Origin of the sequence: Terribacillus aidingensis (assembly GCF_040703035.1) — a bacterium.
In the GTDB taxonomy this organism is placed as follows: domain Bacteria; phylum Bacillota; class Bacilli; order Bacillales; family Amphibacillaceae; genus Terribacillus.
Map to the genome: position 1 here is coordinate 1,205,305 of NZ_CP159996.1, position 230,686 is coordinate 1,435,990.

Sequence of the window (230,686 nt, forward strand, 5' to 3'; positions counted from 1 at the left end):
ACATCCGAAATTCCGCTTTGAATCAGAAATAGAAATAGGAGAGGCATTAGTGTTACGGCAGGCATCGGAAGAAATGGATTTTCAAACAGCATACTCTAAGATCACGGAATATGCAGATTTAAAAGGCATTGAGTTGGAAGACTCGTTCTATTGTTTTTTACTAGAAGTCTACGAGGACATTATTATTGATGTATACGTACCAATAAAGCGGGGTGATTCCAATTGATAACGAATCACAAGTTTGCTTATCGTAATGTAGCTTCAAAGTATTATGCTTTCCGACCTGAAGAAATCGATAAGGCCATGGACGACTTTAGAGAAATCTTAGAAGGAAGCGGTCTGCATTTGTCTGGAAATATGTTCTTCTCTATTATAAGTGATCCACAGAGTGAAATTATGACGGCAGAGATTTTTTTAACAGTAGATGAAGGTACAATAAAAGGTTACATTAATCCAGAGGAAGAGGTTAGATTCCGGAGTTATTTCACACTTAGTCCCATGTTGATGACGAGAATAATGGAAGACTTTGACCAGAAATCCCAAGAAAAGTATTGGGAGCTAATAGGGTATCTACAAGTGAATCAATTGGAGCAAAGCACACCAGTTTTTGTTGAGTACAAAAACAGCTTGTCTGGAATTAATTACGTAGAGATGAGTGTAGGCTACGCGATAAATTTAAACGATTATGTTATTGAGTGATTTTGTTAATTACTACATAAAAAAAGAGCATGCTCCCGGCATGCTCCATTCACAATGGATTTATCAATTCCTCACTATTATTCCTCGGCGAATTAACAAGCGTAGAAACAGGGTAAGCCGTCAATTCCTCGGAATAAGGTTTCAATAATTCCTGCAATTTATCTGGATCTTGCTGTTCCCGGTCGAGCCATTTGTCCTGAGAGGCAGCTGACAGTATAACTGGCATTCGGTTATGGATCTGCTGCATGAAGCTGTTTGCTTCGGTTGTGATGATGGTGCAGGTGAAGATGTTGCTGCCATCTTCATCCTGCCATTTCTCCCACAGTCCTGCGAATGTGAGTGGGTTTTTATCTTTGCGCTGGATGCGCATGGGCTGTTTTTTGCCGTCTTCGGTTTTCCATTCGTAGAAGCTGTCAGCGGGAATGAGGCAGCGCTGTTTCTGAAATGCTTTCTTGAAGCTGCGTTTTTCCAGCAGTGTTTCGGATCTGGCATTGATCATTTTGCTGCCGATCTTCTTATCTGGTGCCCAAGGCGGGATGAGTCCCCAGCGCAGGGTTCCGAGCCGGCGTTTGGTCCCGTCATGGATGACTGCTGCAATTTGCTGCGTTGGAGCGATATTGTAGCTTGGTTCGAGTGCTTCCATCTCTGAGACAGCATCATAGGTTCGCAGGAGCTCTTCCCAGGGAGTGAGTAATGTAAATCTGCCGCACATCTTCATCTCTCCTTTTTTCTCCATTATAACCCTTCTGCCGTTTACTGAAACGACTTGGAAACGATGATACACAGCGCAATGGCGGCAAGCATGACTGCAGCAAAAATCCAATCTGTCCACCTTGTATGATACGTACGGTAAAATGTGCGGTCTCTTTCTCCTGTGAAGCCTTTGGATTCCATGGCTATGGCTGTCCGTTCAGCTTTGCGGATTGCGCTGGCCAGCAGGGGAATCGTGTACTGTTTGTATCGGCTGAATCTGCTTGTATTCGTTTTGGCTCCCCGAATAAGATGCGCAGAGCGGATCGTCGTTAACTCATCTTTTAATAAAGGCAAAAAGCGATAGCCAGCTAAAATGCCGTATGCAAGTTTCGGTGAAACGCGACATTGCTGAATAAGACTTAAGATGAACGCCACTTTGTCTGTTGTCAGGACAAATAGCAAGGATAGTGTAGCGTAGCTGAAAACTCGGATAGCTAATGCAAGTGCATCCTGCACCGTTTCTTTCGGCAAGTCCCAGAAGAGGAACTGCTGGGTGACAGAAGGATTTTCCGGTGTTTTCGCAAACAGCAGAGTGGATACGAGCATACCGATAGCGAACAGGGTGAAGGGAAGCAGATATAGGAGGTACTTCCTTATCTGTACTTTACCCAACAGCAATGTGACAGCCATGGTCCAGCCGATATACAAAAGCAATGCCAATGGATCAAAGAGGAAAGCTATGACGATCGCAGCTATCGTCACTGTCCCTGCTTTGATGCTAGGATTGATATGATGCATAGAGGCTGTCCTCCTGTGTCCGCTTATTGTAAGCTTCTTTTGCGGGAAGGGAGAGTCCATAGTCTGACAGATCTTTTCTCTTCCAAATTCCTGCAGGCTGGTCATCTGCTACTATACGCCCTTGATCCACAATCAACACGCGCGAAGCAAAACGATCGACCAGTTCCATATCATGCGTAATCATGACAATGGTGCACCCGCGTTGATGATGTCTCCAGATTAGATCCATCAGTACTTCAGTAGTATGGCTGTCTTGGCCAAATGTTGGCTCATCAAGCACGAGCAGTTGAGGTTTTTGAACAAGCATGGTCGCTACACTGAGCCGTCGTTTTTGACCTTGGCTCAAGGTGAATGGATGCTTATCGGCTTGTGCAGCTAACTGGATTTCCTCCAAGACCCTCTGAATTTCATCCGCGTTTACTGTCTGTCCGAAGGCGATTTCATTCCAAACAGAGTCTGTAAGAAACTGATGCTCAGGATTTTGAAATACATAACCGATTTGCTGGTAGAGTTCATTTGTTTTCCAACGACGTAACTTCTTTCCGAGAAATTCGATATCTCCGGCTGTGAGCTTCAGCAATCCAGTAATTTGTCGGGAAAGAAGCGTCTTTCCGCTACCGTTTTTACCTGTAATAGCCAGGAATTCTCCTTGCTGAATATCAAGATTAGGGATATCCAGTAGGACTTTTTCTTTATGTTGAAAGATAGCATTTTCCACTTGAATTATACGTTCCTTGGTCTGCATAACCTCTGGTGTTTTAGTCTGAAACTGCAAACCATGAGGGAGAAGGTCAACAGTAAGCGGCCAAGGTTTTGGAAGCTGTGCTTGCTTGGTAAGCAGAACTGCTTCTGGCAGCCAAATGCCTCGCCCCTGCAGCTCCTCGTCATAGAGATTGACTGCTTCACTCAAGTCTCCGTCAAAGAATAAAGAGCCATCTCGTTCCAATAGCATCGTCCGGTTAATAATTGGCTGCCAATAGTCAATATTGTGCTCTATGATCAAAAGCGTCATATCCTGCTGTTCTTTTAACAAACGTATCGTTTCGACAAGGTCTTTGCTCGCAGCCGGATCCAGGTTGGCCGTCGGTTCATCTAAAATAAGCATGCGAGGCTCGAGAGCCAACACTGCAGCCAGTGCGAGCTTTTGTTTCTGTCCACCGGATAGGGTGTGAATTTGATCTTTTCTCCTATGCTTTAAACCTACAAGGGAAAGAACCCGATCGATTTCTGAATCCATCAAAGCAGGAGCCATTTTTTTATTTTCTAACCCGAAGGCAATCTCGTCTTCTACGGTTAGCATGCAGAACTGTGTTTCGGGGTCCTGAAATACCGTTCCAACCTCTAAGTTGATTTTCCCACTTTTGAAATCCTCGATCCTGGATCCAGCGAAGTAGATACTGCCGCACATCTTTCCATCAAGTTCTTTTGGATACAACCCGTTCAAACAGTACGTGAGTGTGCTTTTTCCGGACCCGCTTGGTCCAAGCAGGAGAATACTATCTCCTTCCTGGATCGTAAAACTCAAATCAGTTAAGGTAGGAATGCTCTCTTCCTCAAATGTCACGGTAAGCTGGTTTACTTCCAGAAGGGATTGTTTCATCCTGCTTTTCGCTGGCGATAGGTTTTACCAAGGGGAAAGCTTGTCAAAGTTCCTGTTTTAGCCAGCGCCTCACTGATGGCTTTGCCGATCAAGCCGCTTATGACAGCTCCGCTGATGATCCGGACTATAAGCATAAGCACAACGTAAGAAGGGTCAAGGGCGACAAAACCGCCGCGGAAATATCCCCATATGAAACTTGTGATGGCGGCCCCAACACCAGCCCCCATCAAAACAAGGACATGATAAGAGCGATAGCGTGTGATGGCAAATGCTGCTTCAGCTCCGAGTCCCTGAACAATAGCCGAAAGGATGACAATCGGTCCGACGCTGCTTCCAATCAGTACTTCGACAATTCCGGCTATTATTTCCGATACCAGTGCAACACCGGGTTTTTGAATGATATAAGCTGCAACGATGGAGACGAGGAACCATACTCCGAAGATGATATCGGTTCCGATTGGTCCGACAATCCCCATCATGATGACGTTGACCGGCAAGAACAAGAGATAAACAATCCCGAATACAACAGCGAGTGCCGCCATGACTACGATATCTTTCATGCGCCAGTTTTTCATTTGATTACCCCCTTGGCAGACGGACTGTTCGCAGACATTGTCACCGTCATTACGGTGTGAGATGATCCGGAAGCCTCCGTTTCAGTGAAAACATGCTCCAAACCCATAAAGACGTCAAAAGCATTGCCATCAAGACGAGTGGAATAATGGGATTTGGAAACAGTGATTCCTCGAGAGCGCATATTATCAATTTGCGTATAGATGGTGTCCATGTAATTTCCGCCGCCTAAAGGATAAAGCGAGAATTTGGATGCTGTTTCAAGCTTCATATCTTTTACTTTAGGTAGGTTCAGCTTTGTTTCGTCCTCGGCCATGTATACGTCCCCAGTGGAATCTCCAGGACAGCCGATGGAATATGTACCATTGAACACAACATGATCGCCATCTTTGGCTGCTGCAAGGAAAATAGCAGAGGTGACATCGAATACATGCGGTATTCTCCCGCGAACTAGTGTAGTGACATCGTCCGTCTCAATCCATACTTTCGACGTATCCACGGTTCTCAGTGCCTCTAATATAATTTCTTTGAACCTGTCAGCCATTGGATAAACCGAAAAACTGCAGCCGGCAATCCGACTGGTCCCGCAATAATTTTGAATTTCCATCATGATTCCTCCTATTTTTTTGCATATAAAAAGCGACGGCACCATAGGGCGCAGTCGCAGAATATACAAAAGTAACAGGACAATTCTGGCTGCACTTCCCCACGCTGGTATTATCCAGATCGAGTTCAAAGGGTCAGAATCAGATGATTCTTCTCAGCCGTTACCAGCTCCCCCAGTGCGTCGCAAGCTTATGCAATTGATACGTCTATAGTAAAAAAGATAGCTGAATTTGTAAAGGGTTTGTTGTTGGAACGTTGCAATTTTCAGCTGTCACTAGTATGGTGACCGTCCAAAGTAAGTGGAGAATAATGGATTATTCAGCGAATTGGAAGGGAAGTAGAATAGAAAAATAATGGAGGGGAAAACATGGAGAAGCACGCTTTTTCAGGTACTGCATGGGAGTGGCTTCAGTTAGATGAGAAGAAGGATTTAGAGAAAAAAGACGAGCTAAACGCGTACACCATACATATTCCATGGGTAAAACATATACATTCTTCCGACACGAATAGTCTGCAGATGGAGACGACAAATCAGGACTCTCTGGCTCTTTGGGGCTCGCTCATATATGTCCAGGAAGCAGCCAAGAAGGAAGAAAAGCATCTTTTTCACTTCTTTGTAAAAGAGAACACGCTGCTGACAACTGCACTTGATTTTAAGCTGCTGCCGACTACAACAAAAGATGATATTCTCGCTAAAATGCAAAATGCGGACAATGCGATTGAAGGATTTATGATCCTCCTTGGAGAAATCATTTCAGCTTTTTTACATAAAATCGATCAATATGAAGTCAGATTGAAGGACTTGCTTTGGCAGGTGAAAGAGAATAATGATACAAAGCTGCTTAACAAAATTGCTGAAAATCGGCATGAGATATTAGTATGGAAGAACTTTTTGATTCCCTTCATAGAGGTTAAAACTGGTGTAGTCGAAGCATTCGGTGAGGGATATACTGATAACATACATTTTAAACGAACACACTATCGTGTTGAGCGCTGTGAGAATCTTGTTAGAGCGTATGAAGAGGAAATCAGAGGTTTAATTGACTTTGAAGATGTTGTCTCTTCTTTTAGAGGCAATGAAATTATGAAGACACTGACTGTTATGACTGTACTTTTCACACCAGTCATGGCGCTCGGCGCATTATGGGGCATGAACTTCGATAATATGCCTGAATTGAAGTGGAAGTTCGGGTATGCAGGAGCCCTCATCTTAATACTCCTTTCGACTCTTCTGGTTTACTTGTTCTTAAAGGCGAAGGGCTGGACAGGAGATATGCTCGAGTCGAAGAAAAAGCAAAAATATGTGGATTAAAAGGGTTAAAGATATTAACTTAAGGTATTTTTTCATCCGTTTTATCAAAACTTAAATCTATCACACCTCAGAGTGAAAGTTGGGTTTAAAATGGATTTAAAGACAATACAATCAATCAAAAAATACGCAATACCACTAACTGGTGAAGCTGAATTAAGTATCATAAGTGAAAGGGCCGGCAATGCAAAATTTGCCTTGCTTGGAGAAGCGTCGCATGGTACATCTGAGTTCTATACCGTACGTGCGGAGATAACCAAAAAGCTGATTACAGAAAAGGGTTTTACATTTGTAGCAGTAGAAGGAGACTGGCCCGCTTGTCAGGCTGTTAACCGCTACATCAAGGGTTACGACACGGTAAGCGGCTCAGCTCGGGAGGTCCTTAGCAGTTTTAATCGATGGCCGACGTGGATGTGGGCGAATGAAGAAATTATTGATTTGATCGAGTGGATGAAGACATACAATGAAAAGCACGATGTGCAGCCAAAAGTTGGCTTCTACGGAATAGACATGTACAGTCTTTGGGAATCCATGGAGGAAGTGATTTCGTACTTAACGAAGATTGATTCTCCTGACGTCGAAATTGCCAAAAAAGCATTTACTTGTTTTGAACCATTCAACAGAGACAATCAGGAATATGCTGTTTCTGCTGGTCTATATTCTGAAGGCTGTATTGATGAGGTTGCAAAGCTATTAGCAACGATTCAAAAAAAGAAAGATCAGTATCCATGTGAAGAGGAGCTCCGTCTTAACCTGGAGGTAAATGCGCTCGTAGCTTATAATGCCGAGCATTATTACCGCTCGATGGTCGTTCGAGATGAAGAATCATGGAATATAAGGGATACACATATGGTGCATGCTCTGAACGAGGTTATGAAGTTTTATGGCTCAAAAGCTAAGGCGATTGTCTGGGAGCATAATACACATGTTGGAGACGCCAGAGCCACTGACATGGCGCATAATGGAATGGTCAATGTCGGCGAGCTTATACGGCAGCAAAATGCTCAGGAAGATGTGTATATCATCGGATTCGGTACGAACAGAGGAACAGTAATAGCTGCGGATGAATGGGGAGTCAATCATGATGTGAAGATTGTTCCAAAAGCAATTGGGGGATCATGGGAGGACCTCATGCATAGAGCCGGCGCATTTGATAAAATGCTCTTTTTCGATACAGAGAATAAACATTTATTCCAGCAGAAGATCGGACATCGCGCGATAGGTGTAGTGTATCGACCGGAGTTTGAACAGTTTGGTAATTATGTGCCTTCTCATATGTCACAGCGCTATGATGGGTTCATCTATATTGATGAAACGAGTGCTTTAAGGCCTTTGGCAGTCGAGAGAGTTTTGCTTTAAAGTTAAAATTTATTTTCCCGAGGAGCCGTTATATATTTCGGCTCCTCTTTTAAGTTGTAAAAATCATGTTTGAACTGCTTAATAAGATATAAAGAAGAAGTCCGAATTAATGCACGCCTAGGTAATCCAAAGCATCTTTTACTGTAGACATAGTTGGTGATGATAACAAGCTGATATCCATTTCAACTGCTTCTATCGCAAGCTCGGGTCTCATGCCGGTAAAGACAGACTTTATACCAAGCATAGAGAGAACGTGATTAATCTTGAAGAGATAATCTGTTACAACTTTGTCTAATTGCAAGATACCTGAGAAATCGATAATCAAAGAGTGTACATTCTGTTGTTTCGCTTTAATAGGAACAAGATTCAAAAGATGTTTTGCCCGCTCCTCGTCAATTGAACCAACTAAAGGAAGAATGGCTATTCCGTTTAAAAGAGGCACGAGAGTAGCTGAAAGTTCATTGATTTGATTCATCAATTCCTGGCTTTTTCTCTCAGTTAGTTTTTTCTCAGAGATATCTCTTACATAAGTTTGAATGGCTTTCGTGTCCTCAATTAAGACCGGGTGACAATATAACTCCACATCTGCAGTTGTACCGTCCAGTTTGAAGATGGATTCCTCTATCACTTCTGCAGGCTTAGCATAAGCCGACTGAATTCTTTTTCGAATCGCTGATTTAGAACTCTCATGAAAAATATCTAACGGGCTTGCTCCAATGATATCTTCTCTTTTTCCATTAAAGAATAATTCAGCCGCATGGTTAACATAAATGATCTTTAGATCTGTATGAACAATTAAGGGATCCAATGAATACTCAATAACTTCGCGGTAATTAATCTTCGATATGTCTTCACTCATTATTATCCCCTCCTAGAGAAAGTATAGAGAACTTTGAGTCCGTTAACAAGTCAAGTAGTTTTTGCCTCGGGTTCACAAAGAGTATTGTTGCGGATTGTCATTTCATTTAATAGAAAAAGATTGCAGAGAATCAAGAAGTTCTCTGCAATCTTTTTATTTCTTTTTAATTGTAATAGTCCAAGCAGCTTCGCCTAATTGTTCATATGCCGTCACTTCATGACCTGCCTCGGCAGCCCAGCGTGGGATGGATTCAGTACCTTGTGTACAGTCAAATTGAACTTCCAGCTCATCGCCCGTTTGAATTTCTTTCATTGCTTCTTTTGCTTCTACTAGCGGGAATGGACAAACCATCCCCATTACTTCCAATGTTTTTTTCATTCTTATACACTCCTTTTAAGCAGTCGCTGCTTGTGTGGTTTGACTAGCCTTTTTTCGTGGACGTACAAATACAAAGTATGACGCAGTCCATGTACCTAACATCATGAACCCCAGAGATATCCATCCTTGCCATGTCATCATTGCAGTCATAACTAGACCATTCCCAATCGAACAGCCTCCGGCTAAAGCTGCTCCAAAGCCCATCATTAATCCGCCGCTAAAACTATTGATTGTCGTTTTAAGGTCAGGCAGCCTGAATCTGAATTCACCACTCATTTTTGCAGCAAATAAAGAACCTAAGAAAATACCGAGTACAAGGAATACGCCCCAATTGATAAAGCTTAGTTCCCCTGTAACTAAGTATTGCAGAATATTAGCAGAAGGAGTTGTAATTCCTAATCCGGCAATCCGACCGGTAGCGATACTTAAAGGCCAAGCAAGTATAGCGATGAGTCCGATAAGAATGGCAGTGACAAATGGATGCCAGCGTTTTTCAAAAAGAATGTGTGCAAGACCGGTTTTCTTCGGTTTTAACCCGGGAATTTTGACTGTTGGTTTCCTTATAGTGCGGAAAACAACAAACCCGACAATCACTACAAGAATAGCTATTAAAACCCAGTTATTCAAACCAAATGTTGCGGCAATTGAGTTAGACTCTACCTGTACTTCTTTTACTGCTGTGTCCAGTGGCAGCAAAACGCCTGTTTTCATCATGGCAGCTACAAGCATATAGCCAGCCAATGCAATCCAGCTGCCGATTAATCCTTCTCCTGCGCGATACCAAGTACCTGTGGCACATCCGCCAGCAAAGATAATACCGATACCGAAAATAAAGGATCCAATGATTACAGCAACAATCGGCAGTGAACCAGCATTAAATTCGAATAACCCTAAACTGATCATTGTATAAACACCAACGCTTTGGATAGCTATTGCAATTAATAGCGCGTAAAACATGCGATTATCTTTTGATAAATACATATCACGAAAGCCGCCTGTTAAACAAAAACGACCACGTTGCATAACAAATCCAAGCAACGCCCCGCATAGTAAACCTGTTAAGATCATTTGAAGCATGGAAGCACCTCTCTTATTCCGAGTATTTCTATAGGTTTTATAATAATGTTTAGCTACTTTGGAATCAACCCTTAATTTTTTATTCTGAAATTTATTCGTAAAACAAATGAAACGAACAAGGATACACGTAGAATCAATCAGCTTTACTACGGTCTGTTTGATATGATGAATATTCATCATATCCACGATTGGTTAATTTGAATTGGGTATTTTTGTAAGGGTATAACTATGATAAAGTTTGCTTATGGAGGGGGATTATTGTGAAGCAAATCATTTTTCTATTGTTATTGATCTTTATAGCTGGTTGTGAGACAGAGCTTGAGCCAAGTAAGTATGCAGATGAGTTGACGTCTGCAAAGGATGTACTGCTCGAAATAGAAGCTGATAACATAGAAACGGTAGATGGTTTTAAATTTCGTATAAAAAACAATAGTGAATTTCCCATTGCTATAGGTCGTGCATATGTACTTGAAAAGTATGATAAGAAGAAAGAAGAATGGTTACAGATACCACTTAAAGACAATGTGGGTTTTCATGAGGATGGCATAATCATTGATCCTGGTTCTGAATCCAGTTTTTTTGCATCATTCGATGCTTTCAATTACAGCTTTCCAAAGGGTGATTACCGCATAATAAAGGTTCTGTCTTCAGAAGGAGATGGGATTTTATTGTATGATGATTTCAAAATTGATAGATAAGCGAGGAGTAATAAATATGAGAAAAGTGGTCATAGCTGGAGGAACAGGATTTATCGGGGAATTCTTTCAAAAGAGATTTCAGGAATTAGGTTATGAGGTCAGTATTATCTCAAGGCAAAAACAACACATCCACTGGGATGATAAATTATCCATTCAAGAAACATTGGAAGATGCTGAACTTCTCATAAACCTTGCTGGGAAATCTGTTAATTGCCGATACAATGGAACGAATAAGCAGGAAATAATGAATTCCAGGATTACTACTACTAAGATATTGGGTGAGGCTGTCCAGTCCTGCAGCAATCCTCCTGAACTTTGGATTAATAGCAGTACGGCCACCATCTATCGTCATGCGGAAGATCGTCCGATGACAGAAGCTGATGGAGAAATTGGTTCAGGGTTCTCAGTCGATGTTGCCACGAAATGGGAGGATGCATTCTTTTCGTTTAGGTTGTCCGAAACAAGGCAGGTCGCTTTGCGCATTGCTATTGTTCTAGGTAAAGATGGAGGAGTCATGACCCCGTATCGGAATTTGGTCCGTTTCGGATTGGGAGGGATACAAGGCTCGGGAAAGCAGATGTTTAGCTGGATACATATCGAAGATTTATTTCAAATCATACTTTTCTTAAGAGAAAAGAAACACCTGAGCGGCGTTTTCAATTGTTCTGCACCGCAACCTGTTACAAACCGAGAATTGATGCATACACTGAGAAAGGAATTGAATACTCCATTGGGCTTGCCTGCTCCTAAATGGATGCTGGAGATAGGATCCGTTTTCATTCGGACTGAAACAGAGTTGGTTCTGAAGAGCCGTTGGGTTATACCTGACCGTTTGAAACGTGAAGGGTATAACTTCAGGTTTAAAACACTTGGCCATACTTTACAAGACATTCTGCATCATGAATAGACCGCAAGAATGAATAGTATTCTGATGTTTATTCCGTGTTGACGATGTATACTGATTTGCTTAAAGAACTTCTGCAGAGGTTCTTTTATTTTTAGACTGCTAAATAATATGGTAGATAATTCGGGATAATGGTACCTATTAAATGTAAGCGCTTTAATATTATGATGAATGAAGATAGAGTAAGGCTTATAACAGCAATTGAAGGGAAGGATTAAGACAATGCATGTTATAAAAAGATTGTCGAAACCATTTTTCATTGTTCTTATTACTGTTCTTATCATTTCAATGAATCCAGGCGTTACGCTTGCCAAATCTAAGCAAGAAGAAGTGAGGGTATGGTTTAGCTCGGAAAATGCTCCAGCTGACAGAAGCTGGTACGAGGGACCGAAAGAAATCACGTATAAGCTGGATCAGCAGCAATCTATCGATATAACAGAAGAAAAGGAAATTGACGGTACGACGATTTTTGTAGACCCAGACAAACAGTACCAGGAGATGCTTGGAGTTGGTACTTCTTTAGAAGAATCATCGATCTACAATTTGTCAAAAATGGAATCGGGTAAGCGGAAGCAAGCGCTGAAAGATCTGTTTGATCCAAAGAAAGGAATAGGGATGGATGTTATCCGGATTACGATTGGAACTTCTGATTTTACCGCACAAGATGCATTTTATACCTATAATGATATTCCTATTACGGAGACGGATTATGATTTAAGCGAGTTTTCCATTCAGCGTGATATCGATTTAAATATTGTCTCAACGCTAAAGGAAGCATTACAGATCAATCCAGACATCAGAATATTTGCCTCACCATGGAGCCCGCCTGCTTGGATGAAAACAAATAAAAGCTTGATAGGCGGGCGGTTAGAAGATAAGAATACAGAAGTACTTGCAGCTTATTATCGGAAATTTGTCCAATCATATGAAGCACAGGGAATTCCGATATATGCGATGACTATGCAAAATGAACCGTTGCTTGAAATCGATTATCCTAGTATGTACATGCCGCCGGAACAGCAAAGAGAACTGGCAGTTTTACTCCGAAACGAATTGGATGCCCATCACTTAGATACAAAACTATGGACATTCGATCATAACTTCAGTGAAGCTAGGGATTATGTTTCAACCGTTTTCGAGGACGGAACGGCAGATAAATCAATAGCAGGAATCGCATTTCACGATTATGCTGGTGAACCTAAAGCAATGGGAGAAATTAGCCGAGCTTTTCCGGATAAAAGCATTCATCTTACCGAAAGATCTGTCTGGGGTACTGCTGGAGCAGACCGAATTGCCCAGTACTTCAGAAACGGCGCAGCAAGCTACAATGCATGGGTAACGATGCTTGATAGCGACATAAGCACTCACCATTGGATTGGTACACCTGATCCAACAATGTTGATTCAAAATGCAGATAAGGTAAATAAGTACTGGAAAATACCGATTTATTATATGACTGGAAATTACTCGAAGTTTGTAGATCGTGGTGCGAAGCGGATTGACAGTAACTACGGATCTCGTGATTCGGTTACAAATGTTTCTTTCCTTAATCCTGACGACTCTATCGTAACAGTGGTTATCAACCAGACTGACAAAGCACAAAAGTTTCGAGTTGTATCAGAAGGCAAGCAATTTACTGCAGCATTGCCGGCAGGAACGGTAGGGACCTATGAGTGGCCTCGTCCTTCTCCTCAGGAAGACGTTAACCTGATTGAAAACAGCAGCTTTGAAACAGGAACATTAAATCAGTGGATGGAATGGAATAACGGTGTTTCAGCACACAAAGCAGATGCAGATGAACCTTTTACCGGAGTTTACAAACTTACGCACTGGCACTCGGATGCTTATCAACAGCGGACTGCACAAACGGTAGAAAACATACCAGATGGTACCTATGAGGCAAGCGTTTGGGTTCGCTCAGGTGGTGGACAGAACAAGCTTCACTTCTATGCAACAGATTACGGCGAAACTAAGAAAATAACTGAAATAGGATCAAGAGAGGTAACAAATTATACAAAGTACAAAATCGATGATATTCGGGTTTCAAAAGGACAGCTTGAAATTGGAGTATGTTCTGACGCAAAAGCCGGTAATTGGGCTGCATTCGACAGATTTGAACTAAAACAACTGAAATAAACAAGTGATCCATTAAAGGACTGCTTTTAAAGCAGTCCTTTTTATCTTCAATAGATATTAGATGGCAGTTTAATTGCTTATTTGTGTCCTCTTGTATTACTTTACCTTCTCATAGGGCAAATAAATAAAACAAGGAATTCAACAAAGACATGCAGAAAAAGTAGTTATGTAATGTTTGGTATTGCTCTAGTATTTTGTCACCGTTTAATTATCTCCAAACTGGGAGGGTGCTTCTTTGCAATTATTTTTTAAATATAACTGGATGGTTAGAGAAGAATGGTATCAATGGTGTGAAGAGTTGAATGAAGAAGAACTGCTACTAGACCGCACGGGTGGAAAGGGAAGTATATTACATACACTTTTCCATATAGTTGATGTCGAATGGAGCTGGATACGTCTCATACAAGACAAAACCGACTTCCAGGACAGTTTCGATGCTTATAAGAGCTTGAAAAAGGTTCGAGAATTAAACGCTGATCTTCATTTAGAAGTAGAAAGCTTTGTTAACAAATGGGATGCTAATATGGAGGGACGTATATTTTACGATACCTTATCAGATGGAAGAGTTTTAACGGATACTTGGGGTGAAGTCATGCGACATATTATTGCTCATGAAATTCATCATATTGGGCAATTATCAATATGGGCAAGGGAAATCGGAAAAAGCCCAGTTTCTGCAAACTTCATAGGGCGAGGTCTTACTTCTTACTTCAATAAATAACACTGCATGTAATGGCTTTCGAAAAGTTATGTGTAGTTGGCGCAAGTACCTACTTAACTAGCAGTAGACTTTAAATATTTTTAAGATGGACCTGCTGGTGAACTATTCTATTCACCAGCAGGTCCATTTTTGTTTGCCAAAACGCTTATGTCCAGCTTCCTTTTTAGCTGCATCAATAAATGGAATTATATGTTAAAGTTATATTGGGGGGAGTTATCTTAATGTATGAATTTAATCGTGCAGGATTTGGAATCAGGTTTTTCGCTAGTATCATCGACATGTTTATTCTTATTATTCCCATCAGTATCCTGCTCTACTTTATACAGGGGGAATTTTCTATTGAATGGTCAGATGGCTACTTATGGGATATTGGATATGTTATATATTTGACAGTACTTCCTGTTCTATGGAAAGGATATGTCATTGGAAAGCGGCTTATGGGAATTAAAATCAAACGAACAGACGGAGGAGATGTCACGTTTACCAACATGATTCTTCGAGAGGTCGTAGGCAATGGACTGCTGGTATTAGTTACTTTAGGTATATCATTACTGATTAGTGCTGTTATGGTGCTTATAATGGAGGATAGGCATGGTCTCCATGATTTAATAGGCGGTACATATGTAATACACACTCGATGAGATGAAACTTTTCCTTCCTTTATATCGTATAGGTATTACGACATCAAAAGGAGGAACAGCATGATCTTTTTAATTGCATTAGCCAGTCTTGCTGGCTTTATCCTGATCGCTCTGGCAGACTTGGCAGCTGGAGGAGGAAAGGCAAAGCTCCAGCAATACGTGGCAACAGGTATTGCTGCTTACATCGTACTAGTCATTATCATCTATTTCGTGTTACCAGCATTCATAATCCAAAATATCCTTTGGCTGAACGCAATCGGTATTTTCTTTGCCGCTTTTCCGCTTCTTGCAAGCAAAAAAGCAGAAAAGAAATCGAAAAATGCAGGTGTTTCACTTGCGGCAATACTATTAGCAGTTATTATTATCGGAGCAGTTGTTTGTGTGATTGCTAATTTTGCAGTTTATCAGTCTACGTATGACCACGTAGTTAAATCAACAGAGGAAGAAGCAAAACCGCTTGATGAAGATAAGACACCCATAGCAATTGCACCGAGCTCAGTCCGGAACAAGATGAACAAAAAAATGAGCGTAGTACCGGATACACAGCTCTATCATCTCGGCAGCCTTCAGACGCAAACTGTTGGCGGGACGAATGAATACATTGCGCCAGTGGAATTTGACGGTTTCTTCAAATGGCTGAAAGGCGGAGAGACTTCCGGCTACTTTGTCATTGACGCGACAGATCTTGGGGCACAGCCTGAATTTGTGGAAAATAAATTATCCTATGTACCATCTGCTTACTTCCATAAGGATTTGCAGCGGATTATCTATTCACGATATCCTTCCTATATCCAGGAAGGGGATGCACGCTTGGAAGTCGATGAAGAAGGAAAAGCATGGTACGTGCAGACTGTCTACCAACCGAAACTTTTCACAAAGAAAGCGAATGGGGACAATATTCAGGTTGTGGTTGTGAACCCTTACAATGGACAGTCAAGAATTTATGACGCTGATCAAGCGCCTGATTTTATTGAGAACACAATATCACCAGAAATGGCCAGTAAGCTTAATACGTATTATGGAGAATATAGCGGCGGTTTCTGGAACCGACACTTCGGGAAAGCCGGCGTGAAGATTCCGAACGACAACGGAACGGAGCATGGTGTGACAGCTGTCTTCGCTGAAGATGGCAGTATTCAGTATTTCACCGATTTCAAATCACCGAAAGAAAATATCGACTCTGCCCTTGGCTACTCAATGGTCGATGGCCGGACAGGGGAAGTGACATTCTTTGGTGGTGAGAAGAACAATGGCATCATGGATTCTTCCGGAGCTGTGCAAGTGGTGGAGAAGGAATACCCTGAGAAAAAATGGGAAGGGAAAATGCCCGTACTTTACAATATAGACGGTAATCCGACCTGGGTGATCAGTGTGCTCGATTCCAATGGTATTTTCAAGCAGTATGCATACGTCCGGGCAGCAGATTCTGACTATGTTGTGTTTGGAGATAATGCTAAAAGTACGTTAGAGGCGTATCGACTCCAGCTTAGTACAGATACAAGTACAGCAGAATCCACAGGAGACGCTCCTGTCCAGCAAGTGAGCGGGGAAGTGAACCGTCTCTATATTTCCTCCGACAATGCCGGGGCGAAAACAATTCAATTCTTGCTGAAGGACCAGGATGTTATTTACAGCATTAATTCGACAGATGCACCATATGCAATCTTTCTGAAAGAAGGAGATCAAGTCAGCTTTGAGGCTGCTATGCAGGATGGAGCAGCATCAGCAACGTTAGAGCAGATTTCAATTGAAGGATTGAATTAAATTTAGCCAGCTTTCAAAGTGAAAGCTGGCTTTTTTAAAGTCAGATTGAAAGAGGGTGCTGTTATGAGTAAAGAAAAAGAAACAGCTGAACTGCGAAGAGAAAGATTGAGACAAGAAGAAATAAATCGAAATCCAACTGGAAATGTAAGCGATGCATTCAACAGAAGTGATAGTGGAAACCTTGTTGATTTAGCAGGCGGTTTAAGCTGGAAGGTAACAGGGGTCATTTTGCTCGTTCTGATCGGCGTTATTACGCATTTATATTCTTAAGATAAAAGAGGCTAGGACATAATTAGATTCCCATTGGTTAAAACCGAATGTTATTCTTGAGAGCCGCTTCGGCAGAACACTCCGCTTTTCACGGGCACGGCCTCAGCCTCCTCGTGGAAAGTTTACAACTGCGGGGTCTTCAGCTCGTGCTGTTCCCGTAGGAGTCTCCGTGTTCTGCCTACGCTAGGATGGATAACTAATCAAACAAGACCGAACTTATGCAAATTTTCTTTTGAAGATTTGCAATATAGTTCGGTTTTTTATATGGCTAAACACTTTCTCCCAGCCTCTTTCTAATACAATTAACTTTGTACATAAGAAATGTGCCTGCATTACATATTCCTAAATCTTGCGAAAACTATTTTTCTGCAAGATTAATATACTGCTGAAAATAACAATACTTAAACTGGACACCAGCAGTATAGATACAATTGAAATATCCGCTATCAGCAGTAAAGAAACCAGTCCATAAGACAACGGAACCAAGCCGATGCTAACGAGCGTGCTCACACTTAACACCCTGCCTATAAGATGCTTCGGTACAACACTCTGGATTAGGCTGATGAAGGGAACATTAATGGCAGATACACAGACACCGAGCAGGCAGAGCAGGATACTGGAAAGGATAAGGTTTTCCGATTGGCTATAAAAACAAAGGAGTATACCTTCTCCTAATAGGAATGCTGTTATCCAGCGTCCTTGCTTTTTTATTGTAAGCAGACCCAGCAGAATTCCACCAATGATAATACCGCTTGAAAAACTGATTTGGAGGAAACTTAGTGTAAACGCATTGCCGGCAAATACACTTTCTGCGAAAAGCGGAATACTCAGCATCAGCGGACCTATGTATAATAAGTTATCGAAGATGAAAGTCAGCATAAGTAATCGAAGGATGGAGCTGCTTTGTATGTATTGCAATGCTTCCTTAATCTGAAAGCGAATAGTTACATCCGTTTGATTCACTTTTCGAGGTTCCTTGATGGTCAATTGGCAAAGACAGCTGATTAAAAGAAGTGAAAAAATGATAGCGAATACTGTGGAGTAGGAAAAGAAAGATAGTAAAAGGGCTGCAGCCGGCGGACCAAGAACTACACCAAGCTGATTGATGGTCTGCATATAGGCATTTGCTTTTGTCAAATGCTCTTCTGATACAAGCTGTGTGATGATGCTATCACGAGCAGGCCAGAAAAAAGCATCCGATACACCGAAAGTGACAGCCAAGAAGAGCAGTGGCAGAAGATGAAGTAAATCGCCTTCTGCAAGAAGCGCAGCAAGCAGCATCAAACTACTCCGAAACAAAAGGGAAAAGAAAATGATGCGGCTTTTTCGAAGTCGATCAGCTAGCATCCCACCGATAAACATGAATATAACACGAGGCAGAGTTGTTGCCAGTAAAACTGCTCCCACCAATTTCGGTACACCTAGTTCGGTTACAACATACCATTGCTCGATGAGTAAATACATGGAAATAGAGAAGCTGGAAAAGATACTGGAAACTAGCAACAAGTTAAAATTACGGTTGTGTAATAAGATCATGCTGTACCTCCTTGTTCGATATACATCTAATTAGTTGTGGAAAGAAAGCTGCTCCTAAAAAGAAGCAGGCCACATTTCTTCCGGATTAAGCTGATATGTATTCCCCTCTCGGTAAAGGAAATGATGCATGATCCACTCTCTGCGAATCGTTGCATAATCCTGGTAGTATTGCTGGATATATACGTTCAATTCTTGTTCTTCATAAACCTGATGCCGCTTTAAATTCTGGATCATATAAGCTAAAACTATTACGCGTTTTTTTTCCTGTGCAGGCAGTTGTGTGAGCCTTCCATCTGGAGAAAAAAAGGTTTTAACTAACTTAAGTTTTTCTTCCGCATCTATATCTGCGCTTGGATGTTCGCTTTCTTGACCAAGCTGTAGAATGCTGGTTGCAAGCTTTTTCAAACGCGATTCATCCAAATAAAAATAAATTGTGTTTCCGTCTCTGCGCTCATAAACAACCCCGGCTTCTCTAAGTTTCGTCATATGATGTGTGATGGTAGGGGGTTTCAAACCTAGTTTATGCGCAATTGCCTGACCATGCAGAGGCCCCTTTTTTAAAACTGCAATGATCCGCATTCTCGTTGCATCCCCGACGGCTTTATGAAAACGGACTAATTTATCAAGTTGCATACTTTCAACTCCTTTAATAATTAGATTAACATCTAATTAGATAATTATCAAACTTTAATTTGTTTCATGATCTTCCAGTTAGGGGTATAAGATAGAAAAAAGAGAAAGAGGCGGAAGCTGTGCGGGCAATGCTTATTATAAATCCTTCATCAGGGAAGGAAAAAGCGATGCAATTTGAGGAACAAGCTGTAGCACTACTTTGCAAGCGGCACGAACAAGTGGTAGTAAGGTATACCGAAAAAGAGGGGGATGCAACCGAATTTGCTGCTTCCGCTTGTGATGGTACATATGAAACGCTGCTTGCGATGGGCGGGGACGGCACGATAAACGAATGTATCAATGGGTTGGCCGAAAAGGAGCAGCAGCCTAATTTTGCTTTTGTTCCGCTCGGCACAGTGAATGACTTTGCCCGTGCATTGCAAATACCACGAAAACCAGAGCAGGCATTAGCTTTACTCGAGGACTACCACATAAAAGCAGTAGACATTGGTAAATTAGGTAATCGTTATTTTATGAACGTTTTAGCTGTTGGAGTAATTGCAGAAGCAGTATATGATGTCACCCCGGAGGAGAAAAGCAAATATGGCCATTTTGCTTACCTGATGGAGGGGGCAAAAGCATTCCGAGACAAGACACCATTCCGCATCAGTGTCCATACAGGTGAAAAGGAAGCTTATAATGATAAAGCATATATGATGCTTATTGCACTAACAAATTCCGTAGCCGGTTTCGAAAAGTTTGCCGAACAAGCTGAAGTGGATGATCATTTGTTTCATGTCTTCATTTTAAATGATTTGTCCTTTACAAAAGCGGTCAAGCTGATACCTGATATTTTTAAAGGAAATTTAGCAGCCAACGAGCAAGTTGCCTACTTTCAAGCTAATGAAATCAGCGTTGCTGCTGATACGGACCTTGTCGTAAATATAGATGGAGATGAAGGGGAACCACTGCCTTTTAAAGCCAAAGTTTTACCCGGAGAAATTCGTGTCGTCGTACCAAAAGAGGCATAAAAAACCTCGCCTTAAGGCGAGGTTGTAGAGGTGGAAGTTGTATTATCAAGAGCAGGAAGCTCTAACTGATCACGCATCGTCTGTGTAGCATTAGCCAATGATGTTGCATCAGGAAGGAAAGCGTAGGCGTTATAACCAGGGACAATTCCGTTTCCGCCTTGGCCTTCGAGCTTCAGGCTTTCTACGGTTAATTTATTGTTCACGCCGTAAGAAATGAAGCTCTTCATCTCATCGAAAGTCATATTTGTCTGCATATTGCTGCCAACTGCATCCAAAAGACTGGAATATTTAAGAACCGAACTCATGTCTGTCGCTTTATCCATCATTGCTTCAATGATTTGCTGCTGACGTTCACTGCGGGCAAAGTCACTATCTTGCTTCCTTGTTCGAGCAAGTGCAAGTGCTTCTTCTCCGTTCAACGTCTGGACACCTGGCTGTAGGTGGATGGCACCTTTTTCATCTTTGGAGTTCATTTCTTCCAGTTCATAAGGTACATCAACTGTAATACCATCCAATGCTTCAACAACGCTGATGAATGCCTCGAAGTTTACATCGATATAATAGTCGACTGGAACCTGAGTCAGTTCTTCGACTGCTTCTACAGTTGCCGTAGGACCGCCGTTATACGAACCATTTATTTTTGTGTTGCGTTCAAGGTAAGGTACGTAGGTATACGTATCACGCGGAATGCTGAGCATTTTAATACTTTTATCATCTTTATTGAAGGTAGCAAGAATCATCGTATCGGAGCGTTTACCGATATTGTCCTGTTCCCGTTTCTCACTTGAATCAGATCCGATGAACAAGACGCTCACGCTATCTTCGGCAGGATTTACTGCACTGTCGCGAAGGGATGATTTGTCCCGGCCATCATCTACGAAAGAATCATTGGCCAAATTACCTGCTTTTACATAAAGATAACCAGCATATGCTGCCGGAATGAGAATCAAAAGTAATACAATTATAAATATATTGCGGATAACGCGCTTCTTGCGGGATTTCTTCCGCTTTTTCTGTGAACGGCGCAACTCCTGTTTATCGTCTTTTGCCATATATATGTTTCTCCTTTAATCTGCTAATCTAGAATTTTGTCAAAATATGTTTGAATATCCCCAGAGTCTACTATATCATATCATTCGCCATCAAGGGGTATGATTCTATATGATGGAGGAAACAACCAATAAAGCAGGTGGATAAAATGAAATTGCATAGCATAGACGGTGTGGAAGGTTTTATTAGTACAAATAGACTTGCTGTCTTATTCATATCCTCACCAGACTGCAGCGTCTGTCAGGCCTTGCTGCCGCGAATAGAGGATATGCTGCAGACTCATCCACAAGTAGAACTTGGATATGCAGATGCCAGTGAGGTGCCGGAAGTTACAGGGAAATTTCTTGCATTTGGCGCTCCGACTATACTCGTATTTGCAGAAGGGAAAGAACAGATCAGAGAAGGTCGGTTTATTCGGATGGAAGATTTCGAGGCTAGAGTGGAAAGACTCATTTTGCTGACAAATTATTAAGAATTTGTAAAGAAACGTACTTCTTGAAACTAACATGGTATCATTTGCGTAAATAGACAAGTTGTTATTTAGGGAGGGAAATCTATGTTCAAGAAATTCATCCGTAAAATACAGGAATCCGCCGGTGGGAGCAGCCATCGCCGCGGGAGAAGATATGATTCCAGCGGCCATCGAGGACGTCGCTATGACTCTAGTGGTTATCGAGGACGCCGTGGCTCTAGCGGCAGTAGTGGCTACGGTCGCAACCGTTATGGCGGCAGCAGCCGGTACAAGCGCCGTGGATATGGAAGCAGCAGTTAATCTGCTGCTTCTTTTGCTCTTCTCAAGGAATCAATCGCTTCAAACACAGAAGGGAAAGGTTCCTTGATGCCTAATAATCTTTCGAGCGCATGCTTGCATGCGGGTGACAAAGTGAGCTCTTCCGTCCAAGGGAGGGCTTTTTTAGTTGTTTTTTCAAATGTGGTGTACAAAAGATAAAGCAGGATGTCACCTAAATCGAACAGATCCTGTTCCAGACGACTCTGCTCCTCAGAATTCCTTTTACTTCTGAATTGTTTCGCTAGTCCAAAGTCGATGAGATAAGCATGTCCACCGGCAAGCATGACATTCGGTATTCGGATATCACCATGGTAGATACGATGTGTGTGCAGGTGGTCTACAACTTGAGCTATATCGATTGTCAGTGCAAGTGCTTCTTTTTCGTTATATTGCTTTTTTGTATCAAAGATATGCTGTTCCAGATTTTCACCAGAAACAAAATCCATCACGAAAAAATAACCATCCTCTGTATGAAAAAAGGAGCTGGCAGCCGGAATGGAAGGGTGCTTGAGTTTGCTGAGCAACTCATATTCCTGCTGGAACATGCGGAAATATTTCTTCCGGCCCTGACGGCTGCGCCGAAGCTGTTTCACTGTACATGTCTTCTGCTGGATGCTATCAACGCACAGATAAGTAGTACCATAGCTGCCGGAACCAAGTTTACGGATGACGCGGTATCGCTCGGCGATATACGCTCCTTTAGGATATTTTTTATCGACAAGGTAGCGATGCAATAATCGAAATGGTCTGAAGACCTGATATAACATGTGAATTCCCCGATCTTTTTTCTTTAAGTATATAGACTTGTCCCCGGGTTGCAAAGTATGTTGTCAGAATATATAATAATATTAAAGTGATATCACTTTAATATGAATATGTAGGAGTGACGTGTATGAAAGAAAAGCAAGCTGCTGCTTTAAATGGTTTCCTCGGGGTGCTGATCATCCTTGCTTGTGCGGGTGCTGGTATTTTCAGTTTGACACAGGAGGGTGTCGTTTTAGCAGTCATTCTCTTCCTTGTTGCTGTATTGCTGGTAACCGGAATCGTGATTGTACCTCCTAATCAAGCCTACGTTGTAACATTCTTCGGTAAGTATATCGGTACAATTCGTGCCAATGGTTTATTCCTGACTATCCCTCTTACTACGAGACAGCGAATCACTTTGCGTATTCGCAACTTCAACTCCAAGACACTAAAAGTAAACGACATAGAAGGGAATCCAATTGAAATAGCTGCAGTGATTGTGTATCGTGTAGTAGATACAGCAAAAGCAGCGTTCAATGTAGATGATTACGAAGAATTCGTCGCTATTCAAAGTGAAGCAGCAATCCGTCATATCGCTTCAAATTATCCCTATGACAATTTCAATGAATCCGGTTATTCTCTGCGTGAGAATGGGGATGAAATTACTGGAAAACTGCAGGCAGAATTGGAAGCACGTCTGAATGAAGCGGGTGTGGAAGTGATGGAAGCACGTTTCACGCATCTTGCTTACTCAACAGAAATTGCCCAAGCGATGCTGCAGCGCCAGCAGGCGGCAGCAATCATTGCTGCCCGCAAAATGATTGTGGAAGGTGCAGTCGGTATGTCGATGGATGCTGTGGAAGCATTGAACGAAGGCGATTTGGAACTGGATCCAGAGCGCAAGGCGCAGATGGTGAACAATCTGATGGTGGCCATTGTTTCCGATCGCGGGACACAGCCCGTCGTGAACAATGGATCACTATATTAAAGCAGGGGTCTTATGGCAAAAAAGAAGAGTTTTCCGTTGCGCATCAACCAGGATATCTATGATATGGTGCAGAAATGGGCAGACGATGATTTTCGCAGTGTGAATGCTCAAATTGAATATTTACTTCGTGAGCAGCTGAAGCAAGCTGGCAGACTGAAGCCGGAAAAAGAAAAATAGAGCAGGAAGCAAAAGGCTTCCTGCTCTTTCTTATGCCATGCTGTTGGCGGGGAGATGCATAGTAAGTGCGTGCAGCTCAGACAGCTTATGAAGATCGAAGTTCCCACCGCTGATGACGATTCCGCAATGATCGGAACGTATACTTTGATGATGGCGCATCAGTCCTGCAAAGCCAGCGGCGCCGGCACCTTCAGCGAGCGTCTTATGCCTTTCGAGCAGCTGTAAGACACCAGCAGCGATATCACGCTCTGAAACAGTGACAATATCATCCACATATTGCTGTATCAGCGGCAATGTCACCTTGCCGGGCTCATTGACAGCAATCCCTTCCGCAATTGTCGTGCAAGGGAGGGATGGTATCAAATGTTTGTGGAACGCATGGTAGGTTGCGCACACAGCTTCTGTTTGCACACCGATGACGCGAATAGAAGGCTTGATCTGTTTGGCAGCAAAAGCGATACCGCTTATCAGGCCGCCTCCTCCTATCGGAACGATGAGCGTGTCGAGTTCAGGCTGATCCGCCAGCATTTCTACGGCAATCGTGCCCTGTCCAGCGATAATATCGATGTCATCGAAAGGATGGATGAAAGTACCTCCAGAATGCTGCTGTTCCTTTTGGGCAGCAAATAGTGCCTCCTGGAAGGTTTCACCGGCTAACTCAACCGTTGCACCATAGCTTTTAGTTGCTTCTACTTTTGGCTTCGGAGTATGAATTGGCATATAGATTTTAGCTGGAATAGCGCGTTTTGCTGCTGCAAGAGCGACACCTTGTGCGTGGTTGCCAGCAGAAGCAGCAAGAACACCGCGCTTTGCGTCTTCTTCACTCATGCTGCCAATTTTAAAAATGGCCCCGCGTGCTTTAAAGGCACCCGTCTTCTGCTGGTTCTCCATCTTCAGATATACGTTCCTGCCCATCATTTTGTCCAATGAAGTGGATGTCCTGATTGGCGTGTGATGTACCAAATCCTTCAAATAAGCTGTTGCTGCTTGTATCTGTTTCTGACTTAAGCAATCCCCAATGCCTTCACACTCCTTTAATGTGTTTGTTCAAATTGTGTTATCTGATCAGCATAACTTAACGTAATGCCGATCTCGTCTAGTCCATTTAAAAGCATATGTTTATTATAGGCAGGAATGTCAAAGCCTGCCTCAAAACCTAGCTTATCATATACTTTCTGTTTTTCCAGGTCTATTGTCAGTGTATAAGCATTCTTTTCTGCCTGATTAAGCAAATAGTCTACTTGTTCCTCGGAAAGACGGATAGCAAGTATCCCGTTTTTAGTTGTATTGTTGTAGAAAATATCGGCAAAACTCGGCGCAATGATCACTTTGAAACCATAGTCCAAAAGAGCCCAGGGAGCATGCTCGCGTGACGAACCGCAGCCAAAGTTGTCACCGCCGACCAAAACAGATGCACCTTCATATTTGGGCTGATTCAAGGAGAAGTCTGTGCGCGGCTTGTCATTTTCATCGAAACGCCAGTTATAAAAGAGATATTGCCCGAAACCAGCTCGTTCAATGCGCTTTAAAAATTGCTTTGGTATGATCTGGTCAGTGTCGACGTTACGTTTTGGCAACGGATAGACAAGACCATTATGCGTTTTAATAGGTTCCATTTTCTATCCTCCTTACACAGTTGGTGCGACAACCTGTCGGACATCGACAAATCGCCCTTCGATTGCTGCCGCCGCAGCCATTTCCGGGCTGGCCAAATGCGTGCGAGCTCCAGCTCCTTGACGCCCCTCGAAATTTCGATTCGACGTAGAAGCACAGCGTTCTCCTGCGGGCACGACATCTTCATTCATTGCCAGGCACATACTGCAGCCAGCATCACGCCATTCGAATCCTGCATCTTGGAAAATTTGATCCAAGCCTTCTTGTTCTGCCTGCATCTTGACTGTGAAAGAGCCGGGAACGACCATCGCACGGACAGAAGGGTGGACTTTCTTTCCTTTGATGACACTTGCTGCTTTACGCAGGTCTGTAATCCGCGAATTCGTACAGGAGCCGATGAATACATGCTGAATCTCAATGGAAGTCAGCTGTTGGTTTGCCTCCAAGCCCATATAAGCAAGGGCCTGTTCGACAGAAGCTCTTTCATCCTTATCCTCGATAAGTGCCGGGTCTGGTACGCTTGCAGATATCGGCAGACACATACCAGGGTTTGTTCCCCATGTGACTTGCGGTTCTATTTCTGATGCATCCAAATATACGGTATGGTCATATACAGCTCCCTCGTCTGTAGCAAGGTTTCTCCACTCAGAGACAGCAGCTTCAAAATCAGAACCTTCGGGTGCATATCTTCTGCCGCGCAAGTATTCGAACGTCGTCTCATCCGGGCTGATCAGGCCGGCTCTGGCACCAGCTTCTATGGACATGTTACAAACGGTCATCCGTTCCTCCATTGATAATTCTTGGATAGCTTTGCCGGTATATTCGAGCACATAGCCGGTTCCGAATTTGACGCCGAATTTACCAATGATGGCCAGGATCAAGTCTTTCGCAGTCACGCCAGTTCCTAATGATCCTTCAATATGCACATTAAGCGTCTTTGGTTTGTTTTGCCAAAGTGTCTGAGTAGCAAGCACATGTTCTACTTCACTCGTACCTATTCCGAATGCCAGAGCACCGAATGCACCGTGGGTGGAAGTATGACTGTCGCCGCATACTATTGTTTTACCAGGCTGCGTCAAACCAAGCTGCGGGCCAATGACATGCACGATACCTTGATCCGGATGGTCAATGTCAGCTAGGCGGATTCCAAATTCGGCACAATTCGTACGCAGCGTTTCCATTTGTTTTCGTGCAACTTCATCACGAATCAGCGGACGGTGGATTGTCGGTACATTGTGATCAACTGTTGCATAGGTGCGTTCTGGCTGCCGTACTTTGCGACCTGCCAGGCGCAGACCTTCAAAAGCCTGCGGAGATGTTACCTCGTGCACAAGGTGCAAATCAATATACAAAAGGTCCGGCTTATCTGTTTCCTGTACAACTGTGTGCTTTTCCCAGATTTTTTCGATGATCGTCTTTGGTTGCTTCATTGTTCTCAGGTCCTTTCTTAAGAACTCACTTTTGCTGTCGTCAGCTGTTCGATGACGAGAGAGGTCATTTCTTTCGTACCGACGATTTTCTCTGTATCCACCTGCATATCGGTTGTTCCGTAACCGTTTTGCAGTACATCATCTACAGCTGTTTCCACAGCCTCGGCTTCTCTTTCCATCCCGAATGAATACCGAAGCAGCATGGCTGCTGAGAGAATCGCTCCAAGCGGATTAGCAATATCCTTGCCGGCTATATCCGGAGCGGAGCCATGCACTGGCTCATACAAACCGAGCTGATCCTCACGCAGGCTGGCAGAAGGGAGGAGGCCCAGAGACCCGGTAAGCACGGATGCTTCATCGCTCAAGATATCGCCGAATAGGTTCTCGGTGACAATAACATCGAAATAGGTTGGGTTTGTAATGAGTTTCATAGCAGTAGAATCCACGAGCATATGCTCAACCGTTACTTCTGGATAGTCTTTGCTCTTTTCATCAACGATTTCACGCCATAGTTTGCTGGATTCTAGTACATTTGCTTTATCGACGGAAGCTAGACGTTTATTCCGGAGCATTGCGCTCTGGAAACCTGTATCGACAATCCGTTCGATTTCGCTTTTTTCATAATGCAAGGTGTCGACAACGATTTGACCATCTACACGGCGTTCGCTTGGAAGCCCGAAATAAAGTCCTCCGGTCAGTTCCCTTACAATCAATAGATCGCTGCCTTCGACGATTTCCTGCTTGAGCGGAGAACTAGCAAGCAGGGAAGGAAAGGTTTTGACGGGACGCAGGTTTGCAAATAGACCCAGACCCTTGCGCAGCTGGAGCAGCCCTTTTTCGGGCCGCAGATGAGCAGGCTGCTGATCCCATTTTGGTCCTCCTACAGCACCAAGTAAAATGGCATCTGATTCTTTACAAGCTTGAAGGGTGTCTGCTGGCAGCGGTTCCCCGAATACATCTATGGCTGCACCGCCAATCGTCTTACTTGTGAAACTGAAGTTGTGGGAAAAGACGTCGGCCACTTGCTGCAGGACGGAAGCCGCAGCTTCTGTCACAGCAGGACCAATTCCATCTCCCGGAAGCAGTACAATGTTTTTGTGCATAGTTAACACTCTCCAGGTCAGGGTTTAAATTAATGCTTGAACCTTTTTCATAGTTGCGGCACGCAAAGCGCGGTTCACGCCGTTGACAAAGGCATGGCTCGATGCCTTCAGCACATCATTTGCCGTGCCGCGGCCGGTAAAGGGATCACCGTCAACTTGCAGCTGTACATGTACTTCAGCGAGAGCATCTTCGCCTTTTCCGACAGAATGAATGCGGTAGTCAGTAAGTGTTACTTTTTCATCGATTAAAGCAGCCAATGTATTATAAATAGCCTCGACTGTTCCATGACCCGTCCGGGCGGTTTCCTTGATGCCATGATCCGGAGTCTGCAGGGCAATTGTTGCAGTCGGCAGATTTTGTGGACCCATTGTTACTTGAAGGGCTTTCACTTCATACGTTTTCACTGGGTCATGCTTTGTCTGGACATCTAGTGCAATGGTAAAGAGATCATCATCCGTGATTTCTTTCTTTTTATCTGTCAGGCGCTTGAAGCGGTCGAATGCTTCCTGCAACTGTGTTTCAGATAGTGTAAAACCAAGTTCTGCGATTCTGGTATTGAAAGCATGTCGTCCGGAATGCTTTCCAAGTACTAGATTGGTAGCATTCATTCCGACTAGTGCCGGCGTAATGATTTCATAGGTTTCTGCATGCTTCAGCATTCCGTCTTGGTGGATGCCAGATTCATGAGCGAAGGCGTGATCGCCGACGATTGCTTTGTTTCCTGGCACCGTCATGCCCGTCAATTTGCTGATCAGACTGCTCGTTCGTTTGATTTCATGCAGAATGAGGCGGGAGGAGTGCTCATAGGCATCTTTACGAATGTGAAGGGCAACCGCGATTTCCTCTAGGGCAGCATTTCCTGCACGTTCTCCAATGCCATTAACCGTTCCTTCAATTTGAGTTGCGCCGTTTTCGATAGCAGCAATGCTATTGGCTACAGCCATTCCCAAATCATCATGGCAGTGTGCTGATAGATCTGCTTTTTCGATATTTGGAACGTGCTCCTTCATATAAGCAAACATTCTGCCGTACTCGGCAGGTGTCGCATAACCGACAGTATCAGGCAAGTTTACAACTGTCGCACCAGCATCTATGACAGCCTCAACAACTTCGGCAAGGAAGGGAAGTTCAGATCTGGAAGCATCTTCTGCAGAAAATTGGACAATTGGGAACCGTTCCTTCGCATAAGTAACCATCTCAACAGCTGTTCGAAGCACTTCCTCAGGTGTTTTCTTCAGCTTGTATTCCATATGGATAGGGGAGGTGGCCAAGAATACATGAATTCTTGGCTGCTCTGCACCCTTCAATGCTTCCCAGGCGGTATCAATATCGCTTTTCTTTGCCCGGGCCAATGCTGTGACAGCGGTAGTTTTAATGGTCTTGGCAATTTCCTGTACAGCGAGGAAATCACCCTCGGAGGAAGCGGGGAAGCCCGCTTCCAAAACATCCATTCCGAGGCGTTCCAGCTGTCGGGCAATTTCAACCTTTTCCAGTTTGTTCAGATTGACTCCTGGTGTCTGTTCGCCATCTCGCAGTGTTGTATCAAAAAATTTTATTTGAGCCATGGACAATCACTTCCTCAGCGGATTGATTTTTCTTGCCTTGTTTGACGAATGGCATCAATTCGCGGAGTTCGCGCCCAATTGTTTCGATCTGGTGATTTGTTTCTCTGGCATTGATTGCATTGAATTGTGGTCGGTTGGCCTGGTTCTCCAAGATCCATCCTTTCGCGAATGTACCGTTTTGGATATCGTCCAGCACTTCTTTCATGCGAGCTTTTGTTTCATCATTGACAACTCGCGGACCAGAAACGAAATCACCCCATTGAGCTGTATCAGAGATACTGTAACGCATTCCCTCCAGACCATCCTCGTACATAAGGTCGACGATCAGTTTCAACTCATGCAGACACTCAAAGTAGGCAACTTCTGGTTGATAACCAGCTTCTGTCAATGTTTCAAAGCCAGCTTTGACAAGGCTTGTAAGTCCGCCGCAAAGGACTGCCTGCTCACCGAACAAATCTGTCTCCGTTTCTTCCTGGAATGTTGTTTCCAAAATTCCAGCGCGACCTGCTCCAATACCTTTCGCATATGCCAATGCGATTTCTTTTGCAGTTCCGCTGACATCTTGGTAGATACCGAATAGGGCAGGAACGCCAGCGCCTTCTGTGTACGTACGGCGGACAAGATGACCCGGGCCTTTCGGGGCAACAAGGAATACATCCACATTAGATGGAGGTGCGATTTGGTTGAAGTGAACGTTGAAACCATGTGCAAATACAAGAGCATTTCCAGTCTCCAGATTCTGTTCGATGCTTTCTTTGTAGATAGCAGGCTGCAGTTCATCCGGAACAAGCATCATGATGATATCCGCTGCTTGAGCCGCTTCAAAAGCAGAACGCACATCATGTCCGTCTTCAACTGCTTGATCCCATGATTTACCTTGCCTTACTCCGACAACAACATCAAATCCGCTTTCTTTCAAGTTTTGCGCGTGAGCATGGCCTTGAGAGCCATAACCGATTACTGCGATTTTCTTCCCTTTCAATACCTCTTCTTGAATGTCATTGTGATAGATAACTTTTGCCATGATCTCGTCATTCCTCTCCATTTTTAATTGGTTATAAGTGAATACGTGTTTCCATCCGCAGCTTGCGGCTGATGCCCACGTAGGAAGGCCGTTACACCAGTTCTCGTTAATTCCTTGATTCCATAAGGCCGGACAAGCTCGAGGAAAGCCTCGATTTTATCCGAATCACCGGTTACCTGAACAATCATGCTGTCCTTGCTGATATCTACTGCGCTGGCACGGAAAGGAGCAATGATGCTTTGCAGCTCATTCCGGCTGGCAGGGGGGCAGACAACTTTTACGAGTGCCAGCTCCCTAGCAACTATGGCGTGATCGGTAATATCGGCTACTTTCAGTACGTCAATCTGCTTATGAAGCTGTTTTGTGAGCTGTTCCAGCTTCTGCATGTCTTCTACTTCAACGACGAAGGTCATACGGCTGATTTGCTCCACCTCAGTTTTGCCTACTGAGATACTATCGATATTGAATTGTCTTTTCTGCATCAAACCTGTTATCCGGTTCAGCACACCGCTCCTATTCTGAACGGTTGCCGTAATGATTCGCTTCATCGACTCACTCCAATCATTTCATGCAGTCCTTTTCCTGGTGCAATCATCGGGAACACATTCTCCTGACGCAGCACACGACAGTCAATTACAACTGGTTCGTCAGATTGAAGCAGGGAAGGAAGCTCTGCCACTAACTGCTCTTGTGTTTCCAAGCGGAATCCTTTTATGCTGTAGCTATCAGCCAACTTGATGAAATCCGGCTGGATATCCAGCAGTGACTCGGAATAACGCTCTTGGTAAAAGAATTCCTGCCACTGCCTGACCATACCGAGACTTTGGTTGTTGACTATCAGTATCTTCACCGGCAGTTTTCGCTCTTGCAGGACGGATAGCTCCTGCATGGTCATCTGGAATCCGCCATCCCCGACTACGCTGATGACTGTACTGTCGGGACTTGCCAGCTGGGCCCCGATTGCAGCAGGGAAGCCGAATCCCATCGTGCCGAGTCCGCCAGAGGTCACCCAGCGATTGGGCTGGTCAAAACTGTAATATTGTGCGGCCCACATTTGATGCTGCCCGACATCGGTCGTGACGATGGCATTTCCTTTTGTTGCTTTATGAACGGCCTGCATGACCCATTGCGGAATGAGATCCTGTCCAGGGTTGTTGAACCATAGCGGATAATCTTCTTTGTACTGCTGCAGATGATTTCTCCATGTCTGGATGTCTGGAATATCTGCTTCTGCTTTTTGAAGTTCTTCCAATGCAGCCTTGGCATCAGACACGACGGGAATGCTGGTAGGTATGATTTTCCCGATTTCTGCCGGATCGATATCGATATGTGCGATTGTTGCTTGCGGGGCAAAATGCGCCAGGTTCCCTGTAAGGCGATCATCGAATCTGGCACCTACGTTAATTAGCAAATCGCATTCATATAGGGCACGGTTGGCTGCGTATGTCCCGTGCATGCCTGCCATACCAAGAAATTCCGGTTCGCTGGCTGGAAAGGCACCTAGTCCAAGCAGGGTAGATGTGACAGGCAGCTGGAAACGCTTTGCGAATGCTAGGACTTCTTTCGACGCTTTTGCATGCAGGATACCTGCTCCTGTCAGCAAAATAGGGCGTTTCGCAGTCGATATTGCATGGATAAGCTTTTTGATTTGATTGTTATTTGGCTTCAATGTCGGTTGATAACCTGGAAGGTGAATAGGTTCCTCAGCAGCAGCTCTTTGGTAAACCTCACCCGAGATGTCCTTTGGAATGTCGATTACTACAGGTCCTGGCCGTCCAGTAGTGGCGATATAAAACGCTTCTTTAATAATGCGCGGCATATCTTCCTGCCTTTGGACTTGGTAGTTGTGCTTTGTAATAGGAGTGGTGATTCCCATCACATCTGATTCTTGGAAAGCATCTGTTCCGATGACACTTCTGCCTACTTGGCCGGTGAATACGACAAGAGGCAGGGAATCCATCATTGCATCGGCAATTCCAGTTATAAGGTTTGTCGCACCAGGTCCAGAAGTCGCAATCACAACCCCGGGCTTTCCGGAAACACGTGCATAGCCTTCTGCGGCATGTATTGCTCCTTGTTCATGTCGAGTCAAGATGTGCTGGAACTGAGGTTCTGCGCGATACAAGGCATCATAGATCGGGAGTACAGCTCCCCCTGGATAGCCGAAAATAGTATCAACACCTGCTGCTTGCAGTGCCTCTACAAATAAATCAGCACCCGTTTTTGGAACTTCGGCAGCAGGATTTCTTTCTTGTACGGCTTGAGCCTTCACCTTCATGGTTATATCCCTCCAATAGATTTTGTTATATAAAAAAAGCCTTTTTTCTCCATTCAAGCAATCTTGCAAGAAATGGGGAAAAAAGACTTTGCTTTTCTCGGTACCACCCAAGTTCACAGCTTCCTTACGGTAAACTGCCTCGTGGAGCTGCGTTTGCCAGCTCCGTTTTGGTAACAGGTGCTGTACACCTGGCTCAGCCTACTGTAATTCAGCTTCGCGCTCAGGGAAGAGAGATGACGGATTATATTGCCAGGCTTCCAGCGTCCCTGGCTCTCTGTGAATATAATGCTTCCGTCTCTATGGTCCCGTCTTCGGTTTGGTTATATTTTCATGACCCCGCCAGTGTTAGCTGAGGTTACGAGCTTTGCATATTTTGCTAAGTAACCAGATTTGATTTTAGGTTCGGGCTGTTTCCAATTCTGTCGGCGTGCCTCCAGAACATCTTCATTCACAAGCAATTCAATGCTGCGTGTTTCCAGATCGATCAAAATTGGATCGCCATTCTCAACAAATGCTATTGGTCCGCCTTCAGCTGCCTCCGGAGAAATATGACCGGCAGAAATGCCTCGGGTCGCACCTGAGAAACGGCCATCTGTTATCAAAGCGACTTCTTTAGCTAAACCGCGTCCCGCAATAGCAGAAGTAGGGGAGAGCATCTCGGGCATCCCTGGTCCGCCTTTTGGACCTTCATAACGGATGACGACGACATGTCCTGCCTGCACGGTTCCGTTCGTGATGCCTTCCTGTGCCTCATCCTGTGAGTCAAAGACAATTGCCTCACCGAGGAACTTCTTGATGGAAGGATCAACAGCTCCGACTTTTATGACACTGCCGTCGGGTGCAAGATTACCGTACAGAATACTTAAACCGCCAACTGGACTGTAGGGATTATCCAATGGACGAATAACCTCTTTATTTAAGATCTCGTAGTCTTCCACATTCTCAGCTATTGTCTTACCAGTGATGGTAATACGCTCCTTATGAAGAAGGCCATCGATCTTGCATAACTCGTTGATGATTGCACTGACTCCTCCGGCTAGGTGGACGTCATGCATGGAATAATCTGAAGCTGGACTGATTTTGGAAAGGTAAGGAACCTTCTCTGCAATCTTATTTATGTCTGCCAGATCATAATCAATGCCGGCTTCATGAGCGATAGCGATTGTATGAAGAACTGTATTCGTTGAACCACCCATAGCCATATCCAAAGCGAAGGCATTATCAAAGGTTTCCTTTGTCATAATGTCTCGCGGACGGATATCCTCTTTAACAAGACGGATCAGGTGTCTGGCAGCTTCATAGATCAGTTCATGCCGTTCGTCGGATGTGGCTAGCAGTGTTCCGTTTCCAGGAACGGTCATGCCGAGCATCTCCATTAGGCTGTTCATAGAGTTTGCTGTGAACATACCGGAGCAGGATCCGCAAGTCGGACAAGCAAGCTGCTCGATTGTTGCTAATTCCTGTTCGGTCATCGTACCGTTTTGCACGGCACCTACACCTTCGAACATGGACACGAGATTCAATGGTTTCCCTTCTGGACTTACACCAGCTTCCATTGGACCTCCCGAAACAAAGACAGAAGGGACATTCGTCCTTGCCGATGCCATCAGCATACCCGGTGTTATTTTATCGCAATTCGGTATATAGAAGACGCCGTCGAACCAATGCGCCTGTATAACTGTTTCTGCACTGTCTGCAATGATTTCCCTGCTCGGCAAGCTGTAACGCATACCGATATGACCCATTGCAATGCCGTCATCTACACCAATCGTATTGAATTCGAAGGGGATACCACCTGCTTGGCGAATAGCGTCTTTTACTACTTCGGCGAATTTGTTTAGATGCATGTGTCCTGGAATGATATCGATGTAAGAGTTGCAAACACCGATGAACGGTTTTCCTAAGTCAGACGTTTTAACACCGGTCGCATGCAGCAAACTGCGGTGCGGAGCGCGGTCAATCCCTGTTTTGATCATGTCACTGCGCATTGGATCAAAACACCTCCCAGTTGCAAAAGTTCTTTTTCTCTTTACATGTTGGATGCTCATAAATTGATTGAATTGAATAATTTGAAAATTCATTTATTTGATTAATTGTCAGTTATCATAACGCCTAACGCAAGCTAGGTCAACAGCTTATCGGATAAATTTTCAGATTCTTTAAATCATTCAAACTACTTGTAAGCGCTACCAATACGGTGGTGCAGGGGTTATTGTCAGATAATCTGGCAGAAAACTTTTTTATAGCTCTTGATTTAATGAAAAGAGCGGACTTGTACAATTTTGGAAAACTTATAGGAATATAGGTCAAACAAGGGTTCATGTAGCTTTTTGTTTGAATAGTTATAGGAGAGAAATTATGTGGATTGGAATTCTTTTATTATTTGAAGGAGGCAGAATTAAACGATGCCTGACCAGAACATCGTAAGGAATGGCGGATTCGAATCTGGCAGTCTTGTACCATGGGTTTCATCTTTTGCATCAATCACTCAGCAATATACACATAGCGGCAACTATGCGGCAAGGCTCGATGGTGGTCAAAAGACTGCGTTCATAGCGCAATACGTGTCACCTGTTATAGCAGGCTATAGTTATAATCTGTCAGTTTACTTGGCGAGGGAAAGTGAACAGCCTGCACCGACAATACAGATACAAATAATCTTTCTTACAGAGAATTTTCAAACGGTGAAGCGAGGATTGCTATTGGAAGTACCCCCAGACAGCATCCCTATAGCTCCACAAGCAGGCTGGAGAGAAGTTACTGGCATCTCCGTAACAGCACCGCGAGGAACCTCCCAGATCTTTTTGTTGATTAACACCCTGCCAGATCCTGCTTCTGGCAGTATGCTGGTGGATGATGTGAGTCTGTCGATTTATGGAGGTGGAATAGGAGTAACTGGAGCGACAGGTCCTACAGGTGCAACCGGTATTCAAGGACCACCTGGTCCACCAGGGGCTACTGGTGTTACCGGTCCTGCAGGAATTACTGGAGTTACAGGGGGAACAGGAGAGACTGGACCAACGGGAGTGACAGGAGAAACCGGAGCAACTGGTATCACTGGGGTAACAGGAGAAACCGGCTCCACAGGAATAACCGGAGTAACAGGGATAACAGGAGTTACTGGAGAAACCGGAGTAACAGGGATAACAGGAGTTACTGGAGAAACCGGATCGACAGGACTTACTGGTTTAACGGGAGAGACTGGGTCTACAGGAGTTACTGGAGTGACAGGAGAAACCGGAGCTACGGGGATAACTGGAGTAACAGGAGAGACTGGGGCAACAGGGATCACCGGAGTGACTGGAGAAACCGGATCGACAGGACTTACCGGAGTGACTGGAGAAACCGGATCGACAGGACTCACAGGAGTAACAGGGGAAACCGGATCGACAGGACTTACTGGAGTTACCGGAGAAACCGGAGCAACAGGACTTACTGGTTTAACGGGAGCAACCGGACCGACAGGACTTACCGGAGTAACGGGAGAAACCGGATCGGCAGGGATTACCGGCGTTACCGGAGAAACCGGGTCCACAGGCCTTACCGGGGTAACAGGAGAAGCCGGCTCGACAGGGCTTACCGGAGTAACGGGAGAAACCGGACCGACAGGGCTTACTGGAGTAACGGGAGAAACCGGGTCCACAGGCCTTACCGGGGAAACAGGAGAAACCGGACCGACAGGAATCACTGGAGTAACAGGAGAAACAGGATCGACAGGATCTACTGGAGTTACCGGAGTAACGGGAGAAACAGGATCGACAGGAATTACTGGTGTTACGGGAGAAACAGGATCGACAGGAATCACTGGAGTAACGGGAGAAACCGGCTCCACAGGACTTACTGGAGTAACGGGAGAAACAGGATCGACAGGACTTACTGGTGTTACGGGAGAAACCGGGTCCACAGGAATCACTGGAGTAACAGGAGAAACCGGCTCCACAGGACTTACCGGAGTAACGGGAGAAACCGGATCGACAGGACTTACTGGTGTTACGGGAGAAACCGGGTCCACAGGAATCACTGGAGTAACAGGAGAAACCGGCTCCACAGGACTTACCGGAGTAACGGGAGAAACCGGTTCGACAGGACTTACTGGTGTTACGGGAGAAACCGGGTCCACAGGAATCACCGGAGTAACGGGAGAAACTGGATCTACAGGAATCACTGGAGTAACAGGAGAAACCGGCTCGACAGGAATTACCGGAGTAACGGGAGAAACCGGACCGACAGGGATTACCGGAGTAACGGGAGAAACCGGACCGACAGGGATTACCGGAGTAACGGGAGAAACAGGATCGACAGGAATTACCGGAGTAACGGGAGAAACCGGCTCGACAGGAAACACTGGAGTAACGGGAGAAACAGGACCGACAGGGCTCACCGGAGTAACGGGAGAAACCGGCTCGACAGGAATCACTGGAGTAACGGGAGAAACCGGACCGACAGGGATCACCGGAGTAACGGGAGAAACTGGATCTACAGGAATTACCGGAGTAACAGGAGAAACCGGAGCAACAGGGCTTACCGGGGTAACGGGAGAAACCGGAGCAACAGGACTTACTGGAGTAACGGGAGAAACCGGACCGACAGGGATTACCGGTGTTACCGGAGAAACCGGCTCGACTGGGATTACAGGAGTGACAGGAGAAACCGGCTCGACAGGACTTACTGGAGTAACGGGAGAAACCGGAGCAACAGGAATCACCGGAGTAACGGGAGAAACCGGCTCGACAGGGCTCACTGGAGTAACAGGGGAAACCGGATCGACAGGTATTACTGGAGTAACGGGAGAAACCGGATCAACCGGGATTACTGGAGTTCCGGGGGAAACTGGTTCGACAGGGCTTACCGGAGTAACAGGTGAGACTGGGTCAACAGGACTCACCGGAGTGACAGGACCTACTGGAGTTACCGGAGAAACTGGAACAACAGGACCTGCAGGATTTACCGGTCCAACGGGAGCAGCGGGAGCGACAGGAATAACAGGCCCTGCAGGAATAACTGGTCCAACGGGAGCAGCGGGAGCGACAGGAATAACAGGCCCTGCAGGAATAACTGGTCCAACGGGAGCAGCAGGATCGACAGGAACAACAGGCCCTGCAGGAATTACCGGTCCAACGGGAGCAGCGGGAGCGACAGGAATAACAGGCCCTGCAGGAATAACTGGTCCAACGGGAGTAGTAGGATCGACAGGAACAACAGGCCCCGCAGGAATAACAGGACCTACAGGAGTAGCAGGTGCAACCGGAGTTACTGGTCCGACCGGTTTAACCGGGACCACTGGAATTACCGGACCAACAGGCTCCACAGGTAGTGCGCTGCCTTCTGTTAGCGCTCTTGCAGCAAACCAGGTAACCACAGCTATTGCTATTCCTCTTAATACCGATACGGTAGTTAATACGATTACTCCGGCAGTAGTGGCGGGTAACAATGTGAAATTAGATTTTAATGTACAAATTGCTGTAGTAACCACTGCCAACTGGTCAGTTACTATAACTGCTACACTCCGAAGAGATGGAACTACTCTGAATCAGGTAAGCATTGGTCGAACTGGTACACTAGCAGGGACATATCGTATCTTGCTACCTAATACGTTTGTAGACGTGGTACCAACCACTGAAACAGCGACCTATACAGTAAGCATTACTGTTGTGCCAGGTACAAATATTACATCTGCCGCGGCTGAGACGCGTAATCTGAACGGTACACGCTTTGTTTAATAGAATCAAGACCATAGCATCTAAAGCTATGGTCTTGATTTTTATTGCAATGCCGAAAAATAGCGAACAATAAAACTTTTCAGTCAATAACTCGGAGCGTATAATAGAAAGGTAGTTTAAGGAGGTATACATATGACAAATAAATATGGACAAACATGGGATCTAGATGCAATTTTCCCTGGTGGCAGTAATTCAGCCGCGCTAACGGAATTCGCAGATAAAGCGGATCAAGCTTTACAAGATTGGAAACAGGCTTTGGAAGCCTTCCAAGTTCCTGATCAGGCTGAAGATACTGCTGGCTTGGTAAGTATCGTAGCGGAGTGGGAAACTTCTGCTAAACATGTATTCGAGGTTGTTGCATTCGTTGAATGTCTCGTTGCACAGGATGTTACAGACAAAAAAGCAAAGCAATGGTCTGGGAAGAAAGATGAACTTATGGCTGCCTACAGCGGAACGCTTACTGGTGTAGATCAAGTTATTACACAAGTGCCGCAGCAGACGTGGGAACAGATGCTTGAGCAGCCGGAATTGATAGATTATGCATTTGTGCTTGATGAGCGCAGAAAAGAGGCTGCTGAGAAGCTGTCGCCTGAACAGGAAGTATTGCTGAATGATTTGGCGATTGATGGCTACCATGGCTGGGGAGGTATGTACGATACGATTGTCGGCAGCATTCAGGTACCATTGGAAATCGATGGAGAAGAGAAATCCTATTCTGTTGGTCAGGCTGCCAATAAATTGGATGCTCCAGATCGCCAAGTAAGGCAGCATGTATTTGCTAGAATGCAGGAAGCTTGGACAGAAAAAGAAGATTTCTTTGCTGAAACGCTTAATCATCTAGCAGGTTTCCGTCTTCAGACATACAAGCATCGAAAATGGGACAGTGTGCTGAAAGAGCCGTTGGCTTATAACCGTATGTCTCAAGAAACACTGGATGCTATGTGGGGAGCGATCACGGATGAGAAGGATTCATTCGTCAAATACCTGCAGCGCAAAGCGGAAATCCTCGGTCTGGAAAAATTGAGCTGGTATGATATTGATGCACCGCTCTCCTCTGCGACAAAGCATGTATCATATGACGAAGCTGCTGACTTCATCGTGAAGAATTTCCGGAAATATAGCAGCCAAATGGCAGATTTCTCCCAGCAAGCATTCGAAAAGCGTTGGATTGAAGCAGAAGACCGCAATAGCAAACGCCCCGGTGGCTTTTGTACCAGCTTCCCAGACAAAAAGGAAAGCCGGATTTTTATGACATTCAGTGGTACTGCTTCCAATGTATCTACGCTAGCGCATGAGTTAGGTCATGCTTATCACAGCTACGCAATGAATGATGTGGAACAGTTGAACCAGGAATATGCAATGAACGTGGCTGAGACAGCTTCGACATTGGCTGAATTGATTGTTTCCGATGCTGCAGTAAGAGAAGCAGCGACGAAAGAAGAGAAAATCGCATTGATCGAGGAGAAGATTCAGCGCAGTATTGCTTTCTTCATGAATATCCATGCGCGATTCTTGTTTGAGACGAGATTCTATGAAGAACGTAAAAGCGGATTAGTATCCGCTGCTCGATTGCGCGAGTTGATGGTTGATGCTCAGAAAGAAGCATATAATGACCAGCTTGATGAATACGATCCAACATTCTGGGCGTCCAAGTTGCATTTCTACGCGACTGACGTACCGTTTTATAATTTCCCGTACACATTCGGGTTCTTGTTTAGTACTGGTATATACGCAAAAGCAGCAGAAAACCCGCAAGACTTTGAGCGTTCCTACAATGCTTTGCTTGAGGACACTGGCCGGATGACGGTAGAAGACTTGGCGATGAAGCATTTGCAGGAAGACTTAACAGATAAGGCTTTCTGGCTTAAAGCTATCGAAGTTTGTAAGCAGGATATTGAGGAATTCTTGAGACTGACTGCTGAATAATTAAGAAAAGACCACTTACTGAAGTGGTCTTTTTTCATGAAAGTTCGTTGAAGTTAAACTGTCCTTATCAGCATGCACCATCCAGAACTGTTTGACGGAACTTCTGAATAAGCTTGGAACTCAGAACAGTTCGCAAGCTGTTTACATAGGGAAAGAAAGAGAATACATATAAAAAACACAGTTCCTTGGAGGAACTGTGTTTTTTGGATTAGTCACGCGCATCCAACATGGATTGCAGTTTTTTGGAGACTGCTAGCAGGATCAAACCTACTACGATAGCGACTGCACCAATTATACTGAAGATCTCGACATAACCAAGTGATTCTGTCAATGCAGCAAGCTGTCCAGCGATAAGGCTGGCAATACCAGTTGCGGCCATCCAGACACCCATCAATAGAGAAGCGATTTTCACTGGTGCTACTCGACTTACCATCGATAGCCCAACGGGTGACAGACATAGTTCACCTAACGTATGGAACAGATAAGTGAAGACGATGAATAGAATATTAGCTCTGTGAACGATATTCCCTTCGTCACTGCCTGTATAAAGCACTGCTGGTACTAAAATCATAAACCCTAATCCCAAAAGAATCATACCCATGGACATTTTCGTCGTTGTGCGCAAATCACCGCGTTTTGATTTACTAAGTTTCAACCAAATAGCAGATATGATTGGTGCAAGGAGGACAATGAACAATGGATTCACAGATTGGAACCAGGAAACAGGTATCGTATAACCGCCAATACTTCGATCAATAAAATCTCTCGTATATAGTGTTAAGGAAGTACCAGCTTGTTCGAAGCCAGCCCAGAAGAAGATGATGAATACAGCTAGAATCAGTACTGCACCTGTCCGCTTCTTATCAGCAGCTGTCATTTTTGCTGGAACGCTTCCCGCAGCTATATTAGTACGTGCAGGTTTTGTGCCAATATCACCTAAATAACGCTTACCTAACAAGCTAAAGATCAACTGACCGATAACCATACCAATAGAAGATGCCAAGAATGCCCATTTGAAGCCAAAGTGTTCAATTCCAGCAGCATCAGTTGTATGGAATAGATCCTCAGCAAGGAATCCTGCAATTAGAGGAGAGAAGAATGCACCGATGTTGATACCCATGTAGAAGATGGTAAATGCAGCATCTTTACGTTTATCCATCGGATGATACAACTCACCAACATGTGTTGAGATATTCGGTTTGAAAAAGCCGTTACCAATTATTAGGAACAACATACCAATATATAATCCCCACTGATTGTTGAATAGGAATATTGTGAAATCTCCGATCGCCATTGTTACGCCACCAATAGTGATAGCGGTACGTAGGCCGATATACTTGTCAGTCAAGTAACCGCCAATAATTGGCGTAAAGTATATAATTCCTGTGTACAAACCATAAATTAATGCAGCTTGCTGCGTATTCATGCCCAATCCGCCGCTTATTGCTGCAGCAGTTAAGTAAAGCATTAAAACTGCACGCATACCATAGTAGCTATATCTTTCCCACATTTCGGTGAAGAAGAGAAGATACAATCCCTTTGGATGCTTCTTCCCTTGTGGGATTGTAGCTGGTGTATCCATTTTAAATCCTCCCTTTTTAAAGAACATTGTCCATTATACGTCATAGTTTTTCTCGAATTCAAACAATTTCGTTAGATGAAGTAAAAGTAATAAAATTGCTAAAATTTGCACTTGGGTAATATTTCACTTATAGGAAATATTATTAATTATTGCTAACGATGTCATTTTTCTATATAATAGATGGACAACAGAAAACAAAACGGTACAAAAAAGCCTGCAGGGGGAGCCATTTCGGCTGAGATGGACGTATGTCCAGACCCTTCGAACCTGTGAGTTAGCACTCGCGTAGGGATGTAGCTTCTTTGATGGGGAAACAATGCACATTGGGCCATCGGAAGGATCCCGCTGCAGCATTGTTTTTTTGTTGCATTCTTTATTAGGGGAGAAAAATATGCAATCAAGAAGCAGGGTTTTATTTTTAGTAGAGGTGGCAATATTCGCCGCACTTGCATTCGTATTGGACTTATTTTCATTTAAAGCATGGGCGCAGGGAGGGAGTATCTCCTTGCAGATAGTACCAATTTTCTTAATGGCATTCCGGTGGGGATGGAAAGGCGGACTTACAACAGGATTAGTAGTCGGGCTGCTGCAATTAGTTACCGGTCCTTATATAATACATGTTGTCCAAGGTTTTATGGACTATCCTCTAGCCTTCACTCTAGTTGGGCTGGCAGCTGTCACAGCTGGATCCGCTCGTAAGGCTGCAAAAGAAAATAACCGCACAAAGCTTGTAGGAATGTTGATCATCGGAACATTGATTGGCAGTATAGGTCGGTTTGCAGCACATTTTGTAGGTGGAATGGTCTTCTTCGGATCTGCAGCTGCACCAGGACAAACTGTTTGGGCGTACTCGCTCATATACAATGGCTCTTACCTGCTGCCAAGCTTTATAGCTAGTATTATAGTTATTCTCATTCTCGTTTTGGCTCAGCCAAAACTTATCTTACCGAAAAAATAAGAAAAGGCACTGTCTCATGACAGTGCCTTTTCATTTAGATAAGCAAGCCTTCGACGTTATCTGTTTCAGTTACAATCAAAAAGATTTTACCTTCATCAAGATCCTCTTCAAAATCCTCGGCTTCTTCTTGGGAAAAACCGATTTCTTTCAATTTTGCACGAAGTTCATCGCCTTGTTTACTGAACATGCTGCCAACAGCACTTTTAGCTCCCATCTCGGATAATCCAATCGTGTTGGCATCCACTTTACTGGATACACGTTTTGTTCTGTCATCATCATGTGACAATACATAGATGTTATCTTTGTTTACGCCTTTTGTGCTTAAAAGTTGAATGTCTTCTTGCAGCTTTTCATCGTTCGTGTACTCTTTTAAATATGGTTTCATGTTGAATTCTCCTTTTTTAGCTAATTTGATGTACTAAATGTCTACCCGCTGGCTAGAAAATAAAACCAACAATAATAATTGCAAATAATCAATATAGTATGTCTATTGTCTGATATTCGGCTTACAGACGCTGTGGGTTGTGATAAACTGAATGTAAATCGAAGTTTCCAGTCCTGGTGAGGAGGAAACAATATGGCAGATATCATTGATTTGGACCAATTTAAGACTAAAAAATGCTTATGTCAGGTTGCCAAAATGAAAGGTATTGAATACGAAATATATTTGACTGTCGTTAAATATGTGGACAAGCATACAGAGAATCTACTTCCTGAGTATGCTTTTAAAACGACAGATTCCGATCTGTATAAGATATTCAATGGGAATCGCGAACTTTTTTTGAAAAGTTATTATGACTTGCTGCGTTATTGGGATATCCCGCTGATTGATGCTGAAAATCCTGCCAATATGGAATTTGAACGCTTTCCTAAAATAGGAGATCTATGTGCTTTTATTGACCGAAAAGTTCAAACTGATAAATATACGTGTTGAAAGGACAGCTGGATGTTTCAGCTGTCCTTTTTAAATGAAGGATAGAAAATGTTAATCCGTGAGAGCATAGGGGAGATACGTTTAGCTTTGTATTATAAGGGCAATACAGAACTAATTGATTCAAAAGGAGAGAGTCATATGGTGAATAAGACAACAGAAGTTTCCGCAGCAGAAGTGCTAGAGCTATTGGAAATAGAGGGCGGAGAAAAAGTGATAGTTTTCGGTGCTGGTAATGGTAATTTGGTTATTCCTATTGCTCATAAAACAAAGGATCGCGTTACAGCTCTTGAGAAAGATGAAACTTTATTGGAAGAGTTAGCACTTCGTGCAGAAGAAGAGACACTAACGAATATCGACCGGATGCCGAGTGGATTAGACAGGCTTCTTAATTTCCCCGACGCTTCCTTTCAACGTGGACTTGCAGCATTCGTGCTGGATAGCTTAGATGAACCAGAGCAGGCAGCGGCGGAAATGTACAGAGTGACTATTGAAAAAGGTATTATGATAGCGCTCGGCTACAGTAGAGATCACAGCGCAGATCTGCTTGCAGACAAATTGAAGAAGGCAGGGTTTGAAGTATCTCAAGGGGACTTAAATGAAGAAGTATATTATGTGAAAGCTTATAAAGCATGAGAAAACCGCCAAATGTGGCGGTTTTTTATTTATTATTGAAGCATGCTTGGGATATCGCTCTCTGCAGTCGGATAAGCCCAAAGCAAGGATTGCAGCATTTGTACAGGTGCTTCCATTTCAATTGCCAAAGTGAAAACATTAATCAAGTGTTGAGCATGGGCAGCAAATATATGTGCACCGACGATAACCTGTTTTTCCTTGTCCAAAATGATCTTGCTGAATCCTTCCTCCAGCCTCGTTATCTTGTTTGTAAAGAAAGAGCTCAAATCTTGTTCTATGACAGTATATTTGTCCAGTGCTTTTGCCGCCTCGTCAGCTGAAATGCCAACTGAAGCAATTCCGGGAATCGTATAAACAATGGAAGGTTGAACATGATTGAATTCATCTTGTTGTTTCCCTTCCAGCATGTGATGAATAGCACGGCTTCCAGCTTCTGAAGCCAACGGTGTAAGAGGTAGCTTTCCATCATCTGCACAATCACCTGCAGCGTAAATATGCGGTGCAGATATACTCTGCTGATTTTTATCTACTTTGATGCCTTTCTTGCTATAGGAAATGGAAGTCTGATCTAATCCCATTTCTAACACATTCGGTGTTCGGCCAGCGCCGTGAATTACAATATCAGCAGATATCTTTTCCGTTTGGTTTCCGCAACGCACGGAAACGATGAATTTGTTTCCTTGTTTTTCAACAGATTCCAGTTCGGTATTCGTCCTAATATCGATACCGAGTTTTTTGCTGTAAGCGACCAAATGGTTGACGACATCTTCGTCGAATCCTTTCAATGGACGTTCCCCGCGTTGAATGAGTGTTACTTTTCTATTGAAGCGTGCAGCAATATGTGCGAATTCAAAACTGATATATCCTCCACCGATCAGCACCAATTCCTGAGGAAGCTCATGAAGTTCGAAAAAAGCATCGCTTGAAACTAGGTGTTCAAATCCATCTACGGGAAGTTTAGCAGGGGAAGCTCCCGAAGCGATTAGAATATAAGAAGCCTGTAGTTTCTCTCCGTTAACCTGTACAGTATGGTCATCGATGAATTGTGCGTGTCCTTGGTACACCTCAATGCCGTCATTTTTGAATTCCTCGGCTGTCAATTTAGGAATAGGTTCCGTGAACGTCTCCTTGTGTTCGCGAAGCTTGCTCCAATCGAGCTGTGCATTTCCAGTCAAACCATAATTCTTCATCCGATCAAAAGCATCCTGGATGCTGACAGTTTCTATCAGCACTTTCTTCGGATCACATCCCCATTGAGGACATGTACCGCCAAATGGCTTATCATCAATAACGGCCACAGTCCAGCCCTTTTTTCGGGCTGCTGAAGCCGTGCTGTGGCCACTAACGCCAGATCCTATTACAATCAAATCCAGTTTATGCATAGTATCATCCTTCCTGGCAATATCCTAATTCTGTACCCTGGCACTACGTATAGAAAACATCCGTTGCAGACAATACATACGGATTGGAAAAGTTCTGATAAGATAGAGAAAAAGACATAATTGGACATGTTAAAAGGAGAGGTATCTGTGAAAACATTCAAACTGGTAGAGCTTACTCTATATCCGACAGATCAAGGTTCTTTAAAAGGGAAAGAAATGAAACTATCCGAAGGTTTAATCATCAATAAGGAAGAGGATAACGAATGGGTGCTGGAAGCGGTACTGGGAAAAAAAGATTTGGAAAGTGTACAAGTATTGTCTGAAAACCGTAAAGTACTGCTTGCCCAGGTCCGAATTACGAAACCAGAAAACCGTCCAGCTATGTTCCTTGTCCAAGTACAGGAAGTGAATGATTTAGGTGAAGAAGGAAATGTAATCATGAAGGGCACGCTGGCGAGGGAAGAAAAAATGGAACTGTTCGCTTCTATTAAAAGGATGCGGGAAGAAGGAATGGAAGAGGAAGAGATATTGAAAAGCGGAGCCGGAACGACAGAGTGAGCGCGCTTGAAAATGCGAGCTATTCTCTATCATGCCTGCTATAATAGACTACATTTGAAACGTGCATTTAAAGGAGTTCTTGTATGCGTACTTATGACCCGCGTTGGCGATGGCTGAATAACATTTCGCCAACCAGATTGATCATCTTATTCTATTTAGCGGCAGTAGTGATTTCTACCTGCTTACTGGCTTTGCCGGTGGCTCATAAACAAGGAACAAATATTTCCTTCGTTGACGTAGTATTTACGGCTGTCAGCGCCATCAGCGTGACCGGACTTGCTTCTGTTCCGATACATGAATATTTCAACACAACAGGCATCATTTTGATTGCTTTCACGATGCAGCTGGGCGGAATTGGCGTCATGACACTAGGAACATTTGTATGGCTGCTGTTCGGTAAGAAAATCGGTTTCAAGGAACGGAGACTGATCATGGTTGATCAGAATCAGGTATCGTTTCGTGGAGCAGTTAATCTTATGAGGCAAATTCTGGTTGTTGTCCTGACAATAGAATTGATTGGATTCCTAGTTTTAGGTACTTATTATCTGCAGTATTTCCCAACGGCAGGTGAAGCTTATTTTCAAGGGCTTTTTGCTTCAATAAGCGCTACGACAAACGGAGGCTTCGATATAACCGGACAGTCACTCATTCCGTTTCGGCATGATTACTTTGTGCAATTCGTACATATGCTGCTTATCGTTCTGGGTGCAATCGGTTTTCCAGTCCTGATCGAGGTGAAGCAGTATATGTTTGCTTCGAAGGATGAGCGCGCTTTTATCCGATTTTCCTTGTTCGCGAAGCTGACAACAATCACTTTCATGGTACTTATTTTTGCTGGTGCAATCATTATTGCATTGCTTGATTCCAGGAACTTCTTCGTCGGGAAATCCTGGCATGAAGTATTGTTTTACTCGCTTTTCCAATCGGTGACCACACGAAGCGGAGGGCTTGCAACAATGGATATCGCGCAGCTGACTGAACAGAATCAGCTGTTCATGTCTGCGCTAATGTTTGTCGGGGCTTCCCCAAGCAGCGCAGGAGGAGGTATCCGTACTACCACCTTGGCATTAGTGGTCATTGCGCTTTACCACTTTGCCAGAGGGAACAAACAAATTACGGTCCTCCGGCGGGAGATTCACCCGGAGGATTTATTCAAAGCAATCAACGTGACGATCTTCGGAATGATTTTAGTATTCACCTCAGCTGTGATTCTTGCCTCCATTGAGCCTTTTTCGCTTACTGAAGTGCTATTTGAAGTATGTAGTGCATTCGGAACGGTCGGCTTAAGTCTCGGTATAACACCGGAGTTGAGTGATGCAAGTAAAATTGTTTTGATGCTGCTCATGTTTCTTGGGAGAGTCGGCATCCTGACATTCTTGTATTCCTTGCAGCGGAATTCGCAAACAGCGAACTTCCACTATCCGAAAGAACGTATCATTATCGGTTAATGAAAAAAAGACGGCATCCTAAGATGCCGTCTTTCTTCTGTTTGAATTAGCAGTAGAATGCTGCACCAACAATAATCAACAAGATGAAAAGTACAACGATCAAAGCAAAACCGTTGCCGCAACCTCCGCCGTAGCCGCCACCGTAGCCGCCGCTGTTTTCACAACCGCCACCGTAACCGCCTCCGCCGAAACCGCCGAAGCCACCGTATCCGTAACCCATTCTGTTTCACCTCCTAAAGCTTACACCTTACTATATGGCGCAGAGCGTGAAGGGGTATAGACGTTAGCCCAATTCCGAATACTATTTCCGTTTCGTATTATGCGGATACGCAACAAAGACGAAATGACTGCTTGCTCGTAAGCCTAAAGATACAATTTGTTCTATCAGCTATTGACGAATGATAGGAGAGAAGGAGGAAACGTGTCAGTTACTTATGTAAAAAGTGTGAAAAGTGCTTGATAAACTTTACTTTCATTCGATCTTTTGGCATGATAAGTAATGGAAAAGATTTGTAACTAATGAGGGATAATGGTGATCAAATGATATTGCCTGAACACGCCAGATATTGTCTGCAGCATTCCAACAAACTAATCAATCTTAACAGGCTGACGCAGCAGATTGAGGTACTGCGTGAGCAAATGGCGGAAGTAGCATTTGAGAAAGGATTTACAAGCAGTGAATCAATTGCTAAAAGCCAGGAATTGGACAAGCTGCTGAATCTATATGAAGCAAAAAGAAAGATATAAAAAGGACAGGTCCCGAACCTGTCCTTTTGTTATGCCAATTTATTGGAAGAAAGGAAACGCTCCAGACGATCCATTCCTTCCTGGAGAAGCTCCATGCTGTATGCATAAGAAAGCCGCATATACCCTTCACCAAGGTGAGAAAATGCATCTCCTGGTACAATAGCAAGACCTGCTTTTTCCACTAGTGCCAAACCAAGTTCCAATGAGGTCATGCTCTTGATCGGGAATTTTGGGAAAATGTAAAACGCCCCATTTGGTTTCTCAACAGTCAAACCCATGTTTTCCAATCGCTCCAAGCAGTAATCCCTGCGCGCTCGATATGCATCGCGCATGTTGACGGGATCTCCCAGACCATTCGTCAGCGCTTCGATTGCTGCGTACTGGCTGACGGAAGTCGCACAAGTGGCGTTGTATTGATGAACTTTGAGCATATGGGTGCTCAGCCACGCTGGTGCCAATGTAAAGCCGATTCGCCAGCCGGTCATGGAATGGGATTTACTCAAGCCATTAATAATGACGCTCTTATCCCTTACCTGCGGGAAGCTGGCAATCGAAACATGAGCATCATCGTACGTCAACTCACTGTAGATTTCGTCTGACAATATGAATATCTCTTTGTCGGCTAAAAAGTCAGCAATCTCTTCCAGTTCTTCATATGTAAGTGTCACACCAGTCGGGTTGGATGGATAAGGAAGGATGACGCATTTCGTCTTTGGTGTAATATACTGTTTTAATATGGACGCTGTTAACTTGAATCCATTCTCGGTTGTATCTGCAAGAACCGGCGTTCCTCCCGCTAATGTGATAAGCGGCTCATATCCAGGATAAACGGGACCGGGTAAGATTACTTCATCCCCTGACTGCAGGATAGTTCGCAGGGTAATATCAATTGCTTGTGATGCCCCGACAGTGACGATGATTTCTTCTGTTGCTTTGTACACTGGAGCATATTTTGTGTAAAATGCACTGATTGCCTCCCGCAAAGGTAATAGCCCTGCATTCGGTGTATACGTCGTCTTATCAGAACGGATTGCTTCGATTCCTGCTTCTTTGACGTGAAGCGGGGTAGGAAAGTCAGGCTGGCCAATTGTCAGACTGATCATATCCTCTTTATCTGCCACCAAGTTGTAAAAGCGGCGAATGCCTGATATTTGTATGTTTGTAACGCGTGGATTGATAAGATGTTCCATCTGAAATCCTCCATTGTCATACTTTCTTAACATAATGTTCAAACAATTTTGATTATAACGTGATAGTATTGGGAATAGCTAAAGGAAAATATTTAGGGAGGCTAATGACTGATGAGACCCCGCAAGCTTTCTTTAGAAGAATTGATCACGCAAAACAAAAATGAGTTATTACAGGATGATCAGGCAATGCTTAAAATTGAAGAATCGCTGGATGATAGATATGGAATCCAGACTGATCACATGGAATAACGATTGATACATTATACCATAGCGCAAGAGGACAAGGAATCCCAACCAATTCGAAGGGATTCCTTTTTGTTTAGGTAAATTAATTTTAGTCGAAACTAAGTAAGGGAGGGATGGTGATGACGATTATACCAATTGTTGGACTGTTAAGCATTCTGTCCGTTTTTGCAGTTATATTTTTCTGTATCAGATGGCTGGTGAGGAAGCAGTGGTACTCCATACTATCTGTATTATGTGTGCACGCTGCATTGAGCTATCTGCATCGCTATGACTTGCTGGAGTGGGATTTAGAAGGAAGACTGCTTCTAGTTATGACCTTTATTTGCAGCATGCTTATCTTGATTAAGTTAGCTGCTATTTTAGGAGATAAAAAGAAAAAGCGTACAGCTTAGCTGCGACGCTTTTTCTTGTCTGGCCAGGTGAACTGACCAAGCGAGGATGGCGTATAATATGCCGATCTGCTGACAGGTGTCTGCTGTTTTGGTCTGATATCCTGCTGTGGCAAATCCAAATAGCCGGAAAGGATCCGCTTTGCTTGGGAAAGGGAGAGGTTTGGTCTCGGATTCCGAAAAGTCTTGTCCAATTCTCCGAGATGCGGCAGTGTTTTGAAATCTTCCTTTGCAGCCGGGATATGAAAGTAATAGTCTGCTATTTGTACCAGCATAGTAGAGTGCTGTCTGCTGAGTTTTGGGTGTTCAGAGAAATGCAGGCCAATTTTCTTAGCTTTGTTCTGTTCCAGCAGTTTCGCTACTGTTTGTTTCTTTAGTTGGTATAAGTGGCTTGGATCAGAAGCTGTTTTTGCGTGCCGATTGACTACGAACAACGCTTTTGCTATATCCTCTAATGTCCAGTTCACTTTCATGCGAGTAAACCTCCTATTGCAGGAATTGACCCTATCGGAGAATGGTACTATCGTACAGAAAAGCTGTACGGTTGGCAAGCTCTTTCTTATTTAAGATCGACATGCTTCTGTCCATGCTTCAGGGTAAGTATTGATATTTCTGGCGGACATGCAAAACGAATAGGCATCCTAGTTGTACCGACACCTCTGGAGACGAAAACATGTAATGGCCGCGTGCCGATTTCATAATGACTATCCACGTATCGTCTGCCATATGGAGGAACTATTACCTCACCGTAAAAAGGAATTCTTACTTGGCCGCCATGAGAGTGGCCGGATAATTGAACGTCTACCGGCAAATGCCTGACATTCTCAGCTAAATCAGGTTCGTGTGCCAACAAGATGGTAAAAGAGTCTTCATCGCTATGGCGTGTTGCCGCATGCAGGTTCGGAGTGCTCCGTATGACATCATCGATACCAGCCAGCACGATATGATCTTGTCCGCGCTTTAGGAATGTAGCTGTATTATGCAGGGCGGTGAATCCTCCTGCTTTCATATATTTCGCAACAATTGCTTCACTTTCGTCACGATAATCATGGTTTCCATAAATCCAGTACTTTCCGAATGGCGCCTCAAGAGTCGTTAGGCAATCAACAATCTCTTGCTTCCATTTCAGCCGGATCGGACGATCAGCAAAATCGCCAGTAAATACAATGACGTCTGCTTGCTGTTCCTGGATATGCCGAACTAAACGTCTAAGCTTTCTAATGGAATAATGATAACCTAAATGCAAATCACTGAATTGAACAACTTTCAATCCATCGAAGGATTTCGGGAGTCTTTCACTAGTAAGTGTATATGATTTAGTTACCAGTTTTGCTGGTTCTATATGCCGTGCATACACATATCCAAGGCCAGCTCCGGTAATGATTGTCCCCGCAGCAGCTGAAATCCAAGTCTTTTTCATAACATGCACCTTCTTTTATCCGTTAATAAAGGCACTCTTCCCTATATGAATGGGGAGAATGCCTTTTTTGTCTTTAAATGAGGAAAAGAATGGCGAAAAAATGGAACGCAGATCCCGCCAGTACAAACAAATGCCATACAACGTGATGGTAGGGAATCTTTCGCCAAACATAGAACACAGCACCTACTGTATAGAAAAGGCCCCCAACAGCCAGATAAAGAATCGTCTGTTGCGGCATCGCCGCAAGCATTGGTTCCCAGACTAGGACGATCATCCAGCCCATCAAGAGATAGAAAACTGTAGACATGATCAAAAATTTCTTGACGAAGAAAATCTTGAAGATGATACCTGCAAGTGCAATTCCCCATACGATGCCAAAAATCGTCCATCCGAGCGAACTTCTGAGGCTGATCAGCAATAAGGGTGTATAGGTACCAGCTATAAAAAGATAGATGGCTGCGTGATCGATAATCTGGAAAATATCCTTCACTTTTCCCTCTGGCAAAGCATGAACGATTGTCGAAGAGAGATACATGAGCAGCATTGTCGTACCATATATGGTGACAGATACAATGACCCAAGGATCCTTCGTGAAGCTTGCCAAGACAATTGCAACCGCTAGTGCTGCAATACTCAGTAAAGCCCCGAACCCATGCGTGATAGAGTGGGCTGTTTCTTCTTTTTTCGTGAAAATATAAGTTTCCAATTATTTACCTCATTTCTGCTTTGTTTCAGTATAAAGCTTTTTCTAGCATTACACCATAAAAACCGAATCAATCCTGGAAATATTTTATGGTACAGCTGCCCAAGTGTGACACATTGAAAACGTTGTCGAAATTGGAAGGCGGCAGTGGGTTGTGGTAAACTGGTATAGGTGATTGACCTCCTTCTATTGCCGCTGACAAAAGGAGAGATCGAATGGCAAAATTAGAGTTGCAGGAACTCACCGGCATAACGGTTGAGGACTTGATGGTCGAGTCTGAAAAAGTTGCTCATGTTCAATTGAATAATCCACTGGAGCACGCTTTGCTCGTGCTTGTTAAATCAGGTTATTCCGTCATTCCTGTACTTGATCATACGTACAGACTGCAGGGCATGATATCGAAGACAGCAATCCTGAATGAAGTTCTCGGTATGGAGAGATTCGAGATGGAGAAGCTTTCTGAAATCAAAGTGTCGGAAACGATGCTGACAGATGTACCTGTATTGAAGAAATCGGATTCTTTTCTGACAGCATTGAAGGCTGTAGTGAATCAGGCTTTTCTTTGTGTGCTTGATGAGGAAGGGTACTTCGAGGGAATCCTGACTCGAAGGGCGATTCTTAAAAAGATGAACAGGTATTTGCACGAACAAGTGCATTACCATCCAACCGGCGATAAGACCAATGTCTGAGGACGTGCTTCGGTGAAAAGCCAAGCATGGTGAAAAAGCTTGTTGATTAGTAAAAGTTTTGATAAAGTAATTCCATACGTTGTTACATAGGAGGCAAAAACCGTGAAAATGATGGACGCAAATGAAATCATCTCTTTCATTTCGAATAGTAAAAAATCTACACCAGTTAAAGTATATGTTAAAGGAAAAGGCCTGGACACGCTATCTTATCCAGAAAGTGTAAAAGCTTTCCCAGAAGCGAACACAGCAGTTCTATTCGGTGAATGGAGCGAGCTGGAAGGCTTTTTGAAAGATACAGAAGCAATCGAGGATTACGTCATCGAGAATGACCGCCGTAACTCCGCGATTCCTCTATTGGACTTGAAAGGAATCAATGCCCGCATCGAGCCAGGTGTTGTTATCCGTGACCAAGTGGAAATCGGTGATGGCGCAGTAATCATGATGGGCGCTTCTATCAACATCGGTTCTGTAATTGGTGAAGGTACAATGATCGATATGAACGTTGTAATGGGCGGACGAGCAACTGTTGGTAAGAACTGCCACATCGGAGCTGGTACTGTCTTGGCGGGTGTTATTGAACCACCATCCGCGAAACCAGTTGTAATCGAAGATGATGTTGTCATCGGTGCCAATGTTGTTGTATTGGAAGGCGTTACAGTTGGAAAAGGAGCGATTGTTGCTGCTGGTGCAATCGTGACAGAAGATGTAGCTCCAAACACACTTGTTGGCGGAACACCAGCGCGTGTATTGAAGGAAATCGATGACCAGACGAAATCAAAAACAGAGATTCGTCAGGAACTTCGCAAACTGAACTAACAAGGAAAAGGAGCAGCTGCTGCTCCTTTTTTTATTATCAAATAAAGCAGGTGATTTCATGGAAGATACACTGATACAAATCAGACGGGATTTGCATCGTATACCTGAGCTTGGATTTCAGGAAGAAAAAACACAAGCATATTTGCTGGATTATATTCACGGACTTCCACAGGAATATTTAGAAATAAAAACATGGCGGACTGGCATTGTCGTAAGAGTGACCGGTTCTGCAGGATCAAAAACAATCGCCTATCGTACGGATATTGATGGACTGCCAATTACCGAAGCTACTGGACTGCCATATCAATCGGAGCATGAAGGCCGCATGCATGCATGCGGGCACGATCTGCATATGACTATCGCTTTAGGAGCATTGACTGCGTGTGCCAAAAACCAGCCTGCGCAAAACATTGTATTTATTTTTCAGCCTGCAGAGGAAGGTCCGGGTGGAGCTCTGCCACTTATGCAAAGCGGTATTTTGAAAGAGTGGTGGCCGGATGAAATATTCGCACTTCATATCGCTCCTGAGCTGCCAGTAGGTACTGTTTCCTCAAGACCGGGCTTGTTATTCGCTAATACAAGCGAACTGTTTCTTGATTTCAAGGGAAAAGGCGGACATGCTGCATATCCTCACTTGACGAAAGATATGGTTGTAGCGGCGAGTACTTTTGTGACGAATATGCAGGGTATCGTGGCGCGTAATTTGGATCCGCTGCAAAGTGCCGTCATAACAATCGGGAAGATGGAAAGCGGATTTGTGCAGAATACTATCGCGGAGACTGCCCGTTTGGAAGGAACGATCAGAGCGATGGATCCGGAAGCTATCGACTTGGTGAAACAGCATATTGAGCAGCAGGCAAGAGGAATGGAAATCAGTCACAACTGTCAAATCGAGATCGATTATGGTTCGAACTATTACCAGGTATACAATGAAAGCACTAAAGTGGAAGCGTTCCATGAAGTTATAGAAAAAACGTCTTTAACGTATAAAGAAGCTCCGCCGGCAATGACTGGAGAGGATTTTGGATATATGCTTAAGGAGATTCCTGGCTTTATGTTTTGGTTGGGAGTCGATTCTCCTTATGGGTTGCACCATAGCAAGTTGCAGCCTGATGAACAGGCATTAAACTATGGGGTAGAAGCTGTTTTGGCTTATATAAATCACGCATAGGAAAAGCGCAAAGCTTATTGCTTTGCGCTTTCTTCTTTTCGCTGCAGAAAAACTTGATGCGGATAAGGAATCTCGATGCCTTCACTGTCGAAGGCTTCTTTGATTGCTTTCTTCATATCGCGTTCCGCGCCATATTGTTCCATATTGGCTGTGTGACCTATGATCCGCAAGGTGATTTCTGATGCTCCCAGTTCCTGTACACCTATAACATCTGGCCCTTCACGGAAACGTTCGTCTTGCTGGAAGGTCGCACAAATTTCCTGCAACACTCTTAGAGCATGATCAATATCATCTTCATAGCTGATGCCGATGTCGACCATAGCACGCATATTTCCGCGCGAGTGGTTGCTTATACCGTTGATATTACGGTTCGGAATGAAATTCAACGTACCATCAAAGCTTCTCACCTGTGTCGTCCGTAATCCAACTTCCTCTACAACACCATTATACCCTGATGTAGTAATAACATCTCCAACTTCGATTTGACGCTCCAAAAGGATGAAGAATCCAGTCACGACATCACTCACTAAACCTTGGGCTCCGAATCCGATGGCAAGACCGATAATCCCAGCTCCTGCTATCAACGGGCCGATTTGAATGTCGAATACTCCAAATACCATGACAATGAGAAGGAAAATCAAGGTATACCCATATGTATTGATAAGCAGTTTTTCTAATGTCATCATTCTGCTTGTTGATATACGCTGTTTGGAACTTGCTTTATTCAAGCTCGTACTGATCAGTTTTTTACCGATTGCTCGTAAAACGAAGTAACCGATAAGTATAAGCAGCAGCTGCAGGCCGATTGACACGGCGTTTTCGATCAAGCCATCGTAGTTGAATTGAAGTCCGTCTGTTAGAAAGTTCATACCATGTCTCCTTTTACAATTATCTGCTCCTAGGAGAGTACCCTGTCTAGTAAATGATGAAACGTTCTGTAACACATGCAGCTTATAAGCATATAGTGACAAAGGTATTAGTGAAGGGGGAGAGCCTATGATTGGGAGTGCTGCACCTCAATTCGAGCTGCCAGCTGTCATGCCTGATGGCAAGACAGCAACCATCAGCTTAAAACAGAATATCGATAATAATAAATGGCTTGTGCTCTTTTTTTATCCTCGTGATTTCAGTACAGTTTGTCCTACTGAATTGAATGATTTAGCAGATCAGATTGAAACAGTCCGTGAATTGGATGCACAGGTAGTTGCTATTTCTACAGATAGTTTAATGTCCCACGCTGCATGGCAGAAAACGCCACGGGACCAGAATGGAATACAGGATGTAACGTATCCGTTAGCTTCTGATTTTACAGGTGATGTGTCTCAAGCTTACGGTGTGCTGGATGGGAAAAGCTACACCTCTGTACGAGCTACAATCATCGTTAATCCGGAAGGTGAGATTTGTTATTATTTAATGCATGCGGATTTGGTTGGCAGGGAGACATCAGAACTGCTGCGTGTTTTGGAGGCTCTTCAAACAGGAGAGGCATGCGGCGTGAATTGGCAGCCTGGCGATGAGGTTCTCAAGAGGGAGGGCGTGTAAGCGTGATACCACAACTACCAGAAGCAATCGACCAGCATGACGCAAATTGGCTTTATCCACCTCAGCATCAAGCCGGTAATAGGCCGCTTATTATTTACTATTGGTCAATCAGCTGTACAATCTGTAAAGAAAAACTGCCTGATTTCTTAGATTTTGCAAAATATGAAAAACAGTTTTTTGATATCATGTTGGTTCATGTTCCTCGCTCAACATCAGATTTGAATATACAAACAATATATGACTATGTACTTCAAAAAAATATAGATCTTCCTGTTTATCTCGATCAAAGGCATCAGATGAAAAATACATTCAGAGTACAAAAGCTGCCAAGTATTGTCTTGCTGGACAGACAGGGAAGAATCCGACACGTACAGACTGGCGGTAATTTCACGACAATGCTGATCAATCAGCTGGATGCTTTAAGATAAAGTAAAGCAGGATTTCTACTTACAAGTGATTCATGGTAAGCTTGCTCTATCAGAAAATAAAGGGTGATCGATATGAGCAAGCTGCTATACAGAGAAGACGCTTTTTGTGAAAAGTGGGAAACAGAAATTGACGATACATATGAAAAAGATGGACGTTATTTTGTTTCGCTGAAGGAAACAGCATTTTATCCTGGAGGCGGCGGCCAGCCTGCAGATAGCGGTACAATAGCAGATTTGGAAGTCAAAGCTGTCGAAAGCAAGGATGGAGTACCATACTATGGTCTGGAGTCAAGTATAAAAGGTAGGGTCGAATGTCGGATAGATTGGGATCATCGCTTCGAATTGATGCAGCAGCATACAGGACAGCACCTTCTTTCTGCTGCTTTTCGACTCGTCTTAGATCGTCAAACGATCGGTTTTCATTTAGGCCAGGAAGCTGTGACAATTGATTTACCTGGTGACAAACTGACGGAAGCTGAATTGCAATTGACAGAACAAAAGGTGAATGAACTAATTTATGATAACCGCATGATTTCCAGTTACTACGTGACAGCTGCACAGCTGGCTGAACTGCCTGTTGTCAAGCAGCCGTCTGTTACCGAAGACGTTCGAATCGTTGAGATTGATGGTGTCGAATATAATCCTTGCGGTGGCACACATGTCTCATCTACTGGACAAATAGGATTGATTAAAATCATTAAAACCGAAAAACAAAAGCAAGGACAGCGTATTTATTTCCAATGCGGTAAACGAGCCTTAGAAACTACAAGAACTATGTTTAGCATTGTAGAAAAAGCTGCAGATCAATTCCAAACAAACAGCCAAGAAGTTCTCGACAGAATTCAGAAGCAAGCTGCTGATTTACAAGCTGCTCTTAAAAGAGCGGAGGAGCTGGAAGGAAAACTAGAGGCATTTGAATTACAAGAGCTCATCCAGACAGAAACCCCTTTTGTAGTTCGTTCCTATGAAGGGAAAAATATAAAGGCCTTGCAGCGAATGGCAGCCAAGCTGCTGGAAGCAGACAAGAAGTTTGTCATATTGACAGATACAGCGGAGCGAAAACTGGTAATGACTCACAAGTTGAATGATTTCCATAGCGGGAATTTATTCCGAACATCTCTTTCTGAATTCGGTGGCAAGGGCGGCGGAAGTGGCCAGTTGGCGCAAGCTAGTTTTCAGCAGATAAAGGATTTGGAGCGTTATGTACAATTCTTGCAAGACCATTATCGAAGCATCGTGTAAACGATGCTTTTTTTATTTAACATAAATTCAAACTTTTTTAAATAATCGTTGATTTAAGCTGGTAAATTAGTTCGGAACCCGATATATTAGAACATGCGACTAATCTTGGAGGGGGAGAAGGGTTTGCATATATTCAAGAAATTGAAGGACTTTTATTGGCCATACCGGCGCAACTTCTACTTATCACTTCTATTCATAGCCATTGTGACAGCCATTACGGTTGTCTATCCAATCATACTTCAAATTACGATTGATGACGTAGTACTGGGTAATCAGTACAATCTTATTCCAATTATCTCAGTTGGATTCGTCTTATTGATGATCATCAAAGGAATAGCAAACTTCCTGCAGCAGTATTTAGGAGATATATTCGGTATTCAGACTGTATTCAAGATGCGGAATAGTCTGTATCAGAAACTGCAGAGACTGAGCTTCACGTATTACGATAACGCACGCACAGGAGATCTCATGTCCCGGTTGACCGCGGATGTAGAGGGTATCCGTTTTTTCCTTTCTGCAGGAGTAGGTCAGTTCCTGCGTGTTGTATTGCTGATCGTGATCAGTCTTGCTGTCATGTTCGCATATAGCATACCGCTGGCACTTGTTACGATGGTTTCCATGCCGTTCTTGGCAGTGGTTGTCTATCGTTTCGACAGACGAGTTCATCCTGCTTTCCGTAATATCAGAACGTCCCTTGGTGTGCTCAATACACGTGTGCAGGAAAATATTAGCGGGATGAATACAGTCAAATCCCTATCCCGTGAGGAATTTGAGATTGATCGATTCACAGATAATAATTCAACCTATCGGGACAACTATATTTTCACTTCAAAGGTGTGGGCAAAGTTTTTTCCGCTCATGGAATTAATCGGTAATATTTGCATGGTTGTCCTCATCTCTTATGGCGGATATCTTGTGATTTCCGGGCAGCTGGAATTAGGCGCGCTTGTCGCTTTCTTCAGTCTTGTTTCGTATATCCTCGGGCCGCTCGCGAACCTTGGTTTCATAATCAATATGTTCTCTCAAGCGAAGGCATCGGGGGAGAGACTATTGGAAGTTTTGGAAGCAAAAGAGGATATTAAACAGCTGGACCAGCCGCTTGGCACAACAAAGATCAACGGGCATGTAACCTTTGATAGGGTTTCTCTTCAGTACACAAAGGATGATGACATGGCTCTGAAGGATATCAGCTTCGATGCACCCCCTGGTAAAATTATCGGTCTGGTCGGCGGAACTGGATCGGGAAAAACAAGTATCACCCAGCTAATGACCCGTTTTTATGAACCTACATCAGGCGATATCTACATAGATGGCAAGCCTGTACAGGATTATGATTTAAGAACGCTGAGACAGCATATTGGATTCGTATTGCAAGAGGCATTTCTATTCTCTACGACAATCAAGGAGAATATTGCTTACGGAAATCCGGATCATGTGAGCTTCGACCAAATCGTGGATGCAGCTAAACGAGCTCAAGCCCACGACTTTATCATGGAGCTGCCTGATCAGTATGACACACTGCTTGGTGAACGGGGGATGGGCCTGTCTGGAGGCCAAAAGCAGCGTATCGCAATTGCTCGTGCACTGCTGATCGATCCAAGCATATTGATTCTAGATGATGCGACAAGTGCCGTTGATATGCAGACAGAAGTGAAGATACAAAAAGCATTGAAGGAAGTAATGAAGAACCGTACAACGTTCATTATTGCCCATCGTATATCATCAGTTAAGCATGCCGATGAGATTCTAGTGCTGGATGAAGGTGAAATCGCGGAACGGGGAACGCATGATTTCCTCCTGCGAAATGGCGGTTTATACCAACGTATCTACGATATTCAGTATCAGGATCAAAAAGCAATCATGCGTTCAGCACAGTAAGGGGGGGAGACTATGGAAAACCTGCAATATACTAAGAAAAAGCATACAAACAGATTTCATTATTCACAGGATCAGGCAATGGAGAAGCCCTTCGACTGGGGTCAAATCAGGCGGCTGCTTGGCTTTATGAAACCATACAGCAGGACACTTCTGCCAGGATCGATTATTACAATGCTGCTGTCCACACTAATCCGTTTGCTCATTCCAATTCTTATCGGTAAAGTTGCGATTGATATGGCTATCGCATCAGGGGATATCCGCTTCCTTATCTATCTGGTAGCTGGTATCGGATTACTGTATGTACTCAACTATGTTGCCAATATACTGCGGATCAAATGGGTGAACATCCTTGGACAGCATGTCATTTACGATTTGCGGAAAACGTTGTTCAGTCATATCCAGCATCTGTCGCATAGGTTTTTCGATACCCGGTCTGCTGGATCCATTCTTGTTCGGGTTCTTAATGATATTAACTCCTTGCAGGAGCTGTTCACAAACGGAATTATCAACCTATTGACCGATTCCGTTATGCTGATCGGTATCATAGCTATATTGTTCTTCCTAAGTCCGAAGCTGGCAATAGCAGTTCTCATTATCCTGCCACTCATGTTCTTTATCTCAACGAGGCTCAGAAGAAGCATCAGGCGCTCCTGGCAGCAAGTAAGGATGCAAAAATCACGCATGAATTCACATTTGAATGAAGCAATACAAGGCATCCGTGTCACACAATCTTATGCCCAGGAGCCGGAAAACACAGATTATTTCGAAGCGCTTAACCGGGATAATTTTGAAAGTGAACGAATTGCTACGAAAAAGAGTGCGTATTTTGGACCTTTCGTTGAGATGAGTAATGCTGTCGGTACAGTTATTCTGATCGCATATGGTGCTCATTTGATTTTATCTGATCAGATTGAAATCGGTACTTTCGTTACCTTTGCTTTCTTCTTAGGGATGTTTTGGGAGCCAATCTCCCGCTTAGGACAGATTTATAATCAGCTGCTTGTAGCGATGGCATCTTCTGAACGTATATTCGAGTTTCTCGATGAAGAACCGAATGTCGCGAATCGGAAGGATGCGAAGCCATTCCAAAGTATTAAGGGAGATATCCGTTTCGAGAAAGTTGTGTTTGCCTATAATTCTGATCGAATCGCACTTCACGAAATCGATTTGCATATGGAAGCAGGTCAAACGGTTGCACTCGTCGGCCATACGGGTTCAGGGAAATCTACTATCGCGAACTTGATCAGCAGATTTTATGATCCGACCGCTGGGGCGGTGAAAATAGACGGCGAGGATTTACGAGATGTGAAGCTGCAGGATGTAAGACAGCAAATCAGTGTCGTCTTACAGGATACATTCGTCTTCTCTGGTACGATTATGGAGAATATCCGCTTTGGTAATCCGGAAGCAACGGACGAACAAGTGAAAGAAGCTGCACGCATTGTCGGAGCGGATGATTTCATCCAGCGCTTGGCTGATGGTTATGAAACGGAAGTGGAAGAACGAGGAAATATCCTGTCAGCTGGAGAAAGGCAGCTCCTGTCATTTGCACGGACTATGTTAGCTGATCCGCGAATCATCATCCTTGATGAAGCCACTGCCAGTATTGATACGGAAACTGAGCTGAAAATACAGCATGCTTTGAAAACCTTGCTCCAAGGGCGCACAGCTATTATGATTGCTCATCGCCTATCCACAATAAGGGAAGCAGATAATATCATTGTGCTGGAACAAGGCCGTATTTTGGAACAAGGAAACCATTTGAGGTTGATGGATGCTAGGGGCAAATATTACGAACTCGTAAAAACACAATTCCAATCAGACGAAAAATAAGAAAGAGCGTATCTCTCTGGAGATGCGCTCTTTCTTTTGGGTAATTTTCTGTCCGCTGGGCATAACAAGTGAAGCGACTAATTCTTTACAGAAAGCAGGGATACACATTGTTTGCTTATGATAGTGTCATTTTAGCCCGGATGCTTACTTCCATGACGCTTGTCTTCCATATTATTTTCGCGACAATCGGTGTTGGTGTTCCATTATTGATCAGTGCTGCCGAATATGTCGGTATCCGGAAGCGAGATCCGAGTTATATTTTGCTCGCAAGGCGATGGACAAGAGGATTTGTTATTATTGTAGCTGTCGGAGTAGTTACTGGTACGGCAATTGGTTTGCAACTGTTTCTTCTGTGGCCGACATTCATGCAAATTGCAGGTCATGTCATCAGTCTGCCTTTATTTATGGAAACTTTTGCATTCTTCTTTGAAGCTATTTTTCTTGGTGCTTATATTTACACGTGGGATCGTTTTAAAGGACGATATACGCATTGGTATCTTTCACTGCCAGTCATCATCGGCGGCGGGATGAGTGCTGTGTTCATCACTAGTGTGAATGCCTTCATGAATACGCCGCAAGGATTTACGCTCGAAGGCAGGACGATCACGTCGGTCGAGCCGCTGAAAGCAATATGGAATCCGGCAACACCATCTAAGGTGTTTCATGTGCTGACTTCTTCGTATATGACCAGCGCCGCGATACTTGCTGCAATTACAGCATTCTTCATCTTGAAATACGGGAATAACAAATACTATAAGAAAGCTTTAAAGCTGACGATGATTGTGACATTGGTGTTTTCTATATTCACAGCTATCGCGGGAGATACATCAGCTAAGTTTCTAGCCACTTATCAGCCTGAAAAGCTGGCAGCGGCTGAATGGCACTTTGAAACGGAGAAGGGGGCAGACTTGATCCTCTTCGGAAGGTTAACAGAAGACAATGAAATTAAAGGTGCGATCCATCTACCGAAGATTCTAAGCTTCTTGTCTTTTGGTGATTTCAATAGTGAGGTCATAGGCTTGGACAGGGTGGATGCAGATCTGATACCTCCTTTGTGGATCCATTATATGTTTGATTTAATGGTCACTTTAGGAGCATACAGCATTATGATTAGTATGCTTTTCCTTCTGTTCATGTTCTGGAAGAAGAGAGATCAGTACAATAAGTGGTTATTACGTGCAATTGTAGTGAACGCTCCATTTGCTTTGCTTGCTCTAGAGTTCGGATGGATTTATGCAGAGGTCGGGCGGCAGCCGTGGATTATGCGCGGGTACTTGCGAGTTGCAGAAGGGGCAGTCTCATCACCATATGTGCATTATGCCTTTGCCATGTTCCTAGTTTTATACGTACTGCTCGGAACATTTGTCACACTGATACTTGTCAGACTTTATAAGAAAAATCCAATTCAGAAAGAATGGGAACAGCGGTTCCCAGATACGTTATTTGGAGGTGATCAGCGATGAGCTACGAAGTATTAGGGCTATCGGCCTTATGGTTTTTCCTGTTTGCCTACCTGATTATCGCTTCAATTGATTTTGGGGCCGGTTTCTTTGCTTACTATGCCAAGCAGACAAAGAAAGACCATATCTTAAACCGTCTGATTGCCCGCTATCTATCTCCTGTCTGGGAGATTACGAATGTATTCTTTATCTTCTTCTATTATGGATTGGCCGGTTTCTTTCCGGATGCCGGTTATTATTACGGATCCGCCATGCTTATACCAGGATCAATCATTCTCGTCCTGATTGGTATAAGGGGTTCCTTTTATGCCTTTGAGAATTACGGCTCACGCAGCAGCTTGCTGTACACGTTTCTTTATGGTGCCAGCGGTTTACTAATACCAGCTGCCATTTCAACAGGATTGACGATATCAGAAGGTGGCTTTTTACGCGAGGAGGGTGGCAGTATTCATTTACGCTATACAGAACTGCTTACAAACCCATTCTCATGGGCGGTCGTATTCTTGGCCATTGTCTCTGTACTGTATATCAGCGCCAACTTCCTGACTTATTATGCCAATAAAGCAGGGGATGAACCTGCAAGGAAAATATTGCGTTCATATGCGCTTTTCTGGTCTGCTCCGCAGATTATTGCCAGTTTAACGGCGTTCATCGCAATCAGCAGACAAAATCCGGAGCATTATAATAACATGCTCGATTTATGGTGGATGTTCGGCTTATCGATTCTATTTTTCCTAGCTGCTGTCTATTTCATTTACAAAGAAAGAAACTATGGACTGTCGTTCATATGTGTGATGCTGCAATTCTTCTTTGCTCTTTTAGGCTATGGAATCGGTCATATGCCGTATATACTGTATGATCAAATCCAAGTGACAGCTGACGCTACACTTCCGGAAATGGGCACGGCTCTTCTGCTTGCTTTTGCAGGAGGCTTACTCATGCTGATTCCATCATTGATACTCGTCATGCGGATGTTCCTATTCGATGCAGAGTATGTTAAAGGAAAGAAATAATACAACCTTGACTGTTTGTGATAGACTAGGATTAGTTTATAAGATAGTGGAGGAAGAACGATGAAGAGAGAGTTTGCAGTAATCGGATTAGGCCGCTTCGGAGGCAGCATCTGTATGGAATTGAGCCGGGAAGGATTCAACGTGCTGGCCATTGATATCGAAGAGGATAAAGTAAATGAATTTCGTAATATTGCATCTCATGCTGTGATTGCAGATACGACTGATGAACAAGTATTAAAAGAACTCGGTATCCGTAATATCGAGCATGTGATTGTGGCAATTGGTGAGAATATCCAAGCGAGTATTCTAACAACACTAATGCTTAAGGAACTTGGTATTAAGAAGATAACTGTCAAAGCTCAAAATGATTACCATGAAAAAGTACTGAGCAAAATAGGCGCCGATCATGTTGTTCATCCGGAACGTGATATGGGAAGAAGAATCGCCCATAAAATAATTAGCAACAACATTCTCGATTACTTGGAACTCAGTGATGAACATAGCATCGTAGAAGTGCGTGCAGGTAAGAAAATGGCTGGCAGATCTCTCATAGAGCTTGATATCCGAGCTGCATATGGCTGTAACGTAGTCGCTATAAAGCAGGCTAGTGATATAAACGTGAGCCCTTCGCCAGATGCGGAGCTTGAATCTGAAGATGTCTTGATTGTCATTGGTGCAGATCGTGATTTGGCACGCTTTGAGCGTTCTCTAGCAGATGATTGAACCCTTAACCCAAACAGTTGAACTGTTTGGGTTTTCTCATGTCTTAAAAAGGTTACATATAAAAGGAGTAAAAAAATGAAACGGGAGATGTTATCATGTTTGAAAGAAGAACCGGAGCAGTCCTTGCTGACCAATTAGTCGATTGGGGTGTAGATCATATATACGGCATACCTGGCGATTCGGTAAATGAATTCATCAGTGATCTACATAAGAAAGAGGACGAATTAAAATTCATTCAAGTCCGTCACGAGGAAGCCGGAGCACTTGCTGCTGCTGCCTATGCCAAGCTTACCGGTAAGCTTGGGGTATGTCTGTCGATTGCAGGACCTGGAGCAGTCCATTTGCTTAATGGATTATATGATGCGCGGGAAGACAAAGCACCAGTCTTAGCTATCGTCGGACAAGTGCCTAGCAATGAGCTGGGTACTGGAGCTTTTCAGGAAGTAAAACTGGAGCAGATGTTTGAAGACGTCGCTGTTTTCAATGAAAGGGCAGAATCATTTGAACAGCTGCCTGATCTTTTGAATCAAGCAATCCGGGAAGCATATGCCAATTCAGGAGTCAGTGTTCTTGTAGTCTCCGATGATCTATTCGCCGAGAAGCACCCGGAAAAGCCCGGTAAAACATCTGCCAATTATGCAAAACCAAGAATTGCTCCTGCTAGGCAAGATCTTGAGGAAGCAGTCAAATTGATCAATAAAGCAAAAAAACCGATAATTTTAGCGGGAAAAGGGGCAAAACACGCTCGTACGGAGCTGCTTACATTTGCAGAGCATATCAAGTCTCCGATTATTTTAAGCCTTCTGGCCAAAGGGATCATTCCTGACCATCATAGTTACTGCTTGGGGCAGCATGGGCAGATAGGAACTACACCATCTTATGAGGCGATTAATGAAGCGGATTTGCTGCTGCTTGTTGGTACCAGCTTCCCGTATCGTTCGTTCTTGCCGGACAATCTGCCAGCAATCCAAATTGATAACAAGGCAAGCGCAATTGGAAGTATCTATCCTGTAGAGGTCGGTTTGCCTGGGGATGCAAAAGAAGTGCTAGAAGAGTTGACAATGGCTGCCGAGGAAAAGGCTGAGACGGATTATATCGAAAAATACCAAGCTAAAATGAAAGAATGGCATACACAGCTTCAACTCCAGAAGAAAAGGGAGGAATCACCAATCCAGCCTCCGCAAATTATGTATGCTTTAGAAAAGAATATGGATAAAGATGCTGTCATTTCATCCGATGTAGGAAATGTAACTGTTTGGACTACGCGGTATTTACCTTTGACACAGCAGGATTTTGTTGTTTCAGGACGACTTGCAACGATGGGCTGCGGACTGCCTGGAGCAATTGCTGCCAAAATGGCATATCCCGATAAGCAAGCAATAGCCATATGCGGGGACGGCGGCTTCAGCATGAATATGCAGGACTTTGTCACTGCGGTAAAATACGATTTGCCAGTGAAAGTGATCGTCCTTAATAACAGTCAGCTTGGTTTAATCAAATTCGAACAAGCGACGATCGGTTCATCCAACTACGGAATTGATATGGGAGAAATGAATTTTGCTCAATTTGGTCAATCCTGCGGAGGCGAGGGCTACCGAGTGGAAAAATTCGAAGACTTGGAGACAAGTATCAAGCAAGCATTCCTCTCCGATAAACCAGCGATTATTGATGTGGTGATTGAAGATATGGCGCCGCTGCCAGGGAAAATTTCTTACCAGCAGGCTGTGAAATATACCGAATATCTGATAAAAGAATTCTTCTCCACCGGGAAAATAGAGCTCCCGAATATGAAGGAGTCAGTAAAACGCTTATTGAAATAAGAAAAGCCTGAGCGATAAGCTCAGGCTTTTTATTATACTTCCATGATGATAGGAAGTACCATTGGGCGGCGTTTTGTTTTTTCGAACAAGAACGGCGCAATTGTATCTGTAATTTCATTTTTGATTTCAGACCATTGTGTTGTTTTTCTTTCCATCACTTTATTCAAATGAGCAGAAACGATTTTTTGTGCCTCATTGATAAGGTCTTCTGATTCACGCATGTATACAAATCCGCGAGAGATGATATCCGGACCGGAAGCGATGCGGAATTCTTTCATATTAATGCTGACAACAACGATGACCAGCCCTTCTTCGGAAAGAATGCGGCGATCACGTAATACGATATTACCGATATCACCAATACCGCTGCCGTCCACATAAATGGAACCGGATGGAATCTTACCTGCAATGGCAGCACTATCTTTGCCTAATGCCAGTACATCTCCGTTATCCATGATGAATGAATTCTCTTCGCTAATACCAGTAAGCTTACCAAGTTTCATATGCTCTACTAGCATGCGGTATTCCCCGTGAATTGGCATGAAGTATTTCGGATTCATCAGGCGAAGCATTAGCTTTTGTTCTTCTTGACTGCCGTGACCGGAAGTGTGGATGTTATTCAATGCGCCATGGATAACATCAGCTCCTGCACGATATAGCATATTGATGATACGGCTAACACTGATTGCGTTACCCGGAATCGGTGAAGACGAGAAGACAACCGAATCACCAGGCTGAATTTGAATCTGACGATGTGTTCCGTTGGCGATACGAGAAAGTGCAGCCATCGGTTCACCTTGTGAACCCGTACATAGGATAACAACTTCATTCGCTGGCAGACGATTGATCTGATGCGAATCAATGAATGTTTCCTTCGGTGCATTGATGAATCCAAGTTCGATACCAAGGTTGATGTTCGTTTCCATGCTTCTTCCGAAAATGGCAACTTTACGACCTGTTTTCACAGCTGAATCAATTACTTGCTGCAACCGATGGATATTGGAAGCAAAAGTAGCGAAAATCAAGCGGCCATCAACACGTCTGAAAATATCGCTGATACTTTCACCAACAACACGTTCAGACATGGTGAATCCTGGTACTTCACTGTTAGTTGAGTCGGATAGTAAGCAAAGTACGCCTTCTTTACCGATTTCAGCCATTTTAGCTATGTCAGCTGGCTGTCCGACTGGAGTGAAATCAAATTTGAAGTCACCAGTATGCACGATGTTGCCAGGAGGGGTCTTGACGACTACACCGAACGATTCTGGAATACTGTGTGTTGTACGGAAGAAGCTGACAGAAGTCTTTCTGAACTTGATGATGTCATCTTCCCCATAAATGTTAAGCTTGGCATTACGCAAGAGGCCGTGCTCATCCAATTTATTTTTGATCATTCCCATTGCAAGTTTCCCTGCATAAATCGGAATGTTCACTTCTTTCAAGAGGTAAGGTACGCCGCCGATGTGGTCCTCGTGACCGTGAGTAATGAACAAGCCTTTAATTTTGTCTTGGTTTTGTACGATGTAAGTGAAATCAGGAATAACATAATCGATGCCGAGAAGCTCGTCCTCAGGGAATTTGATTCCTGCATCGATGATGATGATTTCATCCTGGAATTGGACCCCATACATGTTTTTGCCGATTTCTCCGAGTCCGCCGATGGCAAAAACAGCTGTTTGGTCATTTTTTACGAATTTCATTTCGCTTGCTCCAATTTGAAATCTTCGGATTGCTTCTCATATGCAAGATGCGCTTCATCGAGCGGCTGGATGAACTCGATGTTGATGTCACGATCTGCTAATGTGTTACGTACCTGTCTTACACTTTCCGCTTCCATGTACAAGCTTTTGGAACGCTCGCGTACAGGAATTTCGGATGGGTTTTCCTGATAAAATACTTTAAATACCATATCTATCTCTCCTATTCTTATGGTTGACAATTGCTTTATATCCATAACGAACGGAGCAAGTCTGTTTAAGAACCGAATTGCTGGCGTATTGCTATTCAGTTAGATCTTGTCCGCACGTAGTAGGCACTCGTCGTTTTTGGCCAAATAAATCTTTCCACCGTTTCTTTAACTTTTCCTTCAAACGCTTGAGCACACGAAGCAACTCCTTTCGTTTCGAGAAAAGCAAGAAAAAACGTTTACCCGTCCAATCCCTCTTACTTACAGTATAGTATGAAAACGCTAAGATGAAAACAAAAACACAGCATACTTTCAAAAAAACTGCCGATAAAAGGAAGGGATGGTTGTTTTCTCTTGGGATTCATGTAAAGATATTTTTCGACGAACCTGCATAACTTATACTCGATTATAAGAAGTAGAGAAGAAAGATGCAAGGGCAGGAACGACTAGGAGGAGGATGTACTATGGAGAAAAGAATCGTATTCCTTGATATCGATGGCACTATTCTGAACACAAAGGGTGAAATTCCTCAGGCAACAAAAGAAGCTGTTCAGGCATTGAAGGAGAATGGTCATTACGTTGCAATTGCGACAGGGCGGGCTCCGTTCATGTTTGAGGAAATCCGCAAAGAGCTTGGTATTAATTCTTTTGTAAGCTATAACGGTCAGTACGTCGTTTTCGAAGATGAAGTCATCTATCGTAATCCAATCAAAAGGGAGCACTTGCTGCATTTGTATGATGAAGCATCCGAGAAAGAGCATGCAATGGTGTTTATGGGAGATACGATCATGAAGGCTTCGGAAACGGATAATGAATTTGTGCGTGACAGCCTGGCGTCTCTTGGGTTTACATATCCGGAAATTGATAAAGACTATTTCCATCATGAACCAATTTACCAAGCGCTTCTATTTTGTGAGGCAGATGATCAAGAAGAATATTCCTCCCATCATAACCATGTCCGGTTCATTCGATGGCATCCGCTTTCCTGTGATGTCCTGCCTGGTGATGGTTCCAAGAAAATCGGGGTCATGAAATTACTTGAGGCGGCGGATCTTTCTGTAGAATTGTCTTATGCTTGCGGAGATGGATTGAATGATTTGGAGATGATCGAATTTGCCGGTACTGGTATTGTGATGGGGAATGCAGTGCCGGAATTGAAGGAGCTGGCTGACATCCAGACCGCCCATGTGGATGAAGACGGACTTGCGCTTGGCCTGAAAGAGGCTGGGTTGATATAAAAAAATGCGCACTCTGCGAGAGTGCGCATTTTTTATAATTCAATCGGTTTAGAGTTATCCGGCTGTGCGAAAGGATCCTCTTTATTAATTCGATCATAGAACATCGTTCCGTTTAAATGATCGATTTCATGCTGGAAGACAACAGCTGCATAGCCTTTCAGGCGCAGTTTGACTTCTTTACCTTCCAATGTGACAGCTTTAACTGTTATCCGGGAATACCGAGGTACATACCCAGGGATTTCACGATCAACCGAAAGGCAGCCTTCACCGCTCATCAAATACGTATGTTCGACAGAATGACTGACGATTTTCGGATTAAAAAGACCGTATTCATAGAAGGTACCATTAGGATCTTCGAAATAGACAGCTATCATGCGCTTGGAAATGCCGATTTGTGGTGCCGCAAGTCCTACGCCGGGACGCAGATCATACTTCGTCGCAATGTCCTCATCCTGGCTGTTTTTCAAGTATTCGAGCATATCTGTCAATGTTTGTTTATCTTCTTCCGATGCAGGCAGTTCCACTGCTTCTGCAACTTGCTCTAGAATCGGATTGCCTTCACGGATAATATCTTCCATGGTAATCATGCTGATCACTCCTTGCACTGTTACTTTTCCGTTCTATAGTGTATCACAAGAATGTCTGTCTGACACAAGAACAAGTTTGAGGACTCGTTTATCGTATTTCTTTCACGAATTTTCTGTTTGGTATACAATGTAGGGGAATACATAGAAGCTGTGGGAAACATGGCAGAGGAGGATACGTTTTGCGCAAGTTAGGATTAGGCATACTCCTGATGGGGAGCGCTGTGGGACTCACTGCATGTAATAATGCGTCGCCGGAGGAGCAGGTATACAATCATTTGGAGGAAACTGTATCTCTGGAATCAGGATATGTCGAACAGCAAGAGTCTTTGGCAGATTTGGAAAAGAAAGAACAGGACTTATATAATGAGATTTTGCAGCTGGGCACAGATGAACTGGATCAAATCAAGAGTAAATCCCAGGAAGCAATCGACGTGATCGGACAGCGTAAAGATGCGCTTGCGAAAGAAAAAGAGAGCTTGGATGAGGCGGAAGCTGAATTCGAGGAAGTGGATTCTATCATTGATGAGCTGGAAAACGATGATGCAAAGCAGAAGGCACAGACACTATATGAAACGATGGAAGCACGTTACAGTGCATATGACAAACTCCATGAAGCATATACGAAAGTGCTGGATGATGATAATACACTGTATGACATGTTCCAGCAAGATGACATTACGCAGGATGAATTAACCAGCCAAATCGAAAAGATTAATGCAGGTTATGAAGAAATCAAATCGGCCAATGAAGAGTTCAATACTCAGACAGAGGCATTTAATGAGCAAAAACAGCAGTTTTATGAAGCTGCGGGTCTGAATGTAGAGAACGAATAAGGAGAAACCCTTTTCCCAGAGTGAAAAGGGTTTTTTTAATTGTACTGATACAGTGTTAACATATTGTGTAGTACAGTTGAGGATTAGAGAATTGCGAAGATTTCTTTAATACCGTTTTCATAAATTATCAGCAATATCTAATCTAAGTTGTTGACGTTTTCCGGCAAGATAAGCTAAACTATAACAGGACATGAATTGTATCACTATTTGTTATCATGATTTATGTAACAGTTTTGTGTACTTCTGTTGTAACCGGTTAAACGAGGGGATGCAGCGGGTACAGTAAACTATTGTGGTACTTCCAGTGTTTTTGGAAAGGCTATTACAGTAAATATAGTTCTAGGAAGGATAGGTGACTAGCTTTGAAACGTACGCTAGAAGGTATTGAAGAACAGTTTGAAATGCTTCAGATCCTTAACGAAAATGGCGAAGTTGTAAACGAAGAAGCTTTGCCGGATTTGTCAGATGAAGAATTGAAGGAATTAATGCACAGAATGGTGTATACGCGCATCCTTGATCAGCGCTCCATTGCATTGAATAGACAAGGTAGACTAGGATTCTATGCTCCTACAGCAGGTCAGGAAGCGTCCCAGCTTGGTACGCATTTCGCTTTGGAGAAAGAAGATTTCATCTTGCCTGGTTACCGTGATGTACCGCAGCTTATCTGGCACGGTCTTCCACTTTATCAAGCATTCCTATTTTCCCGTGGTCACTTCCATGGAAACCAATTCCCTGAAGGTGTGAACGCGCTAAGCCCGCAGATCATCATCGGTGCTCAGTATACTCAAGCAGCTGGTGTTGCATTAGGTATGAAACGCCGCGGCAAGAAATCCGTTGCAATCACTTACACAGGTGACGGCGGTACTTCTGAGGGAGACTTCTACGAAGGTATGAACTTTGCAGCAGTATATGATGCACCGGCTATCTTCGTTGTACAAAACAACCATTTCGCGATCTCTGTTCCACGTGAGAAACAGACTAAAGCGAAAACGTTGGCACAAAAAGCAGTTGCAGTTGGTATTCCTGGAATCCAAGTAGACGGCATGGACGTACTTGCTGTATATGCAGCTACAAAACAAGCTCGTGAGCGTGCGATCAACGGTGAAGGTCCTACTTTGATCGAAACACTTACTTACCGTTACGGCCCGCATACAATGGCTGGTGATGACCCAACTCGCTACCGTACAGAAGAAATGGATACTGAGTGGGAAAGACAAGATCCATTGGTACGTTTCCGCAAGTATTTGGAAGCAAAAGGCCTATGGTCAGAAGAAGAAGAAAACAAAGTGATCGATCAAGCGAAAGAAGAAATCAAAGCTGCGATCAAAGATGCGGATAACTATCCGAAAATGAAAGTATCCGACTTGATTAACAACATGTACGAAGTACTTCCTTCTAACCTTGAAGAACAATTGGAAGTGTACAAAGAAAAGGAGTCGAAGTAAGTCATGGCACAAATGACAATGATCCAAGCAATCACTGATGCTCTCCGTACGGAACTGAAGAATGACGAAAACGTTATGGTCTTCGGGGAAGACGTTGGTAAAAACGGCGGCGTATTCCGTGCTACTGAAGGTCTGCAAGCTGAATTCGGCGAGGACCGCGTATTCGATACACCACTTGCAGAATCTGCAATCGGCGGTATGGCTGTAGGTCTTGCGATCGAAGGCTTCCGTCCAGTTCCTGAAATCCAATTCTTTGGCTTCGTATACGAAGTTATGGACGCAATCAGCGGACAATTGGCTCGTTTGCGCTACCGTTCCGGCGGCACGCAAAACGCTCCTGTTACAATCCGTGCGCCATTCGGCGGCGGTGTGCATACTCCTGAGTTGCATGCGGATTCCCTTGAAGGACTTATGGCACAACAGCCTGGCCTTAAAGTAGTTATCCCATCCAACCCTTACGATGCAAAAGGTCTTTTGATCTCTGCGATCCGCGACAACGATCCAGTTATCTACCTTGAGCACATGAAACTTTACCGTTCATTCCGTGAAGAGGTTCCTGAAGAGGAATACACTGTTGAAATCGGAAAAGCTGCTGTTAAACGTGAAGGTACTGATGTAACATTGATCGCTTATGGCGCAATGGTACAAGCTTCTTTGAAAGCTGCAGAAGAACTTGAGAAAAACAATGTATCTGCTGAGGTTATCGACTTGCGTACTGTAAGCCCGATCGACCTTGATACAGTTCTTGCATCTGTCAAGAAAACTGGCCGTGTTGTAGTAGTGCAGGAAGCACAGCGTCAAGCTGGTATTGCAGCTCACTTGATTTCTGAGATCCAAGAGCGTGCTATCCTTCATCTTGAAGCACCAGTAATGCGTGTCGCTGCACCGGATACTGTATTTGCTTTCTCACAAGCAGAAGAAGTATGGCTTCCAAACCATAACGACATCGTGGAAAAAGCAAACGAAGTAATCAATTTCTAATAGCAGAATCAGGAGGTAATTATTTTGGCTTTCGAATTCAAAATGCCGGATATCGGTGAAGGTATTCACGAAGGTGAAATCGTAAAATGGTTCGTCAAAGAAGGCGACACAGTAGCAGAGGACGACGTACTTTGCGAAGTCCAAAACGATAAAGCAGTTGTAGAGATCCCATCTCCTTACGAGGGTACAGTAAGCAAGATCTCTGTAGGTGAAGGTGAAGTAGCAATCGTTGGTGATACACTTATCACTTTCGACGGCGAAGCTGGCGATGCTGATGGCGGAGATGCTCCGGCTCCAGCTGAGCAAGAACAGACTTCCATCCAAGCTAATGGTACGGAATCCAACGAAACTGTTGAAAAAATCAAAGAAGAAGGCCCTAAAGCTGAAGCTGGCGAAGCTCCATCTGGCGATCTAATCATCGCAATGCCTTCTGTACGCAAATATGCTCGTGAGCAAGGCGTAGACATCAAACAAGTATCTGGTTCTGGTAAAGGCGGCCGTGTACTAGCTGAAGATATCGACAGCTTCAAAAACGGCGGCGCTGCGAAAGCTGCTCCACAAGCTGAAGCTGCTAAAGAGCCTGCTGCAGAACAAAAAGCATCTGCTCCAGTTGTTTCTGGTGATGAATACCCTGAATCCAGAGAGAAAATGAGCGGTATCCGTCGTGCGATCGCTAAGGCGATGGTTACTTCTAAAACTACAGCTCCTCACGTAACGTTGATGGATGAAGTAGATGTAACTGAGCTTGTTGCTCATCGTAAGAAATTCAAAGCTGTTGCAGCTGAAAAAGAAATCAAGCTTACGTATCTTCCATACGTTGCCAAAGCGCTTGTTTCTGTATTGAAAAACTTCCCGATCTTGAACTCTTCCATCGATGATGCGACAGACGAGATCGTTACAAAACATTATTACAACATCGGTATCGCAGCTGACACTGAAAAAGGTCTTCTTGTACCAGTTGTAAAAAATGCGGATCGCAAATCCATCTTTACTATTTCCCAGGAAATCAACGAGCTTGCTGTTAAAGCTCGCGATGGAAAACTTGCTCCGAATGAAATGAAAGGTGCTTCCAGCACTATTTCTAACATCGGTTCTGCAGGCGGTCAGTGGTTTACTCCGGTAATCAACTACCCTGAAGCAGCTATCCTAGGTGTAGGACGTATTGCTGAAAAAGCAATCGTTAAAGACGGCGAGATCGTTGCAGCTCCAGTGCTTGCACTTTCTCTAAGCTTCGACCATAGAATCGTTGATGGTGCAACTGCTCAAACAGCAATGAACCACTTGAAACGTCTATTGGCTGATCCACAACTAATCATGATGGAGGGATAATAAATGGTAGTAGGAGACTTCCCAATCGAATTAGATACTCTTGTGGTAGGTGCGGGACCTGGCGGCTATGTAGCTGCCATCCGCGCTGCACAAGAAGGGCAAAAAGTAACAGTAGTAGAAAAAGGAAACCTTGGCGGTGTTTGCTTAAACGTCGGCTGTATTCCTTCTAAAGCATTGATCCAAGCTGGCCACAAAGTGGAATACGCTCATGGTGATGCAGATCTTGGTATCTCTACTGAAGGTGCGAAAGTAGACTTCTCTAAAGTACAAGAATGGAAAGCTAGTGTTGTAAACAAGCTTACATCTGGTGTTGGCGGTCTATTAAAAGGTAATAAAGTAGATGTAGTCAGCGGTGAAGTTTACTTCGTAGATAAAAACACTGTTAAAGTAATGGATGAGAAGAGCTCTCAGACTTACACTTTCAACAACTGTATTATCGCAACTGGTTCTACACCAATCGAGCTTCCTAGCTTCAAGTACACTGATCGTGTTCTGGATTCAACAGGTGCTCTTAACCTTAAAGAAATTCCTAAGAAACTAGTCGTTATCGGCGGCGGTTACGTAGGAATCGAGCTTGGTACTGCTTATGCTAACTTCGGTACTGAAGTTACTGTCCTAGAAGGATTGAAAGATATCCTTGGCGGTTTCGAGAAACAAATGACATCACTTGTTTCCCGTAAACTGAAGAAAAAAGGCGTAAACATCGTTACTGAAGCTATGGCTAAAGGCGTAGAAGAAACTGCTGACGGCGTAAAAGTAACATATGAAGCAAAAGGTAAAGAAGAAACTATCGATGCTGATTATGTACTTGTAACAGTTGGTCGTCGCCCGAACACTTCCGAACTTGGTTTGGAAGGAGTAGGAATCAAGATGACTGACCGCGGTCTTATCGAAATCGATGAGCAATGCCGTACAAACATCGAGAACATCTATGCAATCGGTGATATCGTAGAAGGCCCGCCACTTGCTCACAAAGCATCTTACGAAGGTAAGATCGCAGCGGAAGCAATCAGCGGTAAACCATCTGCTATCGATTACAATGGTATTCCGATGGTAGTATTCTCTGAGCCTGAACTTGCTTCTGTAGGTCATACAGAGCAGTCTGCTAAAGATGCTGGCTACAAAGTAAAAGCTGCTAAATTCCCGTTTGCTGCAAACGGTCGTGCACTATCTCTTAACGACAGTGATGGTTTCATGAAACTTATCACTCGTGAAGAAGACGGTGTTGTCCTTGGTGCTCAAATCGCTGGTCCTAACGCGAGCGATATGATTGCTGAGCTTGGCCTTGCGGTTGAATCTGGAATCACAGCTGAAGATATTGCACTTACAATCCATGCTCACCCATCTCTTGGTGAGATCACTATGGAAGCTGCCGAAGTTGCAATCGGTACACCTATCCATATCGTAAAATAATAAGAGAGAGCCTATCCCTCAGGGATAGGCTCTTTTTTTATTTCTCCATATAATCGGTCTAGTTTTAAGTTGTTGCCAGTAAACCAATCCTCTATGTTTAGTTCCAGCCGTTTACCTCGAGATAATGCCGTCATTAATTGTTTGGTTTTAAAAGAGTAAGCAAAGGTATGTAAAGTACCAAACAGCCGATTATAGTCGTCGAAGAAAAGGGGAGAAGCGGGATCAGAAAATAAATCAAATAATTCCTGCTGAGACATTGTGGAGGTCTTGGTGTTCAGAAGGAAATTTTCCCGTTTTGCGGAACTCGTCATATCTTGTCGATTAAAAGCTTTTAAATCGCCGTGCTTAAAGTGGTTGACACAGTTTAAACCTGCACTTGAAGACAGGGCGCAAACCTTCTCAGGAATGACTTCAATGACAGCGTGTGCACCATTTGCATCTCCAACTGAGAAGTTGTAGCAAGCTGCATGCGGAAGCTCTTTGAATAGATCAATGACTTGCTGAGTTGTTTCACACGTATCAAGAGCAATTCTAAGAACAGTCCAAGCAGATAGGCCTTTTCGGTATCCCTGATTACTGACAAAGTGCAGACCTATTGTCAATCCTTTTTCGTTTACCCCATCATGTCTGCCAATTATCTGCAGGTTATACCCAATCGATCCATATGCCTCTTCTGGCGCTATAAAACTAAGGCAATGATCGTAAAGGGAGGGGCTGAAATCATAATTGCGTACGTAGTGGTACTGATCAACATAAGCGGAACAGCCAAGAGCATGCTGCCTTGGCATATTATAGCCACTGAATTGTACAGCCGCGTCCTTTAGCGTCACACTCAAGCCATCTGCCAAACCCTGCAGTTCATCTATTAAATGAGGGGCATACTGTGAAAACAAAGCTTTAATTTCTTCATAATCTGATTTCTGAGAAGAAAACTGGCTGAATTGCTGGAGAATCGGGTTTTTAGAATAAACATTAGCCGTTTTCTTACCTATTTCATATATACTTCCTCTAGCCTGTATGATGGCAGCTTGTATTTCTTCCATTAAATCACCTCTTCTGCAGACTAAAGTTCGATAAAATACTAAAAAAATCCTGCCAAAAGAAAAGACAGGGGAATTAATCCCTTGTCTTTTTCGTAGGTTGTTTTGGTGTGTTATCCAGATTCAAACGTTGTGCTTCTTTTTTTAGGGTAATGATAAGCGATATAACGACTAAAATCAAAATGATCGCAAATGGAAAGGCAGCAATAATCGAAGCAGTCTGCAATGCGCCTAAACCGTCCTCACCGCCAACCCACAATAGTATTGCAGCAGTTGCGGACTGAACCAATCCCCAAATCAATTTCACTGACTTAGAAGGATTCAGATCACCATTCGTAGTCTGCATACCTAAAACGAATGTGGCAGAGTCTGCGGAAGTGATGAAGAAAGTCGCTATTAGCAGCAATGCTAATACCGAAAGAATCATACCGCCAGGAAGCTGTGTCAGCATAGCGAACAATCCTACTTCTTCACCAAGTGCTGAAATGTCGCTAAACAGATCGATGTTTTGGAAGTATTCCATATTGATTGCTGTAGATCCAAAAACAGCGAACCATATTGCGCCAAATATGGTCGGAACAAGAAGTACACCAGTAACGAATTCTCTAATTGTACGTCCTTTTGATACTCTGGCAATGAAAGTTGCGACAAATGGTGCCCATGCAATCCACCATGCCCAATAGAACAATGTCCAATCTCCAATCCAGGAGTTATCTGTATCATATGGCGTTAAACGCAAGCTCCATTCAGGAAGATGCTGCACGTATTGTCCAAACGATGTGACAAAGGAATCAAGAATAAAATTAGTTGGTCCCAGCAAGAGTACAGCGAGCATTAGCAAAACAGCAAAGATTATATTAGCATTACTAAGAATTTTAATTCCTCTGTCCAGGCCGCTGAGTGCTGAACCAATAAATAGTACAGTAACAATTACGATAATAAGCAACTCAGTGGTGAATGTCGGTTCAATGCCTTCGAATAGATAAGAAATCCCGCCACTAATTTGTATTGCGCCAAGACCAAGTGAAGTAGCTACACCAAAAATTGTCGCAAATACAGCAATTATATCGATTACTTTTCCAAGAGGACCAAATACACGTTTTCCGAATACCGGTTCCAAGATTGCACTAATCACACCGCCACTTGATCGTTTGCGGAAGGTGAAATAGGCAATTGCCAAAGCAAGAGTAGCGTATATTGCCCAGGGATGCAGACCCCAGTGGAAAAAGCTATAGGAGATGGCGGTCGTACCAGCTTCAGCAGTTCTTGCTTCATCGACCACGCTTGGAGGAGAGTTAAAGTGGTTAAGAGGTTCAGATGCTCCCCAGAATACTAAGCCGATTCCCATACCAGCACTAAATAGCATCGCGAACCAAGATATGTAACTATATTCCGGTTCATCGTCTGGCTTACCTAATGTGATTTTTCCATACTTAGAGAAAATAAGGAAAAATGCAAAACCTAATAGAAGTGTAGCAGTTATTAAGTAGAACCAGCCAAAACGGTCGACAAGAAAATCTTGAATTACAGTTGTTACATTATTTACGTTTCCGTTTGGAAGTAGAGACTCTGGAATGCTTCCCCAAATCAAGAAAGCAATGACTATTCCCATACCCCACCAAAAAACGCTTGTTGTTTTCTTCATAAAACAATCCTTTCTGCTTTAAAGCTCGTATAATTTGCGTAAATGACCATTATAACAACCTCTACTTCAAGTTCCTACCCATTCCGACAAATTAGTAAACCATGACCAGTACATTTCTACTAAACTCGACACGATACGATCTTCTTGCATTACAACTCCAATACTTTCCTCTATAATGGCAGTATTATGTAAAAGTGGAGGTTTTTCTAGTGAAGAGATTCTTAGTATTTCCCATGCTCCTCTGCCTATCCGGCGTGTTGATCAGCGGTTGTGCCAGCTCGGAGCAGACGAGTACTGAGTCAAATCAAGCCGCAAGTACGGAGGGTGCTACTTCTGAACTGAAACAAACTGCGGAAAAAAATGCAGATCAGCAGGAAGCTGACGAGAAACAGGAGGAACAGCAAGAACCGCAATATAAAGTTTCGGAAGTCTCTTCTATTGTACCGATTGACGATGCTGAACCGCAGGTCGCACTTCTGACATTTGATGACGCTCCCGACAAACATGCGCTTGAAATAGCTGAATCGTTGAAGAAAGCTGATGCACCAGCAATATTTTTCGTGAACGGTCACTTTTTGACAACTGATGAAGAAAAGGAAACATTGAAGAAAATTCATGACATGGGGTTTGCAATCGGGAACCATACATACAGTCATGCCAATCTGAATGATCTGACCGACGAAGAAGTAAAAGAGGAAATTCTCATAGTGAACGAAGAAGTCGAGGAGATCATTGGAGAAAAACCTGAATTCTTCAGAGCTCCGTTTGGAGAGAATACAGACTACAGCAGACAGCTGGCTGAAGATGAGGGAATGACGGTGATGAACTGGACTTATGGATACGATTGGGAAAGCCAGTATCAGGACAGTGATGCTTTAGCGGATATCATGGTAAACACGGAACTGCTAGGCAATGGAGCCAATCTCCTCATGCATGATAGAGAATGGACAGCTCAAGCTGTACCAGACATTGTGACAGGCTTAAAAGATAAAGGCTATGAGCTTGTGGAACCAGATACAATAGAGCGACCTTCATAAAAAAACTCCCCATACGGGGAGTTTTTTATTGGAAAGCATGGTGTTCTTTAATAACGCGGATATATTCAATCGATTCATCCATCAAACCTTGTACCGGCAGGCCGGCTTCCAGATTTCTTTTTATATAGCTGATATTATCGATACTGATGATTTCACCTGGAATGAAAATCGGGATTCCTGGCGGATAGACCATGATGGATTCAGCACTGATCCGGCCTTCTGCTTCTGCAAGCGGAATTGCTTCTATATCTGCATAAAAAGCATCGCGGGGACTTAAGGATAAGACAGGTATTTCTGGTATAGATACCTCAATTTCGACTGCAGAAATCTGTGCTTGACGAAGATCTGCCAAATCTGTCAATGCATCTATAAGCTGCTGAATTTCCACAACTGTATCAGCCGGTGTTACCAAAAACAGCAAGTTATACAAGTCGGATAGTTCAACCTCGATATTTTTTTCTTTTCGCAGCCACCGTTCTGCTTCGCTGCCGGATATACCGAGCTGTTTTACAGACACAAGCAGTTTGGTAGGATCCATGGCAAAAGCAGCCTCTGACCCAAGAATTTCCTCACCAGCACAATATAGGCCTTCTATGGCGTTGATGCTTTGCCGAGCATCATTTGCCAGCCGGATGGCATGTTCGTTCATCTCTTGACCCTTGGTGGCAAGCTGGCGGCGTGCTGCATCCAAAGATGCAAGAAGTATATAAGAAGTACTCGTCGAAGTAAGCATGGAAAGGACCGTTTGAACCTGTTCATGACGTACCAAACCCTCACGCAGATTCAAAATGGAGCTTTGCGTCAGTGAACCTCCCAGTTTATGGACACTGGTTGCAGCAAGGTCTGCTCCTGCAGCCATGGCTGATACAGGCATTTCATCGTGAAAGTGAATGTGAACACCATGTGCTTCGTCAACTAGAACAGGGATTTCATAACTGTGGGAAATCTCTACGATACGTGCTAAATCGGCAGCAACACCAAAGTAGGTCGGATTGATGACGAGAACAGCTTTTGCATCCGGATTCGCTTCCAATGCTTTTTCTACGGCTTCGGGAGTGATACCGTGCGATATACCTAGCTTATCATCCACTTGAGGATGTACGAAGACAGGTATCGCTCCAGAGAAGATGAGCGCGCTGGTCACGGATTTATGGACGTTCCGTGGGACGATGATCTTATCTCCAGGTTTACATACACTCATTACCATTGCCATGATCGGAGTGCTTGTTCCCTGGACCGAAAAGAACGTATAGTCCGCTCCGAAAGCTTTAGCAGCAAGCTGTTGTGCTTCTTGGATCATCCCATGAGGGTGATGTAAATCGTCCAGAGGTTCTATATTTATCAAATCGATGGAAAGAGCATTCTCACCTATAAATTCCGAGAATTCTTTATCCATTCCTTTGCCGGTTTTATGTCCTGGTATATGGAACTGTAACGGTTTGTTCGCTGCATGCTTGCGCACACCATCGAACAGTGGTGCTTGATCTTGTGAAAACATCTTAGCTGACACCTCTTTACAAGTTAAAAACAAAAGAATTATAGCAAAACTGCGACACGATTACTAGCGTCGCATGGAAAGTTATTTTCGTGTTACACTATTATCCAGGGAAAAGGAGGGATAGAATGAATTACAGCTATCCAATTGATGAAACATGGACGAAAGAGGAAATCATTGACGTAGTGAATTTCTTCTCATTAGTGGAGCGTACATATGAAGATGGAAGCGTACGGGAAGATCTGCTGCTCGCGTATGAACGTTTCAAGAAAGTTGTACCTTCAAAATCAGAAGAAAAACAGCTGGACGCTAAGTTTCAAAAGGATTCTGGTTATTCCAGCTATAGAGCAGTCCAGAAAGCTAAGGCTGCTCCACCGAGGGCAAAAATAAATATGTAAACAATCCCTTCCTCATACAGGAAGGGATTTTTGTTATACGGGCTCGTAAGCCGCCTGTTCGTATAGGATAGCTGTATGTTTTAGGACATCCTGACATACCTTAAGGAAAGCTTCCTTAGAAGCAAGCGCAGGGTCATCGGGCTGCAAATGAATCCCGCATACTAGTTCTGCTTTTTTGACATGCTGCAGTCGATCTGCGATTTTGTCGTATAGCTCTTCGGAAATAGGAGAAGCATCGGGTTTCATATGATCCATTGACCAGACGTAATGAGAAGGAATGGATTCGATAATCTGCTTTTTTGCTTCTGTCATTTTCTGACCGAGTGTTTCCTTTAACGGGCTTTCATAAATAAGGGCAAACTGAACAAAAACATGTGTACCCCACAACCCTATTTGAAAATGAGGCAGCTTTTTATATCCGCGTTTGCTAGATGCAAGAGCGGACCATGTGTCGTTTGGTGCGTTCTTCGTGCGTCGTGCATGCTTAGCTACATGGACATACATATCATGGTCTGTCACTTGTTCTGCGAATGGAGCTAGTTCTGTCGCGATCATCTCCAATTTTGGAGAGAGGCGGCTGCGAAGCACTTCCATTCTTTCATCTAAACCATCTATTGTAAAAACATCGAAATCTTCTTTTGTGAATAATGCTGTCATTAATGTCACTCCTTGCAGAAATCTTCCTTCATCATACCCGTCCAATAGGTAAAATGCAAGCAAGGAAAGGTTTACAAACCGCACTGCAGTGGTAAAAAGAAACAACTTGATAGGATGGTATAAATAGATAGGAGGAGATGAAGATGCGTGATGTAATGGAGGCGTTACGAAAAAGGGAAGCTCAAGAGAAGGTGCCTGCTATACGTCTTGAAATCGATTATTATCTAGTTACTTTACATGATGCCATGCAGGAGGAAGATGACAAAGCAGTGAAGGAAGCAAAGGCGAAGCTTCGTGTACTTAGCGAGCAATTGAATCGGTTCGAATCGTGAATTATTTGTGATAAGCTAGTGGAAAGAATGGGGGCCACATGATGGAGCAATCAATGAAGCATACATTGCATAAGCAAGCACAACAGTGGGTGTTGGAAGCGGGACAGCTTATCAAAGAGAAAATGGATGAACCATTGGAGATCATGACAAAGTCAAGCCCGAAAGATCTTGTAACAAAGATGGATAAAGCAGTGGAATCTTTCTTTTTGGAAAAAATACGCGAGAACTACCCATCACATAAAGTGTTAGGGGAGGAAGGTATTGGAGAAGCTGTTTCTGAGACGAAAGGCACAGTCTGGATAATCGATCCGATTGACGGAACGATGAATTTTGTCCATCAGAAATCTAACTTCGCCATATCAATAGGCATTATACATGATGGTGTTGCGGAAATAGGAATCATTTACAATGTGATGGAGGATACACTCTATCATGCAAAGCGCGGCGAAGGAGCCTTCAAGGATGATTTTCAGTTGCCAAATCTTCCTGAAAAGACGCTCGATCAATCGATCATAGAGCTCAATCATTTCTGGCTCTGTCCCAATCGCCGTGTGAATGAAGAAAAGCTGCAGCAGCTCGTCTATCGTGCAATGGGGACGCGGGCTTATGGATCAGCGGCATTGGAGCTGGCTTTTCTGGCTGAGGGGATTACAGATGCTTACTTAACCTTCAGTCTGCAGCCCTGGGATTATGCTGGCGGATTTGTAATCCTGCAAGAAGTAGGAGGAAAACTGACCGATGCAACAGGGGAGCCCGTCGATTTTCTGAATAAGACAACAGTAGTCGCAGCCAATGGCAGCATCCACGGGGAATTGATCAAGGATTATATCGAATTGAAATAAAAAAGACGGGCTAACCCGTCTTTTTTACTGTCCTTTTCTTTTTGCGAAGATACCAGCACCCATAATGAAGAAACCGGCGATTATCGCAACTGTCATTAAACCATAGTTTTGATAGCTGATCGTCACGCCTGCTGCTACGAAGCAAGCAATAACCATTATTGCAGTCAGCAAAGCTAATCCCTTTGACATCGTCTCACCTCATTTATTAAATTAAAGGTTCATCTGTCTTCTTTTCCCGGTATAAATTGAAGTTCCCGGTCGCTTTTCGTTCCTTCGTCCGCAATGAGATACGGTCTGAGCAATCGCTGCATATATGCATGGTATTGCGCCGATTCCGCAGTTTCTTTGCATGCGGACTGCCTTCATCTATTTCTTCGACTTTATCGCAAAGTACACATTTTACACGCATGCTATCACCTCAGGAGAGTATAATACTTTTCCAGTTTACCATACGGGATGCTATTGTGTGTATCTTTCAAAAAGTCTCTATCAGTCATATCCGCTTCCGGTAGATTATAAACAGGAACTCAGCAGATCTTTATTTGACGGATGGCTTTAATTGGATCTTCTTTTCTGCTGGGCAGGTAACAGTGGGCAGGTCCGGTTTCTTTAATGCTGCGTCCATCTACTGCGAACAGAAACATACTTTCCTTAAGCTCGTCCAATGGTACAATTTCTTCACCAGTGTCTGTCAGAAATACCGCATGCGTGGCATCTGCTTGTATACTGGCCGTGTTGAGGAAATCGGAGATAGGCATAACATAACTGTTTTCAAGTGCCAGCTTTCTTTCGGCCTTAGTAAGGCTCTTATTGATAGGCGGCTTCATTTTTTGCTGATAAACAGAACGATCCCAGTGTTTTTCTTCCGAAGCGGGAACTGACTCGACCTCTTTAAAAGCGTTTTCAAAAAGGATTTTGCGATCATCAAAAATCCAGACGGATGGATCAAGTGTTAGTGGAAAATCCACTTTGCCTGTCAGGGTGATTACCATATAGTGACACTTCCTTTTCCAGTAGTATCTATAGATACAGCTTAACATAAAGAATGTGACAATTGACAACGATTCGACAAAAATATTAGCTGGACGTGTCTTGCAATTTAGCAGGACTACCGCTAGAATTGTATAGAAGAAGTCTGTTTAACGGAGGGATAATATTGATATCTGAGATCACCGTTAGTAATCAAGAGAAAGCATATGCCCTTCTTTTGGCGGATGCTGATAAAATACTTAAACTAATCAAAGTACAGATGGACAATTTGACCATGCCTCAATGTCCGCTTTATGAAGAAGTACTCGATACTCAAATGTTTGGTTTGTCACGTGAGATAGATTTTGCAATTCGATTGAATCTCGTAAAAGAAGAAGATGGAAAAGAGCTTCTTGAAAACTTGGAAAGGCAATTGAATGTGCTGCATGAGGCAGCGCAGCGGTCTATGCGTCCTTAATGCTTACGGCCGCCTGCAATTGCTTGTACGGGCATCCCATACGAAAGATGAAACCCCATTGCCCTTTTATTCGGCGGGGTTTTTTTATTATTCTATGAATCTGGCGGTTTGTAACGATCGTAAAATACATACTATGGGAGCTTTAAAATGAAAAAAAGATTGCGTAATTTCGATTTTACTTTGCTATTCACCCCACTGCTGCTGACCGTTTTCGGAGCAGTGATGATTTACAGTGCAAGCTATACAGTGGCAGTAGTCAAATACGATGCTTCACCAACGTTCTTTTTTGTCAGATCGTTGATGTGGATTACTTTAGCTGTTCCAATCTATGCGTTTTTCTGTTTTGTTCCATACCAGAAGTTCCAGAAATGGATTAAGCCGATCTTGCTGGTAGTTGTCGTCCTGCTGATTCTCGTCTTATTTACGGAAAAAGCAAATGGATCTCGCTCATGGTTCGATCTTGGATTTTTCAGTCTGCAGCCAGCCGAATTGGCTAAAGTAGCTATGATTATTTATCTTTCTGCAGTCTATGCCAAAAAACAGAAATACCTGGACAGTTTTTCAAAAGGCGTATTGCCGCCTCTTATTGCATTAGGCCTCATTCTTGGCTTGATCGTGATCCAGCCGGATGTTGGTTCCGCTTCTATCGTATTCCTGATATCCTGCTCGATCATAATCAGTGCCGGTATTCGTTTAAGGCACTTGAGTCTATTGATTGCAGCAGGTGTCGGACTTATACTCGCTGTATTGCCGCACATGGTCAACGAAGAACGTATTTCACGTTTCACTGGAGCTTATCAGCCATTCAGTGACGAGAACGTTCAAGACGGAGGCTTCCAGCTTGTACAATCCTATCTTGCTATCGGTACAGGCGGGATTTTCGGGGACGGGCTGGGACAAGGCATCCAAAAGCTAGGCTATCTGCCAGAGCCGCATACAGACTTTATCATGGCCGTCATAGCGGAAGAGCTCGGGTTTATCGGAGTTGCTGCTGTACTGGCAATGCTCGCAATCATTGTGCTGCGCGGATTCTATATCGCCAGACAATGCCGCGACAGTTTCGGTTCGTTATTGGCAATAGGCATTTCGTCGATGGTGGGGATCCAGACCTTCATCAATCTGGGCGCAATCACCGGTCTATTGCCAATCACAGGTGTTACACTGCCATTTGTCAGTTACGGCGGTACATCCTTGATGATTCTATTCGCCTCCATGGGTATTCTGAATAATATCGCCAAGCATGTACGTTCGCAAGAGCTGATTGTGTCAGAAAGCACCTTTACGCAAGACAAGCGGGGAAGACGTCCCTCCAATCGACAGAGGATCCGCACCACTAGTACTACTACACAAACCAGGGAAAAGACTAGAGGAGGAGAACGATGGACGAACTAAGGGGAATCAACAAAGTTCTAGTAGCAAATAGAGGGGAAATTGCGATACGTGTATTCCGGGCTTGTGTCGAGCTTGGAATACATACGGTTGCAATTTATTCGAAAGAGGACAAATCCTCAAGTCACCGCTTCAAGGCGGATGAGGCATATCTGGTCGGCGAGGGGAAAAAGCCGATTGATGCATATCTTGATATCGAAAATATTCTAGAAATTGCAAAAACTTCGGGTGCGGATGCTATTCATCCAGGATATGGTTTCCTTTCTGAGAATATCCATTTTGCCAGACGCTGTGAAGAGGAAGGGATCATCTTCATCGGCCCGCGCAGCGAACAACTTGACATGTTTGGAGATAAAGTAAAAGCGAGACAGCAGGCTTTACTTGCTGAAATACCAGTAATCCCTGGTACTGACGGGCCTGTCCAAACGCTGGACGATGTTAGAGCTTTCGCTGATACCCACAACTACCCAATCATTATCAAAGCTTCTTTGGGCGGCGGCGGACGTGGTATGCGTGTCGTGCGTTCAGCAGAAGAGCTGGCCGAAGCTTACGAGCGAGCAAAATCAGAGGCTAAAGCAGCTTTCGGCAGTGATGAAGTGTATGTGGAGAAGCTTATTGAAAATCCAAAACATATCGAGGTACAGATCCTTGGGGATAGTGCCGGCAATGTTATACATTTATACGAACGTGATTGCTCCATACAGAGAAGGCATCAAAAAGTGATTGAGGTAGCTCCAAGTGTTGGTCTGCCGGAATCACTTCGGATTGCTATTTGTGATGCAGCAGTTAAATTGATGAAAAATGTTTCCTATCTCAACGCAGGAACAGTTGAATTTCTTGTTTCAGATAACGAATTCTATTTCATCGAGGTTAATCCCCGTGTCCAAGTAGAACATACCATTACGGAACTGGTAACAGGTGTAGATATCGTTCAGACACAGCTTTTGCTGGCTCAAGGATACAGCCTTTCAGACGAACGTCTTCATATTCCAGCGCAGTCTGAGATTAAGACAAACGGTTATGCAATACAGGCACGTGTAACGACAGAGGATCCGCTTAATAACTTCATGCCGGATACTGGTAAGATTATGGCTTATCGTTCCGGTGGAGGCTTCGGTGTTCGACTGGATGGCGGTAATGCTTTCCAAGGCTCCGTCATTAGCTCTTACTATGATTCCCTGCTCGTCAAAGTATCGACGTGGGCGGCGGATTACAAACAAGCTGCATACAAAATGGAAAGAAACCTTCGCGAGTTCCGTATTCGAGGCATCAAGACAAACATTCCATTCCTGGAAAACGTCATCCTGCATGACAAGTTTTTGTCTGCTGATTATACGACTGGCTTTATCGATGAAACTCCGGAACTGTTCGTCTTTCCGAAACGTCAGGACAGAGGAACGAAGATGCTCCAGTATATCGGCTATACAACTGTCAATGGATTTGATGGCGGCGGAAAAGTCGAAAAACCTGATTTTCCGAATCCGAGAGTTCCGAAGCTTGCAAAAGGGCTCGATTACCAGAACGGAACAAAACAGATTCTGGATGCGCATGGTCCGGAAGGGCTTGCTGACTGGCTGAAAGAGCAGGAAGAAGTCTTGCTGACGGATACAACTTTCCGAGATGCTCACCAATCACTGCTTGCTACCCGTGTAAGAACGAAGGATCTATTAACAATAGCTGAGCCAACTGCCAAACTATTGCCGAACCTATTTTCTGTTGAGATGTGGGGCGGTGCTACCTTCGACGTGGCTTATCGTTTCCTGAAGGAAGATCCGTGGGAGCGCTTGGCTAAGCTGCGTGAAAAAATGCCGAACGTGCTGTTCCAGATGCTGCTTCGTGCAAGCAACGCTGTCGGGTACAAAAACTATCCGGATAACGTCGTTGAGAAATTCGTCAAAGAAAGTGCCGAAGCCGGCATTGATGTGTACCGTATCTTCGATAGCTTGAACTGGATTGAAAACATGAAGCCAGCTATTGAGGCTGTCCGCAACCAAAATAAAGTGGCAGAAGCTGCGCTTTGTTACAGCGGGGATATCCTGGATCCGAGCCGGACGAAATATGATCTGGCTTATTATACGAAGATGGCGAAAGAGCTTGAAGCAGCAGGTGCTAATATTATCGGAATAAAAGACATGGCAGGATTGCTCAAACCGCAGGCGGCATATGACCTTGTCAGTGCTTTGAAGGATACCGTATCACTACCGATTCATTTGCATACGCATGATACGAGCGGTAACGGAGTTTTGACATATGTGAAGGCTGTGGAAGCTGGTGTTGATGTTGTCGACGTTGCTGCAGGCTCTATGGCTGGTCTTACTTCTCAGCCGAGCGCAAGCTCCTTCTATCACGCGATGCAGGGGATGGAGCGCAGGCCGTCCATTAATGTTGAAAATTATGATGAACTGGGATCATATTGGGAAGATGTCCGCACTCGCTACAGTGATTTCGAGAGCGGTATGAAGGCTCCGCATGCTGAAGTATATCTGCATGAAATGCCAGGCGGACAATACAGCAACTTGCTGCAGCAGGCTAATGCGGTTGGACTAGGTGATCGCTGGGATGAAGTGAAGGTCATGTACAGGAGAGTAAACGATCTTTTCGGAGATGTTATCAAGGTTACACCTTCCTCCAAGGTTGTAGGTGATATGGCATTATTCATGGTTCAAAACGACTTGGATGAAACAAGTGTCATCGAGAGAGGTGCAGCACTTGACTTTCCGGATTCTGTTATCGAATTCGCTCAAGGCTATCTTGGTCAGCCTTATGGCGGCTTCCCGAAAGAACTACAGAAGGTCATTGTAAAGGATCGGGAGGTAATCACCGAACGACCGGGCAAACTGCTGCCGCCTGTTGATTTTGATGAGCTGCGAAGTGAATTGGATGAAAAAGTGGAAGCTGACATTACAGAACAGGATGTTACTGCTTACTCCTTGTATCCGAAAGTGTTTGAAACGTACGCAGCTTTCAAAGAAGCTTATGGTGACTTGTCTGTACTGACAACACCAACTTTCTTCTACGGTATGAAGCTGGATGAAGAAATCGAAGTGGAAATCGAACCAGGAAAGACCTTGATCGTAAAGCTTGTCGCAATTGGCGAAGCAGGGTCTGATGCAATGCGGACGATCTACTTCGAATTTAATGGACAGCCTCGTGAAGTACTGGTTCGAGATGAACAGGTACAGGCAACAGTTAAGACGACACCAAAAGCTGATAAACAAAATAAAAAGCATATTGGTGCGACAATGCCTGGAACAGTTATCAGATCACTCGTTACTGGTGGGGAGCATGTACAAAAAGGACAGCAGCTTCTTATTACAGAAGCGATGAAGATGGAAACAACAGTACAAGCGCCATTTGATGGGAAAATCAAAGACGTTTATGTGAAAGATGGAGAACCGATTCAGGTTGGGGATCTGCTAGTAGAATTTGAATAAAAAAAGAGGTCCGTGCTATAACAGCAGCGGACCCTTTTTTATTGTTCTTTTTCGTATTTTGCACTTCGGAAGGATAGCATGATATAGTATGTCATGATTCCAAAGTAAACGCTGATAATCAAGGAATGCATCAGTGCTACGAATAAATTCATTGCTGTAAAGACAACAAGCGCACCGACTACTGCTTGTGATGCTAAAAGACAAAAGCTGATGATCCAGCCTTTGGACATCACTGCGTGGTCTTTGTAACGACGAATCACTTGAATCATGATAATGAAGGACCAGACCAGTGCAAGCATTGCAGCACCACGGTGGAGCATTTGTACCATTTGTGCCGTACTCAATCCAAAGAGACTAGGATCAGCGTTGGAGCATAGTGGGAAATCTCCGCATACAAGGCTTGCATTCATGTGACGTACAAGCGCTCCGGTATATACGACCAAATAGATGAAAATTGTATGAAGATAAAATTGAATTCGCATCCCTTTCCGGATGACAAGTGCGCGGGCATCGAACTTCTTGTCCACTTCAAAGACGATTAGCGTCAGCAGAAGAACAGAAGCAAATGAGATAAGCGAGATACCAAAATGAAGTGCCAATACAGTGTCAGACTGCTGCCAAACAACAGCTGCTGCCCCAATCAATGCTTGTATGACAAGAAAGGCTACTGCCATGATGGATAGAAATTTAACTTCTCGAATATGACCGATCTTGCGCCAAGCGAGGATTGCCAGCAATAGAATGACGATCCCCATTGTGGAAGAAACAAATCGGTGGGCAACTTCTATGATAAGCTCAGGCGTGATATTGGTTAATGCCCCTTCACATAACGGCCAGCTTTGTCCGCAGCCATCTGCTGAGCCTGTCTTGGTAACAAGGGCGCCGCCAAGCAGGATGAACAGCATACCTATGGTGCTGATCACAGATAAGGTTTTCAATAATTTCACGAATAAACACCTCTTATATACAAACTTATAACTATGACAAAAAAACATTAAGCTTATCGTAACATGAAATCTATTTAAAGAAGGACATATTTCTTGTCAATTTTATGACCTGTACAAACGCATGAATAAGGAATGGCTGATATGATAAGGTATTAGTTCGGCAAATTGTCAAAAACGGTTTTATTTGATGCAGCTGGACGTGTTACAATGTTAAAAGTGTGATAGAATACAAGAATTATGTTTAACCAAGCAGAAAGGATGTGCTGGTGTGGAAAAGATCGAAACAACTTCTTCACAAGTATTGAACGGTGCTGAACAGGCCGATTCTACTACTAGTCTGTGGACAGACTTTAAGGCGCTTATAAAAACTGGTATTATAAATTCAAATCTATTGACTGCTTTCGGCGGTTTCTGGCTCGCGCTCTATATGACGAACCAACAATTCGTCGACCATATCCCGACGTTCATTTACATGATGCTCGGAAGCGGATTGGTCATAGCTGGCGGATGTGTGATCAATAACTATTACGATCGTGATATCGACCATGTAATGAAGCGGACGAAAAAACGTCCGACAGTTACAGGCACGATTCCGCTCTCTGTCGTACTGACAATGGGTATAGGATTTACTGTCCTCGGCGTCGGGTTTTTATTCCTGACAACGTGGCAAGCAGCAGCGATTGGTATATTCGGCTGGTTTGCTTATGTCGTACTTTATACGATGTGGTCTAAACGTCGTTACACAATCAATACAGCAATTGGAAGCTTCTCCGGAGCAGTTCCTCCTCTAATCGGATACGCTGCTATCGATGGCGGTTTGAGCACAGAGGCTTGGATCGTTTTCGCTATCATGTTCATCTGGCAGACACCGCATTTCTTAGCACTGGCTATGAAAAAAGCAGAGGATTACAAAGCTGCGAACATTCCAATGCTGCCTTCTGTATACGGCTTTGGAATTACGAAGCGCCAAATCGTTGTTTATACAGCATGTTTGCTTCCGCTTCCGTTTTATTTAACTACTCTGGGAACAGTATTTGTTATCATCGCTAGTGTGCTGAATATCGGCTGGCTTGCAATCGGTATAGCTGGGTTCTTTATGAAAGATGATCTGAAATGGGCTACCTGGATGTTCGTGTACAGCCTGAATTATTTAATGATATTCTTTATCGCTCTGGTCGTTTTCACAACGCCTGCGATTTTCTAATTAAAAAAAGCTGAGACTTAAGTGTTTTAGCAATACAAAATCCGAACTATAACGTGAATTCTTTAGCAAAGATTCTCGTAGGTTCGGTTTTTTTGTGTTTAATTAACTAGCGCAGGCAGAATACGGAGACTCCAACGGGAACAGCACGAGTTCGAAGACCCCGCAATGGTGCTTTTTCGCGAGAAGGCTGAGGCCGTGCTAGGAGAAAGCGGAGTATTCTGCCGAAGCGGTGTTAAGGTGTATTGTTCGTTAGTTATATCCCTGTGTCTTTTTTGCGTTTATATAGTAGGAAGTATCGGGAATAAGAACCATAAATGTGCATCGGAGAGAGGGAAAGTAAATGGATATGGAAACACCGCGTTTAACGATGAAAGCTATAACACTGGATATGGGGAAGCAGCTCGTTCGATTCCCGCTTACCTTCTTTTATGAACAGGAAATTTCCTACGTTACTGATTGGCCTACAAATGCGCTGAAAGCAGAGCTGCCTCTATATTTGGAGGAATTCGCTACTGGACAGACGAGTTTCGGTTTTGGACCGTGGATCCTACATACAAAATATAAAAAGGAAATGGTCGGGGACATTTTTATTAAACAGCCTTCTCATGATGCAGCTCAAGCTGAGTTATATTTTGAAATACGTGAGGAGATGCAAGGGAAAAGATATGAAGACGAAGCGATCGTCAGCATTTGTGATTGGCTGCTGAAGCATGGTATCGAAACAATACATGCTTTTTGTAGGCCGGAGGAGGAAGAAAAGCAAGAAGTCCTGACAAGATGCGGCTTCAAAAAGCTTGGCCAAGTAGGAGGATTGATTCAGTTCAGGACGTATGGGCAGCTGCTTCCAGCAGATGGTATGTGAAGCTTGTCGAAGGAGTCGACTATCTCCTAAATGGATTTTGTATTATAATAGGTGCAACTTATGGAAAGGGGGCAGGATGCATGAAAAGCTTACGAATTGTATTATTGTTACTCGTTGTGGGAGCAGGTGTGCTGTTCTTTTGGAACAAGGATGATTATCTGGCTCCTGCCCAGGATACAAAGTCGGGTGCGTCAGGAGATACTGAGCAAACACCGAAGGCGGAAGCTGCCCAGAAACCGAATGGTGATATAGAACGTTGGATCAATCAAGCACCTGAAACATTAGAAGAAGATCAAGGTGAACCAGATCGGATCGATGAGTCTTCTTATGGATACGAGTGGTATATATATGATAAAGGTGATGCATATGCACAGTATGGTGTAAAAGATGGACGTGTCATCACTGCCTTTGCTGTCGGTGAGGCATCCCTTGCAAAGGCGAAGCTTGGAGAAAGTCGCGAGGAAGTCGAACAGGATTATCCTCTGCAAGACGAGGTGTCCTTCCGTTATGATAGCAATCGCTATACATTCAAGCTGAAGGATAAGGATCAGCAAATACAGCCGCTTGTCCAGATTGGTGATGGTTTATTTGCTCAGTTCTATTTCGATACGTTTGAAGATGAACTGACAGGAGTGCGGGTGCTGACAGATGAACAGCTCGTCATGGAACGGCCTTATGACGTAACATATACAGGCCAGCTGCCTGAGCAGCCGCAGCTCTCAGACGAAGAATGGCAGCAGGTGCAGGGCGGAATGGAACAGCAAATCATTGATATAACCAATGTGATGCGTGCGAATTTTGACGTCCCGCCATTGAAATGGAATGACCAAGTAGCAGCTGTTGCGCTTGGTCATAGTGAAGATATGCAGAAGCAGCAGTATTTCTCTCATGTGACGCCAAGTGGTGAGGAGCTCGGAGATCGGCTTGCTGATGGTCAGGTCAAATTCCAAAGTGCAGGTGAGAATATCGCCGCTGGCTATACAGATGCCCCAGCAGCAATGATTGGATGGCTGAACAGTGAAGGACATCGCAAGACAATGCTTGAACCATCTTATGAAGAGCTTGGGGTAGGCGTTTATCGTTATTACTATACGCAGAATTTTCTTTTACAATAACGGGATTTCCATTGTGGAATCCCGTTTTTTTTGTGTCATTTCCCCAATGCTTTCATACATTGGTCAGAGAGGGTATTTATCTGGTTAGGAGATGAATGTAATGTCAGATTCGAATTTGCATCCATCTATTCAGGCATTCAGACAGTTCGTAGAGCAGCACCCCAAGCTAATTCAAGAGGTTAGGCAGAAACGCGCCGGATGGCAGCCATACTATGAAAAGTGGGTACTGATGGGCGAAGAGGATCCGAGCTGGCAGGCATATAAAGATGGACAGAATGCAAAGGCAGAAACAGAACCAAAAGCAGAAACAGATGCAGAGCATGCTGAAAAGGAATCAGAAGAAACAGGGAAAGAAATGTTCAACAAGGTGATGGGAATGGCTAATCAGTTAGATTTGCAAAAACTGCAAGGACATATCCATCATTTGAATGGAGCGCTTGAGAATATCAAGCAATTGATCGGACAATATCAAGGTGTCAAACAACAGCTGCCTTCAAAGAAGAAGACTCCAACATTTTTCCATAGGGACTAAAAAGGAGGTAGGCTGATGCGACAGGAAATTTATCAACGGCTGCAGCACCGGGAAGAACTGCTCCGTTTTGTCAGACTTCACCCGGTATGGTACCGTACACTAGCACGTGACCCAAGTTCATTCGCAGATTTGGAAAAACAAGCGAATTATTTTTACGGTAAAACTGTCCCGCAGCGCATTGGAAAATTTGGCGATCAGCTGAGTATGGTGAACATGCTGATTCAGATGGCAAGAGCAATGCGGGATTAAACACTTTTCATTTCCCTATTATTTGGTATGATAATAGGGGAGGTGGTTCTATGTTTGCAACTATGGAATTCGTCGAGCTCCTGGAGAAGTCCGAGCAATTGGGAATGATGATACGTGAGTCGGAAGTGATGGCGGCATATAGCTCCGCGCAATCCGCACTCTACCAGAATAGTGAGACGAAAGCTAAAATCGACGCATTCACGGCTATTAAGGAACAGTATGAGGAAGTGCAGCGATTCGGCAGATACCACCCTGATTACAGCTTCATCATGAAGGAAATCCGCAGCAAGAAGCGTGAGATGGATATGGATGCCAACGTTGCGGCATTTAAAATAGCAGAGCGTAATCTGCAAAAACTGCTTGATGATATTAGTTCCAAACTTGCTTCAACTGTGAGCAAGAATGTCAAAGCCCCGCGATCTGGTGCAGCTTTAAAAGACTCTGGCTGCGGCTGTGGAAGCGGCGGCGCCTGCGGGTGTGCTTCCTGACAATATTCCGGTAAGCTTAGGCTTGCCGGTTTTTTTGTGTTGCTCCAAGGGGGCAGGCTTTGCTACACTAAGAAAAAAGCTGTAAAGCGAGGAACATCAATTATGTTGACAAAACGGCAAGGAATCGTCGTATGGTTCCAGCATATGAAAAATATTAAGCAGCTGAAGCGGCATGGACACTTGGTTTTCGTATCCAAAAAGCTTAAATATGCGATGATATATGTGAACCTGGAGGAGGCCGAAGAGAAGGAAGCAGCGTTGAATAAACTGCCATTCGTCTCTAAGACGGCGTTATCTTACCGTCCCTTCGTCCGTACCGATTTCGAGAATGCGAAACAGGATAAAGCGAAAGAATACGATTATAAGATTGGTATATAAAAAAAGCCTGCAGGGAAAAGCCCTGCAGGCGCCTTTTGTTTCCAATGAAAACAAACAGGCAAAGGGAGAGGAGAAACCGGAGGAAGAGCTTATGGGGAAACGTAAGTCTTCTCCGTGTTCATGAAGCAGCTATTAGCGTGATAGCCGCTTCAATAGTACAGTATGGACTGGCTTAGCCGGGAATATACATCGGTTTTTTTGAAGGAGTGGAATGTAATGCGAGTGATTGCTGGAGAGCATAAAGGCAGGGCATTGAAAGCTGTCCCGAACCAATTGACAAGACCAACGACGGATAAAGTGAAGGAAAGCTTATTTTCGGTATTGGGACCATTTTTTGAAGGCGGTGAATGCCTGGATTTATTCGCAGGAAGCGGCGGACTTGGGATAGAAGCCTTGAGCAGAGGAATGACACACTGTATCTTTGTGGATAAGCAAGGGAAGGCTGTCGAGACAATCAAACAGAACCTGACAACCTTGAGGCTGACAGACTACTCGGAGGTATACCGAAATGATGCGCTGCGTGCACTGAAGGCCGTCGCAAAAAGGGAGAAACAGTTCGATCTTATTTTTCTGGATCCGCCGTATCAAAAGATGTCCTACGAAGGTCTTTTGGAGCAAATCAGTGAAGCAGGTATACTGGGAGCAAATGGACGAATTGTTTGTGAACACGATGCGAAGAAGGAAATGCCGGAGTTCATCGCTGGATTGCAAGCTGTAAAACAGGACGTGTATGGAAATACTACTGCTATTACTATCTATCAAGCTGCTAAGGGGGATGAGTGATGACGATTGCTATGTATCCAGGTTCGTTCGATCCTGTCACCAATGGCCACGTAGATATTATCCAGCGAGCAGCCGCAATATTCGATCAAGTAATCGTTGCAGTGGCAGTAAACAGCAAAAAAAAGCCGCTGTTCAACGAAGAGGAGCGACTGGAGCTTTTACGGCAGTCGGTAAGACATATCTCTAACGTATCTGTAGTTAAATCAGAAGGTCTCACCGTTGACTTTGCCAGGGAACATGATGCTAAAGTTTTGGTCCGCGGATTGCGAGCAGTGAGTGATTTTGAAAATGAGATGCAGATCAGCGGTATCAACCGGCATTTAGAGCCAGGATTAGAGACAATCTTCATTACAGCAGATTCTGCTTATAGCTTCTTGAGCTCCAGTATCGTGAAGGAGGCAGCAAGCTTTGGAGCTGATATCAGTAAGCTTGTGCCGCCTCCAGTACAAGAAGCCATCAAGCAAAAATATTAATTTAACCGGCGTCTCAGCAGGATCAGTGTGCCAATTGAAAGCATGATGAGTGTGAAAACAGGTCCGAATGACGAAAGAAAACGTAGCAGCTCCACGGAAGTGTCAGGAGCTGTTTTTTCATGCAGGAAGGTAAGGATACTTGTTTCCTGATGTCTGGCGTAAAGCGGTCCATATAGGATAGCTGCTAATCCTGCTGCGATGAATCCATGGAGCAGGCGGGCAAAAAAGTACGGAGCGAACCGGATATCCGTCTCGGCGAGAATACTTGCCACTTGGGCTTGGACTGAAAAACCATTGAATGCAAGAATGAAGCTGACGATAATGGCAGGGAAGAAAAAGTTGGATCCTGATGCTTGGGCGATCATTTGGCCACCCATTGTAATCTCGAATAATCCAGAAAACATTGGGACTACCAGGTCTGCTGGAACACCGAAAATGCTGGTTATCATTTTTAAGCCATATGCCAGGGAATCTGTGATGCCCAAAATGAATAAAAGCTTATTGAAAACGGAAAACATGATAATGAATCCGCCAATCATAAGTAATGTTTGGATGGAATTTACGACAGCATCTCCAAAAATCTTGCCAAATGGTCTCTTATCAGCCATCCGCGTATCATGCAGTTCCCGGAAGGCGCGGCTAATCAACCCTTTTTCCCGGACGTAAGTCGAACGGGGCTCAGATCGGCCGTAGAAGCGCATGCAGATACCTACTAGTATATTCCCTCCGTAATGCGCTGCGGCTAGCAGGATGCCCAGCTCGGCTTCCCCGAAAAAACTTACGGCAATCACACCAATAATAAATAGGGGGTTGCTCGCATTTGTGAAGGAAACAAGACGCTCGGCTTCGATTTTCGTCAGTTGTTTTTCCTGGCGCAGACGGCTTGTCAGTTTCGCACCTGATGGATAGCCACTGGCCATTCCCATAGCAAGCACAAAACTGCCGACACCTGGAACATTGAACAAAGGCCGCATGATCGGTTCACAAAAAACTCCTATAAAACGAACCATCCCAAACGCAATCAGCAGTTCTGCAGTGATAAAGAAAGGCAGGAGGGATGGAAAGACGACTTCCCACCACATATTCAATCCACGTATGCTGGCTTGCAATGATGGGTCCGGATACATAATTAAACTGACCGCCAGCAGCAGTGCAGCCCCAGCCAGCAGAACTGATTTCATTTTTTGCACAAAAATCCCTCCGATTTATGACAGCTGTACTTCTTTAATTCGAAGTAGTACACTTAAATTCAGCCTGATTGTACAGGCTATCTTAACTATACGCGTGCTCAAAAGGGAAATATGCTTCTTCTTCTGAATAAGTAGAGAAAGCGGGCACAGAAGGGGAACTTGTAGATGAAACAGAACACACGTTATATCCTGTTCGTTATTCTGCTGCTGATCATCGTCTTCTGTTTTTCCGGAATTTACAGAATGCCATATTATGTATACAAGCCGGGTGCAGCAGATCCTCTTGACCCAATTGTATCTGTAGATGGCAGTGAGAAAAGCGAAGGTGATATGCATCTAGTCACCGTACGCGGCGGACAAGCGACACCATTCCAATATGTGATGGCTAAAATACTGCCATATCATCAAATTGAAAAACTAGAAGATGTCATACCGGAGGGTGTTTCCGAAGAAGAATATACACAAGCACAGCTGATGCAGATGGAGAGCTCGCAAGAAGCTTCTACTGTCGTTGCCTATGAGGCAGCTGGGGCAGACCTGCAAATTGATTTCAAAGGTGTATATGTCGTGTCAGTCGTTAAAGATTTACCGGCAGATGGCCAGCTCAAGCAGGGCGATCACATCACAGCTGTAGATGATCAGCAAGTAAAAGAAGCAACCGATCTGACTAATTATGTCACATCCAAGCATGTGGGTGACACCATCACTTTGAAGATAGAACGAGATGACAAACAGCTAGAGAAGAAGCTGGAGCTACAGGAGCTGCCTGATACCAAGGTACCGGGAATTGGAATCACACTCGTGACCGATCGAGATGTTACGGAAGATCCGGAAGTGACCTTCTCGAGCGGACAAATCGGCGGACCGAGTGCGGGTCTTATGTTCAGCTTGGAAATTTATGATCAGCTGGAGGAAGAAGATATGACGAAGGGCCTTCAGATATGCGGAACCGGTGAAGTGGATTATGAAGGAAATGTCGGCCGTATCGGCGGAATCGACAAGAAGGTTGTAGCTGCGGATAAAGAAGGCTGCGACGTCTTCTTTGCTCCAAATGAACAAGGTGCCGAAGATTCGAATTACCTTGTGGCAAAACAAACAGCAGAAGATATCGATACAAATATGAAAGTTGTACCAGTCAATACCTTTGATGATGCAAAAAAATACTTAGAAGAAATGCCAGGAAAATAATAAAAAGGATGCATCCCTCTGATGCATCCTTTTTATTATGCGAATATAGGAGGCGATATCTCTTGTCTGCGCGAAGCTGCCGCTATTTCAGGTGGTAAAATACTGTTATACGCATCCGCTGCTTGCAATTCTAAATCAGCAACTGGATGCATGCCGTCCTTTAAGTGTGTATATAACGGAACGTCAAGCTGCTTTTTCCTAGAAGAAAGAAATGCCTGTCCATTTTTGTTCATGCCGAGAATACGGATATAAGGGCATGCTGCCTGTTCAAGATGTTCGCGGTTCATATGCTTTTGTGTATTCGATAGTAGGTGCACACAGACGCGCTGAAGTCTTGTCCATGTATAGCGTTTCGTTTTGATTAGAGAAAGGAACTGCTGGAAATTCAACGCCTGGTTGATATATTTCTTGAAACGGTATTCCAATCCCTCATCCATTCCATGAATTTGGCGCAGTGTTTCAGCAGGTCGCGTTAGGATGAGATAGCGTAAAAGCGGGAAATAGGCTTCCCAGCTGTGAAGTTCTTCAGCTTCCATCAATTCAAACGTCTTTTCCGGTACAGCTGCTTTCACTTGTTGTATTTTCTCGTCCTGCCAAGCAGAACGGATTGATGTGGCACTTGCAATCGGGCCGGTAATAGACTGTTCATGATAACCTGCCTGAATACGACGGATTGTATCGACCTGTATTGGCGAATGAAGGGCCTCGGCTGCCTGAAGATATGCAAAACCCAAGATATTATTGGGGCTGCTAAGATCGAGTGCGGAATTGATTCCCACTAACTCGTATGCTGCACGATTTGCTTCAGGATAGGATAAGCCATTTTCCAGCTGCTTTTTTAGAACTGTCTCAAAAGCTGTCTGATTCTTTTGTCGTTCTTTTTGTGCATGATGGAATGATTCAATAGATCCGTTTTCAGAACCAAAAACTAGATGATCCACTTTCAGGGCATCAAGGATGGAAACAGCTCCTTTGGCAAACAAATCAGCATGCTGCACCGCAAAAAGAAAGGGCAATTCGACAACCAAATCGACACCGGCAGAAAGTGCCGCTTTTGTACGGCTGAACTTATCCATAATGGCCGGTTCACCACGCTGTGTGAAATTTCCGCTCATTACGGCAATCGTACAATCGCTTTCGGTTAATTTTTGCGCCTGCTGTATATGATAAACATGACCGTTATGTAGAGGGTTATATTCGACGATGAGGCCGCATGCTTTCATAGGGAAACTCCTTTCTGTATTTTTTTTAGAGAAAGGACACCGAATCCGGGCTCCCTCGCTTATTCTTACTTTTCTAAACGGTTTTCTCCGCTTTTCTTTGTTGTCTAGCTCCAGAAACCAGAAACTGCGGTATAAGAGATGAATCCCTATGTGGGAAAGGACACCCACTCCGGGCTCCCTCGCTTATCCCTACGTTTCTAAACGGTTTCTTCCGCTTTTCTTTGTTGTCTAGCTCCAGAAACCAGAAACTGCGGTATAAGAGATGAATCCCTATGTGGGAAAGGACACCCACTCCGGGCTCCCTCGCTTATCCCTACGTTTCTAAACAGTTTCTTCCGCTTTTCTTTGTTGTCTAGCTGCAAAAACCAGGAGCTGCGCTGGAATCGATAAATCCCTACAGGAGGAAGGACGCCTCCTTCTGGGCTTTCTCGTTTCCTTCTCCGCTCCTAAACGGTTTTCTCCGCTTTTCTTACGTGTTACAATAGAGATATTGTTCTTTAGTAAGAATATAGGCTAATTATTGCCTTGGTGTAAAGAAAATATATTGACAAAGCTTCTGTTTTTTTTTACAATTACTTTTGTTGCCATGAGGTGAATTAACGTGAAAATTCCGGTTCAAAAGCTTAAAGCTAAAGGTCTTGAACCTTTCGAATTTACAGAGCAAGTGGATGTGTCAGACATCCAGGGCAAAAATGATATTCGTCGGATTGATCCGGTGAAGGTCAGCGGTCAGGCGACATCGCATGGAAACGATATAACCGTTAAGTTCGCTGTAGATGGCAAGATGATTCTTCCATGTGCGCGTACGCTGGTGGATGTACCGTATGAATTCCATGTTGAAGCGACTGAACTGTTTACTTTGTCTCCATATGCAAGCGCGGATGACGAGTCAGAGATTCACCCGGTTGAGGGAGAACTGCTTGACTTGAAACCGTATATAGAGGAAAATATCCTATTGGATGTTCCTTTCCGTGTTTTCTCCGAAGATCCGGAGGCATTGGATAATGCCACGAAACAAGGAGAAGGCTGGCAGCTTGCCAGTGAGGAAGCACAGCAGGACAAGATCGACCCGAGGCTCGAGAAACTGCAAGCTCTCTTGAAAAAGGACGACGAATAAGCATTGTAACGATTGAAGGAGGTGTAGGACCGTGGCAGTACCTAAAAGAAGAACTTCTAAAAAAGTAAAAAACCAACGCCGTACACACAAAAAATTGCATGTACCTGGAATGGTAGAATGCTCTAACTGTGGAGAACTTGCAAAACCACACCACGTTTGCAGATCTTGCGGACATTACGATGGAAAAGCAGTGGTTGAAGCGTAAGAAAGAAAGACGACATCTGTCGGCAATATTGCCGATAGATGTTTTTTTATATTCTATCGTCTGTTTTCTAGTCTAGCATTTTTCCCTCTCGCATACATTGATAGCAGAATAGAAGAGGGGGGAAGCGTTTTGAAGAGTACGAGACAAGATGCATGGTCGGATAAAGAGGATGTTTTATTGGCAAATACGGTACTGGATTTTATTCAGGAAGGGAAGACGCAGCTGGATGCCTTCCGTGATGTTGCGGTAAAGCTCAACCGTACTGCGGCGGCATGTGGCTTCCGTTGGAATGCATCACTCCGTCAGTATTATCAAACAGATATCGAAATCGCAAAACAGCAGCGGAAACAGCAGCTTCCAGTGTCAGATAAAGCAGCTGCACCGGTTAAGGACGATAAAGAATCCATCAGCTTGGAAGCAGCAATCGACTTGCTTGAAAAAGTTAAACAGAATTTCCAAGTTCCGAGAAAAGAACCGCAGGAAGAACTTAAGGCATTGAAAGAAGAGAATGCAAAGTTGAAGGATCAGCTTAAACGGTATCAGGATGCGTGCATTGAAATGGAAAAGCTATGCCGATGGGTAATCGAGGAAGCTGAGACAAATTAAAAAAGCCCAGTTGGGGCTTTTTATTTTGTCGGCTGCCACGTCATAACGGACAGGTCATCTTCCTTTTTGCTGCTGTCCTTAAAATTCAGCCTAGTCCAGAAAGCTTCTGAATTTACTCTTGCCTTTGTACGTACTGGTTTTGCAAAGGACTGCACAAATTCAACTAGGGACGAGCCAAGTCGATTTCCTTGGTATGCAGGCAGCACTTCCAGTTTGGAGATTTCTACGTATCCCTTTGGCGGATAGAATGTATTGTCGCGTTGTTCGTTCACAAAGGTAAGCGCCATTCTCGCTGCCAGCTCATTATCCATGTAGATTCCGTAGAATAGCGTATCATCGTCACTTTCGATGAGACTTAGCTGGAACTCATCCAGCATGGAAAGCTCTGCGTTCCCCTGTGCGGCAAAGCGTTCGAAATCCTCCGCTGTTTTATAATTCACCGGCAATTTTTCCACTTTAGCAAATGTCATACAGATTCCCCTCTCCGTATTAAAAAATTTCGCTGTGTGACTTATGTTTTCAATATATATGAAAACGGTTACAAATTCAAGCGTTATATTTCTTATATCCATACTGTCTGTTCTTTTGCTAAAATAAACAATTAGGTATAGGACGAATGGGGGAACGGACATGAGAATCAATGTGATCGGCGGAGGAGCAATCGGGTTACTTATAACCGCAAAACTCGGCAGATTCCATGATGTGCGGCTTTTGACTAGAACACGAGAACAATCCGAACTGATTGCAGCGGAAGGTCTTCTTCTCAAGGGTGAAGTAAACGCATTGGAGACGTTAGCTTCTACTGATTGGCAGGCTTTGGGGCAAGCAGATGTATGGATTGTCTGTGTAAAACAATATGATGTGCAGCCGATCTGGGAAAAGTTGAAGCTGCATGTAAAAGCTGCAATCGTCTTCCTCCAAAACGGGATGGCTCATACGGACTTTTTGCAGGAAGATGAATTTGATTATCCTATCATCGTAGGGTCTGTCGAACATGGTGCCCTACGGGTAGATTCTCGTACTGTAGAACATACAGGGAAAGCGGCCATTCGTCTGGCAGATCTGACTGGTAATCATGCTGAAAAGATTGTAAATCAGCTCCATGAATCGGATTTCCCGTTTTTATTTGAGCAGGACTGGCATGTGATGTTAGGCAAAAAACTGATTGCGAATGCTGTGATCAATCCGTTGACTGCAATTTATCGGGTGGAGAATGGTGCACTGCTGGAACACCCTGCCTTTCAAAAAATAGCATGGGTATTATGCAAGGAAGCTGCAGATACGCTAGAGTTAGAGGAAAAACAGCAATGGGCAAATGTTTGCAGGATCATACAAGCTACGAAAGCTAATTTGTCCTCCATGCACAGAGATATTCAATCCGGCAGGCAGACTGAGATTGAATCCATATCAGGATATATCCGCAAGCATGCAAAAAAGGCTGTTCCTTATACGGATTTTGTCTACTATAGTATACTTGGACTTACGAAACAGCAGGAGAGGACGAATCTATGACCCACTTAATCGCTTACCTTCTAGCGGTAGCAATCACGGTACCGCCGCTTGCTACTTGGATTTATTATTTGATTGCCAGACGGATCATTCATAAAAGACGGAATGCTTTTCTCCATAGCGTGCAAACTACTGCCGTATTCTATATCTTTTCTGTTATGATTATGTTGCAAATCATTTTACAGCATACAGTGATCGGTTATATGATAGGATTCCTTGCGGTATTGTTTATATTGGTTGTGCTCATGCATTACAAATACCGCGGCGAGATCGTCTTTAAGCATGTGTGGCGCATCTTCCTGCGTATCTGCTTCCTCTTGTTCGGTCCGCTGTACATCCTCCTGCTAGTGGCGGGAGTTATCGTTACATTTATCAGACAGTAATACATAGACGTTATATAAAGGAGTACTTAATATGGTAATACAACCAATGAGACTGGAAAGTCCGAACAAATTGGTGGCCGATTATCGGGCAGAGCTTCCTTCTATTATGGGGAAATTCGATTTTTCTCCATTCCGCCAAGAAAGCTATGCGACTAGACTGGAGGAGCTTGAAGCTCGTGAGTTCCCGAGGGAGGCGCTAGTGGAACTCCTTCTCAAATGCAATAAAGAGTGGGGAGCGGATCAGGTTACGATCCAAAATATCAATAAATTAGCTGATACGAATACAGTTGCTGTTGTCGGCGGGCAGCAGGCAGGCCTCTTCACGGGTCCTTTATTGACACTGCATAAGATCACCTCCATCATTTCCCTTGCTTCCGAGCAGAGTAAAAAACTGGGCTCGACGGTCATACCGGTGTTTTGGATAGCGGGTGAGGATCATGATGTGGAGGAGATCAATCACATCTTCCTGCCAAATCGTAACAAGTTGAAAAAATTCAAATGGAAACAGCATCTCACTGAAAAGATTGCAGCTTCTGATGTAGTACTCGATAACGGTTTGATGCATGATTTCTTGCAAGAAGTGATGGCTGTCTTGCCGGAGACAGCATATACAAAGGATATCCACTCTACGGTGAGTAATATATTGGATCAATCAGAGACATTCGTTGATTTCTTCGCGAAATTCATTCATTTCCTATACAAGGATACAGGTTTGGTGCTTTTGGATTCCGGAGATCCGGCACTGCGGCAAGTAGAGCGACCATTTTTCCAGGAGCTGATCAACAAGCAGCAGGAAATAAGCCACGGTGTTTATGGAGCATCTCAGGAGCTCCAGCAGATAGGTTATGCTGATGTGTTAGGCGCAGAAACAGAAGATGCTAACCTGTTCTGTTATATTGACGGTGAAAGAACGCTGCTTATACGCGACAGTGAGGGTAAGTGGCGAGGCAAAGCTGATGAAGCAGTCTTTACGGAAGAAGAGCTGTTGCTTATTGCGGAAACAGCGCCGGAAAGACTGAGCAATAATGTTGTCACGCGCCCGCTCATGCAGGACTACCTCCTGCCGGTGCTTGCTTTCATTGCAGGCCCTGGAGAAATCGCCTATTGGGCGAATTTGAAACCGGGTTTCCAGGCGGTCGGCTTTAACATGCCGCCCGTCATGCCGCGTCTTTCCTTCACGATGCTGGATGGCAAGACAGAAAAGCTGCTCAACCGATATCGTTTGCGCCCCGAAAAGGCTATTGCATTTGGTGTCGAAGCGGAAAAAATTCATTATCTAGCTGCACAGCAACAGCCGCCGATTGCTGTTGTATCTGAACAGGTGAAGCGGGCAATGGCTGATTTGCACGCACCGCTCCGGCGAAGTGCTGCATCGATTGCAGATGATCTTGGCAGCCTGGCAGAAAAGAATCTCCGTCATTTGGAAGAGGATATCGATTTTCTGGTCAAGCGTATGGAAGCTAGAATTAAAGAGCAGCATGGTGTGGCATTATCCCATTTTGACCATATTCAATGTACGCTTCACCCGGAAAATGGACTGCAAGAGCGGACATGGAGTATCTTCCCTATATGGAATATGCATGGAGTGGAGATTTGGCGCGAATTAGCGCAGAAAAGCTATGATTTCACCACTCCCCACCATATCGTAACGTTATAATGAAACAGAAAGCGTGCCTGGTCGACGACCATGCACGTTTTTTTGTGCACAAAACTCCGAAAAAGCGCTAGGCAAGGGAGAAAATGCTAATAAAAAGTGTGAATATTGAGGTGGTGAAATGTGGGGGGATGTGGTACTATGAAAATGGAAAGTGGGGGCGGAGTCTATGTTCATGGGGGAATTTCAGCATTCGGTAGATACGAAAGGACGTATTATCGTACCTGCCAAGTTCCGAGAAAACTTAGGGGAACGTTTCGTACTGACCCGAGGATTGGACCAATGTCTGTTTGGATACCCTATGGAGGAATGGAGACTCCTAGAAGAAAAACTAAAAAAGCTGCCATTGACCAAGAAGGATGCCCGAGCATTCACTCGCTTCTTCTTTTCAGGAGCAGTCGAATGTGAGCTTGATAAGCAAGGGAGAATCAATATCCCTGCACCGCTCCGGAAATATGCGAAGCTGGAAAAGGACGTTGCCATCATTGGTGTGTCTGGACGGATCGAATTCTGGGCGGAGAGCGAATGGAATTCCTATTTTGATGAATCTGAGGAATCTTTTGCTGAAATCGCTGAAAATATGCTTGATTTCGATATTTGATGGCAGTCGAAAGGATGTAAGAGCTTGTTTGAACATTATAGTGTGCTGAACAGAGAGACGATTGAAGGACTCAATGTGAAGCCAGAAGGTACATATGTGGATTGCACCCTAGGCGGAGGAGGTCACTCCGAAGTAATTTTGAAGCAGTTATCTGATAAAGGGAAACTGTATGCGTTTGACCAGGACAAGCAAGCCATCGAGGCCACAGCGGCAAGATTAGCGGAGTATGGCGATCGAATCGAATATATCCAGGCGAATTTCCGACATCTGAAAAGCGAATTAGAGGAAAGAGGCGTCACGGAAGTCGATGGTGTAGTATTTGACCTTGGCGTGTCCTCCCCACAGCTCGATCAGGCGGAAAGAGGATTCAGCTATCAGCACGATGCGCCGCTTGATATGCGCATGAACCAGCATCAGGCGCTTTCTGCCTACGAGGTGGTTAATACGTGGTCTTACGAGCAACTTGTACGGATTTTCTTCCAATATGGAGAAGAGAATTTTTCCAAGCAAGTTGCAAGAAAAATAGAGAAAAGACGAGAAGCGAAACCGATTGAAACAACATTTGAACTTGTGGAAGTGATCAAGGAAGCGATTCCTGCACCAGCAAGAAGAAAAGGCGGCCATCCGGCCAAAAGAATCTTTCAGGCAATCCGGATTGCGGTAAATGACGAATTACAAGCATTCCGTGATGCGCTGCAGCAGACAGCAGAGATAGTTGCAGTCGGGGGAAGAGTTTCAGTCATTACCTTCCACTCGCTGGAGGACAGAATGTGTAAGCAGGCATTTAAATCATGGAGCACACCGCTGCCGGTACCGCGCAATATCCCAATTTTGCCGGAGGACAGCAAGGCACCGTTTGCTCTCATTACGAGAAAGCCGATATTGGCAAGTGTTGAGGAACTGGAAGATAACAGAAGATCCCGTTCCGCCAAACTCCGCGTAGCAGAAAAAATAAAACCGTGGAGTTCGAAATTCGAATTCTAATACAGGGGAGGAATAAGCTTGAGCGCAGAACGTGCAAGAAGCTGGCAGCAGAGCAGTCCGGCACAAAGACCGCAGCAGCAGCCTAAACGACAGGTAAAAGTAAAAGTTCATAAGAAAACGTGGATTACGCCGGGAGAGAAGGTTCTATATGCCGTTTTCAGTCTAGTTATCTTGGCTGCAGCAGCTTATTTCGTCACCTTCGCAGCTTCTACGTATAACGTGAACCGTGACTTGGAAGCACTGGACTCTGAAATCAGCCACCAGAAGGTTGCGAATACAGATCTGACTTATGAAGTGAAAGAATTGAGCAAGCCGGAGCGCATCATCGATATCGCACGTGATGCAGGTCTGAAGGTGCAAAGTGCCAAAGTAAAAGAAGCAAACAAAGTCTCTGAATAAGAAAGGTACTGTCAATATGAAAAAGAACAAGACAACACAGAGAATGGCGATGGTTCTGTTATCCGTTTTTGCCTTGCTCTTTCTTGTCTTAGCTGGACGTTTCTTGTTCATCCAGGCATCCGGTGAAGTTGCTGGAGTTAATTTAAAGAAATTTGCAGAAAGTAAGCGGACTGACTCGTATACGCTCGAAGCTACGAGAGGGAAGATACTGGATCGCAATGGAATGGAGTTGGCGTATGATCAGCCAACTTATTCTATTTATGCGATTGTTAGTGAAGAGTATTCCGCGGATAAAGAACATCCGATCCATGTAACGAATGTGGATAAGACGGCAAAAGAAATTGCTGAAATCATCGGAGCAGATGAAAATGATCTGAAAAAACGGCTCCAGGATGGAATTGACGGCGGCAAGTTCCAGGTGGAATTCGGTTCCGCGGGAAGCGGATTATCTCAGGATCAGAAGAAGAAGATTGAAGACCTCGAGTTGCCTGGAATCCAGTTCACAGAAGAAGCAGAGCGCTTCTATCCGAATGGTACTTTTGCTTCGCAAGTAATTGGGCTGGCACAGCGACAAGATGGTGTGATTACTGGCTTAACAGGAATTGAACAACAGCTGAATGATCAGCTTGCAGGGAAAAACGGGAATATATCCTATGAACAAGATGGTTATGGATACAAGCTGCTGAATCCGAATGAAGAAGTGCAGGCAGCCCAAGATGGGGATAATGTCTATCTGACTATTGATCAGAAAATCCAGACTTTACTGGAGGATACACTCACCCAAGTGGATGATAAGTGGAATCCTAAGAAAATCAGTGCAGTCGTCATGAATCCAAAAACAGGTGAGATTGTAGCGATGAGCAACCGCCCAAGCTATGATCCGAACGATCCAGAGAATGTAGAAAACTGGTACAATGACTCCATTTCAAATCCGATGGAACCTGGATCGACTATGAAAATGTTCACAGTCGCGTCTGCTATCGAAGAGGGGAAATGGAATCCGGATGAAGAATATAAATCCGGAACATATAAGGTCGACAAAGATACGACTATAGGTGACTATAATAAATCGTGGGGTTCCATCAGTTACTTAGAAGGAATTCAGCGTTCTTCCAACGTTGCAGTTGCGAATCTGGTGGCTAATAAAATCGGTGAAGATAAATTTCTTGAATATCTGAAGAAATTCCATTTTGACCAAAAGTCTGGTATTGATTTGCCGGGTGAAATACCAGGTACTATTTTGTACAATTACGAAGCGGAGCGAATCAGTACAGCGTATGGGCAAGGGACGACAGCAACGCCGATTCAAATGGTCACTGCTGCCAGTGCCATTGCCAACGATGGCAAAATGGTGACACCGCATATCATCGATAAAATTGTCAATCCTGATACGAAGAAAGTAGTCGAGCAGAAAAAGACAGAGGTTCAGGCGGAACCAATATCGAAAGAAACGGCAGATGAGACATTGAAAATACTTGAGTCAGTCGTAACTTCCGAACATGGTACTGGTAAACCGTATAAACTGGATGATTATAGTGTGGCCGGTAAGACTGGTACGGCACAAATACCAAATCCAAACGGTGGCGGCTATATGCAAGGTAAGAATAATTATCTATTCTCCTTCCTTGGCATGGCGCCTGCTAATGATCCAGAATTGATCATGTATGTATCTGTGCTGCAGCCTGAATTGAGTGAAACGGAAACTGGCAGTGAACCATCTGCATTCATCTTCAAAAATGTAATGGAAAATGCGCTGCATTATATGGATATCAGTCCAGACCAAGCAGACGATAAAAATGAAGTTTCTGAAAAACGAGTGCCGGATATTGAAGGCATGTCTACTCACGCAACGAAGAAAGCGCTAGAAGACACTGGAATGGATGTAGTTGTTGTCGGTGAGGGAGACCAGGTTGCCACAACGAGTGTTGAAAGCGGGCAAACTGTTCTGGAAGGCGAACGCGCCATCATCGTCACGGATGAACCGACGATGCCGGATATTAATGGATGGTCCATGCGTGAAGTGCTTGAATTGGGAGAATTGCTACAGCTGGATGTGGAAACAATCAACAGCGGCTACGCCAAGACACAAAGCATCAAAAAAGGAACGAAACTGAATAAGAACGACTATCTTGCTGTCGAATTCTCGACATAAGAAAACAGGACAGTGGTCTATCCGCTTGCCAACCGTCATAACATGGATACAAGCCTACCTTTGTATACGAGGGAGAGATTTGTTTGAAGAGAGTATCCAATGTTACGATGCGCAAGCGGTTAGTCACTGTTTTTATTTTGGCTTTTATCGTGTTCCTTATTATCGGAATCCGATTGGCATATGTCCAGTTTGTCTTAGGTAAAGACTTAGTGGACAAGGCTGAGGATTCCTGGAGCAGAAATATCACATTTGAGCCGGAAAGAGGAAAGATACTTGACCGTAATGGTGCGGTGCTGGCAGAGAATGTGTCTGCACCGACTGTCATGGTCGTACCACGTCAGATCAAGGATCCCGAAAAGACAGCCGAGAAGCTGGCAGAAATTCTTGGGATGGAAAAGGACAAGGCAATGCAGCACGTGACGAAGAAGGCATCTATCGAAAGAATTCACCCTGAAGGACGAAAAATTTCCGAAGAGCAGGCAGAAGCAATTCAGGCGCTGAACATGGAGGGCGTTTATATTGCCAAAGATTCAAAACGACACTATCCAAATGGGGATTATCTGTCTCATGTACTTGGTTTCAGTGGTATAGATAACCAGGGGTTAATGGGCCTGGAGGCATACTATGATGAAGAACTGAGCGGAGAATCAGGCAGCCTGTCGTTTTTCTCTGATGCAAAAGGGCATCGATTGGAAGACATGGCAGATGTCTATTCACCGCCGACGGATGGTATGGACCTTCAGCTGACGATTGACTCTGATATCCAGACAATTATAGAGCGGGAACTGGATAATGCAGAAGCAAAATATAATCCGGATGGTGCGATTGCACTGGCTGTAGATCCTGATACAGGTGAAATCCTCGGAATGTCCTCGAGACCATCATTCGAACCGGAAAATTACAACGAAGCCGATCCTGATACGTATAATAGGAATCTGCCGATTTGGAGTTCGTATGAGCCAGGTAGTACATTTAAGATCATCACACTTGCTGCGGCACTTGAAGAGAAGGTAGTTGACCTTGAGAACGATCATTTCCATGACAGTGGAGCTATCAAAGTGGACGGTGCCACCTTGCATTGCTGGAAACGCGGCGGACATGGTGATCAAACATATTTAGAGGTTGTACAAAATTCTTGTAACCCAGGTTTTGTCTCACTAGGGCAGAAGCTAGGGACGGACCGTCTATTCTCTTATATCAAGGATTTTGGGTTCGGTGAGAAAACTGGTATCGATTTGCAAGGGGAAGGAAAAGGTATTTTATTCGATCCCACGAAAATCGGGCAGGTAGAGACAGCCACCACTGCTTTCGGACAAGGTGTTTCCGTCACTCCGATCCAGCAAGTGATGGGTGTATCAGCTGCTATCAACGGAGGCTACTTATACCAGCCCCATATCGCCAAGTCATGGAAGAATCCAGTTACCGGTGACACGGAAACAGCCACAGAGACAGTCATGAAACGACGGGTAGTGTCAGAGGATACATCAGAACAGGTTCGTCATGCATTAGAAAATGTTGTAGCAAAAGGGACAGGACGAGGAGCTTACCGTGAAGGATTTCGGATTGGCGGTAAAACAGGAACAGCCCAGAAAGTGGGAGCCAACGGAACCTATATGGAAAACAATTATATTCTTTCCTTCATCGGATTTGCACCTGCCAATGACCCTGAAATCGTGGTCTACCTTGCTATAGATAATCCGAAAAACACAATCCAATTCGGTGGTAAAGTGGCAGCGCCGATTGTAGGTACTATTCTGGAGGACAGCCTTCGTTCAATGGGAGTAGAACCGCAGACGGATGGATTGGAGAAATCTTACAGCTGGCCGGAAGAGCCGCCAGCAGAAGCACCTGATTTTGTCGGTATGAAAAAGCGGGAACTGACAGAATATTACACTACACTGAACTTGGAATTGAGCGGAACCGGCGAATATATCATCGATCAAGAACCAAAAGCTGGAATAAAGATGGAAGCAGGATCCACTATCCGCCTGTATTTATCTGAAAACCCGCCTGAATAAATCGGATGAACCATTCCTGCGGACATAAATTCTGGTATAATGGGGAAAGGTTTTTACGCCTCAATCAATCAAAATAATATTACTTTGCATTTTGTAAGGATAAATGAAGGACGTGGCAGCTTTGAAACTAGCAGTACTTTTGTCCGCACTGCCTTTTTACGAACAGCAGGCGGCCCATGAAGAAATCGACATTACCGGATTGACAATCGATTCCCGGGAAATTAAATCTGGCAATCTATTCATATGCATAGACGGAGCAGTAGTCGACGGACATACGTTTGCCAGACAGGCCGAGGAGCAAGGGGCGGCGGCTATTTTAGCCGAACGTCCGCTGGATGTATCCATTCCAGTTATTCTAGTAAAAGACACGCTTCGCGCTTTGGCTCCATTAGCGAATACTTTCTATGGTCACCCATCGAAAGAGATGCGGGTGATCGGTATTACTGGTACCAATGGCAAGACAAGCATGACATATTTGCTTGAAAGTATTTTCCGTGCTAATGAGGAAGCTACTGGCGTGATTGGTACGATTCAGATGAAGATCAAGGACGAGACGTTTCCGGTGAAAAATACGACACCGGATGCGCTGTTCCTGCAAAAAGGGTTCCGTAATATGGTCGATGAAGGAGTCGATACGGCTGTCATCGAGGTATCTTCCCATGCTTTGGACAGGGGACGAGTACATGGCACCGATTTTGATATCGCTGTATTCACGAATCTATCACAGGATCATCTTGATTATCATGAAAGCTTTGAGGACTACTTCCATGCGAAAAGTCTTTTATTCTCTCAGCTTGGCAATACCTTCGATCCAGAGCATCCGAAGTACGCCGTAATCAATGCAGATGACCGTTACGCTGAAGCATTGATCAAATCAACTGCACAGCCAATTTGCACGTACGGGATTGATAAGGAAGCAGACATTATGGCTAAGGATATTCAGCTGGCATCCAACGGTACGACTTTCTTACTTCAAACACCGAAGGGCGAAGCAAGAATAACGAGCAAGCTGATGGGTAAATTCAATGTCTATAATATGCTTGCTGCAGTAGGAGCCGCTATTTGCAGCGGTATACCGTTTGCGACGATCTGCAGTACACTGCATGAGACGACTGGTGTAGCAGGCCGCTTCGAGCCTGTCATGGCAGGACAGTCATTTGGGGTGATTGTTGACTATGCACACACACCGGATTCCTTGGAGAATGTCCTGACGACGATAAAATCGTTCGTGAAGGGCAATATAATTACAGTGGTAGGCTGTGGCGGTGACCGCGATAAAACAAAACGCCCGCTTATGGCAGGAAAAGCTGTCCAATATTCGGATACATCCATTTTCACAGCGGATAATCCGCGTTCTGAGGATCCGCAAGCTATCCTTGATGATATGATCAGAGGATTGGAATCCGACCATTATGTTGTCGTACCAGACCGGGCAGAAGCGATTCAGCGTGCTATCGATCTTGCAGGAAATGACGATATCGTCTTGATTGCAGGGAAAGGGCATGAGACATATCAGATCGTAGGAAATCAGGTTCTTGATTTCGATGATCGTCTAGTTGCAGCACAAGCCATAAAAAGAGCGGGATTAGGAGAATGACGATGCTATTTTCAAGTGATTTCCTATATGATGTATTCCCTGATGCTACGAAACAGCAGGAATTCACGATTGCTGAAGTGAATACCGACAGCAGGAAAGAAGCTCCAAACAGTTTATTTGTCCCGATTAGAGGAGAACGCTTCGATGCGCATGCTTTTATTGAGCAGGCAGTAGCGCAGGGGGCAGTCGCCTCTTTATGGGATAGATCATTACCTATACCGGAAGCTGCTTCTAGTATTGTGCTGTTCTTGGTTGATGATACGCTGGAAGCATTGCAAAGACTAGCTAAAGCACATCGCGAAGCAATTGATCCGATTGTTGTCGGCATCACCGGTTCAAACGGTAAAACGACTACAAAAGATTTAGTTACCAGCGTGTTAAAAGAGAAATATGAAGTGCTGGCGACCAAAGGGAACCTGAATAATCATATAGGATTGCCGCTCACTGTTTTATCTATGCAGCCTTCCTGTGAAGTGCTTGTTTTAGAAATGGGTATGAGTAACTTCGGTGAAATCGAGCTGTTGTCGCATATCGCACAGCCGGATTATGCAATCATCACAAATATCGGGGAGTCGCATATCGAATTCCTTGGATCAAGGGAAGGTATTGCCAAGGCAAAGAGTGAGATTACAGCCGGTTTAGCTGAAGATGGCGTGTTGATCATTGATGGAGATGAGCCTCTGCTTGCATTCCATCATGATAAGAAAACAACAATCACGTGTGGCTTTGAAGATCATAATAAGCAGCAGCTCAAGATTGAGAAGACACTTGATGCAGCCACTGCTTTTTCGGTAAACGGTGAAAATTACACATTTTCTTTGCTTGGCGCGCATAATGTACGGAATGCAGGCTATGCGATCGTACTAGGAAGAGAGCTGGGTGTCAGTCAGCAGCTTATCCAGCAAGCGTTGCATACTCCATCAATGACAGGAATGCGGATGGAGCAGCTTGCCGGGAAGAATGGAAGTAAAATCATCAACGATGCATATAACGCTTCTCCGACATCGATGAAAGCAGCAATTCAGACAGTACAGAGTCTGCCTTTTGCCAGACGTATTCTCGTGCTAGGCGATATCTATGAAATAGGGGATGAATCCAAAAGCTATCATCGGCAGATTGCAGAAGCTATCACCTCCGATACTACGCATGTATTTACGGTCGGTGAGGATTCGGATGAAATTACTGATGCATTAAAAGGTACATCAATTACAGCTGTTCACTTCACAGACAAGGATTCTTTGGCTGAAACAGTCCTGCAATTGCTGCAGCCTGATACAATCGTCCTGCTGAAAGCATCACGGGGTATGAAACTGGAATCCATACTTGACACAATCGCTGTTATGGAAGAGAATTAATAGCTGGTAATCAGAAACATGGCGTCACTGGCGCCAGTAATACACTGGACGGGTGCTTTTTTAAAGGAGGAAAACATCAATGAACGTGGCACTATTACTTGTGACAATTGCAGTAGCATTCATCGTCACCGTCCTTATTTCTCCAATAATCATACCATTTCTACGTAGGTTGAAATTTGGTCAGAGTATTCGTGAGGAAGGACCAAAATCCCATATGAAAAAGTCGGGTACACCGACAATGGGCGGCGTGATGATCATGATCAGCATTGTCGTATCTACATGGATCATGCATGCAATAGGCAATATCCATATTAGCCTGGAAACGTGGCTGCTATTATTCGTATTGATCGGATACGGCTTGCTCGGATTCCTGGATGACTACATCAAAGTAGCAATGAAACGAAACCTTGGATTAACATCCAAGCAGAAAATGATTGGTCAGATCATAATCGCTATCGTTTTTTACGCACTGCTTCGATTTAATGATTTCGGTACGTACATACAGATTCCGGGAACATCGATTCAGTGGGACCTCGGATGGGGTTATTTCTTCTTGATTCTTGTTATGCTTGTCGGCGCATCCAATGCCGTCAATTTGACTGACGGACTGGATGGTCTCTTGGCAGGTACTGCTGCGATTGCGTTCGGAGCATTCGCTGTGGTGGCGTACTATGACGTCCAACAAACACAAATTACTGTATTCTCTTTGGCAGTAGTCGGGGCTTTGCTAGGATTCCTTGTATTCAATGCGCATCCTGCGAAGGTATTTATGGGAGACACCGGATCACTGGGACTTGGCGGCGCAATTGCAGCTGTTGCCATACTCACTAAAATGGAGATTCTGCTGATTGTCATCGGCGGTGTCTTCGTTATCGAGACACTTTCCGTAATGATCCAGGTCATTTCCTTCAAGACGACTGGAAAACGGGTATTCAAGATGAGCCCGCTTCACCATCACTATGAACTGTCCGGTTGGTCGGAATGGCGTGTAGTAACGACATTTTGGGCTGTAGGACTATTATTCGCTGTCATCGGTGTCTACATGAAGGTGGGATTATGATGAGTGATTTTGAAACCAAATTCCCATATCAAAACGTGCTTGTACTTGGCTTGGCAAAGAGTGGATTTGCTGCTGCCAGCACATTGCTTGCCCACGGACGCAACGTTCGGGTAAGTGATCTGAATACAACCAATCAAGAAGAACTTGTCCAAATCCTCGAGCAAAAAGGTGCACAAGTGAGGCTTGGTGTGCAAGAAGTAGAACTTTTGGAAGATATTGATGTTTTGATTAAGAATCCAGGAATTCGTTATGAGAATGTGATAGTACAAACAGCAATGGAAAGAAATATTCCAGTACTGACGGAAGTCGAACTTGCTGGTTTGCTTCACAAGGGTACTCTGATTGGTATTACCGGATCAAACGGTAAGACTACAACGACAACACTTGCTTATGAGATGCTCAAAGAGAGCCAGGTAAGTACGTTTGTTGCTGGTAATATCGGTACAGCCGCGTCCGAAGTTGCCGACAGGACGACAGAAGATGACCGGCTTGTTTTGGAGCTTTCATCTTTCCAGCTTCAAGGTATCGATCAGTTCCGTCCGAACATAAGTGTTATGCTGAACATTTTTGAAGCACATTTGGATTATCACCATTCTCTTGAAAATTATGAACAAGCGAAAGCTAATATTTTCCGTAATCAAGATGCAACTGACTATCTTGTTTATAATGCGGAGGATGAGCGGCTTCGTGATATCGTCAAAAATGCGAAAGCAACCCTTGTTCCTTTTTCAGGTTCCAGAAAGCTGGAAGATGGTGCATGGTATGATGATACACATGTGTATTTCAAGGACGAACCGATAGCAGCATTAAAAGATATCCTGCTTGTCGGAGGCCATCAGCTGGAGAATATACTCGCTGCTTTAGCAGCTGCTAAGCTAGCCGGAGCGACTAACGAAGGTATTCAGCAAGTATTGAAGACTTTTTCAGGTGTTGAGCATCGGCTGCAGTATATAAAGCACATTAATGGCCGTGCATTCTATAATGACTCAAAAGCTACCAATATTTTGGCAACCTCAAAAGCATTGTCATCATTCGATCAGCCGACAATCCTGCTTGCAGGAGGCTTGGATCGCGGTAACACGTTTGAGACTCTTGTCCCATTCATGGAACATGTAAGAGCATTGATCGTGTTCGGTGAAACAGCTGAAAAATTGCGAGAGACTGCCTATATGGCCGGGATTGAACTAATTGAACATGCGAAGGATGTCAAAGAGGCAGCTGAAATTGCTTATCGCATCTCTCAGAGCGGCGATGTAATCCTTCTGTCTCCAGCATGTGCAAGCTGGGATCAGTACCGGACATTTGAAGAAAGAGGAGACATGTTTGTAGAAGCGGTGCATACATTAGAGTAGGGGCTTGTCCTGCTCAGCCGCTTCGCTGCATGCGGACCCCCAATTCCAATCCAAGGAAATGGGGTTTTTCTTTGCGTAAATCTAATCTCCCGAAGACGGACTGGCTATTGCTCTTCTCTATCGGAGGCCTGCTGACAATCGGTATCATCATGGTGTATAGTGCTTCTGCTGTATGGGCGGAATATAAATTTGACGATAGCTTCTTTTTTGCCAAGCGGCAGCTATTGTTCGCCGGTGTTGGATTAGGGGCTATGCTGGTCATTTCCAGATTGCATTATGAGATTTGGCGGAAATATGCGAAGGTTTTACTGTTGATTTGCTTTATTTTGCTTATTGCCGTCTTGATTCCCGGAGTCGGATTGGTCCGTGGTGGTGCAAGAAGCTGGATCGGGGTAGGGGCCTTCAGTATCCAGCCTTCTGAATTCACAAAGCTGGGCTTGATCATCTATTTAGCTGTTTATCTTTCAGCCAAGCAGAAATATATAACTTCCTTGAAGCAAGGATTTCTGCCTTCACTCTTGCTCGTTTTTACAGCTTTCGGAATGATTATGCTCCAGCCGGATCTTGGAACAGGTGTTGTTCTAGTTCTTACTTGTATGGTGATGATTTTAGTTAGCGGAGCCAGAATCTCCCACTTCGTCGGTCTCGGTATTTTAGGACTAGGTGCTTTCGCAGCGCTCATTTTGTCTGCGCCATATCGTATACAGCGCATTACCGCTTTCCTTGATCCTTGGGAGGATCCATTAGGGGAAGGATTCCAGATAATCCAATCTCTTTATGCAATCGGTCCAGGTGGATTGATGGGGCTCGGCTTAGGCAACAGTCTTCAAAAATTCTTCTATCTTCCGGAGCCGCAGACGGATTTCATTTTTGCCATTCTGGCAGAAGAGCTTGGCTTCATCGGAGGTGCTGGCGTTATGCTTCTCTTCCTGCTGTTTCTGTGGCGAGGCATTCAAGTAGCTCTTCGCGCGCCTGATGGCTTTAGCAGTCTGCTGGCATTAGGCATCACTGGTATGATAGCTATCCAATGTATGATTAATATCAGTGTTGTAATAGGTTTGATTCCGGTTACTGGTATTACACTGCCGTTTTTAAGCTATGGAGGATCATCGCTTACACTTACGCTGAGCTCTGTTGGTATCCTTCTGAATGTCAGCAGGTATAGCAAACTCTGAAGAATTCGACGATCACTAGACTAATGAACAAGTTAGATTCGATATGCACCGATAAAAAGATGGATTTGAAAAAGTAATATATTAAAAATTTTTAGATAATTCCTATTGACTTTTTTTAGCAACGCCCGTATCATTATAAACAATTTCATACAGTTCTTATCAAGAGAAGCCGAGGGACTGGCCCGATGAAGCTTCAGCAACCTCTGACTAAGTCAGAAAGGTGCTAAATCCAGCAAGATTAATTTCTTGGAAGATAAGAGTGCGGGCGATTATATCAAGCTCTCTTTTCTTCGGAAAAGAGAGCTTTTTTTCGTTTAGTCACTCTACTACAGAAAAAGGAGAAATGAAAATTGACTGACATTATTATTTTATCAGGAAGCCCGTCCAAACATTCCAGATCTCAGCTGGCTGCTAACTATGCAGGTAAACTGGCTGAAGAGCAAGGTTTCACCGTCAAGGAAATCAGCGTTACCGATTTTGCGCCGGAGGATTTGATTTATGCAAGATTCGACAGCCCTGCAATTGTGCAGGCGGGTCATGCTGTCAGCGGCGCGAAAGGATTAATCATTGCATCGCCTGTATATAAAGCAGCATATACAGGCGTGTTGAAAGCATTGCTTGATTTATTGCCTCAAGATGCATTTAAGCACAAACCCGTACTTCCGATCATGACAGGAGGCAGCCCAGCTCATCTGTTAGCGATTGATTATGCGTTAAAGCCCTTGATCGCGAATCTTAAGGGAGAGCCTTTACAGGGAGTATATTTGTGCGATCACCATATCAACAAGGAGAACCCTGATCAACCAGTGGCAGATGCAGAAACAGGTATAAGGATTAACACGCAAGCCAATCAGCTTGTTGAGGCTATTCGCCGAAATCACTCTATCAGTATCGCAAAGTAAAGGAGGGAAGTAATGAAAGCAACGAAAACGTTGTTCGGTATACCAGTTCAAGTCATTGGCGGTTTGCTTGCGATTTTGTTATTCATGACTGGGGATGGCATCGAACAGGCATTCCTGTCTAAGTATGTCGTCGACATTGGCTTCACTACCAATCAGTCAGCTATTATGTTCAGTGCTTATGGGATTGTGCTTACACTGGCTTCCTGGCTGGCTGGTGTTCTAGGAGAAGTCATCGGACCTCGAAAAACGATGCTGATTGGGCTTGTGACGTGGGTTGTTTTTGAAATCGGCTTTCTGTATCTGGGGCTTTACATGGAAAGCTTTTCAATGATGGTGCTTATGTACGGATTGCGCGGTTTTGGCTACCCGCTGTTTGCTTTTGCTTTTATTGTCTGGATTGCCTACCGTACGGAAAAGCAAAAGCTTGCAACAGCAATGGGATGGTTCTTCTTTATGTTTGCTGGGGGAATTGGTTTTCTTGGCTCCTATTATCCGAGTATTTTACTGCCATACATCGGTGAAATGGCCACATTGTGGAGCTCGCTTATTTGGATTATCCTTGGTGGAATTTTAGGTGTCGCACTAGTAGATGACAAAGATCGCCAGGGAGTCAGGATTCAGGATCAAAGCCGGGGAAATAAATGGGCAGAGGCACTTAAAGGAATCACGATTCTTTGGGAGAGCCCTCGCGTTGCTGCTGGAGGTCTGCTTCGGACAATCAATACAGCAGGATGGTATGGTTTCGTAGTTGTGATGCCTGGATTTTTCACGAGTTTCCTGGATATTTCGACGAGTCAGTGGCTCCAGCTTTGGGCAATTCAGTCCATCAGCAATATGGCGGCTGGGGTGTTGTTTGGAATGATAGGTGACCGAATCGGCTGGGTCAAGGTAGTCCGTTGGTTTGGCTGTGTGGGAGCAGCTGTTTGTTCTTTGCTTTACTACTATATCCCGGCAGCATTCGGAGCAAATATCCCGCTGCTTGTGCTGAACGCGGTTCTTTTCGGTGCTGCAATAGCAGCTTTTGTTCCGCTGTCTGCTATATTGCCGACGCTTGCTCCAGCCAACCGCGGTGCAGCGATCTCGGTACTTAATTTAGGTGCTGGAGCCAGTCAGTTTCTGGGACCGGTGCTTGTCGGAGTACTGAATAACTACTTAGGAATCATCGGTGTGGTATGGGGATTTGCCATTTTATATGCACTTAGTTTTCTGTTAACACCATTTCTAATCCCTGCTTCGAAAGCACAAATACATGCCTCAGAAGAGCTTGCTGTCAGATAACTAAAGGAGGATTTTCAAATGACAAACAAACGGATCTTTTTGAACGCTTTTGATATGAATTGCGTTGGACATCAATCACCTGGGTTATGGACACATCCCGATGATCAGGCACATCGTTACAAGGACTTGGAGTATTGGACAGAGCTTGCGCAGCTATTGGAGCGTGGGCGGTTTGATGCGTTGTTTTTAGCAGATGTACTTGGAACATATGATGTGTTTCAAAACTCCCGGGATGGAGCAGTCCGTCAAGCAGCACAAGTGCCGGTAAATGATCCGCTGCTTGTCGTGCCGGCGATGGCCCAAGTCACAAAGCATCTGGGTTTTGGTGTCACGGCATCTGTTACGTATGAGCACCCATACAGCTTTGCGCGTCGTGTATCTACTCTGGATCATTTGACGAAAGGCCGTGTCGGCTGGAATATTGTTACCTCCTATTTAGAAAGTGCAGCTAGAAACCTTGGTTTGGATACGCAAGTCAAACATGACGAGCGTTATAACATTGCAGAGGAATACGTAGAAGTCTGCTATAAGCTTTGGGAGGGTAGTTGGGAAGACGATGCAGTTGTTCGTGATACAGAGAGAAAAGTGTACACTGACCCAGAAAAGGTGCATGATATTCACCACAATGGTACCTATTATACTGTGCCGGGAGCACATCTGTCCGAACCTTCTCCACAGCGGACGCCAGTGCTTTTCCAGGCGGGATCATCGTCTAAGGGCCGATCATTTGCTGCTAAGCATGCCGAATGTGTCTTTATAAGCACCCCCACAGTTACTGTGACAAAAAGCTATGTAGACAAGCTGCGAGAAGAAGCGAAGCGCCAAGGACGTGACCCCGAAGAGATAAAAGTGATGAGTCTCTTTACTCCGATAGTGGCCGAAACAGAAGAAGCTGCACAGGAAAAACTGGCAGAATATCGAAGTCATGCAAGCTATGAAGGAGGTCTGGTACTGCTGGGTGGATGGACCGGCATTGATTTTTCCGAATATGATCCGGACGAAGAGCTTCGTTTTGTTGAGAATGAAGCGATCCATTCAGCCGTGGAGACGTTCACGAAGATTGATCCGAATAAAAAATGGACTGTCCGTGAAGTGGCCGAATTTGTAGGGGTAGGAGGAATTGGTCCGGTAGTCGCCGGAACACCGGTCCAAGTGGCCGATGCAATGGAAGAGTGGATTGAACAGACTGGCGTCGATGGGTTTAATATAGCATACGCAGTGACTCCTGGAACCTTTAAAGATCTTGCTGATTATGTGGTGCCGATTTTGCAGGAGCGGGGCAGAATCAGAAAGGATTATGAAGGCGATACATTACGCGAGAATTTAAGCGGAAATAAGAGACTGCCAGTTCATCATCCAGCACGTCAGATCGGGCGGGCAGTTCAAGAACAAGGAAAGCAAACGGTGTAAAGTCATGACCAATAAAACTGAAACTACATTAGAAACCATTTACTCGTTGATAGAAGAAATAGTTGACCAGACAATTGGCCCCTCTGCAGATCGGCTCGACCGGGAGAAAATCTTTCCTAAGGCGAACATGCAGGAACTAGCTGATAAAGGATTGAACGGTATTTTGCTGCCTGAACACTTGGGGGGTCTGGATGCAGGGTACAAAGCATTTTCGATAGTGGCAGAAAAGATTGCTGCACACTGTCCTTCGACTGGTCTTGTTTACACGATGCATGTGGAAGCGGCCGATGCGATAGTCCGATTCGGATCAAAGGAACAGCAGGAGAAGTGGCTAAAACCTGTAAAGGCGGGGAGCTTTGGCACAACCTCGACAAGTGAAAGAACCTCTGGAGGCAGATACTGGATTAACACGAGCCGAGCAAAACGGACGCTTCAAGGATATGAGCTGAATCTTGAAAAATCGTTTACGACAAGCAGCGGATTTGCTGATTTTTATATTGTCCAAACTGGATCACCCGAGGCTTCTTCAGCTGACGATTTGAGTTATTTTATCATCGAAGGAACGAACCCTGGCTTAAGCTATGGAAGCTGGGATGCACTCGGAGTGAGAGGGAATCATAGCTCTTCACTCACGCTCGGCAGTGTGCAAGTGCCGAAAGAAAATTTGCTCGGGAGTGAAGGATCTGGCCGTACAATTGTAGAAACGAGTATTGCTTATTTGCTTGGCCTGGGTTCTGTCTGGACAGGCCTGGCTGGCGGCATTATTGATATAGTAACGGTTTATGCCAAGCAGAATCATCATCGTGATGTTGGAAAAAGTCTTGGCGACTATCAGGTTATCCGCAGTTTGCTTGCTAAAGCCGTGATCCAATATAAAGGGCTTGTAGCCTGGCTGGAGCAGCTTCGAAGCGAGGTTGATCATCAGCTTAACAATGGCTCAGGAAAGCTTAGTCCCTCAACACGGCAGGATTTGCTATCATTTAAAATACATGCTTCGGATACAGTGAATGAGATTGCACAAATCGCCATGGACATTACTGGAGGTTATGGTTATAAAATTGGTAAGCTGGAACGGTTTTACCGTGATGCAAGAGCGGGTATTGTAATGGGGCCTTCCAACAATCTTGCTCGTGAAATTCTTGCAAAGCAGCTTATAGGTATATCAGATGATTTGTGGGGAGAAACCTCTTGATTAGAGGTTTCTTTTTTCTTGGATATGAAAGATCCTTAGTTAATCTCATTATGAAAGTAACCATATGGGAATTTTTACATATGAAAAAACAAGGCTTGACCGACAAATTAAAGTACCCAGGAACGAATGTAATGGTAGAATGGGAGAGTAATAGCAGAGACAGTATAAAGAAAGAAGATGGATAGAAGTTTTCATTTCTTGCCCCATTGAAGAAGGAAATTGGCGGCTTCTTATGTAATTAGGTAAAGAAACCTTTTTGAAGGCGGATTATTTACAATTTGTTGGTTACTGACTACTTCCGCTATATGAATGTGTTATAATTTTATAATTACAATACAAGCAGTTTTTGACTGTACAGCATAGGAAGAAGAGGAAATGAGCGAAAAAAAGAAAATTGTTTCCATCGAGGACCGTATCCCAAAATTAAAACAAGCGAGAAAGAAAAAGGCGAATAGACGACTTATATTCTACTTGTCTATTTTCTTCGTACTTATCTTCATCATTGTGTACCTGCAATCGCCATTAAGCAATATTCACCGCCTTGAAGTGGAAGGAAATGATTTTCTGCCTAAAGATACTATTATTCAAAGCAGCGGCCTGACTACTTCAGATAATATGTGGCGCATTGATAAGGATGAAGCAATAAAACGGATAGAAGAAAATGAAGAAGTTGAAAAGGTATCAATAAGCAGAGGCTTCCCAGCCACTGTCACAATCAAAGTGACAGAGCTTGGCAGAGTAGGATATCTGCAGCAGGATGGCAGTTATCGCGCACTGCTGACCAATGGCAGTATCTCTGAAAAGAAATGGGAGCAGCCAAAATCCGATGCCCCGACACTCTATGGTTTTTCTGATGATAAGTATCTTAAAGAGATGGCAGAGGAACTTGGCGAATTGCCAGCTTCTATTACCGGTCTCATATCCGAGATACATTACAAGCCATCAGAAGACAATCAATTCATCATTCAGCTTTTCATGAATGACGGCAGGGAAGTGCAAGGAACAATCCGCACTTTTGCTACGAACATGGAGGCATATCCTAGCATTGCTGCTCAGCTTGATCCAGAAGTCGATGGCGTACTCCATATGGGAGTAGGGACCTATTTCGAGCCTGCTGAGAAGGAAAAAGAAGATAACGAGCAAGAAGAAGGCCGATAAGCAGAAATTCGTGATATTTTGTCAGTTTATGTAGAATAAACAGGCTATATACGGTATAGTCGAATCAAATACGAGTATATTAGGCTAAATTCTTACAGAATGTCGCTTTTTAGGCAAAATTTCTCGTGAAATTTGTTATAATTATGCGTGTCTCAATACAAATGTTAATAATGAAACGAAAATGTAAAAACAATGCTGGGCGACATGTCTCTAGGATTAGGAGGTGCCTTACGTGAACAACAGTGAAATTTTAGTCAGCTTAGATGTAGGAACATCAAATATTAAAGTGATTATCGGGGAAGTATTTCAGGATTCCCTTAACATAATCGGTGTCGGTACGGCAAAATCAAAAGGCCTGAAGAAAGGCGCCATCGTCGATATCGACCAAACTGTCCAATCGATCCGCAGTGCTGTAGAACAAGCAGAGCGGATGGTCGGTATGCAAATCGAACGTGTAGTCGTCGGTGTCAATGGGAATCAGATTCAGCTGCATCAATGCCATGGAGTAGTGGCTGTATCCAATGAAACCCGGGAGATAGATGATGAGGATATTGCGCGAGTAATTGACGCGGCACAGGTTGTGTCCATTCCGCCGGAACGTGAAATAGTCGATGTGGTTCCAAAACAGTTCATCGTAGATGGATTGGACGGTATCAATGACCCTCGCGGCATGATCGGTGTTCGATTAGAAATGGAAGGAACAATCATTACTTGTTCCCGTACAGTCTTACATAATCTATTGAAATGCGTCGAGAGAGCCAACTTAGAAGTAATGGATATATGTCTGCAGCCATTGGCTGCAGGGGCTGTCGCCCTTTCAGAGGATGAAAAGAACCTTGGTGTTGGATTGATAGACATCGGCGGAGGCAATACAACTGTCTCTGTGTTCGGAAATGACCAGCTCATGGCAACTAGTGTGGTTCCTCTTGGCGGCGAGAATATTAGCAAGGATATATCTATAGGACTGAAGACTTCCTCCGAACAAGCGGAAGAAATCAAAATTGGATATGGACATGCTTTCTACGACGACGCCAGGGAGGATGAGACATTCGAAGCGTCGATTATCGGCAGCAACAAGAAACAAAACTTCTCCCAGCTTGATGTTGCAGACATAGTGGAAGCCCGTGTTGAAGAAATATTTGCATACGCCGACAGCGAAATTAAGCGCATGGGCTTCCCGGAACTCCCGGGCGGCTATGTCCTCACCGGCGGAACATCCATGATGCCAGGCATGCTTGAACTGGCACAGGACTGCTTCCAAGCGAATGTGAGACTTGCGATCCCGGATTATTTAGGAGTACGGGAACCGCAGTTTACAAGCGCCGTTGGAATCTTGCAATTTGCCTATCGGAATGCGAGAATACAAGGGAAGGAGATCTTCTCTGCTGTGACAGAAGGAGATTTCGATGAGCCGGAAAGAAGACCGGCAAAACCCGCTAAATCAGAAAAGAAAAAAGGCGAAGAAAAAAAGAAAGAATCAGGTATTGCTAACCTGTTCAAGTACTTTTTCGATTAAGACAGACACGTCAGCTCGATTGAAGGGAAAGACGGTTTGTAAATAGGAGGACGTTAAGATGTTAGAGTTTGACACAAATATGGAAACATTAGCGACAATCAAAGTCATCGGCGTCGGCGGAGGCGGAAGCAACGCCGTCAACCGAATGATCGAACATGGCGTCCAAGGCGTGGACTTTATTGCAGTAAATACTGATTCACAGGCATTGAATCTATCTAAAGCAGATGTCAAAATGCAGATTGGTGCGAAACTGACTCGCGGTCTTGGTGCTGGTGCCAACCCGGAAGTAGGCCGTAAAGCAGCAGAAGAAAGCAAAGAACAGATCCAGGAAGTTCTTCAAGGGGCCGACATGGTATTCGTTACAGCCGGTATGGGAGGCGGAACTGGTACAGGTGCTGCACCAGTTATCGCACAGATAGCCAAAGAGCTTGGCGCATTAACAGTCGGTATCGTTACACGTCCATTCTCATTCGAGGGACGTAAGCGTCAGACGCAGGCTTTAGCTGGAACAGATGCTCTAAAGGGTAGTGTAGACACACTTATCGTCATCCCGAATGACCGCTTGCTTGAAATTGTTGATAAAAACACGCCTATGCTTGAGGCATTCCGTGAAGCGGATAATGTCCTTCGTCAAGGTGTACAAGGTATTTCCGAATTAATCGCCGTTCCTGGTTTGATCAACGTTGACTTTGCTGATGTGAAGACGATCATGGCTGATAAAGGATCTGCACTTATGGGTATAGGTATTGCAACTGGTGAAAACCGGGCGACTGAGGCTGCGAAGAAAGCTATCAGCTCTCCATTGCTAGAGACCTCTATCGATGGAGCACATGGTGTTCTGATGAACATCTCAGGCGGTACGAACCTAAGCCTGTATGAAGTACAGGAAGCGGCTGATATCGTAACAAGTGCGGCCGATCAGGAAGTAAACGTAATCTTCGGGTCCGTCATCAATGAAGATTTGAAAGATGAAATCGTTGTAACTGTCATTGCGACAGGATTCGATGAAGCTCAAATCCAGCAAGCTATGAATGCACCTCGTCCGAAAGCACGTCCGGTAGAGAAGGAAGTTCAAAGCACGCAGCAGCCTGCGACATCGGAAAGAAGAAGAGAGCGGGAAGAACTGCGCAGAGAAACACCATCTCCGCAGCAGCAACAGACGCGTAAGCAGGAAGAGGATACATTGGATATCCCGACATTCCTTCGCAATCGCAACCGTAGAAAATAATATTACAAAGGATAGCATCCTATGATGCTATCCTTTTTTTTATGCCAAGAAATGTTAGACAAATTAGGCGGAAAACACATAAAAATAGTGCGCTGCTGCGTGCATAAACTGACAGTATTTGAATCGGCTCTCCGTTATACTAGCTTCATCTATTAAAGAAGAAGGGGATAGCTGACGTGACAATCTATCTGGATGCAGTCTGGACGCTTAATCTATTTTTGGACTGGCTGCTGTTATTATGTACGCAAGCTATTGCAAGGTTGCAAGTACCAAAGCTTCGTATATTTGCAGGCGCCGTTGTAGCTTCACTCATTGTTCCAGTTACAGTCTATTTTCCCGAGAGCTTTCTGGCCCACCCAGCAGGTAAATTGCTTTTTTCCATGCTAATCATCTGGACAGCTTTCGGATTCCGCTCTGTCACCCGCTTTTTAAAGCTGCTGCTGCTTTTTTATTTTGTTACCTTCGCAGTAGGCGGCAGTCTATTCGCCATCCATTATATGCTGCAGACTCAAGCTGCATTCACTTCTGCCTCCTTCTTGACTGTAAGCACAGGATATGGTGATCACGTCAGCTGGCTTTTCGTAGCCATCATGTTTCCGATTGCTTTGTATTTTACTAAAAGCAGAATGGACAAGCAGCGCTTTGAGCAATTCCGTTATGATCAGCTGTACAACGTTCAAGTGAGCATCAATGGCATTTCACATAAAACAGAAGGCTTCATCGATAGCGGAAATCATCTGTCTGATCCGTTAACGAAGCGGCCTGTCGTAATCTGTGATCAGCTCTTTTTGAGGAACTGGTTCACTGAAGAAGAATGGCAGCTGTTGGCCCAAGCAAACAGCGATTTGGATTTGGATTTGCTGCCAAAGGATTGGCCCTATGAATTTTCTGTCGTTCCGTATCAGGGTGTGAATGGGGAAGGGGCCCTCATGTTGGTTTTAAAGCCGGATAGCATTTTGATTGAAATGGAACAAGTTCAGATCGAAACCGACCGAGTCTGGATTGGAATTCAATTCGGTAATCTTACTGCAGACCGACGCTATCACTGTCTGCTTCATCCGTCACTAGTACACGATGCCAGCACGCAAGCGGGCTAAGAAGAAGGGAGATAAACATGGGAATGAAAGCATGGAAGCTGAAAATATGGTGGTATAAAATTCTCGTCAAGCTTAAAATCAAGCGAAAGGAAATTTATTATATCGGAGGCAGCGAGGCTTTGCCTCCTCCATTATCGAAGGAAGAGGAGTTCAAATTGCTCCAGCTTCTGCCTACTGGTGATAAATCGGCAAGAGCGATGCTGATTGAGCGCAACCTTCGTCTGGTGGTGTATATAGCGAGGAAGTTCGAAAATACCGGCATCAATATCGAAGATTTGATTAGCATTGGAACAATCGGTTTAATCAAGGCTGTGAATACCTTCAATCCAGAAAAGAAAATCAAGCTTGCAACATACGCTTCCCGCTGTATAGAAAATGAAATTCTCATGTATTTACGCCGGAATAGCAAACTGAAATCAGAAATCAGTTTTGATGAACCGCTCAATATTGATTGGGATGGCAATGAACTGCTTTTATCAGATGTATTAGGAACAGACGATGACATCATCACGAAGGATATCGAGAAGAATGTAGATAAGAATTTACTAAAAAAAGCCTTGGAACAGCTCAATGACAGAGAAAAGCAAATCATGGAACTACGCTTTGGGCTTATCGGACAGGAAGAGAAAACGCAAAAAGATGTGGCTGATATGCTCGGGATTTCCCAGTCTTATATATCCCGTCTGGAAAAGAAGATTATCCGCCGATTGCAAAAAGAATTTAATAAAATGCTCTAAGCCTTACTGGTGCCTGTATTTGTCCACTGCCGGACAATGTCAGGCACCATTTGTCTTTGCATAAAAAAATTCCCGCGGGGAGATACTGTGCTTGCATCGTATCTTCATTCGGGAGGTCAAGGAATATGTCGAGACAGAAAGTTGAAATATGTGGGGTAGATACTTCAAAGCTGCCAGTACTCAAAAATGAGGAAATGAAAAAGCTATTCATCCGCATGCAGCAAGAAGACGACATTTCAGCCCGGGAAGAACTCGTCAATGGGAATCTCCGACTTGTGCTCAGTGTTATTCAGCGCTTCAATAATCGAGGAGAATATGTTGACGATCTTTTTCAAGTAGGCTGTATCGGACTAATGAAATCCATTGATAATTTCGATTTGAAGCATAATGTGCGTTTTTCTACATACGCAGTGCCGATGATCATAGGGGAAATTCGCCGCTACTTACGAGATAATAATCCGATTCGGGTCTCTCGTTCCTTGCGTGATACGGCATACAAAGCTTTGCAGGTACGTGAGCAGCTGATTGCTAAGACTTCTAAAGACCCAACAACAGCTGAGATTGCTGCAGAGCTAGGTGTGCAGCCCTCTGATATAACATTCGCAATGGATGCGATCCAGGATCCGGTTTCTTTGTTCGAGCCGATTTATAACGATGGGGGTGACCCGATATTCGTTTTGGATCAGCTTCGCAGCGAGTCGGAAAATGATGCTAACTGGCTCGATAATCTTTCTTTGAAAGAAGGTATGCATCGTCTGAACGAACGGGAAAAAATGATTCTGAACAAGCGTTTCTTCCAAGGCAAAACACAGATGGAAGTCGCAGACGAAATTGGTATATCCCAAGCACAAGTATCGCGGCTGGAAAAAGCTGCAATAGAAGAAATGAATAAACAAATGTTCGAGTGAAGACACCTGATTCAGGTGTCTTTTTTATGTTTGCATGCTAATTCATGAGCTTGGCCGCATAGACTAGAAGAAAAGAGCAAAGGGGCCAAGTATTGATGACACTAACCGAATTGCAGATGAAGGATATAGTTCTGATGGAGAATGGTAAAAAAGTAGGGAATGTGTCCGATTTGGAAATTAATGAACAAAATGGTCATATATCAGCAATTATCGTAACACTTCGAGGGAAGATGATGGGGCTGTTCGGGAAGGAAGAGGAATTAGTCGTTCCATGGAATCAGATCATCACGATTGGAACAGATGTCATCTTAATCAAAAGTCCTGAACAAGCATCTGTGACAGAAGAAGCGAGCAAGTAATCTTGTACAGAATCAAGCGGAAATATGGTACTATAAAAGCAATCAGAGGAGTGGGTACCATATGAGAGAAACAGCTTCCGACTTGAAAGGGCTGTATATGGAGCTTGGCGGATGGTCAGCTCCTGACAGTATCGTCTGCGGAATTACGACAAAATACAATGGTGTGAGTAAAGCGCCTTTTCATAGTCTGAATATGGGACTGCATGTCGGCGATGAGCCAGAAGCGGTCGTCCAAAATCGTCAGCTTCTTGCCGAAGCAATTCAGTTCCCCTTGGAAAGATGGGTACTGGGTGAGCAAGTCCATGGGACGGAAATAGCGGTCGTCACCAAAAGAGAAGCAGGTCGCGGAAGCCGGGAATTAGCTGACAGCCTCCCATCAGTTGATGGTTTGATCACGAATGAAAAAGGCATGCTTCTTGCTGCTTTCTTTGCAGACTGTGTGCCTCTTTATTTTTTCGATAGTACTAGTGGGTGGATCGGAATGGCACACGCTGGCTGGCGCGGAACTGTCGCAAATATGGCAGGGAAAATGATTGAAGCTCTTTGTAACAACGGAGCAAACAAGGAAAATTTACAAGCGATGATCGGACCATGTATATCCAAGAACAGATACGAAGTGGACGATCATATTGTACAGCAGATACCTGAGCAATTCCGGGCTAAGGTGCTGGAGCCAAGCGGATCGGATCGATATTATCTTGATCTGCAGACACTCAATCGGCTGTATATGCTGCAAGCAGATATTCTGGATGAAAACATATTGACAGCGGCGCATTGTACATACGATTCTCCGGAATTCTATTCACATCGGGAAGATCAAGGAAAAACCGGCCGTATGATCGGTTTTATCGGGATGAAAGAGGAGTAAGCATGAATACAGTACAAGAGAATTTGAAACGGATCAAGGATGATATTAGCTCGGCAGCGGCTAAAACAGGCCGAAATTCCGAGGATATAACACTCCTTGCCGTTACGAAATATGTTACAATTGAACGAACAGAAGAAGCTGTCGATGCCGGTATTGTCGATTTAGGCGAGAATCGGATCGAAGGTTTTCTTGAGAAGCAGGCAATCATTGGAGAAAAAGCTGTATGGCATTTCATCGGAAGCCTGCAAACAAGGAAAGTAAAAGATGTCATCAATCAGGTGGATTATCTGCATGCACTGGACAGACTGTCGCTCGCAAAGGAAATTCAGAAACGGGCAACAAAGAAGATCAAGTGCTTTGTCCAAGTCAATGTGAGCGGAGAAGCTACCAAATCAGGTGTTTCCCCTGATGAAACGCTGGCTTTTATCAAAGAGCTTGCAGAATTTCCGGCAATTGAAATTGTCGGTTTGATGACGATGGCACCTAATACAGAGGAGGAAGATGTACTTCGCAGTGTGTTCAGCGGCTTGAGACAGCTTCGTGACGAAGTGGCAGCTGCTGGGTTGACACATGCGCCTTGTACATTCTTATCCATGGGAATGAGTAATGATTACACAATCGCTATAGAAGAAGGAGCGACTCATATCCGGGTCGGCTCTGCTCTTGTAGGTCCATACTAAAAAGCGAGGTGAAGAAAATGAGTTTCAAGAATAAGATGAAAAATTTCTTTACTGTAGATGATGAAGAATATGAATATGTCGAGGAACAGCCAAACGAACAAGAGGAGATCGAGCCATATCAGCCAGGCGGGCGGAACCAGAATCAGAACGTTGTCAGCCTGAAAAGTGTGCAATCCTCTTCTAAAGTCGTTCTTTGCGAGCCAAGGACATATAATGAAGCACAGGAAATTGCCGATCATGTTGTAAACAGAAGAGCGGTAGTGCTTAATCTACAGCGTGTCGACCATCACCAGGCTAAGCGTATCGTTGATTTTCTGAGTGGTACAGTCTACGCGGTTAATGGTGATATCCAGAAACTGGGCAGTCAAACCTTCCTGTGTGCTCCGGACAATATTGAACTAACTGGCAGCATATCCGATATGATAGAGGAGCAGGATGACTATAATAAGAGGTGGTAGAAGCAGATGCTTTGGAGCATAATTAGTACAGCTTTCACAGTATATTCTTTTGCGTTGATCGTCTATATACTGATGTCATGGTTCCCGGGAGCCCGGCAGTCGGCATTCGGTGAAATTTTAGGAAGGATTTGTGAACCATATTTGGATGTATTTCGACGATTCATTCCACCGCTGGGAATGATAGATCTCTCCCCAATCGTTGGGATCATTGTATTGCGCTTGGCGGAGAGTGGTTTGTATACAATTTATGCAATGATTTTCTAGTGATGAGGAGTACAAAGTAACGTGAGTATCTATCAGCATTACCGGGAAGAGGAACGTCCTTTTATTGACCAAATTCTTTCCTGGATGGAACAAGTGGAGCGTCAATACCAGCCCCGGGTGACCGATTTCCTGGATCCCCGGGAACAGCTTATCTTCCGACAGCTGTTAGGCGGTCAGACCGAGCTGCAGTGGGCTTTTTCTGGCGGGACGGAAAAAGCGGAAAGAAAGCGGGGAATTATCGCTCCGCTTTATGACTCGATAACTCCCGAGGACTTTAGTATCGAGCTGCTCGAAGCTGCTTATCCCGATAAGTTTGTCACACTTGAGCACCGAGATGTGATGGGGTCTTTCCTTTCCCTTGGCATCGATCGCAAAAAACTGGGTGATATAAGTGTTAGGGAAGGCATAATCCAGCTTTTCACTACATCAGACATCGCAACATACATACGTGCGAATTTAGTTGAAGTTAAAAGAGCCAAGGTATCGTGGCAATCAGTAGATCCTAAACGGTTCAGACCTGAAGAGGTAGAATGGGTCACGAGCGAAACAACTGTCTCCTCCCTCAGGCTGGATGCTATCGTAAAGGAACTTTATCGTATGTCACGCCAGCAGGCTGCAGAGCGCATCCAGAAAGGGCTTGTCAAAGTCAATTTCAAGACGGTCGAGGATGTCAGCTTTCAATTGGCTGAGGGAGACCTCATATCTCTGCGAGGAATGGGCAGGGGCAAGCTTGCAGAAGTGAAAGGTACAACGAAGAAGGACAAGCAGCGAATCGCATTGGAAAAATTAAAGTAGCCGTAATGGTTAATTTATGCTATCTTTGTCGAATAACAGCTATTATTTAGATTCTTTTACAGGAGGTGGCCGTTGTGCCATTAACACCTTTGGATATTCACAATAAAGAGTTCGCCCGCGGATTCCGCGGTTATGATGAAGATGATGTAAACGACTTCCTAGACAGGGTGATCAAGGATTATGAGATCATCATCCGAGAGAAGAAGGATTTAGAAGAACGTGTACAGCAGCTCGAAGAACGACTTGGACATTTCAATAATATTGAAACGACTTTGAATAAGTCGATCCTTGTAGCGCAGGAAACTGCCGAAGAAGTGAAGGGCAATGCAATGAAAGAGTCTAAGCTGATCATCAAAGAAGCTGAGAAGAATGCTGACCGTATCATCAATGAGTCCCTCACAAAGTCACGCCAGATTGCTTTGGAAGTCGAGGACCTTAAAAAACAGGCAAAAGTATTCCGTACACGCTTGAAGATGCTGGTGGAAGCACAGCTTGAGATGATTGAAACGGATGATTGGGATGGTTTATTCGCCACAGAGGTAGCGTATGAGCCTGAGGAAGAGAAGGCGGAATAAAGTCCGCTTGACGTTTTTCGCAAACTTACATATAATTTTACTATTATTAGCAAACAACATGACCATGATATAAAGACTGTGATCGGGACAGTAGGAAGTCCATACCGCTTTCAAAGCGAGCCAGGGAAGGTGAGAGCCTGGTACGGTATCTCTTTCGAACATCACCCGCTAGTTTCCATTCGAACCGCAAGCAGTAGAAATGGACGTCTCATTCACGTTACGAATTCGAGTGGATAGACGATACTAGTCTGTCTATAAGGGTGGTACCGCGAGTCTCTCTCGTCCCTTCTGGGATGATGAGGGACTCCTTTTTTTGCCCAAAATTATCGGTCATCATAAGGAGGAAAAAACATTGGATTACAAAGAAACACTGCTGATGCCGGAAACGGCTTTCCCGATGCGCGGCAACCTGCCGAACAAAGAACCAAAAATGCAGCAGGACTGGGAAGAACAAAACATCTACAAAAAAGTGCAGGAAAGAACGGAAGGGCGCCCGCTCTTCGTTTTGCATGACGGACCTCCATACGCCAATGGTGACCTTCATATGGGCCATGCGCTTAACAAAGTATTGAAAGACTTTATCGTGCGTTATAAATCGATGTCTGGCTTCCATGCACCATATGTTCCAGGCTGGGATACACACGGACTGCCGATCGAGCAGGCGCTTACGAAAAAGAAAGTCGACCGCAAGAAAATGACGGTTGCGGAATTCCGCCGTCTTTGTGCTGAATATGCGATGCAGCAGATCAATAACCAGCGCACACAGTTCAAGCAACTAGGTGTTCGGGGGGATTGGGATAATCCTTATATCACGCTGACAAAGGATTATGAAGCAGCACAAATCAAAGTGTTCGGCGAAATGGCTGAACGCGGCTATATCTATAAAGGTATGAAGCCAGTATACTGGTCTCCATCTTCTGAATCTGCTTTGGCAGAAGCTGAAATCGAGTACCAAGACAAACGCTCTGCATCTATCTATGTAGCTTTTCAAGTAAGAGATGGTAAGAACTTGTTCCAAGGTGACGAGAAATTCATCATTTGGACAACAACTCCTTGGACATTGCCTGCTAACGTTGCAATCTCGCTTCATCCTGAAGTGACATACGTGGTTGCACAAGTCGGCAGCGAGAAATATGTCGTGGCAGAAGACTTGCTTAGCAGCGTTACAGAAACACTTGAATGGAGCAGTCCTGAAGTACTGAAAACATTCAAAGGAAAAGAAGCAGAGTACGTTACAACACAGCATCCTTTCTATGACCGTGAATCGTTGATCATTCTTGGCGAACATGTTACGACTGACAGCGGTACAGGCTGCGTACACACAGCACCTGGACACGGGGAAGAAGATTTCTTTGCCAGTCAAAAATACAAATTGCCAATCATCAGCCCGCTAGATGACAAAGGAGTATTTACAAGTGAAGCTCCTGGTTTTGAAGGTGTATTCTATGATACGGCAAACAAAGAAATCACAGAACTGCTTGAAGAAAAAGGCGCATTACTGAAACTTGAGTTCTTCACACATTCTTACCCGCATGACTGGCGTACAAAGAAACCTGTCATCTATCGTGCAACAGCGCAATGGTTTGCTTCCATCAAAGCATTCCGTGAGCAGATCATCGAACAAATCAAGGAAGTGGAATGGTTCCCGAAATGGGGCGAAACACGCCTTTATAACATGTTCCGTGATCGTGAAGACTGGTGTATTTCCCGTCAGCGTGCATGGGGTGTTCCGATTCCTGTATTCTACGGTGAAAATGGAGAACCTATCATCACAGAAGAAACGATCCAGCATGTTTCCGACCTATTCCTTGAGCACGGCTCTAACATCTGGTTCGAAAGAGAAGCAAAAGACCTATTGCCTGAAGGCTTCACTTCCGAGCATAGCCCGAACGGCATCTTCACGAAAGAAACAGATATCATGGACGTGTGGTTCGACTCTGGTTCTTCACACCAAGGTGTGTTAGTGAACCGTCCGGAATTACAGCGTCCAGCTGACCTTTACTTGGAAGGCTCCGATCAATATCGCGGCTGGTTCAACTCTTCCTTGACAACTGCTGTTGCTGTAACAGGCAAAGCACCGTACAAAGCAGTTCTAAGCCACGGATTTGCATTGGACGGAAAAGGCAAGAAGATGAGTAAATCGCTTGGAAACATCGTTGTACCGGCGAAAATAATGAAGCAGTATGGTGCGGATATCCTCCGTCTATGGGTTGCTTCCGTGGATTATCAATCAGATGTCCGTATCTCTGATGAAATCATCAAACAGACATCCGAAGGCTATCGCAAAATCCGGAATACGTTCCGCTTCTTGCTTGCCAACTTGCATGATTTCGATCCTGCGAAGGACAGTGTAGCGCATGCTGATATGGTGGAAGTGGATCGTTATATGCTTGCGAAGCTTTCTGACTTGACGAAGCACGTACGCGCGAGCTACGACAAATACGAATTTGCGGATGTATATTCTGCAATCCTTAGCTTCTGTTCTGTAGAACTTAGTGCGTTCTACCTTGATTTCGGTAAAGATATCCTTTATATCGAGGCTGCTGATCATCCAGCACGCCGCAGCATCCAGACTGCCTATTACGAAATCGTAAAAGCGCTTCTGCAAATGCTTGCACCGATTCTTGCACATACAACAGAGGAAGCTTGGAGCTATATTCCTGGTGAAAAAGCAGAAAGCGTCCAGTTGACTGACTTCCCAGAAGCTGCAGTAATTGCAGATCATGATGAGCTATTGACAAAATGGGATCATTTCATGAAAGTACGTGATGATGTTCTGAAAGCTTTGGAAATCGCCCGAAGTGAGAAAGTCATTGGTAAATCACTCGAATCTAAATTAACGATTGTTGCAAAAGACGATGCAACGAAACAGCTTCTTCAAGGCATTGATAATTTGCATCAATTGCTTATTGTATCTGAGGCTGATGTAGTGGATGCAGATGCAGATGCTGCTGATTATGAACATGTGGCTGTTCGTGTGGAAAAACATCCGGCAGACCGATGCGAACGCTGCTGGGTTGCTTCTGACACAGTTGGGCAGGATGAGAAGCATCCTGAGCTATGTTCGCGCTGTGCAAGTATCGTGGAAGCACACTATCACGCGTAAGGAGAGAAAGCTTCGCTTTAAGGCGAAGCTTTCTTTTTATCTGGACAATCTTTTTAGCCGCATCTATGGTAAAATGCAAGGTAGATTGTATTTGAACGGAGGAAAAGAAGTCCATGTATTTTGTCATTGCGATTATTCTGATCATCATTGATCAGCTAACAAAATTGGCAGTAGTGAAGAATATGACGGAAGGAGAGTCAATTCCGATCATCGATAATTTCCTGTACCTGTCTTCTCATCGTAACAGAGGAGCAGCCTGGGGGATATTGGAAGGTCATTTTTGGTTCTTCTATCTTGTAACAGCGATTGTTATTGTCATAGTCAGCTACTATATTGTGAAATATAGCAAGGAAAGCAAATTGATGGGTGCCGGTCTTTCGCTTGTACTTGGCGGAGCCATCGGCAACTTCATCGATCGGCTGTTTCGTAAGGAGGTCGTCGATTTCGTCGATACACGATTCGGTGACTATCATTATCCAATCTTCAACGTGGCGGATTCCTGTCTGGTTGTAGGTGTAATCCTCATCATTATTGCAATGCTGCTTGATGAGCGAAAGAAAGGAAGAAAAGAAGCATGAGTCAGTTTGACCATACAGTCGCAGCCGAGGAAGCGGGTTTGCGCATCGATAAACTGTTATCTGATATCCAGGAGGATGTTTCCCGGAGTCAGGCTCAGAGCTGGATCAAAGAGGATCTGGTTACTGTGAACGGCACTAAAGTAAAGAATAAGTATACTGTGCAAGAAGGGGACGTGATCGAGTGGTCGATTCCGGAACCTGAAGAAATGAAAATCGAAGCGGAGAATATCCCGCTTGAGATCATTTATGAAGATGCAGATATTGCAGTTGTGAATAAGCCGCGAGGAATGGTTGTACATCCATCCAACGGTCATCAGACTGGTACGATGGTTCACGCGCTGCTATATCATCTTAAAGATCTATCCGGTATCAATGGAACGATGCGTCCGGGGATCGTACATCGTATCGATAAGGATACAAGCGGCCTTCTAGTCGTCGCTAAGCATGATAAAGCGCACCAAAAATTGACAGATATGCTGAAGGAACATGACATTGAACGGAAGTACCGTGCCATTGTTCATGGTGTGATCGATCACGAGTTTGGCACAATTGAAGCGCCAATTGGACGTGACCCAAATGACCGTCAGAAAATGGCTGTCGTAGAAAATGGAAAACCTGCAGTGACGCATTTTGAGGTGCTGGAACGTTTTGATGAATTCACTTATTTGGAATGTAAGCTGGAGACAGGCAGAACACATCAGATTCGTGTGCATATGCAATACATCGGTTATCCGCTTGCTGGAGACCCTAAATACGGTCCGCGCAGAACGTTGGATATCGGTGGCCAAGCGCTGCATGCTGCTGTTCTTGGCTTCAACCACCCTATCTCTGGTGAATGGATGCATTTCGAAGCTCCTGTTCCTGACGTGTTCCAAGATGAATTGGACAAGTTGAAGTTCAATGCTTGACAGTCGTTCTCTGACATGCGATACTTAATGCAGTTGAATAAGAACCTTTAAGACAGTCCAGAGAGGCTGATAAGGAAGCGGAGAAGAACGGGATACGTATAGTATCCAAGCCCCTTATTGCCTCATGGTGATAAGGGGCTTTTTCGTAGCTTCAAAGGAAGGTGGGAAGAAAATGAATAAGAAAGCAACCCTGCTGGATCAGGCTGCAATTGGGCGTGCGCTCACACGGATTGCACATGAAATCCTAGAACGCAATAAAGGACCGGAAAATTTGGTTCTTGTCGGTATCCAGACCAGAGGTGTTCCCATCGCGAAACGCCTGCAGCAGAAGATAGAAGGAATCGAAAAAGTGACTGTACCGCTTGAAGAAGTGGATATCACGTTGTACCGGGATGACTTGGCACATGCTTCCGATAATCAGGAACCGATGGTGCAGCCAGTGAAGCTCGGAACAGATTTAACGAATAAGAATGTCATCTTGATTGATGATGTATTATACACAGGAAGAACAGTGAGAGCTGCAATGGATGCAATCATGGACGCGGGACGTCCAGCGCAGATCCAACTAGCAGTTCTGATCGACAGAGGACATCGGGAACTGCCGATTCGGGCCGATTATATCGGAAAGAACATTCCGACCTCGCAATCGGAAGTCATCGTTGTCGAGTTGGAAGAGACAGATGATTACGAGAGCGTCGATATTTACGAAAATGAATAAGGACCTTTAATGGAAGTCCAGAGAGGCTTACAAGGTCGCAAGCAACAACGTAGTCACGGAAGTGGCAGACGTGTGCCTCTTTGCGACCATAATCGCGAAGAGGCTTTTTTTATAGGGAAAAAGAGGAGAGAAACAGATGAAGCCAGCATTAAACATACACGACATACCAAAATGGAATCAATGGATCATATTCAGCTTACAGCATTTATTCGCAATGTTCGGTGCCACTATTCTGGTGCCGGCACTCACCGGGCTTGATCCGGCAGTAGCACTTGTGTCAAGCGGTGTCGGCACACTCGCATTCATCCTGATTACAAGGGGGACAGTGCCAGCTTATCTAGGATCAAGCTTCGCTTTCATCTATCCGATCACACAGGCGATTGAAACTGCCGGAATCGGCGGCGCCATGATTGGCAGCTTTTTCGCAGGTCTTGCTTACGGCGTCGTTGCGATCGCCATCCGTCTCGGCGGAATGAGAAGTATCATTAAACTGCTTCCGCCGATTGTTGTTGGACCAGTCATCATCGTCATCGGTCTGGCACTGGCGCCGACTGCGGTGGATATGGCAATGAATGCACCTGATACAGGGGAATACAGCACAAAATACTTCACAATTGCACTGGTCACATTAGCAATAACAGTAGCAGCGTCCATCTTCCTGAAAGGATTTCTTGGATTGATTCCGGTCTTGATCGGAATCATCGGCGGGTATATTTTCGCGCTAACGCAAGGAATTGTTGACACAAGCGGAGTACAGGCAGCCTGGAACCAAATCGTTACAGCGGATAGCATCGGTGCTTTCTTCAGCGGAATCTTCACGGTACCGAACTTTACCATCCCGTTTGTTGATTACAACGTCACTGATGTATTCAGCTGGCAGCTTTTCTTCACGATGGTGCCTATCGCGGTTGTAACAGTCTCCGAACATATCGGACACCAGCTGGCATTATCCAAGATTGTCGATCAAAACATGCTCGTCAAGCCAGGATTGCATACTTCTTTGGCGGGTGATGGAATCGCGACAATGATCGCATCTGTGCTTGGCGGTCCGCCAAACACAACTTATGGGGAAAACATCGGGGTACTGGCGATCACAAGAGTATTCAGTGTATTCGTCATCGGGGGTACAGCAGTACTTGCTATTCTATTCGGATTCACGGGCTTGATCACTGCTCTAATCAGCTCAGTACCCTCAGCAGTCATGGGTGGGGTGAGCATCATGCTCTTTGGGATCATCGCTGCAAGCGGTCTTCGAACGATGATCGACAGCCAGCTTGATCTTGGCGACAAACGTAACTTGATCATCAGCTCAATCATCTTGGTCATCGGAATCGGCGGAGCTTTCCTTCGCTTCCAGATAGCCGATTTAGACTTGGAGATTAACAGCATGGCATTAGCAGCACTAGTTGGTGTCGTCTTGAACCTTGTATTGCCGGGTAAAGCATCCGGTCTTGGAAACGGCAGTCTGTTCACAGTCGAGGATCAGAAACAAGCATCCAAATAAGGAGGAGAAGGACATGAAGCATTTCGTATCGATGAAGCATCTTACTGCAGGGGAACTGCTGCAGCTCGTACAGCTCGCTACAGACATACAGGTACAGGGGGTATCAGGATACAGGGAGCAGCTGTTCGCAGCCAATCTATTCTTCGAGCCGAGCACACGGACGAAGATGAGCTTTACCGTAGCAGAACGGAAACTTGGCCTGGAAGTGCTGGACTTCGCCGCAGAGGCATCCAGCGTGACCAAAGGCGAGACCGTCTATGACACCGCTAAGACCCTTCAATCGATCGGCGCTTCGGTCCTTGTAATCCGTCATCCAGAGGAACAAACAGCTGCAATGCTTGCTGAAAAGCTGGATATACCGGTTATTAATGCCGGTGATGGAAAAGGGGAGCACCCGACACAATGCTTGCTTGATCTGATGACAATATATCAGGAGTATGGACGCTTCAAGGACTTGAAAATCGTCATTGCCGGTGACATCCGTCATAGCCGGGTTGCCAGAAGCAATGCAATGGCACTGCGCAAATTGGGGGCGCACGTCTTTGCAGCAGGCAAGCCGGAATGGATGGATGAAACACTTGGAATACCGGTATTGAGTATGGATGATGCAGTGGAACAATGTGATGTGATGATGCTGCTTCGTATTCAGTTTGAGCGTCATGAATCAAAAGGAGAAGCATCTGGATATTTGGAACAATACGGACTGACGAAAGCCAGGGAACAAAAGATGCAGCAGCACGCGATCATTATGCACCCGGCGCCAGTCAATCGCGGCATCGAAATAGACGACAGTCTCGTGGAAGCACCACGCTCGAGGATATTCCGTCAAATGGAAAACGGCGTAGCAGCACGAATGGCAGTTATCATTACACTATTGGAAGGATGGGGAATCAAGCATGGCTACAATCTTAACAAACGCGAAGCAGTTAACAGCTGATCAGACACTGGAAGAAGTAATGGTGAAAATCGAGGATGGTATTATCACTGAAATTGCCAGTCAAATCGAGATTACAGCAGAAGATCATGTAGAGGATCTAGAAGGTCAGCTAGTAACAGCAGGCTTTGTGGATGTCCATGTACATTTGCGTGAACCAGGTGCAGAAAAGAAGGAAACGATTGAAACAGGTACAAAAGCTGCAGCTCGAGGCGGATTCACGACAGTAGCTGCCATGCCTAACCTCAGACCAGCACCAGATTGTCCAGAAACGCTCCAATCCATCATGGCTCGAAATAAAGAAAGCGGCGTAGTCCGTGTACTGCAATATGCTGCTATCACGAAACAGCAGCTGGGCCGTGAAATAGTGGACATGGAAAACATGAAAGAAGCTTTTGCCTTTACGGATGATGGTCTTGGAATCCAATCGGCTGGGATGATGCTGGAGACAATGCAGCGAGCAGCAAAGCTTGGAATTCCAGTTGTGGCGCATTGCGAAGATGACAGTCTCGTTCCAGGTGGCGTCATGCACGAAGGTACAGCGAGCAAACGACTTGGTTTGCCGGGTATCAATAGCGTTTCCGAGTCAGTACATATCGCCCGTGATATTCTGCTGGCCGAAGCTGCTGGATGTCATTATCATATCTGCCACGTGAGCACAAAAGAATCTGTCCGGGTCATCCGGGATGCTAAACGTGCGGGTATCCGCGTGACTGCTGAGGTTACACCGCATCACTTGCTTCTTATCGATGAAGATATCATAACAGATGACGGAAACTTTAAGATGAATCCGCCACTCAGATCTGAAGCTGATCGTCAGGCACTGATTGAAGGGCTGCTTGATGGAACGATAGATATGATCGCAACAGATCATGCCCCGCACACAGCAGAAGAGAAGAACGTCAGCATGCTGGATGCTTCATTCGGTATCGTTGGCTCAGAAACTGCCTTCAGCCTGCTATACACGCAATTTGTTGAGACAAATATCTTTACGCTCAATCAGCTGATTGATTGGCTAACGATCAAACCTTCACAGGCATTCGGACTGCCATATGGCCGCTTCGAAATAGGTGCAGCGGCAGACTTAGCCGTATTGGACCTAGAAGCAGAAGGAGAAGTAGATCCGGCACAATTCCAATCCAAGGGAACAAACACACCATTCATTGGCTGGCGCTATAAAGGAGAGCCGACGATGACAATCTTTGGCGGAGAAATCGTCTACAGAAAGGAAGCGGTAAAATGAAGAAACGACAACTTATCCTAGAAGACGGTACAGTATTTACTGGCACAGCGTTCGGCAGCGATAACGCATCGAATGGAGAAATCGTCTTCAACACTGGAATGACAGGCTATCAAGAGATTATATCCGACCCTTCCTACTGCGGTCAGATTGTTACACTGACGTATCCACTGATCGGCAACTATGGTATCAACAGTGATGACTTCGAGAGCATCCAGCCATCCATTCAGGCCTTAGTTGTAAAAGAAGCTGCTGCAGCACCTTCTAACTTCCGGAAGCAGCACACAATTGATTCTTTTCTGAAGTTTCATCAAATCCCAGGTATCGCAGGTATCGATACTCGTAAACTGACAAAAATCATCCGCAAACAAGGCGCGATGAAAGCTAGACTGACAGAGGCAGTCGAAACACTTACAGCGGATCCATTCTGGGAAACAATCACACTTCCAAACGATCAAGTACAGCGTATGAGTACAGCCAAGCCTTATGTCGTACCTGGACGCGGCAAACGCATTGTCGTCATGGATTTTGGGATGAAGCACGGCATCCTTCGTGAATTGGCAGCCCGCGACTGTCATATCACAGTTGTACCTTGGCATTACACAGCCGAACAAATCCTCCATTTAAACCCTGATGGCATCATGCTGACGAATGGACCTGGCGATCCGAAAGATGTGGAACCTGCCATACAGACTATTCGTGAGATGATCGGCCAAGTACCTATTTTCGGTATCTGTCTCGGTCACCAGCTGATCGCACTTGCAGCCGGTGCAAATACAGAAAAGCTGAAGTTCGGACATCGGGGCTCCAACCACCCTGTTAAAGACTTGGAAACAGGGAAAACCTACCTTACCTCACAAAATCATGGCTATACAGTCACAAAGGAATCATTGGCTGCGACGGAACTCATTCTGACGCAGGTAGCCTTAAATGACGGCACAGTAGAAGGACTTAAACATAACAAATATCCGGTCATGTGTGTGCAGTACCATCCGGAAGCAGCACCTGGTCCTGAGGATACACGCCATCTATTCGATGACTTTCTTTCCATGACATCACAAAGCAATCAAACATTCAAGGGGGAAGCAACTTATGCCTAAACGCACTGATATCCAGAAGATACTTGTCATCGGTTCAGGACCGATTGTGATCGGGCAAGCGGCAGAATTCGACTATTCCGGAACACAGGCCTGCCAGGCACTGCGTGAAGAAGGATATACCGTCATTCTTGCTAACTCCAATCCTGCTACGATCATGACGGATCATACTGTTGCGGATACTGTTTACATGGAGCCGCTCACGGTTGAATTCCTAAGCAAGATCATCCGTAAGGAACAGCCAGATGCTTTGCTGCCGACACTTGGCGGACAGACTGGATTGAACTTGGCTGTTGCACTTGATAACTCAGGTATTTTAAAGGAATTCGGTGTAGAACTGCTTGGTACATCACTCGAAGCCATTCAGCAGGCCGAGGACAGAGAGCAATTCCGTGATTTGATGCATCAGCTGGGAGAACCAGTACCAGAAAGCCAGATTGTCACAACTGTAGAAGGAGCAGTGGCTTTTTCAGAAGAAATTGGCTTTCCTCTGATTGTACGTCCAGCTTACACGCTTGGCGGAACGGGCGGAGGAATGTGCTATAACCTGGAGGAGCTAAAACAAATCACAAAGAACGGATTAGCGCTTTCTCCGGTGACGCAATGTCTGATTGAACGGAATATTGCCGGGTTCAAGGAAATCGAATACGAAGTAATGCGCGATAAAAATGATCAGGCAATCGTCGTCTGTAATATGGAAAACGTCGATCCAGTCGGCATCCACACAGGTGACAGCATTGTCATAGCACCTTCCCAGACACTGAGTGACCGGGAATACCAGCTGCTGCGCAACGCTTCCATAAAAATCATCAAAGCACTGCAGATCGAGGGAGGCTGTAATGTACAGCTGGCTTTGGATCCGCATAGCTTCAACTACTACATCATCGAAGTGAATCCGCGTGTAAGCCGATCAAGCGCACTTGCTTCCAAGGCAACAGGTTATCCAATCGCCAAGATGGCCGCAAAAATAGCTGTTGGTTTAACATTGGATGAAATCAAAAACCCTGTAACAGGTACAACGTATGCGTACTTTGAGCCGGCACTAGACTATGTTGTTGCCAAGCTGCCACGTTTCCCATTTGATAAATTTGTCAGCGGAAACCGCAAACTAGGTACGCAAATGAAGGCTACGGGAGAAGTCATGGCAATCGGTCGGAATGTGGAAGAAGCCTTGCTGAAAGGTGTTCGCTCACTCGATAACAAAGCAAACGGTCTTGCATCTATCAGTCTTGACTACATGAGTAATGACGAGATGGAGCATCGACTTGTCAAAGCAGATGATGAACGTCTGTTTGTTCTGGCTGAAGCCTTCCGCCGCGGATACACAATTGAGCAGCTGCATGAACTGACTAAGATTGACCGCTTCTTCCTTTGGAAAATTGAAGCATTGATTGAAATGGAATCAAGTTTGCTGGAACAGCCATGGGAATTGGAATTGTTGAAGGAAGTAAAACAAAAAGGATTTTCTGACCGAGAAATAGCACACTGGTGGAACACAACGGAAGACAAAGTATACGAATTCCGTACTGAAAATGACCTTCAGCCTGTTTACAAAATGGTAGATACGTGTGCCGCGGAATTCGAATCGCAAACACCTTATTTCTACAGCACCTATGAAGAAGAAAATGAATCGATAGCTTCTGAAAAGGAGAAAGTGATTGTGCTCGGTTCCGGACCGATCCGTATCGGACAGGGAATCGAATTCGACTACGCAACAGTCCATAGTGTCCTGGCTATCCGGGAAGCAGGGTATGAAGCAATCATCATCAACAGCAACCCAGAAACCGTTTCGACGGATTTCAGTGTGTCCGATAAGCTGTATTTCGAGCCGCTTACGCTGGAAGATGTCATGCATGTCGTCAACCTGGAAAATCCGCTAGGTGTAATCGTACAGTTCGGCGGTCAGACTGCTATCAACCTGGCAGAAGGGTTGGAACGCCGTGGCGTCAAGGTGCTCGGAACATCTTTGCAGGCAATTGATACAGCAGAAGACCGGGATAAATTTGAAAAACTGCTTGATGAATTGAAGATTGCAAAACCAGATGGAGCATCTATCACAAAGCTTGAGGATGCTGCTGCGACAGCGGAAAAAATCGGTTATCCCGTACTTGTCCGCCCTTCCTATGTGATTGGCGGAAGCAATATGGAGATCGTCTATAATGACGAGGAATTGCAGAATTACATGGAGAAACGTGTACATGTCAGACATGATCATCCTGTACTGATTGACCAATACTTGACCGGTATCGAGGTGGAAGTTGATGCCATCAGCGATGGCGAAACAACGATCATTCCAGGGATCATGGAGCATATCGAACGTGCCGGCGTCCATTCAGGAGATTCCATTGCTGTCTATCCGACACAGACGATAACCGAGGAATGCCGCCAGCAATGCATCGATGCGACAATGCAAATAGCGAAGGCTCTTGGAGTAAAAGGCTTGATCAATATACAGTTTGTTATCCATCAAAACAAAGCCTATGTGTTGGAAGTGAATCCGCGTGCCAGCCGTACCATTCCGTTCCTGTCCAAAATCACACATGTAACGATGGCAAATATCGCAACAAAAGCAATTTTAGGTAAAAAGCTTGCTGACATGGGATATGTTTCCGGATTACTGCCGGAACCAGAGGATGTATATGTGAAAGTACCGGTATTCAGCTTTGAGAAGCTGCGCAGTGTCGATACGCTGCTCGGACCGGAAATGAAATCGACAGGCGAAGCAATCGGGCATGATCGCACACTCGAAAAAGCGCTGTACAAAGGACTGCTTGCTTCCGGTCTATCATTACCGCAAGAAGGAGCTATCTTACTGACTGTAGCGGATAAAGACAAAGAAGAAGCGATGGAAATCGCAAAACTATTCTATGCCCTCGGCTTCCAGCTGTACGCTACCGAAGGAACGAGTGCAGCGGTAGAAGAAGCAGGACTTCCAGTTACAACAGTTGGAAAAGTCGGTGCTTCTGAGCAGAATGTAATCAGCATCATTGAAAATGGGGAAGTACAATTTGTTGTTAACACATTGACTTCCGGCAAACAGCCTAGATCAGACGGCTTCCTTATCCGTCGTGAAGCTGTTGAGCATGGTATCGCCTGTCTGACTAGCCTAGATACAGCCAAAGCGATTGCGACTATCATCGAATCGATGACATTCACTGCTAAGCCTGTAGTAGCAGGAGGTATGCCGTCTTGATTCATGAACATCTTGAGATTATCAGCAGGGAAACAATCGCAAAAGATACAGTAGAAATGACCTTCAAGGGAAAGATGGCGCAGGAGAACATCCTGCCCGGTCAATTCCTTCATTTGCTTGTAGGAGAAGGCAGCAATCATATGCTGCGCCGTCCAATCAGCATCGCTGGTGTGGATAAACAAGATTCCACAATCACGATCATTTTCAAACTGCTTGGAGAAGGAACAAATACGCTGGCCAAAGCAGAGCCGGGAGATAAGCTGGATGCACTTGGACCATGTGGACAAGGTTATCCAGTCGATGATCTTCAAATGGAGCAGGCATTGCTCGTTGGAGGGGGAATCGGTGTACCGCCTCTTTACTATCTAGCAAAGCGTCTGCATGAAAAAGGCATCCAGGTAACGATGGTAGCTGGATTCCAAAACAAACAGCAAGTTTTCTATGAGGAAGCATTCCGTAAACTTGGAGACTATTATCTTGCAACTGATGACGGAAGCGCAGGGGAAAAAGGGTTTGTAACGGATATTATCAAAAAAGAAGAATTCTCTTTCGATCAGTTTTTCACCTGCGGTCCTACAGGCATGCTCAAAGCTGTATCCATTCAGCTTGAGGAGGAAGAAGGTTTCATCTCAATCGAACAGCGGATGGGCTGTGGCATCGGCGCCTGTTTCGCGTGTGTCGTACCAGCACCTGACAGTGAAAGCGGCTATAAGAAAATATGCAAAGACGGACCTGTCTTTCGAGCGAAGGAGGTTGTGCTGGCATGAACTTAAACGTCAATCTTCCAGGCCTGGATATGAAGAATCCTATTTTACCAGCTTCCGGCTGTTTCGGTTTTGGCAAGGAGTATGCCGAGCTTTATGACTTAAACCTCCTCGGCGCGATTACGATAAAAGCAGCAACCGGTTCCGCACGTTACGGAAATAGCACGCCGCGAGTTGCCGAAACGACTGCAGGTATGCTCAATGCCATTGGCTTACAAAACCCAGGTGTGGACCAGATTATGGAGAAAGAACTTCCGTTTTTAGCAGATTTCAATACTCCGATTATCGCTAATGTAGCAGGCAGCACAGTCGAAGAGTATGTAGAAGTAGCACGGAAAATAAGCAAGCACTCCGTGATAAAAGCGATAGAGCTAAATATCTCTTGTCCAAATGTGAAAGAAGGTGGTGTCCAGTTTGGCACAGATCCTGAGCTTGCCAAACTGGTTACAGCTGCTGTGAAAGAAGTAAGTAATGTACCAGTCTACGTGAAGCTTTCACCGAACGTCACCGAAATAACGGTCATAGCTCGCGCAGTGGAAGAAGGAGGGGCAGATGGCCTGTCCTTAATCAATACACTGACAGGTATGCAAATTAACCTAGCAGGCAGGAAGCCATTGCTAGCCAACAAAATAGGCGGGTTGTCCGGTCCAGCCGTAAAGCCAGTAGCAATCCGCATGGTTTACCAAATACGTCAAATGACTAACCTGCCGATTATCGGCATGGGAGGAGTCACAACGGCTGAGGATGTGCTGGAATTCCTTTTAGCAGGTGCATCTGCTGTGGCAGTAGGTACCGCTAATTTCCAGAATCCATTCGTCTGCCCTGAAATCATCCAGAACTTGCCGGATGTCCTGCAAAAGTACGGATTCGCGAGTGCCGAGGACGCAATCGGAAAGGGGCATGAACATGCAGACTCCAATCTATCTCGCGCTTGATTTCCCTACTGGGGAAGAAGCGCTGCATTTCCTTGATCGGCATAGCCTTACTGAGGTTCCAGTTAAAGTCGGAATGGAGCTTTTCTATCGGGAAGGGCCGTCCATCATCCACCGGCTCAAAGAAAATAAGCATCCAATCTTCCTCGATCTAAAGCTGCATGACATACCGAATACAGTCAAAAGTGCCATGCGCAATCTAGCAGGACTTGATGTAGATATACTTAATGTTCATGCGTTAGGCGGAGCAAAGATGATTGAAGACGCAAAAGAAGGTCTGTTGCAGGGAGCAAAAAATGCTGTTCCTAAACTGATAGCTGTGACTATGCTGACATCTATGGATGAAGACACGGTTCAGACCGACCTTAAACAGTCGATGGAACTCGCTGCTTATGCCTTGCATCTTGCGGAATTGTCCAAAGCAGCAGGTGCTGATGGGGTAGTTTGTTCTCCTCATGAGGCGACTAGTATCAAGGCGGCTTGTGGAACAGATTTCCTGACTGTCACGCCAGGAATACGGCTCGCTGGATCCGACCGAAACGATCAGCACCGTATCGCAACACCTGCTGGTGCTAGGAAAATGCAAGCGGACTATCTCGTAATCGGAAGAAGCGTTACAGCAGCATCCAATCCGAAACAAGCATACGAACAAGTAATCGAGGAGTGGAAAAACTATGACAACTACAACTAATATAGCAGAAGCATTGCTATCAATTGATGCGATTCAAATTGATCCAGCCAAAAGTTTTGTATGGGCATCTGGAATCCACTCGCCGATTTACTGTGATAATCGGCTGACACTCGGTCACCCGGAAGTGCGGACGGCAATAGCTCGCCAGTTTCAAGAGAAGTTAGCAGAATTGCCGGAAACAGATATCATAGCAGGCTGTGCGACCGGTGGAATTCCGCATGCTGCATGGCTTGCTGATAAAGCAGCTCTGCCGATGATCTATGTTCGATCCAGCAAAAAAGGTCATGGAAAAGGCAACCAAATCGAAGGAGCAGACGTTGCGGGTAAACATGTAGTCGTTATCGAGGATCTTATTTCAACCGGCGGCTCTGTTATCAACACAGTCCAAGCACTGCAGGATGCAGGGGCAATTGTGACGAAAGTGTTGGCTATCTTCAGCTATAATCTGAAGAAAGCTGATGATAACTTTACCGCTATCGATGTTCCATTTGAGACGCTGACTAATTTTGATTCTTTAGTTGATATTCTTGTAGAAAAAGAGAGGATAACATCTATGGAGAAACAGGAATTATTGGCATGGCGAAATACATTGTAAAGGGTGCTTTCAGGCATCCTTTTTTTTCTTATATATGGTAGGCTGAAAGAAAAGGATGTGAGCACATGGCAGCTGTACATAATTCATTAGAGAAGAAACTGATTGAAGCAAGGCGTACATTGCATCAATATCCTGAGTTATCACATGAGGAATACAAAACGACAGAACGTAGGAGAGTAGCTATGGAAATCAAGGAACTCACAGAAATCAGCGAATTTAGAGAAGAACTTGCAATCTTATTTCAAACAGTAGTTGCTGACGGCGCATCCATGAACTATTTGCACCCAATGAGTAAAGAAACGGCATTATCGTATTGGGATTCTGTTCTCTCAGAACAAGTACGGCTTTATATTGGGTTACTTGATGGCGAAATTGCAGGGACTGTTCAGCTGCATTACAGCGATAAGGAAAATGGCCGACATCGTGCAGAAGTAGCTAAATTGATGACCAGTACAAAAGCCAGAAGGAAAGGCGTTGCCAGAAAACTGCTTCAGCATGCCGAGCAAGCAGCAAAGTCAGATGGCAAAACATTGCTCTTGCTTGATACGGAAAAAGAAGGACCAGCCAATTTGCTTTATCAGTCTGAAGGGTATGTATTGTTTGGAGAAGTGCCGGATTTTGCGCAGGATGCATTTGGCACATTTCTAGCTGGTAATTTTTATTACAAGTTAATAGGATGATTCATTATTTGAGCTTTTTCTAACTTCGATTAACTTAATTATTATCATCTTGCGTCAGCATGTCTAGCTTTATATACCTGGTCGAACGCTATCCGTCATACAATTTAAGAGATTAAATAATAGTGCTGCCTTTTGGCAGCTTTTTTACTTCTTTCCTGCCCACATATTAATGAGTCGCCTACGCTTTGAGATGATTCAACACGGATTAGAACAGGGTTTAACATATGATAATACAATTCGCTTAATTCAACTTTTGAAAAATTAGATAAACCTGTTCATTCTTATATATAGAAAGGCTGTACACTACATCGGTGTACAGCCTTTTTTCTAGATTCTTTTCTGTCATATCTTAAAGAAAATTCGAGAAATACTTTCTTAATCTTTTTCAACCATTGTTTTGTTAACATATATTAAGATAATTAAATTTAATATAAGCATAATTTCGAGTGCAGTTGCACTCCATGACCACGAAAGAGTGAAAGGCACAATGATTAAAACAGCACCAGTAATTAAATAAAAAGAACTTACAAGATTAATAAATTTTTGCCTTTTTTTGCGTATAAGCTGCTGATTATATCCTCTTAGAAGATGTAATTTTTTTTTGACTGCAACTAGATAAGCTACAACAATAAATGCAATACCGAGTAATCCAGATATTATTTGAATTTGCATATAATCACCTCATGTATTATACGTTTAAGTATATGCAAGGATTCTAAAAAAAATAGGAGAATACTTGCTTATCTCTTTAATAAAACGTAACCAATTAACAGTCGCCTAATGGGGTTGCTACGGCTTTAATATCAAGGTACACGGAAGCTGCTATAAAACTGTTAGAAGTAAGATGATGTATATACATCAATTAACTATTCTTGATCTCTATCTTGTAGCGTTCTTTAGCCTTTCCTTTTATTATGGAATTTCCTAAAAGATCTCCTATTCCTTATATTCAGATGGTTTTATTGTAACGGAGTAAATCTTCGACCATATCCATTTGGAGTTTTTCAGTGACATCGCTTCAGCGCATGCCTTTTCGTCAACTTATTTTGTTTTCACATTTACTCATCTTTTTATCTAGCAAGTCATACTGCTATTCCTCTCGATCAGAAAGCTTATAAAATAACGATAATGCAACTAATTTAGGAAAAGTATTATAAAATTAGCACACTTATTTTTGTCTTAGATAACGAGTAATATCTGCTTTTCTTTTATCTAATACATAAGATTATCATTAATATTTTTTATATATTTTTTTGAGTATTGATGATGTCAAATAGTTCTTTCAGTATTTGTTGATAAGCTAACTGTGAGGAGGATAGTATCTGTAATTGACGAATAGCTCCTTCACAGACACCCCATCTTATATATGAACTTTGAGTTTCTTCAAATATAAAACTCATTAATTCTTTTTCCTCTTGTGAAAATTCATCACAATCTATCATGTTGTCGAGTAATCTTCTTATTTCTCTAATAGCTGATTCTTGATCGTCCACTGAATTAGGCGATTTATACGGAAATAGAATTTGATTAGTTTGCTTTGTAATTTCAATGTTATTTTCTAAACGTAATATATTGTAATCTAAGATATCAGAGCTATTTATATTCAGCTTTATTTGGTCGGAATATCTAAACTGATAACCTAACCCCCCAATAAAATGAGTGGATAAATCCATTGCGCTTTTCTCGATTTCTTTTCCATAAACGTCTATTAGGCGTTTTGCAAGCCAATTTAGTTCTTTATAATGGCTTTCTTTCATGTAATTTTGTAATTCCTCATCATTTTCACCTAAAGAGATATTATATAACTCTGAGATTTTCTCAGTCCCATAAATTGAGTGCTTCACGCGAAGCTGAGAATAAAATAGCTGCTTATCATATAGACTTCCGTCGAGTAGCAACATATTTTGTTGTTCATCAACTTTTTCGTCAACTTTTTGAATAATATAAAGAATTAATTGTGATTTCGTAGAGAAGTAATTATAAAATGTTCCTTTGGAAACTTTGGCTTGTTCCAAGATATCCTGGATTGCAGTATCGTGATAGCCTTTTGTTCGAAATAACTGTTTAGCCACTTCAATAATTTTTTCTTTTTTACCCATAAATTTCTAACTCCTTAAAATATTATTGACATCATCATAATACCAAATTATCATAAAAATAAACTGAAGTACAGAAAAATATACCTACGTTCAATAGGTGTGGAAGGATATCAAATGAACATACCGGAGGTTTAATATCTTTAACAAGAATTATTAACAGACCCCAAATAAGAATCCTGTCTGTAAAACAAAGAGGTGATAAAATGAGTGTTATAATTGAACAATTTACAAGGGCTACCAACTCTCATTATGAATTGCTATTAGATGCTGATCCATCGAGGAAGATGGTCGACTCGTATCTTTCTAAAAGCCATTGTATAGAAGCTAAGGTGGGGCTACAAGTTATCGGAGTTATTATTCTTATGCCTACACGACCTGACACACTAGAGATAGTTAATATAGCTGTGAACAAAGATTTTCAAAATCAAGGAATCGGAAGATTATTAATTGAATACGCTCTTGAATATGCCAGAGAACATAAATTTAAAACTGTAGAAATTGGTACTGGAAGTACAAGTCTTGGATCACTATACTTATATCAGAAATGTGGTTTTAGAATGACTCATATAGATAGAGATTATTTTTCAAGACATTATGACGAAAAAATTATCGAAAACAAAATTGTATTAAGAGATATGGTGAGAATGTCACAAGATGTATGTTAATTGCATGTAGAAAGCCCTCATGAATAACGATGAGGGCTTTTATCTTTTAATTATTTAGGAAACTTAAAACTCGTTTATTAACCTGCACAGGCTTTTCCATCGACATCAGATGACCTACTCCTTTTATTATTTCTATCGTAATATGGGGAGATGAGTTCTTAGCACGATTAAAAGCTTCCAAAGGATCATACATTACTTCTTTTTCTCCCAATAACAGTAGAAGTTGAGTTTGAATTTGAGCTAATTCGTCATCCGTGAATATATAAGGAAATGCTTGTCTTACTTTTTGTGTAGAAGACTCAGTGTTCCACTGCATTCCATCTATTAATTGTTGTTGTATAAGAGAATTAACAGTATGACGGTCATTGAAAATCCATTTTAGAAAGTTTTTAACCCCTACTTCGTTACTAATCAACCCCATAGCGTAAGAATAGAATTCCCGATTGAGAGGAATGTAAGTAGCAGCTGGACTCATAATAACAGCTTTGTTTACCTTATGAGGGAAAAAGGTCAAGAAATTAACCGTATGTAAAGCTCCATAGGATAAACCTACAATATTTGTTTTATCAATCTGCAGAGATTCTAACAATTCGTTTAACCAAGTAGCATAACTTAATCGATTTGAAAATTGTTTTTCTAAATTGCTTTTATTCTTATCTCCTAAGATATCAACACAAATGACTCTATATTGTTTACTCCATTCTGCCACATTCGGATACCACATTGTCGAACTCATTTTAGCTCCATGCAAAAGGAGTAGGGGTGGAGACAATAAATCTCCACTTTCAATTATATATGTGTTTCCATAAGAAGTTTCTAAAAAATACGAGGAAAATTGTGTTGGCCATAGCGCGTTTAATACTCTATCGTAAGATTGAAAATACATACTTTTTGGATCGTTTGACTTTAAATGATTCATTATTAGAGTTCCTCCATCTTTGCATAATACTCTTACTTAATTTTTAATTCTTGAAATCTTTTTAGGTTATATTCTGGTATTTTACACGCCAGTTTAAAAAAACTTTCCATATCTCGATATTGATTAATAATATGGAGATATGCTTCTTCTAATTATTCTTCCCTAGCCTCTAAAATAGGTTTTATATGTTCTGGTGGATCACGAAATAAGCTTATCCACTGGATGAACTTTTCTTTCTTTTTCATTGGAACAGCAATTAACTGCTTAGAAAAAAGATAGTCGTCCATTACTATCTTGTAAGGAACTCCGGCATACAACTGGATAACAGCTGATATAAAACCAGTACGGTCTTTTCCTCTCGTACAATGGATGAGTGCCGGCAAGTTTCTTTGATTTGAAAAAAACATAATAATCTGTTTTATTTCTTCGGATATTTCACTAGCCATGTGTTTATACATATCTTTCATAATTTCTTCAAAATTAATAGAATTAGACTTTGTAACTAGAAATTTAAAGAACTCAAGAAGTGTAAATTCTCTACTTTTATCGTGAATAGATATATTTAATACTTGTACCTTCGTATTACTTTGAAGGCGGTAATATTAGACTTCTGTTCATTCAGGGTCCTTAAGTCACAGATAGAGTTTATATTCAATTGATTGAACTTTTTGAAATCTTTTTTAGATAGTCGCGATAATTCTCCAGATCGGAATAATATACCTGTTTTCATCATACGCCCATTTTTGGTTGGAAGCCCGCCAATATCTCTGAAATTATATAACTTTTCGAATTTATAGATGTCTTTTCTATCTGGCATATCATTTCTCCCTAATTACTTTAGAGGGTTTTTAATAGGGAGGATTAATCATTTAATTGGATTATTGTTTATTTAGCTTCTTTTGATGGAGAAGCTATAAAAAGACACAATATAAATGCAATGGATATTAGAATGAAACCGGACATAAAAGCATTATTAAGTCCATTCAACAACGGAGTCAATGAAGTGTCTTCATAATGGTTTGAATATCTAGTCACAGTAGCCGACATAACCCCCACCATTACTGCCGATCCTAGAGAAGCAAACACTTGTCGAACAGTATTATTAATTGCAGAGCCGTGACTTATCAAATCATTAGACAGTGCATTTATTCCCGCTGTGGCCAAAGGCATCATGACAAATCCCATGCCTAGCATTCTTAATGAATAAAGACAAACAATCCACCAAGTAGCTGTATCCTTAGTGAGGAATAAGAAAGGAAAAGTTGCTACAGCTAGAATGAACATGCCAATCATTGATATTTTTTTAACACCATACTTATCGAATAATTTACCTGATATTGGTGAAATAATACCCAGCAAAATTGCCCCAGGAAGTAATATCAGACCTGATTGAAGTGCTGACAACTTTTTTAAAGTCTGTGTATAAATAGGTAAGAGAATTTCAAATCCAATCATTGTCATAAAAATAATAGCGACGATAATTGTAGAAAACGTAAAAATTTTACTTTTAAATACTCTTAACTCTAAAAAGGGTTGTGTTAGTTTAGATTGTCGATGGGAAAATAAGATTATGATAATAATGCCAGCTACGCAAGAGAACCATGTGATTTTATTTTGCCACCCTATATTACCTGCAACACTAATCCCATAGAGAAGTAAACCTAAACCTAAGCTACTAAGCATAATAGAAAGTAAATCAATCTTCGGTTTATTTAAATTAATGACGTTTCTCATATAGAAACATGCAAGCAACATATTAACCATGGTAATTGGAAGAATTATATAAAATAAGTATCGCCAATTAAAATAATCAACAATCCATCCAGATACAGTGGGAGCAATAGCGGGAGCAAACGCTATAACAACTCCTACTAACCCCATAGCTTCTCCTCGCCGTTCAACAGGATAGACCAAAAACATTAATGTCTGCATTAAAGGAATCATTAATCCTGAACCTATGGCTTGAATGATGCGTCCTATAAGTAACGTGTTATATGTAGTACTGAGTGCACAAATTACAGTTCCTATTGCAAAGCTAACCATTGCTACCATAAATAATTTTCTATTATTTATGGTATTTAACAAGAATGCTGAAGTGGGAATCATTATGCCGCTGATCAACATAAATGCAGTGATAAGCCATTGTGCATTAATAGCACTGATGTCTAAATCATCCATTATCTTTGGAAGAGCCGTGACTAATAATGTTTGATTTATAATGGTTAGAAAAGTACCAACCATTATAACGAGTACAAATCCTGCTCGATTGAATTGATTTCCGTAAATGTCGATTGGGTGCGTTCTAATTTTTGTCACTTCTCTTGTCTTCCTCTCACATTAAATTGAACTATAGTTCATTTTTATGAACTCTAGTTCAATTCCATGATAGAATTGAATAATAAAGATGTCAATATCATTTTTTGGGACCAGTTGATGAAACGTCCTTCATTATAATGAATTATCTTCATATCTTAATTAGGAAAGAGAGTGAGAAGCTAGAAAGATGTTAGGTGATGTACAACAATATATTCACTGGTAAAATATGATTTTTTGGTATAGAAGGCGAGAATGAGTAAATGTCTGTCATTCAACTGAACAAGTTAACCAAAAAATATAAAAATGTAATGGTGGTCAATCATCTTGAATTTTCAGTTGAAAAAGGGGAGTTTTTTGCTTTTTGGGCGAAAATGGTAATTGATTCCTGCGTAATTTTTATGATGCTTTTTTAATCGACTTTAAGGAGATCTGATGTCTGAAACAGGGACGGAAGGAGACCAATTCTACACATGGGAAGGCGAAGGTGATTTTGGCGCGAATGCCAACATTACCTTTCAAGGAAACCCTGCTGTCGTACAATCAAAAGCACAGGTGGGATTAGAATAAAAGAGGTGCCTTTAGGCATATATAAAAAAGACCCTTTTCATAGAAAAGGGTCTTTTCAAATTACTTATCCTTTGTTAAATCATAGCTTGTACTAATTAATTCATGGATTTCTTTCTCGGGAACAGTACCGTCTAATATTATGGAGTTCCAATGCTCTTTATTTAAGTGATAAGCAGGCACAATAGAATTGTATTCATTTCTGAGTTGTTCATTCATACCAGGTTCGTTTTTTACATTAATCCAGATTCTGTTCTTTCTCTCGAATATCCATGCAAAAGTTTTATCATTATCCTTATGTCTCATAAGTGTCCAATTATCATCCCGAAAGGGTTCATCTTCATAAACATCTTTATACTTTTTGCAATAGTTTATAGCTTCTTGTCTGTTCTTCATAATTAATCAACTCCTCAGTGTGTATATCCAATTCCTTTTATAAAGACCTTCCAAGAAGAAAGAATTCTCTCTGATGGTCGCTCAGATTTTCCACCGTATAGCATCTCAACAAAAAAACCATCCCAGATTATTAAATAGGTCATCACAAGGTCCTCATTTTGATCTTTACTACTTACACGTATACACTCAATACTCAAACTTCCTAACTTCCATACTATTACTCACGGATTATCAGAAAGCAGATATTATCGTACTTGATATGCTCGTATTAGATACTACACAATACAAGGAAAATATGGCAACTCTTTAGATTGGCACTATATGATTTATGTTCTAACTATTAACGCCAAAGTATTCATACCGCCTCTGACATTAGTTATAATTGAACCCCCTTTTTTTAAGCCCTTTTGCAGCTTGCGAACTTCGCATCCCGCTTTGGCAGATGACAACCACTTCTTTATTATGATCTAAGCTCGAAGCTTTACTATTCAATTCATGAAGTGGAATATTATTGAATTGCTTAATATGGTTTGCTTTATATTCACCAGAGGTACGAACATCGATAAATTGTTTATTCTTGTCTTTTAGAAGACCTCTTAGTTCAGCGGTACTGATTTGTTTAGCTGCTATGCTAGAGAAGCGATTCCTTATAACAAAATAGATAATTAGAGCAATGAGAATGTACATGATAAATTCCAAGGTTCTCTCTCCGATCAATATTAGATAAATAGATTTACGTTGCCGTCTTCAGCATCACCAAGATATGCAGCAACTCCTGCATACTGAATGTCATCTAACAATTCTTCTTTTTGGAGTCCCATTAAATCCATTGTCATCGTACAAGCAACGAGTTTGACGTCTTGCTCCTGCGCCACTTCAATGAGCTGCGGAAGGGTCATTGCATTATGTTTTTTAATTACTTTTTTAATCATTTTAGGACCCATTCCACCCATGTTCATCTTAGAGAGGCCCATTTTATCTGCACCTTTAGGCATCATCTTTGCAAACATCTTCTCCAGAAATCCTTTGTTGACCGTTACATCTTCCGCTTTGCGAAGAGCATTTAATCCCCAAAATGTGTGAAATATTGTAACCTCATGATCATAAGCTGCAGCACCATTGGCTATTATATATGCTGCCATTGCCTTATCATAATCACCGCTAAATAAAACGATAGTCGTACGTTTCGTTTCTGACATTTTCAATTCTCCTATTCTTTGATACCTGCATAGGTATAATTTTGTTATGCTTTTTTAATCCAAAACTTCAATACACCTTCTTCTTCTGTATCTTGTAGTAACGCATGGCCGCCGGATTTCGCCCATGCGCTAAGATCGGCTTTTGCACCTTTGTCAGTTGCATGTACTTCCAACACATCTCCTGCATTTAGCTCATTTATCGCTTTTTTTGTTTTGACGATCGGCATTGGACAAGCTAGCCCTTTGGCATCTAACACTTTATTACTTTGCATAAATTAATTCCTCCAATTTTCATTTACCCATAGGGGTATTATTTTCTTTAAAAAAATATCTAAATTACCCGTGGGGGTATATTAAAGGGCGTGAGGATGAAAGTCAACCCCACTACTATTTACTTATCGGCTTTTAACTAACAAATTTACTGCTTCCTTCACCAATTCGTCAGCTTCTGTTCCATTCTCGTTGGCTTCTCGAACACATTCCACCAGGTTAGAGCTCACAATTACACCAATAGTGCGGTCAATCGCAGTTCTTGTAGCGCTCAGCTGTGTAATGACGTCCTTGCAGTCTTTATCTTCTTCCATCATTTTTAATATACCGCGTAACTGTCCCTCGATACGTTTTATTCTATTTTTACTTTGGTTATCATATTTCATAAGGTTTCCTCCTTAAATAAGTTTTAGTATATTGCAATTACAATCGCATTCCGTTAATTTAAAGCCTATTACTTTGTATCCTTTATTTTGCAATATCCTTATTCCGATATTTTTTTCTACTTTATTAGAAGCGATTACGAAAACTTGATCACCCTGTATTTCGTGCATATGCCGTTTAAGATACGCAACTGGAATTTGAATTGTATCGTCTACATAACTTCTGTAAGATTTATTATAATCGCGTAAGTCTATTTTAACCACTTGATCAACTTGTGAATACAATCTATCGCTACATGGAACATTTAATACAGGAAAGTATCTTCTGTAAAGACTGAAAGAGATAAGCAGCGCGAAGATTAGAAGCGTATAGATCATTATCACCAATCCTCTGATAGTAATTAAAAAAACAGAATGTTACTCAACTCAATATATACCCTCGCGGGTATCAAGTCAATGTTTTATAATTTCAGCTTATATTAGGTAAAGATAGAAGATAAAATTAATAATTAGGTATGAAAATAATTACAGATTTCCGTTGTTGACATTATTTTTTTTGTTTGCTAATATACCCTCATGGGTATTAGGGTTCTTAACGAAGCTCATTCTTAAGTTATTTTTTTTGCTTTATTTAATACCCGTATGGGTATATTTATGAGGATGATAAGTTCTTACCACACTAACAATAAAGGAGGAGCAAAATGAGTACAAAACCAGAAATCGAAGCAATTTTGCCAACACAAGTGGCGGAGAGTCTAGAGAGGAAAGAGAAACTTCACATTATTGATGTAAGAGAACACAATGAAGTGGCTCTGGGTAAAATTCCAGGTGCTAAACACATTCCATTAGGAGAGGTTCTGACACGCTTAGACGAATTGGATAAAGATAAGGAATACATCATGGTATGCAGATCCGGAAATCGTAGTGGACTGGCTTCAGAGTGGTTAACAGATAAAGGGTTCAAAGTGAAGAATATGACCGGTGGCATGAATGACTGGGAAAGTGAAACAGAATAAACCTAAATGGGGGATGAAAAATGAGTATTAAAACAGATCATGTATTGGATGCGAAAGGACTAGCTTGTCCGATGCCAATCGTCAGAACAAAGAAAGCAATGAAAGAGGTCATGCCAGGACAGGTTATCGAGGTTCAGGCCACTGACAAAGGTTCTCTAGCAGATATTCAAGCTTGGGCAAAAAGCAGCGGTCACCAGTATCTCGGTTCAACAGAAGAAGGAGAGGTATTGAAACACTACCTTCGCAAATCAGGTGATGCAGAAGCGAAAGAAGATAAAAACTTCCCGCATACCGTTCATAACGAAGAAATTATTCAGAAACTGAATTCAAGTGAAGACGTTGTAATTCTGGATGTTCGGGAGCCAGCTGAATATACATTTGGCCATATACCAGGAGCAATTTCTATTCCATTAGGAGAACTGGAAGATCGTATGGACGAGATTAGCAAAGATAAAGAAATCTATGTTGTCTGCCGTACGGGTAGCCGCAGTGATTTGGCCTCTAAGCAAATGGAAGAAAAGGGATTCAAAAATATCAAGAACGCAGTCCAGGGTATGGTGGAATGGTCTGGTCCTTTAGAAAAGAATCAATAATAACCAAATAGGAGGAATTTAAAATGGCAACTAAAGTAGCAATCATCGCAAGTAATGGAAGTTTGTTTGATGCATATAAAGTGTTCAACGTAGCAACTGCTGCAGCGGCAAGCGACGCAGAAGTAGGGATATTCTTCACTTTTGAGGGACTAAACTTGATTCATAAAGAAGCTCATAAGCAGCTCCCGATTCCAGCAGGAAATGAACATTTTGAAGAAGGATTTAAGCGGGAAAATGTACCTTCCATTCCAGAACTAGTGGAAATGGCTCAAGAGCTAGGTGTGAAGATCATTGCATGCCAAATGACAATGGATGCAATGAGTTTAGATAAAGATCAGTTTATAGAAGGCATTGAAGTTGGGGGAGCAGCGAGCTTTATCCATTACGCGTCCGATGCCAATATCAGTTTGACATTCTAAGGAGGAAAGGGAACATGAAATTAATTACTGCAAAAGAAGCAGCAGAAAAGGTATTAAGTAAAGAACCTTTATTTATTCTGGATGTAAGGAATCAAGATGCATTTGGTGATTGGAAAATTGAAGGCTTTAATATTGAACATTTGAACGTGCCGTACTTCGATTTAATTGAAGGTGTCGAAGAAATTGTTGATAAAATTCCAAAAGATAAAGATTTGCTTGTCGTATGTGCCAAACAAGGATCATCCGAAATGGTTGCAGAAATGTTGGATGAAGCTGGTTTTGAAGATGTGCTTGTCTTGCAGGGCGGTATGAGAGCTTGGAGCGAGTATCTTAAACCCGTTAAGATCGGGGATCTTAGCAACGGTGGATCCATCTATCAGTTTGTCCGTGTTGGTAAAGGCTGTCTCTCGTACTTCATTGAATCTGATGGCGAGGCACTCATCGTTGACAGCAGCCGATCTGTAGATAGTTATATTGATTTTGCCAAAGAGAAAAACATTACAATCAAACATGTTGTAGATACTCATCTTCATGCTGACCATATTTCCGGAGGGCGCCTGTTGCGTGAAAAGACTGAAGCAGTCTATCATTTGCCTCCAAAAGATGCGGAGGAAGTTCAGTTTACCTATGAGCCGTTAGAAGAAGGGAAAGATTTGCAGATAGGTGGAGCTACTGTACGTGTGCAGTCTATCTACTCTCCAGGCCATACAATCGGAAGTACTAGCTTGATTGTGGATGATAAGTACTTGCTGACCGGAGATATCTTGTTTGTGGAATCCATTGGACGTCCGGATCTTGCTGGAAAAGCAGGTGACTGGGCAGATGATTTACGTAATACGCTTTATAACACGTATGAACAACTAAATGATGAGCTTATCGTCCTTCCTGCACACTTCAGCAATACAAGTGAGCTAGGAGAAAATGGTGAAGTTCAGGCAAAACTGGGTGATTTATTTGAAAAGAATAATGGTTTAAATATGGATGAAGAAACATTCCGTAAAGCAGTATCAGAAAATCTACCACCTCAGCCGAATGCTTATCAAGAAATTCGTCAAACAAATATGGGTAAAATCAGCCCAGAAGCAAATGAGCAAAGTGAAATGGAAATTGGCCCGAACCGCTGTGCCATTCATGGTTAAATCAAGTAATAAAGGAGCTTATAAAAATGAACAGTGATAAAGTGTTAGACGCGAAAGGACTAGCTTGTCCAATGCCGATCGTTAAAACGAAGAAAGCAATAAATGAACTGGATGCAGGAGATGTATTGGAAGTACATGCGACGGATAAAGGTTCAAAGGCCGATCTTACCGCATGGGCGAAATCCGGGGGACATACGTTACTGCAGGATACGGAAGAAGATGGTGTATTGAAGTTTTGGATAAAAAAAGGATGATTCAGGGGAGGGAGATTTACTCCCTCTTTTTTGATAGGAGAGGAGCAGCAGGATGGATTTAACCTTTATTTTAGCTCTATTCACCATAGGACTGATTGGTTCACTATTTTCCGGTATGCTTGGCGTTGGTGGGGCTATCATAAACTTCCCATTATTATTATATGTACCTGCCTTATTGGGATTTGCTGGATTCAATGCCTATGAAATATCAGGAATTGTGGCTGTTCAAGTTTTCTTTTCGACTCTATCTGGAGTCTTTTCTTATCGTAAGGGAAACTATTTGAATAAACGACTCATATCGACCATGGGCATTTCTGTCTTCGTCGGAAGTTTTATCGGAAGTTTCGGTTCTCGACTCCTGACTGAAGAAGGCATCAACCTTGTATATGGAATATTAGCTATCATTGCATCAATAATGATGTTTGTCCCTAAGAAGGGGAAGGATGATATAGAGCTGTCCGACATTACATTTTCTACAGGATTAACAGCAGGGTTATCCTTCTTAGTAGGGATAGGAGCGGGGATTGTAGGAGCTGGAGGAGCATTTCTTCTCGTGCCAATCATGTTAGTCGTGCTGAAAATACCTACTCGTATGACAATCGCCACATCCTTGGCTGTTACATTCATTTCTTCTATAGGGGCTGTTGCGGGAAAGCTCTCAACAGGTCAGGTACCGTTGATTCCTTCCATTGTTATTGTAGTCGCAAGTCTCATTGCTTCACCGATAGGGGCTACATTAGGAAAGAAGATGAATGTTAAACTGCTTCAGGTAATACTCGCAGTGCTGATTATTGTTACAACCATTAAAATATGGGAAGACATAATGAGATAGTTTTAATAAAATAAAACCTTAGACTCATAATATTATAAGCCTAAGGTCTTGGTATTTTTTTATTTTTCCAAAGTGTGCCAAAATTACTGTTTTTTAACAAGAATTATAATGTAAAAGGCGGAATGAGTGCTTGAAGATAAAGTAATAAGTTCTATTAAATAGAGGGAGCGGATGACGATGAATATGTGGAATACTCGCTTCAAACTGAGCAGCATGTAATATACTTTTATTGAACTTTCTCTCGGTAAAAAAGCACAATTTTTGGGGGATCCTTATAGTAGAATTAAAATTGATATGTTGTTTGATTACAAACATATTGACATCGCTTACAAACGAAGCTAAACTATCATTATTAATAGGATTGGGTTGTTACTGTTCGGCAGGCTTTACCAATTCCGATTAAATGAAAGCCTTTACTCGCAGAACTTTGAAAGAAGATGGAGTATATGTCAGAAAATCTTAAAGTGGATAAGGTAATAAATAATAATCTGGTTCGTACCCTTAAAGAAGGTAAAGAAGCTCTTATAATGGGAAAAGGACTCGGTTATAAAAAACAGAGAAATGATTTTATTGATGAGACTCTGATTGAACGGATTTATATCATCGATGAGTCAGATGATAATAATTACCTGGAAGCATTACTTTCTAATATTCCGTATGTATATGTTAGAACAACAAATGAAATTGTCCGATATGCTTCAAACTCTTTAAATAAGAATCTCGGCGATACTATCTGGCTTGGGCTCACAGATCATATTTATCATGCGATTGACCGTGCAAAAAAAGGATTACATGTACGAAATGCGATACTTTGGGAAATTAGCAGGTTTTATAATCATGAATATTTAATTGGTAAAGAAGCTCTAAAAATTGTTGAAAAAAGGCATGGAGTTAAGCTGCATGATTCTGAAGCAGGATTTATTGCATTACATCTAGTTAATGCTCAAATGGATGATGTAATAAAGATCCAAGAAACAATGAATATAATTGAAAAACAGAAAAAGGTCATAGATATAGTGAAATACCATTATGGAATCGAGCTCAATGAGAGCTCTATCCAATATGATAGATTTATGACGCACATTAAGTATTTTGTAAGGAGAATATCCAAGGGGAAGAATATTCCAAAAGATAATCTTAACTTAGGGTTGGCAGATGTCATCAAAACTAAGTATCCAAATGAATATAAATGTGCAAAACGTATAGAAGCATACGTTTATAAGGAAACGAACTTTAAACTGTCTGAAGATGAGATTGTATATCTGGCTATTCATATCAGAAGAGTAATAGAAGAAAGTTAAATAGACGTGGGATTGTTACGAAAGGCTATACCCACCAGCCAGTATGAGTAATCACTTAGTGATTACTCATACTGGCTGGTGGGTTTTTATATTGGCCAAAACACTTTTTACTGTATAAGGAGGGCTTATGATGGATTATCGGAAATTGGCAGATGAGATCTTGGAAGAAGTGGGCGGTGAGGAAAATGTAGCTTCTCTTGGGCACTGTGCTACTCGTCTTCGTTTTAATTTGAAAGATGATAACAAAGCTAATGCAGAAGCTTTAAAAAATACAAATGGAGTGGTTGGGGTTGTCAATAAAGGCGGGCAATTTCAGGTTGTCATAGGTAATGATGTTAAAAAAGTCTACCGAAACATCATAGAAAACACCAGAATAGACGATTCATCAAATAAGAAAGAAACTAAGAATGAAAAAAAAGGCATTGTATCAAGAGCATTGGACACAATTGCAGGCAGCTTCTTCCCGATAATACCTGCAATTGCTGGTGCTGGTATGTTAAAAGCCGTACTTGCACTACTACAGGCATTTAATTGGATAAATGTTGATTCCAATACGTATCAAGTTCTTCTATTTATATCAGATGCAGCTTTTTATTTCCTACCAGTTCTCTTGGCAGCTTCTGCAGCTAAGAAATTCAATGTTAATCAATATGTCGCTATGTCAATTGGCGCAGTCTTAATACACCCTACATTTATTAGTTTGATGAATGCAGCACAGACTGAAGGTTCCTCACTTGATCTATTGGGCGTCACAATTCCGCAGGTATCTTATATTTCATCGGTAATACCAATCATTTTGGCTATATGGTTTATGTCCTACATTGAGCCGTTAGCGGAGAGAATCATACCAGCTTCTCTTCATATTGTTTTTGTTCCTTTATTAACATTAATCATTGTAGCTCCCGTTACACTCATCATTTTAGGACCCCTAGGTAACTATCTTGGAATCGCGCTAGGGGAAGGAATTAATTTCCTGAATATGTATGTAAGCTGGTTGGTTCCATTGTTAATAGGAACGTTCACACCATTCCTGGTAATGGCAGGGATGCATTACGGTATTATCCCTATCGGTATGAATATGCTGGCTACAAAAGGTATTGATACAGTTGCGGGTCCAGGGATGTTGATTTCCAATATCGCTGAAGGTGGAGCAACATTGGCTGTAGCACTGAGAGCCAAGAACAAAAACCTCAAACAATTAGCGGCTTCCGCTGGAGTAACTGCAATTGTGGGTATTACAGAACCAGCAATGTACGGCATCAGCCTGCGATTTAAGAGACCTTTATGGGCTACCATGATCGGCGGGGGAGCAGGCGGTTTATTCATTGGAATTATGGGGGTGGGAAGATATGCGCAGGTGTCTCCGGGTATTTTCTCATTACCGAGTTATATAGGTCCTGACGGCTTCAGTAACCTAATTAATATTGTAATTGGCATTTGTATTTCATTTATTGTAGCTTTTACTGTTTCTTATATCTTAGGTATCAAGGAGGATCCTATTCAGGAATCTGCAGATGACAAGACGGAAGCAAAACAAACAGAGGAAGAAATCGCAGCTACTGCAGACCAACTTACTTTATACGCCCCTATTACTGGTAAAGCGATTGCTTTATCGGATGTGGATGATGCTGTTTTTGCAGAAGGAATCTTAGGACAAGGAGCGGCTATCATACCAAGTGAAGGGAAAGTTCTTGCGCCAGCTAATGGTGTTGTTACCGCATTGTTTGATACAAACCACGCACTTGGTATTACAACGAAAGATGGCGCAGAAATACTAATCCATGTGGGAATTGACACCGTAAAATTGGGAGGCCGTCATTATACGCCAAGAGTTGAAAAAGGACAAACCATTAAACTAGGCGATTTATTATTGGAATTTGATATCGAAGAAATTAAAAAAGAGGGATATGATATCGTCACTCCTTTCATTATTACCAATTCTGCTGACTTTGATGACATCTCAAGTGTAACGGAAAGAGAGATTTCTGCAGGTGAGCGTATTCTGGAAATAATAAAATAAGCAAAATAATAACAAGATATAGGAGATGATTGAATGGGGTTTCCAAAAGATTTCATGTGGGGCGGAGCTACTGCAGCCAACCAATGCGAGGGAGCGTATCTAACAGATGGAAAAGGGTTGAGCACTGCTGATGTGATGCTTGCCTCTAAACATGGCGTGCCTAGAGAAATTACTGACGGAATTGATAGGAATAGTTTTTATCCAAGTCATCAGGCTGTAGATCATTATCATCGGTACAAAGAAGATATAGCTCTTTTTGCTGAAATGGGTTTCAAATGTTATCGGTTATCCATAGCTTGGTCTCGTATTTTTCCGAATGGAGACGACGATGAGCCAAATGAAGAAGGGCTACGCCACTACGAAGAGGTCTTTAAAACTTGTGCAGAATATGGTATCGAACCGATGGTGACATTATCTCATTTCGAGACACCATTAGGATTATTGAAGTATGGATCGTGGGCGAATCGAAAAGTTGTAGATTTCTTTCTGCAATACTGTAGAACAGTATTTACTAGATATAAAGGAATCGTGAGATATTGGCTTACATTCAATGAGATTAATGTAATGTCTACGAAGCCTTGGATGGCTGGTGGTATAGTGGCTGAAGATGAACAGACTACGATGACGGCGGCATTTCACCAGTTCTTAGCAAGTGCAAAAGCTGTTCAAATAGCCCATGAAATTGATTCTGATAACAAAGTTGGCATGATGTACAATGGCCATGTTGCGTATCCGGCTAGTCCAGATCCGGAAGATATGCAAGCAACTTTAGACTTTACACATAAGATGCTATTTTACTGTGACGTTCAATGCCGAGGATACTATCCAAATCATAAGTTGAAAGAATTCGAACGTAAAGGCATCATGATTCCTATGCAGGAGGGAGATGCGGAAGATTTGCGTGCAGGTACGGTGGATTTTATCTCATTCAGCTACTATATGACACATACTGTGGGAAAAAAGACAGATATGAATTTTCAGGGGTTGAATGGTGTCAAGACCGGTTATAAAAATCCGCACCTTGCTACAAGTGAATGGGGATGGGCCATTGATCCAATGGGACTTCGTTATCTCCTGAATCTATTATTCGACCGATATCAGCTGCCGTTGATGATCGTTGAAAATGGACTAGGAGCTATTGATAAAGTAGAAGAAGATGGAACTATCAAAGATTCCTACCGTATCGAGTATCTAAGGGATCATATCCTGGCGATGAAGAAAGCAATCGATATCGATGGAATCCCGGTAATGGGGTACACGATGTGGGGACCGATAGATATCATTGCTGCCAGCACAGGTGAAATGAAAAAAAGATATGGATTTATTCATGTGGATGTCGATGATGAAGGCAATGGCACACGTAACAGGACTAAAAAAGAATCATTCTATTGGTATAAAAAAGTGATTGAATCGAATGGAGAAAATTTAACTTGGTAGTTGTATATGAAATTTAAATCGTTTGATAAGAGATAGGGGAGAGTGATTTCTGTTCTCTCCTCCTTTTGTATGAGAGGGGCAGCATAATGGACGTATCGTTTATTCTGACTTTATTTATCATTGGTGTGTTTGGTTCCTTGCTTTCTGGTTTACTGGGAGTAGGCGGGGCAATTATCAATTACCCATTGTTGTTGTATATACCTATCCTTTTTGGCTTTTCGGGATTTAATTCATATGAGGTCTCAGGAATAGTGGCAGTACAAGTATTTTTTGCCACATTGTCAGGGGTATTATCTTATCGAAAAGGAGCTTATTTAAATAAACGACTTATCCTTTTCATGGGCAGTGCAGTTTTAACAGGAAGCTTTATTGGAAGCTTCGGATCCCAAATGCTGCCTGAAGCATCAATCAACCTCGTATATGGTATATTAGCAGTTATTGCAGCATTCATGATGTTTATACCAAAGAAAGGCAAAGACGATTTGGACTTAAATCAAGTAACTTTTTCAGGGGTTTTAGCAGCAAGCTTAGGCTTTTTAGTAGGGATTGGCGCAGGTATTGTAGGAGCGGGTGGAGCATTCTTACTGGTTCCGATTATGTTAGTTGTATTAAAGATACCAATACGTATGACATTAGCGACATCCTTAGCAATAACCTTTATCTCATCTATCGGTGCTGCAGCAGGGAAGCTTTCTACAGGCCAAGTACCTCTTGTTCCAGCGATTATTATTGTCGTAGCTAGTCTTATCGCTGCACCAATAGGGACGATGATCGGCAAGAAGATGAATGTCAAGATGCTACAGATAATACTTACTCTACTGATCACAGCTACAGCAATCAAAGTTTGGATTGATATCATTATTTGATTTCTCCTGTCCAATGAACGGGAAGAAAAATCACCGCATCCGCTGGAGTAATGTGTTCGCTCCAATACCTATAGCAACTCTAAGTAACGCACTTGCTTATCTTCCGACTACTACAGCAGCAGAGGCTAAGGCGAGTGACGAGCAGCCAGGATACCAAATTGGGCCGGCTGTTGGATTAGCAGGTATAGTATCCATTGCAGTATCCGTCACAGCTACTAGTTCTGGAAGCGAAGAACAAGAAGCATTCTTCTGAGGTGCAATGAACGCATACATGGGCGCTATTCTCGCACTTGTGCTTGTACGATCCTTAAAGGACAAAAGCTAAAAAAACACCTCATAGGTCCGGTCGGATGTCTTGGCCGCGATTACTATAAGGTGTTTTTTACATCTATTTTTGTTTGGATCGCACACCTAAGTTAGTGTCGTAACATTTTAAGCAAGAGCGAAACATCTTTAGTAGAACCAACAGAAATGATTGTTTTTTGGTCATCCTTGGAAAAGTTCTTCACCTTATCGTATAAGTCGCTCTTGTCACGACAATATCCGCGCGGGTTGATCTCTTCATTGAGTTCTTCAACAGAAGTAGAGTTTACATCAATTGAGACTTGTTATTTTTTTGGTTCAACATCATAACCTAGATCAGCAGCGTCCTCATGGAATGCTCTGCAAATGGAAGATGAGGATTGCTCGTATATGGTATGCAAGCTGATTAGTTGATGGGAGAGATTCACCGGGTTTTAATAATCCTTTTACCAATCAACCACTTTATTTGCTCTCTAATTTGTATATTGATCGGATAGAGTGAGTTGTAATCTATATTAAAGATGGAGCTATTAGTTTTCAATAGAACATCTGACTTTCTAAGTTGACTAGTAAATTAGTTATATAATAGTGGACAGTGTGATTAAAATCAAGGCAAGCATAAGATATAGGATTGCCAGTTATCAAGTAAATAACTGTCCATGCAAAAGAAAAGGACGATAAAAAAGGGAGGCTTTTGCTTTGAAAGAAATCACAGCAGCAAACTTAGAAAAAAACTAGCTTCAGGAGAAAAAAATTAATATCGTCGATGTAAGGGAAGATACAGAGGTAGCAGAGGATAAAATACCAGATGCAAAGCATACGATTAGGACAATTACCGGATCGTCTGAACGAATTGGATAAAAATGAGCATTATTATATGGTTTGCCGTTCAGGAGGAAGAAGTGGAGTGAATTCTCCCTTCTCTTCTATGGAAAAAAAGATTAAAGAATGGAGTTGAGCTTATATTACATGGATTTTAATCATTTTGATTGTTGCATTTTTTGTGAGCCGAATAATACCAGTGAAGGGTATTACGAATATCACTGTGCAGGAAGCAAAAAATAAGGGGAAGGATAAGCGCGTACAATTCATCGATGTGCGTACACCGGGTGAATATAACGGATATAGCAGCAAGCCTTTTATGAATATACCGCTGTCCAATTTGTCAGCTAAATTGGAGACGTTAGATAAAAACAAAGAAATCGTTGTAATCTGTCAAAGCGGTATGCGAAGTGCAAAAGCGGCCATAATACTGAAAAAACACGGTTTTAACAAGATTTATAATGTAAAAGGCGGTATGAGTGCCTGGAGATAAAGCAATGTTTTAAAAAAGCGAGAGTGAATGACGATGGTGGAACACGCGCTTTCATAATGAGCAGGATGTGTATGGGACGGAATCTAACGAGTTTGTGGCTGATATGCAGCGAAAACAGAACCTATCAGACACTGCTCTCTCAATTGCAGAAGGAGAAGAACGTATGCAATAACATCGGTGAAATGTATATACACACCCCCCATTACATTCTAATAGGGGGGTGAGTGTAATGTATCTAGTTGGATAGAGGTAAATAAAATAATGACCTAACCTATATTGGAATTTGCGTATTTACAAAACTAAAAAGGCACGTTTCTAATATCCGAAACGTTGATATTAGAAATAATATATAAGTAAGCATTAAAAATATGTTGAAAAGGTTTTGTTCCATATTTCTATTGATTGTTTCTTTAAAGAAGATTGCTTTACATGCGTAAGCCTATAAACAGTGTAGTCAGGAGGTGGATATGACAAGCCACTTACTTTAAATGTTCCGTTCTCTAGTGCTAAATCAGCTAAACTTTTGGGGACAATTGCCCAATACAATGATCCTTTTAAAAGATGGAGAAGGAGATGAGTACTGTCTAATTTAACTTGTGAACTTATAGAACTACTCCACCAATAATCGTGCCAAGATTGATATTCGAGCCCCCACGGCATGAATAGCTCATAGTCAGGATCTAAATCCCTCGGGTGTAGATGTTCATCGGAGTATTCACTGACATTTGAAGATTGCAGTACTACCATAGGTGACGTAAAAAACTTTTCAACAGTAACATTTGGATGAATTCTTTCCTTTAGTGAATAGCCCACATCAAGATACCTTTTTTCGATTTCCGAGTATAACTGATCTGAATGCGATGTATAGATTTGAAGTTTTAATGGAGTTTTGTTGCTTATTAAATCTGTTACCACTGTAGGTATAATTAGAGCATTAAAGCTATTCACTGTTCCTACATTCAATGAAAGTCGTGGTCCCTGTATTCTTAATAAATTGGCTTCTTGTTCAATCCTCATCCATTCTTCTGCTAACTTGTAAAATTCCTCGCCCATTGGAGTGAGGGTTATTTTTTTTATTCCTTTTCCACGTTCAAACAACCTTATACCAAATTCTTTTTCAAGTACTTTTATTCTCTGACTAACAGTTGTTTGGGCTACATGCAACTCCCCTGCAGCTCCGCTAATGGTTTGTGCACGTACAATAGCAAGGAACGTTTCAATTGAATTCGAATGAAATTCCACTACTTCACCCCTAAATAACGAAAAATGTGGTAATTAATAATCAAATAATTAGTTTTACAACATTGAATTCAATATTTAATATAAGGTTAATTAATTATTCTGTCTAATGAAATGGAGGAGAACACCATGGAATGCAATATTATATATTTTGAAAAAGCTTTCACCGCGACGATAGAAATCATCGAAAAGTACAAAGATAATGATATGAATGTTATTTATTGGGATAATTTGAATGAGGAAGAAAAGCAAATTGCACTTAGTAAGGCTAACTATTTCATAACTGCATCTTATCCAATAACAAAGGAATTGATGGAGAAGGCACCCAACTTGAAGCTGATTCAGAAAACCGGCAGTGGAGTTGACAATATTGATTTAGCTTCAGCAGATAAACTTAACATTAAAGTATCAAGTACGCCGGGTGCAAACTCTAACAGTGTTGTAGAACTAACAATTGGATTGATAATAAGTCTATACAGAAAGCTAAATCTTCTAGATCGTCACACTAAGAGTGGAGAATGGAAGATGTGGGAATATCGTACATCAATGTTTGAAATGAATGGTAAAAAACACGGAATTATCGGTATAGGAAACATCGGTAAAAAAGTAGCAGAACTGTCTAAAGCATTCGGTACTGAAATCATCTATTATGATAAATACAAATTGCCTGTAGAAGAAGAAAAAAGATTAGGGATTCAATATGTAGCATTCAATGAACTATTAGCTCAGGCAGATATTGTCAGTCTACACATTCCTTTAATACCGGAGACAAGAAACTTAATAAGCCATGAGCAATTAAATTTGATGAAATCATCAGCAATCCTAATTAATGTAGCAAGAGGTAATATTATTAATGAAGATGCACTAGCCAGCGCGCTTAAATGTAACCGTTTACTCGGAGCAGCTCTTGATACATGGGCTTCAGAACCTGTAGAGGTTGATAATCCTTTATTAAAATTAGATAACGTTGTGGCAACTCCTCACATTGCGGGAGGAACAAGAGACGTGTTGGAAACAGTTCTGCGGTTAACTTTTGATAACATAAATAAAGTTGAAGCAGGAAAAAATGCAAACAATTTAATCACAGTTTAAAAATATAAATCTTAATAAAAGAAAAGAGGGGCTGTTATGTCAAATGTCGGTTTTAGGATTTATTCTCAATTTAATCGCTTAGACTCAAGTGTTGTAGAGAGCTTTGAGGGAATCGCAACATCTAATATAGGTGACGTGATGGGACGTATGAATGCCATGAACCATGGTATTAAGAGTGTAAATAAACCTGGCACACATATTTTTGGAAGCGCTTTAACAGTTAAAACACATCCTTCTGATAATTTAATGGTTCATAAAGCGATGGACTTAGCAAAACCAGGTGATGTTATAGTTGTTGATGCTTGTGGCGATATGGGAAATGCAATCTTAGGAGAGCTGATGTGCCATTACGCTAAAACTAAAAATATTGCTGGGTTTATAGTGGATGGGCCTGTAAGAGATTTATATAGCATTGCTGAAATGGGGTTCCCTGTATTTGCAAAAGGCGGCTCTCCTAGAGGACCGTACAAGGAAGGACCGGGAGAGATTAATACAGTTATAAGCTGCGGTAATGTATCTGTATCACCTGGTGATATCGTTGTTGGAGATGATGATGGTGTTGTAGTTATACCAAAATCAGATGCAGAGGATATCTTGTTTAAAGCTCAAGAAATTCAAACTAAAGAAAAATCTGTGATCGAGTCTATATATAACGGGAATTGGGGTCGTTCTTGGGTGGATGAAACTTTACAAAGCAAGGGCTGTGAAATAATTGAACAACACTATTCTTCAAATAGCAAAAAATGACCTGAAACTCATTATTAGAGATATCTTTATTGCAACAGGTTTACCAAAGGAAGAAGCTTCTACAATTGCCCGACACCTTGTCCTTGCTAATTTACGAGGTCTCAAGGTATCGATTCACATGGAGTAAGCAGAGTAGGCATTTATATGAAACGGTTAGAAAAAATTAGAATATACCGCTAGGCTGACCTTGTGAAAGCGATTTCTTTATTAATGACCGTTCAATCTTTTGTATCATTCTTGTTTTAAACTCTTGAATCTCCTGAAATAGATTAGCGCATTAAGATAAAACATGGACCTACATTTTGAGTTTTAGATAAAACATTATATAAATCCGGAATGTGAGGACCAAAATGAGGTCCGCAACGTTAAATTGATGGAAGCATACTACAGAATCTATATACCTGGTGGAATTTAACAAGAGAAATCATAAGATCGAGAGCAAAATGGGAGACTGATTTCATTAGATTTAGTAAAAAATTTGAATGAGATTGGGCGAAAGTACAAGATAAATTGGATAGCCTGAATTGGAGGGGTTCGTATGAAGCAAGCAAAACCTAAAAAGACTCGCTTTCGCTGGGTGGTAATGGTATTGATTTTTATCACTTACATGATAGCTGGTGCAGATAGGTCAAATATAAGCGTTGTAATACCATATATACAGGATGACTTTGAGTTAAGTAATACAGATATTGGTCTAATGGCTACGCTTTTTTATCTTACTTATACCGTTATTCAAATACCATCCGGATTTATTTATAGTAAATTTGGAACAAGAAAAATCTTTTCTTTTTCTATGATCTTAACGTCAATTGCTACTTTCTTTATGGGGACGGCTGGATCTGCACTACAGTTGAAAATAGGTAGATTAATTTTAGGCTTAGCTGAAGGACCATTGCCAGTTGGTATTATATCAACAATTAACCGGTGGTTTCCTGGAAAAGAAAAAGGAACTGCCACAGGTATCTATATGTCTGCAATGAAAGCTGCACCTGCTATTGTGCCACCGCTATGTGCCTTTATTATTCTCGCATTTAGTTGGCGAGAAGTGTTTTATCTATTTGCCATACCAGGATTGATTTTTGCAGTATTATGGTTCTTTTTAGTAAAAGACACTCCAGAAGAAAGCAAATATGCTTCCGAACGTGAAGTAGATTATATAAGGTCGGAAAACATCTCAACTGAAAATAAAGATTCTAAGAAAAAAAATAATCTCTCTCTTAATTGGCTAGATAAGGTTATCCGCACTAAAAATGTGCCTGCTCTTGATACGAACAAAAAGATATTTCTTTCTTGGAATATATGGGGTTGTACACTTGGATATTTTTTCATGGTAGGTATTGTGTATGCAATCATGACATGGATCCCAACCTACTTAGTAGATGTTAAGGGATATTCTGTTATGGAGATGGGATTTGTCGCATCTACGCCGTGGATAGGAGCTATTATAGGGAATATAATTGGAGGTTGGATGTCGGATAACATTTTCAATCGCAGAAGAAAGCCTTTAATGATTGTGACTGCTGCTTCCACAATATTTAGTATGTATGCATTGCTATATGCTCCAAATAGTCCTGCATTATTGGGTACTCTACTTTTAGCAACTGGTATTTTGCTGAATCTTGGTTACTCTACATTCTTGGCATATCCCATGGGCATCACCTCTAAAGAAAAGCTGCCATTGGCAGCCTCAATCATAAATACGGGAGGATCTCTTGGTGGAGCATTTGCACCCTTTATAGTAGGATTACTACTGGATACATTTAACTGGAATACAGTTTTTACATTCCTATCAGCTAGCTCTTTCATGACATTTATCCTCCTGTTTACTATAATCGAGCCAAAGATTAACACAATGGAACCAAAAACTAATATCCAGACACGCACTAACTAAAAAGCAGCATACATCTGAAGTACTCAGAAAGTTAGACATATTATTTCATTAGGAAACGCTCTGGGCATGAATCCGGTATTGTATCGTATTCATGCCTTTAGTGTTAGGAGAGTTAATGAACAAACTTCAAAACGCAAGAATTTTGTTCAGTATGAGAATCAAATAAACAGTTTGCTTTAATTACCAATAAATTCCAAGTTAGAATGGAATACTTTAAAACCACTACATATTGAGGTTACAATCAACAATATGAAAGCGTATAAAAAGAAGGCGGCTTACTATTGTAGGTGCCTCTCCATACAAAGAATAGAATGAATAAAGAGGCTTGCAGTTTCCATGCAAGCCTCTTTATATTAACAAAACCTAAATCTTATCCTTAAGACATGTTGGCAGCAATGTAGATTGAGTATAAATTAATTTACAAGTTATTCGTCATAAGCAACAAGAGCATTAACACCGTGAGCTAGAGCAGAACCAGCTTTTAAAGCTGTAGCCACCATAATGGCTTCAGCCATTTCTTCTTTAGTTACTCGTGCTTTTTTAGCATTTTTGACATGAGTATTAATGCAATATGGGCACCCCGTAACATGTGCCACTGCAATAGCAATTAATTCTTTTTCTTTTACGCTCAGAGCTCCAGCTTTCATAGTTTTCTGATTAAAAGATATGAATGCATCAAATACATCTCTATTTAATCCTGAAAACTCTCTTATAATCTAAAGTGAGAATTCACTCTTTGATTAAAGGAATAACAGTGTATTTACCCTCAACCTTATTTTGCATATTTCTTATAAATTAGTCTATCTATACAAGAGGTTTAAGCAGCGACGTTAAATGACGTATTGTATCATCTTCCTAATAATTCTTTTGAACATATTTAAAAGGGGGTTCCAAGAGAAAAAAACCTTTCTAAGGAGAAGCAGCAAAAGTCAATTAGGACGAGGCGTTATTTTTAGTGTAGATATACAAAACGCTCTTGCTCTTCTTCCACTCGCTTTAGCTTTACCGGGAGATTGTTCTATATAGGATCTAACGTTTATTATTTAACACATAACATCGTTAAGTTTGCTAGTAAACAAATAAATATTCGAATAGTTCCTAATTGGTCGGGACACAGTATCATAGAAATAAGGAATATTTCCAGAATGCTGAATCCGATCTCTGGGTTAGTCTAAATCATTTATAATATGGTACAATAATATGGTACCCACGTAGAGTATAAGGAGATATTTGTATATATCCTTAAGGAAATGAAGGTGAATTTCATGAACAATGCTGATGAAATAAAAGTAACCCATAGATCAACAAATGATAAAGATCAGTTAATTAAACGCTTAAAACGGATAGAAGGTCAGGTTCGCGGTATCCAAAGCATGATTGAAAATGACAGATATTGTGTTGATATTCTTACTCAAATTTCTGCTATCAACGCAGCGATGAATAAAGTGGGGTTTCATTTATTGGAACAACATACACACCATTGTGTATCTGATGCGATAAAGGATGGAGATGGAGAAGAAGCCATCGAGGAATTGATGGAAGTGTTTAAAAGATTTTCTAAAGCTTCCTCATAATATAAAGCCAGCTATTTGGATGCTGGCTTTATATTAATAGGTTGACATACCTAACGGGGGTATTGTATATTTAAGTTGTTGAATCGGCACAACAGTTTAATATACAAGGAGAGGTGATAGATTTGGGAGACTTGATGATGCTCAACGATGAAAGCTGTGATACTCAAGAGAAAAACGGGAATTATTCCGGTGAGTTACAAGATAAGCTCATCAAGAGGATGAACAGAATAGAAGGTCAAGTTAAAGGCATTAAAAACATGATCATAAAAAAAGCTTATTGTGATGACATCTTACATCAAATATCTGCTTCACAGGCAGCATTAGATTCTGTATCTCGGGTTCTGCTAGAAAGTCACATCAATACTTGTGTAATTGATCGGTTGAAACAAGATGATACCGAGATTGTAAAGGAATTCTTGACTACTATCTCTAAAATCACAAAATAACTCAAAACGCTTCCTTACCCTATAGGGGTATGTTAACATAATGATATTGAAGCAAACTTCACTAAGGAGGAATTTATAATGGAAAAAGTAACTCTCAATGTACAAGGAATGTCTTGCGCTCATTGCGTTAATTCTATAGAAGGAAATGTAGGTCAACTCGATGGTGTGGACACTGTAAAAGTAAATCTGGACGAAGCAAAAGTAGATGTTGCTTATGATTCAGATAAAGTTGGCCTTGAAGAAATCAAGGAAGTAATTGAAGAACAGGGTTATGACGTAGCTTAATATTAGAATGAACTTTCTTATCGGATCGTGCCTATCATAAAAGCACGGTCTGATTTTTACAATAAAAAATACCCCTATTGGGTATACGGGGATAGGAGTGAGAATATTGAGTCAAAAGGAAGCAACTCTCCAAATCACTGGAATGACATGTGCAGCATGTGCAACAAGGATTGAAAAAGGGCTGAACAAGGTCGAAGGTGTAGAAGAGGCCAACGTTAATCTCGCCCTTGAGAAAACAAATATCAAGTATGATGCAGATGTAACTGACATTGAGAAATTTAAGGAAAAGGTTCAATCATTGGGATATAACATTGTAACGGATAAAGTCGACTTCGATATCTCAGGCATGACCTGTGCAGCCTGCGCGAATAAAATCGAAAAACGTTTGAATAAGTTGGATGGTGTAGAGCAAGCGACTGTTAATTTTGCATTAGAATCCGTAATGGTGGACTATTATCCAGATCAAGTTTCGCCTCCCGATATGAAGGAAGCGATAAAAAAGCTTGGATATACTCTTGAACAAAAACAGGAAACACAAGGGGAGACAATCGACCATCGCCAAAAAGAGATTGTGAAGCAGCAAGGGAAATTCATGTTTTCATTAATTTTGTCACTTCCATTATTATGGGCAATGGTAAGCCACTTTGAATTTACTTCTTTTATTTGGCTGCCTGACATGTTCATGAATCCATGGGTACAATTCGCCCTAGCGACTCCTGTTCAATTCATCGTAGGCAGACAGTTCTATGTGGGAGCGTACAAGGCTTTAAGAAATAAGAGTGCAAACATGGATGTACTGGTGGCTTTAGGTACATCGGCAGCTTATTTTTATTCATTATATTTGAGCATCGAGTCCATTGGATCCCATGCGCATACGGTCGAGCTTTATTACGAAACAAGTGCTGTTCTTATTACGTTGATCATTTTAGGTAAATTATTCGAAGCTAAAGCGAAGGGACGCTCATCTGAGGCTATCAAGAAGCTGATTGGCTTGCAGGCAAAAAGCGCAACAGTCTTCCGTAACGGAAAAGAAATGATTATCCCGATTGAAGAGGTTTTGGAAGCGGATATCGTGTACGTGAAACCAGGAGAAAAGGTACCCGTTGATGGTGAAATAGTCGAAGGGCAGTCAGCACTTGATGAATCCATGTTAACCGGTGAAAGTATTCCGGTCGATAAATCCATCGGGGAAAGCGTGATTGGATCGACCATCAATAAGAATGGTTTCTTGAAAATAAAAGCAACAAAGGTTGGGAAAGACACAGCGTTAGCACAAATCATTAAAGTGGTCGAAGAAGCACAAGGATCCAAAGCACCTATCCAGCGGCTGGCTGATGTGATTTCAGGTATTTTCGTACCAATTGTCGTCGGAATTGCACTTGTAACCTTCCTTATTTGGTATTTCGCAGTAAGCCCTGGAGATTTCGCTGAGGCACTTGAAAAATTCATTGCCGTACTGGTTATTGCCTGCCCATGTGCGCTCGGTTTAGCAACACCGACTTCCATCATGGCTGGTTCTGGTCGTGCAGCTGAATTCGGTATCTTGTTCAAAGGTGGAGAACATCTTGAAACCACGCATCGTTTGGATACAATTATTCTTGATAAAACAGGTACAGTTACAAACGGTAAACCATCCTTGACAGATGTTGTGTTGGCAGAAGGTATAGATGAGAAAGAATTTCTTACGCTTGTAGGGAACGCTGAGAGAAATTCAGAACATCCGCTTGCCGAAGCAATCGTTGAAGGCATCAAGGAAAAAGGAATTACGCTAGGATCCTCTCAAACCTTCGAGGCCATTCCTGGATACGGTATTCAGTCAACTGTGGACGGGAAGCAGTTATTCATTGGCACACGCAGACTAATGCAGAAACATAACATTCCTGTACAAGGTGTATTAGCCGAAATGGAGCAGTTGGAGAAGCAAGGCAAAACGGCAATGCTAGTTGCCATTGACGGACACTATGCTGGTATAGTTGCCGTCGCGGACACAATCAAGGAAACATCAAAAGAAGCCATCAAACGATTGCATACCATGGGCTTGGATGTAGTGATGATTACAGGAGATAACACGCAAACAGCTAAAGCTATAGCGGAGCAAGTTGGCATAAAACAATTCATTGCCGAAGTGCTACCAGAAGGCAAGGCCGAAGAAGTGAAAAAACTTCAGCTTGCTGGGAAAAAAGTAGCGATGGTGGGCGATGGAATAAACGATGCACCTGCTCTAGCTATTGCTGATATCGGGATGGCAATTGGTACGGGCACCGATGTAGCCATGGAAGCTGCCGATATCACCCTGATTCGTGGGGAGCTAACAAGCATTGCTGATGCAATTCTTATGAGTAAGAAGACAATCACCAATATCAAGCAAAATCTTTTCTGGGCACTTGCGTACAATAGTCTGGGCGTTCCAGTCGCAGCGGTAGGTCTATTGGCTCCTTGGTTAGCAGGAGCAGCGATGGCATTCAGCTCTGTATCTGTTGTACTTAATGCCTTAAGATTGCAACGGACAAAGTTAAAAGCATAACTACAGAAAGAAGGAGCAGCATATGAATCCAAAACGAAGCATTATGATTTGGGCAATTTCGGCTGTAGTGTATCTTGGTATAGTCATCTTAGGTTACAGTTTGTTTACAAGTTAGAATTGACAAAATAACAATCCTTAGCGGTAAGAGCACTATGATATCAGTAGTAGATGAAGCCATGCAGATATCACTGCATGGCTTTTTAAACAGGTGGGTCCTTAAGTATAAGGCTACACTTTCTTAGGTGTATTAGAGTAAACATTGGTGAAAGGAGAGCATATCGTTGTCTAGCTTTACAATAGTCGATAAAGAAACTTGCATTGCTTGCGGAGCATGTGGAGCAGCTGCTCCGGATATATATGATTATGATGATGAAGGTTTAGCATTTGCTGTATGGGATGAGAACGAAGGAATAATACCGATTCCTGAGATTTATCACGATGAAATGATGGACGCATTCGAAGGGTGTCCTACAGGCTCGATAAAGGTCGCAGATAATTCATTTGATGGTGATCCTCTAAAATACAATTAAATTTAAATACATAAGGATGGGGGTATTGATATGGAACAAGCAGATAAGAAGATAAAATTGGCCGTTAATGGTGGCATATCGTTTGGTGCAAAATTAAATGCCAAGCAATTGAATGTGATTGCTGCGTATATGGATGCTGGAGATGAACTGGAGTTGACGACCTTTCAGCAACTTTATATTAATGTGCCTGAAAACGAAATGGACTTGGTTAAAGAGAAATTTAGAGAAGCAGGATTATCTTGTTATCCGGTAGGCAATTTTGTGAAGAGTCTTAGAACTTGTAATTTCTGTAAAGGTGCAGAAAAAGAGGGAATGCCGGTTGCCATTGAGCTAAATGAAAGAATAGCGGGTAAATCTGTTCCTTTTACCTTAAGGCCGGCATATACAGGTTGCCCTATTGGCTGCGGGGAACCCTTAGTCAATGATATTGGCGTTATGAAATTAAAAAACGGATATGACTTATACATTGGGGGAAAAGCAAAAGGTAAGGATGCCAAAACAGGCGTGTTATTCCTGAAGCAGCTGGACCCCGAAAATCTTTACCAAGTGGTTGAAAGATTGATAGATATCTATTCTGAGCATGGCAAGAAGAGAGAGCCGTTTTTCAAATTTATTAACCGCTACGGAATAGATAATCTTAAAGAACAGTTAGCAGTATAGATGGAATATAATGCCGTCTTGTCGGTATAAACAGGAATTGGAATTCAAAAATCCGAACCCATGCAAATGCCTATAAAAGCCTTTGCATATTGGCTCGGATTTTTTGGCTTAGTTAGTTACCATCTGATAACAAGATTCTGCACATTTGAAGCATGCCTCTGCGCATTTCTGACAATGTTCTGCTTCATGTTTTTTGCATTCATTACCGCAAGCCTCGCATATCTCAGCGCATAATTGGCAAATATGGGAGATGAACGGACTGTTCGTTTGCATTGCTTTGACAGCTAAAGCACAAATGTCGGTACATTCCCTATCCATTCTGATACAGGTTACCATCATCTTTAAATTTTCTTCTTCCAAACAGGCATTATAACAACTATTACAAGCAGCTATACACTCTAAGCAGGCATCCACACACTCTTCTTAACTAACAGACATTTTTCTGCCTCCTCTTTTATTTCGATCAGTATCTGAGGGGTTAGGTAAAAACTATAATTTCTTTTAAGGTACTCTAAAAACGAAAAGCACCTGAATCAGAAGCACTGATTTAAGGGCTTTTAACGAAGTAATTAATGATGATTGTTTTGATGCTCGAGTTACCAATTCTAATTTTTTTAGAAACTTATAATACCCTGTACTTTGATTGGGGAATGATATTAGTTTAGTTAGAAATTAAGACAATTACAGATCTTGTCCTTAACTGTTCAACTTCAGTTTGAGGCATATAAATTAGGAAATATAAAAGAGAAGTTGAAATACTTGAATACCATACCGTGGTATAGTAAATTGTAAAGTGGTCAAGAAAATTTGATAAATTTAAGCAAGATCTTCTTTCTAGAATGAATTAGTTCTGTGTTTGCACAAAATAAAACGGAAGAAAATGAAGGAGGAAACGGATATGAAACACCATCATCATAACCACATGCAAGGAGATCCGGCAGCATCAGAAGTAACTGCTACGGTTTCTTATTCTGAAGGGACGATTACAATTAAACTGGAAGATGATGAAGGACATGCACCGGAGTTGGCTATCGCTCATGAAAAAGACATGCATATCATCATTGTTTCAGAAGATCTGAAAGAGTATCATCATGTGCACTCCGAAGCAAAGGGCAAGGGAGTATATGTAGTAAGACAAGAATTGAAAAGTGACCAGTACATCGTATTTCTGGACATAAAACCAATAGAAAAATCTTATTTTGTGAGTCCCATTCCATTAAGAATAGAAAAAACTGAAACAAAAGAAGCATCAATAGATGCAGATGCTGATAATAAAACGAAAATTGTAAACCGTAAGAAAGTAACCTTAGAGCCTGTTAACGCTAAGGTAGGAGAAGAATCATCGCTTGTGTTTAATTTACATGGCGAAAATCCTAAAACCTATCTTGGCGCGCTTGGTCATGTTGTCGCAGTAGACGAGCATGCTAAACATTATGTTCATATTCATCCGAACAATGATAACGAGACAATATTTGATGCGCACTTTTCGGAAGCCGGAACATATAAGCTATGGGCAGAGTTCAATTTTGAGGATGCAGGTGTACTTGTCTTTCCATACGTTATCGAGGTGAAACCCTCTTAAGGGGAATTGATATGTATAACTTAACTCTATATACACATCCTTGGTGCTCAGACTGTCAAGAAAGTAAGAAAATCCTAAACAAATCAGGAATTCCTTATACAGAACACAACTTAAATGAAGACCCAGGAAAAGAAGCAAAGTTAAAAAAACTAACTGGATCCAGAGTGGTTCCTGGATGGGTATTTCGGAAAAATACACTCCTTGGCAAAATTCAGAAACCAAAAGTCTACACTGGATATGAGCGAAACCGAACAGAGATTAATACATTGTTGAGCGAAATGAAATCAACTCAAAGAAATTAGTAGACTAATACTGCATAGATAGTGACAAATGCTAGTATTGCTTTGAGTTATTGGGAATTGTTGGATTATAAAGCGTTTTAAGGAGGACAAGACATTTATGCTACAAAAAAAATAAAAATGGTCGGCATTTTACTTTTAACTGTATCGATACTAGCGGCTTGCGACAGTGGGAAAGATAGAGAAATGGATACCATGGATCATTCATCTCCCTCTGAGGAAAGTAAGGAAGGCATGCATCATTCCAGTTCCGGTGAATTACCTGAAGGATTGCAGGAAGCGGAAAATCCAACTTATAAAGCTGGAAGCAAAGCAATCATAACCGCTGATCACATGGGAGGCATGGATGGTGCAGAAGCAACTATTGCAGGGGCATACAAAACAACAGCTTATGCGATATCTTTTACCAGAACGGATACAGGTGAAGAAATAAAGGGGCATAAATGGATTATCCACGAAGAGATTGAAGATGCAGGCGACGTACCATATGAAGCTGGAGATGAAGTTACCGTTAGTACCGACCATATGGAAGGAATGGACGGCGCTGATGCAGTAATTGATTCCGCAGTGAATACAATAGTCTATATGGTTTATTACACATCTACAACAGACGGACAAGAGGTTAAAAACCATAAATAGGTGACAGAAAGTGAACTATCAGCTAAGTAATTAAAAAGCTGAATTGATTTATAACTCAATGGATATTAAAGCTAATTGCTGACAATTAAAAAGCGATTAGCTTTTCTGTTTAATTTAAAATACATTACCGGGGTATGTATTTTATAAAACCTTCAATTATATTTTAAAATACTCATTTTTAATATGGTCTTATTATAGATAAATCTTCTGTTGTATTTACTACCCTAGTGGGGTATGGTATATTGGTAAATGGATGACACATGAGACTTGCTGTCATATGATGCAAGTTTAAATAAAAGCCAGGAAGGTGATGAATTATGTCAACATCTACAACACAATTGCCACAGCTTAATCCTAACCGTTGGAAAGCTTTAATGTTATTGGGCTTTGCGAACTTTTTGGTGATGATGGATTCGGCAATCATACAGGTAGCCTTACCCGCTATTAAAAACTCGCTAGGCTATTCCGAAGCAAATTTGCAATGGGTTATGAATGCATTTCTATTATTATTCGGAGGTTTACTGCTTTTAGGAGGAAGGTTATCCGATTTATTTGGCCGTAGATTGATTTTCATGCTAGGAGTACTGATCCTGACCATTGCATCCTTAATTGCTGGTCTTGCTTGGAATCAAGAAAGTCTTAATATCGCAAGAGGCATTCAAGGGGCCGGTTCCGCATTGATTGCTCCGGCAGCATTGTCTATCATCATGCTTTTATTTAAGGGAAATAAAGAGGAAATGGGTAAAGCCCTCGCGGTATGGGGTTTGTCTGGAGCGGCTGGGGGGTCAATCGGGATTGTCTTAGGCGGCATGATTACACAATTATTCGGCTGGCGCTGGACACTGCTGATCTACGTTCCTTTAGGTCTTCTTGTCTTGTTCCTGTCATTTCGTATCTTGGATAAAGGAAATCGAAAGAAAGGTAAAATCGATTATGCTGGTGCTATCACCGTAACAGCAGCGCTCATGCTGTTAGTGTTCGGGATTGTTAACGCGCAGGAAACTGGCTGGCAAAACCTCTCCACAATATTGATCTTATCTATAGCGGGGGTTCTGCTAATCACTTTTATCAGTATCCAAGCTAAGCGAAAACAGCCATTGATGCCACTAGGGATATTTAAAACACGAAATTTGTCAGCAGGTAATATTTCATTGATTCTACTAGCGGTATCTTGGTTCCCTTTGGTTTACTTTCTGATTTTGTACCTTCAGCAGGTTCTCAAGTTCGAACCTTTTGCTGCAGCCATGGGAATGCTGCCTGCACCAATATTAATGGCTATTTTTATGATAGCAGTTGCAGAAAGAATCATGAATAAATTAGGTATGAAATTAACGATGGCTATAGGTTTCATTTTATTAGGGATCTCGTCACTGCTATTATCAGGAAATTCTGTGGGAGGAGATTATTGGGGGGATGTGTTCGTTCCAATACTGTTAGCTGCTCTCGGAAATGCACTTGCTTATCTTCCGGCGACTACAGCATCTGTAGCTGAGGCGAGTGACGAGCAGTCAGGATTAGCATCAGGTCTTTATAACACTTCATACCAAATTGGGTCGGCTGTTGGATTAGCGGTTATGGTATCTATTGCAGCATCCGTCACAGCTACTAGTTCTGGAAGCGAAGAAATGGTTCTTAATCATGGTTACCAAGAAGCATTCTTCTGGGGTGCAATGATCGCATTCCTGGGCGCTATTCTCGCACTTGTACTTGTACGTTCCTTAAAAGACAAAAGCTAAAAAAACACCTCATAGTACGGCTGGATATCTTTGCCACGGGTACTATGAGGTGTTTTTATGCATCTATTTTCATTTCCGCAGATCTAAGTCAGTGTCTTAACATTTTGAGCAAGAGTGAAACATCTTTAGTAGAACCAACAGAAATGATTGTTTTTTGATCATCCTGGGAAAAGTCCTTCACTTTATCGTATAAATCAGCTCTTGTAACTACTATATCCGCGCGGTTGATCTCTTCATTGAGTTCTTCAACAGAAGTAGAGTTTACATCAATTGAGATAATTTCAGCGTCTGTCATTTTTTTGATCTCATCCAAATAAAATACACATGCGCTTACCTTACATTCAACGAAAAGATATCGTGATCTTTTCTCCATAGGTTGTCCGAAAAGCTTTATATATGCATATGCGGATAATAGTACTTGTTCAACATCATAACCTAGATCAGCAGCGTCCTTCATGGATTGCTCTGCAAATGGAAGATGAGGATTGCTCGTTTTGAATTTTTCTATAGCTTTCTCATCAGCTACATGTGTTCCGCGGCCTTTCTGAATCAGTAGAAGCCCTTCGTCTTTCAAATGGGTGTACACTGCTTGAATTGTATTTCTGTTGATGGATAACTGGTTTGCAAGCTGATTAGTTGATGGGAGAGAATCACCTGGTTTTAATAATCCTTTTCCAATCAACCACTTGATTTGTTCTCTAATTTGTATATTGATCGGATAAGGTGAGTCGTGATCTATATTGAAGATGGAGCTATTGGTTTCCATATAATACACCTGACTTTCTAAGTTGACTAGTGAATTAGTTATATAATAGTGGACAGTGTGATTAAAATCAAGGTTACAGCTTTAACAAGCACGAAAATTTGACTTTTAAAGTATTAGAGGATATTATACAATTAATTAACTAGTTAAATAGTTAACTAAACAAACAGAGGTGGAGAAAATGAGTATTAATTTAACGACAAAATGGATTGGAAATACAAAACAACAAGGCATAATTGAAGGACATAATCTTGATACAATTATAGCTATTCCAAAGGAATTAGGGGGGGATGGAAAGGGAGCAGAACCAAAAGGTATGCTCGTTTCTTCTGCTGCTGCTTGTTATTCCATGACTCTTATTGCAATGCTTGAAGGAAGAAAATTGGAAGTTGAGAGATTGGAAATGGATTCCAAAGCAGAAAATTTTGATGCTAATGGCTTCAAACTTGTCCATTACCCGCATGTTATTTTGTCTCAAGATGCAACAGAAGAACAAATTGAATCTGTTAAAAGAACATTTCTAGCCGCAGACAAAGCATGCGCTGTAGGAAATATGCTGAAAAAAGCCGATGCAGAAATTACAATCGAGGGCAAAATCACAGTAGCTTCCAATTGATTGTCAGTAGTTAACAGTATGTAAATAGAAGGATATCCGGATAATATTTCTTGATTTTTCTAAGTATTATCCGGATAACCAATACGCGGAAAAAAATTGGCTTTATCTGCTTTTAATTAATAAATTCACTGCTTCTTTCACCATTTCTCCGGCTTCCTGGCCAGTTTCGTTGGCTTCGCGTACACACTCGACCAAATTGGAGCTTACTATCACTCCGATAGTACGATCAATAGCTGTTCGGGTAGCGCTGAGTTGTGTTTCGACATCCTTACAATCTTTATTTTCTTCCATCATTTTCAATATGCCGCGTAATTGGCCTTCGATACGTTTTAATCTATTTTTTGTTTGTTTGTCGTATTTCATCATATGTCCTCCTACCCATGCGATCTTATAACACATTACTATATACCTAACAGGGTATGCAAATAACAATGCATGAAAAGTACGAAGTTTCATTTACTCCATAAAATACTCGGAAAATAAACAAGACTGTGTAGATTGCCAATTATACCTATAGGGGTATAATGTGATAGAAATTATTCAAAAGAAGTTTAAGTCTTTTTTTAGATAATTCGATACCCACCGGGGTAATTTTAGGCTCTGTAGTTAGTTGTAAATAATCCAACGTACTATTGAGAGATTTAGTTTAACCGTTCGTATCTTATAAGAAAAAGGAGAGTTTTACATGTCAAAGAAAATATTGATTGTGGGAGGAGTGGCAGGAGGGGCTTCGGCTGCCACTAGACTTCGAAGGTTAGATGAAAATGCAGAGATAATAATATTCGAAAAAGGTCCGCATGTATCTTTTTCTAACTGCTCTTTACCTTATCATTTGAGCGGAATAATAGAAAATGAAGAATCCTTAGTGATGGTGAATCCAGAAACATTTAAAGAACGGTACAATATTGAGGCTAGGATCAACCAGGAAGTAATGAAAATCAACCGTGACAGGAAAACAATCACGGTAATGGATGCAATAACTGGAACTGCTTATGAAGAAGCGTACGATAAACTTCTTCTTTCACCAGGGGCTTCACCTATACGTCCAAGCAGTATTGAAGGTATTAATAATGAGAATGTATTCACTGTTCGGAATGTAGACGATATCTCACAACTAAATGCGTATGTCAAACAGCAGGGCATCCAGGATGTAGCAGTGGTTGGCGGAGGCTTTGTCGGTGTGGAGGTAGCAGAGAACTTAAGGCTGGCAGGTTTCAAAGTCTCACTGATTGAATATGCTGAGCAGGTCATGACAACTTTTGACTACGATATGGCTCAAATCCTGCACAAGGAATTGACTGACCAAGGTGTTAGTGTAGTCGTCAATGACGGCCTGGCGTACATTGGTGATCATTTTATCAAGACGCATTCAGGTAAAGTACTCGATGCACAAGCGGTTGTGCTGGCTATTGGAGTGAGACCAGAAACTGGTTTGGCTGAGGATGCCGGGCTTGAAATTGGCGTAACTGGCGCGATAAAAGTAGATCATAATTATTTGACTAGTGATAAGGATATCTATGCAGTCGGTGATGCCATTGAAGTGCATCACCGTATATTGAACAAGCCTACACGCCTAGCTTTAGCAGGGCCAGCTCAAAAACAGGCAAGAGCTGCAGCTGATCATATCTATAACATATCAAAGAACAGGAATTTGGGTGTGATTGGCTCATCATCCGTTCATTTATTCGATTTGAATGCTGCCACAACCGGGTTGAACGCCAGGATGGCAGATAGTGCCGGGTTCACATACGATTCTGTATATATCATGCCGGCTGATAAAGTAGGGTTGATGCCAAATAGTAATGTACTGCATTTTAAATTAGTATACGAAACACCAACTGGGAGGATTTTAGGTGCACAAGCTATAGGAAAAGGCAATGTGGACAAAAGAATCGATATAGTCGCGACGATGATAACAATGAATGGGACATTAGAAGATTTAAAAGATGTTGAATTAACATACTCCCCAATGTTAGGAACAGCTAAGGACGTAGTGAATCTAGCAGCTTTGGTTGCATTGAACCAGTTGAATGGCATGTATAAAGAGGTAAAAGTTACAGAAGTTCGAGATCTAGTCGAACAAAATGCTTGTATTATCGATGCCCGAGAGCAGAACGAATTCCATGCTGGCCATCTAAAGAATGCTAAAAACATTCCATTGAGTGAATTTAGAAATAGACTAGATGAGATTCCCAAAGATGAACCGGTATACGTACATTGCCGCTCCGGCCAGCGTAGTTACAACATGGTGATGGTTCTGCAGAACCTAGGATATACAAATGTGTGGAATATAGCTGGATCTTATTTAGGTATAAGTTTGTACGAATACTTCAATGACGCAGTAAGCGGCAGGGAGAAAATTGTCACGGAGTATAACTTTTCATAATTCAAATCAAATTAAAGGTTGTAGAAAATGAATATCTATTTCTTTCTCATTGCTGCCTTGATACTTGTGTTACCTATATATAAAAGGTATTTCCCTATTATTGGAGTACCTTGCAGAAAAAACGGACCAGAAATGACTAATACGCTTGTTCTCGATATAAGGGAATATAAGGAACATCCTACCCGAAGTGATTTGCATATTCCCTATGCTTACTTAAAGCGATATAAAGAAGAAATTCCAAATGGACTCTTACATTTAGTGGTACAGGATCGGTTGGAGCTAAACCTAGGTGTAAGATATTTAGCAAGTAAAGGGTATAGGATTGCCAGTTATCAAGTAAATAACTGTCCATGCAAAAGAAAAGGACGATAAAAAAAGGGAGGCTTTTGCTATGAAAAAAATCACAGCAGCAAACTTAGAAAAAATACTAGCTTCAGGAGAAAAAATTAATATCGTCGATGTAAGGGAAGATACAGAGGTTGCAGAGGGTAAAATACCAGATGCAAAGCATATCGCATTAGGACAATTACCGGATCGTCTAAACGAATTGGAGTGAATTCTCCCTTTTCTTCTATGTAAAAAAAGATGAAGGAATGGAGTTGAGCTTATGATTACATGGATTTTAATCATTTTGATTGTTGCATTTTTTGTGAGCCGAATAATACCAGTGAAGGGTATTACGAATATCACTGTGCAGGAGGCTAAAAATAAGGGGAAGGATAAGCGCGTACAATTCATCGATGTGCGTACATCGGGTGAATATAACGGATATAACAGCAAGCCTTTTATGAATATACCGCTGTCCAATTTGCCTGCTAAAATAGACACGTTAGATAAAAACAAAGAAGTCGTCGTTATCTGTCAAAGCGGCATGCGAAGTACAAGAGCAGCCAAAATACTGAAAAAACATGGTTTTAACAAGATTTATAATGTAAAAGGCGGTATGAGTGCCTGGAAATAGGATGATGTTTTTAAAAGAGGGAGCGAATGACGATGAATATGTGGAACACGCGCTTTCAAAATGAACAGTATGTGTATGGGACGGAACCTAACGAGTTTTTAGCTGATATGCAGCGAAAGCTGAATCTATCAGGCACTGCTCTCGCCATCGCAGAAGGAGAAGGACGTAATGCAGCATTCTTAGCCGAACAAGGTATGCGAGTGACTGCCTGGGATTATGCCGAATCTGGTTTAGCTAAAACAGAAAAACTGGCTAACAGCAAAGGTGTCACCGTTCAGACAAAACTTGTCGATCTGATGGAAGCCGATTGGCAAGCAGAAAAGGAAAACTGGGACGAGGTAGTGTGCGTATTTGGACACTTCCCGACAAGATTAAGGTATAAAACGTTGCAGGGAGTAAAAGAAGCCATAAAACCAGGGGGATATTTCCTTACTGAAGTGTATTCGAACTATCAGATTCCATATAATAGCGGTGGTCCCAAAGAGGCAGACTATTTGTACAAGCCCGAAGAATTTTTAGATGTTTTTGCTGGCTGGCATATCAAGCACTTATACATGGGGGAAGTAATCCGACGCGAAGGCATCCAGCATACTGGCTTAGCACATGTGATTCAGTTTGCCGGACGAAAGCCAACTGAATGAGGATTTTTTCATGAAAACACAAATTACCATCTATACTTCCACTCTTTGTCCAGTTTGCCAAATGACCAAAGATTTCTTGTCTGGTATGAATATACCTTTTCAAGAGATAAATATTGATCTTAAGCCTATAGCGCTGATAAAACTTGTTAGTAAAACGTATAGAATATCCGTTCCACAAACAAACATTAATGGGGAATGGGTATTTGGATTTGACCCAGTCAGGATGTTGGAAAGTTTGCAACCTGCTAATGTGTTGGAAATATAACAGCAAAATCAAGATAAAAGAACAGATCTTTCGATAAAGCCAAGCGTCCTTTAGCATTTCCTTAGTGAAATAAGCTACGTTTGGTTTTCTCATATGTTGAGAAAGGAAGATATTGCTATATATACGAATAAGAGTCTTTAACCAGCCTTTTAATGTATTTTTATACCTTTTTCAGCTCTTCTGCATGTTACTTTAATAAATAAAGTCAACTAGAAAAATGACTTTATTTATTCTATGTATTACTTTATTTATCTTCGCTAAACTAGATATATACAAAACAAAGGAGAGATACTCATGAATATAAAACACATTCGTAATGCAACACTTGTAGTAGAATATGCAGGAAAAAGATTTTTAGTTGATCCTATGCTAGCTGAAAAAGGAACTTTCCCACCATTTCCAAATTCTCCACGGCAAGATCAAATGAATCCATTGATCAACTTGCCGATGTCAGTGGAAGAAGTCATTGAAGATATCGATGCTGTAATAGTTACACATTTGCATTATGATCACTGGGATGATGCTGCCAAAGAAGCTCTTCCAAAGGAAATCAAACTGTTTGTGCAAAATGAAGAAGACGCAGAACAAATTCGTAATGAAGGCTTCAAGAATGTGGAAGTTCTTACAGAAGAGACTGTTTATGAAGGTGTTCAGCTAATCAAAACAAAAGGTGAGCATGGTCGCGGCGAAATTTTGAAAATGGCTGGTTTTGTCTGCGGTGTAGTATTTAAGCATCAAGATGAAAAAACGCTGTATGTAGCAGGAGATACAGTCTGGTATGAAGGTGTTCAGGAAGAACTAGACAAGCACAAACCAGAGGTTATTGTTGTAAACTCCGGAGATAACCAATTCTCTCAAGGCGGTTCTCTAGTCATGAATAAAGAGGACGTATATGAAGTATATAAAGCTGCACCTGAAGCAAAAATCATCTGTGTTCACATGGAAGCTGTTAATCACTGGAACTTATCCCGCGAAGATCTAAACAGCTTTATTAACGAAAAAGATATTTCTTCCAACGTATTTGTACCAGTTGAGGGCGAATCCTACAGTTTCTAATATAAGGGTCTGTGAGAAGGAGAAGACTTATGTCTGTCGAAACAAATAAAGAGTTAGTTCGCAGTTTTTTTGATCTTATCGAACAAGAAAATTATGATGCATTAAAAGATTACTGCCACGAAGAATTTGTCTTTTACCCACAGTTAGACGCACCATTTCCTGGTGTGGAAGGGTTGATCGAATCAGAAAAGAAAAATTTCGATGCATTTCCTGGTTTTAGAATGCCTATTCTGTCCATGACAGCGGAGGAAGATAGAGTGGCAGTATATTTTCTGTTTGAAGGAAAACATACAGGAATTCCGTTTGCAGGTGTTCCTGCGACCGGAAAGAATGCTCGTTTCTCCCTAATGATTCTTTTGAAAGTAAAGAATGGCAAAATTGTAGAGCAAAGATCACATGTGGATGTACATGATATTATCCGTCAAATTAGTTGAAATAATTTTTTGTGAAAAGCCCTTTGATTTAAGGGCTTTTTCATTTTTTTAAATCTATAATCGAATTTTCCACGATACTCTGCGATAATATTGTTATCACCACGTGAGTAGTTTTCACTTCTTAGAAAGGAGTACTGTTCGTGTTAGACAATACAGATAAGAAGATATTAAATGAACTAACTAAAAATAGCAGGATCACCATGAAAGAACTTGGAGGTAAAATTCATTTAACAGGAGCTGCTACTGCCGCTAGGGTAGCCAAATTGGAAGACAATGGCGTAATAGAAAGTTACTCAATAAATGTAAATCAAAATAAACTGGACTGCTATATGCATGTTTTTATGAATATTTTTCTTAACGATATACACCATAAAGCTTTCATAGAGTGGTTAAAAGAGAAAGACCAATTTGTATTGAACTCTTTTAGGGTTAGTGGGGACGGCTGTTATCTACTTGAATGCAGGTTTCCATCAAATGAATATCTTAACGACTTTTTAGATGAATTAAACAGATATGCAAATTATAAATTATCTTCTGTAATTGATAAATTATAAATCTAAAAGATTATTCTACTTCAAGCTAAAACTTTTTTATAAAATTTTTCTCTTCTCCAGACCTGTGTAGGTAGCTGTCCTAAGATGAACATAACTTCTAGTTAAAAGATCATATTGTTTTTAGATTAGAATTGTGTTATTATTCGAATTAGGATTGTTACCTTATGGGCAAGACCATTTACTCATATGAGTTTACAAAACAAAAAAAATAATATATTTTTTATACGAGATGTAAGCGCTATCTCGATATGGGGTGTAAGCGTGAAAATTGAGCGAATCATCAACAACAATATTATTACAGCAAGTGATGTGCAAAATAATGAAGTTGTGCTGATGGGAAAAGGTATTGGCTTTAAAAAAGAAATTGGACAGGATGTACTTCCTGAGGAAATAGAAAAGCGTTATACATTGGACAGTTCTTTAGCTGGTGATAAATTCAAAGATCTTTTAAAGGACATTCCTCTTGTCGAGATGCAGGCAGTGAATGAAATTGTGTCCTATGCAAAATTGTCACTTGGAAAAAAACTAAGTAATAGTATTTATCTATCTCTTACTGATCATCTGCATTTTGCGATTGAACGCATGAATAATGGCTTTGAGTTTCAAAATGCACTGGCATGGGAAGTAAAACATTTTTATCATCATGAGTACTTAATTGGCAAAGAAGCGCTAGAGATCATTAAAAGAAAGATAGGTATCGAATTTCCACATGATGAGGCTATTACAATTGCACTCCATATTGTAAATGCGGAAACGGAAAACAGTATGTCCAATACTGTAGGGATGACGAAACTTATCAAACAGATTTTAAGTATCATTCAATATGCTTTTAATGTAGAGTATGATGAAAACAGTTTGGCATATGAACGCCTGCTGACACATCTGAAATTCTTTGTTCAGCGTATTCAAATGAATCGCTATCTATTGGAAGATAACGCTGACTTTTTTACGATGATAAAAGATAATTACAAAAAAGAATATGATTGCGCACAAAAAATCAGCGACTTCATTTATGATGAAGTTGGTCATCAGCTGACAACAGCGGAATTATCTTATTTGACTATTCATATCAATAGAATATTGCATGCTTAAAAAGGGATTGTTATCGCCAAAAGCGAGCTGGACCCAAACTTTTGTACTACAAAAAGTTTGGGTCTTTTTATTTGTAAAATGGGAGGGAATTAAATGGATAAGAAGAAGGTTGCTTCTGACATTGTCGATGCAATAGGGGGAGAACAGAATATAGTTGAGTTGAAACACTGTATGACACGCCTTCGATTTGTATTAAAAGATGAAAGTCTCATTAAGGAAAATGAAATAGAGAAAATTGATGGTGTGGCAGGTACGATGAAAAAAGGAGGCCAATACCAAGTTATCATTGGCTCCAATGTCATTTCTGTTTATGAAGAAATAGAGAAACAGACGAGTTCAAAAGGACCTCCTTCTGTCAGTAATGATGTACATCCAAAAGGTAATTGGACCATAAAAAGAATTCTCAATAGTTTGTTTGATTTTCTAGTCGGCTGTCTTACGCCAGCTATTCCTGTAGTCATCGGATTTGGTATGTTGAAACTGGTTAATATCCTTATTGGTTTAGCAGGTTTTAAAGATACATCGACATATAATTTGCTTGATATCATTGGAGATACTGGGTTCTACTTTATTCCGCTCGTCATTGCGTACACAGCATCAAAGAAATTGAATACGGATACTGTTCTTTCGTTAATCATAACTTCTGTATTGCTGCATCCTAGATTAGTCGAATTGATGCAAAGCGGAGAAACTATCAGTTTTCTAAAGGTCCCGGTTTATGCCTCTAATTATGCTTATTCTGTGATACCGGCACTATTGGCAACATGGGTGCTTTCCATTGTACTGCCACGTGTCGACAAAATCACACCCGGTTGGACGAAGACAATATTTAAGCCATTGCTTGCCTTGATGATTACTATACCACTGGTTTTAATTGTTTTTGCACCGCTGGGAGCAATGATCGGCTCGGTTGTATCCCAAATTTTTGATGCATCTAGAGGGAGTCTACCTTGGCTGACGATGATGGTTTTGACAGCATTATTACCGATCATCATCATGACAGGAATGCACCATGCTATAAATCCGATAGTTTTCACTAGTTTGGCAACTATTGGGTATGATAACTTGCTATTGCCTGCCATGCTAGTTACGAACTTTGCTCAAGCTTCCGCCAGTTTTGCAGTGGCACTTAAATCCAAAAATAAAAATCTTAAGTCCGTTGCATCGGCTGCTGCAATATCGGCATCCATTGCTGGAATAACGGAACCGGCGTTATTCGGTGTTACTTTACGATTAAAGCGACCGTTGATTGCTGTTATGATTGGATCGGGACTGGCAGGATTATTGGTAGGGATATTGGATGTTAAGGCATATGTCTTTGCGTCACCAGGGCTGATATCCATTATCCAATTCATATCCCCAAATGGTATGAGCAATTTCATCAATGCAGTGATTATTGTCGTCGTTTCTTCTGTACTTACATTTATCCTCACATATGTCATAGGTTTTAAGGACTTGGAGGATAACACCAATTCAACCAACAACAGCAGCGAGAACATTAAGCTGAGTAAAGCAGAGAAATACGAAGTGCAAAGTCCTATGTCGGGGGATATTGTTAGACTAGAGGATGTAAATGATTCTACTTTCTCCAAGAAACTACTAGGAGATGGAATTGCTATTCACCCTTCTGAAGGAAAGGTTTATGCACCATTCGATGGCACTGTACAAGTTATGTTCCAAACAGGACACGCTATCGGTTTGAAGTCGGATGCAGGAGATGAATTGCTGATTCACGTCGGGCTTGATACCGTTAAATTAGATGGTAAGGGATTTACACCTCATGTCGATAATAATGCTGTTATCCAAAAGGGTGATTTACTTTTGGAGTTTGATATGGACATGATAAGAGCAGCAGGTTTTGATTTAATTACGCCTTTGATATTTACTAATTTAAAAGACACTAAAATGAAATTGGAGATTCAAGCTGAAAATACTGTTCAAGCAAACACTAGATTATTACATTTAGTGTCTGAAAAAATATAACAAAAAGGAGAGAAGAATATGGCTTTTAGAGAGGATTTCTTATGGGGCGGAGCAACCGCAGCAAACCAATGTGAAGGTGGTTATAATGAGGGTGGAAGAGGACTTGCCAATGTTGATGTCCTGCCAACTGGACCGGATCGAGAGGCAGTGGTAAAAGGGCAAATGAAAATGTTCGACTTTGATGAAGAGCATTTTTATCCAGCTAAAACAGCTATTGATATGTACCATCGATACAAAGAAGATATTGCGTTGTTTGGAGAAATGGGCTTTAAAACGTATCGCATGTCCATCGCATGGACTAGGATATTTCCAAATGGCGATGAAGAAGAACCAAACGAAGATGGATTGAAATTTTATGAAGATATCTTTAAAGAGTGCCACAAGTATGGTATTGAGCCGCTGGTGACCATCACCCACTTCGACTGCCCTATGCATTTGATAAAAGAATATGGTTCTTGGCGAAACCGTAAGCTTATTGTATTTTATGAAAGATTCTGCCGTGTGATTTTCAATCGGTATAAAGGGATGGTTAATTATTGGTTGACATTCAACGAGATTAATATGGTCATGCATGCACCATTCATGGCTGCAGGACTGTATATTGGAGAAGATGCTAATCCTGAACAAACGAAATACCAGGCGGCACACCATTTGTTGGTTGCTAGTGCTATTGCAACAAAGATAGCTCACGAAACGGATCCGAAAAACAAAGTAGGATGTATGGTGGCTGCTGGAACTCATTATCCTTATAGCTGCAAACCTGAAGATGTCATGGCTGGAAAATTGAGGGATAGAGATGATTACTTCTTTATCGACGTACAATCAAGAGGGGCTTATCCAGCGTATGCAATCAAGCAGCTAGAATATGAGGGCATCATTCTGCATAAAGAAGAAGGAGACGATGAACTTCTAAAAAATCATACAGTCGACTTCATCTCATTCTCTTATTATATGTCACGTGTAGCTACAGTCGATCCAAAGGTAGCCGAAATGACGACTGGAAACATCTTTGATTCCGTAAAGAATCCCTATCTGGAATCGACAGAATGGGGATGGCAAATCGATCCACTTGGGCTCCGCATAGCGATGAATGACCTTTACGATAGATATCAAAAGCCGTTATTTGTCGTAGAGAATGGATTGGGAGCTGTAGATAACCCGGATGAGTCTGGCTACGTACAGGATGATTATAGAATAAAATATATGGCAGATCATATCAAACACATGAAGGATGCAGTAGAATTAGATGGTATTGATTTACTTGGATATACGAGTTGGGGATGCATAGATCTTGTATCTGCTGGATCTGGCGAAATGAAAAAAAGGTACGGATTCATATATGTGGATAGAGATAATGAAGGAAACGGGACACTTGCCCGAAGTAAAAAGAAATCATTTGATTGGTATAAAAAAGTAATTGCTTCAAATGGAGAGGACTTAACGAACTAGAGAATCATTGGAAGTAGATGTGAGAAATAATAGAGATTGCATAGAGAAAATCATTTTTCTTTGCAATCTCTATTTATTTGAACTTTCGGACAAATTTCCTGAGAATTAAATCGTCTATAACAAATTATGTATAATCTACTTACAAATCGATTGATTTACGTTTACTCTATAGCGGGTGATAATTCTTTAGTATCTTTACGTGCCGATCCACAAACCAGAATAAATAAATGGAGAGCTCTTTCCATTCAAAATATTAACATATGACATGTTATCCTGAATAGTTATAATACCGATATCTTCTGCAGTAACTCCAAGTATTTTTGCAAAGGTTTCCAAAGTTAACAGCACGAAATTTCTTCTATTTCATCTTGATTGAACCAGGCTTTTTTATAATTTTTTACAAAGTGTTTGCGGTTCAGTTTTTCTTAAAAAAGCATCTTTTCCAGCCGCTACTTCTTGTAAAGAAATGTTCGATAGTATCGACGGTTACTCCAGTTCACGCAATCTGTACATGAGTAAGATTCTTCAAATATCTATGGTATAGATTTTCAATGTCTTTAGTCAGAGTAGCATTGAAAGTATGTTAGGATATATAACATTTCATTCGTTTTCATAAGGCATATACGTTATCTTTAAAAGGGTAGAAGCTCAATTAGAGGAACACTCATAAATATAGTATATGTAGGGTATGGGGGAGTAAGCGTGGAAATTAAGGAAGTTACAGAAATAGAATCGTATAAAGAAGAGCTAGCAAGTTTATTTCAAACAGTAGTCGCTGATGGCGCATCGATGAATTATTTACATCCGATGAGCGATGAGACTGCAATGAGTTACTGGAATTCTGTACTCTCTGAACATGTTCGGCTTTTCATTGGGTTGATTGATGGTCAAATTGCTGGGACTGTTCAGCTGCACTACAGCGATAAGGAAAATGGCCGTCATCGTGCAGAAATAGCCAAACTGATGACCAGCACAAAAGCCAGAAGGAAAGGCGTCGCCAGAAAACTGCTTCAGCATGCTGAGCAAGCAGCGAAGCAAGACGGAAAAACTTTACTTTTACTTGATACCGAAAAAGATGGACCAGCCAATTGGCTTTATCAGTCCGAAGGTTATGTACTATTTGGAGAAGTGCCGGATTTCGCCCAGGATGCATTTGGTACATATCTTGCAGGTAACTTTTATTATAAGATAATAAAATAAGGAAGTGCGCTGAGATAGCGCACTTTCTTATTTATTCCCCAAACGTTTCACAAACTGCTCATCTGGCGTCACATACAATGTCTTCTGCTGATCATACGTCACAAAACCAGGCTTCGCACCGTTCGGTTTCTTTACATGACGAATCTTTGTATAATCGACGGGTACTGAAGATGAAAGTCTGGATTTACTGAACCAGGCTGCGAGTTTAGCTGCTTCTTCCAATGTTTCCTCTGATGGATCGGTCGAGCGGATGACGACGTGGGATCCAGGGATATCCTTCGTATGAAGCCATGTATCCTGCTTGTGGGCAAGCTTCATCGTCAAATACTCGTTCTGCTTATTATTATGTCCGACGAGGATCGTTGTGCCATCTGTCGCTGTGTACGTTTCCGGCTCAGGCAGATTCGGTTTTTTGTTCTTTTTCTGCTGAGCTTTTGCTTTTAGATAGCCTTGCTCCCGCAATTCCTCGCGAATTTCCTCGACATCCTGCTCACGTGCTCCTTCTACTTGCTGGATGAGCTGATCGAGATAGTCAATTTCTGCATTAGTTTTTTCGAGCTCCAATTCCACCATCGTGCGCGATTTCTTCAGTTTATTGTACTGCTTGAAATAGCTTTGGGCGTTTTCACTTGGTGTTTTATGCGGGTTAAGTGTGATGGTGAGCTGCTGTTGATCGGGATCATAATAATCTGTGACGACAGCTTCTGTATCACCTTGCTTGATTTGATGCATATGAGCAGTCAGCAGCTCTCCCTGTCGCTGGTAGCTGTCGGCTTTTTCTGCTTTTTTCAGTGTGTTTTCATGAATGGAAAGCTTTCGGATATTCTTTTCCCGCTCATTTTTCAGGAAGCGAATCAAGTCGCCGGCCTGCTGCTTGACGCGGTCGCGTTCCGCTTTTCCAGAGTAGAAGCTATCGATCAGTTCACTCATCGAATTATACTGTTCCCGCGTGCCTTCAATAGAAGCGATGTCCATGACATAAAAGTCTTCTTTCTTTCCTTTAAAGTAAGTAGGCTCATAGTCATCGCGCTCCAGCTTATCAATAAAATGTGTGAAAACCTCAGCGTATTTCTCTTTATCACCCATATATGCCTGCTCAGCTATTTCATTAGCCAAAACAGGAGATACACCTTGCAGCATATTCAGAATCTGTTTGTTCATCCGTCCGGTATTGAAGTCGAGCTTCCGGGCAAACTCGCCTGGTTCCAAAGTAAACGGGTTGAGCTTCTCCTGACTTGGAGGAAGCTTGTACGTTTGACCAGGAAGAATTGTCCGGTGGCGGTTAACACTGGATGAAATATGTTTGATGCTGTCGATGATCATATTCGTTTCATTATCGACCAGCATGATGTTGCTGTGTTTTCCCATCACTTCCATGATAATTCGTTTTGATGTCTGGTCACCAAGCTCATCTTTGCTGACGAAACTAAGCTCGATGATTCTTTCGTTTTCGAACTGCTCTACTTTTTCCAGGAACCCGCCTGCCAGATGCTTGCGCAAAAGCATACAGAACATCGGAGGATTCTGGGGATTTTGATAGGTATCGTTTGTGATATGCACACGTGCATAGCTTGGATGCGCCGACAATAATAGTGCGTGATTCTTCCCTTTGCTGCGGAAGGTGAGCACGATCTCCGTATCAGTCGGCTGGTATATTTTTGACAGACGGCCGGTTGCTAATGTGTCATGTAGCTCCTGGGCCATCGCTCTTGTTACTATTCCGTCAAATGCCATATGTTTCACCTCATTCTCTGCTAGTATAGCATTTTATCGGACAAGCACGCATACATTTACATTAGAAATAAGGGTGGAGGTATGCAATGTGCGATGGTATCAGATTTCAGCAGAGGAAACAACTAAACAAACAAACTCCGACACACATAAAGGACTTAGCACAAAGGAAGTGCAGCAGCGGCTGAAGCGGGATGGAAGAAATGAATGGAAAGAAGAAAAAGGAGTCTCGCAGCTTGCTTTATTCTTCGGACAATTCAAAGACTTCATGGTACTGGTGCTGCTCGCAGCAACGGTCATCTCAGGACTGTTGGGCGAGTATATCGATAGCATTGCCATCCTGCTGATCGTTCTATTAAATGCGCTGATCGGCTTCTTTCAGGAAAGGAATGCCGAAAAATCTCTCAGCAAACTGAAGGAATTGAATGCCCCGATGGCGCGTGTGCTGCGGGATGGACAATGGGCAAGGATATCGTCAGCAGAACTGGTCGTTGGCGATGTCGTATCGTTGACTGCAGGTGACCGGGTGCCTGCTGATCTGCGTTTGGTTAGTGTGACAAGTTTGGAAACGGAGGAATCTGCACTTACCGGGGAGTCACTGCCAGTTGCCAAGATGACAGAGAAATTGAATGCAGATCAACTGGGTCCGCAGGATCAGCACAATATCGCATTCATGAGCTCTCTTGTGACGCGTGGCGGTGGTACCGGTATCGTCATTGGAACCGGTATGAATACGGCAGTAGGACAAATTGCTGAACTGCTTGTTGATACAAAGCGAAAGCAGACGCCGCTTGAACGAAGGCTGGAGAAGCTCGGAAAAGTACTTATCGTCATAGCCCTGCTTCTCACTGCGTTAACAGTACTAGCTGGGGTTTATAGGGGCAATCCGTTGTATGAGATGCTGCTTGCAGGTGTATCACTGGCGGTAGCTGTCATACCGGAAGGACTTCCAGCAATCGTGACAGTCGCTCTTTCACTTGGTGTGCAGCGTATGATCAAACAAAAAGCTATCGTCAGAAGACTGTCTGCTGTAGAGACACTTGGCTCGGCTACAGTCATTTGTTCAGATAAAACAGGAACACTTACAGAAAATCAAATGACAGTCAAAGAGATTTTCCTCGATGGAAATACCTATACGGTAACAGGCGATGGGTACGATCCATCAGGTGGTTTTTACCGGGATGGAAATGAGACGAAAGAAGAGGCGCTCTTGGAACATCTTCGTTATGGTGTTCTGTCAAGCCATGCCAAGGCATTCCGAAAAAAGAAACGCTGGATGATTGATGGAGATCCGACAGAGGGAGCGCTCGTTGTTGCTGGCAAAAAAGCTGGAATTGAAGCAGATGAATTGTCCAGCTATAACATCGTGCATGAAATACCTTTTGACAGCAAACGGAAACGGATGACTGTGTTGGTCAAAACGCCTAAAGGAAAACTGATTGCGATTACGAAGGGTGCACCGGACGTTTTAATCGAAAAAGCTGCGTATCATGGAGCAGAGAAAAAACTGCTTTCCGGCAAAGATAAGCAAGCCTTGTATGAAGCAGTAGATCAAATGGCGGCCAAAGCATTGCGGACGATTGCTGTTTGTGTCCGGCACTTCCCAGCTGGATATCAGCCGAAAGAAGAAGAGCTGGAAAAGGAAATGGTATTCATCGGTCTGAATGGATTGATCGATCCGCCGCGCAAGGAAGCTAGAGATGCAATCATCGACTGCAGGAAAGCTGGCATCAAGACGATTATGATTACTGGTGATCACGTAAAGACAGCTGCTGCGATCGCTAATATGCTGCATATTCTGCCGCCTGCTGGCAGAGTGGTGGAAGGCAAGGAATTGGATCATATGTCAGATGAAGAACTGCAGGCAGAAGTGGATAGTATGTACGTGTTTGCCCGTGTGACTCCGGAACATAAGCTCAGAATTGTTCAAGCGCTGCAGAATGTCGGTCATATTGTTGCGATGACTGGTGATGGCGTCAATGATGCTCCGGCAATCAAAGCAAGCGATATAGGCATCAGCATGGGTGTTACAGGGACCGATGTCGCTAAAGAAGCAAGTGCGCTTGTCTTGATGGACGATAACTTTGCCACTATCAAAGCAGCCATCAAGGAAGGGCGGACGATCTACTCCAATATAAGAAAGTTTGTGCGTTATCTGCTTGCTTCCAATGTTGGTGAAATCCTCGTGATGCTATTCGCCATGATTCTGGCACTGCCGATGCCGCTTGTACCTATCCAAATCTTATGGGTAAATTTAGTGACAGACGGTCTGCCAGCCATTGCGCTCGGTATGGACAAGGCAGAGGATGAAGTGATGAAGCAGAAACCGCGTCATCCAAATGAAGGGATCTTTGCCAGAGGACTTGGTACGAAGATCGTCACACGCGGTATTCTGATCGGATCAGTGACGATCATTGCTTTTATGCTGATGTACCAAGGAGATCCGGAAAGACTTGTTTATGCGCAAACAGCAGCATTTGCTACATTAGTCATGGCTCAGCTGATCCATGTATTTGACTGTCGCAGTGAAAAGTCGGTATTTGCCCGCAATCCTTTCGGGAACGGCTGGCTGATCGGAGCTGTCGTCTCCTCTGTCGTTCTTCTGCTTGCTGTCATCTATGTCAGTCCACTGCAGCCGATCTTCCACACGACGGACTTGGTTATGCGGGACTGGTTGTTGATTTTGGCACTAAGTGCTGTTCCTACTGTGCTATTCGGTTTTATAAGAAAATAGGTGAAAAGCATGCTCCCAGTAACGTCGGGTAGCATGCTTTTCTTTTCCCAGGGTTCCTGATACAGGACAAACAGTCTTGATTTTGATACACTGTGACTACTAAAAAGCCGGAGGGATTAGCTTGACGAAAAGCATGACTGGGTATGGCAGAAGTGTGGCATCCGGAAACAGCCTCACGGTCACAGCGGAATTAAAAGGTGTGAACTCCAGGTACTTGGATATTAAATGCAAGCTGTCAAAAGCTGCTGCTTTTCTTGAATCCACTTTGAAGGATCAGCTGCAGCAGGCCGTCAGCAGGGGTAAGCTGGAACTGACAGTTGATATCGATGGCGGAGGTTTACGAAAACGCGAATTATCCATTGATTGGGAATTAGCTGAGGAATATATGGTTAAGCTGAGAGCTATACGAACCGCTTTTGATCTTCGTGGAGAAATTACGATTGATACACTGCTGTCCCAATCTGCTGACATCCTTATAGAAGAAGCACAGCCAGAGCTGACAGAACTGCCGGACTTGGTGGAAAAAGCAGTGCAAGATGCATTGGCAGCCTTCATCCAAATGCGTACAGTGGAAGGTAGTGCTTTAGCAAAGGATATTCAAAATAGGATGACTGATATCCAAACGATGCTGAAGCAGCTGGCAGAGCTGCGGCCGCAGGTAATGGAAGCATACAAACGCCGCATTGAAGATAGGATAACAAGCTACGTAGATGGTGTATTACCGGAAAACAGCCGTCTTTACCAGGAAATAGCGCTGCTGGCTGAAAAGGGTGATATAACGGAAGAACTCATCCGATTGGAGAGTCACTTGGATCAGCTAGCTATGAATCTGGAGAAAGAAGGCCCTGTCGGCAGGACGTGTGATTTTATCCTGCAGGAGATGCAGCGGGAAGTAAATACGATCGGATCCAAATCAACAGCTTCCTCTATCAGTATAATCGTAGTAAATATGAAATCGGAGCTGGAGAAAATAAAAGAGCAAGTGCAAAATATAGAATAGTGTTGAGTTTGGTTTAAGATATAATTATAATGAATAAGATATGGTTTATTTGATGATAAAGGTATAATGATAAGATGATCCTTCTATTTAGTAGATCTGTAGAGGGAATTCCATGACATTATAAGAAGTTTGGAACGCCAGTCAAAAGAGCAGTACAGCAAGAAGGGAGAAGCAAGATGAGTTTAAGATTGATTAATATCGGGTTCGGGAATGTTGTTTCCGCAACCAGGATTATCTCGATAGTTTCTCCTGAATCGGCTCCCATCAAGCGAATCATCACGGTTGCCCGCGATGCGAATAAGCTGGTGGATGCTACATATGGTCGGCGAACAAGAGCTGTCATCATCACAGATAGTGATCACGTCATCCTTTCGGCTGTGCAGCCCGAGACGGTGGGACAACGTGTCCTGCGTGACGATGAACTATCTGAGGAATAGCTAGGAGGAAGCACATGATTGAACAGAAAGGTATCCTTTTCATCCTGTCCGGACCTTCGGGTGTTGGAAAAGGGACGGTTAGGAAGGCATTATTCGAACAGGACACACATTTGCGTTACTCAATCAGCATGACAACGAGAAACATGCGGCCGGGAGAACAGGATGGCGTGGACTATTTCTATAAATCGAAGGAAGATTTCGAGCGTTTGATTGGTCAGAATAAGCTCCTTGAATATGCGAGCTATGTGGACAATTATTATGGCACTCCTCGTGATTACGTAGAAGAGACGTTGGAAGCAGGTCATGATGTCTTTCTTGAAATCGAGGTACAAGGTGCACTTCAGGTAAAAGAGAACTTCCCGCAAGGTGTTTTCATCTTCCTCATTCCGCCAAGTCTGGAGGAATTGAAGAATCGCATCGTCGGACGCGGTACCGAAACGCCGGATCTTGTGAAGAACCGACTGAATGCTGCCCGGGACGAAATCGAAATGATGGATGCTTATGACTATGTGGTCGTCAATGATCAATTGGATCACGCTGTGTCGAAGATTCAATCCATTGTACAAAGTGAGCATTGCAAACGCGAACGCGTCGCAAAAGAATACAAGAAAGCATTGGAGGTTAATTGATATGATGCTAGAACCGTCTATTGATAAACTACAGGAAAAAATCAATTCGAAATACACTTTGGTTACTTTATCATCACAGCGTGCACGTCAGCTGCAGGAGACAAAGACAACGAAGATTGCAAACCCGAAATCCTATAAATATGTTGGTATCGCGCTGGAAGAAATTCAAGCTGACCAATTGGAATATACAGAAGAATAAACGGTGAGGATGCCAGGTGCATCCGCTGGAGATGCCCTCGCGATGGTGAACACCAAGCGGGGGTTTCTTTCTTATTGTGCATCAGGAGGGGGAAGTGAAATGAATTTAGCTGGAAAGACGATTTGTCTGGGAGTTTCCGGAGGCATCGCTGCCTATAAGGCATGCGCGTTGACAAGCAAACTGACACAAAAGGGTGCAGATGTCCATGTAATCATGACAAAGCATGCCGCAGAATTCGTGACACCGCTCACGTTCCAGGCTTTATCCCGTAACCCGGTATATACCGATACCTTTGACGAAAAACACCCGGAGAAAATCGCGCATATAGATTTAGCAGATAAAGCAGATCTATTCCTGCTTGCACCAGCAACAGCTAACCTAATAGGTAAACTTGCAGCTGGTATGGCAGACGATATGCTGACGACGACATTGCTTGCAACGGAGGCGCCAGTTTACATTGCGCCTGCTATGAACGTTCATATGTACGCACATCCTGCAGTGATCCGAAACATGCAGCAGCTCGATGACTGGGGTTACCACTTTATCGAACCAGAAGCAGGTTATCTTGCTTGTGGATATGTTGGAAAGGGCAGACTGGAGGAACCGGAATCCATTATCCGGATCCTGGAAGAAAGAACAGAACCCAAGCGTGATCTGGAAGGTAAACACGTGTTAGTAACGGCTGGACCGACTCAGGAGACGATTGATCCTGTTCGTTTCTTTACGAATCATTCCTCAGGTAAGATGGGCTACGCCGTGGCAGAAGCTGCTGCTAAACGCGGGGCTGATGTTACGCTTGTAAGCGGACCGACCCAGTTATCTGCGCCTCTTGGAGTGAAACGAATGGATGTAACGACTGCCCAGGAGATGCTTGACCAAGTACTTGCTGTATACGAAGAGCAGGATATCGTTATTAAAGCTGCAGCTGTAGCTGATTACCGTCCGGTACAGACATTTGATTCTAAGGTGAAAAAACAGGACGGGAACATGTCGATTGAAATGGAACGGACTACCGATATACTCATGACACTTGGGCAGCGGAAGCAGCATCAGTTCCTTGTCGGTTTTGCTGCGGAGACAAATGATGCTGTAGCATATGGCAGAGGAAAGCTAGAGCGTAAGCACTTAGATGCCATTTGTGTGAATACAGTCGGTAAGGCAGGCGCAGGCTTTCAATCTGACACGAATGAAGTGATTTACTTAAATAGGGAAGGCAAGGAACAACATCTGCCTTCTGATACGAAGAAGCAGATTGCTCACCGGATTCTGGATGAGATCGTAGAAGATATAGGAGCTGACAGAAAATGAACATCGCGAAGGTTGTTGTTGACGTCCCGGCCAGTCAGACCGACCGCGTGTATGATTATTTGATTCCTGAGAAGCTGATTGACGTCCTCCAGCCGGGGATGCGTGTCGTCGTACCATTCGGAAATCGCCGCATCATGGGCTTCGTCCTGGAGATAAGCAGTTCTGCTGAAGTGGACAAGCTGAAGGAAATTCAGGAAACAATGGACCTGCTTCCAGCGTTGACTCCTGAACTGCTTGATTTAGGAGTATGGATGGGGGAGCAAACATTAAGCTTCCATATTACCGCCCTCCAGGCGATGCTGCCGCAAGCGATGAAGGCGACATATCAAAAAGTGCTTGTCCGAACGGGAACTATTCCAGAAGTATTGCGGCCGTTATTTCAAGAAGAGGATACCAGCATGTACGAACAATTCGAGCACAGCGGTGTTCCTTTAGCGATTCTCCAGCAGGCAATCAAAGCAGGTCAAGTCGAACTGCGCTACCAAGTAAACTCCAAGGAAACGAAGAAAACAATTCGTATGATAGATGCAGACAAGCCTGTTGAAGAGCTTCAAGAGGCGTTAGCTAATGTCAACGCCCGTGCTATGAAACAAAAAGCATTGCTTGAGCATTTCATTGAAGAGCCGGGTCAGATTGCTCAGAAACAATTGCTGGAAATGTATCAGACAACTGCTTCTACACTTAAGCCTCTGTTGGATGCAGGCTTGCTGCATTCCTATGACAAAGAAGTACTGCGGGATCCTTATGAAAATAAGCAAATCGAGCGTACACAACCACTGCAGCTATCTGATTCACAGGCGAATGCACTCGAACCGGTACTGGAGAGCATCCATTCGGAAACACATGAAGTATTCCTTCTTCATGGGGTCACAGGAAGTGGAAAGACGGAAGTGTATTTGCAGGCAATCCAGCAGGTGCTGGAAAAAGGGCAGGAAGCGATTGTCCTTGTACCTGAAATTGCGCTTACTCCTCAGACTGTCAACCGATTCAAAGGGAGATTCGGCTCTGATGTTGCCGTATTGCATAGTGCTTTATCGGCCGGCGAGAAGTACGATGAATGGCGAAAGATTCAGCGCAAGCAAGTCAAGGTAGCTGTCGGCGCCAGATCTGCGATATTTGCTCCCTTCGAGAATTTAGGAATCATCATTATCGATGAAGAACATGAGACGAGTTATAAGCAGGAAGATCATCCGAAATATCACGCTCGGGATATTGCTGTTTTCCGCGGGAAATATCATCGTGCCCCGGTTGTACTCGGCAGTGCGACACCCTCGCTTGAATCATATGCGAGAGCGGAAAAAGGCGTCTACCAGATGCTGGAGCTGCCGGAGCGCGTGAATCAGGCATCGATGCCGGATTATCAGATCATTGATATGCGGGATGAGCTGCATGCGGGCAACCGGTCGATCTTTGCTCGAGAATTGCTGGAACAGATGAAAGAACGTATCCGCAGGAAGGAACAGATAGTCCTCTTCCTTAATCGTCGCGGCTACAGCACATTTGTCATGTGTCGCGACTGCGGTCATACAGTGGAATGCCCGCATTGCGATATTACACTTACGTACCATAGAAGCAGTGAACAGCTAAAATGCCATTATTGCGGCTATGAAGAGCAGATGCCTTCCATTTGCCCGGCATGTGAAAGTGATACGATACGCTACTTTGGTACAGGTACACAAAAAGTGGAAGAAGCGCTCACGCAGCTGCTGCCGGAAGCTCGTGTCATTCGGATGGATGTCGACACAACGAGACGGAAAGGTGCGCATGAAAAACTGCTTGGCGCATTTGGCAGAGGCGAAGCGGACATTCTGCTTGGTACCCAGATGATTGCAAAAGGACTGGACTTTGAAAGAGTGACACTTGTCGGTGTACTGGCTGCAGATTCTATGCTGCATTTACCTGATTTCCGTGCTGCAGAAAAGACGTTCCAGCTGCTGACGCAAGTAAGCGGACGAGCTGGGCGGCACAGTTTGCCTGGAGAAGTCATCATTCAGACATATTCACCAGAGCATTACAGTGTTGAACTCGCAGCGGCAGGGGATTATCGGCCATTTTTCCAGACGGAAATGCAAACACGCAGAGCCTTTCAATATCCGCCGTATTATTATTTGGCGCTGTTGACGATCAGTCATCAAAACCAGGTGAAGGCAATGCAGACAACACAGACGATTGTACAGCTGCTCCAGAAGCACCTGTCCGATCAGGTACGGATACTTGGACCTACCCCATCACCATTAGCGCGGATCAAAGATAGATATCGCTTCCAGTGCATGGTAAAATACAAAAACGAACCGAATCTTCGAGATGTAATCAGGAGAATCCTTCATCACTACGAAGATGCGCGGAAAAAAGAAGATTTGCAAATACATGTTGATTTACAGCCGTATTCGCTCATGTAAGAAGGGAGCTTATTAGAATGAAACGTATCGTATTCATGGGAACACCGGATTTTGCGGTGCCCGTACTTAAACAGCTGACAGAGGAAGATTGCGAGGTAGTGCTCGTTGTGACCCAGCCTGATCGCCCGAAAGGACGCAAACGTATCCTTACCAGCTCACCTGTAAAAGAGGAAGCTTTGAAGCATGGAATCCCGGTTTATCAGCCGGAAAAAATCAAGCAAAGTTATGAAGAAATTTTTTCTTATGAACCTGATCTGATCGTAACGGCAGCGTTTGGACAGATATTGCCGAAAGAACTGCTCGATTATCCGCAATATGGCTGTATCAATGTACATGCCAGTTTGCTGCCTGAGCTTCGTGGCGGTGCTCCGATCCATTATGCCATTCAGCAAGGGAAAGCCGAGACGGGCGTTACGATCATGTATATGGTTGAGAAACTGGATGCAGGTGATATGCTGCTGCAGCGTTCGGTGCCAATTACAATGCAGGACCATGTAGGCACGATACATGATAAATTAGCTGCGCTTGGTGCGGAAATGGTTCACGATATCCTTCCTGATATTTTTGCTCGTTCCGTGAATCCAATCAAACAGGATGAAGAGAAAGTAACATTTGCTCCAACGATAAAACGCGAGCAAGAAGTGATAGATTGGAGCCGTTCAAACTGGGAAGTTTTCAATCATATCAGAGGCATGCATCCATGGCCTGTAGCATTCACTACGTACAAGGAAAAACCTTTCAAGATTTGGTGGAGTGAGCTTCTGGATCGTGAATATGAAGGAGCGCCAGGAGAGATTGCAGCTATTGAAGCCGATGGCATAATCGTAGTTTGCAAAGAGAATACGGCAGTTAAACTGACGAAGGTACAGCCAGCAGGCAAGAAACAGATGACTGCAGCAGATTATCTGCGCGGAGTCGGCAAAGATATGCAAGCTGGAGAAAGGTTGGGCAAGAATGAAGAAGTATGAACTCCGTGACACAGCAGTCACATTGCTAAGTCGTATCGGGGATCAGGGCGGCTACAGTCATTTGCTGCTGGATCAGACAATCCGCAATAAAGGTTTTGACAGCAGGGATACTGGATTGCTAACCGAAATCGTATATGGAACATTATCTTATAAGCTGACATTGGAGTATTTTCTCAGTAAATTTGTATCAAAGAAATTAGAATCATGGGCAAAATGGCTTTTACTGTCGGCTTTTTATCAAATGTACGCATTGGACCGGGTGCCTGACCATGCTGTCATCCATGAATCTGTTGAAATTGCCAAGCAGCGAGGGCATAAAGGTATCGCATCACTTGTGAACGCTGTACTTCGTAATGCACAGCGTAAAGGCTTCCCTAAATTGGATGATATCCAAGACCCAGCCGAGCGTATTTCCCTGGAAACGAGTCACCCTAGGTGGCTTGTCGAGCGCTGGATCTCGCAATACGGAGAAAAGACAGCACGTGAAATGTGTGCCGTAAACCAAGTAGAGAAACCGATAAGTGTGCGCGTCCAGCCCATGCTGATTACACGTGATGAAGCGATGGAAGAACTGGAGTCCCAAGGATTTACAGTCCACCCTTCCAGTATCAATCCGCAAGGGATCATCGTGGAAGAAGGGAACATCCTGAAAAGTGATTTGTTCCTCTCCAATCAAGTAACTGTCCAAGATCAGACGAGTATGCTGGCTGGACAGATGGTTAATGCAGCAGCTGGTATGACAGTTCTGGATGCGTGCAGTGCACCAGGTGGAAAGACAACACATATAGCAGAAACGATGGAAAACGAAGGCAAGCTTTATGCGTACGATCTGCATACCAAGAAAGCGAAGCAGGTTCAGCAAAAAGCGGAGAAGCTGAAGCTGACGATCATTGAAGCCGATCAGGCAGATGCACGGAACTTGCAGGAACGGCACGAACCAGAGAGTTTTGATCGTATCTTACTTGACGCACCTTGCTCTGGATTGGGCGTACTGAGAGGAAAACCGGATATCAAGTACCATAAGTCAGAACAAGATGTCTTGTCACTTGCCTCCATTCAGGCCGAATTGCTGGAACAGGTAGCACCGCTTTTGAAAAAAGACGGAAAACTGGTTTACAGTACTTGTACAGTGGATCAAGCAGAAAACGAGCAGGTTGTCCGAGCTTTTCTCGAGCAACATCCAGATTTTGAAGTCGATCCGGAATTCCAGGCTGATTTGCCGCAAGCTGTTCAGAAAGCCCCAGGTCTAACTGATGCAGGTTTGCAAGTATTCCCGCAGGATTTTAATACCGATGGCTTTTTCCTTGTCCGACTTGTTAGAAAAGGGTAAAAAATGTGGTAGGATTAATTTGGAGCAGCAAACAGACTGCATATAGATGAGGTGAGAAGCGTGAGAGGTTTTTTCATTACCGATCGTGGTCAGATCAGAAGTCATAACGAAGATGCAGGCGGGGTATTTTCCAATTCCAATGAACAATATCTTGCTGTCATTGCCGATGGTATGGGCGGACATAAAGCAGGTGATGTCGCCAGTCAGCTAGCTATTTCCCATTTACGCAGCTGGTGGGAGTCTGCTGCTGCCTTTGATTCTCCGCAAAAGACAGAGGAGGCAATCAAGCAAGCGATCAAAGCCGTCAATCTGCGTGTGTATGAAGAATCGCGGCAAAGCGAGGAATTGACAGGTATGGGTACGACGGTTGTCGCAGCAGTGTGTACAGATGATTTCGTCACTATTGCCCATATTGGAGATAGCCGATGCTATTTGCTGAATGAAGAAGGTTTCAAGCAAGTGACGGAGGACCATTCCCTTGTAAATGAACTGGTTCGATCTGGTGAAATAACAGAACAGGATGCCGAGCATCATCCTCGGAAGAATGTCTTGCTGCGCGCTCTGGGAACGGACCAGGATGTGGAGATGGACTTAGTTTCCATCACTTGGGAAGCTGGAGATCGTCTTCTGTTGTGCTCGGATGGATTATCAAACAAATTCGACAAGCAGGAGCTTTTACAATACCTCACATCCGGAGAAGAGATTGAACATATCGCTTCGCAGCTCGTGACGGTTGCCAATGAGCGAGGCGGGGAAGATAATATCTCCCTGATCATTGCCGATTTGGCTGATACACCTGTCCGGGAGGGTGCATAGCATGCTCGAAGGACGTACGCTGAATGAACGGTATGAAGTTCACCGTCTGATTGGCGGAGGCGGTATGGCGAATGTCTATCTTGGCCAGGATATCATCCTTGATCGCGAAGTTGCCATCAAAGTCCTAAAGCTGGAGTATGCAAATGATGATGAATTCATTGCAAGATTTCATCGGGAAGCCCACGCGGCAACCAGTCTTTCACATCCAAACATCGTCACGATTTATGATGTTGGGGATGAGGATGGCATTTACTACATGATCATGGAATATGTCAGCGGCATGACATTAAAGCAATACATACAGACTCATGGTTCCATCGTGGTGCCTGATACAGTCGATATCATGAAGCAAGTCACTTCCGCGATTTCACACGCTCACGCTAACGGAATCGTCCATCGTGACATCAAACCGCAGAATATCCTGATTGATGATTATGGAAAAGTGAAGGTGACGGACTTTGGCATAGCTACAGCGCTGAGCGCAACATCATTGACACAGACCAATGCCATGCTGGGCTCGGTACACTATTTATCACCCGAACAAGCAAGGGGAGGCATTGCTACCAAGAAGTCCGATGTCTATTCCCTCGGTATTGTCATGTTTGAATTGCTTACCGGTCGTCTGCCGTTCTCCGGTGAATCAGCTGTCAGCATTGCTTTGAAGCATTTACAGACTGACACACCATCTGTCAGACGGTGGGCAGGAGATATTCCGCAAAGTGTCGAGAATATCGTTTTGAAAAGCACGACGAAGGATCCTTTCTACCGTTATATGAGCACATATGATATGGAGACGGACTTGGAAACATGTCTGGATCCTTCAAGGGCGGACGAACCGCGTTATGCTCCTCCCAAGGATGATGGTGAAACTACGAAAGCCATCCCGATCATTTCGGAGAAAGATCTGAACAAAGCTTCGCTAGCTGATACGATCGTGCATAACGGTCATACGAATCCACCAAAACAAGAAGATCAGAAAAAGCCGAAAAAGAAGAAAAAAAGATGGAAAGTGCTTATATGGATTACTGTCATTCTCTTATTGCTCGCAGGCGCAGGAGTGGGTATCGTACTTGCTACAGCTCCAAAAGAAGTTACGATGATCGACGTAAGAGGTGATTCCTATGCAGATGCTGTCGATAAGCTATCCGACCTTGATCTGCACGTGAAGAGGGAAGCAACCGCCTCTGATACGATAGAAGAAGGAAGTGTCGTCAAGACAGATCCTTCCGCAGGCAGTAAAATCAAGGAAGGCTCCAGTGTTACGGTTTATACAAGTATCGGCAAGGAAAAAGAAGAATTTGATGATTATGAGGGCAAGTCATTCTCCCAAGTTGAAAAACTTTTGGATGACAAGGGGTATAAGAATGTACGCTCTTACGAGGAGTTCTCGGATGAACCAGTTGGTACAATCATCTCCCAAATTCAGCCTCAAGCAGGATCACAGGTGGTCCCAGAAGATACCACGGTCATCTTTGAAGTGAGCAAAGGACCGGAAGCGGTGACACTGACAGATTTGACTGGTATGACAGAAGAGGAAGCTCAATCTTATCTAGATAAAAATGATTTGGATGGGAATTTTATTGAGCAGCCTTCAGATGAAGTTGATGAAGGTGTCGTAATCCGGCATAATCCCGGATCAGGGCAATCCATTGAAGAAAATGGCAGTGTCGATTTGTATGTCTCGACTGGCCCGGAAAACCTGCCACCTGCGACGCATACGGTAACATTCACTGTTCCCTACGAGCCAGATGATGCACAAGCGGGCGAAGATGAACAGAGCGGAGGGACACAAAATGATCCTGTCCCTCAGATAGTTCAGATCTATGTAGGTGACGCAGACCATGATGTGACCGAGCTCTATGATGAACGTACTATCACAGAGGATGAGGAAATTACGCTCACGCTCAGCATACCGGCTGGCGGAGAAGCAGAATATCGTATATTGCGTGATGACGAAGTGATTTTGGAAAAAACTGTTCCGTATGAAGACAGGGAAGGTGAATAAATGCCATCAGGTAAGATTATGAAAGCACTGAGTGGGTTTTATTATGTGCTTACAGAAGACGGAGAGACCTATCAATGCCGTGGCAGAGGTGTATTCCGCAAACAGAAAATAACGCCTTTGGTCGGTGATCAAGTGGTATTCGAAGCGGAGACGAAGCAAGAGGGTTATGTGCTTGATGTGCGTCCGCGGAAGAATGAGCTAGTCAGGCCCCCGATCGCCAATATCGATCAGGCAATTATCGTAACATCAGCTGCACAGCCGGATTTCAGCACAGCATTGCTCGACCGCTTTCTTGTATTGGTAGAGTCAAAAGGTATTCAGCCAGTTATTTTCATTACGAAGATGGACATGCTGTCTGCGGATAAATTGGACATAATCGAAGCATTTAAAGAGGATTATCGAGAAATCGGTTATTCGGTAGAGATGCTGTCCTCTAAAGAGGAAACGAATCTAGAGCAAGTGCAGCTGCATATGAAAGATAAGATTTCAGTAATAGCGGGTCAGTCAGGAGTCGGCAAGTCGTCGATGCTGAATGCTATCGACCCGCGCCTGGACCTTGAAACAAATGAGATATCCGAAAGTCTGGGACGCGGACGCCATACGACAAGACATGTGGAGCTTATACCAATCGGCGGCGGCCTTGTTGCAGACACGCCTGGATTCAGCTCATTGGAGTTTACCGAATTGGAAGCCGAGGAGCTGCCATCCTGTTTCCCTGAATTCAGGGAGCGAGAAGACGACTGTAAATTCAGAGGCTGTATGCATCACAAGGAACCGAAATGTGCGGTAAAGACAGCGGTCGAATCAGGGGAGATCCCTGAATACCGTTACACACATTACCTGCAGTTCCTAGAGGAAATCAAATCGAGAAAGCCGAGGTATTAATGATGACGAAAATCGCACCATCTATTCTTTCAGCTGACTTCGCTAATTTGGCGAATGAAATTCGCGATGTAGAAAAAGGCGGAGCCGACTACATCCATGTCGATGTCATGGACGGTCATTTTGTCCCGAATATAACGATCGGCCCCCTTATCGTAGAGGCGATTCGTCCTGTGACAAAGCTGCCCCTTGATGTGCATTTGATGATCGAAAACCCTGATCGATATATTGAAGAGTTCGTCAAGGCTGGAGCCGATATCATTACAGTCCACCAAGAGGCTTGCATACATTTGCACCGCACAATCATGATGATCAAGGAACAAGGGGTAAGAGCTGGTGTTGTATTGAATCCTGCCACTCCGGTCAGCTTGATTGAAGAGATGCTGCCTGAGCTGGATATGGTGTTGTTGATGACGGTGAACCCAGGCTTTGGCGGCCAGCGATTCATTCCTTCCGTGCTGAAGAAAGTAGAAGAGCTGTCCAAACTACGGGAAGCACTCGAGCTCGACTTCGAAATCGAGATTGATGGCGGTGTGAATATCGAAACAGCAGGACTATGTACGGATGCCGGTGCGGATGTGCTAGTTGCTGGAAGTGCTGTCTATAATCAGGAAGACCGGGCGGCGGCAATCGCTGCAATCCGGAAAGCAGCTGAATGACACATGGGTACCAAGCTTAGTGTTGGGCTTGTCGGCGGTGCAGGAAGGCTGCCGGACTTACATTCTGAATATCATCACATATGGATCGGAGCAGATGCAGGTGCACTAGCGCTCGCATCTGCGGGTATCCGGATGAGAGTGGCTGTTGGTGATTTTGATTCTGTGTCGGAAGAAGAATTGATTATGATCCGTCGTTTCGCAGATCAGGTGCTGGTGTATCCGCCTGAAAAAGATGAAACAGATTTTGAACTCGCCATTCGTCAAGCCGAAGAGTTGGGCGCTGAAAGTGTGGCGGTGTATGGGGTGACCGGCGGAAGGCTGGATCATGAACTGATCAACATCCAGATGCTTTACCGGCTGCTGGACAGCTTCGAGCAAGCTGTCATCATCGACCAGCAGAACAATATCCGGATGCATCGACCGGGTACATACCGGACAGAACAAGATGATGCATATCGTTATATATCATTTCTTTCCTTCTCTGAGCAAGTTACTGGTCTAACATTGACTGGCTTTAAATATCCTTTAACAGATGCTTCAATCCATTGGGGAGAAACATTGTCCATCTCCAATGAGCTTGTTGCACAATCTGGTACTTATTCATTTGCTTCAGGCATAGTAATAATGATAAAGAGCAAGGATGTTTAAAAGCTACAGCGTTTAGGCTGCTCAGGAAAAAGGAGGAAGGGGATCTTATGAAATTTTATACCTTTAAACTCCCGAGGTTCATCGGTGGCTTCGTCCGCGTCATTATCGGAACGTTTAAAAAAGATTAGCACAAAAAAAGCACTCCTTCGAGAAAGGGTGCTTTTTTTGTCGCATGCGAATGCTACCATAAAAGTATTTTAGAAATGCTATTTATACGCGTTCGATGTTACCTTTTTTAAGTGCACGAGCTGAAACGTAAACTTTTTTAGGTTTACCGTCAACAAGAATGCGAACTTTTTGAACGTTTGCTTTCCAAGTACGTTTATTAGCGTTCATGGCATGAGAACGAGCATTACCAGAACGAGTAGTACGTCCTGTGATTACACATTTGCGTCCCATGTTATCCCTCCTAATATTACGAGTTAATTTTTAACACTAAACAAATTTATCACAACTCGGCACGTAATGCAATAATCTAACAAAAATATATCAAGAAAAATTACTTGACAGTAAACTGTTTAGCTGGCATTGTAAAAAGGGCTATTTTTAATCCGCTTTCAAATGGAGCTTCCATATAGTATAGTAGGGATAGATTTGAGAAGTGTTAGGAGGAGCCGTATGACCCTTCATCTGACTACAGAAGATGGAAGTATTACGATCGCCACGGATGTGATCGCAACATTGGCTGGAAGTGCCGCGGTAAAATGCTATGGCATCGTTGGTATGGCTTCCAGACATCAATTACGTGACGGCATAGCAGAAATACTCCGCAGGGAGAACTATTCTAAAGGGATAGTTGTGACCCAGGCGGACAACAAAGTCCAGATCGACTTACATATTATTGTAAGTTATGGAACGAAGATATCCGAGGTTGCACATAATGTGCAATCCCAAGTGAAATATACATTGGATCGGGCATTGGGCGTACTGACGAGCTCTGTGAACATTTATATACAAGGCGTCAGTGTTTCTGCAGACTAGGATAGCCGGCAGATTTAAGGAGGAAACGGTTTGAGTGTTGGAAATGTGGATGGAAAGACATTTGCGGGGATGCTGCTGACTGGTGCACATCATCTGGCGAATAACGCTAAGACGATTGATGCGCTGAATGTATTTCCCGTGCCGGATGGCGATACAGGTACAAACATGAATTTGACGATAACGTCTGGGGCAAAAGCTGTACAAGAGGCCGACAGTGAAGAAGTCGGTGTGCTTGCTGCGGCTTTTGCCAAAGGTCTGCTGATGGGAGCAAGGGGCAACTCTGGTGTCATTCTCTCTCAGCTTTTCCGTGGCTTTGCCAAAGCATTGGAAGGGCAGAAGGATTTGACAGCTGGACAATTGGCCAATGCGCTGGATGCAGGTGTCAAAACGGCTTATAAGGCGGTCATGAAGCCTGTAGAAGGAACGATACTTACAGTAGCAAAGGACGCTGCAGCAGCTGCAGTCGAAAAATCCAAGACCGAAGCAGATCCGATAGAGCTTTTCAGGTATGTGGTTGAATCTGCAAAGATAAGTCTGAGCCGTACGCCGGAATTGCTCCCTGTATTAAAGGAAGTTGGCGTTGTAGACAGCGGAGGCCAAGGATTGGTTACTGTGTATGAAGGATTCCTTGCAGCTCTGACAGGAGAAGAACTGCCTGCAGAGGTGCAGCATGGCAAGATGGAGAATCTCGTCAGTGCGGAGCATCATAAGCAAGCGCAGGATTTCTTGGATACAGCTGATATTACGTATGGCTATTGCACAGAATTTATGGTCAAATTCGAAGAGGACAAGCTTCGGGAGCAGCCTTTTGATGAACAGGCTTATCGTGAGGAATTGAACGGTCGAGGAGATTCCTTGCTTGTTGTAGCCGACGAAGATGTCGTAAAGGTCCATATTCACACCGAGTATCCTGGAGAAGTAATGACATATAGTCAGCAATATGGCAGTCTGATCAATATGAAAATCGAAAATATGCGGGAACAGCATGCGGCGATTGTCGGTAATAAAGAAAAGAAAGAACGTAATCAGCACGCCGTTGTGACAGTTGCAATGGGAGAAGGCGTAAAAGCATTATTTGAGAGCCTTGGAGCAAATGTCGTCATTTCAGGCGGACAGACTATGAATCCAAGTACACAGGACATTGCGGACGCCATTAAAGCAGCTAATGCAGATTCTGTTTATATTTTGCCTAATAACAAGAATATCATCATGGCTGCAGAGCAGGCAGCTAAAATGGCAGAGGTGCAGGCGTTTGTTGTTCCAACGAAAACAATACCGCAGGGGATGCGTTCTTTGCTTGCTTTTGATGTGACCCAGGCAGCAGACGGCAATGCTGAAGCTATGACAGAGGCAATTTCGCAGGTGAAATCCGGACAAGTGACACATGCTGTTCGTGATACGACAATCGAGGGCGTATCGATAAAAGAAGGGCAGTTCATCGCTATACAAGAAAGCAAGATCATCTCAGCTGCTTCTGACGCAGAACAGGCGCTGGAGCTCCTGCTTGAGCAAATGGTCAGTGAAGAGGATGAATTAATCACAGTGATTCGCGGTGAAGACGCGGTCGATGCCGATGATCGCTTGGAGGATTTTGTGGAAGGAAAATTCCCTGAAGCGGAACTGGAGATCCATGAAGGTAATCAGCCTGTTTATACGTACTTGGTCGCAGTAGAATAATTACGGGGAAAGCTCCTTAACGGGAGCTTTTTTCATTGGTTACAGTAGGAACATATGTGTGATGCATGCTAAAATAGAAGAAGAAGGAGTGAGCCTATGAAATATCAATCCGTATTTGATATTATCGGACCGGTCATGGTCGGTCCATCCAGTTCGCATACTGCCGGAGCAGCCCGTATCGGACGTGCTGCAAGACTGATCTTCGGAATAGAACCGACTTGGGCGACGGTGCATCTATATGGGTCGTTTGCTAAAACATATCGCGGTCATGGTACTGACTTGGCAATTGCCGGCGGTCTGCTTGGCTATGATACAGATGATGATCGAATCAGGTTCGCATTGGAAACAGCCAAAAAACAAAATATGAAAATAGAATTCATTGAAGATACAGCTGCTACGGAACATCCAAATACAGCAAGAATAAAGCTTGGAACAGAAGAGAGCAGCATGGAGCTGGTCGGTATCTCTATCGGCGGCGGAAAAGTCGAAATCACTGAGCTAAACGGCTTTGAACTGCGTATGTCAGGTAATAAGCCGGCTATTTTGATTATGCATAATGATCGTTTTGGTGCGATAGCTTCCGTGACTCAAATTTTGGCTCAGCACGAGATTAATATAGCGCATATGGAGGTTTCCCGGAAGGATGTCGGAAAGGATGCGCTTATGGTGATCGAGACGGATCAAAACGTGGAGGATGATGTGATGCATATATTAGAAAAAGCTTCGCACATCAACCGTGTATCCCGCTTGATCAATTAAACAGGAGGAATGAATATGTTTCGCAATGTAGCGGAATTGCTTGAACAAGCAAATGCGGACAGCATTTCCATATCAGAAGTGATGATCCGCCAGGAGATGGATGTCCATCAGCGTTCCCGTGAGGAAGTAATGGGACAGATGGAGCGAAATTTAGTAATCATGGAGGAAGCAGTGGAACGAGGGTTGCAAGGTGTGACATCTCACTCTGGTTTGACAGGAAACGATGCTGTTTTGCTTCAGCAATATATGGCGAAAGGCAACACGCTTTCTGGACATCTGCTTTTAGATGCTGTAAGTAAAGCTGTTGCCACCAACGAAGTAAATGCAGCGATGGGAATGATTTGCGCCACGCCAACCGCAGGAAGTGCGGGATGTGTGCCGGGGGCGTTATTTGCTGTTAAAGAAAGGCTGAATCCGACTCGTGAGCAAATGATTCGTTTCCTGTTCACAGCAGGAGCTTTTGGATTCGTTGTAGCCAACAATGCCTCCATCAGCGGTGCAGAAGGTGGATGCCAGGCTGAAGTAGGCTCTGCTGCTGCAATGGCCAGTGCAGCTGTGGTTGAAATGGCTGGCGGTACACCAGAACAAAGTGCCGAAGCTTTTGCAATAACGTTAAAAAACATGCTCGGACTTGTATGTGATCCAGTCGCTGGACTGGTAGAAGTGCCGTGTATTAAGAGAAACGCCGCCGGAGCTTCTAATGCCATTGTATCTGCTGATATGGCGCTTGCGGGTGTCACAAGCAGGATACCTTGTGATGAAGTGATTGGGGCTATGTACCGGATCGGTAAGAGTATGCCGTCAGCACTTCGCGAAACAGCGGAAGGCGGTTTGGCTGCCACACCAACTGGACGCAGACTGGCAGATATGATTTATGGGATAAACAAAGGGAAAGAGTGAGAAATTTGCTGAAGCAACCGGTTGATCAAGTAAAAGGAATCGGTGCAAAGCTCGCGGAAGGATTGGCGAATATGGGGATCTTCACAGTCGAAGATCTCCTTTTTCATCTGCCGTATCGGTATGATGTCTTCGATGTCCAGCCGTTAGCTGAACTGATTCATGATGATAAAGTGACGATTGAAGGTGAAATCGCCTCTCCGGCTCAAGTGCAATATTACGGACGGAAAAAGAACAAACTAACTGTAACGCTCCTCGTTGAGAATGTTGCAGTGAAGGCGATCATGTTCAATCGTGCATTTGCCCAGAAACAGCTGATGCCGGGCAAGAAAGTGACGATGACAGGGAAATGGGATCAGCATCGTCTGCAGCTTACTGTCAGTAACTTCAAGGTTGGCGGAGCGGATGAGCTGACTCCGGTTCAGCCCGTTTATGGTGTGAAAGGTACAGTGACAGTACGGCAGCTGCAAAAAAGTGTGAAACAGGCGCTGGAACAGTATGATGAAGACATCGAGGAAATCCTGCCAGCATCATTTTTAGCATCCTATAAAATGCCAGATAGGAAAACAGCATTACATTATATGCACTTTCCACCTGACAGACAGGCGCTGGCTCATGCTCGGAGACGATTCACTTATGAGGAATTTCTATTGTTCCAGCTTAAAATGCAGTTTATCCGTAAACAAAAACGGGAAGCATCGGCTGGAGGAAGCTTAGCTTATGATAAAGAGAAGGTACAAGCTTTTGTAGCTACGCTTCCTTTTACGTTGACGAACGCCCAGCAGAGAGTGCTCAAGGATATTATGCGGGATCTGCATTCTCCTTACCGGATGAACCGCCTTTTACAAGGGGATGTTGGTTCCGGTAAAACGGCTGTTGCAGCTGTTGCGCTTTATGCAGCCGTTACAGCAGGTAAACAGGGTGCGATTATGGTCCCGACAGAGATTCTAGCTGAGCAGCATGCCCAGTCCTTATCTAGTATGCTGGATGGTTTCGCTACCGTAGCGTTGCTCACAGGAAGTGTGAAAGGCAAGCGCCGGAAAGCCGTTCTCGAACAAATTGTCAATGGAGAAGTAGATATTGTTGTTGGAACACATGCATTGATTCAAGATGAAGTGCATTATAAAAACCTTGCGCTTGCTATAGTCGATGAACAGCATCGATTTGGCGTTGCGCAGCGACGAACGCTGCGAGATAAAGGTCTTCACCCGGACGTTCTGTTCATGACAGCTACACCGATTCCGCGTACACTGGCAATCACTGCATTCGGTGATATGGATGTATCAGCTATTGATGAGATGCCAGCTGGGCGTAAAGAAATAGAGACGTATTGGGTTAAGGAAAATACGATAGATCGGGTGCTGGATTTCATCCGGAAGGAAGTCGCAGCCGGTCATCAGGCATATGTCATAAGCCCGCTGATTGAGGAATCGGACAAGCTGGATATCCAGAATGCAGTCGATCTGCATCAGATGCTGGCTGCTGTTTTTGAGCCGGATATTCGTGTCGGGCTTATGCATGGACGTTTGCCTGCTGATGAAAAAGACGCCGTTATGAAGGAATTCGCCGAAAATGAAACCCAAGTCCTCGTATCTACCACAGTAGTGGAAGTCGGGGTGAACGTTCCAAATGCTACGCTGATGATCATCTATGATGCAGAGCGCTTCGGACTATCCCAGCTGCATCAGCTCCGGGGACGTGTAGGTCGTGGGGATGCACAAAGTTATTGTATTTTGATTGCTGAACCAAAAGGAGAAATCGGAAAAGAACGCATGCGTATCATGACAGAAACGACGAATGGATTCGAGCTGTCCGAGCAGGATTTGCAGCTCAGGGGTCCTGGTGATTTCTTTGGTAAAAAGCAAAGCGGTATACCGGAATTCAAGGTTGGCGACATGGTGCACGACTACCGGGCACTTGAAACAGCACGTAAGGATGCAGAGCAAATTATTGCAGAAGAAAGATTGGAAAATGACCCTGCTTATCGTAATTTATTGCAAGCGCTGGACACAGAGTTTGCGCTGAATGGAAACGTTCTCGACTAAAACGGCTGTTGCAAATTCTGGCCTGCTATTATATATTACTTTTAGTACCTAGTCTTAATTTTGGCGGTGGAGAAATGAGAAGAAGCAAAAAAGACAGACAGGACTTACTGCGGGAAACGATTGAAAAAACACCGTTCATTACAGACGAGGAATTGGCGAAGAAATTCGCTGTCAGCATACAGACTATCCGTTTGGATCGCATGGAACTGACAATTCCTGAGCTGCGGGAACGAATTAAGCACGTCGCTAATTCCCAGTGGGATGAAACCGTGAAATCCATCAATATTGATGAGGTAATCGGGGAAATCATCGATTTGGAGCTGGATGAACGGGCGATCAGTATATTGGATATAAAACCAGAGCACGTTTTCACACGGAACCAGATTGCCAGAGGGCATCATCTGTTTGCGCAAGCCAATTCCTTAGCGGTTGCGTTGATCGATGATCCGTTCGCACTAACCTTCCACTCAGAGATCACCTTCACGAGACAAGTGAAACTCCATGAAAGAGTAGTAGCCAAAGCGAAGGTCATCCGGCAGGACAGGAAGCGGACGGTCATCCAAGTGGATAGTGCTGTTGACCAAGAAGAAGTATTTAAAGGTACGTTCGAGATGTTCCGCTCGAGCGTGAAAGAAGGGAAATAAGTTATGCGAATAGCAATCGACGCAATGGGTGGCGACAACGCACCGGAAGAGATAGTCAAAGGTGCCGTTCTTGCAGCTACAGAGGATGCATCCTTGGAGCTGACACTGGTTGGAGATCAAAGCAAGATCGAACTGCATTTAGGTGAGATCCGTCCGGCTAACATTCGGATTATACATACAGAGGAGTACATTACAGCAGACGACGAGCCTGTCCGGGCTATCCGGCGCAAGAAGCAGTCGTCACTTGTACTGACTGCTCAGGAAGTAAAAGAAGGTCGTGCTGATGCCTGTGTTTCAGCAGGAAATACAGGTGCCATCATGACAGCAGGTCTGATGATAGTCGGCCGCATTAAAGGCATCGAGCGTCCGGCGCTGTCCCCAACTCTTCCGACGGTGGATGGAAAGGGGTTCGTCCTGCTTGATGTTGGTGCGAACATTGACGCTAAAGCGAACCATCTATTACAATACGGCGTAATGGGCTCCATCTATGCGGAGAAAGTTCGCGGGATAAAAAATCCTCGTGTAGGATTGCTTAATGTAGGCACGGAAGAAGGCAAGGGTAACGACCTGACGAAGAAAGCATTCGAGCTTCTCAGCAGTGCCCCGATAAACTTTATCGGTAATGTAGAAGGCCGGGATTTCCTTTCTGGAGATTTTGATGTTGTTGTGACGGACGGCTTTAGCGGCAATATCGCCCTCAAAACAATAGAGGGAGCAGCATCGATGTTCTTCACGACGATCAAGAAGGCCTTCTTAAAAAATACAAAGACCAAGCTTGCAGCTGCCATGATGAAACCACAGCTGAAGGAAATTAAAGCAAGCACAGAATATGCAGAATATGGCGGTGCCGCTTTGTTTGGGCTTGCTGCACCTTTTGTGAAGGCGCACGGTTCCTCCAATGCGCGTGCTATCCAAGTTGCTATCCTGCAAACAAAGCAAATGGCAGAAAATAATGTAACAGGAATTATCAAAGATACGATCCAGAGCATCAAGAAAGACGAGGAGGACGTTAAGTGAAACGAGTAGCTTTTGTATTTCCTGGACAAGGCTCACAAGCAGTGGGCATGGCTCAGGAAATGTACAACGCATATGATGAAGTGAAAAGTCTTTTCCAAGCGGCAGACGAATTATTGCCGCAGCCAATAACACCTTTGATGTTTGAAGGACCGGCAGAAGAGCTTACGAAAACAGAGAATGCACAGCCAGCATTGCTTCTCACAAGTGCTGCCATCTATCAAGTTTTACAGAATGAGGGCGTTAGACCAGTCGTTACGGCCGGTCACAGCTTGGGAGAATACAGTGCACTTGTTGCTGCTGGCGTTTTTCGTGCGGAAGAAGCAGCTGTGCTTGTTAACAAGCGTGGTCAGCTGATGGAAAAAGCCTATCCGGCAGGGCAAGGTTCTATGGCTGCGGTATTAGGGCTAAGTCTGGAAGACATCAAGATTGCTCTCCAATCAGTTGATAAGGAGCATGGTGAAATTGTCGATGCTGCGAATATCAACTGCCCTGGTCAGATCGTCATTTCCGGTACGAAAAAAGGAATTGAACTTGCTGAGCCGCTTTTGAAAGAAGCTGGAGCTAAACGCGTGCTTCCGCTGAACGTCAGCGGTCCATTCCATTCCAGATTGATGAAACAAGCTGCGGAAGAATTTGCATCTGTACTTGCAGACGTGGAGAAAGCCGATGCATCGATTCCTGTTTATGCAAACGTAACAGCTGAGAAGGTTCTTGATCAAAAAGAGATTGAACAGCTGCTCGTTCAACAGCTATACTCTCCAGTCCGTTTTGAAGAAACTATTGTCAACATGCTGCAAAATGACGAACTGGATGCGATTGTAGAAGTAGGAAACGGAAAAGTACTAAGCGGATTAGTAAAGAAAATTAACCGCCGCACGACAACTTTCAATGTACAAGATCCCGAAACATTGCAAGCATTTTTGACGTGGTACAAGGAGGAAGAATAAATGCTATCAGGTAAAGCAGCTCTCGTTACTGGTGCATCCCGCGGAATTGGCCGAGAAATTGCATTGGAACTTGCGCGTAATGGCGTGAATGTAGCGGTAAACTACTCCGGAAGCAAAGAAAAGGCAGAGGCAGTTGCAGAGGAAATTCGTGCTCTCGGGCAGGAATCAATCGTGATCCAAGCGAATGTAGCAGAAGAAACAAGCGTAAAAGATATGGTCAAGCAAACTATTGAAGCATTCGGCAGCTTGGATATACTGGTAAATAATGCTGGTATCACACGTGATAACCTCCTTATGCGCATGAAGGAAGAGGATTTCGATGCAGTCATCCAGACGAATTTGAAAGGCGTATTCCTTTGCACGAAAGCAGTAACACGTCAAATGATGAAACAAAAAGCTGGCCGCATCATCAATGTAGCGAGCATTGTTGGTGTCAGCGGTAATCCTGGGCAAGCTAACTATGTAGCTGCAAAAGCAGGAGTCATCGGTTTAACGAAAACTGCAGCCAAAGAGCTTGCTGCGCGAAACGTTTTAGTGAATGCCGTTGCTCCAGGATTCATCACGACTGATATGACGGATGAAATGACAGATGAACAGAAGCAGGCAATGCAAAGCATGATTCCGCTTGGTAAACCAGGCAAGCCGGAAGACGTTGCCCGTGTCGTTCGTTTCCTTGCATCTGAGGACAGTAATTACATGACTGGACAAACGCTGCACATCGATGGCGGCATGGTGATGTAATACAATGAAATAATTGTAGTTTTCCGGGACGAAATGTCCTATAATACTGAAGGGAGGTGAATTTCCTATGGCAGATGTATTCGAGCAAGTAAAACAAATCGTTATTGATCGTCTTGATGTAGACGAATCCAAAGTAACACTAGAGGCTTCTTTCAAAGAAGATCTAGAAGCAGATTCCCTTGATGTTGTGGAATTGGTTATGGAATTGGAAGATCAATTCGACATGGAAATTTCTGATGAAGATGCGGAAAAAATCGCTACTGTTGGCGACGCTGTAAACTACATAAACAGCAAACAGTAAGATTTAAATAAGATGCATAGGAGAAAGTCCCGTCACTTTGTAGGCGGGACTTTCTCCGCATCATCACAACAACTGGAAAGTGGGGACAGCAGAATGAGCTTAGATAAACTGCAGGAGAAGCTTGGGATTCATTTCCATGATGAAGCTTTATTGCAGAATGCCTTGACCCATTCATCTTATGTGAATGAACATCGTCACCTGAAGAAGACGGATAACGAACGATTGGAATTCCTTGGCGATGCTGTATTGGAGCTTGGTGTATCCCAATTTCTGTACAAGCATTACCCTGATATGCCGGAAGGGAATATGACGAAACTCCGAGCTGCTATAGTCAGAGAGGAATCCCTCGTATTGTTCGCCAAAGAAATGGATCTTGGTACATATGTGCTGCTCGGAAAAGGGGAAGAGCGCACGGGAGGCAGAACACGTCCAGCATTACTGGCTGATGTGTTCGAGGCATTTGTCGGTGCTTTGTATCTTGATCAGGATTTCGATGTGGTACTCGGTTTTTTCGAAAAAATCGTCTTTCCTAAAATCAGCCAAGGTGCTTTTTCACATGCGATGGATTACAAGAGCAGGCTGCAGGAAGTTATCCAGCAGGACAAAGATAAAGTGATCACGTATACAATCGTTGATGAAAGAGGTCCTGCCCACAGCCGTGAATTCGTTGCCGAGCTGAAGGTTCAGGGAGAACTTGTCGGTACTGGAACCGGCCGGACAAAAAAGGAAGCAGAGCAGCAGGCAGCCCGTATTGCGTTGGAAGCTTTAACAGAATAGAAAAACGGCGGAGAGTAAAGTTGTCTCCGCCGTTTTTTTATTTTCGATAGTTCGCCAGCTCTTGGATGAATGCTTCTGTCTCTGATACACTGAGCTGTCCTTTAGATTCGATATGATCATATAAGAACTTAATATCATGATAATTCTCCAGCTTGTAGTCCTCTGGCTGCATGATGGAACGGTTGACGACAACAAGCCGGTCGGCTATGCCGTTGATGAGGATGGACAGGTTCTCCTCTGATGCCTGTTCGAGCTTCATGGGCGAGCCTCCTTTGACGTAATTGATACCTATTATGTACCCTTAGTTTATGATAAAATAAATAAGTTAAAAACAAAAGAGAAACCAATAACTATGCAGAAATAAGCGATAAGCTTTCAATATAGGAGAATGAGTATGTTCCTGAAACGATTAGAAACCGTCGGATTCAAATCATTTGCCGAAAAAGTGACACTTGACTTTGTACCAGGTGTTACGGCAGTGGTAGGTCCGAATGGAAGCGGGAAAAGTAATATAACCGATGCCATCCGCTGGGTATTAGGCGAGCAGTCGGCAAAAAGTCTGCGTGGATCCAAGATGGAAGATATCATCTTCCAGGGCAGCGATACGAGAAAAGCGCTTAATGTAGCAGAAGTGACACTTGTATTGGACAATGCCGATCAGACGTTACCGCTGGAGTATCAGGAAGTGAGTGTGACCAGGCGGGTATTCCGTTCTGGAGAGAGCCAATTTTTGATCAATAACCAAAGCTGCCGTCTGAAGGATATCATTGACTTGTTCATGGATTCCGGATTGGGAAGGGAAGCCTTCTCTATTATCAGTCAAGGAAAAGTAGAGGAGATCCTAAGCTCCAAACCGGAAGAAAGAAGGTCTATCTTCGAAGAAGCTGCCGGGGTACTGAAATACAAGCAGCGAAAGAAGAAGGCAGAATATAAGCTGGCAGAAACACAGGAAAATTTAAATCGAGTTGAAGATATTACGTATGAAATAGAAGGACAGCTTGAACCATTGCGTGAGCAAGCTGCAATCGCAAAAGATTTTCTGGAGAAAAAAGCACAGCTGAAAGATGTCGAAATCGGATTGCTAGTTGCGGAGATCGAGCAATTACATAAAGAA

General features: G+C 43.2%; 234 protein-coding genes, 4 pseudogenes, 3 riboswitches and 1 other annotated feature (2 of these 242 running past the window's edge). Of the genes and pseudogenes, 174 read left to right on the forward strand and 64 right to left on the reverse strand.

All coding sequences use genetic code 11. The annotated features are described in order from the left end of the window. On the forward strand, positions 1 to 226 hold the end of the coding sequence (locus ABXS78_RS06505; RefSeq protein WP_366249419.1) for a DUF5085 family protein. It extends 230 nt beyond the left edge of the window; the window shows 226 of its 456 coding nt (coding positions 231–456); the start codon falls outside the window, past its left edge; its stop codon occupies positions 224 to 226. Beyond that, positions 223 to 699 (forward strand): DUF5085 family protein, encoded by a 477-nt coding sequence (locus ABXS78_RS06510; RefSeq protein ID WP_366249420.1) that lies wholly within the window; start codon positions 223 to 225, stop codon positions 697 to 699. The genes ABXS78_RS06505 and ABXS78_RS06510 overlap by 4 nt, the downstream gene beginning before the upstream one ends. Positions 700 to 748: 49 nt before the next feature. Here ABXS78_RS06510 and ABXS78_RS06515 read toward each other — a convergent pair whose 3' ends face one another. The 5 genes from ABXS78_RS06515 to ABXS78_RS06535 are packed head-to-tail and all read right to left on the reverse strand — an operon-like array spanning position 749 to position 4,973. Continuing rightward, complete coding sequence (locus ABXS78_RS06515) at positions 749 to 1,411, reverse strand: SOS response-associated peptidase (protein WP_366249888.1); 663 nt, start codon at positions 1,409 to 1,411, stop codon at positions 749 to 751. 41 nt (positions 1,412 to 1,452) lie between these two features. Beyond that, complete coding sequence (locus ABXS78_RS06520; protein WP_366249421.1) at positions 1,453 to 2,190, reverse strand: energy-coupling factor transporter transmembrane component T; 738 nt, start codon at positions 2,188 to 2,190, stop codon at positions 1,453 to 1,455. After that, positions 2,171 to 3,790, reverse strand: a complete 1,620-nt coding sequence (locus ABXS78_RS06525; protein WP_366249422.1) for an energy-coupling factor transporter ATPase — start codon at positions 3,788 to 3,790, stop codon at positions 2,171 to 2,173. The genes ABXS78_RS06520 and ABXS78_RS06525 overlap by 20 nt, the downstream gene beginning before the upstream one ends. Continuing rightward, on the reverse strand, positions 3,787 to 4,365 hold the full coding sequence (locus tag ABXS78_RS06530) for an ECF transporter S component (RefSeq protein ID WP_366249423.1): 579 nt from the start codon (positions 4,363 to 4,365) through the stop codon (positions 3,787 to 3,789). The genes ABXS78_RS06525 and ABXS78_RS06530 overlap by 4 nt, the downstream gene beginning before the upstream one ends. Further along, complete coding sequence (locus tag ABXS78_RS06535) at positions 4,362 to 4,973, reverse strand: YkoF family thiamine/hydroxymethylpyrimidine-binding protein (protein WP_366249424.1); 612 nt, start codon at positions 4,971 to 4,973, stop codon at positions 4,362 to 4,364. Before ABXS78_RS06535 ends, ABXS78_RS06530 begins: the two co-directional genes overlap by 4 nt. Before the next feature lie 76 nt (positions 4,974 to 5,049). Next, a riboswitch (TPP riboswitch) is annotated at positions 5,050 to 5,154 on the reverse strand. A 182-nt stretch (positions 5,155 to 5,336) separates the two neighbouring features. Between ABXS78_RS06535 and ABXS78_RS06540 the strand changes: the two genes are divergently transcribed. Together ABXS78_RS06540 and ABXS78_RS06545 are read left to right on the forward strand one after the other, a co-directional pair. After that, positions 5,337 to 6,281: a magnesium transporter CorA family protein gene (locus ABXS78_RS06540; protein ID WP_366249425.1), complete on the forward strand. Its 945-nt coding sequence runs from the start codon at positions 5,337 to 5,339 to the stop codon at positions 6,279 to 6,281. Between the two features lie 90 nt (positions 6,282 to 6,371). Beyond that, on the forward strand, positions 6,372 to 7,637 hold the full coding sequence (locus tag ABXS78_RS06545) for an erythromycin esterase family protein (protein WP_366249426.1): 1,266 nt from the start codon (positions 6,372 to 6,374) through the stop codon (positions 7,635 to 7,637). A gap of 106 nt (positions 7,638 to 7,743) precedes the next feature. Here the strand turns inward: ABXS78_RS06545 and ABXS78_RS06550 are convergent, their stop codons facing one another. The 3 genes from ABXS78_RS06550 to ABXS78_RS06560 all read right to left on the reverse strand — a co-directional run bounded on the left by ABXS78_RS06550 (position 7,744) and on the right by ABXS78_RS06560 (position 9,951). Continuing rightward, positions 7,744 to 8,496, reverse strand: coding sequence for a PAS domain S-box protein (locus tag ABXS78_RS06550; RefSeq protein WP_366249427.1), 753 nt, complete (start codon positions 8,494 to 8,496; stop codon positions 7,744 to 7,746). A 153-nt stretch (positions 8,497 to 8,649) separates the two neighbouring features. Next, a complete protein-coding gene (locus ABXS78_RS06555; RefSeq protein ID WP_095222928.1) occupies positions 8,650 to 8,874 on the reverse strand; it encodes a sulfurtransferase TusA family protein in 225 nt (74 codons plus the stop codon). Positions 8,875 to 8,889: 15 nt separating this feature from the next. Continuing rightward, a complete protein-coding gene (locus ABXS78_RS06560) occupies positions 8,890 to 9,951 on the reverse strand; it encodes a YeeE/YedE family protein (RefSeq protein WP_366249428.1) in 1,062 nt (353 codons plus the stop codon). Between the two features lie 260 nt (positions 9,952 to 10,211). Between ABXS78_RS06560 and ABXS78_RS06565 the strand changes: the two genes are divergently transcribed. The 7 genes and pseudogenes from ABXS78_RS06565 to ABXS78_RS06595 all read left to right on the forward strand — a co-directional run bounded on the left by ABXS78_RS06565 (position 10,212) and on the right by ABXS78_RS06595 (position 17,085). Continuing rightward, positions 10,212 to 10,649, forward strand: a complete 438-nt coding sequence (locus tag ABXS78_RS06565; protein WP_366249429.1) for an immunoglobulin-like domain-containing protein — start codon at positions 10,212 to 10,214, stop codon at positions 10,647 to 10,649. A gap of 16 nt (positions 10,650 to 10,665) precedes the next feature. Then, positions 10,666 to 11,556, forward strand: a complete 891-nt coding sequence (locus tag ABXS78_RS06570; RefSeq protein WP_366249430.1) for a TIGR01777 family oxidoreductase — start codon at positions 10,666 to 10,668, stop codon at positions 11,554 to 11,556. Positions 11,557 to 11,841: 285 nt separating this feature from the next. Then, positions 11,842 to 13,230 (forward strand): annotated as a pseudogene (locus ABXS78_RS06575) (glycoside hydrolase family 30 beta sandwich domain-containing protein); the annotation flags it as partial. 694 nt (positions 13,231 to 13,924) lie between these two features. Further along, positions 13,925 to 14,410 carry a DinB family protein gene (locus ABXS78_RS06580; protein ID WP_095222933.1) on the forward strand — a complete coding sequence of 162 codons (486 nt, stop codon included), beginning with the start codon at positions 13,925 to 13,927 and terminating at the stop codon, positions 14,408 to 14,410. Between the two features lie 221 nt (positions 14,411 to 14,631). Beyond that, positions 14,632 to 15,051 carry an RDD family protein gene (locus tag ABXS78_RS06585; protein ID WP_366249431.1) on the forward strand — a complete coding sequence of 140 codons (420 nt, stop codon included), beginning with the start codon at positions 14,632 to 14,634 and terminating at the stop codon, positions 15,049 to 15,051. 60 nt (positions 15,052 to 15,111) lie between these two features. Further along, positions 15,112 to 16,815 (forward strand): DNA-binding protein, encoded by a 1,704-nt coding sequence (locus ABXS78_RS06590; protein WP_366249432.1) that lies wholly within the window; start codon positions 15,112 to 15,114, stop codon positions 16,813 to 16,815. Positions 16,816 to 16,878: 63 nt separating this feature from the next. Further along, a complete protein-coding gene (locus ABXS78_RS06595; RefSeq protein WP_366249433.1) occupies positions 16,879 to 17,085 on the forward strand; it encodes a DUF6366 family protein in 207 nt (68 codons plus the stop codon). A 342-nt stretch (positions 17,086 to 17,427) separates the two neighbouring features. Here ABXS78_RS06595 and ABXS78_RS06600 read toward each other — a convergent pair whose 3' ends face one another. Beyond that, entirely contained in the window at positions 17,428 to 18,621 is a 1,194-nt protein-coding gene (locus ABXS78_RS06600) for an MFS transporter (protein WP_366249434.1), read from the reverse strand. A gap of 54 nt (positions 18,622 to 18,675) precedes the next feature. After that, entirely contained in the window at positions 18,676 to 19,254 is a 579-nt protein-coding gene (locus ABXS78_RS06605; protein ID WP_366249435.1) for a metalloregulator ArsR/SmtB family transcription factor, read from the reverse strand. A gap of 128 nt (positions 19,255 to 19,382) precedes the next feature. On the opposite strand from ABXS78_RS06605, the gene ABXS78_RS06610 reads away from it, so the two are divergent. After that, complete coding sequence (locus tag ABXS78_RS06610) at positions 19,383 to 20,264, forward strand: diacylglycerol kinase family protein (RefSeq protein WP_366249889.1); 882 nt, start codon at positions 19,383 to 19,385, stop codon at positions 20,262 to 20,264. 11 nt (positions 20,265 to 20,275) lie between these two features. Here the strand turns inward: ABXS78_RS06610 and ABXS78_RS06615 are convergent, their stop codons facing one another. Continuing rightward, positions 20,276 to 21,316: an LCP family protein gene (locus ABXS78_RS06615; RefSeq protein ID WP_366249436.1), complete on the reverse strand. Its 1,041-nt coding sequence runs from the start codon at positions 21,314 to 21,316 to the stop codon at positions 20,276 to 20,278. A 146-nt stretch (positions 21,317 to 21,462) separates the two neighbouring features. Here ABXS78_RS06615 and ABXS78_RS06620 point away from each other — a divergent pair, with 146 nt between their 5' ends. Continuing rightward, positions 21,463 to 21,786, forward strand: a complete 324-nt coding sequence (locus ABXS78_RS06620) for a thioredoxin family protein (protein ID WP_366249437.1) — start codon at positions 21,463 to 21,465, stop codon at positions 21,784 to 21,786. A 296-nt stretch (positions 21,787 to 22,082) separates the two neighbouring features. On the opposite strand, the gene ABXS78_RS06625 is transcribed toward ABXS78_RS06620, so the two are convergent. Then, the gene (locus ABXS78_RS06625; protein WP_366249438.1) at positions 22,083 to 22,871 is read right to left on the reverse strand and encodes a serine/threonine-protein kinase; all 789 of its coding nucleotides are present in this window, start codon (positions 22,869 to 22,871) and stop codon (positions 22,083 to 22,085) included. 125 nt (positions 22,872 to 22,996) lie between these two features. Between ABXS78_RS06625 and ABXS78_RS06630 the strand changes: the two genes are divergently transcribed. Next, positions 22,997 to 23,836, forward strand: coding sequence for an SPFH domain-containing protein (locus ABXS78_RS06630; RefSeq protein ID WP_095222940.1), 840 nt, complete (start codon positions 22,997 to 22,999; stop codon positions 23,834 to 23,836). A 12-nt stretch (positions 23,837 to 23,848) separates the two neighbouring features. Continuing rightward, positions 23,849 to 24,013, forward strand: a complete 165-nt coding sequence (locus tag ABXS78_RS06635; RefSeq protein ID WP_095217437.1) for an Arc family DNA-binding protein — start codon at positions 23,849 to 23,851, stop codon at positions 24,011 to 24,013. A 30-nt stretch (positions 24,014 to 24,043) separates the two neighbouring features. Here ABXS78_RS06635 and ABXS78_RS06640 read toward each other — a convergent pair whose 3' ends face one another. The 9 genes from ABXS78_RS06640 to ilvD form a co-directional block, all read right to left on the reverse strand. Then, entirely contained in the window at positions 24,044 to 24,985 is a 942-nt protein-coding gene (locus ABXS78_RS06640; protein WP_366249439.1) for a threonine/serine dehydratase, read from the reverse strand. 62 nt (positions 24,986 to 25,047) lie between these two features. Next, on the reverse strand, positions 25,048 to 25,629 hold the full coding sequence (leuD, locus tag ABXS78_RS06645; protein WP_366249440.1) for a 3-isopropylmalate dehydratase small subunit: 582 nt from the start codon (positions 25,627 to 25,629) through the stop codon (positions 25,048 to 25,050). A gap of 12 nt (positions 25,630 to 25,641) precedes the next feature. Next, positions 25,642 to 27,057, reverse strand: a complete 1,416-nt coding sequence (gene leuC, locus ABXS78_RS06650; protein ID WP_366249441.1) for a 3-isopropylmalate dehydratase large subunit — start codon at positions 27,055 to 27,057, stop codon at positions 25,642 to 25,644. 17 nt (positions 27,058 to 27,074) lie between these two features. Beyond that, the gene (gene leuB / locus ABXS78_RS06655) at positions 27,075 to 28,160 is read right to left on the reverse strand and encodes a 3-isopropylmalate dehydrogenase (protein WP_366249442.1); all 1,086 of its coding nucleotides are present in this window, start codon (positions 28,158 to 28,160) and stop codon (positions 27,075 to 27,077) included. Positions 28,161 to 28,184: 24 nt separating this feature from the next. After that, complete coding sequence (locus ABXS78_RS06660) at positions 28,185 to 29,726, reverse strand: 2-isopropylmalate synthase (RefSeq protein ID WP_366249443.1); 1,542 nt, start codon at positions 29,724 to 29,726, stop codon at positions 28,185 to 28,187. Further along, positions 29,704 to 30,750 (reverse strand): ketol-acid reductoisomerase, encoded by a 1,047-nt coding sequence (ilvC, locus tag ABXS78_RS06665; RefSeq protein ID WP_095222946.1) that lies wholly within the window; start codon positions 30,748 to 30,750, stop codon positions 29,704 to 29,706. The genes ABXS78_RS06660 and ilvC overlap by 23 nt, the downstream gene beginning before the upstream one ends. A gap of 23 nt (positions 30,751 to 30,773) precedes the next feature. Then, positions 30,774 to 31,298 carry an acetolactate synthase small subunit gene (ilvN, locus tag ABXS78_RS06670; RefSeq protein ID WP_038559726.1) on the reverse strand — a complete coding sequence of 175 codons (525 nt, stop codon included), beginning with the start codon at positions 31,296 to 31,298 and terminating at the stop codon, positions 30,774 to 30,776. Continuing rightward, the gene (ilvB, locus tag ABXS78_RS06675; protein WP_366249444.1) at positions 31,295 to 33,028 is read right to left on the reverse strand and encodes a biosynthetic-type acetolactate synthase large subunit; all 1,734 of its coding nucleotides are present in this window, start codon (positions 33,026 to 33,028) and stop codon (positions 31,295 to 31,297) included. Before ilvB ends, ilvN begins: the two co-directional genes overlap by 4 nt. 320 nt (positions 33,029 to 33,348) lie before the next feature. Next, positions 33,349 to 35,016 (reverse strand): dihydroxy-acid dehydratase, encoded by a 1,668-nt coding sequence (gene ilvD, locus ABXS78_RS06680; RefSeq protein WP_366249445.1) that lies wholly within the window; start codon positions 35,014 to 35,016, stop codon positions 33,349 to 33,351. Between the two features lie 417 nt (positions 35,017 to 35,433). Here ilvD and ABXS78_RS06685 point away from each other — a divergent pair, with 417 nt between their 5' ends. Continuing rightward, complete coding sequence (locus ABXS78_RS06685; RefSeq protein WP_366249446.1) at positions 35,434 to 38,748, forward strand: NTTRR-F1 domain; 3,315 nt, start codon at positions 35,434 to 35,436, stop codon at positions 38,746 to 38,748. Between the two features lie 132 nt (positions 38,749 to 38,880). After that, positions 38,881 to 40,674 carry a M3 family oligoendopeptidase gene (locus tag ABXS78_RS06690; RefSeq protein WP_366249447.1) on the forward strand — a complete coding sequence of 598 codons (1,794 nt, stop codon included), beginning with the start codon at positions 38,881 to 38,883 and terminating at the stop codon, positions 40,672 to 40,674. Between the two features lie 208 nt (positions 40,675 to 40,882). On the opposite strand, the gene ABXS78_RS06695 is transcribed toward ABXS78_RS06690, so the two are convergent. Next, on the reverse strand, positions 40,883 to 42,256 hold the full coding sequence (locus ABXS78_RS06695) for a peptide MFS transporter (RefSeq protein WP_366249448.1): 1,374 nt from the start codon (positions 42,254 to 42,256) through the stop codon (positions 40,883 to 40,885). Between the two features lie 209 nt (positions 42,257 to 42,465). After that, positions 42,466 to 42,565, forward strand: a riboswitch (TPP riboswitch). 82 nt (positions 42,566 to 42,647) lie between these two features. Here ABXS78_RS06695 and thiT point away from each other — a divergent pair. Next, positions 42,648 to 43,214 carry an energy-coupled thiamine transporter ThiT gene (gene thiT, locus ABXS78_RS06700; protein ID WP_366249449.1) on the forward strand — a complete coding sequence of 189 codons (567 nt, stop codon included), beginning with the start codon at positions 42,648 to 42,650 and terminating at the stop codon, positions 43,212 to 43,214. 34 nt (positions 43,215 to 43,248) lie between these two features. On the opposite strand, the gene ABXS78_RS06705 is transcribed toward thiT, so the two are convergent. After that, positions 43,249 to 43,599 (reverse strand): general stress protein, encoded by a 351-nt coding sequence (locus tag ABXS78_RS06705; RefSeq protein ID WP_095217459.1) that lies wholly within the window; start codon positions 43,597 to 43,599, stop codon positions 43,249 to 43,251. 192 nt (positions 43,600 to 43,791) lie between these two features. Between ABXS78_RS06705 and ABXS78_RS06710 the strand changes: the two genes are divergently transcribed. Together ABXS78_RS06710 and ABXS78_RS06715 are read left to right on the forward strand one after the other, a co-directional pair. Further along, the gene (locus ABXS78_RS06710; RefSeq protein WP_366249450.1) at positions 43,792 to 44,148 is read left to right on the forward strand and encodes a hypothetical protein; all 357 of its coding nucleotides are present in this window, start codon (positions 43,792 to 43,794) and stop codon (positions 44,146 to 44,148) included. 138 nt (positions 44,149 to 44,286) lie between these two features. After that, a complete protein-coding gene (locus tag ABXS78_RS06715; protein WP_176465724.1) occupies positions 44,287 to 44,781 on the forward strand; it encodes a methyltransferase domain-containing protein in 495 nt (164 codons plus the stop codon). Between the two features lie 32 nt (positions 44,782 to 44,813). Here ABXS78_RS06715 and ABXS78_RS06720 read toward each other — a convergent pair whose 3' ends face one another. Then, positions 44,814 to 46,163 carry an NAD(P)/FAD-dependent oxidoreductase gene (locus ABXS78_RS06720; RefSeq protein ID WP_366249451.1) on the reverse strand — a complete coding sequence of 450 codons (1,350 nt, stop codon included), beginning with the start codon at positions 46,161 to 46,163 and terminating at the stop codon, positions 44,814 to 44,816. Between the two features lie 147 nt (positions 46,164 to 46,310). Between ABXS78_RS06720 and ABXS78_RS06725 the strand changes: the two genes are divergently transcribed. Then, positions 46,311 to 46,721: a YwpF family protein gene (locus tag ABXS78_RS06725; protein WP_366249452.1), complete on the forward strand. Its 411-nt coding sequence runs from the start codon at positions 46,311 to 46,313 to the stop codon at positions 46,719 to 46,721. 83 nt (positions 46,722 to 46,804) lie between these two features. Continuing rightward, positions 46,805 to 48,169 carry a TrkH family potassium uptake protein gene (locus tag ABXS78_RS06730; RefSeq protein WP_095222961.1) on the forward strand — a complete coding sequence of 455 codons (1,365 nt, stop codon included), beginning with the start codon at positions 46,805 to 46,807 and terminating at the stop codon, positions 48,167 to 48,169. A 46-nt stretch (positions 48,170 to 48,215) separates the two neighbouring features. Here ABXS78_RS06730 and ABXS78_RS06735 read toward each other — a convergent pair. Continuing rightward, a pseudogene (locus ABXS78_RS06735) lies at positions 48,216 to 48,296 on the reverse strand (YjcZ family sporulation protein); the annotation flags it as partial. Positions 48,297 to 48,688: 392 nt separating this feature from the next. On the opposite strand from ABXS78_RS06735, the gene ABXS78_RS06740 reads away from it, so the two are divergent. After that, positions 48,689 to 48,916, forward strand: a complete 228-nt coding sequence (locus ABXS78_RS06740; RefSeq protein ID WP_306452922.1) for an aspartyl-phosphate phosphatase Spo0E family protein — start codon at positions 48,689 to 48,691, stop codon at positions 48,914 to 48,916. 29 nt (positions 48,917 to 48,945) lie between these two features. Here ABXS78_RS06740 and ABXS78_RS06745 read toward each other — a convergent pair whose 3' ends face one another. Then, positions 48,946 to 50,106 (reverse strand): aminotransferase A, encoded by a 1,161-nt coding sequence (locus ABXS78_RS06745; protein WP_366249453.1) that lies wholly within the window; start codon positions 50,104 to 50,106, stop codon positions 48,946 to 48,948. A gap of 111 nt (positions 50,107 to 50,217) precedes the next feature. Here ABXS78_RS06745 and ABXS78_RS06750 point away from each other — a divergent pair, with 111 nt between their 5' ends. Together ABXS78_RS06750 and ABXS78_RS06755 are read left to right on the forward strand one after the other, a co-directional pair. After that, positions 50,218 to 50,355: an FbpB family small basic protein gene (locus tag ABXS78_RS06750; RefSeq protein ID WP_095222964.1), complete on the forward strand. Its 138-nt coding sequence runs from the start codon at positions 50,218 to 50,220 to the stop codon at positions 50,353 to 50,355. A 116-nt stretch (positions 50,356 to 50,471) separates the two neighbouring features. Beyond that, positions 50,472 to 50,744, forward strand: coding sequence for a hypothetical protein (locus ABXS78_RS06755; protein ID WP_366249454.1), 273 nt, complete (start codon positions 50,472 to 50,474; stop codon positions 50,742 to 50,744). On the opposite strand, the gene ABXS78_RS06760 is transcribed toward ABXS78_RS06755, so the two are convergent. The 3 genes from ABXS78_RS06760 to ABXS78_RS06770 form a co-directional block, all read right to left on the reverse strand. Next, positions 50,741 to 51,214: a YkyB family protein gene (locus tag ABXS78_RS06760; protein WP_095222966.1), complete on the reverse strand. Its 474-nt coding sequence runs from the start codon at positions 51,212 to 51,214 to the stop codon at positions 50,741 to 50,743. The genes ABXS78_RS06755 and ABXS78_RS06760 overlap by 4 nt on opposite strands. A gap of 86 nt (positions 51,215 to 51,300) precedes the next feature. Next, complete coding sequence (locus tag ABXS78_RS06765) at positions 51,301 to 52,161, reverse strand: metallophosphoesterase (RefSeq protein ID WP_366249455.1); 861 nt, start codon at positions 52,159 to 52,161, stop codon at positions 51,301 to 51,303. Positions 52,162 to 52,234: 73 nt separating this feature from the next. Continuing rightward, the gene (locus ABXS78_RS06770) at positions 52,235 to 52,867 is read right to left on the reverse strand and encodes a hemolysin III family protein (RefSeq protein WP_366249456.1); all 633 of its coding nucleotides are present in this window, start codon (positions 52,865 to 52,867) and stop codon (positions 52,235 to 52,237) included. Between the two features lie 212 nt (positions 52,868 to 53,079). On the opposite strand from ABXS78_RS06770, the gene cbpB reads away from it, so the two are divergent. The 3 genes from cbpB (at position 53,080) to ABXS78_RS06785 (ending at position 55,540) form a co-directional block, all read left to right on the forward strand. Then, on the forward strand, positions 53,080 to 53,553 hold the full coding sequence (gene cbpB, locus ABXS78_RS06775; protein WP_366249457.1) for a cyclic-di-AMP-binding protein CbpB: 474 nt from the start codon (positions 53,080 to 53,082) through the stop codon (positions 53,551 to 53,553). A 102-nt stretch (positions 53,554 to 53,655) separates the two neighbouring features. Continuing rightward, entirely contained in the window at positions 53,656 to 54,369 is a 714-nt protein-coding gene (gene dapD / locus ABXS78_RS06780; RefSeq protein WP_366249458.1) for a 2,3,4,5-tetrahydropyridine-2,6-dicarboxylate N-acetyltransferase, read from the forward strand. Between the two features lie 58 nt (positions 54,370 to 54,427). Further along, positions 54,428 to 55,540, forward strand: a complete 1,113-nt coding sequence (locus tag ABXS78_RS06785) for an N-acetyldiaminopimelate deacetylase (protein ID WP_366249459.1) — start codon at positions 54,428 to 54,430, stop codon at positions 55,538 to 55,540. Positions 55,541 to 55,554: 14 nt separating this feature from the next. Here ABXS78_RS06785 and ABXS78_RS06790 read toward each other — a convergent pair whose 3' ends face one another. Continuing rightward, on the reverse strand, positions 55,555 to 56,409 hold the full coding sequence (locus tag ABXS78_RS06790) for a mechanosensitive ion channel family protein (RefSeq protein WP_366249460.1): 855 nt from the start codon (positions 56,407 to 56,409) through the stop codon (positions 55,555 to 55,557). A gap of 127 nt (positions 56,410 to 56,536) precedes the next feature. Between ABXS78_RS06790 and ABXS78_RS06795 the strand changes: the two genes are divergently transcribed. From ABXS78_RS06795 to ABXS78_RS06835, 9 genes are all read left to right on the forward strand, one after another. Next, complete coding sequence (locus tag ABXS78_RS06795) at positions 56,537 to 57,082, forward strand: peroxiredoxin (RefSeq protein ID WP_366249461.1); 546 nt, start codon at positions 56,537 to 56,539, stop codon at positions 57,080 to 57,082. Positions 57,083 to 57,084: 2 nt separating this feature from the next. Next, the gene (locus tag ABXS78_RS06800; protein ID WP_366249462.1) at positions 57,085 to 57,510 is read left to right on the forward strand and encodes a TlpA disulfide reductase family protein; all 426 of its coding nucleotides are present in this window, start codon (positions 57,085 to 57,087) and stop codon (positions 57,508 to 57,510) included. 72 nt (positions 57,511 to 57,582) lie between these two features. Then, entirely contained in the window at positions 57,583 to 58,752 is a 1,170-nt protein-coding gene (locus ABXS78_RS06805; RefSeq protein ID WP_366249463.1) for a DHHA1 domain-containing protein, read from the forward strand. A 123-nt stretch (positions 58,753 to 58,875) separates the two neighbouring features. After that, the gene (locus ABXS78_RS06810; protein ID WP_366249464.1) at positions 58,876 to 60,630 is read left to right on the forward strand and encodes an ABC transporter ATP-binding protein; all 1,755 of its coding nucleotides are present in this window, start codon (positions 58,876 to 58,878) and stop codon (positions 60,628 to 60,630) included. A 12-nt stretch (positions 60,631 to 60,642) separates the two neighbouring features. After that, positions 60,643 to 62,463 carry an ABC transporter ATP-binding protein gene (locus tag ABXS78_RS06815; protein ID WP_366249465.1) on the forward strand — a complete coding sequence of 607 codons (1,821 nt, stop codon included), beginning with the start codon at positions 60,643 to 60,645 and terminating at the stop codon, positions 62,461 to 62,463. A gap of 107 nt (positions 62,464 to 62,570) precedes the next feature. Further along, complete coding sequence (locus ABXS78_RS06820) at positions 62,571 to 63,926, forward strand: cytochrome ubiquinol oxidase subunit I (RefSeq protein ID WP_366249466.1); 1,356 nt, start codon at positions 62,571 to 62,573, stop codon at positions 63,924 to 63,926. Then, entirely contained in the window at positions 63,923 to 64,936 is a 1,014-nt protein-coding gene (locus tag ABXS78_RS06825; protein ID WP_366249467.1) for a cytochrome d ubiquinol oxidase subunit II, read from the forward strand. The genes ABXS78_RS06820 and ABXS78_RS06825 overlap by 4 nt, the downstream gene beginning before the upstream one ends. A gap of 60 nt (positions 64,937 to 64,996) precedes the next feature. After that, positions 64,997 to 65,659 (forward strand): TrkA family potassium uptake protein, encoded by a 663-nt coding sequence (locus ABXS78_RS06830; RefSeq protein WP_095222978.1) that lies wholly within the window; start codon positions 64,997 to 64,999, stop codon positions 65,657 to 65,659. Positions 65,660 to 65,754: 95 nt separating this feature from the next. Continuing rightward, entirely contained in the window at positions 65,755 to 67,479 is a 1,725-nt protein-coding gene (locus ABXS78_RS06835) for a pyruvate oxidase (RefSeq protein WP_095222979.1), read from the forward strand. A 32-nt stretch (positions 67,480 to 67,511) separates the two neighbouring features. Here ABXS78_RS06835 and rnjA read toward each other — a convergent pair whose 3' ends face one another. Next, on the reverse strand, positions 67,512 to 69,179 hold the full coding sequence (rnjA, locus tag ABXS78_RS06840) for a ribonuclease J1 (RefSeq protein WP_095222980.1): 1,668 nt from the start codon (positions 69,177 to 69,179) through the stop codon (positions 67,512 to 67,514). Beyond that, entirely contained in the window at positions 69,176 to 69,388 is a 213-nt protein-coding gene (locus ABXS78_RS06845) for a DNA-directed RNA polymerase subunit epsilon (RefSeq protein ID WP_095222981.1), read from the reverse strand. Before ABXS78_RS06845 ends, rnjA begins: the two co-directional genes overlap by 4 nt. 461 nt (positions 69,389 to 69,849) lie before the next feature. On the opposite strand from ABXS78_RS06845, the gene ABXS78_RS06850 reads away from it, so the two are divergent. Continuing rightward, the gene (locus ABXS78_RS06850; RefSeq protein WP_366249468.1) at positions 69,850 to 70,623 is read left to right on the forward strand and encodes a Cof-type HAD-IIB family hydrolase; all 774 of its coding nucleotides are present in this window, start codon (positions 69,850 to 69,852) and stop codon (positions 70,621 to 70,623) included. Between the two features lie 32 nt (positions 70,624 to 70,655). Here ABXS78_RS06850 and def read toward each other — a convergent pair whose 3' ends face one another. Beyond that, on the reverse strand, positions 70,656 to 71,210 hold the full coding sequence (gene def / locus ABXS78_RS06855; protein WP_095222983.1) for a peptide deformylase: 555 nt from the start codon (positions 71,208 to 71,210) through the stop codon (positions 70,656 to 70,658). Positions 71,211 to 71,389: 179 nt separating this feature from the next. On the opposite strand from def, the gene ABXS78_RS06860 reads away from it, so the two are divergent. The 5 genes from ABXS78_RS06860 (at position 71,390) to lpdA (ending at position 77,211) form a co-directional block, all read left to right on the forward strand. After that, positions 71,390 to 72,043, forward strand: a complete 654-nt coding sequence (locus tag ABXS78_RS06860; protein WP_366249469.1) for a YkyA family protein — start codon at positions 71,390 to 71,392, stop codon at positions 72,041 to 72,043. Positions 72,044 to 72,444: 401 nt separating this feature from the next. Continuing rightward, a complete protein-coding gene (pdhA, locus tag ABXS78_RS06865; RefSeq protein ID WP_170937536.1) occupies positions 72,445 to 73,488 on the forward strand; it encodes a pyruvate dehydrogenase (acetyl-transferring) E1 component subunit alpha in 1,044 nt (347 codons plus the stop codon). Between the two features lie 3 nt (positions 73,489 to 73,491). Next, complete coding sequence (locus ABXS78_RS06870) at positions 73,492 to 74,469, forward strand: alpha-ketoacid dehydrogenase subunit beta (protein ID WP_095222984.1); 978 nt, start codon at positions 73,492 to 73,494, stop codon at positions 74,467 to 74,469. Positions 74,470 to 74,493: 24 nt separating this feature from the next. After that, positions 74,494 to 75,798: a dihydrolipoamide acetyltransferase family protein gene (locus ABXS78_RS06875; RefSeq protein ID WP_366249470.1), complete on the forward strand. Its 1,305-nt coding sequence runs from the start codon at positions 74,494 to 74,496 to the stop codon at positions 75,796 to 75,798. A gap of 3 nt (positions 75,799 to 75,801) precedes the next feature. Continuing rightward, entirely contained in the window at positions 75,802 to 77,211 is a 1,410-nt protein-coding gene (gene lpdA, locus ABXS78_RS06880; protein ID WP_366249471.1) for a dihydrolipoyl dehydrogenase, read from the forward strand. 11 nt (positions 77,212 to 77,222) lie between these two features. Here the strand turns inward: lpdA and ABXS78_RS06885 are convergent, their stop codons facing one another. Together ABXS78_RS06885 and ABXS78_RS06890 are read right to left on the reverse strand one after the other, a co-directional pair. Next, the gene (locus ABXS78_RS06885; RefSeq protein ID WP_366249472.1) at positions 77,223 to 78,254 is read right to left on the reverse strand and encodes a C45 family peptidase; all 1,032 of its coding nucleotides are present in this window, start codon (positions 78,252 to 78,254) and stop codon (positions 77,223 to 77,225) included. 73 nt (positions 78,255 to 78,327) lie between these two features. Continuing rightward, positions 78,328 to 79,896 (reverse strand): BCCT family transporter, encoded by a 1,569-nt coding sequence (locus ABXS78_RS06890; RefSeq protein ID WP_366249473.1) that lies wholly within the window; start codon positions 79,894 to 79,896, stop codon positions 78,328 to 78,330. A gap of 209 nt (positions 79,897 to 80,105) precedes the next feature. On the opposite strand from ABXS78_RS06890, the gene ABXS78_RS06895 reads away from it, so the two are divergent. Further along, positions 80,106 to 80,933, forward strand: coding sequence for a polysaccharide deacetylase family protein (locus ABXS78_RS06895; protein WP_366249474.1), 828 nt, complete (start codon positions 80,106 to 80,108; stop codon positions 80,931 to 80,933). A 25-nt stretch (positions 80,934 to 80,958) separates the two neighbouring features. Here the strand turns inward: ABXS78_RS06895 and ABXS78_RS06900 are convergent, their stop codons facing one another. Further along, entirely contained in the window at positions 80,959 to 82,431 is a 1,473-nt protein-coding gene (locus ABXS78_RS06900; RefSeq protein ID WP_366249475.1) for an aminotransferase class I/II-fold pyridoxal phosphate-dependent enzyme, read from the reverse strand. A 125-nt stretch (positions 82,432 to 82,556) separates the two neighbouring features. Between ABXS78_RS06900 and ABXS78_RS06905 the strand changes: the two genes are divergently transcribed. After that, on the forward strand, positions 82,557 to 82,826 hold the full coding sequence (locus ABXS78_RS06905) for a UPF0223 family protein (RefSeq protein ID WP_366249476.1): 270 nt from the start codon (positions 82,557 to 82,559) through the stop codon (positions 82,824 to 82,826). Between the two features lie 33 nt (positions 82,827 to 82,859). Here ABXS78_RS06905 and ABXS78_RS06910 read toward each other — a convergent pair whose 3' ends face one another. After that, the gene (locus ABXS78_RS06910; protein WP_366249477.1) at positions 82,860 to 83,483 is read right to left on the reverse strand and encodes a DUF1054 domain-containing protein; all 624 of its coding nucleotides are present in this window, start codon (positions 83,481 to 83,483) and stop codon (positions 82,860 to 82,862) included. A gap of 143 nt (positions 83,484 to 83,626) precedes the next feature. Between ABXS78_RS06910 and ABXS78_RS06915 the strand changes: the two genes are divergently transcribed. After that, a complete protein-coding gene (locus ABXS78_RS06915) occupies positions 83,627 to 83,815 on the forward strand; it encodes a hypothetical protein (RefSeq protein ID WP_176465728.1) in 189 nt (62 codons plus the stop codon). A 38-nt stretch (positions 83,816 to 83,853) separates the two neighbouring features. Continuing rightward, entirely contained in the window at positions 83,854 to 84,657 is an 804-nt protein-coding gene (locus tag ABXS78_RS06920) for an inositol monophosphatase family protein (RefSeq protein WP_366249478.1), read from the forward strand. A gap of 24 nt (positions 84,658 to 84,681) precedes the next feature. Here the strand turns inward: ABXS78_RS06920 and ABXS78_RS06925 are convergent, their stop codons facing one another. The 3 genes from ABXS78_RS06925 to ABXS78_RS06935 all read right to left on the reverse strand — a co-directional run bounded on the left by ABXS78_RS06925 (position 84,682) and on the right by ABXS78_RS06935 (position 85,649). After that, entirely contained in the window at positions 84,682 to 84,846 is a 165-nt protein-coding gene (locus ABXS78_RS06925) for a DUF5325 family protein (RefSeq protein WP_176465729.1), read from the reverse strand. 16 nt (positions 84,847 to 84,862) lie between these two features. After that, positions 84,863 to 85,066: a YlaI family protein gene (locus ABXS78_RS06930; RefSeq protein WP_095222994.1), complete on the reverse strand. Its 204-nt coding sequence runs from the start codon at positions 85,064 to 85,066 to the stop codon at positions 84,863 to 84,865. A gap of 118 nt (positions 85,067 to 85,184) precedes the next feature. After that, positions 85,185 to 85,649: a hypothetical protein gene (locus tag ABXS78_RS06935; protein WP_366249479.1), complete on the reverse strand. Its 465-nt coding sequence runs from the start codon at positions 85,647 to 85,649 to the stop codon at positions 85,185 to 85,187. A gap of 164 nt (positions 85,650 to 85,813) precedes the next feature. Between ABXS78_RS06935 and ABXS78_RS06940 the strand changes: the two genes are divergently transcribed. From ABXS78_RS06940 to pyc, 3 genes are all read left to right on the forward strand, one after another. Further along, positions 85,814 to 86,104, forward strand: a complete 291-nt coding sequence (locus ABXS78_RS06940; RefSeq protein WP_038559874.1) for a YlaN family protein — start codon at positions 85,814 to 85,816, stop codon at positions 86,102 to 86,104. A gap of 147 nt (positions 86,105 to 86,251) precedes the next feature. Then, positions 86,252 to 87,496, forward strand: a complete 1,245-nt coding sequence (ftsW, locus tag ABXS78_RS06945) for a putative lipid II flippase FtsW (RefSeq protein WP_095222996.1) — start codon at positions 86,252 to 86,254, stop codon at positions 87,494 to 87,496. After that, positions 87,484 to 90,927: a pyruvate carboxylase gene (pyc, locus tag ABXS78_RS06950; RefSeq protein ID WP_366249480.1), complete on the forward strand. Its 3,444-nt coding sequence runs from the start codon at positions 87,484 to 87,486 to the stop codon at positions 90,925 to 90,927. The genes ftsW and pyc overlap by 13 nt, the downstream gene beginning before the upstream one ends. A gap of 38 nt (positions 90,928 to 90,965) precedes the next feature. Here the strand turns inward: pyc and ABXS78_RS06955 are convergent, their stop codons facing one another. After that, positions 90,966 to 91,874 carry a heme A synthase gene (locus tag ABXS78_RS06955; protein WP_366249481.1) on the reverse strand — a complete coding sequence of 303 codons (909 nt, stop codon included), beginning with the start codon at positions 91,872 to 91,874 and terminating at the stop codon, positions 90,966 to 90,968. A 268-nt stretch (positions 91,875 to 92,142) separates the two neighbouring features. On the opposite strand from ABXS78_RS06955, the gene cyoE reads away from it, so the two are divergent. The 9 genes from cyoE to coaD all read left to right on the forward strand — a co-directional run bounded on the left by cyoE (position 92,143) and on the right by coaD (position 97,958). Further along, positions 92,143 to 93,078 (forward strand): heme o synthase, encoded by a 936-nt coding sequence (cyoE, locus tag ABXS78_RS06960; RefSeq protein ID WP_366249482.1) that lies wholly within the window; start codon positions 92,143 to 92,145, stop codon positions 93,076 to 93,078. Positions 93,079 to 93,418: 340 nt separating this feature from the next. Further along, positions 93,419 to 93,940, forward strand: coding sequence for a GNAT family N-acetyltransferase (locus ABXS78_RS06965; protein WP_366249483.1), 522 nt, complete (start codon positions 93,419 to 93,421; stop codon positions 93,938 to 93,940). Between the two features lie 80 nt (positions 93,941 to 94,020). Next, on the forward strand, positions 94,021 to 95,055 hold the full coding sequence (locus ABXS78_RS06970) for a CAP domain-containing protein (RefSeq protein ID WP_366249484.1): 1,035 nt from the start codon (positions 94,021 to 94,023) through the stop codon (positions 95,053 to 95,055). Positions 95,056 to 95,155: 100 nt separating this feature from the next. Next, a complete protein-coding gene (gene ylbD, locus ABXS78_RS06975; RefSeq protein ID WP_366249485.1) occupies positions 95,156 to 95,587 on the forward strand; it encodes a spore coat protein YlbD in 432 nt (143 codons plus the stop codon). A gap of 15 nt (positions 95,588 to 95,602) precedes the next feature. After that, positions 95,603 to 95,836, forward strand: coding sequence for a YlbE-like family protein (locus tag ABXS78_RS06980; protein ID WP_095223002.1), 234 nt, complete (start codon positions 95,603 to 95,605; stop codon positions 95,834 to 95,836). Between the two features lie 50 nt (positions 95,837 to 95,886). Further along, positions 95,887 to 96,324, forward strand: coding sequence for a YlbF family regulator (locus ABXS78_RS06985; protein ID WP_095223003.1), 438 nt, complete (start codon positions 95,887 to 95,889; stop codon positions 96,322 to 96,324). A 102-nt stretch (positions 96,325 to 96,426) separates the two neighbouring features. Then, a complete protein-coding gene (locus ABXS78_RS06990) occupies positions 96,427 to 96,702 on the forward strand; it encodes a DUF2129 domain-containing protein (protein WP_095223004.1) in 276 nt (91 codons plus the stop codon). A 162-nt stretch (positions 96,703 to 96,864) separates the two neighbouring features. Then, on the forward strand, positions 96,865 to 97,485 hold the full coding sequence (rsmD, locus tag ABXS78_RS06995; RefSeq protein ID WP_366249486.1) for a 16S rRNA (guanine(966)-N(2))-methyltransferase RsmD: 621 nt from the start codon (positions 96,865 to 96,867) through the stop codon (positions 97,483 to 97,485). Beyond that, entirely contained in the window at positions 97,482 to 97,958 is a 477-nt protein-coding gene (coaD, locus tag ABXS78_RS07000; RefSeq protein ID WP_366249487.1) for a pantetheine-phosphate adenylyltransferase, read from the forward strand. Before rsmD ends, coaD begins: the two co-directional genes overlap by 4 nt. On the opposite strand, the gene ylbJ is transcribed toward coaD, so the two are convergent. Beyond that, positions 97,955 to 99,139 carry a sporulation integral membrane protein YlbJ gene (gene ylbJ, locus ABXS78_RS07005; RefSeq protein WP_366249890.1) on the reverse strand — a complete coding sequence of 395 codons (1,185 nt, stop codon included), beginning with the start codon at positions 99,137 to 99,139 and terminating at the stop codon, positions 97,955 to 97,957. The two genes, coaD and ylbJ, sit on opposite strands and share 4 nt — an antisense overlap. 174 nt (positions 99,140 to 99,313) lie before the next feature. Here ylbJ and ABXS78_RS07010 point away from each other — a divergent pair, with 174 nt between their 5' ends. After that, entirely contained in the window at positions 99,314 to 100,336 is a 1,023-nt protein-coding gene (locus ABXS78_RS07010; RefSeq protein WP_366249488.1) for a SepM family pheromone-processing serine protease, read from the forward strand. A 35-nt stretch (positions 100,337 to 100,371) separates the two neighbouring features. Here ABXS78_RS07010 and ABXS78_RS07015 read toward each other — a convergent pair whose 3' ends face one another. Further along, complete coding sequence (locus tag ABXS78_RS07015; protein ID WP_366249489.1) at positions 100,372 to 101,559, reverse strand: nucleotidyltransferase; 1,188 nt, start codon at positions 101,557 to 101,559, stop codon at positions 100,372 to 100,374. Positions 101,560 to 102,160: 601 nt separating this feature from the next. Here ABXS78_RS07015 and ABXS78_RS07020 point away from each other — a divergent pair. The 3 genes from ABXS78_RS07020 (at position 102,161) to ABXS78_RS07030 (ending at position 103,487) form a co-directional block, all read left to right on the forward strand. Beyond that, positions 102,161 to 102,676 (forward strand): YceD family protein, encoded by a 516-nt coding sequence (locus ABXS78_RS07020; protein ID WP_095223010.1) that lies wholly within the window; start codon positions 102,161 to 102,163, stop codon positions 102,674 to 102,676. Positions 102,677 to 102,707: 31 nt separating this feature from the next. Beyond that, positions 102,708 to 102,881: a 50S ribosomal protein L32 gene (gene rpmF, locus ABXS78_RS07025; protein ID WP_077309792.1), complete on the forward strand. Its 174-nt coding sequence runs from the start codon at positions 102,708 to 102,710 to the stop codon at positions 102,879 to 102,881. A gap of 129 nt (positions 102,882 to 103,010) precedes the next feature. Further along, positions 103,011 to 103,487, forward strand: coding sequence for an RsfA family transcriptional regulator (locus ABXS78_RS07030; RefSeq protein WP_366249490.1), 477 nt, complete (start codon positions 103,011 to 103,013; stop codon positions 103,485 to 103,487). Between the two features lie 20 nt (positions 103,488 to 103,507). Here the strand turns inward: ABXS78_RS07030 and ABXS78_RS07035 are convergent, their stop codons facing one another. Beyond that, positions 103,508 to 103,957 carry a GNAT family N-acetyltransferase gene (locus ABXS78_RS07035; protein WP_366249491.1) on the reverse strand — a complete coding sequence of 150 codons (450 nt, stop codon included), beginning with the start codon at positions 103,955 to 103,957 and terminating at the stop codon, positions 103,508 to 103,510. Positions 103,958 to 104,117: 160 nt separating this feature from the next. Between ABXS78_RS07035 and ABXS78_RS07040 the strand changes: the two genes are divergently transcribed. The 44 genes from ABXS78_RS07040 (at position 104,118) to ABXS78_RS07255 (ending at position 152,091) form a co-directional block, all read left to right on the forward strand. Further along, complete coding sequence (locus tag ABXS78_RS07040; protein ID WP_366249492.1) at positions 104,118 to 104,999, forward strand: 2-dehydropantoate 2-reductase; 882 nt, start codon at positions 104,118 to 104,120, stop codon at positions 104,997 to 104,999. Beyond that, a complete protein-coding gene (locus tag ABXS78_RS07045) occupies positions 104,996 to 105,379 on the forward strand; it encodes a DUF3397 domain-containing protein (protein WP_366249493.1) in 384 nt (127 codons plus the stop codon). Before ABXS78_RS07040 ends, ABXS78_RS07045 begins: the two co-directional genes overlap by 4 nt. Before the next feature lie 31 nt (positions 105,380 to 105,410). Beyond that, on the forward strand, positions 105,411 to 107,036 hold the full coding sequence (gene bshC, locus ABXS78_RS07050) for a bacillithiol biosynthesis cysteine-adding enzyme BshC (RefSeq protein ID WP_366249494.1): 1,626 nt from the start codon (positions 105,411 to 105,413) through the stop codon (positions 107,034 to 107,036). A gap of 166 nt (positions 107,037 to 107,202) precedes the next feature. After that, the gene (mraZ, locus tag ABXS78_RS07055) at positions 107,203 to 107,634 is read left to right on the forward strand and encodes a division/cell wall cluster transcriptional repressor MraZ (RefSeq protein WP_095223016.1); all 432 of its coding nucleotides are present in this window, start codon (positions 107,203 to 107,205) and stop codon (positions 107,632 to 107,634) included. Between the two features lie 24 nt (positions 107,635 to 107,658). Then, positions 107,659 to 108,618, forward strand: a complete 960-nt coding sequence (gene rsmH / locus ABXS78_RS07060) for a 16S rRNA (cytosine(1402)-N(4))-methyltransferase RsmH (protein ID WP_366249495.1) — start codon at positions 107,659 to 107,661, stop codon at positions 108,616 to 108,618. 18 nt (positions 108,619 to 108,636) lie between these two features. After that, on the forward strand, positions 108,637 to 109,017 hold the full coding sequence (gene ftsL / locus ABXS78_RS07065; RefSeq protein ID WP_095223018.1) for a cell division protein FtsL: 381 nt from the start codon (positions 108,637 to 108,639) through the stop codon (positions 109,015 to 109,017). A gap of 16 nt (positions 109,018 to 109,033) precedes the next feature. Further along, a complete protein-coding gene (locus ABXS78_RS07070) occupies positions 109,034 to 111,169 on the forward strand; it encodes a penicillin-binding protein (protein WP_366249496.1) in 2,136 nt (711 codons plus the stop codon). Between the two features lie 83 nt (positions 111,170 to 111,252). Further along, complete coding sequence (locus tag ABXS78_RS07075) at positions 111,253 to 113,187, forward strand: stage V sporulation protein D (RefSeq protein ID WP_366249497.1); 1,935 nt, start codon at positions 111,253 to 111,255, stop codon at positions 113,185 to 113,187. Positions 113,188 to 113,326: 139 nt separating this feature from the next. Beyond that, positions 113,327 to 114,784, forward strand: coding sequence for a UDP-N-acetylmuramoyl-L-alanyl-D-glutamate--2,6-diaminopimelate ligase (locus ABXS78_RS07080; RefSeq protein ID WP_366249891.1), 1,458 nt, complete (start codon positions 113,327 to 113,329; stop codon positions 114,782 to 114,784). A 2-nt stretch (positions 114,785 to 114,786) separates the two neighbouring features. Continuing rightward, positions 114,787 to 116,139, forward strand: coding sequence for a UDP-N-acetylmuramoyl-tripeptide--D-alanyl-D-alanine ligase (gene murF, locus ABXS78_RS07085; protein WP_366249498.1), 1,353 nt, complete (start codon positions 114,787 to 114,789; stop codon positions 116,137 to 116,139). Between the two features lie 79 nt (positions 116,140 to 116,218). Continuing rightward, the gene (gene mraY, locus ABXS78_RS07090) at positions 116,219 to 117,199 is read left to right on the forward strand and encodes a phospho-N-acetylmuramoyl-pentapeptide-transferase (protein ID WP_095223023.1); all 981 of its coding nucleotides are present in this window, start codon (positions 116,219 to 116,221) and stop codon (positions 117,197 to 117,199) included. After that, a complete protein-coding gene (gene murD, locus ABXS78_RS07095) occupies positions 117,199 to 118,551 on the forward strand; it encodes a UDP-N-acetylmuramoyl-L-alanine--D-glutamate ligase (RefSeq protein WP_366249499.1) in 1,353 nt (450 codons plus the stop codon). The genes mraY and murD overlap by 1 nt, the downstream gene beginning before the upstream one ends. A 71-nt stretch (positions 118,552 to 118,622) precedes the next feature. Continuing rightward, positions 118,623 to 119,726: a stage V sporulation protein E gene (gene spoVE / locus ABXS78_RS07100; protein ID WP_286160730.1), complete on the forward strand. Its 1,104-nt coding sequence runs from the start codon at positions 118,623 to 118,625 to the stop codon at positions 119,724 to 119,726. Positions 119,727 to 119,879: 153 nt separating this feature from the next. Further along, positions 119,880 to 119,986, forward strand: a riboswitch (SAM riboswitch). Positions 119,987 to 120,076: 90 nt separating this feature from the next. Beyond that, the gene (ssuE, locus tag ABXS78_RS07105; RefSeq protein WP_366249500.1) at positions 120,077 to 120,628 is read left to right on the forward strand and encodes an NADPH-dependent FMN reductase; all 552 of its coding nucleotides are present in this window, start codon (positions 120,077 to 120,079) and stop codon (positions 120,626 to 120,628) included. A gap of 12 nt (positions 120,629 to 120,640) precedes the next feature. Next, the gene (locus ABXS78_RS07110; protein ID WP_366249501.1) at positions 120,641 to 121,906 is read left to right on the forward strand and encodes an MFS transporter; all 1,266 of its coding nucleotides are present in this window, start codon (positions 120,641 to 120,643) and stop codon (positions 121,904 to 121,906) included. Positions 121,907 to 121,924: 18 nt separating this feature from the next. Next, a complete protein-coding gene (locus ABXS78_RS07115; RefSeq protein ID WP_366249502.1) occupies positions 121,925 to 123,316 on the forward strand; it encodes an LLM class flavin-dependent oxidoreductase in 1,392 nt (463 codons plus the stop codon). A gap of 4 nt (positions 123,317 to 123,320) precedes the next feature. Beyond that, a complete protein-coding gene (locus tag ABXS78_RS07120; protein ID WP_366249503.1) occupies positions 123,321 to 124,508 on the forward strand; it encodes an acyl-CoA dehydrogenase family protein in 1,188 nt (395 codons plus the stop codon). A gap of 375 nt (positions 124,509 to 124,883) precedes the next feature. Then, positions 124,884 to 125,666, forward strand: a complete 783-nt coding sequence (locus ABXS78_RS07125; RefSeq protein ID WP_366249504.1) for a cell division protein FtsQ/DivIB — start codon at positions 124,884 to 124,886, stop codon at positions 125,664 to 125,666. 232 nt (positions 125,667 to 125,898) lie between these two features. After that, entirely contained in the window at positions 125,899 to 127,182 is a 1,284-nt protein-coding gene (gene ftsA, locus ABXS78_RS07130) for a cell division protein FtsA (RefSeq protein WP_366249505.1), read from the forward strand. 58 nt (positions 127,183 to 127,240) lie between these two features. Next, entirely contained in the window at positions 127,241 to 128,410 is a 1,170-nt protein-coding gene (gene ftsZ, locus ABXS78_RS07135) for a cell division protein FtsZ (RefSeq protein WP_095223032.1), read from the forward strand. A 176-nt stretch (positions 128,411 to 128,586) separates the two neighbouring features. Next, positions 128,587 to 129,507 (forward strand): sigma-E processing peptidase SpoIIGA, encoded by a 921-nt coding sequence (gene spoIIGA, locus ABXS78_RS07140; RefSeq protein ID WP_366249506.1) that lies wholly within the window; start codon positions 128,587 to 128,589, stop codon positions 129,505 to 129,507. A gap of 23 nt (positions 129,508 to 129,530) precedes the next feature. Then, on the forward strand, positions 129,531 to 130,244 hold the full coding sequence (sigE, locus tag ABXS78_RS07145) for an RNA polymerase sporulation sigma factor SigE (RefSeq protein WP_095223064.1): 714 nt from the start codon (positions 129,531 to 129,533) through the stop codon (positions 130,242 to 130,244). A gap of 125 nt (positions 130,245 to 130,369) precedes the next feature. Continuing rightward, complete coding sequence (sigG, locus tag ABXS78_RS07150; protein ID WP_095223034.1) at positions 130,370 to 131,152, forward strand: RNA polymerase sporulation sigma factor SigG; 783 nt, start codon at positions 130,370 to 130,372, stop codon at positions 131,150 to 131,152. Between the two features lie 95 nt (positions 131,153 to 131,247). Beyond that, positions 131,248 to 131,511, forward strand: a complete 264-nt coding sequence (locus ABXS78_RS07155) for a YlmC/YmxH family sporulation protein (RefSeq protein ID WP_366249892.1) — start codon at positions 131,248 to 131,250, stop codon at positions 131,509 to 131,511. A gap of 61 nt (positions 131,512 to 131,572) precedes the next feature. After that, a complete protein-coding gene (gene pgeF, locus ABXS78_RS07160; RefSeq protein WP_366249507.1) occupies positions 131,573 to 132,379 on the forward strand; it encodes a peptidoglycan editing factor PgeF in 807 nt (268 codons plus the stop codon). A 2-nt stretch (positions 132,380 to 132,381) separates the two neighbouring features. Next, the gene (locus tag ABXS78_RS07165) at positions 132,382 to 133,059 is read left to right on the forward strand and encodes a YggS family pyridoxal phosphate-dependent enzyme (protein WP_366249508.1); all 678 of its coding nucleotides are present in this window, start codon (positions 132,382 to 132,384) and stop codon (positions 133,057 to 133,059) included. Between the two features lie 17 nt (positions 133,060 to 133,076). Beyond that, positions 133,077 to 133,517, forward strand: coding sequence for a cell division protein SepF (locus ABXS78_RS07170; RefSeq protein ID WP_095223037.1), 441 nt, complete (start codon positions 133,077 to 133,079; stop codon positions 133,515 to 133,517). A gap of 6 nt (positions 133,518 to 133,523) precedes the next feature. Beyond that, positions 133,524 to 133,781: a YggT family protein gene (locus tag ABXS78_RS07175; RefSeq protein WP_366249509.1), complete on the forward strand. Its 258-nt coding sequence runs from the start codon at positions 133,524 to 133,526 to the stop codon at positions 133,779 to 133,781. Positions 133,782 to 133,802: 21 nt separating this feature from the next. Further along, positions 133,803 to 134,576 carry an RNA-binding protein gene (locus tag ABXS78_RS07180; protein WP_366249510.1) on the forward strand — a complete coding sequence of 258 codons (774 nt, stop codon included), beginning with the start codon at positions 133,803 to 133,805 and terminating at the stop codon, positions 134,574 to 134,576. Positions 134,577 to 134,650: 74 nt separating this feature from the next. Beyond that, on the forward strand, positions 134,651 to 135,151 hold the full coding sequence (locus ABXS78_RS07185) for a DivIVA domain-containing protein (protein ID WP_095223039.1): 501 nt from the start codon (positions 134,651 to 134,653) through the stop codon (positions 135,149 to 135,151). 69 nt (positions 135,152 to 135,220) lie between these two features. Then, positions 135,221 to 135,441 (forward strand) — a binding site (T-box leader). 62 nt (positions 135,442 to 135,503) lie between these two features. Then, positions 135,504 to 138,257, forward strand: a complete 2,754-nt coding sequence (gene ileS / locus ABXS78_RS07190) for an isoleucine--tRNA ligase (RefSeq protein WP_366249511.1) — start codon at positions 135,504 to 135,506, stop codon at positions 138,255 to 138,257. A 113-nt stretch (positions 138,258 to 138,370) separates the two neighbouring features. Next, a complete protein-coding gene (gene lspA / locus ABXS78_RS07195; RefSeq protein ID WP_095223041.1) occupies positions 138,371 to 138,835 on the forward strand; it encodes a signal peptidase II in 465 nt (154 codons plus the stop codon). Then, positions 138,832 to 139,743, forward strand: a complete 912-nt coding sequence (locus ABXS78_RS07200; protein WP_366249512.1) for an RluA family pseudouridine synthase — start codon at positions 138,832 to 138,834, stop codon at positions 139,741 to 139,743. The genes lspA and ABXS78_RS07200 overlap by 4 nt, the downstream gene beginning before the upstream one ends. Before the next feature lie 172 nt (positions 139,744 to 139,915). Further along, positions 139,916 to 140,461: a bifunctional pyr operon transcriptional regulator/uracil phosphoribosyltransferase PyrR gene (gene pyrR, locus ABXS78_RS07205; protein ID WP_366249513.1), complete on the forward strand. Its 546-nt coding sequence runs from the start codon at positions 139,916 to 139,918 to the stop codon at positions 140,459 to 140,461. 136 nt (positions 140,462 to 140,597) lie between these two features. Then, the gene (locus ABXS78_RS07210; protein WP_366249514.1) at positions 140,598 to 141,965 is read left to right on the forward strand and encodes a solute carrier family 23 protein; all 1,368 of its coding nucleotides are present in this window, start codon (positions 140,598 to 140,600) and stop codon (positions 141,963 to 141,965) included. Positions 141,966 to 141,978: 13 nt separating this feature from the next. After that, a complete protein-coding gene (locus ABXS78_RS07215; protein WP_366249515.1) occupies positions 141,979 to 142,902 on the forward strand; it encodes an aspartate carbamoyltransferase catalytic subunit in 924 nt (307 codons plus the stop codon). After that, on the forward strand, positions 142,862 to 144,142 hold the full coding sequence (locus ABXS78_RS07220; RefSeq protein ID WP_366249516.1) for a dihydroorotase: 1,281 nt from the start codon (positions 142,862 to 142,864) through the stop codon (positions 144,140 to 144,142). The genes ABXS78_RS07215 and ABXS78_RS07220 overlap by 41 nt, the downstream gene beginning before the upstream one ends. Next, positions 144,139 to 145,239, forward strand: coding sequence for a carbamoyl phosphate synthase small subunit (locus ABXS78_RS07225; protein ID WP_366249517.1), 1,101 nt, complete (start codon positions 144,139 to 144,141; stop codon positions 145,237 to 145,239). Before ABXS78_RS07220 ends, ABXS78_RS07225 begins: the two co-directional genes overlap by 4 nt. Further along, entirely contained in the window at positions 145,232 to 148,429 is a 3,198-nt protein-coding gene (gene carB, locus ABXS78_RS07230; RefSeq protein WP_366249518.1) for a carbamoyl-phosphate synthase large subunit, read from the forward strand. Before ABXS78_RS07225 ends, carB begins: the two co-directional genes overlap by 8 nt. After that, positions 148,426 to 149,196, forward strand: coding sequence for a dihydroorotate dehydrogenase electron transfer subunit (locus ABXS78_RS07235; protein ID WP_366249519.1), 771 nt, complete (start codon positions 148,426 to 148,428; stop codon positions 149,194 to 149,196). The genes carB and ABXS78_RS07235 overlap by 4 nt, the downstream gene beginning before the upstream one ends. Next, positions 149,193 to 150,128, forward strand: coding sequence for a dihydroorotate dehydrogenase (locus ABXS78_RS07240; RefSeq protein ID WP_366249520.1), 936 nt, complete (start codon positions 149,193 to 149,195; stop codon positions 150,126 to 150,128). Before ABXS78_RS07235 ends, ABXS78_RS07240 begins: the two co-directional genes overlap by 4 nt. Next, positions 150,100 to 150,816: an orotidine-5'-phosphate decarboxylase gene (gene pyrF, locus ABXS78_RS07245; protein ID WP_366249521.1), complete on the forward strand. Its 717-nt coding sequence runs from the start codon at positions 150,100 to 150,102 to the stop codon at positions 150,814 to 150,816. Before ABXS78_RS07240 ends, pyrF begins: the two co-directional genes overlap by 29 nt. Continuing rightward, positions 150,800 to 151,411 carry an orotate phosphoribosyltransferase gene (gene pyrE, locus ABXS78_RS07250; protein WP_366249522.1) on the forward strand — a complete coding sequence of 204 codons (612 nt, stop codon included), beginning with the start codon at positions 150,800 to 150,802 and terminating at the stop codon, positions 151,409 to 151,411. The genes pyrF and pyrE overlap by 17 nt, the downstream gene beginning before the upstream one ends. A gap of 65 nt (positions 151,412 to 151,476) precedes the next feature. Continuing rightward, entirely contained in the window at positions 151,477 to 152,091 is a 615-nt protein-coding gene (locus tag ABXS78_RS07255; protein WP_366249523.1) for a GNAT family N-acetyltransferase, read from the forward strand. A 375-nt stretch (positions 152,092 to 152,466) separates the two neighbouring features. Here ABXS78_RS07255 and ABXS78_RS07260 read toward each other — a convergent pair whose 3' ends face one another. Both ABXS78_RS07260 and ABXS78_RS07265 read right to left on the reverse strand, forming a co-directional pair. Then, positions 152,467 to 152,763: a hypothetical protein gene (locus tag ABXS78_RS07260; protein ID WP_366249524.1), complete on the reverse strand. Its 297-nt coding sequence runs from the start codon at positions 152,761 to 152,763 to the stop codon at positions 152,467 to 152,469. A 569-nt stretch (positions 152,764 to 153,332) separates the two neighbouring features. After that, positions 153,333 to 154,190, reverse strand: coding sequence for a TetR/AcrR family transcriptional regulator (locus ABXS78_RS07265; protein ID WP_366249525.1), 858 nt, complete (start codon positions 154,188 to 154,190; stop codon positions 153,333 to 153,335). Positions 154,191 to 154,393: 203 nt separating this feature from the next. Between ABXS78_RS07265 and ABXS78_RS07270 the strand changes: the two genes are divergently transcribed. Further along, positions 154,394 to 154,855, forward strand: coding sequence for a GNAT family N-acetyltransferase (locus ABXS78_RS07270; protein ID WP_366249526.1), 462 nt, complete (start codon positions 154,394 to 154,396; stop codon positions 154,853 to 154,855). A gap of 46 nt (positions 154,856 to 154,901) precedes the next feature. Here ABXS78_RS07270 and ABXS78_RS07275 read toward each other — a convergent pair whose 3' ends face one another. The 4 genes from ABXS78_RS07275 to ABXS78_RS07290 all read right to left on the reverse strand — a co-directional run bounded on the left by ABXS78_RS07275 (position 154,902) and on the right by ABXS78_RS07290 (position 158,090). After that, positions 154,902 to 155,774 (reverse strand): alpha/beta hydrolase, encoded by an 873-nt coding sequence (locus ABXS78_RS07275; RefSeq protein WP_366249527.1) that lies wholly within the window; start codon positions 155,772 to 155,774, stop codon positions 154,902 to 154,904. 152 nt (positions 155,775 to 155,926) lie between these two features. Continuing rightward, entirely contained in the window at positions 155,927 to 156,241 is a 315-nt protein-coding gene (locus ABXS78_RS07280) for a tyrosine-protein phosphatase (protein ID WP_366249528.1), read from the reverse strand. A gap of 95 nt (positions 156,242 to 156,336) precedes the next feature. Next, entirely contained in the window at positions 156,337 to 156,591 is a 255-nt protein-coding gene (locus tag ABXS78_RS07285; protein ID WP_366249529.1) for a tyrosine-protein phosphatase, read from the reverse strand. A 68-nt stretch (positions 156,592 to 156,659) separates the two neighbouring features. Then, on the reverse strand, positions 156,660 to 158,090 hold the full coding sequence (locus tag ABXS78_RS07290; protein ID WP_366249530.1) for an MDR family MFS transporter: 1,431 nt from the start codon (positions 158,088 to 158,090) through the stop codon (positions 156,660 to 156,662). A gap of 432 nt (positions 158,091 to 158,522) precedes the next feature. Between ABXS78_RS07290 and ABXS78_RS07295 the strand changes: the two genes are divergently transcribed. Further along, positions 158,523 to 158,657, forward strand: a complete 135-nt coding sequence (locus tag ABXS78_RS07295; RefSeq protein WP_366249531.1) for a hypothetical protein — start codon at positions 158,523 to 158,525, stop codon at positions 158,655 to 158,657. A gap of 60 nt (positions 158,658 to 158,717) precedes the next feature. Here ABXS78_RS07295 and ABXS78_RS07300 read toward each other — a convergent pair whose 3' ends face one another. The 5 genes and pseudogenes from ABXS78_RS07300 to ABXS78_RS07320 all read right to left on the reverse strand — a co-directional run bounded on the left by ABXS78_RS07300 (position 158,718) and on the right by ABXS78_RS07320 (position 160,905). Next, positions 158,718 to 159,050 (reverse strand): MmcQ/YjbR family DNA-binding protein, encoded by a 333-nt coding sequence (locus ABXS78_RS07300; RefSeq protein ID WP_366249532.1) that lies wholly within the window; start codon positions 159,048 to 159,050, stop codon positions 158,718 to 158,720. A 326-nt stretch (positions 159,051 to 159,376) separates the two neighbouring features. Further along, positions 159,377 to 159,764, reverse strand: a pseudogene (locus ABXS78_RS07305) (rhodanese-like domain-containing protein). A 5-nt stretch (positions 159,765 to 159,769) separates the two neighbouring features. After that, a complete protein-coding gene (locus ABXS78_RS07310) occupies positions 159,770 to 160,249 on the reverse strand; it encodes a DsrE/DsrF/DrsH-like family protein (protein WP_366249533.1) in 480 nt (159 codons plus the stop codon). A 44-nt stretch (positions 160,250 to 160,293) separates the two neighbouring features. Further along, entirely contained in the window at positions 160,294 to 160,521 is a 228-nt protein-coding gene (locus ABXS78_RS07315) for a sulfurtransferase TusA family protein (protein WP_366249534.1), read from the reverse strand. A gap of 123 nt (positions 160,522 to 160,644) precedes the next feature. Next, positions 160,645 to 160,905, reverse strand: a complete 261-nt coding sequence (locus tag ABXS78_RS07320; protein WP_077309246.1) for a metal-sensitive transcriptional regulator — start codon at positions 160,903 to 160,905, stop codon at positions 160,645 to 160,647. A gap of 698 nt (positions 160,906 to 161,603) precedes the next feature. On the opposite strand from ABXS78_RS07320, the gene ABXS78_RS07325 reads away from it, so the two are divergent. The 12 genes from ABXS78_RS07325 (at position 161,604) to ABXS78_RS07380 (ending at position 172,397) form a co-directional block, all read left to right on the forward strand. Further along, complete coding sequence (locus tag ABXS78_RS07325; protein WP_095230939.1) at positions 161,604 to 161,918, forward strand: rhodanese-like domain-containing protein; 315 nt, start codon at positions 161,604 to 161,606, stop codon at positions 161,916 to 161,918. A 20-nt stretch (positions 161,919 to 161,938) separates the two neighbouring features. Then, a complete protein-coding gene (locus ABXS78_RS07330; RefSeq protein WP_366249535.1) occupies positions 161,939 to 162,511 on the forward strand; it encodes a sulfurtransferase TusA family protein in 573 nt (190 codons plus the stop codon). 23 nt (positions 162,512 to 162,534) lie between these two features. Next, positions 162,535 to 162,930 (forward strand): DsrE/DsrF/DrsH-like family protein, encoded by a 396-nt coding sequence (locus tag ABXS78_RS07335; protein ID WP_366249536.1) that lies wholly within the window; start codon positions 162,535 to 162,537, stop codon positions 162,928 to 162,930. Positions 162,931 to 162,944: 14 nt separating this feature from the next. Further along, positions 162,945 to 164,069: an MBL fold metallo-hydrolase gene (locus ABXS78_RS07340; RefSeq protein ID WP_366249537.1), complete on the forward strand. Its 1,125-nt coding sequence runs from the start codon at positions 162,945 to 162,947 to the stop codon at positions 164,067 to 164,069. A gap of 26 nt (positions 164,070 to 164,095) precedes the next feature. Further along, a complete protein-coding gene (locus ABXS78_RS07345; protein WP_366249538.1) occupies positions 164,096 to 164,323 on the forward strand; it encodes a sulfurtransferase TusA family protein in 228 nt (75 codons plus the stop codon). 52 nt (positions 164,324 to 164,375) lie between these two features. After that, positions 164,376 to 165,155, forward strand: a complete 780-nt coding sequence (locus ABXS78_RS07350; protein ID WP_366249539.1) for a sulfite exporter TauE/SafE family protein — start codon at positions 164,376 to 164,378, stop codon at positions 165,153 to 165,155. A 446-nt stretch (positions 165,156 to 165,601) separates the two neighbouring features. Further along, a complete protein-coding gene (gene licT, locus ABXS78_RS07355; RefSeq protein WP_366249540.1) occupies positions 165,602 to 166,456 on the forward strand; it encodes a BglG family transcription antiterminator LicT in 855 nt (284 codons plus the stop codon). A 127-nt stretch (positions 166,457 to 166,583) separates the two neighbouring features. Beyond that, positions 166,584 to 168,476, forward strand: a complete 1,893-nt coding sequence (locus tag ABXS78_RS07360) for a beta-glucoside-specific PTS transporter subunit IIABC (RefSeq protein ID WP_366249541.1) — start codon at positions 166,584 to 166,586, stop codon at positions 168,474 to 168,476. A 33-nt stretch (positions 168,477 to 168,509) separates the two neighbouring features. Then, positions 168,510 to 169,913 carry a family 1 glycosylhydrolase gene (locus tag ABXS78_RS07365; protein WP_366249542.1) on the forward strand — a complete coding sequence of 468 codons (1,404 nt, stop codon included), beginning with the start codon at positions 168,510 to 168,512 and terminating at the stop codon, positions 169,911 to 169,913. Between the two features lie 86 nt (positions 169,914 to 169,999). Continuing rightward, positions 170,000 to 170,779, forward strand: coding sequence for a sulfite exporter TauE/SafE family protein (locus ABXS78_RS07370; RefSeq protein WP_366249543.1), 780 nt, complete (start codon positions 170,000 to 170,002; stop codon positions 170,777 to 170,779). A gap of 13 nt (positions 170,780 to 170,792) precedes the next feature. Continuing rightward, positions 170,793 to 171,032: a hypothetical protein gene (locus ABXS78_RS07375; protein ID WP_366249544.1), complete on the forward strand. Its 240-nt coding sequence runs from the start codon at positions 170,793 to 170,795 to the stop codon at positions 171,030 to 171,032. A gap of 1,035 nt (positions 171,033 to 172,067) precedes the next feature. Next, positions 172,068 to 172,397: a rhodanese-like domain-containing protein gene (locus ABXS78_RS07380; protein WP_366249545.1), complete on the forward strand. Its 330-nt coding sequence runs from the start codon at positions 172,068 to 172,070 to the stop codon at positions 172,395 to 172,397. 360 nt (positions 172,398 to 172,757) lie between these two features. Here ABXS78_RS07380 and ABXS78_RS07385 read toward each other — a convergent pair whose 3' ends face one another. Continuing rightward, complete coding sequence (locus tag ABXS78_RS07385) at positions 172,758 to 173,639, reverse strand: LysR family transcriptional regulator (protein ID WP_366249546.1); 882 nt, start codon at positions 173,637 to 173,639, stop codon at positions 172,758 to 172,760. A gap of 126 nt (positions 173,640 to 173,765) precedes the next feature. On the opposite strand from ABXS78_RS07385, the gene ABXS78_RS07390 reads away from it, so the two are divergent. The 3 genes from ABXS78_RS07390 (at position 173,766) to ABXS78_RS07400 (ending at position 177,366) form a co-directional block, all read left to right on the forward strand. Further along, a complete protein-coding gene (locus ABXS78_RS07390; RefSeq protein ID WP_366249547.1) occupies positions 173,766 to 174,728 on the forward strand; it encodes a 2-hydroxyacid dehydrogenase in 963 nt (320 codons plus the stop codon). A 36-nt stretch (positions 174,729 to 174,764) separates the two neighbouring features. Further along, complete coding sequence (locus ABXS78_RS07395) at positions 174,765 to 175,475, forward strand: RraA family protein (protein ID WP_366249548.1); 711 nt, start codon at positions 174,765 to 174,767, stop codon at positions 175,473 to 175,475. Between the two features lie 538 nt (positions 175,476 to 176,013). Then, on the forward strand, positions 176,014 to 177,366 hold the full coding sequence (locus ABXS78_RS07400) for an MFS transporter (protein ID WP_366249549.1): 1,353 nt from the start codon (positions 176,014 to 176,016) through the stop codon (positions 177,364 to 177,366). A 425-nt stretch (positions 177,367 to 177,791) separates the two neighbouring features. Here ABXS78_RS07400 and ABXS78_RS07405 read toward each other — a convergent pair whose 3' ends face one another. Then, the gene (locus ABXS78_RS07405) at positions 177,792 to 178,082 is read right to left on the reverse strand and encodes a carboxymuconolactone decarboxylase family protein (RefSeq protein WP_366249893.1); all 291 of its coding nucleotides are present in this window, start codon (positions 178,080 to 178,082) and stop codon (positions 177,792 to 177,794) included. Between the two features lie 549 nt (positions 178,083 to 178,631). Between ABXS78_RS07405 and ABXS78_RS07410 the strand changes: the two genes are divergently transcribed. The 6 genes from ABXS78_RS07410 (at position 178,632) to ABXS78_RS07435 (ending at position 183,385) form a co-directional block, all read left to right on the forward strand. Next, positions 178,632 to 178,940 (forward strand): metal-sensing transcriptional repressor, encoded by a 309-nt coding sequence (locus ABXS78_RS07410; RefSeq protein ID WP_095232838.1) that lies wholly within the window; start codon positions 178,632 to 178,634, stop codon positions 178,938 to 178,940. Positions 178,941 to 179,062: 122 nt separating this feature from the next. After that, positions 179,063 to 179,386: a metal-sensitive transcriptional regulator gene (locus tag ABXS78_RS07415; protein ID WP_366249550.1), complete on the forward strand. Its 324-nt coding sequence runs from the start codon at positions 179,063 to 179,065 to the stop codon at positions 179,384 to 179,386. 78 nt (positions 179,387 to 179,464) lie between these two features. After that, positions 179,465 to 179,671 carry a copper chaperone CopZ gene (gene copZ, locus ABXS78_RS07420; RefSeq protein WP_095232591.1) on the forward strand — a complete coding sequence of 69 codons (207 nt, stop codon included), beginning with the start codon at positions 179,465 to 179,467 and terminating at the stop codon, positions 179,669 to 179,671. A 103-nt stretch (positions 179,672 to 179,774) separates the two neighbouring features. Next, positions 179,775 to 182,195, forward strand: coding sequence for a heavy metal translocating P-type ATPase (locus tag ABXS78_RS07425; RefSeq protein ID WP_366249895.1), 2,421 nt, complete (start codon positions 179,775 to 179,777; stop codon positions 182,193 to 182,195). Positions 182,196 to 182,476: 281 nt separating this feature from the next. Beyond that, entirely contained in the window at positions 182,477 to 182,725 is a 249-nt protein-coding gene (locus ABXS78_RS07430) for a ferredoxin (protein WP_366249551.1), read from the forward strand. A gap of 30 nt (positions 182,726 to 182,755) precedes the next feature. Beyond that, positions 182,756 to 183,385: a nitrite reductase gene (locus ABXS78_RS07435; RefSeq protein ID WP_366249552.1), complete on the forward strand. Its 630-nt coding sequence runs from the start codon at positions 182,756 to 182,758 to the stop codon at positions 183,383 to 183,385. Between the two features lie 108 nt (positions 183,386 to 183,493). Here ABXS78_RS07435 and ABXS78_RS07440 read toward each other — a convergent pair whose 3' ends face one another. Beyond that, complete coding sequence (locus tag ABXS78_RS07440; protein WP_366249553.1) at positions 183,494 to 183,799, reverse strand: four-helix bundle copper-binding protein; 306 nt, start codon at positions 183,797 to 183,799, stop codon at positions 183,494 to 183,496. A gap of 484 nt (positions 183,800 to 184,283) precedes the next feature. On the opposite strand from ABXS78_RS07440, the gene ABXS78_RS07445 reads away from it, so the two are divergent. The 4 genes from ABXS78_RS07445 to ABXS78_RS07460 all read left to right on the forward strand — a co-directional run bounded on the left by ABXS78_RS07445 (position 184,284) and on the right by ABXS78_RS07460 (position 187,641). Further along, positions 184,284 to 184,967, forward strand: a complete 684-nt coding sequence (locus ABXS78_RS07445) for a hypothetical protein (protein ID WP_366249554.1) — start codon at positions 184,284 to 184,286, stop codon at positions 184,965 to 184,967. 11 nt (positions 184,968 to 184,978) lie between these two features. Beyond that, complete coding sequence (locus tag ABXS78_RS07450; RefSeq protein ID WP_366249555.1) at positions 184,979 to 185,269, forward strand: glutaredoxin family protein; 291 nt, start codon at positions 184,979 to 184,981, stop codon at positions 185,267 to 185,269. A 117-nt stretch (positions 185,270 to 185,386) separates the two neighbouring features. Beyond that, entirely contained in the window at positions 185,387 to 185,905 is a 519-nt protein-coding gene (locus tag ABXS78_RS07455; RefSeq protein ID WP_366249556.1) for a YdhK family protein, read from the forward strand. Between the two features lie 317 nt (positions 185,906 to 186,222). Beyond that, positions 186,223 to 187,641, forward strand: a complete 1,419-nt coding sequence (locus ABXS78_RS07460) for an MFS transporter (protein ID WP_366249557.1) — start codon at positions 186,223 to 186,225, stop codon at positions 187,639 to 187,641. Positions 187,642 to 187,729: 88 nt separating this feature from the next. Here ABXS78_RS07460 and ABXS78_RS07465 read toward each other — a convergent pair whose 3' ends face one another. Continuing rightward, positions 187,730 to 188,407 (reverse strand): GntR family transcriptional regulator, encoded by a 678-nt coding sequence (locus ABXS78_RS07465; RefSeq protein ID WP_366249558.1) that lies wholly within the window; start codon positions 188,405 to 188,407, stop codon positions 187,730 to 187,732. Positions 188,408 to 188,585: 178 nt separating this feature from the next. Between ABXS78_RS07465 and ABXS78_RS07470 the strand changes: the two genes are divergently transcribed. Further along, complete coding sequence (locus tag ABXS78_RS07470) at positions 188,586 to 189,020, forward strand: OsmC family protein (RefSeq protein ID WP_366249559.1); 435 nt, start codon at positions 188,586 to 188,588, stop codon at positions 189,018 to 189,020. 102 nt (positions 189,021 to 189,122) lie between these two features. Here the strand turns inward: ABXS78_RS07470 and ABXS78_RS07475 are convergent, their stop codons facing one another. Continuing rightward, positions 189,123 to 189,383: a metal-sensitive transcriptional regulator gene (locus ABXS78_RS07475; RefSeq protein ID WP_366249897.1), complete on the reverse strand. Its 261-nt coding sequence runs from the start codon at positions 189,381 to 189,383 to the stop codon at positions 189,123 to 189,125. Between the two features lie 322 nt (positions 189,384 to 189,705). Between ABXS78_RS07475 and ABXS78_RS07480 the strand changes: the two genes are divergently transcribed. From ABXS78_RS07480 to ABXS78_RS07530, 11 genes are all read left to right on the forward strand, one after another. Further along, positions 189,706 to 191,406, forward strand: coding sequence for an FAD-dependent oxidoreductase (locus ABXS78_RS07480; RefSeq protein ID WP_366249560.1), 1,701 nt, complete (start codon positions 189,706 to 189,708; stop codon positions 191,404 to 191,406). A 391-nt stretch (positions 191,407 to 191,797) separates the two neighbouring features. Then, complete coding sequence (locus ABXS78_RS07485) at positions 191,798 to 191,962, forward strand: rhodanese-like domain-containing protein (RefSeq protein ID WP_366249561.1); 165 nt, start codon at positions 191,798 to 191,800, stop codon at positions 191,960 to 191,962. 51 nt (positions 191,963 to 192,013) lie between these two features. Further along, positions 192,014 to 192,367: a rhodanese-like domain-containing protein gene (locus ABXS78_RS07490; protein ID WP_366249562.1), complete on the forward strand. Its 354-nt coding sequence runs from the start codon at positions 192,014 to 192,016 to the stop codon at positions 192,365 to 192,367. A gap of 32 nt (positions 192,368 to 192,399) precedes the next feature. Beyond that, positions 192,400 to 193,008 carry a methyltransferase domain-containing protein gene (locus ABXS78_RS07495; protein WP_366249563.1) on the forward strand — a complete coding sequence of 203 codons (609 nt, stop codon included), beginning with the start codon at positions 192,400 to 192,402 and terminating at the stop codon, positions 193,006 to 193,008. Between the two features lie 10 nt (positions 193,009 to 193,018). Next, positions 193,019 to 193,273 (forward strand): glutaredoxin family protein, encoded by a 255-nt coding sequence (locus tag ABXS78_RS07500; protein ID WP_366249564.1) that lies wholly within the window; start codon positions 193,019 to 193,021, stop codon positions 193,271 to 193,273. Between the two features lie 294 nt (positions 193,274 to 193,567). Next, positions 193,568 to 194,329 carry an MBL fold metallo-hydrolase gene (locus ABXS78_RS07505; RefSeq protein WP_366249565.1) on the forward strand — a complete coding sequence of 254 codons (762 nt, stop codon included), beginning with the start codon at positions 193,568 to 193,570 and terminating at the stop codon, positions 194,327 to 194,329. A gap of 29 nt (positions 194,330 to 194,358) precedes the next feature. Next, a complete protein-coding gene (locus ABXS78_RS07510; protein WP_366249566.1) occupies positions 194,359 to 194,763 on the forward strand; it encodes an ester cyclase in 405 nt (134 codons plus the stop codon). Between the two features lie 140 nt (positions 194,764 to 194,903). After that, a complete protein-coding gene (locus tag ABXS78_RS07515; RefSeq protein WP_366249567.1) occupies positions 194,904 to 195,317 on the forward strand; it encodes an Lrp/AsnC family transcriptional regulator in 414 nt (137 codons plus the stop codon). Between the two features lie 261 nt (positions 195,318 to 195,578). Next, the gene (gene licT / locus ABXS78_RS07520) at positions 195,579 to 196,409 is read left to right on the forward strand and encodes a BglG family transcription antiterminator LicT (protein ID WP_366249568.1); all 831 of its coding nucleotides are present in this window, start codon (positions 195,579 to 195,581) and stop codon (positions 196,407 to 196,409) included. 93 nt (positions 196,410 to 196,502) lie between these two features. After that, positions 196,503 to 198,392, forward strand: a complete 1,890-nt coding sequence (locus tag ABXS78_RS07525) for a beta-glucoside-specific PTS transporter subunit IIABC (protein WP_366249569.1) — start codon at positions 196,503 to 196,505, stop codon at positions 198,390 to 198,392. Positions 198,393 to 198,410: 18 nt separating this feature from the next. Further along, positions 198,411 to 199,841: a 6-phospho-beta-glucosidase gene (locus ABXS78_RS07530; protein WP_366249570.1), complete on the forward strand. Its 1,431-nt coding sequence runs from the start codon at positions 198,411 to 198,413 to the stop codon at positions 199,839 to 199,841. Between the two features lie 237 nt (positions 199,842 to 200,078). Here the strand turns inward: ABXS78_RS07530 and ABXS78_RS07535 are convergent. Then, positions 200,079 to 200,205 (reverse strand): annotated as a pseudogene (locus tag ABXS78_RS07535) (DbpA RNA binding domain-containing protein); the annotation flags it as partial. Positions 200,206 to 200,543: 338 nt separating this feature from the next. On the opposite strand from ABXS78_RS07535, the gene ABXS78_RS07540 reads away from it, so the two are divergent. Further along, positions 200,544 to 201,041 (forward strand): GNAT family N-acetyltransferase, encoded by a 498-nt coding sequence (locus ABXS78_RS07540; RefSeq protein WP_366249571.1) that lies wholly within the window; start codon positions 200,544 to 200,546, stop codon positions 201,039 to 201,041. A 27-nt stretch (positions 201,042 to 201,068) separates the two neighbouring features. Here the strand turns inward: ABXS78_RS07540 and ABXS78_RS07545 are convergent, their stop codons facing one another. Beyond that, entirely contained in the window at positions 201,069 to 202,775 is a 1,707-nt protein-coding gene (locus ABXS78_RS07545; RefSeq protein ID WP_366249572.1) for an NFACT RNA binding domain-containing protein, read from the reverse strand. 88 nt (positions 202,776 to 202,863) lie between these two features. Between ABXS78_RS07545 and ABXS78_RS07550 the strand changes: the two genes are divergently transcribed. From ABXS78_RS07550 to spoVM, 15 genes are all read left to right on the forward strand, one after another. Further along, positions 202,864 to 205,506: a cation-translocating P-type ATPase gene (locus ABXS78_RS07550; protein ID WP_366249573.1), complete on the forward strand. Its 2,643-nt coding sequence runs from the start codon at positions 202,864 to 202,866 to the stop codon at positions 205,504 to 205,506. Between the two features lie 121 nt (positions 205,507 to 205,627). Next, a complete protein-coding gene (locus ABXS78_RS07555) occupies positions 205,628 to 206,506 on the forward strand; it encodes a YicC/YloC family endoribonuclease (protein WP_366249574.1) in 879 nt (292 codons plus the stop codon). A 176-nt stretch (positions 206,507 to 206,682) separates the two neighbouring features. Next, positions 206,683 to 206,943 (forward strand): extracellular matrix/biofilm regulator RemA, encoded by a 261-nt coding sequence (gene remA, locus ABXS78_RS07560; protein WP_038560050.1) that lies wholly within the window; start codon positions 206,683 to 206,685, stop codon positions 206,941 to 206,943. Positions 206,944 to 206,957: 14 nt separating this feature from the next. Further along, positions 206,958 to 207,572, forward strand: coding sequence for a guanylate kinase (gene gmk / locus ABXS78_RS07565; protein ID WP_095223073.1), 615 nt, complete (start codon positions 206,958 to 206,960; stop codon positions 207,570 to 207,572). A 1-nt stretch (position 207,573) separates the two neighbouring features. Beyond that, positions 207,574 to 207,771: a DNA-directed RNA polymerase subunit omega gene (gene rpoZ / locus ABXS78_RS07570; protein WP_281176674.1), complete on the forward strand. Its 198-nt coding sequence runs from the start codon at positions 207,574 to 207,576 to the stop codon at positions 207,769 to 207,771. A gap of 99 nt (positions 207,772 to 207,870) precedes the next feature. Beyond that, complete coding sequence (gene coaBC, locus ABXS78_RS07575) at positions 207,871 to 209,079, forward strand: bifunctional phosphopantothenoylcysteine decarboxylase/phosphopantothenate--cysteine ligase CoaBC (protein WP_366249575.1); 1,209 nt, start codon at positions 207,871 to 207,873, stop codon at positions 209,077 to 209,079. After that, entirely contained in the window at positions 209,076 to 211,478 is a 2,403-nt protein-coding gene (priA, locus tag ABXS78_RS07580) for a primosomal protein N' (RefSeq protein ID WP_366249576.1), read from the forward strand. Before coaBC ends, priA begins: the two co-directional genes overlap by 4 nt. 17 nt (positions 211,479 to 211,495) lie before the next feature. Further along, positions 211,496 to 212,446: a methionyl-tRNA formyltransferase gene (fmt, locus tag ABXS78_RS07585; RefSeq protein WP_366249577.1), complete on the forward strand. Its 951-nt coding sequence runs from the start codon at positions 211,496 to 211,498 to the stop codon at positions 212,444 to 212,446. Then, positions 212,433 to 213,776, forward strand: coding sequence for a 16S rRNA (cytosine(967)-C(5))-methyltransferase RsmB (gene rsmB, locus ABXS78_RS07590; RefSeq protein ID WP_366249578.1), 1,344 nt, complete (start codon positions 212,433 to 212,435; stop codon positions 213,774 to 213,776). The genes fmt and rsmB overlap by 14 nt, the downstream gene beginning before the upstream one ends. Before the next feature lie 60 nt (positions 213,777 to 213,836). Further along, entirely contained in the window at positions 213,837 to 214,592 is a 756-nt protein-coding gene (locus tag ABXS78_RS07595) for a Stp1/IreP family PP2C-type Ser/Thr phosphatase (RefSeq protein WP_366249579.1), read from the forward strand. A gap of 1 nt (position 214,593) precedes the next feature. Next, on the forward strand, positions 214,594 to 216,597 hold the full coding sequence (gene pknB / locus ABXS78_RS07600; RefSeq protein ID WP_366249580.1) for a Stk1 family PASTA domain-containing Ser/Thr kinase: 2,004 nt from the start codon (positions 214,594 to 214,596) through the stop codon (positions 216,595 to 216,597). Then, positions 216,598 to 217,482, forward strand: a complete 885-nt coding sequence (gene rsgA, locus ABXS78_RS07605; RefSeq protein ID WP_366249581.1) for a ribosome small subunit-dependent GTPase A — start codon at positions 216,598 to 216,600, stop codon at positions 217,480 to 217,482. A gap of 2 nt (positions 217,483 to 217,484) precedes the next feature. Then, on the forward strand, positions 217,485 to 218,138 hold the full coding sequence (gene rpe, locus ABXS78_RS07610; protein ID WP_366249898.1) for a ribulose-phosphate 3-epimerase: 654 nt from the start codon (positions 217,485 to 217,487) through the stop codon (positions 218,136 to 218,138). A gap of 3 nt (positions 218,139 to 218,141) precedes the next feature. Further along, positions 218,142 to 218,786, forward strand: coding sequence for a thiamine diphosphokinase (locus tag ABXS78_RS07615; RefSeq protein WP_366249582.1), 645 nt, complete (start codon positions 218,142 to 218,144; stop codon positions 218,784 to 218,786). Positions 218,787 to 218,833: 47 nt separating this feature from the next. Then, complete coding sequence (spoVM, locus tag ABXS78_RS07620; protein ID WP_077309667.1) at positions 218,834 to 218,914, forward strand: stage V sporulation protein SpoVM; 81 nt, start codon at positions 218,834 to 218,836, stop codon at positions 218,912 to 218,914. 82 nt (positions 218,915 to 218,996) lie between these two features. Here the strand turns inward: spoVM and rpmB are convergent, their stop codons facing one another. Beyond that, positions 218,997 to 219,185 (reverse strand): 50S ribosomal protein L28, encoded by a 189-nt coding sequence (rpmB, locus tag ABXS78_RS07625; protein WP_038560076.1) that lies wholly within the window; start codon positions 219,183 to 219,185, stop codon positions 218,997 to 218,999. A 219-nt stretch (positions 219,186 to 219,404) separates the two neighbouring features. Between rpmB and ABXS78_RS07630 the strand changes: the two genes are divergently transcribed. The 11 genes from ABXS78_RS07630 to rnc all read left to right on the forward strand — a co-directional run bounded on the left by ABXS78_RS07630 (position 219,405) and on the right by rnc (position 229,572). Beyond that, on the forward strand, positions 219,405 to 219,767 hold the full coding sequence (locus tag ABXS78_RS07630; RefSeq protein ID WP_038560079.1) for an Asp23/Gls24 family envelope stress response protein: 363 nt from the start codon (positions 219,405 to 219,407) through the stop codon (positions 219,765 to 219,767). Positions 219,768 to 219,797: 30 nt separating this feature from the next. Further along, positions 219,798 to 221,444 carry a DAK2 domain-containing protein gene (locus tag ABXS78_RS07635; RefSeq protein ID WP_366249583.1) on the forward strand — a complete coding sequence of 549 codons (1,647 nt, stop codon included), beginning with the start codon at positions 219,798 to 219,800 and terminating at the stop codon, positions 221,442 to 221,444. A gap of 96 nt (positions 221,445 to 221,540) precedes the next feature. Further along, positions 221,541 to 222,203 (forward strand): L-serine ammonia-lyase, iron-sulfur-dependent subunit beta, encoded by a 663-nt coding sequence (gene sdaAB / locus ABXS78_RS07640; protein ID WP_366249584.1) that lies wholly within the window; start codon positions 221,541 to 221,543, stop codon positions 222,201 to 222,203. A gap of 15 nt (positions 222,204 to 222,218) precedes the next feature. Then, entirely contained in the window at positions 222,219 to 223,103 is an 885-nt protein-coding gene (sdaAA, locus tag ABXS78_RS07645; RefSeq protein ID WP_095223084.1) for an L-serine ammonia-lyase, iron-sulfur-dependent, subunit alpha, read from the forward strand. 5 nt (positions 223,104 to 223,108) lie between these two features. Beyond that, positions 223,109 to 225,145, forward strand: a complete 2,037-nt coding sequence (gene recG / locus ABXS78_RS07650) for an ATP-dependent DNA helicase RecG (protein WP_366249585.1) — start codon at positions 223,109 to 223,111, stop codon at positions 225,143 to 225,145. 74 nt (positions 225,146 to 225,219) lie between these two features. Next, positions 225,220 to 225,789 carry a transcription factor FapR gene (gene fapR, locus ABXS78_RS07655; protein WP_095223086.1) on the forward strand — a complete coding sequence of 190 codons (570 nt, stop codon included), beginning with the start codon at positions 225,220 to 225,222 and terminating at the stop codon, positions 225,787 to 225,789. A 3-nt stretch (positions 225,790 to 225,792) separates the two neighbouring features. Further along, positions 225,793 to 226,806 carry a phosphate acyltransferase PlsX gene (plsX, locus tag ABXS78_RS07660; RefSeq protein ID WP_366249586.1) on the forward strand — a complete coding sequence of 338 codons (1,014 nt, stop codon included), beginning with the start codon at positions 225,793 to 225,795 and terminating at the stop codon, positions 226,804 to 226,806. Continuing rightward, positions 226,803 to 227,753 (forward strand): ACP S-malonyltransferase, encoded by a 951-nt coding sequence (gene fabD / locus ABXS78_RS07665; RefSeq protein WP_366249587.1) that lies wholly within the window; start codon positions 226,803 to 226,805, stop codon positions 227,751 to 227,753. The genes plsX and fabD overlap by 4 nt, the downstream gene beginning before the upstream one ends. Continuing rightward, on the forward strand, positions 227,754 to 228,494 hold the full coding sequence (fabG, locus tag ABXS78_RS07670; protein ID WP_366249588.1) for a 3-oxoacyl-[acyl-carrier-protein] reductase: 741 nt from the start codon (positions 227,754 to 227,756) through the stop codon (positions 228,492 to 228,494). A 67-nt stretch (positions 228,495 to 228,561) separates the two neighbouring features. Further along, positions 228,562 to 228,795, forward strand: coding sequence for an acyl carrier protein (gene acpP / locus ABXS78_RS07675; protein WP_093726628.1), 234 nt, complete (start codon positions 228,562 to 228,564; stop codon positions 228,793 to 228,795). A 93-nt stretch (positions 228,796 to 228,888) separates the two neighbouring features. Next, positions 228,889 to 229,572, forward strand: a complete 684-nt coding sequence (gene rnc / locus ABXS78_RS07680; protein WP_095223090.1) for a ribonuclease III — start codon at positions 228,889 to 228,891, stop codon at positions 229,570 to 229,572. Positions 229,573 to 229,609: 37 nt separating this feature from the next. On the opposite strand, the gene ABXS78_RS07685 is transcribed toward rnc, so the two are convergent. Beyond that, complete coding sequence (locus tag ABXS78_RS07685; protein ID WP_366249589.1) at positions 229,610 to 229,831, reverse strand: DUF1128 domain-containing protein; 222 nt, start codon at positions 229,829 to 229,831, stop codon at positions 229,610 to 229,612. 135 nt (positions 229,832 to 229,966) lie between these two features. Here ABXS78_RS07685 and smc point away from each other — a divergent pair, with 135 nt between their 5' ends. After that, a protein-coding gene (smc, locus tag ABXS78_RS07690; protein ID WP_366249590.1) for a chromosome segregation protein SMC crosses the window boundary here: on the forward strand, positions 229,967 to 230,686 show its 5' end (the start). It continues 2,847 nt past the right edge of the window; only the first 720 of its 3,567 coding nucleotides appear in the window; its start codon is at positions 229,967 to 229,969; its stop codon lies off the right edge, out of view.

What these genes read in the sequence shown, in the direction of transcription:
- ABXS78_RS06515 (WP_366249888.1), bottom strand. Translation starts at nt 1,411, where the DNA reads ATGTGCGGCAGATTTACATTACTCACTCCCTGGGAAGAGCTCCTGCGA.
- ABXS78_RS06520 (WP_366249421.1), bottom strand. Translation starts at nt 2,190, where the DNA reads ATGCATCATATCAATCCTAGCATCAAAGCAGGGACAGTGACGATAGCT.
- ABXS78_RS06525 (WP_366249422.1), bottom strand. Translation starts at nt 3,790, where the DNA reads ATGAAACAATCCCTTCTGGAAGTAAACCAGCTTACCGTGACATTTGAG.
- ABXS78_RS06530 (WP_366249423.1), bottom strand. Translation starts at nt 4,365, where the DNA reads ATGAAAAACTGGCGCATGAAAGATATCGTAGTCATGGCGGCACTCGCT.
- ABXS78_RS06535 (WP_366249424.1), bottom strand. Translation starts at nt 4,973, where the DNA reads ATGATGGAAATTCAAAATTATTGCGGGACCAGTCGGATTGCCGGCTGC.
- ABXS78_RS06540 (WP_366249425.1), top strand. Translation starts at nt 5,337, where the DNA reads ATGGAGAAGCACGCTTTTTCAGGTACTGCATGGGAGTGGCTTCAGTTA.
- ABXS78_RS06545 (WP_366249426.1), top strand. Translation starts at nt 6,372, where the DNA reads ATGGATTTAAAGACAATACAATCAATCAAAAAATACGCAATACCACTA.
- ABXS78_RS06550 (WP_366249427.1), bottom strand. Translation starts at nt 8,496, where the DNA reads ATGAGTGAAGACATATCGAAGATTAATTACCGCGAAGTTATTGAGTAT.
- ABXS78_RS06555 (WP_095222928.1), bottom strand. Translation starts at nt 8,874, where the DNA reads ATGAAAAAAACATTGGAAGTAATGGGGATGGTTTGTCCATTCCCGCTA.
- ABXS78_RS06560 (WP_366249428.1), bottom strand. Translation starts at nt 9,951, where the DNA reads ATGCTTCAAATGATCTTAACAGGTTTACTATGCGGGGCGTTGCTTGGA.
- ABXS78_RS06570 (WP_366249430.1), top strand. Translation starts at nt 10,666, where the DNA reads ATGAGAAAAGTGGTCATAGCTGGAGGAACAGGATTTATCGGGGAATTC.
- ABXS78_RS06585 (WP_366249431.1), top strand. Translation starts at nt 14,632, where the DNA reads ATGTATGAATTTAATCGTGCAGGATTTGGAATCAGGTTTTTCGCTAGT.
- ABXS78_RS06590 (WP_366249432.1), top strand. Translation starts at nt 15,112, where the DNA reads ATGATCTTTTTAATTGCATTAGCCAGTCTTGCTGGCTTTATCCTGATC.
- ABXS78_RS06595 (WP_366249433.1), top strand. Translation starts at nt 16,879, where the DNA reads ATGAGTAAAGAAAAAGAAACAGCTGAACTGCGAAGAGAAAGATTGAGA.
- ABXS78_RS06600 (WP_366249434.1), bottom strand. Translation starts at nt 18,621, where the DNA reads ATGATCTTATTACACAACCGTAATTTTAACTTGTTGCTAGTTTCCAGT.
- ABXS78_RS06605 (WP_366249435.1), bottom strand. Translation starts at nt 19,254, where the DNA reads ATGCAACTTGATAAATTAGTCCGTTTTCATAAAGCCGTCGGGGATGCA.
- ABXS78_RS06610 (WP_366249889.1), top strand. Translation starts at nt 19,383, where the DNA reads ATGCTTATTATAAATCCTTCATCAGGGAAGGAAAAAGCGATGCAATTT.
- ABXS78_RS06615 (WP_366249436.1), bottom strand. Translation starts at nt 21,316, where the DNA reads ATGGCAAAAGACGATAAACAGGAGTTGCGCCGTTCACAGAAAAAGCGG.
- ABXS78_RS06620 (WP_366249437.1), top strand. Translation starts at nt 21,463, where the DNA reads ATGAAATTGCATAGCATAGACGGTGTGGAAGGTTTTATTAGTACAAAT.
- ABXS78_RS06625 (WP_366249438.1), bottom strand. Translation starts at nt 22,871, where the DNA reads ATGTTATATCAGGTCTTCAGACCATTTCGATTATTGCATCGCTACCTT.
- ABXS78_RS06630 (WP_095222940.1), top strand. Translation starts at nt 22,997, where the DNA reads ATGAAAGAAAAGCAAGCTGCTGCTTTAAATGGTTTCCTCGGGGTGCTG.
- ABXS78_RS06635 (WP_095217437.1), top strand. Translation starts at nt 23,849, where the DNA reads ATGGCAAAAAAGAAGAGTTTTCCGTTGCGCATCAACCAGGATATCTAT.
- leuD (WP_366249440.1), bottom strand. Translation starts at nt 25,629, where the DNA reads ATGGAACCTATTAAAACGCATAATGGTCTTGTCTATCCGTTGCCAAAA.
- leuC (WP_366249441.1), bottom strand. Translation starts at nt 27,057, where the DNA reads ATGAAGCAACCAAAGACGATCATCGAAAAAATCTGGGAAAAGCACACA.
- leuB (WP_366249442.1), bottom strand. Translation starts at nt 28,160, where the DNA reads ATGCACAAAAACATTGTACTGCTTCCGGGAGATGGAATTGGTCCTGCT.
- ABXS78_RS06660 (WP_366249443.1), bottom strand. Translation starts at nt 29,726, where the DNA reads ATGGCTCAAATAAAATTTTTTGATACAACACTGCGAGATGGCGAACAG.
- ilvC (WP_095222946.1), bottom strand. Translation starts at nt 30,750, where the DNA reads ATGGCAAAAGTTATCTATCACAATGACATTCAAGAAGAGGTATTGAAA.
- ilvN (WP_038559726.1), bottom strand. Translation starts at nt 31,298, where the DNA reads ATGAAGCGAATCATTACGGCAACCGTTCAGAATAGGAGCGGTGTGCTG.
- ilvB (WP_366249444.1), bottom strand. Translation starts at nt 33,028, where the DNA reads ATGAAGGTGAAGGCTCAAGCCGTACAAGAAAGAAATCCTGCTGCCGAA.
- ilvD (WP_366249445.1), bottom strand. Translation starts at nt 35,016, where the DNA reads ATGCGCAGTGACATGATCAAAACAGGGATTGACCGCGCTCCGCACCGC.
- ABXS78_RS06685 (WP_366249446.1), top strand. Translation starts at nt 35,434, where the DNA reads ATGCCTGACCAGAACATCGTAAGGAATGGCGGATTCGAATCTGGCAGT.
- ABXS78_RS06690 (WP_366249447.1), top strand. Translation starts at nt 38,881, where the DNA reads ATGACAAATAAATATGGACAAACATGGGATCTAGATGCAATTTTCCCT.
- ABXS78_RS06695 (WP_366249448.1), bottom strand. Translation starts at nt 42,256, where the DNA reads ATGGATACACCAGCTACAATCCCACAAGGGAAGAAGCATCCAAAGGGA.
- thiT (WP_366249449.1), top strand. Translation starts at nt 42,648, where the DNA reads ATGCAATCAAGAAGCAGGGTTTTATTTTTAGTAGAGGTGGCAATATTC.
- ABXS78_RS06705 (WP_095217459.1), bottom strand. Translation starts at nt 43,599, where the DNA reads ATGAAACCATATTTAAAAGAGTACACGAACGATGAAAAGCTGCAAGAA.
- ABXS78_RS06710 (WP_366249450.1), top strand. Translation starts at nt 43,792, where the DNA reads ATGGCAGATATCATTGATTTGGACCAATTTAAGACTAAAAAATGCTTA.
- ABXS78_RS06715 (WP_176465724.1), top strand. Translation starts at nt 44,287, where the DNA reads ATGGTGAATAAGACAACAGAAGTTTCCGCAGCAGAAGTGCTAGAGCTA.
- ABXS78_RS06720 (WP_366249451.1), bottom strand. Translation starts at nt 46,163, where the DNA reads ATGCATAAACTGGATTTGATTGTAATAGGATCTGGCGTTAGTGGCCAC.
- ABXS78_RS06730 (WP_095222961.1), top strand. Translation starts at nt 46,805, where the DNA reads ATGCGTACTTATGACCCGCGTTGGCGATGGCTGAATAACATTTCGCCA.
- ABXS78_RS06740 (WP_306452922.1), top strand. Translation starts at nt 48,689, where the DNA reads ATGAGGGATAATGGTGATCAAATGATATTGCCTGAACACGCCAGATAT.
- ABXS78_RS06745 (WP_366249453.1), bottom strand. Translation starts at nt 50,106, where the DNA reads ATGGAACATCTTATCAATCCACGCGTTACAAACATACAAATATCAGGC.
- ABXS78_RS06750 (WP_095222964.1), top strand. Translation starts at nt 50,218, where the DNA reads ATGAGACCCCGCAAGCTTTCTTTAGAAGAATTGATCACGCAAAACAAA.
- ABXS78_RS06755 (WP_366249454.1), top strand. Translation starts at nt 50,472, where the DNA reads ATGACGATTATACCAATTGTTGGACTGTTAAGCATTCTGTCCGTTTTT.
- ABXS78_RS06760 (WP_095222966.1), bottom strand. Translation starts at nt 51,214, where the DNA reads ATGAAAGTGAACTGGACATTAGAGGATATAGCAAAAGCGTTGTTCGTA.
- ABXS78_RS06765 (WP_366249455.1), bottom strand. Translation starts at nt 52,161, where the DNA reads ATGAAAAAGACTTGGATTTCAGCTGCTGCGGGGACAATCATTACCGGA.
- cbpB (WP_366249457.1), top strand. Translation starts at nt 53,080, where the DNA reads ATGGCAAAATTAGAGTTGCAGGAACTCACCGGCATAACGGTTGAGGAC.
- ABXS78_RS06785 (WP_366249459.1), top strand. Translation starts at nt 54,428, where the DNA reads ATGGAAGATACACTGATACAAATCAGACGGGATTTGCATCGTATACCT.
- ABXS78_RS06790 (WP_366249460.1), bottom strand. Translation starts at nt 56,409, where the DNA reads ATGAACTTTCTAACAGACGGACTTCAATTCAACTACGATGGCTTGATC.
- ABXS78_RS06795 (WP_366249461.1), top strand. Translation starts at nt 56,537, where the DNA reads ATGATTGGGAGTGCTGCACCTCAATTCGAGCTGCCAGCTGTCATGCCT.
- ABXS78_RS06805 (WP_366249463.1), top strand. Translation starts at nt 57,583, where the DNA reads ATGAGCAAGCTGCTATACAGAGAAGACGCTTTTTGTGAAAAGTGGGAA.
- ABXS78_RS06815 (WP_366249465.1), top strand. Translation starts at nt 60,643, where the DNA reads ATGGAAAACCTGCAATATACTAAGAAAAAGCATACAAACAGATTTCAT.
- ABXS78_RS06825 (WP_366249467.1), top strand. Translation starts at nt 63,923, where the DNA reads ATGAGCTACGAAGTATTAGGGCTATCGGCCTTATGGTTTTTCCTGTTT.
- ABXS78_RS06830 (WP_095222978.1), top strand. Translation starts at nt 64,997, where the DNA reads ATGAAGAGAGAGTTTGCAGTAATCGGATTAGGCCGCTTCGGAGGCAGC.
- ABXS78_RS06835 (WP_095222979.1), top strand. Translation starts at nt 65,755, where the DNA reads ATGTTTGAAAGAAGAACCGGAGCAGTCCTTGCTGACCAATTAGTCGAT.
- rnjA (WP_095222980.1), bottom strand. Translation starts at nt 69,179, where the DNA reads ATGAAATTCGTAAAAAATGACCAAACAGCTGTTTTTGCCATCGGCGGA.
- ABXS78_RS06845 (WP_095222981.1), bottom strand. Translation starts at nt 69,388, where the DNA reads ATGGTATTTAAAGTATTTTATCAGGAAAACCCATCCGAAATTCCTGTA.
- ABXS78_RS06850 (WP_366249468.1), top strand. Translation starts at nt 69,850, where the DNA reads ATGGAGAAAAGAATCGTATTCCTTGATATCGATGGCACTATTCTGAAC.
- def (WP_095222983.1), bottom strand. Translation starts at nt 71,210, where the DNA reads ATGATTACCATGGAAGATATTATCCGTGAAGGCAATCCGATTCTAGAG.
- pdhA (WP_170937536.1), top strand. Translation starts at nt 72,445, where the DNA reads ATGCTTCAGATCCTTAACGAAAATGGCGAAGTTGTAAACGAAGAAGCT.
- ABXS78_RS06870 (WP_095222984.1), top strand. Translation starts at nt 73,492, where the DNA reads ATGGCACAAATGACAATGATCCAAGCAATCACTGATGCTCTCCGTACG.
- lpdA (WP_366249471.1), top strand. Translation starts at nt 75,802, where the DNA reads ATGGTAGTAGGAGACTTCCCAATCGAATTAGATACTCTTGTGGTAGGT.
- ABXS78_RS06885 (WP_366249472.1), bottom strand. Translation starts at nt 78,254, where the DNA reads ATGGAAGAAATACAAGCTGCCATCATACAGGCTAGAGGAAGTATATAT.
- ABXS78_RS06890 (WP_366249473.1), bottom strand. Translation starts at nt 79,896, where the DNA reads ATGAAGAAAACAACAAGCGTTTTTTGGTGGGGTATGGGAATAGTCATT.
- ABXS78_RS06900 (WP_366249475.1), bottom strand. Translation starts at nt 82,431, where the DNA reads ATGTTTTCACAAGATCAAGCACCACTGTTCGATGGTGTGCGCAAGCAT.
- ABXS78_RS06905 (WP_366249476.1), top strand. Translation starts at nt 82,557, where the DNA reads ATGAATTACAGCTATCCAATTGATGAAACATGGACGAAAGAGGAAATC.
- ABXS78_RS06910 (WP_366249477.1), bottom strand. Translation starts at nt 83,483, where the DNA reads ATGACAGCATTATTCACAAAAGAAGATTTCGATGTTTTTACAATAGAT.
- ABXS78_RS06915 (WP_176465728.1), top strand. Translation starts at nt 83,627, where the DNA reads ATGCGTGATGTAATGGAGGCGTTACGAAAAAGGGAAGCTCAAGAGAAG.
- ABXS78_RS06920 (WP_366249478.1), top strand. Translation starts at nt 83,854, where the DNA reads ATGATGGAGCAATCAATGAAGCATACATTGCATAAGCAAGCACAACAG.
- ABXS78_RS06925 (WP_176465729.1), bottom strand. Translation starts at nt 84,846, where the DNA reads ATGTCAAAGGGATTAGCTTTGCTGACTGCAATAATGGTTATTGCTTGC.
- ABXS78_RS06930 (WP_095222994.1), bottom strand. Translation starts at nt 85,066, where the DNA reads ATGCGTGTAAAATGTGTACTTTGCGATAAAGTCGAAGAAATAGATGAA.
- ABXS78_RS06935 (WP_366249479.1), bottom strand. Translation starts at nt 85,649, where the DNA reads ATGGTAATCACCCTGACAGGCAAAGTGGATTTTCCACTAACACTTGAT.
- ftsW (WP_095222996.1), top strand. Translation starts at nt 86,252, where the DNA reads ATGAAAAAAAGATTGCGTAATTTCGATTTTACTTTGCTATTCACCCCA.
- pyc (WP_366249480.1), top strand. Translation starts at nt 87,484, where the DNA reads ATGGACGAACTAAGGGGAATCAACAAAGTTCTAGTAGCAAATAGAGGG.
- ABXS78_RS06965 (WP_366249483.1), top strand. Translation starts at nt 93,419, where the DNA reads ATGGATATGGAAACACCGCGTTTAACGATGAAAGCTATAACACTGGAT.
- ABXS78_RS06970 (WP_366249484.1), top strand. Translation starts at nt 94,021, where the DNA reads ATGAAAAGCTTACGAATTGTATTATTGTTACTCGTTGTGGGAGCAGGT.
- ylbD (WP_366249485.1), top strand. Translation starts at nt 95,156, where the DNA reads ATGTCAGATTCGAATTTGCATCCATCTATTCAGGCATTCAGACAGTTC.
- ABXS78_RS06980 (WP_095223002.1), top strand. Translation starts at nt 95,603, where the DNA reads ATGCGACAGGAAATTTATCAACGGCTGCAGCACCGGGAAGAACTGCTC.
- ABXS78_RS06985 (WP_095223003.1), top strand. Translation starts at nt 95,887, where the DNA reads ATGTTTGCAACTATGGAATTCGTCGAGCTCCTGGAGAAGTCCGAGCAA.
- ABXS78_RS06990 (WP_095223004.1), top strand. Translation starts at nt 96,427, where the DNA reads ATGTTGACAAAACGGCAAGGAATCGTCGTATGGTTCCAGCATATGAAA.
- rsmD (WP_366249486.1), top strand. Translation starts at nt 96,865, where the DNA reads ATGGACTGGCTTAGCCGGGAATATACATCGGTTTTTTTGAAGGAGTGG.
- ylbJ (WP_366249890.1), bottom strand. Translation starts at nt 99,139, where the DNA reads ATGAAATCAGTTCTGCTGGCTGGGGCTGCACTGCTGCTGGCGGTCAGT.
- ABXS78_RS07010 (WP_366249488.1), top strand. Translation starts at nt 99,314, where the DNA reads ATGAAACAGAACACACGTTATATCCTGTTCGTTATTCTGCTGCTGATC.
- ABXS78_RS07015 (WP_366249489.1), bottom strand. Translation starts at nt 101,559, where the DNA reads ATGAAAGCATGCGGCCTCATCGTCGAATATAACCCTCTACATAACGGT.
- ABXS78_RS07035 (WP_366249491.1), bottom strand. Translation starts at nt 103,957, where the DNA reads ATGACATTTGCTAAAGTGGAAAAATTGCCGGTGAATTATAAAACAGCG.
- ABXS78_RS07040 (WP_366249492.1), top strand. Translation starts at nt 104,118, where the DNA reads ATGAGAATCAATGTGATCGGCGGAGGAGCAATCGGGTTACTTATAACC.
- ABXS78_RS07045 (WP_366249493.1), top strand. Translation starts at nt 104,996, where the DNA reads ATGACCCACTTAATCGCTTACCTTCTAGCGGTAGCAATCACGGTACCG.
- bshC (WP_366249494.1), top strand. Translation starts at nt 105,411, where the DNA reads ATGGTAATACAACCAATGAGACTGGAAAGTCCGAACAAATTGGTGGCC.
- mraZ (WP_095223016.1), top strand. Translation starts at nt 107,203, where the DNA reads ATGTTCATGGGGGAATTTCAGCATTCGGTAGATACGAAAGGACGTATT.
- ABXS78_RS07070 (WP_366249496.1), top strand. Translation starts at nt 109,034, where the DNA reads ATGAAAAAGAACAAGACAACACAGAGAATGGCGATGGTTCTGTTATCC.
- murF (WP_366249498.1), top strand. Translation starts at nt 114,787, where the DNA reads ATGCTATTTTCAAGTGATTTCCTATATGATGTATTCCCTGATGCTACG.
- mraY (WP_095223023.1), top strand. Translation starts at nt 116,219, where the DNA reads ATGAACGTGGCACTATTACTTGTGACAATTGCAGTAGCATTCATCGTC.
- murD (WP_366249499.1), top strand. Translation starts at nt 117,199, where the DNA reads ATGAGTGATTTTGAAACCAAATTCCCATATCAAAACGTGCTTGTACTT.
- ABXS78_RS07110 (WP_366249501.1), top strand. Translation starts at nt 120,641, where the DNA reads ATGAAAGCAACGAAAACGTTGTTCGGTATACCAGTTCAAGTCATTGGC.
- ABXS78_RS07115 (WP_366249502.1), top strand. Translation starts at nt 121,925, where the DNA reads ATGACAAACAAACGGATCTTTTTGAACGCTTTTGATATGAATTGCGTT.
- ABXS78_RS07120 (WP_366249503.1), top strand. Translation starts at nt 123,321, where the DNA reads ATGACCAATAAAACTGAAACTACATTAGAAACCATTTACTCGTTGATA.
- ABXS78_RS07125 (WP_366249504.1), top strand. Translation starts at nt 124,884, where the DNA reads ATGAGCGAAAAAAAGAAAATTGTTTCCATCGAGGACCGTATCCCAAAA.
- ftsZ (WP_095223032.1), top strand. Translation starts at nt 127,241, where the DNA reads ATGTTAGAGTTTGACACAAATATGGAAACATTAGCGACAATCAAAGTC.
- sigE (WP_095223064.1), top strand. Translation starts at nt 129,531, where the DNA reads ATGAAAGCATGGAAGCTGAAAATATGGTGGTATAAAATTCTCGTCAAG.
- sigG (WP_095223034.1), top strand. Translation starts at nt 130,370, where the DNA reads ATGTCGAGACAGAAAGTTGAAATATGTGGGGTAGATACTTCAAAGCTG.
- ABXS78_RS07155 (WP_366249892.1), top strand. Translation starts at nt 131,248, where the DNA reads ATGACACTAACCGAATTGCAGATGAAGGATATAGTTCTGATGGAGAAT.
- pgeF (WP_366249507.1), top strand. Translation starts at nt 131,573, where the DNA reads ATGAGAGAAACAGCTTCCGACTTGAAAGGGCTGTATATGGAGCTTGGC.
- ABXS78_RS07165 (WP_366249508.1), top strand. Translation starts at nt 132,382, where the DNA reads ATGAATACAGTACAAGAGAATTTGAAACGGATCAAGGATGATATTAGC.
- ABXS78_RS07170 (WP_095223037.1), top strand. Translation starts at nt 133,077, where the DNA reads ATGAGTTTCAAGAATAAGATGAAAAATTTCTTTACTGTAGATGATGAA.
- ABXS78_RS07175 (WP_366249509.1), top strand. Translation starts at nt 133,524, where the DNA reads ATGCTTTGGAGCATAATTAGTACAGCTTTCACAGTATATTCTTTTGCG.
- lspA (WP_095223041.1), top strand. Translation starts at nt 138,371, where the DNA reads ATGTATTTTGTCATTGCGATTATTCTGATCATCATTGATCAGCTAACA.
- ABXS78_RS07200 (WP_366249512.1), top strand. Translation starts at nt 138,832, where the DNA reads ATGAGTCAGTTTGACCATACAGTCGCAGCCGAGGAAGCGGGTTTGCGC.
- pyrR (WP_366249513.1), top strand. Translation starts at nt 139,916, where the DNA reads ATGAATAAGAAAGCAACCCTGCTGGATCAGGCTGCAATTGGGCGTGCG.
- ABXS78_RS07210 (WP_366249514.1), top strand. Translation starts at nt 140,598, where the DNA reads ATGAAGCCAGCATTAAACATACACGACATACCAAAATGGAATCAATGG.
- ABXS78_RS07215 (WP_366249515.1), top strand. Translation starts at nt 141,979, where the DNA reads ATGAAGCATTTCGTATCGATGAAGCATCTTACTGCAGGGGAACTGCTG.
- ABXS78_RS07220 (WP_366249516.1), top strand. Translation starts at nt 142,862, where the DNA reads ATGGCTACAATCTTAACAAACGCGAAGCAGTTAACAGCTGATCAGACA.
- ABXS78_RS07225 (WP_366249517.1), top strand. Translation starts at nt 144,139, where the DNA reads ATGAAGAAACGACAACTTATCCTAGAAGACGGTACAGTATTTACTGGC.
- carB (WP_366249518.1), top strand. Translation starts at nt 145,232, where the DNA reads ATGCCTAAACGCACTGATATCCAGAAGATACTTGTCATCGGTTCAGGA.
- ABXS78_RS07240 (WP_366249520.1), top strand. Translation starts at nt 149,193, where the DNA reads ATGAACTTAAACGTCAATCTTCCAGGCCTGGATATGAAGAATCCTATT.
- pyrF (WP_366249521.1), top strand. Translation starts at nt 150,100, where the DNA reads ATGCAGACTCCAATCTATCTCGCGCTTGATTTCCCTACTGGGGAAGAA.
- pyrE (WP_366249522.1), top strand. Translation starts at nt 150,800, where the DNA reads ATGACAACTACAACTAATATAGCAGAAGCATTGCTATCAATTGATGCG.
- ABXS78_RS07255 (WP_366249523.1), top strand. Translation starts at nt 151,477, where the DNA reads ATGGCAGCTGTACATAATTCATTAGAGAAGAAACTGATTGAAGCAAGG.
- ABXS78_RS07260 (WP_366249524.1), bottom strand. Translation starts at nt 152,763, where the DNA reads ATGCAAATTCAAATAATATCTGGATTACTCGGTATTGCATTTATTGTT.
- ABXS78_RS07265 (WP_366249525.1), bottom strand. Translation starts at nt 154,190, where the DNA reads ATGGGTAAAAAAGAAAAAATTATTGAAGTGGCTAAACAGTTATTTCGA.
- ABXS78_RS07270 (WP_366249526.1), top strand. Translation starts at nt 154,394, where the DNA reads ATGAGTGTTATAATTGAACAATTTACAAGGGCTACCAACTCTCATTAT.
- ABXS78_RS07275 (WP_366249527.1), bottom strand. Translation starts at nt 155,774, where the DNA reads ATGAATCATTTAAAGTCAAACGATCCAAAAAGTATGTATTTTCAATCT.
- ABXS78_RS07280 (WP_366249528.1), bottom strand. Translation starts at nt 156,241, where the DNA reads ATGAAAGATATGTATAAACACATGGCTAGTGAAATATCCGAAGAAATA.
- ABXS78_RS07285 (WP_366249529.1), bottom strand. Translation starts at nt 156,591, where the DNA reads ATGCCAGATAGAAAAGACATCTATAAATTCGAAAAGTTATATAATTTC.
- ABXS78_RS07295 (WP_366249531.1), top strand. Translation starts at nt 158,523, where the DNA reads ATGTCTGAAACAGGGACGGAAGGAGACCAATTCTACACATGGGAAGGC.
- ABXS78_RS07300 (WP_366249532.1), bottom strand. Translation starts at nt 159,050, where the DNA reads ATGAAGAACAGACAAGAAGCTATAAACTATTGCAAAAAGTATAAAGAT.
- ABXS78_RS07310 (WP_366249533.1), bottom strand. Translation starts at nt 160,249, where the DNA reads ATGTCAGAAACGAAACGTACGACTATCGTTTTATTTAGCGGTGATTAT.
- ABXS78_RS07315 (WP_366249534.1), bottom strand. Translation starts at nt 160,521, where the DNA reads ATGCAAAGTAATAAAGTGTTAGATGCCAAAGGGCTAGCTTGTCCAATG.
- ABXS78_RS07320 (WP_077309246.1), bottom strand. Translation starts at nt 160,905, where the DNA reads ATGAAATATGATAACCAAAGTAAAAATAGAATAAAACGTATCGAGGGA.
- ABXS78_RS07325 (WP_095230939.1), top strand. Translation starts at nt 161,604, where the DNA reads ATGAGTACAAAACCAGAAATCGAAGCAATTTTGCCAACACAAGTGGCG.
- ABXS78_RS07330 (WP_366249535.1), top strand. Translation starts at nt 161,939, where the DNA reads ATGAGTATTAAAACAGATCATGTATTGGATGCGAAAGGACTAGCTTGT.
- ABXS78_RS07335 (WP_366249536.1), top strand. Translation starts at nt 162,535, where the DNA reads ATGGCAACTAAAGTAGCAATCATCGCAAGTAATGGAAGTTTGTTTGAT.
- ABXS78_RS07340 (WP_366249537.1), top strand. Translation starts at nt 162,945, where the DNA reads ATGAAATTAATTACTGCAAAAGAAGCAGCAGAAAAGGTATTAAGTAAA.
- ABXS78_RS07345 (WP_366249538.1), top strand. Translation starts at nt 164,096, where the DNA reads ATGAACAGTGATAAAGTGTTAGACGCGAAAGGACTAGCTTGTCCAATG.
- ABXS78_RS07350 (WP_366249539.1), top strand. Translation starts at nt 164,376, where the DNA reads ATGGATTTAACCTTTATTTTAGCTCTATTCACCATAGGACTGATTGGT.
- licT (WP_366249540.1), top strand. Translation starts at nt 165,602, where the DNA reads ATGTCAGAAAATCTTAAAGTGGATAAGGTAATAAATAATAATCTGGTT.
- ABXS78_RS07360 (WP_366249541.1), top strand. Translation starts at nt 166,584, where the DNA reads ATGATGGATTATCGGAAATTGGCAGATGAGATCTTGGAAGAAGTGGGC.
- ABXS78_RS07365 (WP_366249542.1), top strand. Translation starts at nt 168,510, where the DNA reads ATGGGGTTTCCAAAAGATTTCATGTGGGGCGGAGCTACTGCAGCCAAC.
- ABXS78_RS07370 (WP_366249543.1), top strand. Translation starts at nt 170,000, where the DNA reads ATGGACGTATCGTTTATTCTGACTTTATTTATCATTGGTGTGTTTGGT.
- ABXS78_RS07375 (WP_366249544.1), top strand. Translation starts at nt 170,793, where the DNA reads ATGAACGGGAAGAAAAATCACCGCATCCGCTGGAGTAATGTGTTCGCT.
- ABXS78_RS07390 (WP_366249547.1), top strand. Translation starts at nt 173,766, where the DNA reads ATGGAATGCAATATTATATATTTTGAAAAAGCTTTCACCGCGACGATA.
- ABXS78_RS07395 (WP_366249548.1), top strand. Translation starts at nt 174,765, where the DNA reads ATGTCAAATGTCGGTTTTAGGATTTATTCTCAATTTAATCGCTTAGAC.
- ABXS78_RS07400 (WP_366249549.1), top strand. Translation starts at nt 176,014, where the DNA reads ATGAAGCAAGCAAAACCTAAAAAGACTCGCTTTCGCTGGGTGGTAATG.
- ABXS78_RS07410 (WP_095232838.1), top strand. Translation starts at nt 178,632, where the DNA reads ATGAACAATGCTGATGAAATAAAAGTAACCCATAGATCAACAAATGAT.
- copZ (WP_095232591.1), top strand. Translation starts at nt 179,465, where the DNA reads ATGGAAAAAGTAACTCTCAATGTACAAGGAATGTCTTGCGCTCATTGC.
- ABXS78_RS07435 (WP_366249552.1), top strand. Translation starts at nt 182,756, where the DNA reads ATGGAACAAGCAGATAAGAAGATAAAATTGGCCGTTAATGGTGGCATA.
- ABXS78_RS07445 (WP_366249554.1), top strand. Translation starts at nt 184,284, where the DNA reads ATGAAACACCATCATCATAACCACATGCAAGGAGATCCGGCAGCATCA.
- ABXS78_RS07450 (WP_366249555.1), top strand. Translation starts at nt 184,979, where the DNA reads ATGTATAACTTAACTCTATATACACATCCTTGGTGCTCAGACTGTCAA.
- ABXS78_RS07455 (WP_366249556.1), top strand. Translation starts at nt 185,387, where the DNA reads ATGGTCGGCATTTTACTTTTAACTGTATCGATACTAGCGGCTTGCGAC.
- ABXS78_RS07460 (WP_366249557.1), top strand. Translation starts at nt 186,223, where the DNA reads ATGTCAACATCTACAACACAATTGCCACAGCTTAATCCTAACCGTTGG.
- ABXS78_RS07465 (WP_366249558.1), bottom strand. Translation starts at nt 188,407, where the DNA reads ATGGAAACCAATAGCTCCATCTTCAATATAGATCACGACTCACCTTAT.
- ABXS78_RS07470 (WP_366249559.1), top strand. Translation starts at nt 188,586, where the DNA reads ATGAGTATTAATTTAACGACAAAATGGATTGGAAATACAAAACAACAA.
- ABXS78_RS07475 (WP_366249897.1), bottom strand. Translation starts at nt 189,383, where the DNA reads ATGAAATACGACAAACAAACAAAAAATAGATTAAAACGTATCGAAGGC.
- ABXS78_RS07480 (WP_366249560.1), top strand. Translation starts at nt 189,706, where the DNA reads ATGTCAAAGAAAATATTGATTGTGGGAGGAGTGGCAGGAGGGGCTTCG.
- ABXS78_RS07485 (WP_366249561.1), top strand. Translation starts at nt 191,798, where the DNA reads ATGAAAAAAATCACAGCAGCAAACTTAGAAAAAATACTAGCTTCAGGA.
- ABXS78_RS07490 (WP_366249562.1), top strand. Translation starts at nt 192,014, where the DNA reads ATGATTACATGGATTTTAATCATTTTGATTGTTGCATTTTTTGTGAGC.
- ABXS78_RS07495 (WP_366249563.1), top strand. Translation starts at nt 192,400, where the DNA reads ATGAATATGTGGAACACGCGCTTTCAAAATGAACAGTATGTGTATGGG.
- ABXS78_RS07500 (WP_366249564.1), top strand. Translation starts at nt 193,019, where the DNA reads ATGAAAACACAAATTACCATCTATACTTCCACTCTTTGTCCAGTTTGC.
- ABXS78_RS07505 (WP_366249565.1), top strand. Translation starts at nt 193,568, where the DNA reads ATGAATATAAAACACATTCGTAATGCAACACTTGTAGTAGAATATGCA.
- ABXS78_RS07510 (WP_366249566.1), top strand. Translation starts at nt 194,359, where the DNA reads ATGTCTGTCGAAACAAATAAAGAGTTAGTTCGCAGTTTTTTTGATCTT.
- ABXS78_RS07525 (WP_366249569.1), top strand. Translation starts at nt 196,503, where the DNA reads ATGGATAAGAAGAAGGTTGCTTCTGACATTGTCGATGCAATAGGGGGA.
- ABXS78_RS07530 (WP_366249570.1), top strand. Translation starts at nt 198,411, where the DNA reads ATGGCTTTTAGAGAGGATTTCTTATGGGGCGGAGCAACCGCAGCAAAC.
- ABXS78_RS07545 (WP_366249572.1), bottom strand. Translation starts at nt 202,775, where the DNA reads ATGGCATTTGACGGAATAGTAACAAGAGCGATGGCCCAGGAGCTACAT.
- remA (WP_038560050.1), top strand. Translation starts at nt 206,683, where the DNA reads ATGAGTTTAAGATTGATTAATATCGGGTTCGGGAATGTTGTTTCCGCA.
- gmk (WP_095223073.1), top strand. Translation starts at nt 206,958, where the DNA reads ATGATTGAACAGAAAGGTATCCTTTTCATCCTGTCCGGACCTTCGGGT.
- rpoZ (WP_281176674.1), top strand. Translation starts at nt 207,574, where the DNA reads ATGATGCTAGAACCGTCTATTGATAAACTACAGGAAAAAATCAATTCG.
- coaBC (WP_366249575.1), top strand. Translation starts at nt 207,871, where the DNA reads ATGAATTTAGCTGGAAAGACGATTTGTCTGGGAGTTTCCGGAGGCATC.
- priA (WP_366249576.1), top strand. Translation starts at nt 209,076, where the DNA reads ATGAACATCGCGAAGGTTGTTGTTGACGTCCCGGCCAGTCAGACCGAC.
- fmt (WP_366249577.1), top strand. Translation starts at nt 211,496, where the DNA reads ATGAAACGTATCGTATTCATGGGAACACCGGATTTTGCGGTGCCCGTA.
- rsmB (WP_366249578.1), top strand. Translation starts at nt 212,433, where the DNA reads ATGAAGAAGTATGAACTCCGTGACACAGCAGTCACATTGCTAAGTCGT.
- pknB (WP_366249580.1), top strand. Translation starts at nt 214,594, where the DNA reads ATGCTCGAAGGACGTACGCTGAATGAACGGTATGAAGTTCACCGTCTG.
- rsgA (WP_366249581.1), top strand. Translation starts at nt 216,598, where the DNA reads ATGCCATCAGGTAAGATTATGAAAGCACTGAGTGGGTTTTATTATGTG.
- rpe (WP_366249898.1), top strand. Translation starts at nt 217,485, where the DNA reads ATGACGAAAATCGCACCATCTATTCTTTCAGCTGACTTCGCTAATTTG.
- ABXS78_RS07615 (WP_366249582.1), top strand. Translation starts at nt 218,142, where the DNA reads ATGGGTACCAAGCTTAGTGTTGGGCTTGTCGGCGGTGCAGGAAGGCTG.
- spoVM (WP_077309667.1), top strand. Translation starts at nt 218,834, where the DNA reads ATGAAATTTTATACCTTTAAACTCCCGAGGTTCATCGGTGGCTTCGTC.
- rpmB (WP_038560076.1), bottom strand. Translation starts at nt 219,185, where the DNA reads ATGGGACGCAAATGTGTAATCACAGGACGTACTACTCGTTCTGGTAAT.
- ABXS78_RS07630 (WP_038560079.1), top strand. Translation starts at nt 219,405, where the DNA reads ATGACCCTTCATCTGACTACAGAAGATGGAAGTATTACGATCGCCACG.
- sdaAB (WP_366249584.1), top strand. Translation starts at nt 221,541, where the DNA reads ATGAAATATCAATCCGTATTTGATATTATCGGACCGGTCATGGTCGGT.
- sdaAA (WP_095223084.1), top strand. Translation starts at nt 222,219, where the DNA reads ATGTTTCGCAATGTAGCGGAATTGCTTGAACAAGCAAATGCGGACAGC.
- fapR (WP_095223086.1), top strand. Translation starts at nt 225,220, where the DNA reads ATGAGAAGAAGCAAAAAAGACAGACAGGACTTACTGCGGGAAACGATT.
- plsX (WP_366249586.1), top strand. Translation starts at nt 225,793, where the DNA reads ATGCGAATAGCAATCGACGCAATGGGTGGCGACAACGCACCGGAAGAG.
- fabG (WP_366249588.1), top strand. Translation starts at nt 227,754, where the DNA reads ATGCTATCAGGTAAAGCAGCTCTCGTTACTGGTGCATCCCGCGGAATT.
- acpP (WP_093726628.1), top strand. Translation starts at nt 228,562, where the DNA reads ATGGCAGATGTATTCGAGCAAGTAAAACAAATCGTTATTGATCGTCTT.
- rnc (WP_095223090.1), top strand. Translation starts at nt 228,889, where the DNA reads ATGAGCTTAGATAAACTGCAGGAGAAGCTTGGGATTCATTTCCATGAT.
- ABXS78_RS07685 (WP_366249589.1), bottom strand. Translation starts at nt 229,831, where the DNA reads ATGAAGCTCGAACAGGCATCAGAGGAGAACCTGTCCATCCTCATCAAC.